Origin of the sequence: Agrobacterium sp. FDAARGOS_525 (assembly GCF_003938925.1) — a bacterium.
Classification (GTDB): Bacteria; Pseudomonadota; Alphaproteobacteria; order Rhizobiales; family Rhizobiaceae; genus Agrobacterium; species Agrobacterium pusense.
This window is the reverse complement of sequence record NZ_RKIU01000003.1, coordinates 1,261,275-1,487,595: the sequence shown is the minus strand read 5'-3', so window position 1 is coordinate 1,487,595 and position 226,321 is coordinate 1,261,275. Positions and strand designations below refer to the sequence as shown.

Genomic DNA, 226,321 nt, shown 5'->3' with positions numbered 1-226,321 from the left:
AATCTGCGGGTCGTCGATGCCCTGCTTGCGCAGGCCCGCTTCCAGCGCCTGACGGGACGATTGATAAATACGTGCACGAACTTCGGCGTTCGATCTGTCCGATTTTTCCAGAGCATTTCTGATTGCCGTTTCCAGTCCGCTCACGACCGATCCTTGTTCTAATGCGCTTTGCAAAATATGCGGCGCTGCGCCATGGGTTCACGATTCGGTAACGGCTATGCCGCCCCTCCGCAAGCATCGTTTGTGATAAAGACCGGATTGTCTTGGGGAAAATCGATCTATTGTGGCGCTACGAACGCAGGTTCGGCGACGCCTCGCGGTACTGTTTTCGCTTCCAATCCGACACCGAACACGATAATGACTTACGTGCGCGTAAACGTAATCTGGGGGAGGAGCCATGCTACCGTCCGTGCTGAAAGACAATCTGCGTCTTCCGGTCATAGCGTCACCATTATTCATCATTTCGCACCCGCAACTGACGCTGGCGCAATGCAAGGCGGGCGTCATCGGCGCTTTCCCGGCGCTGAATGCGCGGCCGGAAAGCCAGCTCGATGAGTGGCTGGCGATGATCACCGAAGAGCTTGACGCGCACAACCGGGCCAACCCGGATCGTCCGGCCGCGCCTTTCGCGGTCAATCAGATCGTGCATATGTCCAACCGGCGACTGGAACATGATCTCGGCCTTTGCGTGAAATATAAGGTCCCGGTGGTTATTTCCTCGCTCGGTGCCGTGCCGGAAGTCAATGCGGCCGTGCATTCCTATGGCGGCATCGTCCTGCACGATGTCATCAACGATCGCCATGCAAGGTCGGCCATCCGCAAGGGCGCGGATGGGCTGATCGCCGTCGCGACGGGCGCCGGCGGCCATGCGGGCACACTTTCTCCCTTCGCCCTCGTGCAGGAAATCCGCGAGTGGTTCGATGGCCCGCTGCTGCTTGCCGGCGCCATTGCCAATGGCGGCTCCATCCTCGCGGCACAGGCGATGGGCGCGGACATGGCCTATATCGGCTCCCCCTTCATCGCCACTCAGGAGGCCCGCGCCTCCGAAGCCTACAAGCAGGCAATCGTCGATGCGCATGCCAAAGACATCGTCTATTCGAACTATTTCACCGGTGTTCACGGCAATTATCTGAAAAGTTCGATCGTCGCCTCCGGCCTCGACCCCGACAAGCTGCCGGAAGCGGATCCCTCAAAGATGGATTTCGAATCGGCTTCCGGCGGCGCAAAAGCCTGGAAGGACATATGGGGCGCGGGCCAGGGTATTGGCGCGGTCAAGGCGGTGGAGCCGGTAGCGGCTCTGGTTGATCGGCTGGTCCAGGAATACGAGGTTGCGAGGGGCCGCATCTGCGCCTTAGCCTGATACGCCCCTTAAACATTGGACAGGCAAAGCTTTTTGCGGAAATTTCAAAAGCCACGCATTCAAGGCTTGAAATCCGTCGGCATTGCCTGTATCAGCCCGCCATGAAGCTGATCCGTGACAGACGGATCACAACCGGGCCGCTTTAGCTCAGTCGGTAGAGCACATCATTCGTAATGATGGGGTCGCAGGTTCGAGTCCTGCAAGCGGCACCAATCACATGTCCCTGAAATAACTCATAATTTTCGCTTGTTCGGGATGCGGGAGAGAGGTCACGTCTCCTGAAATGTCTCCCGATTGGTTTCCAACAAGCTGTTTACGTTCGGGGGTAAGGTCGGCAAGATGCCGTAGTGGGCTTTGCATTACACCTCCCAGATTGTCTCCGTCGCTAGATATTCCCAGATCACTGTGCGCACGGTGAGGCCATCCGACCAGTCGAGCGCATATCGATACCGTCCTTCTTCGACCACAACCCAGCCGCCGGCCATCGACGATCCGTCGATAACTCGGAGAAGCATGCGACTGCCAACCTCAGGCCAAACGTCTGATCCGCCGCCAATTTCTTCAAATGAATCGCGCTGTTCTTGGCTCATTTGGGAAACAGGCAGAAAAGAAACCTGGGCCGGCGGGTCTAGTTTAGGCTCTCCCAGCTCGTGATATGCGTGTCCTTGCGCATTCTTCAGGACCACTCTCGATATCCTTTGAGCATCGGGATAGAGAGTGAACGGTTGCAAATTGTCGAATAGTTGCAACTGCCCATCTGGATGCTGCTTCAGCGAACGAACTATGGTCCGGTTGCTTCTCAAGATGGTCGCCGCCTCAGCATGTGTGGCTGGATTCGGATATAAGGAACCTGCCATAACAGCATGCAAGACGCACAACAGGTATGTTTCATCCAAGGAAAATCCCGAATTGCATTCTTTGCAAACTACGACCTGAGGGAGATAACCATCAGGGACGTCTTCCCCAGCATCGAACCTGCGACCCTTGTCCCGAAGGTTTTTGGAAAGCAGCGACTTGGTGGGCACGTGATCGCGATTGACATCCAACCCGGCAATGGCCTTACCACAATAGATGCACCATGCCTTATGTCTGCTATCACTGAAATCGTCGCTGTATTCCATTTGCTTCCACTAGCGCCAACAACCCGCATGATCTCAGCAGAATTCTAAGTCGGACGATAGGTCCTCTTTGCGCACAGGCCCAACGTCTACGCGTAGAAGCTCGGCGCTCAGTCACCCTTCCATGCGGGGCGTGGATCTCGACGCCGCATTCCCGGCCGAGTAGAAATCAAATGGACTTGTGGCGATGAGGCAGTCGGGCATGGATCTGGACTTCGGCTACCTGATGAGGCTTGCTTCCCGGTGAATGGCGTGGACGAGCATCGAAGCTGGACAATGTCCCAGGTGAAGTCGAAAGACACGACCCCGGAGATCGTCGTCAGGCGCCTGCTGCACTCGATGGGCTATCGATATCGGCTCCATGGCGCGCAGCTTCCGGGCAAGCCCGACCTCGTGTTCTCCGGGCGCAAGAAGGTACTCTTCGTCCACGGATGCTTCTGGCATGGGCACGACTGTAAGCGGGGCGCCAGGATCCCGGCGACACGTCAGGAATACTGGCTCGCGAAGGTCGCCCGCAACCGGGAACGGGATGTCCGGAACGTGTCCAGCCTCGTACAAGCGGGGTGGAGTGTGATGACTGTGTGGGAATGCGAGCTGAAGGCCGGCCTTGCGCTGGAGGAGAGACTTCGCTCTTTCCTCGGTGAACGGTCGCGGAGGATTGGAAGCGCGGCAGCCACAGAGCATGTATTCGGCAGAGGACCGGAATAAACCTCTGGAAAGAGAACAAATCGTAAACTAATAGGGTTCTATTCTCATCCGGCTGTTGATAACCTATGAAAAAGAAATCGGGAGCGATCATGTCCAAGCCAACGTTTTACGAGTTCTTCGCCGGCGCCGGGATGGCGCGTGCTGGCCTCGGAAAGGGCTGGGAATGCGTCTTCGCTAATGATTTCGACCGGAAGAAGGGACTGACCTACCAGTTGAACTGGGGGCTCGGTGGCGAGCTCGAAGTCGGCGACATTCGTAAGGTCACTATCGACAAGCTTCCGGGCGTGGCCGACCTCGTATGGGGCTCGTTCCCCTGCCAGGACCTGTCGCTGGCTGGTGGCGGCGCGGGTCTCAAGGGCGAGCGCTCAGGAACGTTCTATCCCTTCTGGGACATCATCCGCGACCTCCGGGAGGACGGCCGCGCGCCCCACGTCATCGCTCTGGAAAACGTCAACGGCGCCCTGACCTCGCACGGCGGTAAGGACTTCGCCGCAATCTGCGAGACCTTCACGAAACACGGCTATCGCTACGGCGCGCTCGTCATCGATGCCGCCGTTTTCGTTCCCCAGTCGCGTCCGCGGCTCTTCGTGGTCGGAGTCCGAGACGACATCGAAATCGATCCTGCTCTCGTGGCGCCGGGAGCGACGATGCCGTTCCATACGCGTGGCCTCCGCAACGCCGTCGAGCGCGTTCCTGCGAAAGCGATGGAGAACTGGGTGTGGTGGAATCTGTCGATGCCCGCCATGAGAACGAGTACGTTTGCCGACATCATCGAAGAGAATCCGGCCTCGGTGGAGTGGCACACGCAGGCCGAGACGGCGAAGCTGCTTGACTCGATGTCTTCCATCAACCGCGCCAAGGTCGAGGCTGCCAAACGGGCTGGACGGCGGATGGTCGGAGGCATCTACAAGAGGACTCGTCAGGATGCCGAAGGTCGGGGCGTGCGCGCCGAAGTGCGCTTCGATGACGTTGCCGGCTGTCTTCGTACGCCTGCTGGAGGCTCGTCGCGCCAGACCATCATCGTCGTTGACGGCAACGTGGTGCGCAGCCGCCTGATCTCCACGCGGGAGACAGCCCGCCTCATGGGGCTTCCGGATTCGTACAAGCTGCCGAAACCGTACAACGAAGCGTATCATCTCATGGGCGACGGCGTCGCCGTGCCCGTGGTTCGCTTTCTTGCTCATCATTTGCTGGAGCCACTCGCGGGTGTAGCAACGTCGGTCGAATCAACCGACGGGATCAATGTGGCATGACGGCAGAGTCGCCGATTCCTTGCATAGCGAACGCGGATCTGCGGAGGCAGATCGAGACGTTCGCGGAAGTTCTGAAGACCGAATCCCACAAGCTCGGGGACCACGGACTGGACGAGAAAGAGTTTTACAACAGCGGTCTCTTCCGCGGTGCCGTCGAGCGGGTGCGAGGACAGTTCTCCGCGACGATGTCCGAGAAGAGGGAGTTCGTCCGACACGTCCTGAACCACATGCAGGACCAGGGCGCCATCGCCGAATGGCAATCTGCCGGCGAAGCGAACAGGCACGACTACGTCGTCGAGTTGTTGGACGGCAGGAAGGCGGCCATCGAGCTGAAGGGCTGTCTCGACGGCAACAACACCAACATCTTCGACAGGCCGCCCCACGTACAGGAATTCATCATCTGGTCGGTGTGCTCGAACCCCGGCGCTTCGCCGCCGCACAATGCATGGTCGGGAATCCACACGCGGCTCTCGGCCGAAATTATATCCCGGAGCCAGCGCGTCGACGGGCTGATCATCTGGGATTGGGCGTGCGGAACAATCGGCCGTCCATGCCCCAAGGTCGCCGCCGGCGCAGCGCCGGTCACGACCATTGGACCCTACGAACTGCCTCCACCGTGCATCTACCTGTTTCCCGGCACGATCCCGGCACCGCGAAACAATCCCTCTCCTCCGCCTCAGACGATCGATCAGGTTGGCATCCTCAAGGCATTCCACTCATGCTTCGGCGGGAACGATCACCACCTGCATCAGGTGGGTTTTACCGTCGAGTATCAAGGGGTCGAGACAGTCAGGACGACGACTATCACCCGCGACGGCAACGTCGTGAAGCAGTCGGCGCCGTCTCCGATCAAGAGAACATAAGAAGCGCTGTTGCCGGCATCATTCATCCGTTTCCCCAGTTTCTTCGTCCTCGTGGCCCTCTTCGACCCCAGCCTCGCCGCCTAAAGCGAAAAAGCGTTGCTCCGCCAGCCAGCGCATCCGGCTCGCCTGAGCCAGCAGGACGCGCCTCAGTCCCAGTCCTTTGAGCTCCCGTTCCGAAATAACCTGAGCGAGTTTGGAGACGGTAAGGGCCCGACGCGCCAGCCTGATATCGGGATGGCCGCGCAGGTCACGGATCTGCTCATTGAGGATCGTGCCTCTGAACGAAGCCGGTTCCTCGATCTCGACCTTCGGAGCGGGCGGGTCTTTTTCGTTGAGGATTACCTTGAAACGGCTCTGCTGGCGGAGACGCGTGAAGATCATGTGCTCCAACGCGTTCAGATGGTCGTTCGCCTCCTTGTACTTCGGGTGCTTGCTGCCGACACCCTGGAACTCGGGAAGCGGCCAGACTTCGATCTCAGCTACCTCGAATGGATCAAGAACGGACATAGCGACCGCATCGGTCCGCTGGTTCGTCAGATGGCGGCCGACGCGGCCCGAGAGCTTCTCTTTCGTCTGCCCTACGTAGATCGGTTCGCCATCGTAATCATAGAACGCGTACACGCCCCATTTGAATCCGCCGACAGCGCGCCTGAGGCCCGCTTCGTCTTCATGAAACGTTTCGCGGAAGAACTTCCGGATGCCCTTGCGTAGCTCTTCGGTCTCCATCGGCGGCTTCTTCGTCGCCGTGATGTCGACGCCGCCTGCAGCTTTCGATGGTTTGCTTCCTGTTGCGGAGTTTGCAGGCACGAACGCTTCCCCTCATAGAATCATCGGTTGCGGTGAAGGCTATCATTCGGTTTCGAGGAGATCGATCGTGCTTTCCCTATAACCCGGTGCAGACCGACGAGCGAACGCTGCAGCTCGGTACGGTCGGTTCGGCTCGGAGTTAGGCTTGATATCGGCCGGCGCCGAAGAACATCTTGATCCTCTCCCAACGGAGCTGCCATCCGTTGAGCGTGGCGAGGTACTCGGACTGCTTCCTCCGGCATTCGTCGAAGTAGTTCTCGCTGTCGAGAACGGCATCCTCGAGCTTCGCAAGGTTGAGATAGCGACCGTGTTTGTCGCTCCAGACGGAGACCATTGTTTCCTCGGATGGTGTGAGTGGCTGCCGGTCCATGCCGGTCGGCCGGCTGTATGTCGACTCGCGGCGTCGAAATCACGAAGGATTCGTGGCCGAAGGTTAATGGAATCCCGAAGACACGGCGTCGCTTGCCTCCGGTCCGCCGGTGACTCACCATTCTCCCGTCGAGAACAAAAGAAGACGGAGGACGACATGCCGAAACTGAAGTGGGAGAAGGGGAGAACGAGCTGATCCTGAAGATGCTGAAGGACGGCCGGCAGCCGGCGGAAATTCTCGAGCATCTACCCGACCGCACATTCGGTGCGCCGCAGACTTACATGACGCGTGAGGGTCTTTTTCATCTTGCTCCACCGCCTCCTGTTCGTTCGAAGGAACGGAGCACGACGGCCGGTATTCGCAGGTGCATGTGCTTCCGAAGGAACTTTGGTTCAGAATGGGTGGGGAGCCACATTTGCGGGCAGTGCAAGGAGACGAGCGAGTGCAGAGCTGCTTAACCGGCCTTTTACCCACCGTCTTGACGCCGGCGTCTCGGGCTCTCTGGTAACTTTTCCCTGGATCTTTTCCGATCGGATGTCGGTCGAACAACAGGGAGACGTATCGATGTTTGATTCCCGAAACCCCGCAGGCGTCGCCGCTCTTCAGCTCGGCCTCATCTCCACCGTCATCGCGACGACGATGACCGATGCCCTCGCCGCCGGCTTCCAGGCCGCCGACGAGCGTCGCGAATGCCGGGCGGCATACAAGTACGCCTGCGAGTTGGAGGAGGCGCGCGGGAGAGCCGACGATCTTGGACGTGTCGCTGTCCGCGCCGTCCGTCACGTTGCGTCCCTCGAAGCAGAGGTTCGACATCTCCGGAACGCCCTGCAGCAGCGCCAGGACCTCATCGACGGCATCAAGTCCGGCAAGATCGCGGTCGCACGATGACGACGGACGAGGAAAAGCAACTCTACGATCGCTTCAGCGACATACTTCACGAGATCCCCGGCCTGGACGAGGCGATCCTTCGGTTCGAGAAGAGCATGCGTCCTGAGCGCGAAAACGCCGCCCAGAGGCGGCCTCTGCAGTCTATCGGCGTGCGTATGTCAGCGACGGCGTCTCGTCGTCTTCGACCCGCCAACGACGAGCTTGCTGCCGACGCATGAACGCGTGCGACACGACCTCCTCCTTCGACGGCTCCGGAGCTTCCGGGGCCTTCTTCTTTGTCCGTGGGAACTTGCCGCCGCCCAGGTGCCACTTCGCACAGAGCGATCGATCTCCGGCAAGCCGAAGCAGGTCGAGGTCCGACATGAGCATCAGCGCGTGCCGCTGCGGCTCGGGAAGAATTCCGAGATCGATTTCCGTGCGAACGCGGGCGTCGGCATGTGCGTACCCCCAGATCAGAGCCACCCGCGTCTCAAGGTCGTCTGGCTCTGCTATGCTGGCGCGATCTCTGGCGTTCTGGAGTTCCTGCTGAACATCCTCCGTCGACAGGTTGTCGTGCTTCGCCTGGGGCACCGGCGGGTAATGCCCGAAGAGGCGAAGAACGCCCCATACGAGCCCGTTGAACGTGTTCCAGAACCCCCACCAAATCGATCTCAGAAAATTCAGCATATTCGTCCTCCCTCCGTGTTGTCTCGAGAAGGATGTCCGTCGGCATGGCAAGTAGCAACGACATTGCGGCAGCTCTGCTCGGGACCGTGCAGGATGCGAGCCAGCGAATATCGCAGGTAGACGATGCGGGGCTGCGAAAATCAAAGCCCCGGTGATTTCTCACTGGGGGCTTACGCTAATCGCTGATCTTGTGCTGGAAGTGGAAGGGAGGAAACCGGTTGCGATAGCCTTGCTGAGGTCGAAGCCGATGGGTTGCAGGCTCCGGCTGCGATGCCGAAGGCTCTGGATTCCTGCCCAGCCTGTTCCGGATCGCGTCCTCCGACTTCTTTCGCGAGAGAGCCGGGCAGATCGACGAGTAGTCCCGCGGGAGGTCGAAAACGCGGAGACAGTCCTGCCAAGACATCCAGTGCTGCTGGCGGAGCCACCGCTTGAGGCCTCTGCCGCTTTTCGCCGTCGGCGACACAGACGAGGTGATCTTCCTGGATCGCATCCTGCGGTCGCAGAACGGTGCCGACTTGAACACAGCTTTGAGCACAGCCTCCCCTTGAGCAGGCAGAGTTGCATCGATGATGCTTTTGCCGTGGAATTATTCGGACGAACAAACGGATGAAGTCTGCTGTCGGCCCATTGCGGTCATCACGGGTCGAAGGGATAAGGGCAGCTTCGCGCCTCCAAATCGGTCGTTGAGGCCGTCTTGGCACCTACCTGAAAGCGGACATCGTCGTGGCAGCGGCGTCACTTCACTGGTGCGCCTCGGCATAACTAGCCGATTTTCAAGAAGGTCATTCCAGCTCGCATAGCACCCTTGCCGTCAGTCTCCGGGTTGTCTCCGACCATCAATGTACGGTTTGGAGAGGTGCCGAGCAATTGGGCCCCGGCAAGGAAAATGCCGGGTTCGGGCTTTCCGACTATTTGGTGAGGGACCGGCCCAGTGCAGGCCAGAATTGCTGCCACAAGCGCTCCAGTCTCGGGAACAATGCTCCCACCTCGGCCAGGATGAGTGCGGTCCGGATTACAAACGACGAGTTGCGCACCGGCCAGTACGGAATTGGCTGCCGATTGGATTGTATCATATGAAAACGTCCGGTCGCGGCCGATCAGGACGACATCTGGCCGTTCCCGAGATATGTTTAAACCGAGGCTTCGCGCATACTCTTGAAGTGACTCGCTTGCCGCCATGGCAATCTGCGCCCCTGGCATTTTCTCCGCCACCATCCGGATCGCCGCCATCCCAGCGGTTACAATTCTTTCTTCAGCCACGGCAAATCCGAGCTGGTCCATCAGAATTGCGATTTCGAAAGCAGTGTGCTCGGCGTCATTGGTGACGATCGCGAAATTTCCTCGGCTAGCATCAATGAGATCGTGCGCCCACGGGAGGGCTTGGCCTCCGCTGATGAGCGTCCCGTCCAGATCGAACAGGACACCGTCTACGTTTAGAAAATCATCCATTCCGTGCGCTCAGGCAATGGAGACCCAGCGCAGGAGCTTCTCCCTGCGTTCGGGTATCGTGGAAATTGAAGATCATGCCAGACCTACTCCGCTGGAAAACCGAGTGCGTAGTCGCGGCCCTTGATTTCATAGCCGTCGAGCGGGAAGCGCCGCGACTCTTCAAGGAAGTAATTCAGATGCACCACGACACTGTCTGCGTTGATTGAGACTACAGAATAGGCTGGCGGTTCGTGGCTGCCGGGGATGTCTTCGCCATGCGGTGACAGTTCCAGCGGCACCTGGTGGTTGAGGCCTGGAATGAGGGAAAACGAGATGCCGTGCCAGTTGCCAGAAATCGGGCGATGGACATGCCCCAGGAAGATGTGGCGGATGCGATGCGAATGCGGCTGAAGCACCTGCCAGAGGGCGTCGGCATCCTGCTGCGTGATCGCGTCCATAGACGAGATGCCGGTCAGGATGGGCGGATGATGCATGAACATAAGGATAGGCTCGTTGCTCTGGGCGAGCTCCTCGGCAAGCCATGTCAGCCGTGTTTGGCAATAGGCTCCCGCATGACTGCCTTCCTGCTTGGTATCGAGAAACACCAGCCTATGACCGCCTTCGATGCGGCTACTCTGGACGAAGCCGTTGCCATCATCCATCGCCTCGGGAAACACGGTTCGCAACGAGGCCCTGTCGTCATGGTTGCCGACCATCATCACCACAGGGACCTTGAGGAGATCGATACGCTGGCGAAGTGCCTGATAGGCTGGAACCTCGCCCCAGTGAGCCAGATCGCCAGTGATGACCATGAGATCGGCGTCGGAATGGTCCGCATGGATGCTGACAATCGCTGCATCGAACCGCGCGCACGGGTCGAGCCCGTACAAGGTTGCCGGCTGCGGCACGAGGTGGATATCAGTGACATGAACGATCTTCATGGTGACCTTCCTGATGGTGAGGCTACGTGGCCGATTGGCCACGTAGCGGGAGGTTGGCAGATCAGCGACGCGGCAGGAGAGCCTGGGTGTCTGCTGCCATGTCGGCGAGAACCGCCTCGGCTTCCTCGGCGCGACTGCCGTCCATGACCGACTGCAACCGGTCCTTGATCACGTCTGTGATCTTTAGGCCGTTATCGCCGGGAAACGCGTACCAGCCGGTCAGATAGGGTAGCTGGGAAAGAGCAACCGCCTGGTTCGGGTTCTCGGCATAGAAATCTTTCAGGAGGTCGGCCGCCTTGGTGTTCGGCGCCATGTACCCGGTGGTCTTGACCATGATTGCGCCACCTTCGGGGCCCGTCGCGAACTTCAGGAATTCCCATGCTGCCTTCTGCTTGTCCTTGTCTTTGGCCGTGATTATCGCGACATTGCCGCCGGCCGGCAGACGCGAGACGCCTTCTTTCAGATCCGGATAGTTGCCGGTCTTTAGTTCGAACTTGCCGCCGATCTGCTTGGTGACGGCATTGACGCGAGCCGTTGTGGTTACCATCATACCGATTTTGCCGGCGGAGAAAGCCGCCAGCATCTCGTTCGGCGTCATGTTCGGCGACTGCGCCTCGATCACGAGACGTGCCAGTGTGCCGATCGCTTGTTTGCCGGCCTCGCCGTCGAAGGCGACCTTGGTTTCGTCCTCATTGAGCATCGTGCCCCCATTTGCAAACACCAGCGCCTGCCACAGCCAGTTTCCGGTGATCGCCCATTCGGTTTCGATACCGTCAGCCTCGCCCTGAGCCTCGATCTTCTTGGCGAGCGCGATGATATCGTTCCAAGTCTTGGGAAGGCTGTTTTCGTCGAGACCGGCCTTCTTCACGAGATCCATATTGTAATAGACGATCGGCAGTGAGATGGCATAGGGAAGGCCGTAAACCTTGCCGTCGACGGCGCCGGCCTGGCGCATGCCGTCATGATAGCCGGCGGCGTCGAAGTCCGTTTCGTTGGCGATGAAATCATCGAGCGGAACGGCGATTTCCTTGTCAGCAAGAACGCGTACGCGATTGAGGCCTTGGAAGGTGACGTCCGGTACATTACCGGTGATGCCTTCGCGCAGCACGCGCTGGGCGGCGTCCTCATAATCCTTGTAGGGCGTGCGGAACTCAACCTTGATGTCGGGATGCTTCTTGCTGAAGGCTTCCAGCATCTCCTTCTGGGTCGTGTCGAACAGTTCCGGATAGGCGTACTGCACGGTGATCGTAGTAGTATCGGCCATCGCTGCGGATGCCATCAGGGACAGGGCTGCGGCGGTCAGGATCGTTCTCATGGACAAGTCTCCGGTGGTTGGGGGGGTGAGAGGACTGCTACTTGATGCCGGTGAAGGCGATGCCTTCGATGAACCGTCGTTGCGCCAGCAGGAAGAGGCAAAGAAGCGGGGCAACAATGATGGTCGCGGCCGCCATCAGCGGGCCAAAGTCATTTCCGGCCTCGGCATTGCGGAAGGCCATGACGCCGAGCGGCGGCGTGAAGTACTTGTCGCTTGATACGGCGACCAGAGGCCAGAAATAATCGTTCCAGTGAGTGACGATCGAGAAGACGCCGAAGGCCGTGAGCGCCGGGATGGCGGCCGGCAGCATGACCCGCCAAACGATCGACAATTCAGACATGCCATCCATACGGGCCGCATCGACCAGATCATCCGGAACGCCCATGAAGAACTGCCGCATCAGGAAGATGCCGAACACTGAAATCGTGAAGGGCAACACCAGCGCGCTGTAGCTGTCGAGCAGGCCGACGTAGTACAGTAGGATGAACAGCGGCACAGCAATTGCCTGATAGGGGATCAGCAAGCAGAAGAGCACGAAACCGAAGGCTAGACGGCGACCGAAAAAATGCAGTTTGGCCAGTGCATAGGCTGCCGGCAGCGTGACGAGCACCTGCAGGAAAAAGATCGCTGCCGTAACGACGACGCCGTTCATGAGATAGAGCATCAGCGGGGCTGCTGAAAATGCTTCCGTATAATTCTCGATGACGGCGAGTTTTTGCGGCCACCAGCGCAACGTTTCGGAAAAGATCTCGTCGGCTGGCTTGATCGAGGTCGAAACCATCACGGCGAAGGGCAGAAGGGCAAAGGCAGCAATCAAGAGCAGTGCTGTGTGGCGAAGCGCCGAGCTTACAAAGGAACGAGCCGTCATGCGCCTTCTCCATTCTTCTTGAGGGATACGAAGCGCAGCAGGCTGACGCTGACGACGAGCAGGATGAAGACAATCGTGATCGCCGCCGCGTGACTGCTGCGGAAGAACTCGAAGCCTTCGGCATAGATCGTGTAGAGCAGCACTTCGGTCGCCTTGTTCGGCCCTCCTTGAGTGAGTGCATGAACCGTGTCGAAGACCTGGAAAGAGCGGATGGCGGAGGTGATGGCGACGAAAACGGCGACAGGTGCCAGCAGTGGCCAGGTGATCAGCCTGAACCGCTCCCAGGCATGCGGTGTGCCGTCTAGCTCGGCTGCGTCGTATAGATCGCGCGGGATGGCAGAAAGACCGGCCATGAAGAGCACCATGTTGAAGCCGAAGCTTTGCCAGATGCCGATGACCGCGAGCACGTAGAGTGCGATGTCGCCATCCTTGAGCCAGTTGTGCGAGGCAAATCCCAGGGCCTTCGCCGTCGTGTTGACGATGCCAAAGCTCGGGTGCAGCATGAACTCCCAGACGATGGCCATGGCAAGCAGGCTCGCCATCACCGGCATGAAAAAGGCGGTGCGATAGAAGGATCGTAACGAGGTTCCTGCGTCGATCAGAAGCGCACTGACCAGGCCTAGCAGCATCGAGCCGGGCACGACGACGGCAGAGTAGATCAGCGTATTGCTCAACGACTTCCAGAAGACCGGGTCATCGATCAGCGCTTGAAAATTTTCGAAACCGATAAATCTCAGCGAGCGATCACCGAGCTGATAGTCGGTAAAGGCCAGCACAAGAATCGAGGAGAGCGGCGCAATCAGGAAGATGATTGCCAAGATGGACGCCGGCGCGATGAGGGCAAGGCCTGCTCGGTTTTGGCTGGCGGAAAGGCTCATAGGGGAGCCTCCAGTCGGTAGCTGCCTTCTATTCGCCGGTTGTCTGTGCCGAAGACATGCAGGCGCGCTTCATCCATCACGATCCCCACTTTGTCGCCGATGGCTGGGCGGATGCCGCCCGGATCGCAGCGCACAACGACGAGGTTGCCGCCAGCGGTCATGACTTGGACGAAGAGGTCGGCGCCGAGATTTTCGATGTGGTGGATAACGCCGGCAAGCGGTGCGTTGGCTATGCCTGCTAGTCGAGCCGCCTCTGGACGAAAAGCCGCCTGCACCCGGTTGTTCGCGGTATCGGCGAAGGTGAAGGATAGGACGTCACCTTCAGTCAGAGCCGCCTGAAGAACGTTGATTTTGGGACTACCTATGAACTCCGCGACGCGAAGATCCAGGGGCATCTGGTAGATCTGGTCAGGCGTATCCACCTGCAGGATTTCGCCACCCATCATCACTGCGATACGATCGGACATGGTCATCGCTTCGGCTTGATCGTGGGTGACATAGATAAAGGTCGAACCCAATTGGCGGTGGAGCGCGGCAATCTCGCCTCTCGCCTGTACCCGCATCTTGGCATCGAGATTCGAGAGCGGCTCGTCCATCAGGAAGGCGCTCGGTTTACGCACCATGGCGCGGGCAAGTGCCACACGCTGGCGCTGGCCGCCTGAAAGTGAAGCAGGCTTGCGGTCCTTTAGCATAGAGATTGATAGGGCATCGCAAACTCTGCCCACTTCCCCTGCGATCTCCTTGCGCTTCGCCTTCGCCGACGGCAGAAGAGTGCCGAGGAGCGACCGCTCAGTGGTGTTCAGGCGGCGCATGACGAGCGGTACGGCGATGTTTTCCGCCACCGTCAGGTGCGGATACAGTGCATAGGACTGGAACACCATGGCGAGGTCGCGGTCGCGTGGCCGGATCCTATCGACAGTTGCACCATCTAGTAGGATGCTGCCCCCGCTCTGCTGTTCGAGGCCGGAAATGATGCGCAATAGAGTGGACTTTCCGCAGCCTGACGGGCCAACCAAGGAAATGAACTCGCCGTCCCGAATATCCAGATCGATCCTTTTCAAAACATGGGTCTCCCCGAATGTCTTAACGACAGATCTGATGTTTACGCTTGCCATGAAGGAAGGCCCAAAAAAATGTGTTCAATGGCTGGCCAGATACTTCATAGATTTTACATTACAATGACGCATTATAAATTCAGGTTATACCGCCCATCAGGTAGACACCTCTCATTTTTCGTGAGGCTCAATGCGTTCCAAGCTTAGCTATGCCCAGTTGCGAGCATTCAATGCGGTTGCAAAGGAAGGCAGTTTCTCGTCTGCCGCGCGTCGCCTCGGCCTCAGTCAGCCTGCCATAACGGCGCAGGTCAAAGCTTTGGAACAGAGCTACGGCGTGCTGTTATTCGAGCGCAGGGGGGACGGTGCAAGGATGACGCCACTCGCCAAGAGCTTGTTTCAGGAGACACAAGAGTTGCATGTTATAGAGGCTGTAGCCGCCGATATCCTGGGTGCATCGAGCGCGTTGAAGACGGGTGAACTCAACATCATGTGCGGCGCTCCGAATCCGGCAATGGCGCTGATTTCCGAGTTCAGGCGCCGTTACCCCGGTGTCCGGGTTACCGCCAATTTTGGTAACTGGCATCGGGTCACGACGGCACTTTATGAGCAACAATGCGACGCGATCATCCTGACAGGCGTACCGGACGACGATAGCCTGACGCGCATTCCGTACATGGAGCAGCGAGCGGTCGCGCTGGTGCCTGCCGGGCACCCGCTGGCAAAGCGAGGCAAGCCCCTTTCGCTGCATGAACTTGCCGATCAGCCACTCATTTTTCGCAACGACCAATCTCTCACGCAATCGGCGCTGAACATGGCAATAAGGAAGTCTGGCGTAAACCTTGAGCCAGCTCTCTCACTCGGCGAGCGTGAGGCGGTCTACGAGGCAGTGCACCAAGGACTGGGAATAGGATTCATGTTCGAACTGGCGGTCAGCCGGGCAGAAAGCAACGTTGTCCGCCTGCCCATAATGGAGCTGAACGACGTTTACGTTGAGCACGTCGCATGCTTGACCCGGAACATGAGACGGCACGAAGTTCGGGCACTGATGGCGCTGGTGGAATAATACCAACCTTCAGTGAATGTGACTCTCGTGGGGATTCCCTGTCAATCGGCGTCGTAACGGGACCCCTTATCGGCTCCCAAAAGGGACCCCTGCCTCTAGTTGCATCGGGTCAGCGCGCGTAGGCCCGGGGCTCTCCATTTAGCGCAAGGGCCTGCGGGCGCGGGTTGTTTGTCTTTTCGGCTTTAGCTTTGAGAGCGGTTTTTAAAGCGCCAGGATTCGTTCCCGGTTTCCACGATCTCGCAATGGTGGGTGAGCCTGTCGAGCAGAGCGGCGGTCATCTTGGCGTCGCCGAATACGGCCGGCCACTCGCCGAAGGCCAGGTTCGTCGTGACGATGATGGACGTCCGCTCGTAGAGCCTGCTGATGAGGTGGAAGAGGAGCTGGCCGCCCGCCTGGGCAAATGGGAGATAGCCCAGTTCGTCCATGATGACGAAGTCGAGCCTGGTGATGAAGTCGGCCAGCCGTCCCTGTTTGCCGCTACGTGCCTCCGTCTCGAGCCGATTGACGAGGTCGACGACGTTGAAGAAGCGGCCGCGTGCGCCATTGCGGATCAGAGCACGAGCAAGGGCGATGGACAGGTGAGACTTTCCCGTGCCGGTTCCGCCGACCAGAACGATATTGTGCTGCTCGGCGAGGAAGGCCCCGGTTGCGAGTTGGCGCACCAGGCCTTCGTTGACCGGCGTGTCGGTGAAGTCGAAGTCGTCGATGTCCTTGGCCAGCGGCAGCTTGGCGACGGTGATCTGGTATTTGATGGAGCGCGCTTGCTTCTCGGCGATCTCCGACTGAAGCAGGTCACCGACGATGCGCGGCGGTTCGTGCTGTCGCTTGATGCCGGAGGCCATGATCTCGTCATAGGCGCTACGCATGCCGAACAGCTTCAGCGTGCCCATCATGTCGAGGATTTGGGATCGTTCCATATCAGCTTGCCCTCCTCAGGCTGTCGTAACGGGCGCAGTCGGCCAGAGGCTCATGGGTCAGGCGAAGCGCATCGGGGATGGAAAGGATGGCGGCCGGCTGCGGATCACGCTTGCGGGCCAGAATGTTGATGATGACGGCGGCCGAGAACACGCCCTGATCGATCGCCTCCTGGCAGGCCGCTTCGACGGCGGGGAGCCCGTCCAGGCCCACGCATTCGAGGATCGACACCATCTGCCGGTCGCCGTCATGCATTGCCTTCAGCCGGCGGCGCACCTTCTCCATGGCGGCGGGCAAAACCCAGTCGTGGAACGGCGCACCGTTGCGCAGTGCTCCCGGTTTGCGGGTCAGGACCGGCACGTAATGCCAGGGATTATAGATCGTCTCGCCACGGCCGAAGCAGCGATCGTGTTGGCCGATTTCCACGCCATCCTGCCGGATGACGATGCGATCTGCATAGGCATGTATCTCGGCAGGGCGGCCGACTGCCGTAGACAGTACCGAGTATTTGTTGTTGTCGAAACGCACGAGGCAGGTCTTGCCGATCGAGGCCTGCACAGCGTGGAAGCCGTCGAATTTGCCGGGATAGCCGACCAGGTGCGGCCGCTCCGCATCGAACACCTCCCAGATCGTGCGCTCCGTCTGATCGACGTGCTTATGAGCGCGGGCGTAACTGATGCACTTGTCCAGCAACCAGCCATTCAGTTCATCGTAGGATTTGAAGCGCAGTCGCGGCGTGAAGAAGCGTTCGCGCACCAGATTGACCTGGTTCTCGACCTGGCCTTTCTCCCACCCCGACGCCGGCGTGCAGGCCACCGGTTCGATCAGGTAATGGCTGCACATCTGTAGGAAGCGGCGATTGTATTGCCGTTCCTTGCCGACGAAGACCGTCTCCACCGCGGTCTTCATATTATCATAGATGCCGCGCGTGCAGGCCCCGCCGAAGAAAGCGAACGCCCTGTCATGGGCGTCGAAGACCATCTCTTGCGTCTCGCGCGGATAGGCTCTCACATACATCATCCGGCTGTGGCAGAGCCGGATATGCGCAACCTTCACCGTCGTCGTCACGCCGTTCAGCACGACAATCTCGTGGCTCCAGTCGAACTGGTAGGCCTCGCCCGGCGCGTAATAGAGCGGCACATAGGCTTGCGCCGTCACGGACCCGCGCTCCTTCGCCCATGTTCGGGCGTAACGCCGGACTGTGTCGTAACCGCCCTCGTAGCCGAGGTCGCGCAAGTCCTCGAATATCCGGATCAGTGTCAGCCGTTCGCGAGAAGATTTGGCCTCATTGGCGAGGAGCATTCCATCGAGCTGACCGCGCCAGGGGCCGAGCTTCGGCTGAGGTTGACGGGTCCGTTCGTATTTGAACTCCGTCTCATCGGTGCGCAAAACCTTCCGCACCACTTTCCGCGATATGCCCAACTCCCGGCAGATCGCCTTGATCGACTTGCCCTGAACATGGGCTAGCCGCCGTATCTTCAGAATTGTTTCCACAATAAGCATCCGAACAAAAAGCCTCCGATGAAACCGGAGGCTGTTGTAACCCCATTGCAAATGGGGGTCCCGTTTGGACGCCGATCACCCCATGTGCGGGGTCCTTATTCCATGCCTAATCACAATGCGCGACGGACTGCACGCCGTCAGCAGATAGACAAACTCGCACAGAAGAAAGCTGCATGAAGCTTATGAACGTATGGCAAGGTACTGCTACATTTCTGTTGGGCGTAGCGGTCGGGGGTGTAGCGATCGCAGCAGATGGTTACCACCCCGCTCCGGTATGCGGCCTTCGGTAAATTCGACCCCACATTTGTCGAAGTCCAGGATGTCGACCGAACTAAGACACCCAGTGTGCAGGGTCGCTCGTTCAACAACGAGTGGACTGCTGTCGGTGTCGCTCCCGGCGACTTCCAGAAGACTGGGCTACGATCACCAACTACCATCGTCTTCAACGGCAAGCCGGTCCAGAACCTGACAGCTCTCATAGACACTGGTGCGGATTAAACTTACGTCGACGAACGGATTCTTATCGGAACCGGTGCCAAGCCCCTCGACGAAGGAATCACGACCGGCGGCCCCAACAGCGCTCCAGTCGTATCAAAGGTGTATGAAGCCGAAGTCTGGCTCCCTGGCGAGAGGCTGTTCCGGACAAAGGTACTTTCCGCACAGTTTGGAAAGCAGGACCAAGTGCTTATCGGCCGGAATTTGCTCGCCCATATGCGGCTTGAATGGGACGGTCCGCGGAACCTTGCGCGGATCGCCTATCCCGAATAACAGAAGACCACGTCTCCGGATATCTCCGGAAACAGCGTGAAACAGCGGGAATCAGGAGCAGTTAGCGGTGACGAGAATCCCAGACTTCTGGGGTTTCTAGCTTAAGACCCCAACCTTCGTAATGATGGGGTCACGTGTTCGAGTCACGTAAGCGGCACCATTTTCAAACAAAAATCCATCCCAAAAAGCACGTCCGTGCTTAAGTGAAACCAAACCGCCCCACACACGTTCTCCGGCTGGTCAACAGTCAACCGGAAAGCCTGTCATCGTGGACGTCATTCGTATTCTCATCGCCATCATCCTGCCGCCGGTTGGTGTATTTCTCCAGGTCGGACTGGGGCTGCACTTCTGGCTCAACATTCTTCTGACGCTGTGCGGTTATGTGCCCGGCATCATACACGCGATCTGGGTGATCGTGCGGAGGTGACGTTCCGCATCGCGTGACGATGGAATGTCCGCAATTTTTTAGCACGTGATTAAATTATCATGTGCTTCTGGAACCGCATCTTCTCCTTCACGTTATGGTGATGACATAGACAAGGAGAAAATCATGAACCAGATCATCTACATCGTCGGCCTCGTCGTTATCGTCCTGGCGATCCTTTCGTTTTTCGGCTTCCGCTGATCACCGTTGTCAATTCCATTGCTAGCGCTTATCCTAGGCGGTAGTGACACAGGACAGCGTTCATGGGTTGCTCCGCTGTCGGGTTTGTTTCGGGATCGCGTTGCTCTGGGAGGTGCACGATGAAGAACGAGAGATGGACAGAGCCTGTTGAGGTCAATCTGGATGCGAACGGCAAAAGTGTCGTCGCCGGCCCATTCGAAGCACTGACATTGTTGACCGAAGGCTGGCCAAATCGGCGCGGATTGAGTTTCGTGAGAGCCAGAAGTGCCTGCCGCGCTGCACTTGACGGGCGAAAATCGCCGGAGGAAGCGCGTAAGTGCTTCACAGATGCGGTTTCCGACATGCAGAAGAACCCACATTAATGCAGAAAAAACGGCTCCTTCGGGAGCCGTTTTTGTCAGGCTTTTCCGGCTGAAGATCAGCTGAAAACGCCACAATGCCCGTTGGCAAGATTATTCGCCTTACATCCAGTAAGGGGCGACGCCGTAATAGTCGTAGACCTTACGATCCCTTGCGTTCAGCAATTCGTCATCATCGAGATTGGCGAAATGCGGGGCATTTTCAATCTGTTCCTTTGTCAGGTCGATGCGGTAGCCGTCGAGCTCTTCGTCGTAATGCAGCTTTTCCCACGGCAGCGGATAGTAATCGTCGCCAATGCCGAGAAAACCGCCGAAGCTCAATACCGCATAGGCAACGCGGCCGCCGCGCTTCTCAAGAATGATGCGCTGGATCGAGCCGATATGCTTGCCGTCGGCGCCGTAAACGCGGGTGCCTTCCACCTTGTCGCTGGCGATGAGGCTGGGCGTGTCCTTCACATAGGGGTCCTGGCCGGCGCGGGGTTCCTGATGCAACATGATAGTTTCCTCCTTGATTTCCTCAATGGGTCACGTCTGTAAACCCGTCGCCGGAGAAATCGTTCCGGTGCGTTTCAGATGCCATCAGGGAATTTTTTGGAGAAAGAACGGAACAAAAGGAAGTTACTGGCGGCTCCTCTGCCAGACCGAGGGGGACACCCCGACCATCTTTCGAAAGACGCGGGAGAAGTGCGCCTGATCGGAAAATCCGGCTGCGATGGCAATGTCGGTAAGCGCCATCTCGGTTCGCATCATCAGATCCTTGACCCGATCAATACGCGCCTGCATCTGCCACTGGTGCGGCGGGACGCCGGTGGAGGCCTTGAAGGCATGGCTGAAATGGGATTGCGACAGGTTTGTAAGTTCCGCAAGTTCCTCCAGACGGATCGACCGAAGGCAATGTTCGCGAATATAATCCGTCGCCGCCCTCAATTGCCAGGCGGCGAGCTTGCTACGCTTTTTGACCGGCTCCCGCCTCACTTTCAGAAAATCCGTCAGCAGCGCCAGCACGAGGCTTTCGCCATAGAGATCGTGCAGCGGATCGGGATTGTCGCATTCGGCAGCGATCAACCGCGCCAGCGCCAGCAGGCGCTCATCCTCGAACATCAGATGCGGGTCGAGCAAACCGTGCGGATCGAAACCCTGCACCAACCGAGCCCCCAGCAGTCCAGCGTCGAAGTGCAGATCGAGGTGGCGGAGGAAGGAAACGTTGCTCAACTCCGCATGCACATCCAGATCGGCAGGCACGAAGGAAATACGGTTCACCTCGGAGGCGGTATACTTTCCGCGGCGGCAGCCGTTCATGACGAACCTGCCATCATCCTTTCCATCCATCTCCAGCAGAAAAACAAAACGCGGGTCCTTGCCGACATAACGTCCACCTGCTTTCGGTGCACAACGCACGTCCCAGAGATCGGCAACGATGCCGTTCCAGACCCTTGAGCGCGGGCCGCCTATAACGGCAAAACCGTCGATCTCATTTTCCATCCGCACGCGGAAAGCCATGGCTTCTCGATCCCGCAGGGCGCGCCCTGGCGCCACTATAACATGATAAGTTTATTCATGTTTATAGTGGCAAACCAATTTTCCCGCAACTGCCGCCTTTGACCAGGCCTTACCACTTCTTGGAAAGCTTGAAGGTGATGGTTCGGCTGTCACCCCAGCCGCAGACGGAGATACCGGCGCAGCCCTTGACGTATTCCTTGTCGAAGACATTGGCGACGTTGATGGATGCGGTCCAGTCGTCCTTCTGGTAACGGACCGCGGCATCGAAAACAGCGGCGTCAGGAACGCGCAATGTATTCGCCGCATCCGCCCAGGATTTGCCCTGATACCGCACACCACCGCCGATGCTCAATCCGTCAAGTGTATCCGTGGTGAAAGCATAGTCCAGCCACAGCGAAGCGGTATGGGCGGGCACGATCCATGGCGATTTGCCAATGAGATTTGGATTGGCGTCGCGGGTAATGTCGATATCGGTGTAGGAATAGGAGGCAAGTGCCTTCCAGTTTTCATTGAGATTGGCTTTGGCCTCCAGCTCGAAGCCGGTGGATTCGACCTGTCCGAACTGGCCGCTGGTGGTCACCCCACCCGCCGTATAGGACACGATAGCATTATCCTTGACCAGCTTGAAGACCGAGGCGGTGATGCTGCCATCGAACAACGTCGGCTCGTATTTGATGCCGGCTTCGAACTGGTGGCCTTGTTCCGGCACGGCGGGTGTGCCGTCTGCAAGCGTATCGATAAGCGGATTAAAGAAGGTGGCGGCGGAGACGTAGGGCGTCAGGCCATTGTCGAATTCGTAGGCAAGGCCGGCGCGGCCGCTCAGCGCGTCGTCATTGGAGCGGCGGGACAGGCCCGTCGGCAATCTGTTGTTCAGCTCCGTATCGACATAGTCGTAACGGCCATTCAGCGTCACAAGCCAGCCATCTCCGAACCGCAGCTGGTCCTGCGCATAAATGCCGATCTGCTGTTGGGTCACGATATTATCGGCATAAACGAAATTCGTTCCCTGCGCCGAACCGTAAACCGGATTGAGCGCGCCGATCGCATTCGAGCCGCAGCAGGCCTGCACCTGATCCAGCCGGTAATATTTATAGTCCAGACCAAAGAGCAGTGAATGGCTGACAGCGCCGGTATCGAACTGGCCTTCCACTCGGTTATCCACACCGAAGCTATCAAGCTTCGACACGCCGTCGTAACCGAAGCGGGTCAGCATATAGTCCTTGGTGATCGGATCGAGTCTCGGCTGGCCGTTGGCATCGGCATTTGCCCAGCCGCCGGGATAGGGCCCGGTCTCGTGCTTGTACAGATGCCCATAACGGGCGTTCTGACTGATCTTCCAGCCATTGTCGAATTCATGGCTGACCTCGTAGCCCACCATCGATTGATAGACGCGGCCGTTATCAAGGTCCGGCTCACCATAAAAGGCTTCACGGTTGAGCTTGCCGAAGGGCGCGTCGGCCACGGTGCCGACATAAGGCAGGAAACCGTTGCCCACATGCACCTGGTCAAGCGCCGAAAAATACCCATAGAGCGTGGCGCTTGTCTGCGCATCCGGCTCGAAAGTGACTTGCGGCATGATGAAGCCGCGCAAATCCTCGGAGTAATTCGTATAGTTGTCGCCGCCCGAGACCTTGCCGGTAACGCGGTATTTCCATACGCCCTCATCATCCACCTTGTCGCCGAGATCGAAACCGAAGAAAGCGTTGCCGAAATTATTGATGCCGATTTCCGTTTCGCGAACGCGTTCCTCCTGGGTGCGCTTGCGGATCATCTCAACGATGCCACCGGGATTGGCGCCGCCGTAGAGCACCGACGCAGGCCCCTTCAGGACTTCAACCCGCTCCAGACCATAGGCATCCATCTGGAAACCGCCGAAACCGTAACTGAACAGGTTCAGCCCATCCAAAAACACCCCAGTCTGGGTGGCCTGAAAACCGCGAATGTAAAACCAGTCCGTATCCGGATCCGTGCCAAAGGGCTCCGCCGTCACGCCAGGGGTATACCGCAGCACCTCGTCGATCTTCGTCACCGCGCCGCGATCGTTCATTTCCTGGCGGCCGACGACCGATACGGATTGCGGAATATCTCTGGTTTCCGTCTCGGTTTTTGAACCCGTCGCGCTTTTCTTCGCGACGTAGCCCCGGACGGGACCGGTTGCGTTTTCCGCGCCCTGCCCGTCAACGGTAATCTGCTGAAGGACGGTTGTGTCCTGCGCATGCACCATCGCGGGCGCCAGCAAAACTACGGCAGCCGTTCCCAAAGCCAGATGGCGCAAAAACATCCCATGCAAATTTTTCAAGATATGCCCCGAAAACATCGCGACCATATTGATATCCCAAGGGTCGCAGCACCTCAATTAAGCTGAGTATTTACATCAGGATTAAGGCACGATGCTTGTCGTTTTCTGGGTGGATTTGAAGCTTATTGGCCTCTCGCACAATTTTGCGCCCGCAATTTATCCGGCGGAGCTTCGATGTCAGCTCTTGCGCCGGCCGATCCTTGCAAGTTGCATGACCGGAAGCATGCCGATGACGACGATTGCCAAGGCTGCGATGGCCGCCTCCTCGTAGGTGCCACGCGCCGCTTCGCCATAAAGATGGGTGGCAAAGGTTTCGAAATTGAGCGGCCTCAACAGGAGCGTAGCGGGAAGCTCCTTGACGCAATCCACGAAGATCAGCAGTGCCGCAGCCGCAAGTGAGGCCTTGGAAAGCGGAAGATGGACGTGTCGGAATGTCTGCGTTGCGGATCGCCCGAGCGTTCGCGAGGCGTGATCGAAGGACTGCGGGATGCGGCTGAGGCCAGCATCCACCCCACCAGCGGCAATGGTAAGGAAACGTGCGGAATAGGCGTAGATCAGCGCGGCGCCACTGCCGATGAAGATGAGGCCTGTCGATATGCCGAACCAGTCGCGCATGGTCTCGTCGACAAAGCGGTCAAAGCCGCCGAGCGCGATCAGGACGCCGATGGCGATGACCGTTCCGGGGGCGGCATATCCCACCGTCGAAAGACGATAGGACCAGAGCGACAGGCGGCCCGGCGCAAGGCGCATGGCGTAAGCGACGACAAGGCCGAGAATGAGGGTGATCACCGTCGCCACCCCGGCAAAGACGATGGTGTTCAGGGCCTCATCGGCAAAACGGGGGGACAATCCGTTGAAACGAAACCGTTTCCATGCCTCGGTGACGAGATAGCTGGCTGGCGCCATAAAACCGATCAGGACCGGCAAGCTGCCCGACAAGAAAGCGGCCCAACCCTTCAGGCCATTGAGCCGCAGCGGCTCCAGTTGCCTGCTTTTCTGCGCAGAGACCGCGTAGCGCTGCTTGCGTCGCGCCCAGCGCTCAAGCGCCACGAGGGCGACAACGATGAACAGCATGGAAAGCGCAATCTGCGCCGCACCCGGCAGGTCGGATTTCGTGACCCAGGTGGTGTAGACGGAGACGGTGAGTGTGCGGACGCCAAGAAATTCGGACGCGCCGATATCGTTCAGCGCTTCCATCAAGGCAAGGCTGACGCCGACCGCAATCGCCGGGCGCGCCAGCGGCACCGCTACCTTGAAGAAAGCCGCACGTCTGGAGACTCCGAGCGTGCGCGCCGCTTCCAGCAGGTTGCCTGCCTGCGTGAGGAACATGGCGCGCACGGGAATATAGACATAGGGAAACAGCACGAAGCCGAGAAGGACGATGCATCCGGTCATGGACCTTATGTCCGGAAGACGGAATTCACGCGGGCTGGAATAGCCGAGCAGCCAGCGGATCGCGCCCTGCACAGGCCCGATGGGATGCAGAATATCCAGATAGGCGTAAGCGACGATATAGGTGGGCATGGCCAGCGGCAGCAGCAGCGCCCATTCCAATATTTTGCGGCCGGGAAAATCATAGGCGGTGACCAGCCAGGCGGCACAGGTTCCGACGATACCTGCCAGCAGCCCGACACCGGCAAGAAGGATCGCCGTATCCGGAAGCGCCGTCCAGAGCACGGTTGAGCCCAGATGCGACCAAAGGCCATCAGAACCCTGCAACGCCTGCGAGACAAGCGCCATAACCGGAACCATGGCGCTGCAAACCGCCAGCACTGAAAGGCACAGCCACCAGAAGGAGGATGAAAATCTGGCTCGGGCACGAGGTGACAATGGCTGGGTGGCGTCTGGGTTCATGTGCTTCTGGAAAATACGCGGAAAGGCGCCCGCAATTGCGAACGCCTTTCACATGTTATCGCTGATTGGCCTTTACTTGTCGAAACCGACCTTGTCGACCAGCTCGCTCGCCTGCTTGCGATGCGATACGATTTCCGTCAGCGGCTTGTTATCGATCTTCAGCGTGCCGAACGAAGCGACGATCTCGTTGAGAGCCGCGCCCTGCTTGACCGGATATTCGTAGTTGGCCTCGGCATAGATCTTCTGAGCTTCGTCGGAAACGAGATATTCCAGAAGCTTGACAGCTTCCGCCTTGTTCGGCGCATTCTTCGCCACGGCTGCGCCGCTGATATTGACCTGCGTGCCGCCATTCTTGAAGGTCGGCAGAACCACCTTGATGGCGTCGCCCCACTTCACCTGCTCCTCGCCGCCCTTGCCCGAGCGCATCAGGCCGACATAATAGGAGTTGGCGATACCGATATCGCAAATGCCGCCGAGGATGTCCTTGGCGACATCGCGGTCACCGCCACCTGCCTTGCGGGCGAGGTTTTCCTTGACTCCGGCAAGCCACTTCTCGGTGTCTTCAGCGCCATAATGGGCGATGTAGTCCGCAAACAGCGCCGTATTGTAGGGATGCTGTCCGGCGCGAATGCAGACCTTGCCCTTCCACTTCGCATCAGCGAGATCTTCATAATTGAAGGAAGCGAGATCGAGATCCTTGGCTGCATACAGAACGCGGGCTCGCATGGAAAGCGCGAACCAGTGACCCTTGGCATCGCGCAGCTCAGCGGGGATGGCCTTGCTCAGGGTCTCGGATTCGACCGCCTGCGTTACGCCCTTTTCAGCGAGATCGACAAGATTGCCGGCGTCCACCGTCATCAGAACGTCAGCCGGCGAACTCGCGCCTTCGCTCAGCACACGCTCCGCAAGGCCGTCCTTCAAAAACACGGTATTGACCTTCACGCCGCTCGAAGCGGTGAAGGAGTCCAGGAGGGGCTGAATGAGGCCGGGCTCGCGGGTGGTATAGATATTGAGTTCAGCGGTATTGGCTGCGCCGGCTGCAAAGGCAACCGTGCTGGCAAGCAGGGCGAACCCGGTAAATTTCTTCATGTTTTGTCTCCCTCTCCGATAACGGCAATAGGGGGAGCAGACATCATACATGATGATACAAATCAAGTTTTATTTCGCCATTTTCCGCCGCCTTTTGATCACCAACAGTTGAAAACGGGGAGAAAATGAACATGCAAATGAGCTCATTCAACTTCAGGTAAATATCAGCACGCCCTTCGGATCAATTCCGAAGCGTATCGCCCGCGTCTTGGCGGCTGTACGCTGCATTGTTCTGACGCGAAGATCAGCTGGTAATCCGGGCACGGCGATGCCGAGCTGTTCGATCTCCCCCAGGAAGACCCGGCTCGATATTTCGCCAGCGATACCTTCTTTCGCGGTGTCTTCGATAATCGAAATCGCATTGGGCCGAACATAGGCAACCGCCGCGAGGCCATCGGGCAGATCGGAGGCATCCCCCAGCAGGCCAAGCGGCGTTTCCACACGACCCTGCCTTACCCGTCCTTCAATCTTGTTGAAGGCGCAGAAAAAATCAGCGGCATAGCGGGTCTTGGGATGGTCGTGGATTTCGTAACCCGTGCCGCTTTGCACGATCCGTCCGCGCTGCATCAGAATCACGCGATCGCCCGCCGAAAGCGCTTCTTCTGGATCGTGGGTAACCATGATTGCCGTCGTGCCCAGCTGGCGTAGAAGACCGAGCGTCTCTTCGCGCACATCGTCACGCAATCCCCTGTCCAGATTGGAAAAGGGCTCGTCCATCAGCAGAAGGCCAGGCTGCGGGGCGAGTGCACGTGCAAGCGCGACGCGCTGCTGCTCACCGCCCGACAGCGTATGCGGATAGCGTTTCGCAAGTTCCTTGAGATGCACGTGTTCGATCATCTCGGCAGTGCGCGCCCGGGCCTGCGCTTTCGGCAGCGAGCGGAGGCCGAACATGACGTTCTGCTCGACGGTAAGATGCGGGAAGAGCGCATAATCCTGAAATACGAAACCGATATTGCGCTTTTCGGGCTCGATGAAAGCTCCAGACCCGGCCACGACAGCGCCGTTCAGGGAAACGCTGCCTTTATCGGGTGTCTCCACGCCTGCGATGATACGCAGCAAGGTTGATTTTCCGCAGCCGGAGCGCCCTACAAGGCAAATGATCTCACCGCTTTCGACGGACAGATCGATGTCGGACAATACATCCGTATCACCGAATTTCTTGCCCACCGATTTCAGTTCTAGCGCTGCGCTGCCTGCCATTTTTAATCCTGCCCTGCTTTGCGAATTATGTTGATCGCTCAAATCAGGATTAAAGTCAAAAAAGACCGGGAAAATGCGTTTCCATCACGAGTTGGCGAGATGTGCGGCAGCAATATTGACGTTTACGTTAGAGTTAAATAGGTTTCGCCGATAAGATGGACGTCAAGGGATTACGCGTCTATCATTCGTCACCGGGGAGCGGGAGGAGCAGTCGATCCGGTGACGTCACAAGTGGTTCCCTCACGCCGGCAGATGTCGACCGGTGCGGGAGCCTCGTGAACATCAGGCAGCCGAAAGCGCTGTTCACGCGTTCCACAGAATGCGCGGCGCGAAGAGACTCTGGGAGGAGCAGCATGAGTGAATTGTCCCTGGGACACCCGCAGAACGCCGTCATTGGGAAGCGCTGGCTGTCTTCCTATCCGCCGGGCGTTCCTTCCGAAATTCCCGTATCGACCAATGCCTCCCTCGTCGATCTTCTCGAAAAGAGCTGTGTGCAGTTTGCCGACCGGAAGGCCTTTTCCAGCATGGGAAAGTCGCTGACCTACCGGGAACTGGACGCTGAAACCCGAGCCGTCGCCGCCTGGCTGCAGGCCAGAGGACTGGAAAAGGGCGACCGGGTTGCCGTGATGATGCCGAACATCCTCCAAAATCCGGTTGCGGTTTATGGAATCCTGCGGGCAGGCATGGTGGTGGTCAATGTCAATCCGCTTTACACACCGCGCGAGCTGGAACATCAGCTGAAGGATTCCGGCGCGAAGGCGCTTTTCGTGCTGGAGAACTTTGCACATGTGGCGCAGCAGGCGGTGCCGAAAACCGCGGTGCGGCACGTGGTCGTCGCGGCGATGGGCGATCTTCTCGGCCTCAAGGGACATATCGTCAATCTGGTCGTCCGCAAGGTCAAGAAACTGGTGCCCGCCTATACCATTCCCGGCTCCATCAGCTTCAAGGCGATGCTGAAGGAAGGTCAGGGATTTTCGCTGAAGCCGGTCAGCCTCACGGCGCAGGACATTGCTTTCCTTCAATATACCGGGGGCACGACTGGTGTATCCAAGGGTGCGGTTCTCACGCATGCCAACCTTCTGGCCAACAAGCTTCAGATCAGCCTGTGGCTGGACGCCGCCTTCAACGGCCAGAAGGATCGCCCTGAAGTTCTCAACTTCATCTGCGCGCTGCCGCTCTGCCACATCTTCGCCTTGACGGTGAATTCGCTGATGGGCATTGCGCTTGGCGGCCACAATCTGCTGATTGCCAATCCGCGCGATATTCCCGGTTTTGTGAAAGAATTGTCGCATTATCAGCCGCATATTTTCCCCGGCATCAATACGCTTTTCAACGCGCTGATGAACAACGAGGATTTCCGCAAGCTCGATCTGTCGTCGCTCATTCTGGTTCTCGGCGGCGGCATGGCGGTGCAAAGGCCTGTCGCGGAACGCTGGCTTTCCATCGTCGGCTGCCCCATTGCGGAGGGTTACGGCCTCTCCGAGACATCGCCGGTTGCCACCGTCAACCGCCTCGATTCCACGGAGTTCAGCGGAACCATCGGCCTGCCGATCTCTTCCACCGAAATCGATATTCGCGACGAGGACGGCAACAGCCTGCCCACTGGAGAGGTCGGAGAAATCTGCATTCGTGGGCCGCAGGTGATGGCGGGTTATTGGCAGCGGCCGGACGAGACGGCAAAGGCGATGACATCAGACGGCTTCTTCCGTTCCGGCGACATGGGCTTCATGGATGAACGCGGTTATACCAAGATCGTCGACCGCAAGAAGGACATGATCCTCGTCTCCGGTTTCAACGTCTATCCGAACGAGGTGGAGGAAGTGGCCGCCAGCCATCCAGGCGTCCTGGAATGCGCCGCCATCGGCGTTCCGGACGAGCACTCCGGCGAAACCGTCAAGCTTTTTGTGGTCAAGAAGGACCAGTCGCTCACGGAAGCGGAACTCAAGGCTTTCTGCGCCAAGAACCTGACAAACTACAAGCGGCCGAAGATCATCGAGTTCCGTACCGAGCTGCCGAAATCGAATGTCGGCAAGATCCTGCGGCGCGAATTGCGCAATCTGAACTGAACGAAATCGAGCCGGGTGACCGGCTCTTTTCTTTTATCGAAGCCGCCTTGATTTGGCCGCCTGAAAAAGAATAGTTTCCTCATCCTTCCACGGAAGCCGAGGAGCACGAGATGCAGGCCACCATCGAAAAACTGAAAGCAACGGCGAGCAGCACAGCCGCAACCGATCTTCGCGCCGCCTTTGCGGCCGATGACAAGAGATTCAGCCGTTTCAGCGCCAAGTTCGACGACCTGCTGATGGATTATTCCAAGTGCGCCGTGAATGAAGAGATCGTCACGCTTCTCGAACAGCTTGCACAAGAAGGCGGCGTCGAGGCCAAGCGCGAGGAGATGTTTTCCGGCAAGGCGATCAATTTCACCGAAGACCGTGCCGTCCTGCATACCGCGTTGCGCAATCGCGGCAACACGCCGGTTCTCGTTGACGGCAAGGACGTGATGCCCGATGTGAACGCGGTTCTGTCTGCCATGGGCAAGTTTGCCGATGCCATCCGTTCCGGTTCGCTGAAGGGCGCGACCGGTAAAAAGATTACCGATGTCATCAATATCGGCATTGGCGGTTCCGACCTCGGCCCGGTCATGGCAACGCTGGCACTGGCACCTTTCCATGACGGCCCGCGGGCGCATTTCGTCTCGAACATTGATGGCGCGCATATTGCCGATACGCTGAAGCTCATCGACCCCGAGACGTCGCTCTTCATCGTGGCGTCGAAGACCTTCACCACCATCGAGACGATGACGAACGCCGCCACGGCGCGCCGCTTCATCGCCGAAAAGCTGGGCGAAGACGCCGTCAAGCATCACTTTGCCGCGGTTTCCACAGCGCTGGACAAGGTTACCGCCTTCGGCATCGAAAGCGACCGCATCTTCGGTTTCTGGGACTGGGTTGGCGGCCGTTACTCGATCTGGTCTGCCATCGGGCTGCCGCTGATGATCGCCATCGGGCCGGATAATTTCGGCAAGTTCCTGGATGGCGCCCACGCCATGGATCGCCACTTCCGCGAGGCGCCGGTCCGTGAAAATCTGCCGATGTTGCTCGGCCTGATCGGTTTTTATCACCGCAACGTACTGAATTACCCGACGCGGGCGATCCTGCCCTATGACCAGCGGCTGTCGCGTTTCCCGGCTTATCTGCAGCAGCTGGACATGGAATCGAACGGCAAGGGTGTGACCATCGACGGCACGCCGGTCGAAGGCCAGTCCGGCCCGGTCGTCTGGGGCGAGCCCGGCACGAATGGTCAGCACGCCTTCTATCAGCTGATCCACCAGGGCACGAGCGTCATCCCGGCGGAATTCATGATCGCAGCCAACGGTTTCGAGCCCGAACTGCGCCACCAGCACCAGCTTCTCATCGCCAATTGCCTGGCGCAGTCGGAAGCGCTGATGAAGGGACGGACGCTGGCTGAGGCAAAAGCCCAGCTCACCTCCAAGGGCGTGGACGACAGACATGCGGATTTCATTGCGCCGCACCGTGTCTTCACCGGCAATCGTCCGTCCATCACCTTCGTCTACGACAAGCTGTTGCCATTCGCGCTTGGCCGCCTGATCGCGCTTTACGAACATCGCGTCTTCGTCGAAGGCGTGCTGTTCCGCATCAACTCCTTCGACCAATGGGGCGTGGAGCTTGGCAAGGAACTGGCGACCGGCCTGCTTCCGGTCGTCGAAGGAAAGGAAAGCGCCGCTGGCCATGACAGCTCTACGCAGGGCCTGGTGAAGGCGCTGGCGGGTCTGGCGGGGTAAATCCAGGCACTGCAATTTACGAAAGCCGGAGGGCGACTTCCGGCTTTTTTCAATGCAGCGTTGATCGAATGTCATTTGGAGGTGCATATGTCGTTCCGGCCGGGCAGGGACTTTCTGGAGTTTCACAACCTGAGTGCGGACGCGATCTTCTCGATCATCGACCGCGCGTGCGCTCTGGCCGAGGACTGGTTACAAGGCACGATGCCACAGACGCTCAAGGGAAAACGTGCCGGGCTGATCGTTGACGACACCGGCTGGCGCAATACCGCCGCCTTTGATCTCGGTATCCAGGCGATGGGCGACACCTGCGTTACCGTTCCGATCAACTTTAACGGCCGAGAAGAGATTGCCGATCTGGCTGGTTATCTCGACAATTGGTTCGATCTTTTGATTATCCGCACGAAGGAACTCTCGACACTCCGGGCACTTGCAGCCGACATGCGCGCACCTGTCATCAACGCGCGGACAAAATTCAATCATCCATGTGAAACGCTTGGTGATTTAGCCTATGTGAAAAGCCTGAGGGGCCAGACAGCCGGCCTCAAAATCGTCGGTGTAGCACCGGACGCCAATATTTTACGCTCTTGGGTCGAAGCCTCGATTTCCCTGCCCATTCAGGTCACGCAGGTTTACCCGGATCAATGGCACGTCACGGATGCCGCGCTCATCAATCCGAACTTCCGGGCGAGCACGGACATGGACGAGCTACTGGATGCGGATGTGGTCATTACCGATTCCTGGCCGTCCGACGCCAATCATCATCTGGCCGATTATCGCATATCCGCCTCCCTTCTCGACAGGATGCGGCCTGATGTGATTTTTTTGCCCTGTCCGCCAGTCTCGCGTGGCCAAGAGGTGACCGCGGACGCAATGGCCCATCCGGCCTGTCAGAGCCGGTCGGCAAAAGCTTTTCTTCTACATGCCCAGAATGCCCTGATGGAATTTCTTCTCGCCTAAGGCACGGGCTCCAGCCTCAAATATAAAGCGCCGCCATCTTGCGCCACGCACCCGCCCGATGCGCGCGGCCTTCCCAGACATGCATCTGGTGCCCCACCTGCTTGCCCGAAAGCACGTGGCTTAAGTGGTGATTGTTGTCCAGAAAGGGGTCAGCGTCGCCAATGGTGAAGACCATGTCGATGCGGCGCAGGTGATCGAGCCGCCATGGGCAGTTTAACCCGGGGAGAAAGTGGCTCGGCATGTGGAAATAGACGTCATCGTCATAATAGCCGTCGAATAGATCACCGAAAGACTCCACCTCCATCGTCAGGTCATAGCGGCCGGAAAAGGCGACGAGCTTGGTGAAGAGATGCGGGTGACGGAACACGAGGCTGGCGGCCTGAAAGGCACCGAGGCTGCAGCCCTGCACGATGGTGCTGCCGTGCGGATTTTTCTCTGACATCAGCGGCAGCACTTCGCCCAGAATATAGGCCTCGAGTGCGGCGTGACGTCGGAGACGGTCAGCGGGGTGGTTGTGGCCCGCGTAGAAACTTTCCCGTGCCAGACCCTCGATACAATAAAGCTGGAGGTGGCCGGCCTCCAGCTTGTGAGAAAGACTTTCGACGACGCCCAACTCCTCATATTCGAAGAAGCGCCCGTCGCGTGTCGGGAACATCAGCACCTTCGCGCCGGCATGACCGAATATCAGGAGCTCCATGTCGCGATGGAGCCTGTGACTATACCAACGGAGATATTCGCGTTTCATGGCACCTTGAAAAACCGTCTGACCTTGTCCTTATGGACCGCATCTTGCGATGCGCTGTCAGGGTAATCGAAATGCCCGGCGTCGAGGATGAAGATTTCATTAAATTTTGACGGCGGCAAAGCGTTGGCCACCGCGAACTGGCAGGGCGGCGCCACGGCTGGATCAAAAAGCGCAGGCGCAATCAGCATGGGCACGCTTATGCGGGCGGCCGCGCAGGCCGCATCGAAGAGGCGCAACGTTTCAAGCACATGGGCGTGCGTCTTCGCATAGGTCTGGACGGCGTCCGCGCTGCCGACCGTTGGCAGCGTCAGCCAGAACGGTCGGTGGCCGAAGGTCGGCACGACGAGATGGCCGCGGTCGATACGCTTATCATAAGGGATCGCAAGAGCGCCGATACCACCCCCGAAGCTGATTCCGCTATAACCCACCTGCCCTTCCAGCCAGGGATAAAGGCTGACGAGCGTCGAGACCGCGATCCAAAGGTCATCGACACAGCCTCCGATAATATAATCGTCTTTCCGCTCGATATTATAGAGAACGTGAAGGGCCGGATCGGATGAAATCGGCGGACAGGCACTCAGCGACAGTCCACGAAAGCAGGGAAACAGCACGGCTGTCTCTTCCACCGACACATCGAAATCAGGCTCGCCGCGCCCGCCATAACCGTGGCCGACGACCAGGCCGCGGCGGACCTGTCCTTCGCGCGGCAACAGCAGCCATCCACCGATACGGAAACCGTCGGTGGAGGTGTAGGTCAGATCGAGGACCTGCCAACGGGGATCGCTCAGCTTGCTCCGGCGCAGCACCGGGCGCGGATCAGTGGCGAGCGCGCGGCGATAGCGCTTCTCCCAGAAGTCATCGAAACCGGGTGGCGCTTCCGGGGGCGTGATGGCAAGCAACTGCTCGCGTTGCATGCCGTAGGTCGGGTCGAAATCAAAGGGATGGGCTGTTGAAACACTCATGCGACGCTTGTTTCTCGAAAAAACAGCAGACACAAGCTTGATAATACCGAAATAACGGTTTTTCACGATTTTGGCGGCGTGATGCGTGTTGAACCATCTTTTCAAAATGGTTCAACCCTAACCCATCACAAGCCGATTTCGTGCGCAAAAGGCGGATTGGCGCCAGCGCGCGAAACGGTGACTGCCGCCGCCTTTGCACCGAGCGCAAGCGCCTTTCTGATCTGCTCTTCCGTCAGTGACGCCACCTGCGCCTTGGTCAGCAGGCCCTGCATTTTCAGCGACGCAAGAATGCCGGCATCAAAGGTGTCGCCCGCACCGACGGTGTCCACCACCTCCACGCGTTCAGAAGCAACTTCGACCTTCAGGCCGGTCGTATAGCCAACGGCACCTTTCGCACCGCGGGTGACGACGACCAGCTTTGCGCCATGGTGCAGCCAGTGGCGGGCAAGCGTGTCCTCATCCCCTTCCAGACCGAACCAGGCAAGGTCCTCATCCGAGAACTTGACGATATCGGACATGGCGGCCATGCGGCGGATGCGGGCCATATGCGACTGCTTGTCCTTGATGAAGCCGGGGCGGATATTTGGATCGAGCGAGATGACACGGCTTTCTTGCTCACGCGTCATCAGCGCTTCATAGGTGCTGCCGCAGGGTTCGGGGATGAGGCTGATGGCTCCGAAATGCAGCGCTTCGCAATCGGCGCCCAGCGCCGGAAGCTCGGCTTCGGTAATCATCCGGCCGGCGGTGTTCTCGTCATAGAAGGCATAGGTCGCGTGGCCGTCGACCAGCTTTACGAAGGCGATGGTGGTGGGGCGCGAGAGGGTGGCGCAATAGCTGAAATCGACATGGCTCGCCCTCAGGGTTTCCCGCAGGATATCGCCCATCATGTCATCGGAAAGACCGGTGAAAAAGGCGGAGGGAACGCCGAGACGTCCCAGCGCGATGGCCGTGTTGAAGACCGCACCGCCTGCATAAGGGGCAAAACCCGCCTCTCCCAGCGTTGTCTGCCGGGGCAGCATGTCGATCAGGGCTTCACCACAACACAGGATCATTACGGTCCTCCTCAAAACAGCAAATCAAATGGACTTAAATCGATTTAGACGAAGATGGATCGGAAGGCCAGCCACAAGCTGGCCACCCGCATCCGAAATCAAGATTGCGGCAATTCGCTGACACCGCCGCGCTTTGCCGACCAGGGCAGCGGGTTATCGAGGAAGGCTTCAACCTCGGAGAGGGTCTTTTCATCGAACAGTTTTTCAGCCCGGGCAACGGCCAGAACATCGCGCCAGGTCGTCAGGTAATGCAGCTTAACATTGCCGTTGGCAAAGCGTGCTTCCGCCTCCTGGAAGATGCCGTAATAGAAGAGTGCGATGCCGTGATCGACGATGCCGCCCGCCGCACGAATGGCGTCGATAAAGGTAAACATCGAGCCACCTGCGGTCGTCAAATCCTCGATGACGAGAACGCGGGCACCCTCGGGCATATGTCCTTCGATCTGGGCATTGCGGCCATGGCCTTTCGGCTTCTTTCGGCAATAGATCATCGGCAGGCCGAGGCGCTCGGCAAGGAAAGCGGCGAAGGGAATGCCCGCAGTTTCGCCGCCGGCCACACAGTCAAACTTCTCGAAACCGGCCTCACGCAGGACAGCCGCCGCCGCAAAATCCATGGCTGCGGAGCGAATGCGCGGGAAGGAGATGAGCTTGCGCATGTCGATATAGACAGGGCTCTTCATGCCTGACGCGAAGGTATATGGGCTTTCGGAATTAAAATGGACCGCCTTGATTTCCCACAACATTTTCGCAACCAGTTCCGCAACGACGGCGCGATCGGTGAATGTGAAGTGGTTCATAGGCGTTCTCCTTTTAGGCCTTGGTTTCTCGCTCCGAAAACCCGGATCGGTGTTCGGAAAGCACGCGTCTTCGTTCGGTATTTCGTGCGCCAGCCGAGGTGCCGGCGGACCATAACAAAACCGCCGGCAGTGCCGGCGGTCATAAAATCAGTTTACATCCCAATGAAGCGGGAACATCGGATCGAATACGGTCACCGGCCCGGCGCCCGTTTCGATCTTGGCGGGGAATGACACTGGCTCGTCGCGCTTGACCAGCGTGATCGTCTCCTCATTCGGCGCCAGACCATACCAGGCCGGGCCGTTGAGCGAAGCGAAAGCTTCCAGCTTGTCGAGAGCGTTTTCGTCCTCGAAGACATGGGCAAGGCAGCTCATCGTATTGATGGACGTGTAAATGCCCGCGCAACCGCAGGCGCATTCCTTCAGCGGGTCCACGTGCGGAGCGGAATCCGTGCCAAGGAAAAAGCGCGCATCGCCAGAGGTCGCGGCTGCCCGCAGCGCCAGCCTGTGCTCCTCGCGCTTGGCGACGGGCAGGCAGTAATAATGTGGCTTGATGCCGCCAACCAGAATGGCGTTGCGGTTGATGATGAGATGATGCGTGGTGATCGAGCCGGCCAGATTGGCCTTGGAAGACTTGATATAGTCAACGCCATCGCGGGTGGTGATGTGCTCCATCGTCACCTTGAGCTCCGGCAGGCGCTGGCGCAGCGGTTCCAGAACTGTCTCGATGAAGACCTTCTCGCGGTCAAAAATATCAACTTCCGGCGTTGTTACTTCTCCATGCACGCAGAGGGGCAGGCCGATCTTCGCCATGCGCTCCAGAACAGGCATGGCCTTGTTAAAATCGCGCACACCGCCGTGGGAATTGGTTGTGGCACCGGCGGGATAAAGCTTTACGGCGGTAATCAGGCCGCTTTTCTTGCCCTCTTCCACGTCGTCGGCCTGCGTGTCCTCGGTCAGATAGAGCGTCATCAAGGGCTCAAAGCTGTCGCCCGCGGGAATGGCCTTGACGATGCGATCGCGATAGGCGCGGGCATCTGCGGTGGTGACAACCGGCGGCACCAGGTTCGGCATGATGATGGCGCGGGCGAAATGCCGACTCGTATCCCCGATCACCCCTTCCAGCATGGCGCCATCACGAAGATGCAGGTGCCAGTCATCAGGGCGGCGCAGGGTGAGCGACTTCATCGGGATACCTCGGAGCATGATGGAATTGCGCCCGCTTAGCATCTTTTGTCGCGGGAAAACAGCCGCCCGACACGATCAGGCAGCCGTAAATGTCATTTTTTTGAAGCGCGCTTCAGATGTTGCCCGCTTCCGGACCCCAGACGTCGGTCATGGCAAAACCATCGGCCAATGGGTCGAAAGGATCGAGGCCGACCTGATGCAGACCGAAGGTAAAGCCGCGCCCGGCAATCGTGGGAATGACAGCCGGACGGCCCGCCACCTCGGTGACGGCGGAAAGGCCGACATCAAATTCCGAACCGATGATCGAGCGGGATTTATACTCGTCGCCCACCTTCACCTTGCCGCGCGCATAAAGCGTGGCGAGATTGGCGGAATTGCCGGTGCCGCAGGGCGAACGATCCGCCCGGCCCGGCCACATGGTGGTGCAGGTGCGGATGGAGCCGTCGGAGTCCACATCGCGGAACATCACATAGGCCACGCCCGATATGGCGGGGATTTCTGGATGCACAACGGTCATTTCGCGGTTGACCAGGTCCTTCAGGATCATGCCCGCAGAGACCAGCTTCGCGGCATTGGCTTTTTCGATCGTTAGACCAATCTGACGCACATCCACCAGCGCATAAAAAATGCCGCCATAGGAGATGTCCATCGTCACCTTGCCCCATTGGGGTGTGTCGATGCTGACATCAAGCGCATGCACGAAAGACGGCACCATGGTCAACTTGACCTTTTCGCAGCGCCCGTCGCGGCAGGTGGCCGTTGCCTTCACCAGACCGGCCGCCGTTTCCAGAATGATGACGGTTTCCGGTTCGTGCATCTCCACCATGCCGCTTTCCAGAAGTGCCGTCGTCGCGCATATGGAATTCGATCCGGAGCTGGCATGCGCCTGGTCCGGCTGAAGGATGACAAAGGCGGCGTGCGCATCCGGATGCTTCGGCGGCAGAAGCAGATTGACCGAGCCCATGGGCGTGCCGCGCGGCTCCAGCGTCAGGAAGCGACGAAGCGCCTCTCCCTTTGGGTCGGTATTCATCCAGTGAAGCTGTTCAGCCACCGTATTACCGGGAATTTTCGGCGCGCCGCCGGTGACGACACGGCCGATTTCGCCTTCGCAATGAACATCGAGAAGCTGAAGGGTGCGTTTCCAACGCATGGGGTCTTACTCCGAAAAGGGTTGTCGACCGACCATACAGATAAAAATACAAGCTGTATACAAATCTGCGACGCTCTGTGACAAAAAGCGCCTAGCGTTCCCGCTGCCCCTAACGCATCGCAGTTTAGCGATTGCGGCATTCCGCCCGGTTTCGATTGGCAGCGGCATCGCAGTTGATCCTTGACGACTGAAGCGCCTGATCGTCCACCACGGAGCCGGCCGTATCACCCACCGATCCCACGGTATTTTCCACCGAGCGGCCAAGCCGCTCCACCTGCCTGCCGTAGTTTTCCCGCGTGCGGGGATCGAACACAGCAATTGGCGCGCTGACCACAACGCTCGCTGCTGTTCCCACCGTCTGCGCGGCACCGATGCTGACGGCGCCCAAGGCTTCGCCCAGGCCGACATCGGAATCCGTCACGGTCTGGCCCGCGATGAGGCGGTCGCCGATCAGACGCACGACCTCCGGGCTTTCGGCAAACTTGCCGTGGTTCAGGCGGTCACCCGATTGCAGCTTCGTCAAATCGAGAACCGTGATACCGGCCTTCTCCAGCTGGCTGCTGTAAGGCTCAACGGAAGGATCGATCTGGCCAAGACGGTCAACATTGCCGGAAATGCGGCGCGACAGGCTGAGCGCGCGGTCATCCTGCGAAACGAAGAGCGTGAATTTCGGTGGTGTCTTGCCGAGGCTTGCGAACTGGCGGCTGAAGACATCCACGTCGAGATCAGGTGCTGCCAGAATGACGTTGCCGATCTTCGGATCGACGCGGCCATTGCGGATGGCCATCTGCCGCAACGCCTCCACCGCAAGCCAGGTGCCCATGGAGTGCGCCATGACCGTGACTTCACGGATGGATTTGTCTTTCGCCAGTCGCGTCAGCATCTCTTCCAGCGCGTCACGGGAATAGTTGGTGCTTTCCTTGTCGTAATTATAGTCGAAGATGCTGGCGCGTGACGGCCAGGTGAAGACGACGGGCACGACATCGGTTCTGGAATCATGGACGATCTGGGCAAATCGATAGACGGATTCCTCGTAGCGGTTGTTGAAACCATGCACGAAGACCAGCACGCGGCGGTCCTTTTCAATATGCCGGCCGATCCAGCTTCGCGTCTCGGCTTCGGAGCGGATGGGCTCGACCGCAACGGTAGTGAAATCCTTCAGCGGATTGGGCGGCAGCTTCTTCGGCCACTGCACCTGTCCGACCTTGCGGTTGGCATCCGGCGGTATCGAGACGGTGACCGCGTCGACCTTCAGCCCCGTACCCCGCTCGCCGCCGAAAAGAACCGCAGGATTGTCAGACGGCGCGCGTGTCGTCGCGACAAGGAGATTCACCGGCGTCGTACCGGCCACTGTTTGTCCCGTTGGCGTCATCACTCCGATCGGCCGCCCGCCGCAACCGGCAAGCAGGGCAACAATCGCGATCATGGCGACGAAGCGAATGGGCATTACATCACTCTCCTGCAACCCTGAGGCAGCCGGGTCGCTGCCGAGAGAGAGGATTTTCTACCGGAGGCGGAACTGACGCGCCAGCAACCACAGCGAAGTGGCGGATGATTTCCATCCCGGTGTGTCCAAACGGACCCAATTTCGCGTGGGCGCGTCCGATACCTCAGGCTGGATTCCTCATCCGCCGCTATTTCTGCGGCAGCATGGTGCCCCTTTCACGCAGGGCGCCATGCCACGAAAGCGCTTCTTCGATGAGATGCGGCGTGTGCCCTCCCCGCGAGACTGCCCGCTGGAAATAGTCCGTTAGCGCATCACGATAGGCCGGATGCACGCAGTTCTCGATGATGACCGCCGCGCGTTCACGAGGCGCAAGGCCACGAAGGTCGGCAAGGCCCGTCTCGGTCACGAGGATATCGACATCATGTTCGGTGTGATCGACATGGCTGACCATGGGAACGACGCTCGATATGGCGCCGCCTTTGGCGATAGACTTGGTGACAAAGATGGACATATAGGCATTTCGGGCAAAATCCCCCGAGCCGCCGATGCCGTTCATCATATGCGTTCCCCCGACATGGGTCGAATTGACGTTTCCGTAAATATCGAATTCCAGCGCCGTGTTGATGCCGATGATACCGAGGCGACGGATAACTTCGGGATGATTGCTGACCTCCTGCGGGCGCAGAATGAGCCTGCTTTTATATTCGGCCAGACGCGGCATGACCCGCTCGTTCATGGCGGAGGACAAGGTGATCGACGAACCCGACGCGAAAGTCAGCTTGCCCGCATCGAAAAGTTCGAATGTGGAGTCCTGCAGGACCTCCGAATACATTTTGAGATCGTGAAACGGCGTATCAATGAAACCGTGCATCACAGCATTGGCGATCGTGCCGATGCCGGCCTGAAGCGGCTGAAGTTCGTGGGTCATACGGCCTTGACGCACCTCGTTCAGCAGGAATTCAGTGAGGTGGCCGGCAATGGCCCTGGTTTCATCATCCGGCGGCAGCACTGTCGAGAAGCTGTCGCTCTTGTCACTCAGGACAATAGCGGCGATTTTTTCCGGCGGCACCGGAATGAAGGGTAGTCCGACACGGCTATCCGTCGCCACCACCGGGATGGGCATGCGGGTTGGACGTTTTGCGGGAATGAAGATGTCGTGCAGCCCCTCCAGCACCTCGGGCTGCGACAGGTTGATCTCGACGATCACCTTATCGGCTAGGATGGCGAAACTCGCGGAATTGCCAACGGAGGTGGTGGGCACGATGCCACCTTCAGCCGTGATCGCCACGGCTTCAACGATGGCGATATCGACGCCGTGAATCTGACCGCCGCGCAATTGCTCGACGGTCTCGGAGAGATGCTGGTCAATGAACATGACCTTGCCGTCATTGATCGCCTTGCGCAAAGCCGGATCGGACTGGAACGGCATGCGACGCGCCAGCATGCCCGCCTCGACCATGGTCTTGTCGAGATCATTGCCCAGCGATGCCCCCGTCATCAGGGTGATTTTCATGGGATGCAGCTTGGCACGCTCCGCCAGCGCCAGCGGCACCGCCTTCGCCTCCCCGGCACGCGTGAAGCCGCTCATGCCCACAGTCATGCCATCCCTAATGAGACTGGCGGCCTCTTCGGCACTGACGATCCGGTTCAAAAGGGACGCGTTGCGAATACGCTTTTCGAGCATGCACTTCTCCATGATCTGCAATCACGATGGCACGGCATTCGGCTGGCCACCTATTCGGCGACTATGGCGTGCAGTTTCATCGATGAAACTGACATAGATCAAGGGCAAGAAGGGAACCATCACTTCTGCGTATCAAATCCCGTTCAGCGACAGTAAGTGACGCATCGGCGCGACAGGCTGGCAGGCCCTCACACCATGCCGGCCCTGCGATCGGCAGGAGACTTCCGTTACGCCGTGATCGGCGAGGAGTGACGAGGCCTTGTTCGCGTCATCGCAGTGAGGAAAAAGCAACTCGTCAGGGGCCTTCGCAGACAGGCGCCCGCCCAAGCACGACCTGCCCCACTTCCACATCATAGGCACGCAGGCCGAACGCGCCGAGGCTTATGACCCGGTAACAGGGATTGCCGCCCGTCCACAGGGGATCGACAACGTCGATATCGGTGATAAAGCGATGCGCGCAGGCCTGACCGGAACTATAAGCGATGCCTTCGGCCGTCGTGCCTGCCATCGGCACATGGATATGGCCAAAGATGATGTGACGCACACCGGCCGGGTGAGCGACGAGCCGGCGCATGACAGCCCCGTCATCATGCATGCCGATATGTTCAAAATGGCGGATGCCACAATCCATCGGCGGGTGGTGAATGAAAACCGTCACGGGCAACTCGCCGGCGCTTTCCAGCGCGCTCTCCAGCCATGCCAGACGATCCTCACCATACATGCCGCCTATGACATCGGCTTCATGGCTGTCCAGAAACAGCAAACGACCAAAATCGGTGTCGATAAAGGACTGGATGTAACCGTTATCGTCGCGCGGCTGTTCGGGAAAGGCGGCCACGAATTCCGGGCGGCGATCGTGATTGCCGAGCATCAGCCGCACCGGCATGGAGGCCGACGCGAGGATGCCGCGGAGCAGCTCGTAGGCTTCCGGCTCACCGTAATTGCAAAGATCGCCCGTCATGACAAGAAGATCGGCGTCGGCGTGTTTTTCAACGATATCAGCGATTGCCGCGCGCAGCTGCTTTTCCGGGTCGACGCCATTTATGGCGACGCCGGGCAGCAGAAGATGGGTATCAGTGATCTGGATAATCTTCATTTGGGGCTTCCTGCGCAAAATGGCTGCGGGAACGGATTTCCCGCAGCCTCTCGATGGTGCTGATTATTTCAGCAGGGCGCTGGTCTGCTCGACGATCTGCTTGAGGCCGGCTTCCGGCGTCACCTCACCGCGCATGACGGTGCCGATGATATCGCGCTGGGTGCGCCAGATGCGGACGGAATCGCCGCCGGGGTAACCGGCCCAGGGCAGAGAACGGTCAGCCTGAAGCGAAGCGGTTTTCACATTCGGGTTCTCGACGTAATAAGGAGCGAGGAAGTCCGGGCCGGTTGCCAGCTTGTTGGTCGGCAGGTAACCGGTGATGCGAACGATGGTGTTCTGCGCTTCCGGACCGGTGATCCACTTCAGGTATTTCCAGGCAGCATCCTGCTTGGCCTTGTCCTGCGTCAGGATAACGGCAGAGTTACCGCCGGTCGGAACGCCGCCCTTTTCCTTGTTGTCCAGCGGGAAGGTCGCCGTCTTCAGCTTGAAGCGATCGCCAACCAGGCCCTGGATCGTCTGAACGTGAGCGGGCGTCGAGAAGATGAAGCCGGTGAGGCCTGCACCGAACTGCTGGCGCGACTGGTCCCAATCGAGCAGGTTCTGGCCACCTTCGGTGACGAACTGGCGGGTCATCTTCAGGGCGTTGAGGCCGATCTCGTTGTCGAAGGCAACGGTCTTGGTCTTCTCGTCAACGAGCTTGCCGCCCTGTTCGACGATGAGCGCCTGCCACAGCCAGTCATCCGGCCAGCCGTTGATATCGTAGCTCATGCCAGCAAACTTGGGGTCGAGAGCCTTGATCTTCTTGGCAAGAGCGATGAGCTCCGCAAAGGTCGTCGGCATCTTGTCCGGGTCGCCGCCGGCCTTGGTGACGAGGTCCGAGTTGATGTAGATGATCGGCGAGGAAGCGTTGACCGGCAGACCATACTGCTTGCCGTCGATCTGGCCGAGTGCCGCCATCTTCGGGCTGTAGTTCTTGTCGAGGAAAGCCTGACCGCCTTCGGCCTGAATGAACGGGCCGAGATCGGTGATCTGGTTGCGCGGTGCGAGCGTGTGCACCAGTTCCGCCGTCAGATTGTAGCCCGAGAAATAAACGTCGGGCAGATTACCGGTAACGGCAGAGCGCAGAACCTGCTGCTGGCCTTCGTTATAACCGGCAGCCGGAGCGAGAAAGTTTATCTTCACGTCCGGGTTCTTCTTCATGAATTCATCGGCCAGCGGCTGATGGAATTTCGTGAAGCCCGGCAGGTTGTAGAGAACATTGAGCGTGATTTCGTTGGCGAAAACCGGCTGAGCGAGGCCCGCAAAAGCCATGCCAAGGGCCAGACCGCCCATCACAGCGCGTCGGTTTAGTTTCATGTCAGTCTCCAGAGAGGTTGGGAGGAGGAAGTCTGAACGGCGTCACTTGACGCCGGTCATGGTAATACCGGCGATGAAATGCCGCCGTGCCAGGAGGAAGCACAGCACCATCGGCGCGGTAATCAGTGTCGCGCCCGCCATCAGCGCGCCGTAATTTGCGCCGGATTCAACATCGGCGAAAAACATCATGCCAAGCGGCGGTGGCGCGAGATTGGTGTCAGAGATAACAATCATCGGCCAATAAAGGTCGTTCCAGTGGGCGACGAGCGAAAAGACCGAGAAGGCGGCGAGTGAAGGCAGCGAACCACGCAGCACAAGCCCCCAGCAGATCTCCATTTCAGAGAAGCCGTCCATGCGTGCCGCTTCGATGATTTCATCCGGATAGCTGCGGAAGGACTGATTGAACAGGAAGATGGCGAAGACGGAGAGAAAGAAGGGCATCATCATCGCGAAATAGGTGTTCAGCAGCTCCGTCTTTGCCAGACCGACGAAAAGCGGCAGGGCAAGGGCCTGGATGGGGACGCAGAGCGCGGCGACGACCAGGCCAAGAAGCAGCTTGCGGCCCGGGAACCGCAGTTTCGCCAGAGCGTAGGCCGCCGGCACAGATGTCAGTATCTGGACGACAAGAATACCGAAGCAGACGATGACGCCATTGAGCATGAAGCGTGCCATGGGCACTTGCCCGGCTGCACGGGTGTAATTATCGGCCGCGTCGAATTTCTCCGGGATCGGCCAGAGCGAAACGTTGAATATTTCCGCCGGCGAACGGATTGACGTCAGCACCATCCAGTAGAACGGCAGGAACATCAGGAAAGCGCCGAGCGCCAACACAAGATGCGGAAGATATTTGCGGAGTGCGGCCATCAATAATGCACCTTCCGGTCCATATGCAGCGTCTGGCCGATCGAAAGCACCAGTACGATTGCGAGGAAGATCACCGTCAGCGCGGCGGCATAACCGGTGTTGGAATACTCAAAACCTTCGAGATAGAGATCGAACAGCAACGTCTCCGATCCGAAACGGCCCTTGGTCAGCACTGCCACCGTCTCGAACACCTTGAAGGCCGAGATGGAGGTGGTGACCACAACGAACATGGTCGTCGGTCCGAGCATCGGCCATGTCACCGTCAGGAAGCGGTCCACCGGGTTCTTCGCGCCATCGAGACGCGCCGCCTCGTGCAAATCCTTCGAAATGGCGGTGAGACCGGCAAGGAACAGCACCATGTTGAAGCCGAGTATCTGCCAGACGCCCATCAGCGCCATGGTAGGGATAAGGAGAACGGGGTTGGAGAGGAAAGCGACGGGCTCGAAGCCCATCCACTTGATCGCCGCATTCACCGGGCCGAGCGATGGATGGAGCAGGAATTGCCAAACGGTCGCCATGGCCACCAGCGTTGCGGTGACCGGAAGGAAGTAAGCTACTTCCCAGAAGGCGCGGCTGCGCTTGCGATTATAGACAAGCAAGGCTACGCCGAGCGCCAGAAACACGCCGAAGGGAATGACGATGGCAGCGTAGATGGCCGTATTCGTCAAGGCACGCAGGAAAACCGGATCCTGAAACGCCTTGACGAAATTTCCCAGTCCCACAAAGCGCGTGGACAGCGCGCCAAGCTGATAATCCGTGACGGAAAACCCGGCGAGAACGAGCATCGGCACGATATAGATTGCCAGAAGCAGCAAGCTTGCGGGTGCCGCAAAGATCAGGCCGCGCCGGATCATCCGCCGGTCGGCCTTTGAAAGCCGCGGGCGAGCGCTGGCACGCGCCGCGCCAGAAAAATCAACCGCCGTCATGCCGGCACCTGCTCGCGAACGGTCACCTTGCGGCGGAGACCGTCGGCGGCGAAAAGATGCGCGCGCTCCGGCACAAAACCGAGGGTCATGACGCCATTCGCATCAGCGCCAAGCGTTTCGCCGGCACCCTGTCGCAGGGTTATGGCCACCGTCTCATCACTTAAAAGACGGCAACTCACGAAGCGGTCTGCGCCATGGGTTTCGCTGCGGACCACACGCACGGCCAAACCTTCCGCGCCGGGACGCAGATCCTCTGCGCGAAGACCAAGCGTTGCGGGACCGGCGTCGCGGCCCGCGGCTTCGAGACCAAGATCCCGGGCGAAAGCCGTCACCTTGCCGCTGGCGGCGATTTCGACCGGCAGCAGATTGATGGAGGGCGTGCCGATGAAGCGCGCGACGGTGAGCGTGGCGGGCTTGCGGTAGAGTTCATCCGGCGTGCCAAGCTGCTCGATACGACCTTCAGACATCAACGCGATACGGTCGGACATCGTCATGGCTTCGATCTGGTCATGGGTGACATAGATGAAAGTCGCGCCGAGCCGCCGGTGCAGGCCTGCCAGCTCTTCGCGCATGTGGGCGCGAAGCTTCGCATCAAGATTGGAGAGCGGTTCGTCCATGAGGAAGGCGGCCGGCGAACGCACCAGTGCCCGGGCAAGCGCAACACGCTGACGCTGGCCGCCGGAAAGCTGCGCCGGCTTGCGATCCAGCAGATGCGCGATCTGCAGCGTCTCGGCCGCCTGCTCGACGGCTGCTTCGATCTCTCTCACCGTTTCGGCCGGGGCCGCAAACCGCCCGATCAGCGGTAGCCGCGCGGCAAAGGGCAAACGCCGCATCCTAAGCGGCGTCGCGATGTTCTGGCGCACGCTCATATGCGGATAAAGGGCGTAGGACTGGAACACCATCGCGAGATTACGGTCGCTCGGATCGATCTCGGTCACGTCCTGTCCGCCGATGGACACCGAACCGCGATCCGGCGTTTCGAGTCCCGCTATGATGCGCAGCAGCGTGGACTTGCCACAGCCCGACATGCCCACCAGGGACAAAAACTCTCCGGGGCGGATGGAAAGATCGATCTGTTTCAGAACATCGTCGGCGCCGAAGCCTTTGCCGATGCCCGAAAGTTCAAGTGATTGTGGCGTCATTCTGCGCTCCTTTTCTGAAGCGCATATGCTTATATTGTATGACAATATGACGAAGGTTTGAGGAAAGTTCGATGACACGCGAAAGCCCGGAAATCTCGGACAATCGGAAACCGCGATGAATGGGCCTTTACTCAAAACCACTAATATTGATGGGTATTTCCGCGCTTGTCCGTGAACCGAAAATCGCTGGGGGCGCAGATTTATAATGCGGCGAGAATCACATGCGCCTGAATTTTGCCGGTAACCTCACCGCTGCCATGGCGGGCTTCAATGGCTGCGGTGACGTAATCTGTCGCAGCATCCAGTGTTCCGGGGGCCCTTGCCTCGATTTCCGTGCGCAGAACTGTTCCCTGGCAATAAGCAACCGCCGGAATATGGGGCGAATCGGCCCGACTTTGTGTCGCCACCGTTTCAATCGTCACCCGGGAAAACCCCTCATCCTCCAATTCGCGGCGGATCGCGGCCACATCATGATAACCATGCGGGGTGCGTGCCAGGAAGCGGGGTGGATCATCGGGAAACAGGCGCGCCAACGCGTTTGTCACTTCATCTGCGAAGTGGTTTTCCCCAATGCGATCCCAGACATTGAATAAATAATGCCCGCCGGGCTTCAGCACCCGCTTTGCCTCACGATAGGCCGACGGCCGATCACCGAAGAACATTGCGCCGAACTGACAGAAGACAAGATCAAAGACAGCGCTTGCAAAAGGCAGGAGCTGAGCATCGGCCTGTTGCCATTTTATGCGGTGATCCGGTGCCTGCTGCGACGCGGCGAAGTCGAGCATAGGTTGATTGAGATCGGTCACCACATAGCTGGCGGCAGGCAATAGTCGGGACGTGAGTTCGCGCGTGACGGCGCCGGTTCCTGCAGCGACCTCCAGAATATCAACCGGCATCAAGGCCGCCGCCCGCCGCGCCAGATCAGTGGCGAAAGGTGCGAAAATCAACGGCACCATATAGCGGTCGTAATTTTCCGGAATCGACCCCGCAAATACCTTATCCGCTTCCAGCATGGCTTTCACCCCGAGCCATCTCACGATCGGATGATTTTAACATATATTCGGGATGTGTGGAATTCGTTCGGTCCTGCCGCGTGCCAGAGGGGCCGAGGAATCTGGCGGAACGGACTTGCTCATCCAAGCCGCATACGAGGCTAGAAATATCGCGTGTTTCAATGTTTGTTTTTAAAAAAGGAAATGGCGCACCCGAAGAGATTCGAACTCCTGACCCCCAGATTCGTAGTCTGGTGCTCTATCCAGCTGAGCTACGGGTGCGTGCCGTTCCGGTCGTTTCCGGTGGCGTGGCGATCCTCTAAAACGTCCTCATTCCGATTGCAAGCGATTTTGCTTCGAAATTGTCATTTTTCCGCAGCAATTCAATTATCGCATTGAAAATAAACGACATTCCTAAACGTGCGTTTTCGAGAGCGCGTGAGCCGCATATCATCCAGCGGGTATGAAGGCTGCGCTGGACTATCCGGGTGGGGGCCTTTCAGGCGGTTCTGGCCGCCTGCACCGTCGTGGCGCGATCGGCGATTTCGATGCGGAACTGCGTGCCGGGGCCCGGCTTCTCGACAAGCGCGATGGTGCCGCCGTGGGCCAGCACCAGTTCGCGGGCGATGACCAGGCCGAGCCCTGTGCCGCCGGAACGGGCCGAGCCCCTGAAGGCGGAAAACAGGTTCTCCTTGGCCTTCCGCGGCATACCCGGACCGTTATCGTCGATCACGATGCTGACGACGCTGCCGGCCCTCTGGCCCGAGATTGAAAGATACCTCGGCGCGGCATTGGCGGCATCGGATTGCAGGGCCTGGACGGCATTGCGACACAGATTGTGGATTACCCGGAATAGCTGCTCCGAATCCGCATCCACCGTCAACTCCGCGGGCACGCTGTCGCGGAATTCAATACCGCTGTCCGGCTCCAGCGCCAGGATATCGCGCACGTCCCGCACCAGAAGGCTCAACTGCACCATCTTGCGTTTCGGCGCACCTTCCGTCGCCTGGCCATAGGCCAGAACTTCGCCGGTATAGGCAACGGCACGGTCGATGGTACGCAGCAGTTTCGGCGCGAAGCTTCGCACCATCGGGTCCTTTGCGTCCACCAGACGGTCAGACATCAACTGCGCGGATGAGAGGATGTTGCGCATGTCGTGGTTTATCTTCGAGACGGCGAGGCCGAGATCCACGAGGTTTTTCTGTTGCCGCAGCGTTTTCTGGAGTTCCGTCTGCATATCGGCGAGATGACGCCCGGCGACGGCCAGCTCGTCCGTTCCCTCCTCCGGCACGAAAATCCGCTCCGGGTTGCCAGGATCTTCCGAAAAATTCTGCATGCCGAGCGTCAGCCGGCGTATCGGCCGTATCATGATGCGGTTGATGGAGATGAAAATGAGGCCGGCGGTGATCAGCGACAGAACGATGGAAATGAGGAACACATTGCGGGCATAGGCCAGCATGGCAGCCCTGAGCTTGTTCTCGCCCAGCACCAGTTCGATGATGGTGTCGCTGTCGCCAACGACATCGAAAACGCGGATGACGCGGTTACCGCCGAACAGCAGGGTGGAAAAGGCATCGCGTACTGCGGCCACCTGCGACACATCGGAAAGATCATATTGCTCATCGACGCCGGGCGGGGTTTCCGCAGCCGCCAGCAGCCGCGACGTACCGTCCTTGCGCAGGGCTATCAGTTTTGCCCCTGTCGCCATCAGGGTATCGTTCTGCACACTTCGCGGCAATTCGGCCTGCAGTCCGTCAATCACCGCGCCGGCCGCGGCAGCCGTATTCAGACGATCCCTCAACCAGGACAGGCGCATATTGGCGACGGAAGGCACGAAGATGAGCACTTCCGCGATCATGACAAAAATGACCGTGAGCAACAGCAGCCGCCCGGAAAGACCGGCAGTCAATCCCGGCATGCCGTGCGCCGGATTGTCTTCCGTGCGGTCCAAGCTGTCTACGCCTTTAGAAAACACCGGGCCCTGATCCTGTATGCGCGCCGCCGCTTCGGTTGAACGGCTCGGTTTATATGCACCAACGATAATAGGACCTAACGGATTTTTTTCCAATGCGCTGCGACGCAAGGTTTTCATCGCAATAAAACAAACGCCGCCACAAGGCGGCGTCTGAAGCAAAAAGGCGGCTTAGTTATCAGGCAACCCCGTCAGAATTCCTGCCAGTCCCCCTGCGCCGGCGCTGCGGCTGGCTGAGCGCTAAGTGCCCGGCTGACGCTGTTCATCAATTTGCGCGCCGGAGAAGCCACCGCCGTCGTTCTGTCTGACACTGCAACGGGCCGCATGGGCTGCGCGGCGCGGGCCGGACGCGACGCGGTCTCGGCGCGAAAGTTCCGCTGAACACCATCCGCGCCGACATTGAAGCGGGTCACCAGCGTGACAAGATGGTCCGCCTCGCTGCTGAGCTTATGGGTTGCGGCCGAGGTTTCCTCCACCATGGCGGCATTACGCTGTGTAACCTGATCCATCTGGTTAATGGCGGTATTCACCTCGTGCAGGCCTGTGGACTGTTCCTTCGCCGCGGTAGCTATGGAGTGGATATGCTCGTTGATCGCCAGGACGCGCATTTCGATCTCACTCAAAGCGCTGCCGGTTCTCTGGACCAGTGATACGCCGCGCCCGACTTCCTCACCGGACCTGGTGATCAGCGCCTTGATGTCCTTGGCCGCCGTTGCCGAGCGCTGTGCGAGCTCACGCACTTCCTGAGCGACGACTGCAAAACCCTTGCCTGCCTCGCCGGCCCTGGCCGCTTCCACGCCCGCATTCAGGGCAAGGAGATTGGTCTGGAAGGCGATTTCATCAATAACATTGATGATCTGGCTGATTTCCCGCGACGCATGCTCGATACGGTCCATCGCCGAAATGGCATCGCGTACGACATTGGCGGATTCTTCGGTCTTCTGCTTGATTTCAGCCACCATGGCGCTGGCTTCCTGGGCGCGGTCGGTGGAATTTCGGACGACGGCAGTGATCTCGTCCAGAGCGGCGGATGTTTCCTCGAGCGCCGCGGCCTGCTGTTCCGTTCGCCTGGAAAGATCATCGGCGGCCGAGCGCAATTCGCCGGCATTACCGCTGATACCCTCCGTGCTGCTGCGCACTTCGCGCATTGTTTCCCGCAGCTTGGCCAGCGTCTGGTTGACGTTCGACTGGAGTTCGGCGAACACGCCGCGGAACTCGCCATCCATCTTCTCCGTCAGATCGCCCCGCGCAAGACCTTCGATGACGCGGCTGGTCTCGGAGACACCATTGTCCACGCCGATGAGCAGGGCGTTGATCGTGGCTGCGAAACGGTTGAGGTTGTCGTCGCCATAATCCTTGTTGATACGGCGGCTGAAATCCCCTGCGGCGGCGGCATCGACGACAACGGCCATGCCGGCCTGCAGGTCGTCACTCTTGGCCCGCATGGCGGATTCCTGAGCGTTCATGCGGCGCACTTCGCGGCCATTGGTCTTGAAGACCTCGACGGCCGCGGCCATTTCGCCGATCTCGTCCTTGCGCCCAAGGTAGGGAACTGCCGCATCCAGATTTCCGTCGGCCACCTCGCTCATGACTTGGGATACCCGGCGGATCGGCGCACTCAGTTGACGCGTTCCGATATAGAGGCCGAAAGCAGCTCCCGTCCCCACGCCGGCGACAGTCACCGCGACAATCACCCAGAATATGGCAGTGCTGAAAGCGTCGACCCCCGCCTTGACGACTTCAAGCTCGGCAATGTCGTTTTTCACGATACTGTCGATCTCCGCCTGATAGGCCTTGCGATTAGCGCGGTTTGCTTCGTTGTTGCCCTGCTGGCTCGCCGCCTGCGGCCCGCTTTCCTTAGCCAGCCGGACGGTCTCCAGGCGGAAAGTCCGGAATTCCTTCGAGCGGCCGGCAAGCTTGTCGAAACCAGCCTTCTGTTCCGCCGGCACGAGCGGTGCCCAGCCGGTAATGAGCTTGTCCATGGCGTCGAGGTTCTTGACCATGCCGTCGGCAAAGGGTGCGGCCGCAGCAATGTCCGCCGCTGCATAGATGCCACGCGCCTCCATGACGACTGCCGTTACCAGACGGTTGAGCGCCTCGCCCTTGTAAGCCCGTTCGGCCGCTTGCTCGAAATGGTGCGACCGAACCCAGAATTCGTTGATCGCATAGATGGACAGCCCGCCGATGGTACAGGCAACAAGGCTCATCAGCCCGACAAGTAGATTGATACGACCGCGAATTCTCAATTTCGTTCCCCCAACAAAAACCAGCTGCGCGATGAAAATGGGAAGCTGGCATAACTTTTCGCGTCACAAGATTTATCAATGCGGCCTTAAGAAAGAATTTCAGATTTTATCGATTGCGGATGGGAATCGGCCCTCATCGGCCGTCGACGAGAGAAATCGCGGTGCGTTTTCCGCAAAAGGTGAAGGCCGAAAACCCCTTCGGCAATTGACTTTGCTTGGGCTATGCCCTTATAAGCCGCGCACGCTCGGCCATTGAAAGCTCGCCCAGGCGGGTTTAGCCGTGCAAAAAACGAAACGCTCTTGCAAATAATTGCAAATTCAAGAAGGGCCGCACACCGCGGTATTAAATAAATGTCGAAGCGTACCTACCAACCGTCCAAGCTTGTTCGCAAGCGTCGTCATGGTTTCCGTGCCCGCATGGCTACTGCCGGCGGCCGCAAGGTTCTCGCAGCCCGCCGTGCGCGCGGCCGCGCTCGTCTGTCGGCTTAATTGCCGATCTGTGGCCCGATGAAAGTCGCGGGCACATGAGCGAGACTAAGAAAAGCCCCGGCCGGCTTAAAAACCGGTCGGAGTTTCTTGCCGTTCAGGCAGGTGAAAAACGGCGGGGAAGCACCTTTCTTCTGGAAGTGCTTGATCGGAAATCCCCGGAAACCGAGCCTCGCGTCGGTTTCACCGTAACAAAAAGACAAGGCAACGCGGTCGAGCGAAATCGCATGCGCCGCCGTCTGAAGGAAGCCGTCAGGCTTTCTGCCGGGGTCGCAATGAAGCCCGGTCATGACTATGTGATTGTCGCCCGCAGGGATGTGCTTGATACGGCCTTCCCGAAACTTCAGTCTCTCCTTGCTGAGCGCATTGAAGGAACGGCGAAACCGAAACGGTCCCAGGAGACCCGCTCCAGGAAAGAATGATGGAAAAGAACCGCAATTACTTCATCGCGATAGCCCTTTCGGTTGTCATCGTCCTCGCCTGGCAATTCCTTTACATGAATCCGCGTATCGAGCAGCAGCGCCGCGCCGAAGAGGCCCGCCAGGCGCAGCAGCAGACCACGCAGCAACAGCAGCCGGCGCCGGGCGCCGCACCAGGTGCTGCCGTTGAAGGCGCACCGCCCGCCTCCTCACCGCAGACTGCCGCAACGGCGACCCGCGAAGAGTCGATTGCAAGAACCCAGCGTGTGGCCATCGACACCAATGCCATCGCCGGCTCGATCAATCTCACCGGCGCCCGCTTCGACGACATCCGGCTCAAGGACTACCATGAGACCGTCGATGACTCGAGCCCGATCATCACGCTGTTCTCGCCCGCTGACACCAAGGACGGTTACTTCACCGAGCTCGGTTACGTTGCAGCGCAGGAAGTCGGCGGCGTTCCCGGTCCGACCACCGTCTGGACGCTCGCAAGCGGCGACAAGCTGACGGAAAACACGCCGGTCACCCTCACCTACACCAATTCCAAGGGTGTGATTTTCTCCCGTACGGTTTCGATCGACGAGCATTACATGATCTCGGTCGCCGACAAGGTTGAGAACCCCGGCCAGGCGGCCATCTCCTTCGCCACCTATGGCCGCGTGACGCGTAACAACAAGCCCGCAGTTCCCCCGGTCTTCGTCATCCATGAAGGTTTTCTCGGCGTTTCGGGCAAAGATGGTAGCCTGACGGAAGAAAAGTACAAGGACGTCGAAGAAGCACCGGTAACGGTTGCCAAGGCGACCGGCGGCTGGCTCGGCATCACTGACAAATATTGGGCTGCGGCCATCGTTCCGCCCCAGACGACGCCATTCGAAACCCGTTATTCGCACATCACCGGCAATCAGCCGAGCTATCAAGCAGATTTCAAGAGCGACCCGATGACGGTCGAGCCCGGCCAGTCGATCGAGCTGAAGAGCCTTGTTTTCGCTGGCGCCAAGGAAGTGCCGCTGGTTGACCGTTACGAGACGACCTACGCAATTCCGAAGTTCGACCTTCTGATCGACTGGGGCTGGTTCTACTTCATCACCAAGCCGATGTTCAAAATGATGGATTTCTTCTTCCGTTATTTTGGTAACTTCGGCGTAGCGATCCTGCTTACCACCATCGTCGTCAAGGCCCTCTTCTTCCCGCTCGCCAGCAAGCAATATGCTTCCATGGCGAACATGAAGCGCGTGCAGCCAAAGATGGAAGAGCTGAAGGCCAAGCACGGCGATGACCGCATGGCCATGCAGCAGGCGATGATGCAGCTCTACAAGGAAGAAAAGATCAATCCTGTTGCCGGCTGCTGGCCGATGCTGCTGCAGATCCCGGTCTTCTTCGCGCTCTACAAGGTCATCTACGTCACCATCGAAATGCGGCACGCGCCGTTCTTCGGCTGGATCCACGACCTTTCCGCGCCGGACCCGACATCGCTGTTCAACCTCTTCGGCCTTCTGCCTTACGATGTGCCGCACTTCCTGATGATCGGTGTCTGGCCGCTTGTCATGGGCATCACCATGTTCCTGCAGATGCGCATGAACCCGACGCCGCCCGATCCGACACAAGCGATGATCTTCAACTGGATGCCGCTGATCTTCACCTTCATGCTGGCCTCCTTCCCGGCCGGTCTGGTCATCTACTGGGCATGGAACAATACGCTCTCCATCACCCAGCAGGCGGTCATCATGAAGCGCCAGGGCGCCAAGATCGAGCTGTTCGATAACATCAAAGGGCTGTTCAAGCGAAAGCCGGTGCAATCGAAATGAGTGAAACCGGCGCGGCAACCGAAAAGCCACTATTCGGACGACCCTGGATTTTCATTCGCGGCGTCCCCGCGATGAAATTCCTGCCGCCTGAAGGGCCGCCGGAAATTGCCTTCGCCGGTCGTTCGAATGTCGGCAAGTCCTCGCTCATCAATGCGCTGGTGGGCCACAAAGGGCTTGCCCGCACCTCCAACACGCCGGGACGCACCCAGGAACTGAATTATTTCGTTCCCGATGGCTACTCCGGTGCAGAGGGCGATCTTCCGCCGATGGCGTTGGTCGACATGCCCGGTTACGGTTATGCGCAGGCCCCCAAGGATCAGGTCGATGCCTGGACGAAGCTCGTCTTCGATTACCTCCGCGGCCGTGCGACGCTGAAGCGCGTCTACGTGCTGATCGATTCCCGCCACGGCGTGAAAAAGAATGACGAGGAGGTTCTGACCCTCCTCGACAAGGCGGCTGTGTCCTACCAGATCGTGCTGACGAAGACGGACAAGATCAAGGATGCCGGCGTGCCGCGGCTGATTGGCGAAACGCTTGAGAAAATCCGCAAGCGCCCTGCCGCCTATCCGGAAGTTCTCGCCACATCCTCGGAAAAATCAGTCGGGCTGGATAACCTGCGGGCCGAGATCATCAGAACGATCTCTCTTTGAGAGGCGTGCCTCTCAGGCGATGGTGAAAAGCAGAACGGCGGTCCAGAGCATCGCCGTCAAAGCCAGAAGGCGCCAGAAGCGCACGGAATGCCAGATCTCCGAGAGCATGGCTGCGAACATGCTGCCACTCCGCAACGGCTGGCTCCTGAATGGCAGACCGGATCGGCGGGGGTCCCGTTCCAGCAACGCAGCGACGGTCGCATTTTCGCGATATTCGGTTTCCGCCAGATTGTCACGCCAGCGCCTGACCATGGCCGCGAACTGCCTGTCGCGTTTTACGCGCTTGGCAAGCTCCGCCATGCTTTCCGGCGGCAGGGCACCCAGCACATATTCGCCCGCGAGCACTTCGTCCCGCAAACCGCTTTGCTTGTCTCGATCGGGTGCCGTCATGTGTTCAATCACTCCTCGGTCGTTCAGGTGCACCATTTCCACGGCGCGAGACATCTTCATCACCCTGAATTAACCCCTCCCCTTCATCAGCAAGGCTGGTCCCATTGGCCCTTTATGTCAATCTCATTACAGGGCCGGAACAGGCAAAAAAAAGAAATTTGACCGCAGCCGACACAATAAGGCCCGGAGGTTATTTCATCCGTCAAAGACTTGCTTTAGAGCGGTGACAGGCTTCAACGGCCGCAACCACAGACCGAGGTTTTTAGATGACGTCTTCCGAAAGCGAAACTCAGGCGCGGCTGCTCGCACAGGCTCTGCCTTTCATGCAGAAATACGAGAACAAGACCATCGTGGTGAAATATGGCGGCCACGCCATGGGCGATTCCACGCTTGGCAAGGCATTCGCGGAAGACATCGCCTTGTTGAAGCAGTCGGGAATCAACCCCATCGTCGTGCATGGCGGCGGCCCGCAGATCGGCGCCATGCTGAGCAAGATGGGCATTGAGTCAAAATTCGAGGGCGGCCTGCGCGTCACCGACGCCAAGACGGTCGAGATCGTTGAAATGGTTCTGGCCGGCTCGATCAACAAGGAAATCGTCGCCCTTATCAACCAGACGGGCGAATGGGCCATCGGCCTGTGCGGCAAGGATGGCAACATGGTCTTCGCCGAGAAGGCGAAAAAGACCGTGATCGACCCCGACAGCAACATCGAGCGCGTGCTCGACCTCGGCTTCGTCGGCGAAGTCGTGGAAGTCGACCGCACACTGCTCGACCTGCTCGCTAAATCGGAAATGATTCCGGTCATCGCACCGGTCGCCCCTGGCCGCGATGGCGCGACATACAACATCAATGCCGATACCTTCGCCGGCGCGATTGCGGGTGCACTTCACGCTTCGCGTCTGCTGTTCCTCACCGACGTTCCCGGCGTTCTCGACAAGAACAAGGAACTCATCAAGGAGCTCACCGTCTCGCAGGCACGCGCCCTCATCAAGGACGGCACGATTTCCGGCGGCATGATCCCGAAGGTCGAGACCTGCATCGACGCCATCAAGGCTGGTGTTCAGGGCGTGGTGATCCTCAACGGCAAGACGCCGCATTCCGTCCTTCTGGAAATCTTCACCGAAGGCGCCGGCACGCTCATCGTGCCCTGATGTGTCTCAGGGTGGCGGACGGCAAATCTGTCCGCCACATCAGGCATTCACCCAAATGCCAGGAGCGACAGCACACCGACCACAATCAGCAGGCAGCCGGACAGTTCAAGCCGGTTGATCTTCTCCTTGAAGAAAAGCACCGTCGAGGCGAAGGCGAACAGCATCTCCACCTGCGCCAGTGCCTTCACCACGGCGGCCTGCTGCAGGGTCATTGCCGTGAACCAGCCGAACGAGGCCGTGGCACCCACGAAACCGACCGCAAGCGACGGTTTCCACACCCTGGCGATGCGCCGCAATTCTTCCCTCTCCCGCCAGATGATCCACAGGAACATCGATACCGTCTGCATGACGATGACGATGACGAGGGTGAAGCCCGCCTGCATCATCGCATCCGGGGCAGGCAGGCTTGGTGCTAGCGCCAGCGATGCCGACCGATAGGCAACAGACGACAGTCCGAAGAACGCACCCGAGGCGAGGCCGATACCCGCCGTTCGGCTGAAGATCGAGGTGAGGAAGGAAGCGGGCGTTACTTCCGTGCGCGCCACGGAAATCAGCATGACGCCGGCGACCGAAATCGCTATCGCCGCCAATGTACCGCCCGTGACGCTCTCGCCTATGAAAATGAGAGCAAAAAGCGCCGCCTGTGCCGGCTCCGTGCGGGAATAGGCCGTGCCGACAGCGAAATTGCGGAAAGAGAACAGGTGCACCAGCAGGAATGTGGCGGCGATCTGCGCCATGGCCCCGACCGTTGCCCACACGGCGAAGGCCATGTTCGGCACCGGCAGCGGACGGCCAAGCCCAAGATGCAGGAATGCAAGATAAGCGAGAGCGAAGGGCATGCCGAACACGAAGCGCACAAACGTTGCACCCGTGGTGCCCATCATGCCCTTGAGGTGTTTTTGCAAAGTCGAGCGCAGGTTCTGCAAAAACGCGCTTGCGAAAGTAATGCCTATCCAGAGTTCCATGGCTTTGGCGGTATCATGCGCGCGAGGCCGCAGCCAAGCCCGAATTTCTGATCAATCGTCCTCTTTTCGATTTTCTTCCGCATTCGAAACAGGCATAAAGCTGCCCATGGACACAAAGCCGAAAAACCTGCCAGACGCCGCCGATTTCGCCCATGTCAGCGAATGGGTCTTCGATCTCGACAACACGCTCTATCCGCATCACGTCAATCTGTTTTCCCAGATCGACCGCAACATGACGGCCTATGTGGCGGAGCTTCTGAAGCTCGACCCCGACGAAGCGCGCGCCTTGCAGAAGCGTTATTATCACGACCACGGCACGACACTGCAGGGCCTGATGATCCATTACGGCATCAGCCCGGACGAGTTTCTGGAACGCGCCCATGCAATCGACTACTCGGCGCTGAAACCGCATCCGGAACTGGGTGAGGCCATCAAGGCTTTGCCGGGTCGGAAGTTCATCCTCACCAATGGCAGCGTCAAGCATGCGCAGGCTGCCGCCGGAGCGCTCGGCATTCTCGATCAGTTCGAGGATATTTTCGATATCGTCGCCGCGGGTTATTTGCCGAAACCTGCCAGCGCAACCTACGAGAAGTTTGCAGCACTTGCAAAACTCGATACGAAAAAGGCTGCGATGTTCGAGGATTTGCCGCGCAATCTCGCGGCCCCGAAAGCGCTGGGCATGAAGACAGTGCTACTCGTGCCATCAAATCTTGAGGGCGTCATCATGGAACGATGGGAAATCCCTGATGTGACAGATGAGCATATCGACTACGTTACCGACGATCTGACCGGGTTCCTGACAAAAACCATCGCCCGCTGAGTAGCGAACATTACCGAAGCTTCATGCACCTTACGGATGTTTAAGTGGTGGGGCTTGCTGGACGTCACTATCTTTTCTTCAGGGACACCAAAGAAAGGTAATGACGATGACCACACGCAAAATCGCCCTGTCTGCTCTTGGCGCAGCCCTTGTGCTCAGCACGGCCGCAACGGCCAGTTTCGCCGCACCCGGTAAAGGCCATAAGGATCGCATGCCGATCCGCCAGGAGGCTGCCTTCGTTCACCTGCTGAAGGTGGCCGACACGAACAAGGATGGCAAGATTTCCAAGGAGGAATTCACCGCCCGTCAGGATGCCCTGTTCGCTGAGATCGACAAGGACAAGGACGGCTCGATCACGCCAAAGGAAATGCGCGAATATCGTCAGGCAAAGATGGAGGCCTTCCGGGCCGCTCATCCGCGCCCCGAGCGGGAAGAGGCCAGGGCGGATGAAGCCAAAGCCCCTGAGGGCAAGCGTGCCGAGCGTGACCATGGTGGTCGTTTCGGCCATCAGGGCTGGGGCAAGCACGGCGGTAAAGGTGGCGGCTTCGCGCTGATCCGCTGGGCCGATACTGACGAGAACGGCCAGGTCAGCAAGGCCGAATTCGCCGCCGCCGGAGAAAAGATGTTCGAACGACTGGACAACAACAAGGACGGCGTCATCTCCATCGACGACATGCCGGACCGGCCGTTCCTCTAATCCAAAAAAGCAGAAAGCCCGCTCAACCGGCGGGCTTTTTCTTAATGCAGGCTGACGGTTTTAAGATCGTCTTCCGCCGCCTTGAAGAAGGTGCTCGAACGATTGTCTGTCAGGAGAATTGGCGTCCCGTCCGCGCCGAACAATGCCCAAAGGTCCAATTGCGGATCGAGATCGGGCGCCTCCGGGAAACAGCGGCTGACGTCTTCCGCTCGGATCTTGCGGATATATCCCACTTCTCCTTCGCCGATATGGGCGAGCTGGGATTGGGTGAGACGCGCATGCGCTTCTTTCAAAAGCATATTTCAGCCTCCTTCTTCACGCCGAGCGATTCATGTCCGATTCCGGCGTTCATGGTCTACTCTGAGACGGAAATATTAATTTTCTTTACCACGTTTGAAATTTCGGGCCGGACCAGATCGATGGAAAGAAGGCCGTTGCGCAGGCGCGCCTCCCTGACTTGCATGCCATCGGCAAGCACGAAGACCCGCTGGAACTGGCGTGCCGCGATGCCTCGATAGAGAAAATCGCGCTTCTCCTGTTCCTGCTGGCGTCCGCGAATGACGAGCTGATTATCAGCCGTCGTCACGTCGAGATCGTCCTCGGAGAACCCCGCCACGGCAATGGTGATGCGCAGGCGTTCCGGTACGTCATCGCTGCCGGGCAGGCGCTCAATATTGTAGGGAGGATAGCCGTCATTGGCCTTCGCCATGCGCTCCAGCGTCTTTTCCATAGCATCGAAACCCAGCAAAAGCGGGTGGGTGAATGGCGTCATGCGGCTCATATCTGTTCTGTCCTTGTAACCAAGCGACGTTTAGCGGCCCCGCTTCCGGCAACCTCGCCGGTCAATCGCACCGGCCCCTGCAATATGGGAAGCCGAACCGCGATGCGCAAGTCAAAGTGACCGGTGAGCGGCGGCAGGAATGAGGCTTGACAAGTGAGCACCCGCGGCTCGAAAAAAGCGCTCATCTCAACGGCGGGCAAGACATGGCAGAACGCAGAAAAATCATTATCGACACCGATCCCGGACAGGACGACGCAGCCGCGATCATGCTGGCCTTCGGCAGCCCGGACGACATCGAAATTCTGGGGTTGTGCGCAGTTGCCGGCAATGTTCCCCTGAAGCTGACAAGCCGTAACATTCGCATCATCTGCGAATTGTGCGGTCGCACCGACATTCCCGTTTACGAGGGCGCCGAAAAGCCGCTGGTGCGCAGGCCCATCACCGCCGAACATGTTCACGGCAGTACAGGTCTCAACGGCCCGGTTCTCGACGAACCGACCATGGAGGCAGAAAAGCAGCACGCGGTCGACTTCATCATCGAGACGGTGATGCGGGAGCCTGAGGGCACCGTTACCCTCTGCACCCTCGGGGCCTTGACCAACGTGGCGCTGGCGCTCCTGAAGGCGCCGGAGATCGCTGATCGCGTCAAAGAACTGGTGATGATGGGCGGCGGCTTTTTCGAGGGCGGCAACATCACGCCCGCGGCGGAATTCAACATCTATGTGGATCCGCAGGCTGCCGACATCGTCTTCCGCTCCGGCATGCCCATCGTCATGATGCCGCTCGATGTCACGCATCAGTTGCTGACGACCAAGGCACGCGTCAATCGCATTCGGGAGATCGGCGCGAGGCCGGCGATCGCCATGGCGGAAATGCTGGAATTCTTCGAGCGGTTCGACATCGAGAAGTACGGTTCGGATGGCGGTCCGCTGCATGACCCAAGCGTTATTGCCTATCTCATCAAGCCCGAACTGTTCGAGGGCCGCGAATGCAATGTCGAGATCGAGGTCCATTCCGAACTGACCATGGGCATGACCGTGGTGGACTGGTGGCGCGTGACTGATCGCCCCGCCAATGCCCGCGTGATGCGAAAGGTGGATGCGGATGGTTTCTTCGAGTTGCTGACGGAGCGTTTCGCGCGTCTTTGACGGACGCTGATAATAAAAAAGGCCGCTGGCGATACCAGCGGCCCTTTATATTTCAAACGGAAAACCGCATCAGAATTCCGTCCAGTCATCCTGAGCCAGCGCATTTGCGCCGCTGGTTCTAGGACGCGCGCGGGGCGCAGCTGGACGGGCGGACGTCGGGGCGGCAGCAGCGGGAGCGCGCATGGCCGCAGCGGCGGCACGCAATTGCTGGCTGGGCTGACCGCCGGAAACTACGAAACCGGCGACAAGCGATTTGAGCGTTTCGGCCTCGCTGTTGAGCGTCACGCTGGCCGCAGTGGTTTCCTCCACCATCGCCGCATTTTGCTGGGTGACCTGATCCATCTGCGTAACGGCGGAGTTGATTTCCTTCAGGCCCACCGCCTGCTCACTGGCTGAGGCCGAAATCTGCCGTATAAGCTGGTTGATCTGCAGAACTTGATCGGCGATCTTTTTCATCGTGTCGCCGGCCTTGCCGACCAGCTGAACACCCTCGCCCACCTGCGTGGCCGAGGTGTTGATGAGACCCTTGATCTCCTTGGCAGCAGTTGCAGAGCGCTGCGCGAGTTCGCGCACTTCCTGGGCGACAACGGCAAAGCCCTTGCCGGCATCACCCGCGCGGGCCGCTTCCACCCCGGCATTCAGCGCCAGAAGATTGGTCTGGAAGGCGATCTCGTCGATGACGCCGATGATGCGAGAGATTTCCGCCGAAGATTGCGCAATGCCCTGCATGGAGTTCACGGCCTGCTGCACGACCTCGCCAGACTTGCCGGCGTCTTCACAGGCATGGCTGACGGCACCGGCCGCCTCTGCGGCGTTTTCGGCGCTGGAATTGACCTGGGCGGTCAGCTCGTTAAGCGCAGCGGCAGTTTCTTCAAGGCTGGCGGCCTGCTGTTCCGTGCGATGCGAGAGATCGCTGGCGGCGCGGGTGATCTCACCGGTGCCATTGCCGATGCTGACGACGGTTGCGTTGACGGTGGAAACCGTTTCCTCGAGGCTGGCAAGCGCCGAGTTGAAGTCCTCGCGCAGCTTTGCATACTCACCCGGGAACTCGTCCTGAATGCGGTAGGTCAGATTGCCCTGCGACAGGGCATTCAGGCCGGAACCGAGAACGCTGACAATGTGCTGCTGCATACGGCTGTTTTCATTGCGCTCGAATTCAGAGCGCTGGCGCTCCGTTTCGGCGTGACCACGCTGGGCGTCGGCTTCGGCCTCCATCTCACGGATGCCGGCAAGCTTGGCGCGGAAACCTTCAAGCGCTGTCGCAACCGAACCGGTCTCATCCTGCCGGTGTTGACCGGAGACGGGCACATCGTAGCGACCGTCGCTCAGCGTCCTGACGTCGGTAACCAGCGATGCAAGCGGGTCGCGGACGAAATAACGGACTGCAAAATAAAGCGCTGCAATGACGGCGGCAAGAATGACGATTGCACCGATGATCATCAGATAGGTCTGCTCCTGAACCGGAGCGTTCAAGGCCTGATGGGGAATATCAACAAGGACGACCCAGGTTGCGTTGAGCCCTGGAACGGCGAAGGGATAAACGAGACGGTTATACGGCGCGTCGGTATCAAGGCCGAGGTCTTCGATGAGACCCTGCTTGCCGGAGGCAATCGCGGCCTGGACCGTGGCCGCGCCTTCTCCGTCATACGCTTTCATATTCTGCTCGGGCGTTGGCGGAACCAGCCACTGGCCGCCCTGGGAGACGAGCGTCACGCGACCAGTTTCAAAAGGATGCAGAGACTGCAGTTTCTGGGTGAGAGAGGCGAGTGAAATATCGACACCTGCCACACCGATCATCTTGCCATCCGACATGACGGGATAGGCAAGCGAGGTCATCGTGGTCGGCACTTCCGTGCCTTCGGCGAGATAAGGTTGGGTAATCGCTCCCTTGCCGGTCTTGGCGGCCAGCGCATACCACTCCGCTGCGTAATCGTTCTTGAAGGTCGAGAACTGGATATCGCCCTTCTGTGTCTTGGACCAGTAAGGTGCGAAGGCGCCGGTCGCATTGGTTCCGAGATCGAGCCTGCCCGCAATCTCTGTCGACTGGCCATCGAAAAGGCCGAGCTGCTCGCAGAACCAGCTGCCGAATGCAAAGGTATTCTGCTCCACATTGGCCTTGAGGATGTTGACGATGCCAGGGCGATCCATCGACTTCGCCTGATGCGCCCGACCGATGACGCCAGCCATTGAGCGGGCAGCGCTGCCGAGTTCACCGACGTCGGCGGCGATGACGTTGGCGATGGCGCGGGCTTCCGTATTGGCCTGATCCATGGTCAACGCGTGTACGCGCTCACTGGTCTGGGAGATGAGGAAAGAATTGGATGCAACGAGAACCGTGGTGATGGCACAGCCGGTTACGAGGATCAGCTTGGTCGCAAGCGACTTCACTTTGAGATTGAACATTTAGGCCCCAATGGAAATCGTCAACCCGAAGGAGCTGACGTCAACGGATGACAATCTCCGTCATGGAGGCCCGTCCGCATGGGACAGTGCGCTGCAGCGCGACAGGGCGAAGTTAGAATATGATTGCTAATTAAGCCCTAATAATACTTCGCCGCGCCGTGCATCTTCAGTGTTCGTAGTAGTCGGAGATGATCTTCCAGGCATCGTCCGCCGTTTCGGCAAAGTGCAGGAGATTCATATCCTCGGGAGCGATGGTGCCGAAATCCGCCAGGAACTCGAAATTGACGACGGATCGCCAGAACTTTTCCCCAAAAAGAATGAGAGGGATCGGGGCCATGCGCTTGGTCTGGATCAGCGTCAAGGCTTCAAAAAGCTCATCGAGCGTGCCAAAACCGCCGGGGAAAACCACCACGGCCTTTGCCCGCATCAGGAAGTGCATTTTCCGGATCGCGAAGTAGTGGAAATTGAAGCTCAGTTCCGGCGTTACATAAGGGTTGGGCGCCTGCTCGTGCGGCAGGACGATATTGAGGCCGATGGAAGGGCCGCCGGCATCCATGGCGCCTCGGTTACCCGCCTCCATGACGCCGGGGCCGCCGCCGGTGACCACCACATATTCCAGGTGACCGGATTTCGCGCCGTAGTCGGTGCAAAGGCGGGCGAATTTGCGCGCTTCGTCGTAATAAACCGAGGATTGCTCGAGATTGCGCTTCTGCGTTTCATTGCGCGCCGCCCAGGCCTCTCCTCCCGGTTCGGGAATGCGGGCGCCGCCAAACATGACGACGGTGGAATTGATCCCGCGTTCGGTGAGCGCCATTTCCGTCTTCAGAAGTTCCAGCTGCAGCCTGACGGGTCGCAATTCCTCGCGGCAGAGAAAGTCCGTATCCACATAGGCCAGCCGGTAGGACGGGGAGTCCGACTGCGGCGTCTTGACAACGACCTCGGCCTGCTGCTTGTCCACAGCGCTGCGCTTCAACGGGTCCCATACCCCGTCCTTGCGCCGCAATTTGCCGTTTTTCAGTCGTGTCATTTCCATGCCTTTCGTCTGCGGCGCCAAATCACCCAAATCGCATTGACGCCTTTCCAACACTCCCTTAGATCAAATGGCCAAAGCCTTCCAGCGGCACGGAACCCGCCGTGACCACGAACACACGCGACTTTAAGGAATTTTCCATGAGCCTCACGGATCTCTCTTCCCTCGAAACGATCATCGAAACCGCCTTCGACAACCGCGACAGCGTGAATGTATCGACGAAGGGCGAGGTTCGCGACGCCGTGGACACATCTCTTCAACTTCTCGACAGCGGCGAGGCACGCGTTGCTGAAAAGCAGGCGGATGGAAACTGGAAGGTGAACCAGTGGCTGAAAAAGGCCGTGCTTCTCTCCTTCCGTCTCAATGACATGGAAATCGTGACCGGTGGTCCGGGCGAAGCCACCTGGTGGGACAAGGTTCCGTCGAAGTTTGAAAACTGGGGTGAAAACCAGTTCCGCGCCGCCGGTTTCCGCGCGGTGCCAAACGCCGTCGTGCGCCGCTCGGCTTACGTGGCCAAGAACGTCGTGCTGATGCCCTCCTTCGTCAATCTCGGCGCCTATGTTGATGAAGGCACGATGGTCGATACCTGGGCAACGGTCGGCTCCTGCGCGCAGATCGGCAAGAACGTGCATCTCTCCGGCGGCGTCGGTATCGGCGGCGTTCTGGAGCCGCTGCAGGCAGGGCCCACCATCATCGAAGACAATTGCTTCATCGGTGCGCGTTCGGAAGTCGTGGAAGGCTGCATCGTGCGCGAGGGTGCTGTTCTCGGCATGGGCGTCTTCATCGGCAAATCGACCAAGATCGTTGATCGCGCCACCGGCGAGATCACCTACGGCGAAGTCCCGCCCTATTCCGTCGTCGTTGCCGGCACCATGCCGGGCAAACCGTTCCCGAATGGCGAGCCGGGCCCCAGCCTCTATTGCGCCGTGATCGTCAAGCGCGTCGATGAAAAGACCCGCTCCAAGACCGGCATCAACGAGCTTCTGCGCGACTGATATAAAGCTGATACCATGACCACGACCGATCCCGTTGCCAATCTCGCCGCCCTCATCCGTTGCCCTTCGGTGACGCCTGCGGAAGGCGGCGCGCTTACTCTGCTCGACAACCTGCTTTCGCCGCTCGGTTTTGTGGTGGAAAAAATGGTGGCGAGCGAGGCGGGAACACCCGATGTGGAGAACCTCTATGCCCGTCTCGGCAACGAGGGGCCACATCTGATGTTTGCGGGCCATACGGATGTGGTTCCCGTGGGGGATGAGGCCGCATGGAGTCACCCGCCTTTTGCCGCAGCGATTGACGGCGGCGAAATGTTCGGCCGTGGTGCGGTGGACATGAAGGGCGGCATAGCCTGTTTCGTTGCCGCCATTGCCCGCCATATTGAAAAACACGGCAAGCCGCAGGGCTCCGTCTCCTTCCTTATCACCGGTGACGAGGAAGGCCCATCAATCAACGGCACTTCCAAGCTGCTGGAATGGGCTGCTGCAAAGGGCGAGACGTGGGACGCCTGTGTCGTCGGGGAACCGACCAATCCCGACCAGCTGGGCGACATGATCAAGATCGGCCGCCGGGGATCGCTCTCCGGTCGCATCACGGTCCATGGCGTGCAAGGCCACGCCGCCTATCCGCATCTCGCCGACAACCCAATTCGTGGTCTGCTGCAGTTGACGCATGCGCTGATGCATCCGCCCTTTGATCACGGCACGGATAATTTCCAGCCTTCCAATCTCGAAGTAACGACCGTCGACACCGGCAACGCCGCCACCAATGTGATCCCGGCGCGGGCGACCGCCTCCTTCAACATCCGTTTCAACGACACCTGGACAGCGGAGAGCCTTCGGGCGGAAATCATCCGCCGCCTCGATGCCGCTGCGGCAGACGGCGAGCTTCGCCCCGACCGCACACCGGTAAAGTACGAGATCGTCTGGGCGGACCGACCGGCCCATGTCTTTTTGACCCGGAACAATGCCCTCATTTCGTCGCTGTCAGGCGCGGTGGAGGCCGTGACCGGCAAGGAGCCGAAGCTTTCAACCACCGGCGGCACGTCGGATGCGCGCTTCATCAAGGACTATTGCCCTGTCGTGGAGTTCGGCCTTGTCGGGCAGACCATGCACATGGTCGATGAGCGGGTAGCCATTGCCGATCTTGAGACGCTGACGCGCATTTACGAAACCTTTATCGAGCGCTGGTTCGCCCATGCCGACGGCAAGTGAAGTAAGGCTCTATCTGACGGGCCTGTGGCTGTTGCTGCTCGGCGACCATAATGGCGCACGTTATCTGGACCTGACCGAACGCGGCATGTGGCGGTCCTTCTATTCCGTCCTTTGGTGCCTGCCCGCCATGCTGGTTTCCTGGCTGTGGCTGCGGGCAGCGTTTCTCGCCAGCTACCCGCCGGGAACAGGAACGGGGTTCATCTTTTTCTTTCGCCTGGCGATGGTGGAGGCCATTTGCTGGATCGTGCCGCTGCTTTTGATCGGCATGTTGCTCTTTGCCTTTGGCGCACGTGAAAAATTCACGCCTCTCGTCACCACCATGAACTGGCTGTCGCTGCCCTTCTCATACGCCTACGCAGTTCTGATCCTGATTGCGTTCTTCCTGCCACCGTTGCAGGGGCTGATCGCGATTTTGTGGCTGGCGCTGCTTCTGTCGCTGGTCTTTGCCTTTTCACGGATCGTGCGGTTTTTTATCCGCGACCAGTCGCTGCTCGTCTCCGCCATCGTCATGACGCTACTGGTGCCCGGCATGCTTCTGTCGGAAGCGTTGCAGCGCTTTCTCGGTGTCTATCCGGCCTGAGAGAATTAGACGTCAATCCGCATCCCGCATCACCTCGGCTTCGGGGTGGCGGCGCGGCGGAATGACGTCGGGATAATCGACCTGCATGAAATAAAGACCGTCCGGCGGTGCGACCGGGCCACAGGCTTTTCGATCGCGTGCCTCCAGTGCGGCACGCACGTCCTCTGGCGTCATCGTGCCCTCGCCTGCCAGTTTCAGCGTGCCGGCGAAAGAGCGGATCTGGTTATGAAGGAAGCTCTGCGCCGTCGCGCGTATCTCGATGAGATCGCCATTGCGCGTCACATCCAGCCGGTCGAGCGTGCGCACGGGGCTGTTCGCCTGGCAGTGCACGGAGCGGAAGGTGGTGAAATCATGCCGGCCGACGAGCATCTGGGCAGCTTCATGCATGCACTCGTGATCGAGGTCCTTCGACACCCACCACGCCCGCTTGTGCTCCAGCGCCAGCCGGGCTTTGCGGCAGATGATGCGGTAGAGATAGTGCCGACGAAGGGCGGAAAAACGGGCGTCGAAATCCTCAGTCACGGAAGCGGCATCGAGCACGGCCACCGCTTCACCCGCCATGGCGAGATGCGCATTGAGGGCATTGCGAAGCTTATAGGGCTCCCAGTCTCGCGAGAGATCGACATGGACAACCTGCCCAACGGCATGCACGCCGGAATCGGTGCGGCCAGCGCCGCGAATGGAAACGCTCTCGCCGGTCAGCGACCGAACCGCAGCCTCCAGCGCACCCTGAACCGAGGGGCCGTTTTCCTGTCTCTGCCAGCCATAATAGGGCGTACCGTCATATTCGACGGTCATGCGGAAGCGTGGCATCAGCCGAGCCTCGTAGTGGCCGGAACCGGGGTACCGCGCACGAAATCGGCCGCCGACATCGGCTTGCCGCCCGCCTTCTGCAAACGGGTGAGCCGTAGGGCGCCGCTGCCGCAGGCAATGGTGAGAACATCATCCAGTGCGCTGCCTGCCTCGCCCATTCCGCTGGCGAGCTCGGACGCCAGTACCTTGACGCGCTCGGGCTTGCCGCCGATCTCCATCTCCAGCCATGCGCCGGGAAATGGCGAAAGGCCGCGAATATGATTATGCACATCCTGCGCCGGCCTTGAAAAATCGATACGGGTCTCGCTCTTGTCGATTTTTGCCGCGTATAGAACGCCCTCTTCCGCTTGCGGGACGAGGGGCAGGTCATCTGCTTCCAGCTTGTCCATCGCCTGACGCATCAACCGAGCGCCTGTCAGCATCAGGCTGTCATGCAGCACGCCAGCCGTCATGTTCTCGCCAATCGCGACTTTAGCGGTCAGCGCGACAGGGCCGGTATCCAGACCCTTTTCCATTTTCATGACCATCATGCCGGTTTCGGTGTCACCCGCCATGATCGCCCGCTGGATGGGGGCAGCGCCGCGCCAGCGCGGCAGCAGCGAAGCGTGACCATTATAACAGCCAAGCCGTGTGCCGGAGAGAATGGCCTCTGGCAAAAGCAGCCCATAAGCCACGACAACAGCCACATCGGCGTTGAGGTCCCGGAATTGCTGGCGATCTTCCTCCGCCTTGAAATTCAAGGGTGTCAGTACCGGTAAACCCAGCAGTTCCGCAGCCTGATGCACCGGCGATTTCTGCAGATCAAGGCCGCGACGGCCGCCTGGACGCGGTGGCTGGGTATAGACGGCAGCAATCTCGTGGCCCGCTTCCACCAGTGCACGCAACGTCGGAACAGAAAAATCCGGCGTGCCCATGAATATGATGCGAAGAGCCATGATTGCCCCCTGCCCTGTCTTCCGCTCCGTCAGCTGTGCGACGGATCAGACTTTTGCGCGGGCTGCTTTCGTAAATTTCTTGATGACCATGTCCCGCTTCAACCGCGAGATATGGTCGATGAACAGAACACCATTCAGGTGATCGATCTCATGCTGCAGGCAGGTTGCCAACAGACCATCCGCCTCGACCGTCTGCTGCTTGCCGTCACGACCGACATATTGCACCGTGAGCGACGCAGGGCGCTCCACCTCGGCATAATAATCGGGAATCGAGAGACAGCCTTCCTCATAGGTGGAAATATCATCCGAAACCTTGAGGATTTCCGGATTGATGAAGACGATCGGCGTCTTTTCTTCGCCTTCACGCGCAACATCGATCACCAGCAACCGGCGCGGCACACCGATCTGGATGGCGGCAAGGCCGATGCCGGGGGCATCATACATCGTTTCCAGCATGTCGTCCGCCAAACGCAGCACCTCGGCATCCACCTTTTCGATGGGCTTCGATTGCTGGCGCAGCACGGGATCGGGCAAAATGATAAGCGGTTTGATGGTCATGGCTTCCCATAACGTATCTCTCGCGCGGAGGAAATAAAAAACACGACGATGAAAACGGCTCGCGGCATCCGTTCTGCCGGACTCATTTCCGCCGCAGGAATGTTCTTGTTTTGATCTTCCGAATCGATCGAAATCTGCTAGATTTAGTCATGAACACAGACTTCTCCGTTCTCCTTCAACCCGCGCTGCGGGCCGGCTCAGTCGATATCAGCTTCGGCGCGCTTCTCGCTGCCGCGATTTTCGGCCTTGTCGTTACATGGCTTGTGACGGCAAACCGGTCGAAGAAAGCTGGGGCCGATGGCGAGATCTCCGACCTGCTCAAAACCCAGTCTGAACTGCATGGCCGGATCGCGGCCATGGCGGAAACGCTTGGCACGCGTCAGACGGAGATGAGCCAGACGCTGAATCAGCGTCTTGATGGCATGTCGCAGCGGCTGGGCGAAACGCTGACGGAGCAGACCCGGTCTACCCATGAAAATCTGAGCCGCCTTCAGGAGCGCCTGGCGGTCATCGATGCCGCACAGGGCAATATTCAGGATCTGGCCAAGGACGTGGTCGGGCTTCAGGCGATACTTTCCAACAAGCAGACACGCGGCGCCTTCGGACAGGCGCGCATGGAGACGCTGATCGCCGACGCCCTGCCGCCGGGTTCCTTCCAGCTGCAGCCGACACTTTCCAACGGTTACCGGCCGGACTGCACCATCAAGATGCCGAACAATGCGCCGCCGCTCGTCATCGATGCCAAGTTTCCGCTGGAAGCCTGGAACGCCATCAAGGCGGACGAGACGCCGGAAACCAAACGTGCCGCCGTGCAGCAGTTCCGCCGGGACATGGAGGTGCATATTCGCGATGTCGCCGAGAAATATCTCATTCGCGGCGAGACACAGGATACCGCCTTCATCTTCGTGCCGTCGGAATCGATTTTCGCCGATATCCACCAGCATTTCGAATATCTGGTGCAGCGCGCCCATCGCGCCCGGGTGGTCATCGTTTCGCCATCGCTGCTGATGCTCTCTGTGCAGGTCATCCAGTCCGTGCTCAAAGACCAGCGCATGCGCGAGCAGGCGCATCTCATTCAGGGTGAAGTGGCGCTGCTCATGGACGATGTGCGGCGGCTGGACGATCGGACGCGGAAGCTACAGGCCCATTTCGGGCTGGCGCAGAAGGACGTCGACATGATGCTTATCTCCTCCGACAAGGTACTGGCGCGCGGACAGAAAATCGAGGGGCTCGATTTCTCACCGACGGAAAAAGACGCTGCTCATGGTGAAATCGAACAGGCGCGTCGCTTTGCCGAAAACCGAGCCGGTGCGGCCAAGTTGCGGGTGGTTGACGACGAGTGATCGTCTCGGGCAAAGTCGCCGCCTTGCTTAAATTTCATACGGACCCAGCGCCCCATGATTACTGTTTTCGGCTCCATCAACATGGACCTCGTCGCGACCGCCAAACGTCTGCCCAAGCCCGGTGAAACCGTAACGGGAGAGACATTCTCCACGGCCGCCGGCGGCAAGGGAGCCAATCAGGCGCTGGCCGCACGGCGTGCGGGCGCCACGGTCAAGATGGCGGGCGCTGCGGGTGATGACACCTTTGCCGCTCCAGCACTGACCTTGCTGCGGGACGCGGGAACCGATCTGTCATTGGTCAAAACCGCGCCCGGCCCGACTGGAACGGCGGTTATCCTGATCGGCGAAGGCGGAGAGAACATGATCTCGGTCATTCCCGCTGCGAATGGTGAGGTCTCGGCATCCGACGCGGCAAAGACCATATCCGAAATGGCTGCAAGCGATATTCTCATGCTGCAGTTCGAGATACCGGCACCCGCCATCGAAGCTGCACTGACGGCCGCAAAGGCGAAACGCGTCACCACCGTCATCAACACAGCACCGCTGACCGCGGACGGACCGCGTCTCGCCAGCCTTGCCGATATCGTCATCGCCAATGAAACCGAGTTCGAGCTCCTGATCGGCAAGAATGGCCTCTCCAGCGACGAGCGGGAAAACGAACTCAAGGCCCTTCACGAGAGGACCGGCCAGACTTTGATCGTCACGCTTGGTGCGGATGGCGTGATCGCCATTCGTAATGGCAAGCTCTACAGGGCTTCCGGCCTGAAGATCGAGCCGGTCGATACGGTTGGTGCGGGCGATACCTTCTGCGGATATCTCGCCGCGAGCCTCGATCAGGGAATGGATTTCGAAAGGGCTCTGAAGCGCGCCGCGGTTGCGGGCTCGCTCGCCTGCACGCGTGCCGGCGCGCAGCCTTCCATTCCGCAGGCAGCGGAAGTTGACGCGGCCCTTTAAGGGGTCTTGCCGTTAGCGCATTTTCCAGACGTGAAACCGCTGCGCACTTTTACTGGAAATGCTTTAGCGACGGATGAAGGTGAGATAGGCCGAGCTGCGGCCTTCTCTTTTCGCCTTGTTCTCGTAACGCGTGCCCGGCCAGTTGGCATAGGGCGTGCGCCAGTCATCAGCGCTTGTCGCCGTCCATTCAAAGCCGCCGTGCCGGGCGCAATGCTGCAGCGTCCAGTTGACGTAAGTGTCGATGTCGGACGCAAAGCAGAACTTGCCGCCGGGTTTCAACACACGATGGAAACGGGCGAGATTGACGTCTGACACGAAACGCCGCTTCCAGTGCTTCTTTTTCGGCCAGGGATCGGGATAAAGCAGATCGATGTGATCGATCGATCCCTCAGGCAGCCAGTCGAGCAGCTGCGTCGCATCATCGTCGTAAAGGCGGATATTCATCAGTTCACGTTCGCGAACCGTGGCGAGCAGCTTGGCCATGGAATTGACGAAGGGTTCGACACCGATGAAACCCGTCTCGGGATTTTCGACCGCGCGGTGGGCGAGATGTTCGCCACCGCCGAAACCGATCTCCAGACGGATCGATCGCACATCTGCCGGAAAGAGCGCGGCGAGATTTTGCGGGGGCACGCTTTCCAGATCGATTTTCAGCAAAGGCAGCAGATTTTCGATCGTATCGACCTGCTGATTGCGCAGGGGCTTGCCCTTGCGCCTGCCAAAAAACGCTTCCGTCGCGCGCGAACGCCGTTCTTCCGTCATCTCATACTCTCAAGACCAAATAGACTTAACCCGCACAGCACCCCGTGAGGCACTGTGCGGGTTACAAAACTCGGTGACGGTATCTCTCAATCGCCGCCAAATAACAAGCGCGATATCCAGTTGACGCATTTTCCGGACGTAAACCGCTACGCACTTTTACTGGAAATGCTTAAGCGCTCAAAGCTTCCTTGAGCGGCTTCACCAGATCGAGCTTCTCCCAGGAGAAGGAGCCGTCACGGCCAGCCTTGCGGCCGAAATGACCATAGGAAGACGTCTTGGCGTAGATCGGCTTGTTGAGATCGAGATGACGGCGAATGCCCGATGGCGAAAGGTCCATGACCTTGCGGATCGCAGCCTCGACCTGATCTTCGCTGACCTTGCCGGTGCCATGCAGATCGACATAGATCGACAGCGGCTGGGCAATGCCGATTGCATAGGAAATCTGAATGGTGCACCGCTCGGCAAGACCGGCAGCCACGACGTTCTTCGCAAGGTAGCGCGCGGCATAGGCGGCGGAACGGTCGACCTTGGTCGTGTCCTTGCCAGAGAATGCGCCACCGCCATGGGGGGCGGCACCACCATAGGTGTCGACGATGATCTTACGGCCGGTCAGACCGGCATCGCCATCAGGGCCACCGATGACGAACTTGCCCGTCGGGTTGATATACCACTGGCAGTCGTCAGCGATCTTCAGATCACCGAGAGCTTCGCGGATATAGGGTTCGACAACAGCACGAACCTTCTTCGAATCCCAGCTTGCATCGAGATGCTGCGTGGACAGCACGATGGAGACGGCTTCGGAAGCCTTGCCGTCGACGTAACGGACCGTCACCTGGCTCTTGGCGTCGGGGCCGAGCTTGGCCGCCTCGCCTTCGCCGCTTTTACGGGCGGTGGCCAGCAGCTGCAGGATACGGTGGGAGTAATAGATCGGCGCCGGCATGAGGTCAGGCGTTTCCTTGCAGGCGTAACCGAACATGATGCCCTGGTCGCCGGCACCCTCGTCGCCCTGCTTGTCGGAAGCGTTGTCCACACCCTGCGCGATATCAGCCGACTGCGGATGCAGGAGAACGTCGATCTTGGCGGTCTTCCAGTGGAAACCATCCTGCTCGTAGCCAATATCGCGGATAGCCTTGCGGGCGGCGGATTTGAACTTCGAGGGATTGATAACCGGATGGCCGGCTGCGTCCTTGAGGACCTTGCCGTCCTTGTCCTTCTTCAGCAGCGTATCGGGAACCCGAACCTCGCCCGCAATCACGACGCGGTTGGTCGTTGCAAGCGTTTCGCAGGCGATGCGCACGGTCCACGGGTCCACGCCCGTTTTGGCCGCTTCACGGTAAATGAGATCCACGATTTCATCGGAAATACGATCACAAACCTTGTCCGGATGACCCTCGGCCACGGACTCGCTGGTGAACAGATAATTGGCACGCATGCGGGATTCCCCTCAAAGAACGGTCTTCGAGTTTGTTAGTCATTTCGGCCGCGAAAAACAAGGACACAACCACATAAATATATCTTTATGTGAGAATTCCTTTCTAATCTGGCACAAAAAAACGGTCCCTGCGGACCGTTGAGTGCCCGGCATCCCGTGCCGGAAATTTTCTGCGCTGCAGGGGCCAGGCCCTACTCGGCATCGCCCTCGGCGGCGAGCGCCTTGACGAGGTCGACCAGACGGCGACGGACTTTCGGGTCGGCGATCTTCACGAAGGCGCGGTTCAACTGCAAACCTTCAGCCGAAGACAGGAAGTCGACGACGTAATTGGAGCTTGAGGCTTCCGCCATGCCGGATGTGCCGCCAGCCTGATCGCCGGGTGCATCTTCGAAAAAAAAGGAAACCGGTACATTGAGGATCGCCGAGATATTCTGCAGGCGGCTGGCGCCAACACGGTTCGTGCCCTTTTCGTACTTCTGAATTTGCTGAAAGGTAATTCCGAGACTTTCACCCAGTTTTTCCTGGCTCATGCCGAGCATGGTTCTGCGAAGACGAATTCGGCTTCCGACATGAATGTCGATGGGGTTAGGCTTTTTCTTATTTTCGGTCATCATGCGGTCCTGACACTCGGATGGGTTGATATCTCGCTTCATTACTATTCGAAGAAATGAGCCGGTATTTCGACAGCAGCTAAACTTGTTTTACGACTGACGTATTCACTATGCAATTGCAGGAGTTCCCGGTCAATTCTGGCGCCGGGCAAAACTCCAGGCAGGAAATACCGCAGCGATCATCATCACGGAAAAAATCAACCAGAAATACGTCCGATGTGTGTCGTAAGTAAATGCGTCGTTTGACCCACCACTCAAAGTGGCGTCAACAATGCCCACCCGACCGTAATCCAATCCGGCAATAATGCGGCCATAAGGGTCTATAACCGCCGAGATACCCGTATTGGCACCGCGAATCACCGGCACACCCGTCTCAACCGCCCGCACTCTGGCCTGAAGAAAGTGCTGATACGGCCCAGGCGTATCACCAAACCAGCCGTCATTCGTCACGTTGAGGATCGCCGCCGAGCCAGCGAGAGCCGGAGTCATCTCACCGGGAAAAATGATCTCGTAACAGATCAGCGGATAAAAGGTCTTTCCGGATGGAAGCGTCAGGGGCGTGCGCGAAGAGGCTGCTGAAAAGCCCCCGGGCAGGGCGATGACATTATCAATGCCAAACTCCCGCAGGATACCCTCGAAGGGAACATATTCTCCAAAGGGGGTCAGATGGACCTTGTCCGTCGCGCCGATGATTTCTCCCTGACTGTCGATGGCGTAGACCGAGTTATAATAACGCGGCGGCCTGCCAGCACCCGCATCTTCCATCCTGACGGCTCCGGTGAAGAGCACCTGCCCGTCTTGCAGCGTCTTTGCGATCTCGGCCAGCGCGTCAGGATTTTGCGTCAGGATGAACGGCACCGAGGTTTCGGGCCAGACAATGATGTCGGGGCGCTTTTTGCCTTGGCCCGGAGGCAGGGCTGTCAACCGCAGATGCTCGCCGAAAATCTCGGCGCGGTCATCATTCAGCATCTTGCGAGACTGATCGATGGACGGTTGGACGATTCTAACTGTCACCGCATCTGCCGGTGTCTCCGCGGGTGTCTGGAGGCGGTAGAAGCCATAACCCACATGGCTGGCCAGCAGCAGCGCCGCCAGGGAAAGGCCGGGCCACATGCCTTTTCTCGTGGCGATGAGCGCGGGGGACGCGAAGATGAAAACGGCAAGCGTGGTCACACCGAAAAGACCGATCAGATGCGCCGACTGCATCATGACCGGGATCGGCATGATGCCGTAACCTATGGCGTTCCACGGAAAGCCCGTCGCCAGGAAACTGCGCAGCCATTCCGTAAATCCGAATGCGGCGGCAAGGGCGGCGATCCGGCCTAGACCGTTCGACCACACAAGATTGGCCGCAGCAACCGCGAAACCGTAAAACAGCGCCAGAAAGGCCGGAAGCCCAAGGATGGCAAGCGGCAGCGCCCAGGCAAATTCGTCCGCTTCAAGCAGAAGCGCGTTGCCCAGCCACCACAGGCCAGCCACGAAATAACCGAGACCGAAACACCAGCCTATAGCAAAAGCGGGAAGAATGCGGCTGAAGAGGCCGCCGCCCGGCTTGCCGGTGCAGCCATCCACGAGCCAGACCAACAGGGTGAAAGACAGGAAAAGCGCTGCGAAGAAACCGAATGGAGGCAGGGCGAGCGCTCCGACCGCGCCTGCAGCAATCGCCATCACTGCGCGGCTCATGCCGCCGGCCAGCATCACTCTGCCTGCAAGACGCTCCATGCCATCTCCGTATCATGCGCATCCGGAAACCCGCTCCAGGCAAGCCATTCCGCGAAATTTCCCTTTGTTTCGACGTAAAGGAAAAAAGATTCGCCGTCCACATCAGGCAGGGCAGATGGAGCGGGATCTCATGCCCGGGTAGTCGAACCCGCAGAATCCGGAAGATCAAACGGCGGGATCGACGGGGGCTACCCGCCTATCCTTTCAGTCCACGTTCTGCTGATGGGCGATCAACCGCGTCTCCGGCGGCGGCAATGCAATCACCTCACCGGCATCGCCGGGGGCGCGGTCGTCCTCCCCTTCGGAGCCGTGATCGCGTACGATACGAACGCCCTTGATACGCCTCGTATCCGCATCGAGGATCTGAAACTCGAAACCGGGCACGGCGCGAACGACCTCGCCCTTGGCAGGAATACGGCCCAGCGCGAAGAAGATGAGTCCACCGAGCGTATCGATTTCTTCCAGATGTTCGCGCACGTCGAATTCCGGACCGATAGCCTCGGCAAGTTCGGTGAGTTCCGCGCGGGCATCCGCCACGAGCACATCGGCAGAAAGACGCGAGAACATCGCCTCGTCCTTGTCGTGCTCGTCGTCGATGTCCCCAACCACCATCTCGACGATGTCTTCATGGCTGACAAGACCGTCGGTACCGCCATATTCATCGATCACCACGGCGAGCTGGGTTCTCTGGGCCTGCATGGTCTTCAGAAGATCGGAGGCCAACATGGACGGCGGCGCGAAAAGAATCTTGCGCACCAGCCCGGCGTCGGCAACCGTCTTTTCCAGATCGACCCGCGCCAGATCGAAATTCGGCCGCGGCGACCGCGGCGCCTTCACTTCACCGTAAGCGACGCCACGCGATCCCACCCGGCGCTTGTTGCGAGCCTGTTTGGCAACATAAGCAAGCAGATCGCGGATATGGATCATCCCCTTGGGGTCGTCCAGCGTCTCTTCATAAACCGGCATACGGGAACGTCCGGTTTCCTCAAACAGGATCAGCGCGTCACCGATCGTCATATTCTGATCGAGACCGTCAATATCCACCCGCGGGATCATGATATCTTCGACCCTGATCTCACGGAAACGGAGGATGTTGTGTAGCATCGCCCGTTCTTCGGGCGTAAAGGCGGCGCCTATTTCAGTGTCGTCCATCAGCGCATCGGTCAGATCCTCGCGCAGGCGCTCACCCTGAGACGGTTTCAGCAACCGCGCGATGCGCGACCAGATGGTCGATCTCGGTTTGGCATTGTAGTCCTGACGTAAGTGACTACTGCCCTCCTCCGAAGAGGACTGCTCGCCGTTTTCTCTGCCCTCGTTGGCAGGTCGTGCAGAATGTTCGTTCATGGCTCCAGACAATATTTAAAGCGGTTCTTGACCCGCATAGGGATCAGATAGGCCAAGCACCGCCAAAATGCGAGTCTCAAGCGACTCCATTTCTTCCGCTTCTTCCTCGTCCATGTGGTCATAACCAAACAAATGCAGGAACCCATGAACGAGAAGATGGGTCAGATGATCCTCGAAACTCTTCTCAAGTTCAAGGGCCTCTCGCTCTACCGTTTCTCTCGCGACGACGATATCGCCCAGCATAGGGCCGGGCATTCCGCCCGGTTCCAGCGGAAAAGCAGGGAAAGACAAGACGTTGGTCGCCTTGTCCTTGTCACGCCACTCGGCGTTGATTTCCCGGATATTTTCATCGTCGGTGAAGACCAGCGAGAGCTCGACCGGCAGTTTCGGGAAGGGTTGATCCTCTTCCCGCTTCAGAAAATCGACCGCCGCATCCAGCGTCTTTGACGCAAAGGCAGACAGGTCCTCTTCCGAGGACCAGCCTTCGGCCTCGACGCTGATTTGAATATCCAAAGCTGTCATTGTCTTTTCGTCAGTCGCCCTTCAGCAGGCTCTCATCCGGCACAGCCGTATGGGATTCATAGGCCCGGACAATGCGCGCCACCATAGGGTGACGGACAACGTCCACATCCTTGAACCGCACAACGGACACGCCTTCCACATCCGTGAGGATCTGCAGGGCTTCCACGAGGCCAGACTTCACGCCGCGCGGCAAGTCCACCTGGCTTGGGTCGCCGGTCACAATCATGCGACCGTTTTCGCCAAGGCGCGTCAGGAACATTTTCATCTGCATCGTCGTCGTATTCTGGGCTTCGTCCAGAATGACGGCGGCATTGGCAAGCGTGCGGCCGCGCATGAAAGCCAGAGGTGCAATTTCGATGACGCCTGCCTGAATGGCGCGCTCCACCTTGTCACCGGGCATCATGTCATACAGCGCGTCATAAAGCGGGCGGAGATAGGGATCGACCTTTTCCTTCATGTCACCAGGCAGGAAGCCCAGACGCTCACCCGCTTCAACGGCGGGACGCGAAAGGATGATGCGATCGACCGCGCCACGCTCCAGAAGCTGCGCGGCATGCGCCACGGCCAGATAGGTCTTGCCCGTGCCGGCGGGGCCAACACCGAATACGAGTTCGGATTGTTCCAAGGCGCGCATATAGACGTCCTGCGTGGGCGTCCGCGCCGAAATGGTTTTCTTGCGCGTGGAAATCTGCGCCATGGAAATCTTCGCCTTGCGCTCCATGGTCGGCAGCGTCAGCTGGTCGTCCGCTGCGACGGCCATGCGGATCGCCCCCTCTACGTCAGAAAGCTCGACGGCGCCACCCTTCAGCAAACGCTCGTAAAGGAAATCAAGCGCGCGGCGGGCCTGATTGGTGGAGACCACATCGCCGGTGATGGCGACTGAATTTCCACGCGGACGAGCGTCGATATTGAGGCGCTGCTCCAGAAGCTTCAGGTTCTGATCGAACTGACCGAATAGCTCTCCCGCTATCCTGTTATTCTCGAACGTGAGGACGAAGTGATTGGCGTCGGTCGCGGCTTGGCGTGGCTGGCGCGATGAATTTGATACCAATTCGTGTGCGTTCAAGCGGTCAGGCTCCTGTCCCAATCAGTGTCGGCTCCCCACTCTAACTCTCTGCCACCTCGGCAAACAAGCTGTTTGGACCCGTTGCGGTGATTCGTACATTAACAATGTCACCGATTTTCAAAGTCTTTGCATCAAGATTCACGGATTGCAGCCACGGAGAACGACCTATCAACTGCTCAGTCATGCGGCCGGGCTTTTCCAGCAGCACATCCATGGTCTTTCCGACCAGCGACTCCGCAAATTCCTTCTGTTGCCGCAGCAAGAGAGCCTGCAATCTTTCCAGCCGCTCGGCCTTCACGTCTTCCGCAACCTGGTCCGTGAGGTCGGCCCCCGGCGTGCCGGGACGGGTGGAGTATTTGAACGAGAAGGCCTGCGCGTACTTCACCGTTTCGACCATCGCCATCGTATCTTCGAAATCGCGATCCGTCTCGCCGGGGAAACCGACAATAAAGTCTCCAGACATGGCAATATCAGGGCGGGCGGCGCGGATTTTTTCAATAAGCTGGATATATTCCTCGCCCGTATGGCGACGGTTCATCGCTTTCAGAATTCGGTCCGAACCGGACTGAACCGGCAGATGCAGATAGGGCATCAGGATGCGCAGGTCGCGATGGGCGCCGATCAGGCGATCGTCCATGTCGCGCGGATGGCTGGTGGTGTAGCGAAGCCTCGCAAGGCCCGGAATTTCCGCCAGCCGGTAAAGCAGTTCGGCAAGGCCCCATTTTTCGCCCTTCGGGCCTTCGCCCTGCCAGGCGTTGACGTTCTGGCCGAGCAGCGTGATCTCACGCACGCCGGCATCGACAAGCTTCATCGCCTCATCAACAATCTGGCGCACGGGACGGGAAACCTCCGAACCGCGCGTATAGGGCACGACACAGAAGGTACAGAACTTGTCGCAACCTTCCTGCACGGTCAAAAAAGCCGTAACACCGCGCGTTCGCAGCGTGGATTTCTCGGCAACCGGCAGGTGTTCGAACTTGTCCTCAACCGCGTATTCGGTCTCGATGACGCGCTCGCCTCCACGTACCCGTTTCAGTGCTTCCGGCAGGCGGTGATAGGTCTGCGGGCCGATGACGACATCCACGGCGGGCGCCCGGCGAAGGATTTCCTCGCCTTCCGCCTGCGCCACGCAGCCGGCAACGCCGATCATGAATTCCCGACCCTGCTCTTCGCGCGACTTTTTCATGTCCCGCAGGCGGCCAAGCGCGGAGTAGACCTTTTCCGCCGCCTTTTCTCGAATGTGACAGGTATTCAGCAGAACCAGGTCCGCCTCGCCCATATCCTCCGTCTGAACATAACCGTCCTTCGCCAGCGCATCGCTCATGCGGACGGAATCGTAGACGTTCATCTGACAGCCATAAGTCTTGATGAAGACCTTTCTGCTGTTTGCCCCATCGCGCGCGATGGATGCGGGCTGGCTGTTCGAACCCTCGCGGGCGATCATGGGTGGGGCGTCAAGGCCAAGCGTTTCCTGGGTCATGGCGGCTATCTAGTGTTTTTCACGGCCAGATTAAACAGAAAAATGCCGGAAAAGCTACGATCTCACGAATTCCGCCAGCCGCCGCGCAGGCTGAAGGCCAGCATTGAGCGGATGGAGGCGGCGATATCGGTCGCCAGTCGCTTGCGGTTGTCGGTGCTGTGGAACGGGACGCTGTCACCAAATGTCACGTCGACATCGATGGCGCCCGCTTTGATGATGCCGAGCAGATGCGGCACGAGCGTGATGCTGCCCGGCCAGGCGGCGATGACGCGATGGTAGCGCCCCATCGCCATGCCATGCAGCCGCGTATAGGCGATGGCGACCGGCTGGACATAAACAAGCTTGCCCGGTACCTGTTCTGCGGCGGTGGACGCCGCACCGAAGAGCGAGGATTTGACGGCCAGCATGCGGTTTCCGTCCGAGGTAGTTCCTTCGGGAAAGAGGACAACAATCTCGCCATCGGCCATGCGGCTGGCGATCTCGCTCACCTGCATGCCGGTGCTGCGTTTCTGCTCGCGTTGAACGAAGATGCTTTTCTGCAGCCGCGCGAGCCAGCCGAAAACCGGCCAGTCGCGCACCTCGGTCTTGGCGATGAACACCACGTCGGCAATGCTGCCCAAAACGAGGATGTCTTTCCATGAGGCGTGATTGACCGCGAGCATTAACGGCTTTGCCCGCTCCGCTTCCCCGTGGACATGCACGCGTATGCCGAGAACATGGCAGGCGATACGATGCCAGACGCGGGGAATGCGGCGGCGGAGCCGCCAGTCGAAGGCAAGGCCCAGCAGTTGAAGCGGCAGCAAAACAAGCGTGACGATCAGGAGTACGACCGCAATATAGGCTGTCCGCAGCCACATCATGATGGGAACGCCCGCTTGTTCACCGGCGTCTCAGTGTTCGCCAGGCTTCAATGGCACGCCGTAAAGTTCCAGCCGGTGATCCACGAGCCTGAAGCCGTGTTCGCGGGCGATCTTCTCCTGCAGAGCTTCGATCTCAGCCGAGTGAAATTCAATGACGACGCCATTCTTCAGGTCGATCAGGTGATCGTGATGCTCTTCGGGCACGGTCTCGTAGCGTGAACGGCCGTCGCGAAAATCGTGACGCTCGATGATGCCGGCATCCTCGAACAGCTTCACCGTTCTATAGACGGTGGAAATCGAGATGCGCGGGTCCACGGCGGAGGAACGGCGGTAAAGCTCCTCGACATCTGGATGGTCGGCCGATTCCTGAAGGACGCGGGCGATGACACGGCGTTGGTCGGTCATCCGCATACCGCGTTCGGCACAAAGCTCCTCCAGCGTTTTCGAAAGGTCTGTCACGTCTTATGGCCTTTTGAGAATTCCGGTTTGCGGCTTTCGCCGAAAAAATGCCTGTCGCAGGGAACTAGCGAAGATCGCGGCGCATGACAAGCGCCGTCGACTTCGTTCCATCCTTGGCGGTGTAATAGGCCTTGCGTTCCGCGACGGTTTTGAACCCGAGCTTCCTGTAAAGACCCAGAGCGGACGCGTTGTTATTATCAACTTCAAGGAACATGGTTTCTGCGCCGCGCATCATCGCCTCGCGGATGGCCGACTGCATCAAACGCCAGCCGAGCCCCGCACGTGCGAACTTTTCGGCAACGGCAACGGTCAGGATTTCAGCTTCGCCCGCCACTTCCCTCGCCAGCACGAATCCACCGAGCGGCTTGCTGAAAAAGGCGTTTGTCTGTCGGGCAACGGCACCGAAAACCGATCCCTGCGTCAGCAGTCCCGAAAACTCCCCGTCGTTCCACGGGCGCGGAAAGCGCAGCGCATGCAGTTCCGCAACCGCGGCGCAATCCTCATGCTGCATCGGCACGATCTCGAAATAGGGCTTCCAGCTTAGATATTCGTCAAACATAACAGGAATCGGGAATCAGAAACATGCACTCATGCATGCCGTATCAGGCAACGTCCTGACGTGCCAGCGCAAAACCGGTTTGTGGCCGGGCATCCGGCCCACGCAGATAAAGCGGTGCCGGTTTCGGCTGCCCTTCCGGCTTGCACGCGCCAGCACGGGCAACGGAGGCAATCGGAAAGTGGTCCGGCCCGGACCCGCTTTCCTCTCCTGCAAACAGCGGCGCGGCGGAGCCGATGACGGAACCATTAAAACCGGAAAGAACACTCTTGGCGTCATCCAGAGACAGAAGCGCCGCCTCGTTGAGTGGTAATCCGTCCATGCCGAATGTCTGGAGATAGGTTTCGCCACGTTTGGCATCCAGACCGACCGCCACTGGCCGGTCGGGGTTTTGCAGCAGATGATGCAGGGCAAGCGTTTCTAGCGTGGTGACGCCGACGGCCTCGACGCCGAGCGACAGGGCAAAACCGCGCGCCGCGGCAACACCGACCCGGATGCCCGTGAAGGACCCGGGGCCGATGGTCACAGCAATACGCCCGACATTCCGCAGCGACAGTTGCGCCTGCTCCAGAGCCCCATCGATCACGGCCATCAGCCTTTCGGCATGGCCCTTGCCAATTGTTTCGCAGACTTCTCCAAGCACCCTGTCTGAGGTGCTGTCATAGATACAGGCGGAACAATCCACACCTGCGGTGTCGAGTGCGAGAACAATCATGATCTGGCTTTACAGCATTATACCGCTTCGACTTCGCGCACTTCCGGCACGAAATGGCGAAGCAGATTCTGAACACCATGCTTCAGCGTGGCGGTGGAGGATGGGCAGCCCGAGCACGCGCCCTTCATGTTCAGGAACACCGTGCCGTCGCGGAAGCCGCGGAAGGTGATGTCGCCGCCGTCCTGCGCCACGGCGGGACGGACGCGGGTTTCCAGCAGTTCCTTGATGGTGGCGACGATGGTTTCATCACCCTCTTCGAAGAACTCGCCTTCCTCATCCGATACTTCGGCCGCAATGGCAGTGCCCATGATCGGGCGGCCGGACATGAAGTGTTCCATGATCGCGCCCAGAATGGCGGGCTTCAGGTGCTGCCATTCCGCGCCGTCCTTGGTGACGGTGATGAAATCGAAACCGAAATAAACGCCGGTCACACCCGGTATCATGAAGAGGCGCTCTGCCAGCGGCGAAGCCTGGGCCTGCGACGGGTTGAGGAACTCCACCGTTCCGCTTTCGAGCACGACCTTGCCCGGCAAGAACTTCAGCGTTATCGGGTTCGGCGTGGCTTCCGTCTGAATGAACATCGTCTGTCTCCTTCGAGGTCGCCGTTCACGCCCCGCAATTTAGAATTCTTCCAAAAAATACGCCCGGCGAAGCTACACTTCAAGCCCTGACATGATAATTACATTCAAGAAATCGTCAGGCCCTGAATCTCGCCCGAAACCGGATCAGCAGAGAGCGTCGATTTCCTCATCGGACAAAGTATCCGGCAACACGGTGACGGGGATCGGGAAGGCTGCCCCTCGCCCGGCGATGGAGGAAACGAGCGGTCCCGGACCTTCCTTCGTCGATCCCGCCGCCAGAACGAGAATGGCGATATCGCGGTCTTCCTCGATCAGCCCGTGGATCTGCTCGGTGGCGCTGCCTTCGCGGATCACCGCTTCCGGCTCGATGCCGATCGTCTCGCGCACCTTCTGGGCGATCTTGGCAAGCGTGGCTTCCGCCTCCTCGCGCGCCTCGGCCCGCATGATCTGCTCGACGCCAAGCCACTGCTGGAAATCGCCTTCCGGGATCATGTAAAGCAGCACCAGTCCGCCATTGGAGTTCTTGGCGCGACGACCGGCATAGTGCACGGCCCTCTCGCATTCCGGCGTGTCATCGATAACTGCAAGAAACTTGCGCCGATGCCCTTCCAGACGCGACAGCCGTTTTGAAACCATTCTGCACTCCCTAGGTCCGCCGTGATCCGTAAACCGCCCGACGGTTCGGGCGGAGATTATATCAAATCACGACAGGCGCAAACCGCCCGACGCATTCGAGCAGCAGCGACCTGTCAGCGCAGGAAGCCAATGATGTCGCGCACCTCGTTCATGGTCTTTTCGGCAATGGCGCCCGCCCGTTCGCCGCCCTGCTTGAGGATGGCGTCGATATGGGTCGGGTCATCGAGAAGGCGGCGCATCTCATTGTTGACGGGGGCCAGAACATTCACCGCGAGCTCGACCAGAGCCGGCTTGAAAGCCGAGAACTGTTGTCCGCCAAATTCGGAAAGAACGTCGGCCTTCGTCTTGTCGGAAAGCGCGGCATAGATGCCAACGAGGTTGTCGGCCTCGGGGCGACCTTTGAGGCCTTCCACTTCGCTCGGCAGCGCATCAGGATCGGTCTTTGCCTTCTTGATCTTCTTCGAGATGGCATCGACATCATCCATCAGGTTGATGCGCGACAGATCGGACGGGTCGGACTTCGACATCTTCTTGGTGCCGTCCTTCAACGACATCACGCGCGGGGCCGGACCGCCGATCAACGGCTCCACCATCGGGAAATAGGCGTGCACCGGCTCATCGCCGACCGTTATATCAAGCCCGAGGCCCGCCTTGCGGATATGGTCGCTGAAATCGATGTTGAATTTCTGGGCGATGTCGCGGGCGAGTTCCAGATGCTGTTTCTGGTCGTCACCAACAGGAACATGGGTGGCACGATAAACGAGAATGTCGGCAGCCATCAGGCTCGGATACGCAAGGAGGCCGAGCGACACCTGTTCGGCATTCTTGCCGGACTTGTCCTTGAACTGCGTCATCCGCTCCATCCAGCCAATGCGCGCCACGCAGTTGAACACCCAGGCCAGTTCCGCATGCTGCGGGACGGCCGACTGGTTGAAGACGATATGCTTCACCGGATCAATGCCCGAGGCGATGAAGGCGGCCGCGATAGAGCGGGTCTGCGCCTTCAGGTCCGAGTGAACGAGCTGGGCGGTGATGGCGTGCATGTCGACGACGCAATAGATGCAATCATTATCTTCCTGCAGCGCCACGAATTTGCGGATCGCGCCGAGATAATTGCCGAGATGCAGATTGCCGGTCGGCTGGACGCCCGAGAAAACCAGCGGCTTGAATGCGTTCATTGTCGTCCTCGAAAAGGCTTGTGGAGGGCCCCGCCCCGTGATTGGAATTGCACGCGCGCTTATGCACCCGCAGCCCCTCGCAATCAAGCGCTTTCAGGGCCTGTCAGCCGCGCGGTTCCAGAAGATCCCAACGATTTCCATAGGGATCGACAAAGACCGCAACGGAACCGTAAACCTCATGGCGAGGCTGTTCCAGAAAGCGCACGCCGCGGGCAAGCATCGTCTCATAATCGCGTTGGAAATTGTCGGTATGCAGGAAAAATCCGACACGGCCGCCGGTCTGGTTGCCGATGGCAAGGCGCTGCTCTTCACCATCGGCCTCGGCGAGCAGAAGGGCGCCACCGTCAGCGCCCCGCGGCGTGACCACCAGCCACCTCTTGCCGTCGTCCAGTGGCTGATCGGAGAGGCACTCGAAGCCGAGAACATCGCAATAAAACGCCTTCGCCCGATCGTAATCATCAACCATGAGGGTAACGAGGGCGATGCGGCGGTTTTCAGCAAAGGACATCAGCCAGCCTCCGTCTCGACGTTCTTTTTTCCGCGCTTGCGGACGGCCCGCTTCACCATGCCGATGTCGGCACCTCCAGACACGAAAGCCAGGACGAAATAAACCAGCATGGCGGCAAAGACGAGGCCCATGATCGTGCCGGCCCGCACGAAAATGGACGAGGCGGAAGACAGCTCGAAGGTCAGCCACGTCAGCGCATAATGCACAAATACGGCCATCAGTGCCGCGGCCACGAGCAGGCGCGGGATACGGGTGAGTAGCGGAATATCCAGGTGCCAGTGACCGCGCCACAAAAGCATGCCGAACAGCAGGGCGGCATTCACCCAGCCGGCGGTGATTTCGGCAATGGCAATGCCCGGGCCGCCAAGACGCGGGAAAAGCGTCAGTGCCAGCGAGACGTTCACGACAACCGAAATCGCCGCGAAAATCATTGGCGTACGGGTATCCTCGCGCGCGAAAAAGCCCGGAATGAAGGCCTTGATGAGCACGAAAGCTGGCAGGCCCAGACCGTAGATGCCAAGAATTTGCGCAACGGTGAAGGTGGCCGAGGACGAGAAATTGCCGCGCTCGTAAAGGAAACGAACGATGGGTTCGGCCATGACGAGAAGAGCGGCCGCAGCGGGGAGGGTCAGGAACAGCACGAACTCGACCGAGCGGTTCTGCAGGCTTCCGGCCTCCACCATATGGCCGCCGCGCAGCGCCCGCGCCAGTTCCGGCAGGAGCACCGTGGCAACAGCAATGCCGACGACGCCGAGCGGCAGTTGATAGATTCGGTCCGCATAGGCAAGCGAGGATATAACGCCCTCGCCGCCGGAAGCGATGTTGGTGTTGATGAGCAGATTGATCTGGGTAATGCCGCCGGTGATGGCTGCCGGCAGGGCAAGGACCAGAAGACGCTGCACGTTCTTGGTCAGCCGTGGTCTGCGGAAACCAATGCGCATGCCGGCATTGCGCACCGCAATCCAGACGATGGCGAGCTGCACAAGACCTGCCACCATAACGCCCCATGAGAGCGCGTAACCGACCTGGAGCGGATCGTAATTTTTCCACCATGCCAGCGCGAGCACGCCGATGAGAATGATGTTGAGGAAAACGGGAGCAATCGCAGCCGCGAAATAACGGTGCAGAGAGTTCAGCATGCCGCCCATCATCGCCGCCAGCGACATGCAGGCGAGATAGGGGAACATGATGGTGGCAAGGTGGATGGTGTTTTCGAACTTCACCGGGTCATCGACGAAACCGGGAGCAATCACCGTGCGCACGATGAAAGGCATCGACAGTTCCATCAGGATCGTCAAGGCCAGCAGCACCGTGAACAGGACGCCGAAGACCTCTTCCGAAAAGCGCCTTGCGCCTTCCATGCCATTCGCTTCGATTTCCTTGGCGAAAAGCGGCACGAAGGCAGAGTTGAATGCACCCTCGGCGAAAAGCCGCCGGAAGGTATTGGGAAAGCGGAAAGCGGCGTTGAAAGCATCCGCCACCGGCCCGGTGCCGACGGCGGCTGCCATCAGCGTTTCGCGCAGGAAGCCGAAGATGCGGCTGCCGAGCGTGGCTGTGCCGACTGTGGCGAACTTGCCGATGAGACTCATGGGACTTTCAAGCCTTTGCCGTGCGCGCGGCCGGCAGCGCCGCCACGTCTGGATGGGCGATGATGCCGTTTGGCATGCGGTCGCGCAATTCGTCTTCCTGCTCGCTCATGACCGCCTTCAAACGTTGCGCGATGCTGGCCTGCCGGTTGTCGTTCGTCACCTTCTGACCGAAGAGATCAGTGACGTAGAAGGTATCGATGACTTTTTCACCAAATGTCGTGATGCGGGCGGAGTGAATGTCGAGTGACAGGTCGGCGATGACAGCCGTCATGTCGGCCAGAAGCCCCGGCCGGTCGAGGCACTCGACCTCGATGACGGTGAACTTGTTGGACAAGCCATTCGAGATCGTCACCGAAGGTGGAATGGTGAAGGCGCTCTTTTTCTTCCGGCTCTTGGTGCGCGTGGCGATCATTTCCGGCAGGCGCTGCTTGCCGGAGAGAACTTCCTCGATCAGTTTGCCGACATTGTTGCCACGCCGCGTCTCGTCCTCGTCGATCGGAAATTCGCGGTTGATGAGGATCGTATCGAGCGCCCGCCCGTCTGAGGTGGTGAAAATCTGCGCATCGGCAATGTTGGCGCCGGCCGCGGCGCAGGCGCCGGTTATGATCGAAAGCAGGCGCGGATGGTCGGGCGCCAGAACGGTGATTTCCGTGATGGCGTGGAAGGAATGGGTGCGCACCATGGTCGAGAGCGCCTTTTCCTGCTTGTCCGCCTCGCGGATGAAGCGGGTGTGTCGCACCTGATCTTCCAGCGCCACCGTCAGGAGATAAGGCTCGTAATGCAGCTTGGTGTATTTGCGCCGCGCCTTCTGGCCCCAGTCATCAAGGGCGTCGTAGAGCGCCTGCCGGGCAATCTGTGCGCGCTCCTTGCGCGAAACTTCCGAGAAACCGCCGGAGAGAAGCAGTTCCGTCTCATAATAGAGCGAACGTAGCAGCTGTCCCTTCCAGCCATTCCACACACCCGGACCGACAGCCCTGATATCGCAGACGGTCAGGATGAGCAGCATCTTCAGCCGCTCCATGGATTGCACCTTGTCAGCAAAATCGGTGATGGTCTTGCGGTCGTGCAGGTCGCGCGTCTGGGCAACCATGGACATCAGAAGATGCTGCTCGATAAGCCAAACGACGGTTTCGGTCTGCTTGCCGGTGAGACGGAAGCGCTGGCAGAGCTTGCGGGCGACGCGGGCACCGGCGATCGAATGATCTTCCTGCCGGCCCTTGGCGACATCGTGCAGCAGCACCGCCACATAAAGCGCCTCGCGTTCCTCGACGCCGGGCATCAACTGATTGGCGAGCGGATGGGCATCGACAGCCGTTCCCTTATCCACTTCCGACAGCACGCCGACAGAACGAATGAGATGCTCGTCTACCGTGTAATGATGATACATGTTGAACTGCATCATCGCGACGATCTTGCCGAATTCGGGGATGAATTTGCCGAGCACGCCTGCCTCGTTCATACGGCGCAGCGTCAGCGCCGGATCACGGCGCGATGTCAGGATCGACAGGAAAAGCCGGTTTGCTTCCTCGTTTTCCCGCAGCTCGTCATTGATGAGCGAAAGCGAACGAGTGACCACGCGCAAGGCATCGGGGTGCAGTTCGAGATTGTTGATATCGGCGATATGGAAGAGCCGGATGAGGTTGACCGGGTCGTTCTTGAAGACGTCGGGTTTCGCGAGCGCGATGCGCCCCCGGTCCTCGACGAATTCCACGGAACCCGGAATCTTGCGAACGCGGTGGGCGAAGCGGCTGAGCACACCGGAAAGGCCCGGCACGTCCTTCGCCTGCCTGTCTTCCAGCCCGGCGCAGACGATGCGGGTCAGATCGCCGACATCCTTCGCCACGAGGAAATAGTGCTTCATGAAGCGCTCGACGGCGGAAAGGCCGGGGCGCGGCTGATAGTTCAGCGCATCGGCAATTTCGCGCTGAATATCGAAGGAAAGGCGTTCTTCCGCCTTGCCGGTGATGAAATGCATCTGGCAACGGACGGCCCAGAGAAAATCATCGGCCTTTTCGAACAGTTTCAGTTCTGACCGCGACAAAACGCCGAGTTTGACGAGATCGGCCGTATCACGGACGTGGTAATAATATTTGGCAATCCAGAACAGCGTGTGCAGGTCACGCAAGCCGCCCTTGCCTTCCTTGACGTTCGGCTCCACCAGATAACGCGTATCGCCGGCCTTGCGGTGGCGCTGGTCACGCTCGGCGAGCTTGGCGGCAATGAATTCCGGGCCTGTGCCGGTGACGACTTCTGACTCGAAGCGTTTTTCGAGATCGTCGGTCAGGGACTTCTTGCCGCAGATCGCCCGCACTTCCAAAATAGCGGTGCGGATCGTCATGTCGGATTTGGAGAGGCGAATGCACTCATCCACCGTGCGGGTTGCGTGGCCGACCTTGAAGCCGAGATCCCAGAGGAGATAGAGCACGAACTCCACGGCCTTGTGCATGTCAGGCGTGTTCTTGGTGGGAAGCAGGAACAGGAGGTCGATATCCGATCCCGGCGCCAGCGTGCCGCGTCCATAACCGCCAACCGCGGCGACAGCGATCTGTGGCGCATCTTTCGGATAGACGTATTGGCAGGAGAGATCATAGAGCGTTTCGATCAGCCGATCCTGCAGCCAGGAGATGCGACGGGCGCAATCAATACCGCTGCCATCGGCTTTGAGCAGTTCCCTGGCCTTTTCCCGGCCTTCCGTACTGGCCTTGCGGAAGATCGGCAGTAAATCGGACTTGATATCGGCGATGCGTTTGCCGTCTTCCCTGAAGATGACGTCGCAGTCTCGCTTCAGCGCCGATACATCGAGAATGTCGGAAAAATCCAGGTCCTTGATGGCCATCTATGCCGTTATCCATGTCCTGTGGGAAACCCCACCGCTTGCGATGGGAGTGTCCTATAAAGAGTTTCAGAGGCTATGGACAGGCACTCTATGCCTTCAAGCCTTGCCAAGTTCTTTCTTCAACGCATAGAGCGCGTCCAATGCCTCACGCGGTGTCATTTCGTCCGGATTGAAGCTTTTCAGGGCTTCCTCCACCTTTGATGGTCCTGCCTTGCGCGTTTCCTCGCGGCGAACCGCGATCTGGAACAGCGGGAGATCATCAATCAGCTGGCTTGCCGGGTTCTTGCGGTCGGCATCTTCGAGCTTCGTCAGCACCTCGCGGGCGCGTTCCACCACCGAAGCCGGCAAGCCCGCAAGCCGTGCGACCTGAATGCCGTAGGAACGATCCGCAGCGCCCGGTCCGACTTCGTGCAGGAAGATGACGTCACCTTCCCACTCCTTCACCCGCATCGTGGCATTGGAAAGGCGGCCAAGTTTTTCCGACAACACCGTCAGCTCATGAAAATGCGTCGCGAAGAGGCCACGGCAGCGATTGACCTCATGCAGGTGCTCCACCGACGCCCAGGCGATGGAAAGTCCGTCGAAGGTCGCCGTACCCCGGCCGATCTCGTCCAGAATGACCAGCGAGCGGTCCGTCGCCTGATTGAGGATGGCGGCGGTTTCCACCATCTCCACCATGAATGTCGAGCGGCCACGCGCCAGATCGTCAGACGCGCCGACACGTGAGAACAACCGGTCCACAACGCCGATATGGGCAGCTTCCGCCGGCACGAAGGAACCGATCTGCGCAAGGATGGCGATCAGCGCATTCTGGCGCAGGAAGGTCGATTTACCGCCCATGTTGGGACCGGTGAGCAGCCAGATCGCGCCGTTCTTGCCGCCATTGACCGCCGACAGATCGCAATTGTTGGCGATGAACGGCCCAGCTGACTGCCGCCTCAGCGCCTGTTCTACAACCGGGTGTCGCCCACCCTTGATCGAAAAGGTCATAGAGGCGTCGACGATCGGTCGGCAATAGGCCTGTTCGGTTGCGAGATAGGCGAGGCTCGAGGCGACATCGATGACCGCAAGCGCCAGCGCGCCGGCCTTGATCGCGTCGGCCTGCTGCACCACCGCCTTGACCATCCGTTCGAAGGCTTCCAGCTCCATGGTGAGGGCTTCGGCAGCAGCATTGGCGATGCGGCTTTCGAGATCGGCAAGCTCGGTGGTGGTGAAACGCATGGCACCGGCCATCGTCTGGCGGTGGATGAAGCGGGCCTTCGCCTCGTCGGTCGCCGTCATCACATCGGCATTGCCCGCCGTCACCTCGATGAAATAGCCCAGCACGTTGTTATGCTTGATCTTGAGCGACTTGATGCCGGTCTCCTCGGCATATTGCAGCTGCAGGCCGGCGATCACCCGACGCGACTGATCGCGCAGCGCCCGCACCTCATCGAGTTCGGGATTGGCGCCCTCACGCAGGAAGCCGCCATCGCGCTTCAGAAGCGGCAGATCGTCGGCCAGCATCGAGCCGAGCATCGCTTCCAGCCCGCTCGGCAAGGCTTTCAGATCCGCAAGGGCTGAGGCAAGCTCCTCCGGCAACAGCCCCTGATCGAGAATGGCGGCAATTCTCTCGGCCGACGCCAAGCCCTGCCGGATCGCGCCGAGATCGCGCGGGCCGCCGCGCTCCAGCGCAAGGCGGGAAAGCGCGCGCGGCATATCGGCCACCTGCTTCAGCGCATCGCGCAGACCGTCGCAGAGGGAGACATCGTCAATCAGATAAGCAACCGCGTCGAGACGGGCATTGATCCTCTCCGGATCGGTCAAGGGTGACATCAGCCGCTCGGCGAGAAGCCGCGCACCGCCGCCGGTGACCGTTCGGTTCAGCGCATGCAGCAACGAGCCATCCCTCTCACCCGAGAGCGTCTTCACCAGTTCCAGATTGGCTCGGGTGGCGGGATCGATGAACAACGTGGAGGCAGCGCTTTCGCGTTCCGGCGCGCCGAGCGGCGGGCGCTCGGCAATCTGCGTTTTTTCGACATAGGCAACGGCGGCAGCGGCAGCGGCCATTTCCACGCGCGAAAACGTGCCGAAACCATCGAGCGTCGAGACGTTGAAGTAACGCGCGATCCGCCCTTCAGCCGTAGCGCTGTCGAACAGAATGGCCGGCTGCGGCACCGCCACGCGGCCCAGCATATCGAACACCGGCCGCAATTCCTCGTCGTGGAACAGGCTGTCGGCAACGATCAGCTCGCGCGGGTCGATACGCCAGATATCGGCAAGAAGCCGCGTCAGCGTCGTTTCCGCCAGACGGAAGACGCCGGTGGAAATATCAATCCAGGCAAGCGCGAACTGTGCCTCCGCACTGCCGCGAATACGAGCAAGCGCCATCAGATAGTTGGATTCCGTTGGCGAAAGCAGCTTTTCTTCGGTGAGCGTGCCAGGCGTGACAAGCCGCACCACATCGCGTTTTACCACGGATTTCGATCCGCGCTTCTTCGCCTCGGCCGGGTCTTCGACCTGCTCGCAGACGGCAACGCGATAGCCGCGCATGATGAGCTTCTGGAGATAATCATCCGCAGCATGGACGGGAACGCCGCACATGGGAATATCGTGACCCATATGCTGGCCACGTTTCGTCAGCGTGATACCGAGAGCGCGGGAAGCTTCCACCGCATCGTCAAAGAACAATTCGTAAAAATCGCCCATGCGGTAGAACAGCAGCGAACCGGGATTGTTCGCCTTGATTTCGATATATTGCTCCATCATCGGAGTGGCCGTCGCACGGCTCTCTTCCGAGATCAGGGAAGCGGTTGTCAGAACGTCCGTCAATGGCCTGCCGATGTCATATCGTGTTGCGGAAAAGGAGCGCTGACACTAACGGGAATGGCTACCTCAAGACAACACGCACGGTACCGCTGCCCACAGGAACATCCCCTCCGGCTACGCAGAACCCGCTCAGCCGTTGATACGTTCGGTCTCGCCGCCATAATAGCTGATGTATCGGCCGGCGATCGACGAAACCGGCAGCACCACCAGCACGTCGGTCGTGTTGAAGGCGTGGTCTACCACTGCGCCGGAGCCGAACATGGCGCCGAGGCGCATATAACCCTTGATCAGAGGCGGCATGGCGTTCAGCGCCTTGCGGGCGTTCAGGGCTTCTGCCGGAACGAGGTCCATTTCATGGTAGAGCTCAGGAAGAGCAACCGCCTCCCACTCCCCCTTCGCAAGGCAGTTATGGTGCAGGAAAGACAAGGCGAGCGCATGTGCTTCCGGCTGCACACCCGGGAAGGAGGCGCAGCCGATCATGGCGTCCATCCGGTGTTTGACGGCGTAGGACCAGTTGCCCTGCCACAGAAGCTCGACGGTGCGCTTGGTACGATATTCCGGCAGCACGCAGGAGCGGCCAAGCTCCATGAAGCGCTTGCCCGGGTGGCGCGCAACGAGACCGGCGATGTCGAATTCGCTGGCGGAATAAAAGCCATTATTGGTGAGCGCGACTTCCTGACGCAGCAGGCGATAGGTGCCGACGATCTGATCTTCGCTGTCGCCCTCGATCGACTTGTCGAGCACGAGCAGATGGTCACACACACTGTCCCAGGCGTCGAAGTCGCGCTGGCGCCGCATCGCTTCTGCCGGAAGCCTTGCCTTCATCTCCTCGACGAACACCCGGTACCGCACGGACTGCGCAGCATCAATCTCGCGTTCATTTCTGGCAAGCCGGGTTTCCAGCGTGCCGATGCGACCGAAAAGGCCCTCATTGTCCTGAGCTGTCTCCGGACGAGGAGTAATGACAACATTGTTTTCACAAATGTCGTGATTGAGGATTTCGGCAACCATGGGGAATCGCTCCGCCACCAAAGAATTTTCCTGTCATAAATCACTATTTAACGACAGAATAGTGACAAAATGCAGCCAGAGCGAGTCTGTCAATTTACGATAGCGACAGGCGTTTCGCCTCCAGCAGACGACGGATTTCCTCAACCAGCCGTCGCGGGTCGGCAGGTTTCGTCAAAATCGCGCCAGCACCAGCCTTCAGCAGGATTTCGGCGGTCGCGTCACTGGTATCGCCGCTGAGCACGATGACAGGAATATTTCTTTCGCCCTGCAGCATATGGAGGAGGTCAGGGAGCGCTTGGAGCCCGTCGCCGCCCGGCATGTTGAGGTCGGAGACTATGAGATCAGGCAAACGGGATACGCCCTGCTCCAGAGATTGCCGCAAGGCCGCAAAATCCCCGACGGCGCGGACGATATAGCCGCTTTTTTCCAGAACGGCGCGGATGATGCGCTGATTAACAGCATCGTCTTCCGCCACGAGTACCTCGATACCGCTCGCTCTCTCCACCACCCGCGAGGAAAATCCCACATCCGGGTGGTTGTCGTTGATGGCGTCCCGTCGCTCTATGCCGCGCAGACGACCGCACAATACGTCGATGAGGGATTTTTCCCGCAGCGGCCGGATCAACCACGCGTCGAAGGCCACATGCATTGTCGATGGCCGCTCTTCGGGGCTGACGAGCAGCGTGCGGCGAACATTGCCGTCCGGCCAATCCTTCAGTGCATCTTTGAACAACGGCGAAATGCGCCGGTCGACGATGACATCGGTAAGGGGGGCGGTCCCGATGGCGGAACTCTTCCTCAGCTTTTCCAGATCTTCAGGCTGATGGATAAGTGTGCATTGCCCGCCGAAGGCCTCGATCGCCTCCATCGTGACCGCTGCCGCCACACCCCTTGGTGCGACGAGCAGGACATTTGTATGTCGCAGGCAATGGCGCCGCGCCGGATCCGCCATTTCGGCAGGCGCGCCTCCCGGGCGAAACGCCAGCTTGAAAGTGCTACCCTTGCCCTTGCGGCTGGAAACCGTGAGACGGCCGCCAAATTCCCGCACGATACGGGCGGAGATCGCAAGTCCAAGGCCCGTGCCTGCGCTTCGCTGCGACAACGGGCCAGCCTGTTCGAATTCCCCAAAAATACGGGCCTGTTCCGCCCGGCTCATGCCCGGGCCGGTGTCTTCGACGGCGATGTGCAATTCGTCACCGATCATGCGCGCCCGGATGACGACGCCGCCTTCCCGCGTGAATTTGACGGCATTGCCGAGGAGATTGAAGAGGACCTGACGAAGCCTCGCCGGATCGAAATCGAGATGATCGGATACTTCAGGCGCAACGAAGGATGTAATCTCTATACCTTTTTCATGGGCGCGATGGGCGAGCATCTCAACGATGCTCTCAATCAGCCGCCGCAGGTTCTCCGCGCGCGGATTGAGCCTGAAGCGGCCAGCCTCCATGGTCGAATAATCCAGCAGATCCTCGACCAGCTGCACCAGTGACTGGCCGGATTGCCGCATGCCATCGAGATAGTTGCGCTGCTCATCGCTGAGTTTCGTCTGCGCCAGAAGATGGTTCATGCCGAGCATGCCGGAAAGCGGCAGGCGGATTTCATGACTCACCGTGGCAAGCAGCCTCGCCTTTTCCGCCTCGGCCTTTTCGGCGCGCAGGCGGGCATCTTCCCTTTCGGCAAGTGCAAGCCGCTCCTCAGTCACATCTCTGGCGATGCTGCTGATGTGAAGACGGCTGCTTGCCAGATCGCGGGTCACGACATCATGCCAGGAGAAGATGCGCTGACCGAACGGGGTCGCGATCTCCACATCATAAGCGTGGACCTTTTCGCCCGGGCGGAAAGCGATGCCGATTTCCTCGCAGCTCAACCCTTCCGGGGCCGTGCAGCCGGTCATTTCGCGAAACACTCTATTCGCCTCGACAATACGCCGGTTCATGTCGCGGATCACGACTATATCGCCCATGAACTCCTGCATTTCGGCAATCAGAGACCGGTTTTGCGTCTGGCGCAGCCGGAGATCTGCTTCTGCAGCCAGGGCATCGGGCCGATGCAAAGACTCATCAAAGAGCGCATGGAAAAGGACACCGACGAGCACTGCGCCGAAGAAGATCGCCATCGCAACAGTCACAGCATAAGGCACTGCAAGCGCGATAAGGGAAGCGGAAAAAGCCCCGACCGATAACGACACGGCGACATAGAGCGCGATCGACCCGGTACCGGTCGCATGTCCTTCATCTGCAGGGCGTGCCGTCGTATCGAGACGATCCGCAGGCTGCACCGTTGTGGCAGCCGGGCCAAGGCCATCCGAGACTTTTTGCCGAAGTTTTGCCAGTTCGCTCATAGGCAACCGCTACCACGGCAGCGGTTTTGATATGTTTGGCCGAAACGGTAAAATTTTACTTTTTAGCCGCCCGGGCGTGCAAAAACTCGTCGAGAATGACGCAGCCTGCACCGATGGTTATGAAACTGTCAGCAAGGTTGAAAACAGCGAAGGACCATGTCTGGGTGTGGAACAGGATATAGTCGATGACGTGCCCGTAAAAGAAGCGGTCTAGAAGATTACCCGCTGCTCCGGCGATGATGAAGGCAAAACCGAGATGGGCGAAGGTGCGATCGGCAGCAGTCTTGCGCCATAGCCACAGAACGAAGACAACGATGACGAGCCGCATGCTGACGATGAACCACCCGTGCATGTCTTCGAGCATGGAAAAGGCGACACCAAGATTGTAGGTGCGGTAAAGCGCCAGAAACGGCGCGACAGGCACCATCTCCTGCAGCGGCAGATAGGCCTCGACCAGCTGCTTGACGATTTGATCCAGCACCAGCGCGGCGACGATCAGGGCAAAGGCCGGGCCAAATTTCGAGAACAATGCCGCCTTGGCCATTACGTCACCGGTGCGAGTTCGAGGAGATGTCGCCGTGCTTCGAACAGCATGACGGCGGTTGCGATGGCGAGATTAAGGCTGTCTGCGCGACCCTGCTGGGGAATGCGCGCCAGCTGGTCGGCCTTGCCGGCAAGCTCCGGCGGAAGGCCGGATTGTTCATTGCCCATCAGGATCACGACCGGCTTGCCGGCATAATCGATCTTTCGATAATCCACAGAACCGGCAAGATGGGTGGCGACGACGCTGACATGTGCCGATTTTTTCCAGGACAGGAATTCCTCGACCGAGGCGCGCGCAACGGGCGTGGCGAAGACCGAACCCATGGTGGCGCGTACCGTTTCCAGCGAAAATGGGTCCGTGCAATCCCCGACCAGAATGACCCCCGAGGCACCAGCCGCGTCCGCTGTGCGGATGATGGTGCCGAGATTGCCGGGATCACGAACCCGGTCGAGTGCGATATAGGTCTCGCCCTTTTCCGGCCGGATATCCTTCAACGGCTTCCATTTCTGCTCGAAAATGCCGACGACCATTTGCGGATTGTCTCGGCGGGTGATCGAGGCGATGACCTTTTCGCTGACTTCGAGCACCAGCCCGCCGGATGCGACCGTCTTCACCGCCGCCTGCTCCACCAGCGGCTTGCCCTTGGCGGCCTTGGCGTAAACCAGCGTCTTTATCGTCCAGCCGAGTTCGAGGGCATCGATGACCAGCTTCAGGCCTTCCGCCATGAAAGTGCCGGTCTCCTCCCTGCCCTTTTTCTGGGTGAGCGCCTTAATGTCCTTGATGATGGGATTGGCGAGGCTGGTCACTTCCTTGACCTGACCAACCCGGCGCGTTGTATTTTCGCGCATATCCTTCATTTCGGCTCCCAGCGGCTGAACAGCGATGTGGAAAGCACGCGGCCCGGCGTCTTGCCGTCCAGCCCGGCTTCACGGATGACAAGTTCGCCGGACGTGACGACGCCAGCGGCGCCGCGCATGGTTTCACGCATCAGCTCATGCATTGAATAGAAGCTCGCCCTGATCGAATAGGCTGTCAGCACCAGGCCGAGCGCCTTGGGCGACAGGATTTCCCGGCAGATGTCCAGCATCAGAGGCAGATGGTCGAACAATTGCCAGACCTCGCCGTGGGTCCCGCGGCCGAACTTCGGCGGGTCGGTGAGGATGATATCGTAGCTGTTGCCGCGGCGTTCCTCACGCTGGATGAACTTCATGGCGTCTTCGCAGATCCAGCGGATCGGCGCCTGCTCGAGCCGGGCAAGGGCCTGATTTTCCTTGGCCCAGCCGATCGCCTTCTTGGAGGCATCGACGTGGGTGACTTCAGCGCCCGCAGCCGCCGCAACCAGCGAGGCGACGCCTGTATAACCGAACAGATTGAGCACCTTCAGCGGCCGGTCAGCCGTCTCGATGGAATGTTTCAGCCACTCCCAATGAACGATCTGCTCGGGAAAGACGCCAACATGCCGGAAAGCCGTGAAGCGGCCGAGAAAATCGACGCCCAAGAGCGACAGGGGCCAGGTTTCTCCGAGCGCTTCCTTGGGAAACCGCCAGCGGCCCATGCCGTCCTCGTCCGTATCGCCGGTAAAGACGGCATCGGCATTCTGCCATACGCGGTCGGGGATCGACGGTCTCCAGAGCGCCTGCGCCTCGGGACGGACGATGCGATAATCGCCATATTGCTCGAGCTTCAGGCCGTTGCCGCTATCGATGAGGTGAAAATCACCGGCGCCGCTCGATTCCAGAATGACGGGAACCTGTTCCGCAGGCAGTGCGCCGGTGCGCTGCATCAGTGCGCGCGCAGGAACCTGTTCGATGGCGGCGGCTACAACGGTTTTTTCCTTCGGTGCGGCCTTCTGCACGCCGCGCACCGCATCCGGCTCGCGCTTTTTCGGCGCGGGATCCGCGCGGCGCGCCGGCTTTGCGGCATGAGCCTGTTTTTTCTCGTTTCCGGCTCGCGCGCGATTGCCCGGCCGGCTGTCTTTTTTCTTCAATGGAAATCTTTCCGCTTTTGCCCGCGTCTTATCGCGCCAGCAAATAACATTCCGTAGGCCGCTCGACTAGAGCCGGGACCAATGCTGGCGCCATCACTTTGCCGGGAGTTGTCCCGCCTGTGGAAGCTGGCCGGCCGCGGCAGCCTTTTGACGGTTGGCCTCGTCGTGCCAGCGAACGGCTTCCTTCGCCTCGATGCGGGCGCGTTTGCGATGTTTGCCTTGAGCGAACCAGGTGGCCGCAGACCCCAGCAGCACACCAAAAATGACCGCCAGAAACAGGAAAACGAAAAATGGCGCGGTGAAGGACAGAACGCCGTCTTCCGGTCGGAAGGGGTTGAGCGCCAACGTCACGGACTGACGATTGGCAACACACAGGATGACGAGGATAATCGCCAGCGGAAGCAGGATGATGAGGTTGATGATTTTTTTTGACATCCGAAAATACTCCATCGCCGCGAGGAAGGCCGGCTCCGTTTCAGTCGCCGGCGTCAAGAACGATCAATCGTCCTCTTCGTCACCCATTCCGGGGTTCAGGCGTTCACGCAGTTCCTTACCCGTCTTGAAGAAGGGCACCCATTTTTCCTCGACGAAAACCGATTCACCCGTGCGCGGGTTCCGGCCCGAGCGCGACGGACGGTTTTTCACCGAAAACGCGCCAAAACCGCGGAGCTCAACACGATTGCCTGCCGCCAGAGCGTCGGTGATTTCATCCAGCACCGCATTGACGATGTTTTCCACGTCACGGTGATAAAGGTGCGGGTTACGCGCAGCAACGATCTGCACCAGTTCAGATTTGATCACGGTTGCCCCCCTGAAAGAATTGGATTTTTAACGCGGCTCAACCTGCCAAACGGAAACAAGACCGTCAAGAAACAACTTGTCCGTACCGAGCTGGCCAGGCCCTGCGAAGGGAATTAAATCGTCATATCCCAGAAACTTCGCTATTTGCGCAACACTGAAAAGCGCGAAAGGCGAATTGGAGGACGGCGCACGCCATTCGACAATCGGCAAATCCTTTGCCACACCGCGGGTTTCGAAATAAGCGCGAATTTCCTTTTCGCCGCCGAGCGTGTCGACCAGCCTGTTGGCAAGAGCCTGACGGCCGGTATAGATCGATCCATCAGCCAGTTTCAGCACATCCTCGCGTGGCAGTTTGCGGCGATCTGCCACAAGGTCCACAAACCAGCCATAGCTGTCCATCACCATGGCGCGGATCATCGTCTTTGCTTCTTCCGGCGCCTCGTGGAACGGTGAAGGCTCCGCCTTCATCGGCGACGACTTGATTTCCTGCAACGAGACGCCGAGCTTGTCCATCAACTGGCCAAGTTGGGGATATTGGAAGATCACGCCGATCGAACCGGTGATCGAGGTTTCTCCGGCAACGATGACTTCGCCCGCCGATGCGATCATGTAACCTGCGGAGGCAGCGAGCGTGCGCACATCCGAAACGACCGGCTTCTTTTCTGCGACCCCTCGAATGGCCTTAAAGATGCGCTCACCGCCATAGGTGGTGCCGCCTGGCGAAGAAATCGACACGATCAACCCTTTGACATTGTCGCTCTTGGCGATCCTGTCGAGCCGCTCGAGAAGTTCGGTATTGTCGGTGATCAGGCCAGAGACCTCGACGCGGGCAATATGGGGCTTCGCACTCTGCTGCGGTCCATCCCAGAAAAAACGGTAGAGGCCGAAGAAACCGGCAACGAGCAGAAGAACGGCGGCAATCCGCCAGAAAGTCAGCTTGCGGCGCAACCGCCTGCGATCCGCTATCGCCATATTGTCCATAAAAACCTCTGTCATCCGCTCTTGCGCTTCAGGCCATATGGTTCTTCTAACGCGAAGCCGCAAGGAAACAATAAGGAAACCAGAATTACGATAAAATTCGCATTTCCCTTGCACCTTTCCAGACAAAAACCATATTGGCAGGACAAAGCACTCGTGCCAAAGACATTTAGATAGAGACACAAGCTTCAATTGTGCGCCTGAAAGGCGCCGGGAAGCATTCCGGACCCGCTCTTATGCTCGAAAGACTCCGCGAACCCGCGCCAGCATTTCCGCTGCCCAATGACCAGAACGGCGCTTACGGGCGTGCGCTCCGGCATTCAGCGCGTGTGAAACGGCTGAAAATCATTCTGCCGCTCGGGGCGGCAATCGTTTCGCTTGCCTTCATCGCTGTCTCGGTTATCCGAACCTGGGCGCCTGAAGAAGTCTCCCTCGAAAGCGCGAGGATAGAAGACGGCAAGATCGTGATGGAAAAACCTGCCGTTGCGGGCCGCAACGAGAAGGGAATCGATTACTCCATGAACGCCGACCGCGCGTTGCAGGACATCGCCAACCCCAATCTGATGACGCTCGAAAAGGTTCTGGCGGCGGTTCCGGTAAACGACAGTGTCGCGCAGGTGATCGCCCAGGAAGGCATTTTCGACCGCGCTACGAACAAACTAAAGATGACCGCCCCTTTTGACATCAATCTCAGCAATGGCATACAAGCGAAATTCCAGTCTGCGGAAGTCGATCTGAAGGCCGGGAAAATGAGCAGCCAGCAGCCGGTTTCAATCAAAACAAACGACGGCTCGATTGTTGCGCAATCGATTGACATCGCCGATAATGGCAAGACAATTACATTTTCGGGGCAGGTACGGGCACGTATCGCTGCATCCAATATCAAAAATGAAGGCAAGTGAGAGCCCGGTCCAGATGATGCAAATTTCCCGTCCCGTTTTCCTTGGCAAATCCGCAGGCTTAACAGCCGCAGGTCTTGTTTTTTCGTGTCTTGCAACTGTGGCTTTCGCCCAGAACACCACCAGCAACATGCAGGGTGTCAAGCTTTCCGGCGATCAGCCGATTGCGATTGAAAGTGACCAGCTCGAGATTCGCGATCAGGAGCGTAAGGCATATTTTACCGGCAACGTGAAGGTTGTGCAGGGAACGACCACCCTGCAGGCCGGCAAGATGACGGTGAATTACAAGGGCGAGGGTTCCTCGCTCACCAGTGGCGACGCCAACATCGAAAAAATCTTCGTGGACAATAATGTCTATCTGACGTCCGAGACCCAGAAGGCGACGGCCGATCACGGCGAATTCGACATGGCGGCGCAGACCTTCATTCTGACGGGCAAGCAGGTCGTGCTGTCCGAAGGCACCAATGTCTTCACCGGCTGCAAGCTCACTGTTCTGATGAATACGGGACAGGCCAAGCTCGAAAGCTGCGGCGGTCCTGTCCGGATCATGCTCGATCCGAAATCGCAGAAGAAACAGTAGTCTTTCCTCGTGAAGATACCCTCGATCTCAAAAATATTCGGCGGCGGGCGCCACCGATCCGCGGACGCCGCCTCACCGGCGGACAAGACCCCCTATCAGGGCACGCTGATCGCGCATGGTTTGACCAAGACCTATAATACGCGTCGCGTGGTCAACGGTGTTTCGCTGGTCGTTCGTCGCGGCGAGGCTGTGGGCCTGCTCGGGCCGAACGGCGCCGGCAAAACCACCTGTTTTTATATGATCACGGGCCTGGTTCCGGTCGATACCGGCAAGATCGCCATCAACGGCAATGATGTGACCACCATGCCGATGTATCGGCGCGCGCGTCTCGGCGTCGGTTATCTGCCGCAGGAAGCCTCGATCTTCCGCGGGTTGACCGTGGAGGAGAACATCCGCGCCGTGCTGGAAGTGCACGAGCCGGACGCAGCCAAGCGCAACCGCAAGCTCGATGAGCTGCTGGAAGAATTCCATATCGCGCAGCTGCGCAAGTCGCCCGCCGTGGCGCTTTCGGGTGGTGAGCGCCGCCGTCTGGAAATCGCACGCGCGCTTGCGACAGATCCGACCTTCATGCTGCTCGACGAGCCTTTCGCGGGCGTCGATCCGATTTCGGTCAGCGACATCCAGAATCTGGTAAGGCATCTGACAGCGCGCGGCATCGGCGTTCTCGTCACTGATCATAATGTCCGAGAAACGCTTGGCCTCATCGACCGCGCTTACATCATCCATGCAGGCGAGGTGCTGACGCATGGACGTCCCGACGATATCGTCAACAATCCGGATGTGCGTCGCCTCTATCTCGGCAATAATTTCAGCCTTTGAGCTGCAGGGCGCGAAAGATTCTTCATCGCGCCCTGCCCTGACGCTTGACCAAACAAAATAAAAAAGCAATTTTTGGGCCAAGTTCTGTCGTCTCGGTAAAATTTCTGGAAAATCTGGCGACGGAGAAGCTGTAAAGGGAGTTTCGCGTTCGCCATGGCATTGTCTGCCAGCCTTTTGCTGCGTCAAAACCAGTCTCTCGTGATGACACCGCAACTGATGCAGTCCATCCAGCTGCTTCAGATGACGCATTTCGAGTTGACGCAGTTTATCGCGCAGGAGGTGGAACGTAATCCGCTGCTGGAAATTGCGGCAAACGATGGCGATTTGAGCAATGACATGCCGGCGGAAGCCGACAATTTCGGCGACAGCGATGGTGACGGCGCGGGAAAATCCCCCAGCGTGGCCGCGGATAGTGAAGACTGGTACGGGGATCGCGCCGCCAATCTTGGCGAGCAACTCGACACGAGCTTCGAAAACGTCTTTCCCGACGATGGCGAGCCGAGAAAGGCCGATGCGCCCGAACTGGCGAGCCAGTGGAAATCGATGCAGGGGCAGGAATCCGGCGAAAGTTACGATCTCGATGACTTCGTCGCTGCAAAACAGAGCCTGGGCGACCATCTCAGTCAGCAATTGCCGCTCTCCATCTCTTCCCCCGAAGACAGGATGATCGCCGATGTGCTTATCGGCCAACTCGATGAGACCGGCTATATCGCCGCAGACGCTGTCGACGACGTCGCCGAGCGGCTGGGAGCGGCTCCCTCGACTGTCGAGCGGGTCTTGAAGACACTCCAGGGCTTCGATCCTCCCGGCGTATTTTCACGTTCACTGAGCGAGTGTCTGGCGATCCAGCTCGCGCAGAAGGACCGGCTCGACCCGGCCATGCGGGCTTTCATCGACAATCTCGAGCTTCTGGCGAAGCGGGATTTCGCCTCCTTAAAGAAACTCTGTGGGGTCGATGAGGAAGACCTGCTCGACATGCTGGCGGAAATCCGCACGCTCAATCCACGCCCCGGTGCAGGCTACGATTCAGCGGTTTCGGAGACCATCGTTCCCGACATCATCGTTCGTCCCTCCTCTTCCGGCGGCTGGCTGGTGGAAATCAATCCCGAGACCCTGCCACGCGTGCTCATCAACCAGAGCTATTTCGCCGAAGTCTCGAAACACAAGGCTCGCGCAGGAGAGGACCAGGACTTTCTGGCTGAATGCATGCAGACCGCCCATTGGCTGACCCGCAGCCTCGACCAGCGCGCCCGGACGATCATGAAGGTTGCGACGGAGATCGTGCGTCAGCAGGATGCCTTTCTCCTCAATGGCGTGGATCACCTGCGGCCGCTGAACCTGAAGACGGTTGCGGACGCCATCAAGATGCACGAATCCACCGTCAGCCGCGTGACATCAAAGAAATACATGCTGACGCCACGCGGGCTGTTCGAGCTCAAATATTTCTTCAGCGTATCGATCAGCGCTGTGGAAGGCGGTGACAGCCATTCAGCGGAAGCAGTTCGTCACCGCATCAAGGCCATGATTGCGCAGGAAGCGGCTGATGCGGTGCTTTCCGACGACGATATCGTAGACAATCTAAAGAAGAACGGTATCGATCTCGCCCGCCGCACCGTCGCCAAATATCGGGAGGCGATGAACATCCCCTCCTCCGTGCAGAGACGCCGGGAAAAGAAGGCTCTTGCCAGGTTGTCCGCCTTCTGAGCGATGAACCCGATCACGTTTATGGCGGTTTTTTGCCGCACCATTGACTCTTGTCGCGGCAAGGGCTAGAAGCCCGCCGCACACGTAAGCAAGGTCATTTGTAACGGATTCATCTCCACCGTCCATGGGCGTAAAATTCGAATGAGGGCTTTTTAAGGTCTTCGAAACGCTTGGATGCGCGCGCGGCTTGACGTAAGCTGGTACTCGCAAATCACTACAAAAAGGAAAATTTCCATGAGTGTGCGTGTATCTGGTAAACATATGGAGATCGGTGAATCTTTCCGTCAGCGGATTGAGGACAATATAGGTCTGGCGGTTACCAAATACTTCGATGGGGGGTATTCAGGCCAAGTGACCGTAGAGAAGTCCGGATCGCGTTTTGCGGCCGATTGCAAGCTGCATCTCGATACGGGCGTTGTATTGCATGCGGCGGGTCAGGCGAATGATCCGCAAGCGAGCTTCGATGCCGCCGCCGAGCGGATCGAAAAGCGCCTGCGTCGCTACAAGCGCAAGCTCAAGGACCATCACAATGGTGCGAACGGCGTGTCGCAGGAAATTGCCTATACGGTGATGGATGCTATTCCCGATGAGGACCACGAGGTCCCCGAAGATTACGCACCCACCATTGTGGCCGAGAGTTCGAAACAGATTAAGACCATGTCTGTTGCCAGTGCCGTGATGGCGCTCGACATGACCGACGAACCGGTTCTGCTGTTCCGCAGCCCGGGCAAGGAATATCTCAACATCGTCTACCGGCGTCACGACGGCAATATTGGCTGGATCGACGCGGAAACGATCAAGAGCTGAACAGTCTGACAAGACGTGGAAGGCAGGACGCGAAAGTGCATCTGCCTTCCGCCTCGTCTCGATGGCATGAAGGAAAAAGAGAATGGCGTTGGCAGATTTGCTGCAACAAGATGCGATTATTCCCGCCCTCAAGGTGAATTCCAAAAAGCAGCTGCTTCAGGAGCTGGCCGCAAAGGCAGCCAGAATTACCGGAGTCTCGGAACGGGAAGTGTTCGACGTCATCCTCCAGCGTGAAAAGCTCGGCTCCACCGGTGTGGGGCACGGCATTGCCATTCCCCATGGCAAGCTCAACAGCATCCAGCAGATCACCGGTGTTTTCGCACGTCTTGAAACGCCGGTCGATTTCGAAGCGCTGGACGATCAGCCTGTTGATCTGGTTTTCCTGCTGCTGGCGCCAGAAGGTGCCGGCGCCGACCATCTGAAGGCACTTTCACGCATTGCGCGTGCCCTGCGCGACCCTGAACTGGTGGCCAAGCTGCGTGCTACAGATTCCGATACGGCGATCTACGCCTTCCTTAATCAGGAACAGGCAACGGCTGCCTGACGGCAGGCCTTCTTTTCCCAGTTAATGGCAATAAAAAACGCGCCCTGAAGGCGCGTTTTTCGTTACGTCGGCACAGATGGCCTCAAGCGTCTTTTTCATTGACCGACGCGGTGCCCGGTTCGGCCGAGGCAGCGGTTTCCGCCTTCGGGCCGCCCTTGGAGACACCGACCATGGCGGGGCGCAGAACGCGGTCGCCAATGGTGAACCCGGCCTGAATTACCTGCAATACGGTATTGTTGGGAACCGTCGTGTTGGGAATTTCAAACATGGCCTGGTGGAAATTCGGGTCGAACTTCTGGCCTTCGGCATCGATCTTCTTCACGCCATGGCGTTCCAGCGTCGACAGCATCGAGCGCTCGGTCATTTCGACACCTTCAATCAAGCCGTTCAGCCCGGCTTCGCCATTGGTCTTGAGCTCAGCGGGAATGGCCTCGAGAGCGCGGCGAAGATTGTCTGAAACCGCCAGCATGTCGCGGGCAAAAGCGGCCATGGAATAGGTCTTGGCATCCTTCACGTCGCGTTCTGTGCGACGACGAAGATTGTCCATTTCCGCGGCAAGGCGCAGGAACTTGTCGCGCAGGTCGGCATTTTCCGCCTTGAGCACTTCGACCGGATCGGGCTCCGCCGTTTCAGCCTGTTCTTCGCCTGCCTTAACAGGTTCGACAAACTCTTCCGCGACGTCCGCGTCAGGTCCGGGCTTTTTTGTATCGTCGGTCATGACGTTCTCCAGATTAGACTGTTAGTGGTTGCGCCCGATATCGAGCTTTGGCGGGCAAAAATCAAGGCTTGCGGCGAAAAGCTTGCCGCATTCTCGTTCCTTGCCGGCTTGTCTATCTCTGTTTGCGGGAAAGGCGGGCCATGATCTGCGCGGTGTAATCCACCATGGGCACGATACGGGCATAATTCAGCCTGGTGGGCCCGATGACGCCGACCGCACCAACGACACGATTGTCCTCGTCACGATACGGCGCGACGATGAGCGAGGAACCCGACAGCGAAAAGAGCTTGTTTTCCGAACCGATAAAAATCCTCACTCCCGACCCACTTTCCGCGAGGTTGAGGATTTCAATGAGGTTTTCCTTACGCTCCAGATCGTCAAAGAGCAGGCGAACACGATCGATGTCTTCCTCGCCGGCCAGTCCCTCCAGCAGATTGGACCGCCCGCGAACGATGAGACGACCAAGCTTGCCGTCCTCGCTATCGCCCGCCCAGACAGCCAGACCGCGTTCGATGAGATCCTGTGCCAGCTTGCCGAGTTCGGACTGCAGCTCCGCCTGCTGCTTCTGGAACTGGCCACGCAATTCCTGCAGCGTCTGGCCGGACAGATGGGCATTGATGAAATTCGCAGCCTCGGTCAACTGTGACGAAGAAATGCCAGTCGGTAACTCTATGATGCGATTTTCGACCTGATTATGATCACCCACCAGCACGGCGAGCGCCTTGGTGGGTTCGAGCCTGATGAATTCGACATGCTTGAGCACCACATCGTTCTTGGCCGTCAGCACCAGGCCTGCGCCCCGCGACATCCCGGACAACATGCGGCTCGCCTCCGTCAGCAGCCCTTCCAGCGATTGCTCGTGACCGGCGACCGGCCCGATCTGACGATCGATGCTTGCGCGTTCCTCCGCTGGCAGATCGCCTACCTGCATGAAGGCATCAACGAAAAAGCGCAACCCGGTCTGGGTGGGAAGGCGCCCAGCGCTGATGTGAGGGGAATAGATGAGGCCCAGTTCCTCCAGATCGCTCATGACGTTCCGGACGGAGGCCGGTGAAAGCGACATCGGCAGCAGCCGCGACAGGCTGCGTGAGCCCAACGGTTCGCCGGTATCGAGATAACCTTCGACGATGCGCCGGAAAATTTCCCGCGACCGTTCATCGAGAAGCGATGCCTGATCTTTTGAAAGCGGTGCAGAAAAGCCCATTCGTCCGTTCTTTGTCGTCCATATCTTGTCTGCCATCAATATAATGCGTCGCGCGGCCGCGGCAAAATGGAAATTGGCTTTGCAAAAGCCAGGACCTCGCCTTAGAAGGCAGGGACCAACATGGAGAGTGGATCATATGCGGCCTTCAGGCAGAAAAACCGACCAGATGCGCAAGGTTTCCTTCGAGCGCAATTTCTCGAAACATGCCGAAGGATCCTGTCTCGTGAAATTCGGCGACACGCATGTGCTCGTCACCGCAAGCCTCGAAGAAAAGACGCCGCCGTGGCTGCGCAACAGCGGCAAGGGCTGGGTTACCGCAGAATATGGCATGCTTCCGCGCTCCACCCATGAACGCATGAAGCGCGAAGCTGCTTCCGGCAAGCAGGGCGGCCGTACGCAGGAAATCCAGCGCCTCATCGGCCGCTCGTTGCGCGCCGTCGTTGACCTTCAGGCGCTCGGCGAACGCCAGATCAGCATCGATTGCGACGTCATCCAGGCCGATGGCGGTACCCGCACCGCCTCCATTACCGGCGCGTGGATCGCGCTGCACGATTGCCTGAAGTGGATGGAAACCCGCAACATGATCAAGGTCGAGAAAGTCCTGAAGGATCATATCGCGGCGATCTCCTGCGGTATCTTCGCCAACCAGCCGGTTATCGATCTCGACTATCTCGAAGATTCCTCCGCCGAGACCGACGCGAATTTCGTCATCACCGGCTCGGGCGGCATCGTCGAGGTTCAGGGTACTGCTGAAGGCGCGCCCTTCTCCGAAGAAGAATTCCTGACGCTGCTCGGCCTGGCCAAAGCCGGCTGCAGCGAATTGGTCGCCCTTCAGAAACAGGCCATCGCCTGAGCCGACAGGAAAGCGTGATGCGCAAGCTCGATACCAGAACCATCGTCGTCGCCAGCCACAACAAAGGCAAGATTGCCGAAATTGCCGATCTGATCGGCCCTTTCGGCTTTTCCGCCAAGTCGGCGGCTGAGCTCAACTTCGAAGAGCCGGACGAGACAGGTACGACCTTCGAAGAAAATGCCGCCATCAAGGCGCTTGCCTCTGCTAAGGCATCCGGTCTTCCGGCTTTGTCCGACGATTCCGGTCTGGTTATCGACGCGCTTGACGGTGCGCCCGGTGTCTACACCGCCAATTGGGCGGAGACGGCCGACGGCACACGCGACTTCGCCATGGCGATGCGGAAAGTTGAAGATGCGCTGGCCGAGCACGGCGCATCGAAACCGGAAGATCGCACGGCCCGCTTTGTCAGCGTGCTGTGCCTGGCCTGGCCCGACGGTCATGTCGAGTATTTCCGTGGCGAGGTGGAAGGCACTGTCGTCTGGCCACCGCGCGGAACGAGCGGATTTGGCTATGATCCGATCTTCAAACCCGAGGGTTACGACACCACATTCGGTGAGATGACCGCGGACGAAAAACACGGCTGGAAACATGGCGACAGCTTTGCGCTATCGCACCGTGCCCGTGCGTTTAAAAAATTCGTAGAAACCTGCCTGGAGGCATGAACCCGATGGTCGGGGAGCATCAACTTTCTGCCCCCGGCGCATCGCTTCTGCCGGATACGGGCGATCCCGGTTTCGGGATTTATCTGCATTGGCCCTTCTGCGCGGCCAAATGCCCCTATTGCGATTTCAACAGCCATGTCCGCCACCGGCCGGTAGATCAGGAGCGGTTTACGGCTGCCTTCCTGCGTGAAATGGAACATATGCGGTCGCTGAGCGGCCCGCGCGTCGTCACCAGCATCTTCATGGGCGGCGGCACGCCATCGCTGATGGACCCGCAGACAGTCGCAGCACTTCTTGATGGCGTCTCGCGCTTCTGGCATGTGCCGGATGGTATCGAGATCACCATGGAAGCCAATCCTTCGAGCGTCGAGGCAGAGCGGTTTCGCGGTTACCGGGCGGCGGGCGTCAACCGCGTCTCTCTCGGTGTGCAGGCGCTGAATGACCGCGACCTGAAATTCCTCGGACGGCTGCATGATGTCGCTGACGCCCTGAAAGCCATCAGGCTGGCGCGTGAGATTTTCCCGCGTATGTCCTTCGACCTCATCTATGCCCGCCCGAACCAGACGGTGGCCGAATGGGACGCCGAGCTGAAGGAAGCAGTCTCCTATGCCGTTGACCATCTGTCGCTCTATCAGCTGACGATAGAAGAAGGCACGCCCTTCTACGGCCTGCACAAGGCCGGCAAACTCATCGTGCCAGATGGCGAGCATTCGGCCGTGCTTTATGAAGCCACTCAGGAAATCACCGAGCGTTACGGCATGCCGGCCTACGAGGTTTCCAACCATGCCCGGCCCGGTGCTGAAAGTCGCCACAACCTCACCTACTGGCGTTATGGCGATTACGCGGGCATCGGTCCTGGCGCGCATGGGCGTCTGACGCGCGGCTCCTCCAAGCTCGCAACGGCGACCGAACGCCACCCTGAGACCTGGCTGGAAACCGTTGAGCGGGAAGGCCACGGCATGATCGATCAGGAACTCCTCGGCGTCGATGAACAGGCCGACGAATTGCTGCTGATGGGCCTTCGCCTGCGGGAAGGCATCGATCTCGCCCGCTGGAGCGATCTTTCCGGACGCGACCTCGACCCGGAAAAGGAAGAGTTTCTTCTCCAGCACGGCTTTGTGGAGCGGCTCGGAAACTCCCGGCTGCGCTGCACGCCATCGGGCATGCTCATTCTGGACGCCGTCGTCGCCGACCTCGCCTGCTGACACCCGCGCATCCGGCTTTAGTCCTCAAACAAGAAGAGAATAAAAAAGCGGCCCGGAGGCCGCTTTGTTCATGCGTTGTTTTCGTTGATCAGGCGCTTCAGCAGCTCGACCTCATGACCGAGCTTGGTATCGCCGGAGATCAGCTCCTCGATCTTGCGCACCGCATGCAGAACCGTGGTATGGTCACGTCCGCCAAAACGGCGGCCGATCTCCGGGAAAGACCGCGGCGTCAGCATCTTCGCCAGATACATGGCGATCTGGCGTGGCTTGACGATGACTCGGGTGCGGCGGTTGGACACCAGTTCCTGCCGCGACACGTTGTAATGCTTGGCGACGATCCGCTGAATATCCTCAATACGCACGCGCTTGGCCTCGCCCGTGCCGACGAGATGCGACAGTAGTTCATCGACCCGGTCGACCGACAGATTCGGTTCGAAAGAGCGCCGGAACATCAGCTGGTTGAACGCACCCTCAAGTTCGCGGCCGCTCGCCGTGACGCTTTTGGCGACATGGGTCAGGATTTCGTCCGAAATATCAAAGGAAGGATCTTCCTGACGGGCCGAACCGAGGCGGCGGTTGAGCATTTCATAACGCATGTCGTAATCGGGCCCTTCGATCTCGATGGCCATGCCGCCCTGAAGGCGGGAGCGCACGCGCGGATCGAGCGATTCCAGTTCCCATGGAGCGCGGTCAGCCGCAACCACGACCTGCTTGGCGCTGTCGAGCAGCATGTTCAGCAGGTGGCAGAATTCGTGCTGGATCATCTTGCCCTGCAGAAACTGCATGTCATCGATGACGAGCAGATCGATATTGCGCAGCGTATCCTTCAGCGTCAGAGCGTCATTATCACGGATCGCGGTTGCGAAACGCCACATGAAATATTCGGCCGTCAGATAAACCACGCGCGGATTGCGCGGGCTGTCGATGGCCGCATTCGCGATGGCCTGCAGAAGATGTGTCTTGCCGAGGCCCACACCCGCATGGATGAACAGCGGATTAAAACGCACGGCGCCAGCGCCGGCTTCTGCGATCGTCTTTGCGGCTGCAAGCGCAACACGGTTGGACGAACCTTCCACAAACGTCTCGAAGGTGAAACGGGTATCCAGCGGTGAACCGAACAGCGGACCGGAGCCGCCCTGACGCAGGGTTGCCTGCGCGGCCACGGGCTGCGCAGAAGGCGCCGCCGCGGGCTGCTGCGGGACAAAAGGCTTGTTGCGCTGAACCGCCCCGATTTCCTGAGCGGGCTGTGTCCGTTCCTCAGCCTGGGCCGGACGCACCGGGCGGCTGGCCGAGCGGACCAGAATTTCCACCTTCAGCACATCCGGATCCTCGCTCTGCACGAGGCTGGTGATCAGGTCCATATAACGGTTATTGATCCAGGACTTCAGAAAGGTCGTCGGAACGGTAAAACGAACGACGCTTTTCGAAACGGAATGGAGTTTCAGCCGTGCAAACCAGCTCGCATAGACTTCCGGACCAACCTGTGCCTTGAGCCGCGCGCTAAAACGTTCAAACAGCGCATCATGCTTCATTGCCGATTTGTCCCCTGCCGCCTCTGAGCAAGCTGCATCACATGCCTTTGGTGCGCGGTCCCCATCAGCCACCGCACCCATCGCCAAATTCAATTGCATATTGCCGCCTTTCAAATTGCCAATCATAGCCTGACGATCAAAATAGATCGCCAGAGATCCCCCTCGTTTATTCCCGCCCTCAGCGTTCCCCTCGAAAGAACGTCAAAGACTATTCTCGTTTGCGAGCCGGTTTCCCATTTCCCTCTCCCTCATGGAGAGGCCTGCGACACGCTCAAAACGCTCCTTTCGCCACAACCTTAAGGCGCATTTTTGAGGACAAAAAGCTCCCGCCCGCTCCGAGACCGAAACGGTACAAAAAGCTCCATGACCTGAAAAAACGGACCTCGAAAGACCCGTCAGCAAGAAGGTGAATATCGTCGATACGAACATCGAGATAATCTGTGGACTGAGATCCGCACCCCTTGTTGAAATGCATTTAGGCAGGATCGTGGGGAGAGATCAATGGCGTTTTTTCTGCAAAAACGTAGATCGGCCATTGACTCGCAAAGGCCGTTTTGCATCACCGTCAAGGTTCAAAGCAGAATCGCTTATGAATCAATGAGATTCAATTTTGGCGTTTTTTGAGAGCCTGTTTCGGCAAAAAAATAAAAATCTTCTTGACTCAAAACTTGCCGCGACTTCCGTAGAGCAAGCTTCCCATTTCGGAGAAGACCTCCGGCAAGTATTTGTTTTTGCTAAGTTTTTCCTGTCGTTCAGTTGACACGCATTTGTCACGTTACGGGAGGAATGATTAACAGGCGGTTAGAATCAGAAAAAGCCCGGTCAAAGACCAGGCTTTTTGAATAATTATTTGTAATTAGCCGGATTAGGCGGAAAGAGCCTTCACGCGCTGTGCAAGACGCGACACCTTACGGGATGCCGTGTTGCCGTGCAGAACGCCCTTCGTGGCGGCGCGCTGGATCTCGGGCTGAGCTGCCTTCAGAGCTTCGGTAGCGACAGCGAGATCACCGGTAGCGATTGCTTCCTCGACCTTGCGGATGAAGCCGCGAACGCGCGAACGGCGAGCCTTGTTGACTGCGGTACGGCGAGCGATCTTGCGGGTCGCCTTTTTCGCCGAAGTTGTATTGGCCATGTATGCCTCTCTTCGAATTCAAACCAAATTCCGCAACCAGAGGATCGGGTCTTTCGAAGACCTCACGTAACCCAAGAATGCGGGAGTAATTTCGGACAAGCCGGATGGCTTTCCTTAACCGTGGGCGGGCATATACCGCTAAAGCTTACGCCCGTCAACGCGCAAAACGCTTAAAAGCGCCGATATTCCGAATCCTTAGCGATTCCGGAAAGCAGGTTTGCGCTTTTCGACGAAGGCCGCCATGCCCTCCTTCTGATCTGCCGTGGCGAAAAGCGACTGAAAGGACCGTCTTTCATATCTCAGACCTTCAGAAAGCGGCACTTCGAAGGAACGATTGACACTTTCCTTGGCCATGAGCACGGAGGCACGCGACAGCGACGCGATGCGGGTGGCGGCCTCCACCGCCTCGTCCATCAGGTTCGCGGCCGGCACGATTCTCGATACGAGACCGGCGCGCTCGGCTTCCGCCGCATCCATCATGCGGCCAGTCAGAACGAGGTCCATCGCCTTTGCCTTACCCACCGCACGCGTCAGCCGCTGGGAGCCGCCCATGCCTGGAATGACACCCAGCGTGATCTCCGGCTGGCCGAACTTTGCCGTATCGGATGCTATGATGAAGTCGCACATCATGGCGAGTTCGCACCCGCCCCCGAGGGCAAAACCGGAAACGGCGGCGATGACGGGTTTGCGGGTGGCCGCAACCTCGTCCCAGCCGCCAAGAAAATCGCCGACATAGGCATCGACGAAATCCAGCCCCTGCATTTCCTTGATATCGGCACCAGCCGCAAATGCCTTCTCAGAGCCGGTGATAACGACCGCACCGATGGAATCGTCCACGGAAAATGAAGACAGGATGTGTCGCAGCTCTTTCAGAAGCACGGAATTGAGAGCGTTTAGCGCCTTTGGACGATTGAGCGTGATGACCCCTACCTCGTCGCGCTTTTCGACCAATATCGTTTCATAATCCACGGCAGTCTCCCCTTCTCCGTCGTTCGTTCATTTCTGGCAGGCGGCGCAATAAAAGGTGGAGCGGCCAGCCTGCACCACCCTTTCAACCGTACCCCTGCAGCCGGGGGTACGGCAAGGCTGCCCCTCCTGATCGTAGACCGAAAAGGAATGCTGGAAATAACCAAGCGTTCCATCCGTCTGTATGTGGTCGCGCAATGATGAGCCCCCGGCGGCGATGGCATCGGCGATGACATCGCGGATTTTCTCCGTGAGATACACGAGCTTCGCTGTGGGCTTGCCACCTTTCGTTACCAGCGTTCCGGCGGCACGCAGGGGGGAAAGATGGGCGCGCCACAGCGCCTCGCAGACATAGATATTGCCGAGGCCGGCAATAACCTTCTGGTCCAGCAGCGTGCTTTTCAGCGGTTGGCTTTTACCGTCGAACCGGCTCGCGAGATAATCCGCGCTCAGCGTATTGCCTGTTGGCTCCGGGCCAAGTTCCGCAAAGGCGGGATAAAGATCGAGCTTGCTGCGCTCCACCAGATGCATGAAGCCGAAGCGACGCGGATCATTATATATAACGCAGATGCGCTCTTCGCCTTTATCCAGATAAAAGACGACGTGGTCGTGCTTGCCGTCCTTCGAGCGGGGATGGTGGAACACGCCGGGTATGCTGCCTTCTGCATCGGCTTCCGCTTCCACGCGGAAAGAGCCGGACATGCCGAGATGGGACACGATTGTCAGCCCGTCCTCCAGCTCGATCAGAAGATATTTTGCCCGCCTTCCGAGCGAGATGATTGTCTTCCCCTCGATAAGCTCCGCGAAATCCTCTGGAAACGGAAACCGCAGGTCGGGGCGGCCGAGATGGAGCTTGCGAACCCTTGCCCCTTCCATGGCGGGAGCAAGGCCGCGTCTGACGGTTTCGACTTCTGGCAATTCTGGCATCTGGCTTATCCGGCAGTTTTTCGTTAGGACCATGTGGTCTATAAAGTGCACGCGAAATGTCGCGCCCAGGCGATGCGGCAACAGATAGCGTCGCCATGGCGTTTCCGCTATGGTCCGCCACGCAATAAATATGGAGACAGACGATGACCGACGCCCGTACCACCGCCCAAGGCGGCATGGAAACGTCCTATGGCTTCCACAAGGTGGACGAAGGCCAGAAGCAGGGGATGGTCAACGAGGTCTTCCACAAGGTGGCCAAGCGCTACGATATCATGAATGACGTGATGTCGGCCGGCCTGCACCGGCTGTGGAAGGACGCCATGGTGTCCTCGCTTTCGCCGCGCAAGGATCCCTCCTACAAGGTTCTGGACGTGGCTGGTGGTACCGGGGATATTGCCTTCCGGATCATCGAAGCTTCCAACCGTCTGGCGCATGCCACCGTTCTCGATATCAACGGCTCAATGCTTGCCGTCGGCGGAGAGCGCGCGGCGAAAAAGAAGCTTTCGGACAATTTGACCTTCGTGGAGGCCAATGCCGAGGAACTACCTTTTGAGGCGAACAGCTTCGACGCCTATACGATTGCCTTTGGCATTCGCAATGTTCCGCGCATCGACGTTGCGCTGAAGGAAGCGCACCGTGTGCTGAAGCGCGGCGGGCGGCTTCTGGTGCTGGAGTTTTCCGAAGTTGAGATGCCGCTGCTTGATCGCGTCTACGACGCGTGGTCGTTCAATGCCATTCCGCAATTCGGCAAGATGATCACCGGCGACGCCGAACCCTATCAGTATCTGGTCGAATCGATCCGTAAATTCCCCAATCAGGAGGATTTTGCGACGATGATCCGCACCGCCGGCTTCTCCCGCGTGACCTATACCAATTACACCGGCGGTATCGCCGCCCTGCATTCCGGCTGGAAGCTCTAAGACCATGGCCGGCACAGGCAGGAGACAAGCATAAGCATGAGCACTTTGGGCGCATATTTCCGCCTCGCAAGGGTTGGCTGGGTTCTCGTGCGCGAAGGCGTCGTGCTGGCCCTGCCGTCCGATGACCTGCCCGCTCCCGCGCAGGTGTTAAAGGCCCTGCTGAAGCCATTCGCCCGTAGCAAGGCGAAAAGAGCGCAGCGTAGCGATCGGCTGGCGGTGGCCGTCGAGCGGCTTGGACCGTCCTATGTGAAGATGGGTCAGTTTCTGGCCACCCGTCCGGATGTGGTGGGCGCGGAGTTCGCGGACGATCTCGCAAGCCTTCAGGACCGCATGGCCTTTTTCCCAGCCGCAGCCGCCAAAGCGAATATCGAGGGATCGCTCGGACGGCCAGTTTCGGAACTCTACAGGGAATTTGGCGACCCGATCGCCGCCGCCTCCATCGCCCAGGTCCATCCGGCGATTGTGGATACGCCAAAGGGGCCACGCAAGGTTGCCGTGAAGGTGATCCGTCCCGGCGTGCGACAACGCTTCCAGAACGATCTCGAGGCGATGTATCTGATCGCCGACCTGCAACAGCGCTTTGTCCGCTCGGCCCGTCGTCTGCGCCCAGTCGAAGTGACGCGCACGCTGGAGCAGACCACCAAGATCGAGATGGATCTGCGGCTTGAGGCCGCCGCCCTTTCCGAGCTTGCGGAAAACACCAGGCAAGATCCCGGTTTTCGTGTTCCCGAAGTCGACTGGGAACGCACCGGTCGTGACGTCGTCACCATGGAGTGGATCGACGGCGTCAAGATGTCGGACATTGAAGGCCTGAAGGCCGCCGGTCACGACCTGAACAAGCTCGCCGACACACTGATTCAGTCCTTCCTGCGGCACACCCTGCGCGACGGTTTTTTCCATGCCGACATGCATCCCGGCAATCTTTTCGTCGATCCGCAGGGCATGATAGTCGCGGTCGATATGGGCATCGCCGGACGGCTCGGGAAAAAGGAGCGGCGGTTTCTCGCTGAAATCCTCTACGGCTTCATCACGCGCGATTACATGCGGGTGGCGGAAGTACATTTTGAGGCCGGTTACGTGCCGGGCCATCACGACATAGCGAGTTTCGCGCAGGCGATCCGCGCCATCGGCGAGCCAATTCACGGCCAGCCGGCCGAGACGATCTCCATGGGCAAGCTCCTGACCCTTCTCTTTGAAGTCACTGAGCTTTTCGACATGGAAACCCGGCCGGAACTCGTGATGCTGCAAAAGACCATGGTGGTGGTGGAAGGCGTGTCGCGTATGCTCAATCCGCGCTTCAACATGTGGAAGGCGGCTGACCCTGTTGTCAGTGGCTGGATAAGGGACAATCTTGGCCCGAAACGTATCGTAACCGATCTAAAAGACGGCGTGAAGGCCGCCCTGAAGCTCGCCGAGGCAGCGCCGGAGATCGCCGCCAAGACGGAGAAGCTGCATTCCGAACTGATGTATATGAGCGAGCACGGCTTGCGTTTCGACGCCCAGACCGCAGAAGCCATCGGCAGGGCAGAAGCGCGCCATACCAGATGGGGGCGAATAGCGCTGTGGGTTATTGCGCTGACGCTTGTCTTTATTGCCATCAAGGTAAGCTGAACATCTCGGCACGTTTTCGTGCCATGTTTGTGTAACGTCTCGAGGTAATAAAGACCTAGCCTTTCCTCGGGTCAGGCAGTTGTGCGGGTAAAGGGCTGCTTTGAAGCTGCGATAGTGCGCGGGTGTTAGAGACGGATGATGCCGGACGGGATTTGATTGTGATGGCTAAAGCGCAGATACTGAAACAGACCCTCTCCTATTCCTCCTGGCCACTCGTCTTTGTTGGCGGCCTCGTGGGGTCATATTTCGCCTTCTCGAGCAGCCATCCGATCGCGGCGTTTCTCAGTGTCTATGCCTGCGCGGTTATCACTCTCTTTCTTCTCGAACGCTATATTCCCTATGAAGTCGAATGGCTCGAAGGGGATGGCGAGACAATGACGAGCATCGGCCACACGCTTTTAACCAAGGGGCTGGTGCAACTTGCCGCCGCAGCATCGGCCATCTTCCCGATGCTGGCCGCGAACGTGCTCCAGCCGCTCGCGGCAATGCGCTTTGACCTGTGGCCATCGCATCTGCCACTGGTGGTGCAGGTCTCGCTTGCGGTAACGATTGCCGAATTCGGTCTCTACTGGGCCCATCGCATCGCGCATGAAACCGTTTTTTTCTGGCGGTTCCATGCCCTGCATCACAGCGTCGTACGGCTATGGGTCGTCAATACCGGGCGGTTCCATGTGGCCGATTCCCTGTTCAAGATCGCGCTCAGCCAGATTCCGCTTTATTTCATGGGTGCGCCGCTGCAGGTGTTCTGGTGGCTGGGTGCTGTGACCGCATTCATCGGTATCTTGACCCATTGCAATGTCGACATGAAAACGGGTGTGCTCGACTATGTCTTCAGCACGCCGCGCCTACATCGTTGGCACCATTCAAAACAGCTTCCGGAAGGCAATACCAATTACGGCGAAAACCTCGTCATCTTCGATATTCTCTTTGGCTCCTACCATAACCCTGACCGACCCTCATCAACTGATATCGGCATCAAGGGTGAGATCGCCAAGGGCTTTTTGCCACAGCTCGTGCAGCCCTTCACCAAAGAAGGCGTCCGCCAGATCATCGGCAAGGACAAAAAGGTCAATTGAAGCGGAAATTATAGGGCGGGTGCGGGATCGATCACGATGCCCAGCTCGCCTCGCAGTTTTTTTGTCAGGCCGGCTGCCACAAGCTCATAGGAGCGGCGAACATAGTGCTCCACTTCTTCCCGTTCGAGCGGAGAATGATCGGCAATCGATATCCATTTGCGTTTGGCAAAATACGGCGCCTGGGCGATACCTTCGAGCGCAGTGAGGATTTCAAAGCTCTCCTCCGAGCATTTCACCACCAGCCGCCAGTCTTCCCGTTCGCCCAGCACGGCAAAGACCTTGTCGCCCACCTTGGCAACATGCGAATCCCATTGATCGACGAAACGCACGCCCGGCCATTCGCCAAGCATCCTGTCGAATGTCTTGCGATCAAAGATGGTCATGTGAGTTTCTCCGCGACAAAGGCTGCCAGACGTTTTGCCACTTCGGCCTTATCGAGATCCGGCCATGCCTCAACACCCTCAGCCGAAATGATTTTCACGCTGTTGCGGTCTCCACCCATGATTCCGGTTTGCGCCGAGACGTCGTTGGCGACGATGTAATCCGCGCCCTTGCGTTCCAGTTTGGCGCGACCGTTTTTTTCCACGTCCTGCGTTTCGGCAGCGAAGCCCACCACAAGCTTTGGACGGCTTTCATGGTGGCCGATGGTTTTGAGAATATCGGGATTTTCCGTCAGCTGGAGCGCCGGCGGCGCATCACCCGGCTGTTTCTTGATCTTTTGTTCTGATGAACCCGCCACCCGCCAGTCGGCGACGGCGGCAACCATGACGGCGATATCCGACGGCAGCCTTGAGATCACCGCGTCCCGCATTTCTTCAGCGCGCTCGACATGGATTACCGTCACACCGGCGGGATCAGCAATGGTCACCGGCCCGGAAACCAGCGTTACGTCTGCACCGAGTTCCGCGAGAGCCGCTGCAATCGCATGGCCCTGCTTGCCCGATGAACGGTTGGCGATGTAGCGCACGGGATCGATCGGCTCATGCGTAGGGCCGGAGGTCACGATCGCCGTCTTGCCCTTCAGGGGCTTCATCCCCCCATCCAGCAGCGCTTCAACGGCTTGGACGATCTGTAAAGGCTCCGCCATTCGGCCGAGACCTGCCTCCCCCTTCTCAGCCATCTCGCCGGCCATTGGTCCGACGAAAAACACACCGTCTTTCTTCAGCGTATCGACATTGCGCATTGTTGGCTTTGCCGACCACATTTTTGGGTTCATCGCCGGCGCAACCAGCACCTTGCGGTCGGTCGCAAGAAGGACCGCCGAAGCTAGATCATCGGCCAAACCATGTGCCATCTTCGCCATGAGATCGGCGGTGGCGGGCGCCACCAGCACGAGATCGCAATCGCGCGCCAGCCTGATATGACCGACATCCTGCTCGTCCTGCCGTGAAAAAAGCTCCGTGAAAACATGGGTGGCAGACAGCGCGCCGACGGCGAGCGGGGTGATAAATTCCTGCGCGCCTTTCGTCATGACAGGCGTAACCTTGGCGCCGCGCTCTTTCAGACGGCGGATGAGGTCGAGGCTCTTATAGGCCGCGATGCCGCCTGATATGATGAGGAGAATATGTTTGTCTGAAAGCGCCATGATGCCGGACCAGTTTCCCGTTTCAGCGGGAAACTAGAGCATTTTCAGTGAAAACGTAATCACCTTCAATGCTCTAGCTCTTTGTTTTTTCACATTTCTGGACGGAAAGACGCTTGCGCATTTTTCCTGAAATGCTCGGCCCTTGGCATACAAAGTGCAACCCGGCCGATATCACGCCGCCTTGGCGACGTGATATTCCTTGATCGCAACCATCTTGATCGCGGGGAAACGCTCGGATTCATAACGCAGCGAAAAGGCATCCTGCGCCAGAAATACCGGATCGCCATCCAGGTCGCGGGCGATATCGCCACGCTTGACGTTGAGGAACTTGTCCATTTCTGCCGGCTGATCGGACGAAATCCAGCGGCAGACCGAGAAGCGCGACATTTCGAAGGAAACCGGCAGGCCATATTCGCCCATCAGTCGTTCCTTCAACACGTCAAGCTGCAGCGCACCAACGACGCCGACGATGGCTGGCGAGCCGTCTTCCGGCGAAAAGAGCTGCACGACGCCCTCTTCGGCCATTTGCTGCAGGGCTTCCTTCAGCTTCTTCGCCTTCATCGCATCTTCCAGACGCACACGGCGCAGGATTTCCGGCGAGAAGTTCGGCACACCCTGGAACACGAGGTTTTCACCCTCGGTCAGCGTATCGCCGATGCGGAGCGTGCCGTGGTTCGGAATGCCGACCACATCACCTGCAAAGGCTGTGTCGGCCAGCTGGCGTTGCGAGGCGAAGAAGAATTGCGGCGCGGTGAGCCCCATCTGCTTGCCGGTGCGTGACAGGCGCGCCTTCATGCCGCGCTCCAGCTTGCCGGAGCAGATGCGGGCAAAGGCGATACGGTCGCGGTGGTTCGGGTCCATATTGGCCTGAATTTTGAAGACGAAGGCAGTCATTTTGTCTTCGGCCGCATGCACGGTGCGGGTATCCGCCACCTGATCGCGCGGTGGCGGTGCGAAATCGCCGAGCGCATTGATAAGGTCACGCACACCGAAATTGCGCAGCGCCGAACCGAAGAAGACCGGCGTCATATGACCTTCGAGGAAAGCCTGCCGATCGAAGGGACGGCAGGCTTCCATCGCCAGTTCCGTTTCTTCGATGAAAGCATCGCGCTCATTTTCCGGCAGTCGATCCGCCACCGCCTGCGGACCGTTAACCTTCATGGCCTCCACCTGCGTGTCGACGCCACGGAACGTGCTGTCGGCAAGATGATAGGCGCCGCAGAAGGTTTTGGCGCGGCCCACCGGCCAGGTGATCGGCGCCGTATCGAGCGCCAGCTTCTCCTCCACCTCGTCCAGTATCTCGAAGGGGTCGCGGCTTTCGCGGTCCATCTTGTTGATGAAGGTGATGATCGGAATATCGCGCATGCGGCAGACTTCGAACAGCTTCAGCGTGCGCGGCTCGATACCCTTGGCGGCGTCGATGACCATGATCGCCGCATCCACGGCCGTCAGCGTACGATAGGTGTCGTCGGCGAAATCTTCGTGGCCGGGCGTATCGAGGATGTTGAAGACGCGGTCATTATATTCGAAAGTCATGACCGAGGTGACGACCGAAATGCCGCGCTCGCGCTCGATCTTCATCCAGTCCGAACGGGTCTGGATGCGGTCCTTTTTCGCCTTCACTTCACCGGCAAGCTGGATCGCTCCGCCGAACAGCAGCAGCTTTTCGGTGAGCGTGGTTTTACCCGCGTCCGGGTGCGCGATAATAGCAAAGGTGCGGCGGCGGGAGACCGCCTCGGCAAGTGTTTCGGCCATCTGACAAATCCTGTGGAATTGCGGGGTATCTAGCGTTTCAGGCCCGGTTTTGCAATTGACCTTGCCGCGATCTCGGCAAACTAATGCCGCATGACCGTTCAAAACAACAATCTGCCTCCTCTTCGTCTCGCCCGCCTCGCCCACGGCGCGGGCCTTGAACTCCCCTCTTACGAGACCGGCGGCGCCGCCGGCATGGACCTGCGTGCAGCTGTGTCCGTGGGTGAGCCGTTGACCCTGAAACCCGGTGAACGGGCGCTGGTGCCGACCGGCTTCGTGTTCGAAGTTCCCGCCGGATATGAGGCGCAAATCCGCCCCCGCTCCGGCCTTGCCATCAAGAACGGCATCACCTGCCTCAATTCCCCGGGCACGGTGGACAGCGATTATCGCGGTGAGGTGAAAGTCATCCTCGCCAATCTCGGTCAGGACGATTTCGTCGTCGAGCGCGGCATGCGCATTGCGCAGATGGTCATCGCGCCCGTGACGCAGGTGACTGTTGTCGAAGTGATGGAAACTTCGCAGACGGCGCGTGGCGTCGGCGGTTTCGGCTCTACCGGCGTTTAGCGACACCCCTGGTGCAGAGGAGCGGACTGATTGTCTTTGCCCGGCATTTTCGCTATGGATCTGGCGGATTTTCAGGGAACACGATCATGACGCTGACCACCCTATTCGCTTATGCCACCGCCCTCTTCATCGCTGCCGCCATTCCCGGCCCCGGCATGACGGCAATCGTGGCGCGGGCGCTGGGTTCGGGCTTTCGGGAAACCTTTTTTATGGGTCTCGGGCTGGTGCTTGGCGACATGATCTATCTGACCGCTGTGATCCTGGGGCTGGCCTTCGTCGCGCAGACCTTTCAGGAGGCCTTCATGGTCCTGAAATTTGCAGGTGCGGCCTATCTTCTCTATATCGCCTGGAAGCTCTGGACCGCCGGTCTCTTGCCGCAGGACCTGAAGGCGAAGAAGAGCACCAGCATGTCCATGTCCTTCCTGTCCGGCCTGCTGATCACCCTCGGCAATCCAAAAACCATGCTTTTTTATGTGGCGCTCGTGCCGACGCTGATCGACATCCGCATGATCGGCCCTTCGGAATATGCGACGCTTCTTGCCATCACCTTTGTCGTGCTGATGGCGGTTCTCCTGCCTTACATCCTGCTTGCGGCCAAAGCGCGCAACCTCCTGAAAAGACCGAGCGCCCTGACAATTCTCAACCGCACCGCGGCGGGCATTCTGGCTGGAACAGCGACGATGATCGCTATCCGCAGCACGTAAAACAAATTCGTGCATTTCCGCGATCTGGCGTGAAATTATTCCCGCAATTCACGGATATTAGGACGAACGTTCGCTAGCTTGCGGAGGTTATTGCTCCTATTCTGCCGCTCAAATCTTGCGGTCTTTACACAGGAGAGCATCATGCCGGAAGCCAGAAAGCCCGGACGCGGACGCGTCTATTCCTCGATTACGGAAACAATCGGCGATACACCGATCGTGCGGCTCGACAAGCTGGCGAAGGAAAAAGGCGTGAAGGCCAATCTTCTTGCCAAGCTCGAATTTTTCAATCCCATCGCTTCGGTGAAGGACCGCATCGGCGTCGCCATGATTGAAGCTCTGGAAGCCCAGGGCAAGATTACGCCCGGAAAGACGACGCTGGTGGAACCGACCTCCGGTAATACGGGGATTGCGCTCGCCTTCGCTGCCGCCGCGAAAGGCTACAAGCTGATCCTGACCATGCCTGAAACCATGTCGGTCGAGCGTCGGAAAATGCTGGCTCTCCTGGGCGCGGAACTGGTGCTGACCGAAGGCCCGAAGGGCATGAAGGGCGCCATCGCCAAAGCGCAGGAACTGGCAGAAACCCTGCCTGACGCCATCATTCCGCAGCAGTTTGAAAACCCCGCCAATCCGGAGATCCACCGCAAGACGACGGCTGAAGAAATCTGGAACGACACCGAAGGCACGGTTGATATTCTGGTCTCGGGTATCGGCACCGGCGGCACGATCACCGGCACGGGTCAGGTTCTGAAATCCCGCAAGCCCGAGGTGAAGGTGATTGCGGTGGAGCCCGCCGACAGCCCCGTTCTTTCCGGTGGCAACCCCGGCCCCCACAAAATTCAGGGCATCGGCGCCGGTTTTGCCCCCGCCATTCTCGACACCGGCATTTATGACGAGATCGTAACCGTCACCAATGATGAGGCTTTCGAAACCGCACGTCTGGCGGCGAGGCTGGAAGGCGTGCCCGTTGGCATCTCCTCGGGTGCGGCGCTGGCGGCGGCAATCAAGGTCGGTGCGCGTGAGGAAAATGCCGGCAAGAACATTGTCATCATCATTCCCTCCTTCGCGGAACGTTATCTTTCGACAGCACTTTTCGAAGGGCTTGGGCTCTAGCCCCTTCTCGGCACCCGGTTGCGGAAGAGCGAATATTTGACGTGCCGCCGGTTTGCCGGCGGCACTTCTGTTTCAAGGCCCCCTCATTCGGCCCATCACCTACCGAGCTGTCCAAACAGCATTTTTACCCGTCATTCCCGGAACCACCTGATTGACCGGCAGGCATAAGCGTCCTTCCCAGACAAAGTGCCCGTAGCTGGTTTTACGCCGCGGCGGTTAGCCTTTCGCCGGCGATACGATAGGACACTGCTTCGGCAATATGGATACGCCCAACCGTTTGTCTGCCATCCAGATCCGCCAGGGTGCGGGCCACCTTGAGAATGCGATGGTAACCGCGCGCTGAAAACTTCATGCGCTCCGCCGCATCACGGAGCAATTGCAGCCCGGACTGGTCCGGTTCGGCGTATTTTTCGATCATTGCTGTCGTGCAGCGGGCGTTGGTGCGGATGGCAGGGAAGCCCGCTGTCGCATAACGTTCCTGCTGGGCAAGGCGCGCTTCGGCGACGCGCGCCGCAACCACGGCGCTCGGTTCGGCCGTCACGGGCCGAATGAGATCGGCGGCGGAAACGGCGGGAACGTCGATACGAATGTCGATGCGATCGAGCAGCGGGCCGGAAATGCGAGCCTGATAGTCTGCCACACAACGTGGGCCTCTGGCACAGGTAAAACCCGGCTCTCCCGCCATACCGCACCGGCAGGGATTCATTGCCGCGACAAGCTGGATTTGCGCGGGATAGCTGACACGGTGATTGGCACGCGCAATAATGCATTCGCCGGTTTCGAGCGGCTGACGCAGGGCATCCAGCACCTGCGGCGAAAATTCCGGGAATTCATCCAGAAAAAGAACGCCATGGTGAGCAAGCGAAGCCTCGCCCGGTTTGGCCCGCAGCCCGCCGCCGATCAGGGCCGCCATGGTGGCGGAATGATGCGGCGTGCGGAAGGGCCTGCGATCCGAAAGCTTGCCACCCGACAATTGGCCGGCAATGGAATGTACCATGGACACTTCCAGCAGTTCTGCCGCCTCCAGCGGCGGCAGGATCGAAGGCAAGCGGGCGGCGAGCATGGATTTTCCCGAGCCGGGCGGGCCGACCATCAGCAGATTATGGCCGCCGGCGGCTGCCACCTCCAGCGCCCGCCGGGCGCTCTCCTGCCCCTTTATGTCAGCTAGATCAGGCAGATTGACCGGATTGGCGCGAATGGCGGGCGTCGGGCGCGAGAGAATCTGCGTGCCACGAAAGTGATTAGCGAGCGCAATCAGGCTGCGCGGGGCAAGAATATCGATCCCGGCTCCGGCCCATGCCGCCTCCGGGCCGCAATCAGCCGGGCAAATCAGTCCCTTTCCAAGCGCATTGGCCCCGATCGCTGCCGGAAGCGCGCCCGCAACCAAGCCGATAGTACCATCGAGATTGAGTTCGCCAAGGACCACGTAACGCCCCAGCGCGTCGGCCGGTATGGCTCCCAAGGCGGCCATGAGGCCAAGGGCAATGGGAAGATCGAAATGCGATCCTTCCTTTGGCAGATCGGCAGGGGCAAGATTGACCGTGACCTTCTTTGCCGGCAGCGCCAAGCCTGAGGCATGTAATGCCGCCTGCACGCGCTCCCGGCTTTCGGCGACGGCTTTATCCGGCAGACCGACAATCTGGATGCCGACCCTTCCCGGTGCGACCATGACCTGCACCTCAACAGGCACACCCTCTATGCCCTGAAATGCCACCGTATTGACCCGTGCCACCATGGCCTGCCCCCGCAAACCGCCGCGCTTTCAGAGCCTTATGCTCTATCCACGACCATTGCCAAGCAACGTGCCACAGGTCAAAGAATAAAACAAGAACATCCAGCGAACAATTTATCGCATCCGCTGTGTTTTAGTTGTATCGAGTTGTATAGCCGGAACAAACCGAGAGCGATTTATGTCTCGTCAAATATCCTGAGCTTCGCGCTTTTTCTCGATGGCGTCCCACAGCAGGCTCGCCACATCGGCGCCGCCGAATTTCCGCACCTCTCGAATGCCGGTCGGCGAGGTAACGTTGATTTCGGTGAGGTAATCGCCAATGACATCAATTCCAACGAACAGGAAACCACGCTCGCGCAGGGCGGGGCCGATACGGCGGCAGATTTCCTTTTCGCGCGCGGTCAGTTCCGTAGGCTCAGGCCGGCCGCCAGCGTGCATGTTGGAACGGGCATCGTTTTCCGCTGGAACGCGGTTGATCGCACCCACCGGCTCTCCATCCACCAGCAGGATGCGTTTATCGCCCTTGCGGACGTCGGGCAGATATTCCTGAGCAATGTAAGGTTCGCGGAACATCTGATCGAACATTTCCAGCAGCGAGGAGAAATTGCGGTCGTCCCGCGCTGAATGAAAGACGCCCGCACCGCCATTGCCATAAAGCGGCTTGAGAATGATATCGCCCATTTCGTTACGGAAGCGCGCGATTTCCGCGACATCCTTCGTGATCAGCGTCTTCGGCATGAGATCCGCGAATTCAGTGACGAAGATCTTCTCCGGCGAATTGCGCACCCAGGCGGGATCATTGACCACCAGGGTCTTCGGATGAATGCGCTCCAGCAGATGGGTGGAGGTAATATAGGCCATGTCGAATGGTGGATCCTGACGCAGATGGATGACATCCATCGTGGACAGATCAACGCGCTCCGGTTCGGAAAGCGAGAAATGGTCACCCTTGATGTCGCGCAGCTCCATCTGCTCGACGGTCGCGTAAATCTTGCCATCGCGCATGGAAAGGCGGTCGGGCGTGTAATGGAACAGCCGATATCCACGCGCCTGCGCTTCAAGGCTCATAGCGAAGGTGGAATCACCGCCGATGTTGATGCCGGAGACATGATCCATCTGGATCGCGACGTTCTTGATCTTCGCCATGCGCATGTTCCTCTCGCAGCATACGGACGCCTGCGATCCGCTATGCCGTGTCTCATCTTTCAAGCGTTCCGGCAGGACCGGAAGAGACCCGGAAATGCTTCAGAAAACTTGAAAGATGTAGGGCAGCGACCATTCAAACGCAACTGCTGCGAGCCGTGGTTTCTGTGAGTTTTATTGAACCTTCATAATTCCCACGGCGAAGGCACACCCGCGCCCGCCAACGGCATGGGCGACGGCTCAGGCTGCCAGCTTGTAGGAGCGACCGGCGAACAGCTTGTTCTTGACGCGATAGGCAAATGCCAGCGCCGTGGGGAACGGACGACGCATGAAGGCAACCTTGCGCACATAATGATCAACACGCCAGGTGGCCCATGTTCCGGCCCTGAAATAAGCGACGTCACCGACCCGCAGGATGCTGACCGAGCCGTCCTCGGCCGTCACATGCACCTCGCCTTCCAGAATATAGACGGTCTCATCCCAGCCGAAGAACCAGCGGAATTCGCCTGCAGTGCAATCCCACATGGCAGTGCTTGAGGCACGGTCGCCGCTTCGGGAATGATCCGCAGCACGTGCCTGCGGGTTGCCGGTAATGATCCATTCAGGATTGATAGGCGCCGGCTGAAGCCGCAGATCGGTGCAGGATGCGCTGACCACGGCATCGTCTTTTTTCCGACGCAGATAGGCCGGCAATATCGGCACCGTACGGATAGCCATGGTTGCGGCCGCCGCGAACATCATTTTGAACGACATATGAGAAAACCCCCGTGAAATATTGGAGGCCTTTTATCATCGGGATCGTAACAAACCAGTTTTGACAATCGGCGCAATTTTAGCCATCGCGCCGATTTCAGGTGACGAACTCAGGCCGTCGCCAGTTGAGCGTCCTGCAACACCGTCTGTTCCGCTCTGCTGGCGATACGCTTGCCAGTTTCGCTGGCGAAGAAGTGCAATTTTTCCGGAGCAATCGTCACCGAAAGCGCGGACGGAACCTCGACGTCAGCCGGAAAGGCCACGGTCAGGCTCTGATCGCCGATCATGCCGTGTATAAGGCGTTGCGAACCCAACTCCTCAATATAATCCACCCGAAGTGCGAAACCCTGGGCGTCAGCAGCAGCGAGACGAAAATCTTCCGCCCGCATTCCAACAGTCACCGGGCCGGACGTGGGGGCGAAGCCATTGAGCGCAAACAGCGACGGCCCGATGGCAAGGCTATCGCCGTGCAATTCGGCGCTGAGAAGATTCATGGCCGGAGAGCCGATGAAACTTGCGACGAAGGTTGAGGCAGGCGTGTGATAGACATCCAGCGGCGCACCGATCTGCTCGATACGGCCGCCATTCAGCACGACGAGACGGTCGGCCAGCGTCATGGCTTCCAACTGGTCATGGGTAACGTAGATCGATGTCGTGCCTAGACGTTTTTGCAGCCGCTTGATTTCGCCGCGCATGGAAACACGCAGCTTGGCATCGAGATTGGACAGGGGTTCGTCGAACAGAAAGGCAGCAGGCTTGCGAACGATCGCGCGCCCCATGGCGACGCGCTGCCGCTGACCACCGGAAAGGGCGCGTGGCTTGCGGTCCAGATAGGGTTCGAGTTGCAGCATACGCGCCGCTTCAGCCACACGGGCGTCAATTTCCGCCTTGGGTGTCCTGCGGTTCTTCAGCCCGTACTCCAGGTTCTCGCGTACCGACATATGCGGGTAAAGCGCGTAGTTCTGGAAGACCATGGCGATATCGCGGTCGGCCGGATCGGTCTGGTTGACCACCCGGTCGCCGATCTTCACCGTGCCTTCTGAAATATCCTCAAGCCCGGCGACCATACGCAAAAGCGTGGACTTGCCGCAGCCGGAGGGACCGACGAGAACGATGAACTCGCCGTCCTTGATGTCGATATCGACATAATGCACGGCGCGCACGCCGCCATGATAATCCTTGCAGACCTGACTGATTTCTATCGCGGCCATTTCGGTCTCCTTATTTATCGCTCTCGGTCAGGCCCTTGATGAACCAGCGCTGGAAAATAACGACGATCAGCACGGGTGGCAGCATGGCCAGCACGGCGAGCGCGAAAGCTTCGTTGTAATCGGGGATTTGCGAACCGACCCAGACCTGCAGGATCGACTTGATGCCACGCATCAGGGTGAAGAAACTCTCATCCGTCGTCATCAGCATGGGCCAGAGATACTGATTCCAGCCATAGACGAACATGATGATGAAGATCGCCGCCATCATGGTGCGCGACAGCGGAATGAGAACGTCGACGAAAAATTTCACTGGCCCCGCACCATCGATACGGGCAGCCTCCAGCAGCTCCTCAGGCACGGATTTGAAGAACTGCCGGAAATAGAAGGTGCCCGTCGCCGAAGCGAGAAGCGGCACGATCAGACCGGTATAGGAGTTCAACAGTCCGAGTTTGCTCATTACCTCGTAGGACGGCATGATGCGCACTTCGAGCGGCAGAAGCAGCGTGGTGAAAATGATCCAGAAAGCGAGCGTCGCAAAACGGAAGCGGAAATAGACGATCGCATAGGCCGCTGTCATCGACAGGACGATTTTGCCGACGGCAAAGCCGATGCCGAGGATCAGCGAATTCAACACCATGTTCAGGCCTGTAACCTGTCCGGTGAAACCACCCTTCTGGGTAAGAACCTTCTCATAGGTCTCGATGAAATTGTCGCCGGGAATGATCGCAAGGCCGCTGCGGTGAATTTCAGCCGCCGTGTGGGTGGACGTCATGAAGGCCACGACAACAGGCAGGATCAGAAACAATGCGCCAATGATCAGCACCAGATGATCGAGGGGTTTGGTCTTGTACATAGTCTTTTCCCTCAATTGTAATGGATACGCTTCTCAATGAAGCGGAACTGGATGATGGTGAGGACGAAAACGACCAGCATGAGGATGACGGACTGCGCCGAGGAACCGCCGATGTCATTGCCGCGGAAACCGTCGAGGAACACCTTGTAGACCAGCGTAATCGGGTTGTTGGCGGCCTTATCCTTCACCATCACGTCAATAACGCCGAAGGTGTCGAAGAGCGCATAGGTGATGTTGATGATCAGCAGAAAGAAGGCCGTGGGCGCCAGGAGCGGCATGATGACGGTCCAGAACCGGCGGAAGCCCGAGCGGCAATCGATGGACGCGGCTTCCCGCACGGAGACCGGAACGCCCTGGAGACCGGAGAGGAAGAAGATGAAGTTGTAAGGAATCTGCTTCCAGACCGCGACAACGATCATGGCAAAGGCCGTATCGAAATAATTGAGGCCGACCTTCATGTCCCAGCCGAGAAACGCGGCCATCTTCACGAAGGGGCCGATATGCTGGTCGAAAAACATCATGCCGATAAGGCCGGCGACCGGCGGCGCAATGGCGTAAACGGAAATCAGCAGCGTCTTGTATGTCGAACTGCCGCGAATGACCGCATCCGCCTTGACGGCGAGCAGCAGGCCGAGCGCCAGCGAAAAGAAGGTGACGAGCACGGTGAAGACTACCGTGAATTTCGCGATGCTGAGATATTCGGGGCTGAAGATCGCATCCGAATAATTGGCGAGTCCAACGAAGGAAGCGCCGAACCCGAACGGGTCTTCGATATAGAAAGACGAATGGATGGCCTGAACGGATGGCCAATAGAAGAAAATGAAAATCACCGCAAGCTGCGGTGCCAGAAACAGATAGGGCACAAAGGACGAAGAGAACTGCACGCGCTTCATGCCGGCTTCTGCGGGCTTGGCGGGTTTTCCAGCCTTTGCGGACCGACCGGAGAAAAACCGGCGCGGTTGAGACGATGTATAGGCCACGCTTGCGCCTCCTTATCCAGAAGTGAGCCTCCCTTCCGTCAGAAAGGAGGCTCGACAAGATCAACGGTTTCGAAGAGATCGATCAGCCGGCCGTCTTCGCGAAGCGGGCCAGAAGGTCGTTGCCTTCCTTCTCGATGATTTCGAAAGCAGCCTTCGGCGTGACTTCGCCGGAGAAGATGCGGTTATATTCGCGTTCCATCACGGCGCGGATCTGCGGGTAGAAGCCGAGGCGATAACCCTTGGACCAGTCGCCACCCTGCAGTGACAGCTGCTGGATGCCGACTTCGGCGACCGGCTTTTCCTTGTAGTAGCCTTCAGCCTTGGCCTTTTCATAAGCGGCCTTGGTGATGGCGACGTAACCGGTTGCCTTGTGATAGAAGACCTGGATTTCCGGCGAGGTCAGGAACTGGAAGAAGTCGGCCACGCATTTGTTTTCGGCTTCGGACTTGCCCGACATTGCAAAGAGGGCGGCGCCGCCGATGAAGGAGTTGGTGCCCGCGCCCTTGATGGAGCCCCAGTAAGGGAGGAAAGTTGCCGAGAATGGCATTGTGGCCGTCTTCTGGAGGCCGCCGAAGGAACCCGACGAACCGATCCAGAGTGCTACCTTACCTTCTTCGAAGGGCTTCTGGTTGTCGTTCCAGCCGGCGCCGTAATAGGCAAACAGGCCCTTGTCCTTCCAGTCCTTCAGCTTCTCGAACATCATGACGAGGTTCGGGTCGGTGACCTTGAGCTTGGTGTCGGTGACGCTGTCGTAACCATTGTTGTTCGTGGCGAACTGGATGTTGTTACGCGAGAAGAAGTTCTCCGTGAACTGCCAGGTCAGCTGCGACTGGACGAGCGGAATATAGCCGGCTTCCTTCAGCTTCGGCGCGACCTTTTCAAAGTCTTCCCAGGTCTTCGGAGCTTCGACGCCGGCCTTCTTCAGGGCCTCGTCGTTGATGTACATGATGGGAGCGGAGGAATTGAACGGCATGCCAACGAACTTGCCGTCAGCGGCAGCGTAGAAGTAGCGCACGCCGTTGATAAAGGCGTCGCGATCGAACTTGTAACCGGCCTTGGTGATCAGGTCTTCGGCAGGAATGACCGCGCCCTTGGCGTTGATGATGGTGGCAGCACCTGCATCGAAAACCTGAAGAATGTTCGGCTGTTCGCCCGAACGGAAAGCTGCGATGCCACTGGCGAGAGCTTCTTCATAGGAGCCCTTGGAAACCGGCGTCAGCGCGCATTCTTTCTGGGCTTCGTTGAATTTCTGGGCGACTTCGTTGATGACTTCGCCGTTACGGCCGCCCATGCCATGCCACCAGGTGATGTTGGTCGCAGCCATGGAAGAGGTCGCGGAGATGCTGACAGCCACAGCGGCCATGGAAATCTTCTTGAACATATCAAATCCTCTCCACCATTTATTGGGGTGAGGATGCGAATAGAGAGGTTCAATGACGCCTCTTTGACAGTTCCATGTCAGATTTATTACAGCGGCGGATGAAAATCTCAGTCGGATATGCGTTTCAGGGGCCGCGCCGGGTTCCCGACCACCGTCACGCCTGCAGCGACGTCGCGTGTGACGACCGAACCGGCACCGACAATCGCACCGTCACCCACTGTCACACCCGCAAGCAGAATCGCTCCGCCGCCGATCCAGACGTCGCGACCGATGGCCACGGGTTTTGCGATTTCAATGCCTTGGGCACGCGGCACCGGGTCGAGATGGTGTTCCGCACAGTAAATCTGCACCGCAGGCCCCAGCATCGCGCCGTCGCCTATCGTTACCTTAGCGGAATCGAGAATGGTGCAGCCCGCGTTGAGATATACATTTTTTCCGAGCGTGATGTTGAAGCCGTAAGCGCAATGAAACGGCGCTTCGAGAAACGCGCCTTCCCCGACGGAATTAAACAGCGCGCGCAGCAGCGGTGCAATTGCCCCGCGCTCATCCGGCGGCATCGTATTGTGCTGGTGGACGGCCCCTCGTGCGCGCCGGCGCAATATATCCAGCTCGCCATCCATGCAGCTGTACCATTCGCCCGCGGCCATTTTTTCACGCTCGGTGGACATCGTCTCCCCTTCAAAAGGCATCGATAAAATGCTGCGGCAGACCTCGCGGCAGAATGGCGACGATATCGAAGCGCAGTGAAAGCCGCCCGGCATCGCCGTGGCGGGCCAGCCACAGGTCCGCAGCCGCCCGGATGCGTTGCTGCGAATGAAAGCCGACGGCATCGATCGCGCTGATGCCGGACGGCCGGGCCTTGACCTCCACAAACGCGACGACGTCCGCCTTGCGGGCGACAAGGTCAATCTCCCCCAGCCGGGTGCGATAACGAATGGCGAGAATGCGATATCCCTTCAGCAGCAGAAAAAGTGCCGCCCAATATTCCGCAGCATGACCACGCCGCTCGGCTTTTCGCCTTTTATCGTTTCGCCAGTTAGCGGCCATCCGCTTCCTTCATGTCCAGCAGCCTTTGATAAAGCTCCTTGCGCGGCAGGCCCGTCAGCTTCGCCGCTTCGCCTGCAGCCCTTGCAGCGGGCATGGTGGCAATCAGATCCTTCAGCAGTTTCTCGACATCCTCGATATCGGGAATCTCGTCATAGGAAGGCGGCTCCACCAGAAGCACGATCTCGCCCTTCACCACACGGTCACCGTCATAGTAATCCGCAAGCTCACCGAGCGTGCCGCGGCGGAATTCCTCGAACGTCTTGGTCAGCTCGCGGCAGACCACGGCACGGCGCTCACGGCCAAGCACTTCCGATGCGACCTTGATGGAAGCGCTGATGCGATGCGGTGATTCAAAAAAAATGAGGGTCGCGGGGACTTTCGCCAGTTCGGCAAAACGGTCGCGCTTGCCGCGGTCCTTTACCGGCAGGAAACCAGCAAACAGGAAGGCGTCACTTGGCATGCCCGAACCGACCAGCGCGGCTAACGGCGCCGAGGCGCCCGGCACCGGCACGACGCGATGCCCGGCCTCGAGTGCAAGCTGGCCAAGCCGGTAACCGGGATCGGAAACAAGCGGCGTTCCCGCATCCGACACCAGCGCCACGGATTTTCCTGCTTCCAGCGCCGCGATGAGCTTTGGCCCCACTTCGTTCGAATTGTGCTCGTGATACGCAAACGGACGGGTACGGATACCGTAACGCTCGAGCAGGATGCGCGTGACGCGGGTATCCTCGCAGGCGAGAACATCAGCAGAAGCCAGCGTCTCCAGCGCGCGAATGGTGATGTCGCCCAGATTGCCGATGGGGGTGGCGACGAGATAAAGCGCGCACTCCAGCGGACGCGCGGGAATTGTGGCAGCCCCGATCCTGAATTCCTTCACCGCCTGCCTGGCGTCAATCTTCGATGTTTCTTCCGTCACACGGCTTCCAATCATTCTTGCCGATCATTTCCGGCCGGTCGCTCCAGTTATTCCTCTTTATGGGCAATTGAAAACCGGCGAACAAGGGCAACAGGCGGCGCCAGCCTGTGGATCATGTTGTATAGCAGCAAAATGACCCGCGGCAGACGAACTCGGCTCTTGCATTCTCCGCAATAACTCTGCCATTTTGCCCGTCCACATTATCCGGCATTTGCCGGTGAAGACTCTTCTTGCCGATCCGGCGGTGGCCGGTTCGCAACGGTTGAAAGCGGTAGTGTCCATGCGTATTACTCTTGAGCGGTCGAACCTTCTGAAATCGCTGAACCACGTCCACCGGGTCGTCGAGCGTCGCAACACGATCCCGATCCTGTCGAACGTTCTGCTGCGCGCTTCCGGCGCCAATCTTGACATGAAGGCGACCGACCTCGATCTCGAAATCACCGAAGCGACCCCGGCCATGGTGGAGCAGGCGGGCGCCACCACCGTGCCGGCACACCTGCTCTATGAAATCGTGCGCAAGCTGCCGGATGGTTCCGAGGTGCTTTTGGCGACCAATCCGGACGGTTCCTCCATGACCGTTGCGTCCGGCCGCTCGAAATTCTCGCTGCAATGCCTGCCCGAGGCGGATTTCCCTGACCTGACCGCCGGCACCTTCAGCCACACCTTCAAGCTGAAGGCGACCGATCTGAAGATGTTGATCGACCGCACGCAATTCGCGATTTCGACTGAAGAGACACGTTATTACCTGAACGGCATTTTCTTCCACACCATCGAAAGCAATGGCGAGCTGAAGCTGCGCGCTGTCGCAACCGATGGTCACCGTCTGGCACGCGCCGATGTGGACGCGCCGTCCGGTTCCGAAGGCATGCCTGGCATCATCATTCCGCGCAAGACTGTCGGTGAATTGCAGAAGCTGATGGACAACCCCGAGCTTGAAGTCACCGTCGAAGTCTCGGATGCGAAAATCCGCCTGACCATCGGCTCGGTCGTTCTGACCTCGAAGCTGATCGATGGGACTTTCCCGGATTACCAGCGCGTGATCCCCACCGGCAACGACAAGGAAATGCGGGTCGACTGCCAGTCTTTCGCCCAGGCTGTCGATCGCGTTTCGACCATTTCGTCCGAACGTGGCCGCGCCGTGAAACTCGCCCTCACCAATGGACAGCTCACTCTTACCGTCAACAATCCCGATTCGGGCAGCGCGACGGAAGAAGTTGCCGTCGGCTATGACAATGATTCGATGGAAATCGGCTTCAACGCGAAATATCTGCTCGACATCACCTCACAGCTTTCCGGTGACGACGCGATTTTCCTTCTGGCAGATGCAGGGTCGCCGACGCTGGTTCGTGACACCGCCGGCGACGATGCCCTGTATGTTTTGATGCCGATGCGCGTGTGAGTACGCTGATTTCTTTCCATTTTAGCCAAAACGCCGGTGGATCGCTCCGCCGGCGTTTTTTTATTCGATTATCGTCACCTTGGACCCGGAGGCGAATTTTCCCAGTTGCGACATTTTGCCTTGTTTTTGCGCCAAATGGGATCAACATTGCGTAACTGTTTTTTGACAATGACCAAATGCATCTGAGGGGAATTATGGCACTTAACCTGAAGCAACGCCTTGAACAGAAATTCGAGGAAGAAATCCGCTTTTTCAAGGGCATGGTCAGCCAGCCGAAAAAAGTCGGCGCCATCGTACCGACATCGGCCATCACAGCGAAAAAGATGGCGAGTGTCATCAATCCCCATTCCGGCCTGCCGGTTCTTGAACTCGGCCCAGGCACGGGTGTCATCACCAAGGCCATCCTGGCGCGCGGCATCAAGCCGGAGAATTTGACCGCCATCGAATATTCGACCGATTTCTATAATCAGCTGCTCAAAAGCTACCCCGGCGTCAACTTCGTCAATGGGGATGCCTTCGATCTCGATGCGACGCTCGGCGAACACGGGCATCAGATGTTCGACAGTGTCATTTCAGCCGTGCCCATGCTGAATTTTCCGATGGCCGCCCGCATCAAGCTTCTCGACGAATTGCTGAAGCGCGTGCCGCATGGCCGCCCCGTGGTGCAGATATCCTATGGCCCGATCTCGCCGATCGTCGCACAGCCGCATCTTTACCACATTCGTCATTTCGATTTCATCGTGCGCAATATTCCGCCGGCGCAACTGTGGACCTATACTCGGGCCTGACGTCCGGCAGATCGAGAAAATCCGTCATTTCCCGGTCGTAGCGCATGGTTAGGGTGTCGATGCCCTTTCCATGGCCTTTTGGGGACCGATTGCCGTGCATGCTCTCTACATTACCCACCCCCAGGTCAGTATAGATCCGGCTGTTCCCGTTCCTCAATGGGGGCTTTCGGAAAGAGGTGCCGAGCGGGCGCGAGAGGCAGGCCGCCTGCCTTGGGCGCTGGCATTGCGCCATATCGTTTGCAGCGCCGAGACGAAGGCGGTTGAAACCGCCCGTATCCTTGCCGAGACATCCGGAGCGGAGATAGAAATCGTCGAGGAGATGCATGAAAACGACCGGTCCTCCATCGGTTTCCTGACGCCACCGGAATTCGAGAAGGCGGCGGACTGGTTCTTCGCTCACCCGCAGGAAAGTTTTCGCGGCTGGGAGCGGGCAATCGATGCGCAGGCGCGGATTGTCAATGCCGTCAGAGCTCTTCTTGACCGGCACGATACACATCGGCCTATCGCCTTTGTCGGCCATGGCGGTGTGGGCACACTTCTGAAATGCCATATAGAAGGCCGCCGCATCAGCCGCAGCGAGGACCAGCCACCCGGCGGCGGCAATCTCTTTCGCTTCTCCATCGCCGACTTTTCACTTGCAGCCGCCTCCCCCGCATGCGACTGGACGGCAATGGAAACATGGCAGGGATAAGACAATGACCGCGCGCGAAAAACTCATCGTCGGGCTCGATGTTCCGACTGTGCAGCAGGCCGAAGACATCGTTTCAAAAATCGGCGACGAGGTTCTTTTCTACAAGATCGGTTATCAGCTCGTCTTCGCCGGCGGTCTGGAATTCGCGCGCGACCTTGTCCAAAGCGGCAAGAAGGTCTTCCTCGACATGAAGCTGCTCGATATCGACAACACCGTCGCCTCCGGTGTCGAAAACATCGCCCGGATGGGCATGTCGATGCTGACGCTGCATGCATATCCCAAAGCCATGCGTGCTGCCGTCAAGGCGGCGGAAGGTTCCGGCCTCTGCCTGCTCGGTGTCACGGTGCTGACGTCGATGGATGACAGCGATCTGGCCGAAGCCGGTTACGCCGCGGATGCCCGTTCGCTGGTGCTGCGCCGCGCGGAACAGGCGCGCGAGGCGGGCATGGGCGGCATCGTCTGCTCGGCGGAAGAATCGACCGCCGTGCGCGAAATCCTCGGCCCCGATCTTGCGGTCGTTACCCCCGGCATTCGCCCCGCGGGCGCCGATCTCGGCGATCAGAAACGGGTGATGACGCCTTACGACGCCATCAAGGCGGGTTCGAGCCATCTGGTTGTCGCCCGACCGATCGTCAGGGCGGAAGATCCGAAAGCGGCGGCCCGCGCCATTCTCGATGACATGCTGCGCGCCAGCTTTCCAGCCAATCAATAATGACGACAGGAGGAGATGAAATGGCGAAGGGATATTGGATCGCCCGCGTCGATGTTCGCGACAGCGAGCGTTACAAGGACTACGTCTCAACGGCAAGACCCGCCTTCGAGCGGTTCGGTGCGAATTTCCTCGCTCGTGGCGGTGCTTTGACCGAGCTTGAGGGCAAGGCACGGGCGCGCAACGTCGTCATCGAGTTTCCTTCGGTGCAACACGCCATCGATTGCTATAATTCCCCCGAATACCAGGCAGCCGCCAAAATCCGCCAGGAAGTCGCGGATGCGGAAATGGTGATCGTCGAGGGAATTTGACGGTCGTCAACCCTATGTCCCAAACCCGCCTCTCCCCGGCGAGAACATCTCTTCCCGTGCGCGCGGCTTTGGGCTAAGAGACTGAAAAACGCTTTATCGACAGCTTCTGAGGAGCCTCCCATGACCTTGGCCAACCTTCCACCCCTCGTCACCGTATTCGGCGGTTCGGGTTTTGTCGGGCGGCATGTGGTGAGACTGCTCGCCAAGCGCGGTTATCGCATTCGTGTCGCCGTGCGCCGACCCGATCTCGCCGGCTTTTTGCAGCCGCTTGGCAATGTCGGCCAGATTTCCTTTGCGCAGGCCAACCTGCGTTACCGCGATTCCGTCGTCAAAGCCGTGGAAGATGCGGATCATGTGGTCAATTGCGTCGGCATCCTGACCGAAAGTGGCCGCAACACCTTTGACGCCGTGCAGGAATTCGGCGCGAAAGCCATCGCCGAGGCCGCCCGCGATGCCGGCGCCACGCTGACGCATATTTCCGCCATCGGCGCGGAAGCCGGTTCGTCCACGGGTTACGGCCGCACCAAGGGCCGCGCCGAAGCTGCTATCCATTCTGTTCTGCCCGCCGCCGTTATCCTGCGTCCTTCGATCATCTTCGGACCGGAAGATGATTTCTTCAACAAGTTCGCGAAGATGGCCCGCGGCATGCCCTTCCTGCCGTTGATCGGTGGCGGAAAAACCAGGTTCCAGCCGGTTTATGTCGAGGATGTCGCGGAGGCCGTCGCCCGTAGCGTTGACGGCAAGCTGAAACCCGGCGCCATCTATGAGCTCGGCGGCCAGGATGTGATGACGTTCCGCGACTGTCTTGAGGCCGTTCTTGCCGCCACCTATCGCGAACGTCCGTTCGTCAATCTGCCTTTCGGCGTTGCCTCGATGATCGGCAAGGTTGCTTCAATGGTGCCGCTGATCACGCCACCGCTGACATCCGATCAGGTAACCATGCTGAAAAAGGACAACGTCGTTTCCGCCGAGGCGGAAAAAAACGGCCTGACGCTGGAAGGCATCGGCATTACGCCCGTTCGTGTTGCGTCTGTTCTGCCGTCCTACATGGTGCAATATCGCCCGCACGGCCAGTTCTCGAATGCGGGCAAGGCGGCCTGAGCTCTGCCGCCATGCGGCACCTACTAGAAAGGCGGGACTTGTTCCCGCTTTTTTTGTGCATTCTTCATCGCAACCAAACCGCTTTCGGTGCATTTCTCCTTAGATAACGGGGAGGAGACGACATCAATATCGGAGCGGGCGAGCCGCTGGAAAAGGTTAACGGCGGAAAGGTCTCCGCAGGCAAGCGTGGCACAAGCGCAACTGTGGAAAAGACTTCGCATTAACCCGGTATTCAACAAGCTGCTTTATTGATATTCGCCACATTCCAAACATATCCCGAACCCTCAATTCACACACGGCGGCACGATCCGCGCGAACGAACGTCTGAAAGGCAATCATAAAATGGGCAGATCTATCGCACTCTTTTTTGCGTGTGCGGCTTTGGTGGTTCTGGCGGGTTCATTCATGGCACCGGGCACGGTTGCAGCGGGCAAGAGCGGTTGTGCTCCGGCTTATGGCGTGGACCCCTGTGCGACGGCTTCGATCAGCACCAACTGACCAGCCTTTAGAAGTTTAAAAAAAAGCGCCGCCGGTTTTCCGGGGCGCTTTTTCTTTTTCAGTCCATATAAATTAAAGCCTCAGCCCAGGACCAGAAGCGCGATAAGTCCCAGAGACCCGATGGCGATGCGCCACCAGGCGAAGGGCGCGAAGCCCCGTCGCGAGACGAAATCCAGGAGCGAGCGAACGACAAATAGACCCGAGACGAAAGCGGCGATGAAGCCGACGGCGATCAGAGCGCCGTCATCGAAACTCAGGGCATCGCGGTTCTTGTAAAGATCGAGCGTAAACGCGCCGAGCATGGTCGGCATCGCCAGGAAGAACGAAAATTCGGCGGCGGAGCGCTTGTCCGTGCCCATCAGCAACGAGCCGACGATCGTGGCACCGGAACGCGATGTGCCGGGAATCATCGCGAGGCACTGGAAGAGGCCGATCTTGAATGCAAGCGATGGCGGATAATCCATGATGTCGGTATATTTCGGATTTAGCGGCATGCGGTCGACGGCAAGCAAAATGACCCCGCCGATGATCAGCACCACGCAGATGAGCATGGGCGTTTCAAACAGCACGGTCTTGATGAAGTCATGCGCCAAGGCGCCGATGATGGCCGCCGGCAGGAAGGCGAGAGCGACGGCCAGCACGAAGCGGCGCGCTTTCGCGCTTGTCGGCAGAGCGAGCGCTATCGATACAAGCTTTTGGAAATAAACAAGAAGTATCGCAAGGATCGCACCGAGCTGGATGAGAACCGCAAAGGTGTTGCCGGGTGATTTGAAGCCGAGGAAGTGCCCTGCCAGCAGCACATGCGCCGTTGACGAAACGGGAATGAACTCCGTCAGACCCTCGATGATACCCAGCAGAAGCGCGCTGATGATCGATTGGTCACCCATGAGGAATCCTTCTTTTCAGGGGGAAGTGGCAATGGAAGGCAATTCCGTTAAACTTGTTTTAAAGTAGCCAAGCTCTTATAGCGTCTTGATGAAGCGAAACTGAAAAAGTTTTCCGGCAGATGCCGATCATGACAACCAATCGTAAAAATTGAGTACCGATGCCAACTCTCTATCACTCTCCGATGTCGACCGCATCCCGGTTCGTTCGTCTGATCCTTGCGGAATACGGGTTCCAGACCGATCTCGTGGAGGAGCAACCGTGGGAAAGGCGGCGGGAGTTTCTGGCGCTCAATCCGGCCGGCACCCTGCCGGTCTATCTCGACGACAATATGCGCTCCCTCAGCGGGCCCTACGTGCTTGCGGAATTTCTCGATGAAACCCATGGGGTTTTGAAGCGTGACAGGCGTCTTCTGGCGGAAGACCCGTTTCAGCGGGCGGAAATTCGCCGCCTGACGGAATGGTTTCTGCAGAAGATGGAAAATGACGTGACCCGGCCGCTGGTACGGGAGCGTGTTTACAAATTGCAGATGACGACCGCGCAAGGCGGCGGCCCGCCGGATTCCAAATTGCTGCGCACAGCCCGCAACAATATCCGCCAGCACATAAAGTATCTGGAATGGCTGGCCGGTTCGCGCACATGGCTGGCGGGTGATCGGCTGAGCTATGCCGATCTTGCCGCCGCAGCCGCGGTTTCGGTTCTGGATTATCTCGGCGAGATCAACTGGCTCGAGGCGCCCATCGCTAAGGAATGGTACCAGCGGGTGAAATCCCGTCCGTCCTTCCGGCCGTTCCTGAGCGAGCGTATTCCGCGCCTCGCCCCCTCCTCCCATTATGCCGATCTGGACTTTTAAGTTCAGCCTTTCGGTTATTTGCTGCGGCCCGGGACTGCGCCTATATATGACGCGCAACAACCCGCAGGAGAGACTACCATCGACGTTGCCGACGAGAAGCAGCGGATACGCGCGCGCAAACTGACGGATTTCATTCGTCAGGAAGCCCTTTCGCTTGGCTTCGATCTATGTCGCGTCACAGCGCCGGACAGCATTCCGCTCGCACCGGAACGGCTGAGAGAATTTCTCGGCAAAGGTTATCACGGCACGATGGCGTGGATGGAAGAAACCGAGGCCCGGCGGGCGGAGCCGAAAACGCTGTGGAGCGATGTACGCTCCATCGTCATGTTCGGCCTCAATTATGGTCCCGACGAAGACCCACGCAATCTGCTCTCGAAACCGGACAAGGCAGCCATTTCGGTCTATGCCCGCAATCGCGATTACCACGACGTCATCAAGGGGCGGCTGAAGGAAATCGCCACGCGCTTTGCCGCACGCGCCGGCGAGGATGTGAAGGTCTTCGTCGACACCGCCCCGGTGATGGAAAAACCGCTCGCCGCCGCCGCCGGTCTCGGCTGGCAGGGCAAACACACCAACCTCGTCAGCCGCAGCCATGGTTCCTGGCTGTTCCTCGGCAGCATGTTCACCACCGCTGATCTCTGTCTCGATGAGGCCGAGAAGGATCATTGCGGCTCCTGCCGGGCCTGTCTTGATGCCTGTCCAACGGCGGCCTTTCCCGCCCCCTATCAACTCGACGCCCGTCGCTGCATCTCCTATCTCACCATCGAACACAAGGGGCCAATTCCGCATGAGTTCCGGCCGATGATGGGCAATCGCATCTACGGCTGTGACGATTGCCTCGCCGCCTGCCCATGGAACAAGTTCGCGGCCAGCGCCTCGGAAATGAAATTGCAGGCGCGCGAGGATCTGAAAGAACCGTCCATCGATTTCCTCCTGACATTGGATGATGCTGCCTTCCGCAGCTTTTTCAGTGGCTCTCCCGTCAAACGCATCGGCCGTAGCCGATTTATCCGCAATGTGCTGATTGCGGCCGGCAACTCCGGAAACCGGCAGTTCGTGGAACGATGCAAAGCTCTTGCCGAAACGGACCCTTCGCCGGAGGTACGCGGTATGGCCGCATGGGCTTTATCGCGGCTTATGGACAGAGGAGAATTCCGTACATACTCTGCCACGCGCGCACCGGAGACTGATCCGGAGGCGGAAATGGAATGGCAATTGGCAGAGGCGTGAACCATGCATGTGATGATTTTTGGCGCGGGTTATTCGGGGAAAGCCATTGCCAACGCGCTGAAATCCCAAGCAGCAGGGATCTCCGGCACCACGCGCAGTCAGGACAAATTCTCTGGCCTCGCCAGCGCACACATGACGCCCTTGCTCTTTGACGGCGTCCAGCTCAATGATGAGCTCGTCGCTGCGATGGGCAATGTCACGCATCTCATACAATCCGTCGCGCCGGGCAAGGATGGCGATCCTCTGCTTCCGCTTCTGGGCGGCGACTTGAAAAAGCTCCTGCCCAATCTGGCATGGATCGCTTATCTTTCTACCGTGGGCGTTTATGGCGACCACGGCGGCGCTTGGGTGGACGAGACAACACCCTGCCGCCCCGTTTCCCCACGTTCTGTTGAGCGGGTAGCGGCTGAGGCCGCATGGACTGAAGCGGCCCGCGACGCCGACGCGCCGCTTTCCATCCTGCGTCTATCCGGAATTTATGGCCCGGGGCGCAATGCCTTCATGAATTTCGAGAAGGGAACGGCGCGGCGGCTGGTGAAGAAGGACCAGGTATTCAATCGCATCCGCGTGGAGGATATCGGCGCGGCGGTTGCCTTCCTGGCACAGAAACACGAAGGCGGCATCTTCAACGTGACCGATGATGAACCCTGCCCCCCGCAGGATGTGGTAAGCTTCGCCGCAGCGCTGATGGGAGTGGAACCACCACCCGAACAGGCCTTTGAAACTGCCGATCTAACACCGATGGCGCGCTCTTTTTATGGCGAGAACAAGCGCGTTTCCAACGCCAGAATTCGCGATCTGGGCTTCGATTTTCGCTTCCCGGAGTACAGGGTCTCGCTTCGACAATTATGGGAAAACGGCCTCTGGCGAGGCTGAAAAATGCCATCTCCAAAAGCGATGAAAAATCCTTCCAATCCCGCTTTTGCGGATGGTTTTCGTCTTATTTCAGCCAATTAGGATTTTATTAACCAAGCCGAAATCACTAAAATCGTAGTCATTAGAAAAATATTTCACTCACATTTCGTGAAGTGGATTCACGAAGCCGTGACTTGCAACAACATTCCCATTGAGCATTGATTCTTCGTTATTTTTTCCGCTTCTTCAAACGGGCGCGGCAATGGCAGCTTCCGGCCGATGATCACGAATGTTACAGTCTGTAACAGTTCGTGATTTGAGATCAGCTTTTTTTCGCCATTTTTCCCTCGCCCTACAATCTCGCATCAAAAGGCGTTCAGGCCAGTTCATGGCCGTTTAGCAAGGGCACAATCAATCGGCGCGGGGCCGATTTTCAGGGAAGCACTGTTTTGAATATCCGTCGTATAACTTTCACCGCTGCAACTATCGCCGCCTGTTCCATCATCGCGCCTCTTCAGGCGAATGCGGCAAATGGTTGTGGAGGCGCATCGTGGTATGCGTTGACCTCCAAGACTGCTTCTGGCGAGCGTATGAACGCCGCCAACCTGACCGCCGCTCACCGCTCCCTGCGGTTCGGCACCAAGGTCAAGGTTACCAACGCGCGCAACGGCAAGGCCGTTGTCGTTCGCATCAATGACCGCGGGCCATTTATCAAGGGTCGCGTTCTCGATCTTTCCAAGGCTGCGGCCAAAAACATCGGCATGATCAACTCCGGCACTGCCAAGGTCTGCTACGAGGTCGTCAAAGCCGATTGAGCCTTGCCCTCGCCGCCATTCGCGTCTACCAACCGGCCTTGTCAGGAAAACGAGGTAGACAATGCGATTAGGCGGGCGTTTGGCCGGAGCAATCGAAGTATTGGCGGATATTGAGGGACGCAGGCGTCCCGTCGCCGATGCTCTGAAGGACTGGGGCCTTGCCCATCGTTTCGCCGGGTCGGGCGACAGGGCCGCGATCGGCAACATCGTCTATGATGCGTTGCGCATGAAACTGTCGCACGCCTGGCTGATGGATGACGACAGCGCCACCTCACTCGGCTACGCTGTTCTGTTGCGTCAATGGGGCAAGAGCTTCACGGAACTGGCAGCGGAATTCGATGGTGACAAATTCGCGCCTGCCGCACCGGACGCAGAAAGACAGCAGGCATTTCTCTCCCGTTCCCTTGCCGAGGCGCCGGCCCATGTTCAGGGCGACATTCCCGATTGGGTGCAATCTTCCTTCGAGACCGCATTCCGGGAGCGCTGGCTGACTGAGGCTCAGGCGCTCAATGAGCGCCCTACTCTCGATCTGCGTGCCAACACCTTGAAGGCGACCCGTGAAAAGGTTTTGAAGGTTCTTGAGGAAAGCGGCGCGGAGGCCACGCACATCGCCCGTCAGGGTGTTCGCATTCCCGCAGGCGAAGGCCCATCCCGCCTGCCGAACGTCACCGCCGAACTCTCCTTTCAGAAGGGCTGGTTCGAAGTGCAGGACGAGGGGTCGCAGATCGTCGCCGATCTCGCCGGCGCGCATGAGGGTGATCAGATCCTCGATTATTGCGCAGGCGGCGGCGGCAAGACGCTGGCCATGGCTGCCAGCATGAACAACAAGGGTCAGGTCCACGCCTTCGACGCCGACCGCAAGCGCCTTGCGCCGATCATCGAACGGCTGAAGCGGGCCGGCACGCGTAATGTGCAGGTTCATGACCGCGCATCGGGCCTCACGCCGTTTCAGGAAAAATTCGACCGCGTTCTCGTCGATGCCCCCTGCACCGGAACCGGAACATGGCGGCGGCGCCCCGACACCAAATGGCGGCTGACCGCGCGCAATCTGGAAGAGCGCGTGCAACAGCAGAGCGAGGCACTTTCGCAGGCCAAGGGATTCGTGCGCCCGGGCGGAGAGCTGCTCTATGTAACCTGTTCGGTGCTTCCCGAAGAAAACGAACAGCAGGTCCGTCGTTTCTGCGAGCAAAATCCAGATTTTGCCATTGGTTCGGCGTTGGAGCGGTGGCAAACGACTTTCGGCAGCAATGCCAACAAACCGCATTCTTCCGACGGCAAGACAGTGACGCTCACGCCTGCAACCACAGATACGGACGGTTTCTTCTTCTGCCTGATGAAACGCAGAGCATAAAAGCATTTTGCATCCAGGGATTTTACCTGGGAAATACAGCACAGGCTTGTTTCAAAGCATTCTAAACTAGAATGTTTGACACAAGTTTGTGATTGGGTCAGAACTCGCTTGCCGCAGCGTGAAGTTATTTCATGCCTGCTCAAGGAGAGGGATCATGATCCGCAAAACCATTCTCAGCGCTTCTTTCGCGCTTCTTGCCGCATCGGCGGCTTTCACCGCGGTTCCTGCAAAGGCTGCCACCGACGCGGCCGCTGTTGTCAAGCACTATGCCGATGTCGCACATGCGAAATACGAGGATTCGCTGATCACAGCGAAGGCGCTGGATAAGGCCGTCGACGCATTGATCGCCACACCGAGCGAAGAAACGTTAAAGGCCGCGCGGGAAGCCTGGATCAAGGCACGTGTTCCCTATCAACAGTCGGAAGTCTATCGTTTCGGCAACCCGATCGTTGACGATTGGGAAGGCAAGGTGAACGCCTGGCCGCTGGACGAAGGCCTGATCGACTACGTCGATGGTTCCTATGGCACGGAAAGCGACGAAAACGAGCTTTATGTTGCGAATATCATCGCCAACCCGAAGATCAAGATCAGTGGTGAAGAGGTCGACGCCTCCAAGATCACCCCGGAACTCATCGAAAGCCTGCACGAGGCGGGCGATGTCGAAGCCAATGTGACGACAGGTTACCACGCCATCGAATTCCTGCTCTGGGGCCAGGATCTGAACGGCACCGGGCCGGGCGCAGGCAACCGCCCTTACACCGATTATGACAAGGCGAAATGCACGAACGGCAATTGCGATCGCCGTGCCGATTATCTGAAATCCGCCTCCACCCTGCTGATCAAGGATCTGCAGGAGATGGTCGACGCCTGGGCGCCGGAAGGCGAAGCAACCAAAACGCTGGAAGGCGATCCGAAGGCAGGCCTAACCGCCATTCTCACCGGCATGGGCTCGCTCTCCTATGGTGAATTGGCCGGCGAACGCATGAAACTTGGCCTTTTGCTGCACGATCCGGAAGAGGAGCATGATTGCTTCTCCGACAATACCTATAATTCGCATCTCAACGACGCGATCGGCATCGCCTCGGCCTATACCGGCGACTATACCCGTGTGGACGGAACGAAGATGACTGGCGCGTCGCTCTCGGAACTGGTCGGCTCCAAAGACAAGGCGTTGAACGACGAGATGCTGGCGAAGCTGGACAAGACGCTCAATGCCATGCACGCGATGGAAAAGCGCGCTCAGACGGTCGAGGCCTACGATCAGATGATCGGCGAGGGCAACAAGGAAGGCAACGCCGTGGTTCAGGCCGCCATCGATGGCCTCCTCGACCAGACGAAGTCGGTCGAACGCGTCATTGCTGCACTCGATCTCGGCAAGATTGACCTCGAAGGATCCGACAGCCTCGATAATCCGAACGCCGTTTTCAAATAAACGGCAAAAACTGGCCGCAGGGAGACTGCGGCCTGTTGCTCCCCGCACGCGTTTGACTTTCATGGAAATGTCTCTGTCGCCGATCCGTAGGCCGTTCTTATTCGCCGGGGCAGCCTGTCTTTTGGCGACGGCGACGCTTGCCGCATCCTTGCGTGACGATCTGACGGAAAATGACAGAAACCGCGTTCTTGCCGTAACCGCTCCGGCGATCGATTTTACCGGCCCGGAGCCTTTCGAAGCCATGTCTGGCGGGGCGTCGACCAATACCAACAGAACTGACAGCAACGCGTTTTCCCATCCGTCAGCCACCATGCCCCCGAAGCGGAGGCAGGATTTTAAGCTTGGCAACGCGCTGTTTCAGAAATTGTGGGTCTCTTCTCCTTCTTCCACGCAGGCTTCAGACGGTTTGGGGCCGCTCTTCAACGCCCGATCCTGCCAGACGTGCCATGTGAAGGATGGCAGGGGCCGTCCGCCTCTTGCCGGCGAAGACGCCGTCTCTCTGTTTCTACGGCTGGCAAGGCCGGCTCGAGACGAGGCGGAACGGACGGCGATCGCGCGCCATGAAGTGTTGAACTTTCCTGACGACACTTATGGACGGCAGCTTCAGAATCTTGCCATTCCCGGCCTTGAGGCCGAGGGCAAGGCTGTCATCACCTATACGGAAAAGCGAGTGTCCCTGGCGGATGGTGAGATGGTGACGTTGCGCCAGCCTGATTATGCCGTGGCAGAGTTGAAATATGGCCCGCTCAGCGCCGATACTTCGCTGTCAGCACGCATTGCCATGCCGACCCTTGGGCTTGGCTTGATAGAAGCTATCAGCGACACCGATATTCTGGCCAACGCCGATCCGGACGACAAGAATGGGGACGGCATTCAAGGGCGTCCCGCTTGGGTCAAGGATCATCGCACCGGCGAAAAGAAAATCGGGAGGTTTGGTTGGAAAGCTCAGAACGCGAGCGTACGCGACCAGAGCGCAAGCGCTTTCTCCCACGATATCGGCATCTCCACACCGGATGCGCCGAATGCCTATGGCGACTGTACCGACAGGCAGAAAAAATGTCTCGCCATGCCAACGGGCGTGCAACCGCGGCTCGGGCCGGTGGAGGCGCCGGATCAGGTTCTCGATCTCGTGACCTTCTACACTGAAAACCTCGCCGTGCCGCAACGGCGTGATGTCGGTGAGCCGATGGTGCTGCGGGGCAAGCAACTCTTTTACGCATCGGGCTGCACGGCCTGCCACTCCCCCAAATTCGTCACCCGACGCGATGCCGCCGATCCGATGCATGCGTTTCAGCTTATCTGGCCCTATTCCGATTTTCTGCTGCATGACATGGGAGAGGAGCTTGCCGATGGCCAACAGGTGGGCGAAGCAAGCGGACGACACTGGCGGACCCAGCCTCTCTGGGGCATAGGTCTGACAGAACGCGTGAATGGCAATGGTTTTTACCTGCATGACGGGCGCGCGCGCAGCCTGACGGAAGCGATATTATGGCATGGCGGCGAAGGTCAGAAAGCGCGCGACGCCTTTGCCGTCTTGAAAAAATCCGACCGGCAGGCTTTGCTGGCCTTTCTGGAGTCTCTTTAATGAAAAAAGCCATGCGAAAAATCTCCGGCCTCATATCCATGCTGATGCTTTTGACGACACAGCCGGCCATGGCCCAGGATGTGGAACTGATGCCGCCGCCACCGCTCGACCCCGCACAGGTACGCGGCGTCATGGAAAAGGCAGTGAACGGCTTCATCCGACCCGGCTACGACCACTTCCGACGCTCGGCAGAGACGCTGGAGGACAGCATGAAGGCTTTCTGCGCGGCGCCTTCTGCTACGACGGAGAAGACGGCGAAGGACGCCTTTGCCGATGCGGTCTCAAGCTGGTCGACCATAGAGATCGTGCGTGTCGGCCCTGTCATCGAACAGAACCGTTTCGAGCGCGTCCTTTATTATCCCGACAAGAAGGGGCTCGGGCTGAAACAGGTTCAGCGTTACCTTTCCGACAAGGATGAAAGCGTTACCACCGCCGAAGGCCTGAGTGGCAAGAGCGTTGCCGCACAGGGGCTGGGCGCCCTGGAATTCATTCTCTACGGCACCGGCGCGAACGAACTTCTTGATAAGAAGGGCGATTTCCGCTGCCGTTTCGGAGCCGCCATTGCCGGCAATATCGCCGATGTCGCGGCAGAGCTTTCCGATAGCTGGAACGCGGCCGATGGCGCACAGAAAAACTGGACGCAGCCGGGGCCTGATAACCCCGTCTTCCGCGACGAACGAGAGGCGCTGGTTGCCCTGCTCGGCATTCTGGTGCACGGCGCCGAGGCGATCCGCGACCAGCGGATCGAGACCTTTTACAAGGGGCCGGACAAGGCGACGTTTCCCCGCACCGCCATTTACTGGCGGTCTGGCCTGACATGGAGAAGCATCTCCACAAACATCAAGGCCATTCAGACACTGCTGCATACCGCCGATATGGCCGAACTCGTCCCCCCCGACCAACGCTCCATCGTAAATTCCATCGACTTCATTGCCAAATCGATGATCCGCGTGGCCGGGACAATCGATGCAGATGTGCAAAAGGCGCTGGATCAGGACGATCAGCGAGCGAAGGTGGATTATCTTCTGCTGAACGGCAAAGACCTTATCTACCGGTTAAACGATCAATATGGCGGCGCGATTGGCCTCAGTTCCGGCTTTTCTTTCGCCGATGGGGATTGAGCCGATGATCTCCGGCGCCAGGCGGACACTGATAGATCGGCGCAGCTTCATCAAAGCGGCGGGAGTTTCCTTCCTCACCGCCTTGGCTCCCCGTTCACTTTATGCGCTTGAGCGGACAGACGCGGTCTTTGCTTCTGCCTTCCGCGCCCGTGACGGGTCCTACGGCATTGCGACGGTGAGCGAGGGCGGCGGGATCATCGACCGCGTCACGCTTCCTGCCCGCGCCCATGGAATGGCGACGAGCCGCGCGACCGGCATGACCGTGGCCTTTGCCCGCCGGCCGGGGACATTCTTTATGGCCTTCGACCCCGGGGGGCATCGCGAACCGATCGTGATGCACACGCCGGAAAACCGCCATTTCTACGGTCATGGACAGTTTTCGCCAGATGGGTCGATCCTCTATGCCAGCGAAAACGACTTCGACGGCAATCGTGGCGTTATCGGGCTCTATGACGCCAGAAACGGCTTCATACGCATCGGCGAATATGACGCGCATGGCGTCGGCACGCATGACATGACGGTGAGCGACGACGGGCGAACGATCATCATCGCCAATGGTGGTATCGAAACCCATCCGGATTTCGGCCGCACCAAGCTCAACGTCGACAGGATGCAACCTTCTCTCGTGCTGCTGGACGCAGCAACCGGCCATTTGATTCAGAAACACGCGATGCCGAACGGACTGCGGCAGCTATCCACACGTCATGTCGATATCGGGGATGACGGGCGCATCTGGTTCGCCTGCCAGTATGAAGGACCGCGCAACGATCTTCCGCCACTTGTCGGCCATTTCTCTAGGGGTGAGGATGTAACCTTTGTGGATCTACCGGAAGAAACAACGGTCCGCCTTGCCAATTATGTGGGTGCCATCGCCGTCAACCGACGCGATCAGCTGGTTGGCCTGACCTCGCCCAACGGCAACGCCGCCGTGACGCTGGATGCAAAAACCGGGCGTGTGGTTTCCGAGACGACAGTGCGGGACGCGGCAGGTGTTGCGCCCGCCTTAAGAGGCATCGCGGTTTCGTCCTATCAGGGGTTTTTCGGAACCCGGCGCAGCGATGTGGCATGGGACCAGCACATCGTGCGGCTATCCAGCTAAAATATTGAAAAAACAGGGGAACAAAAGCCCAGCCGGCGCATTGGACCGATTATGAGAAATCTTGCGATCTATATTGTCTTTGTGGTTGTCGTTGTTGCCGTAGGGGCGTTGATCGGCGTCAACAATGTACCCGGCGAATGGTATCAATCGCTGCAGAAGCCTTTCTTCAATCCGCCCAACTGGATTTTCGGGCCTGTCTGGACCGCGCTTTACGTGCTGATCGGCGTTGCTGGCGCGCGGACATGGATTCGCAGGCCGATGGGAACGCGCATGCGGCTCTGGTTCACCCAGATGGTACTGAACTTTCTGTGGTCGCCGATCTTTTTCGGCATGCAAAGTCCGGCTGGCGCATTGATTGTCATCATCCCGATGCTGATCAGCATCGTCGCCTTTATAGCGCTCTCCTATCGTCGTGACCGCATATCAATGTGGCTTTTCGTACCCTATGCCGTATGGGTCGCCTTTGCGACGGTGCTCAACGCAAGCATCGGCATGCTTAACTAAAGTGCTTGCGCATTTCCAAAGGAAAAGCGCGCTGGATTTTTCCTAATTTCTCTAATTTGCCGCATCGCCCTTGTCTTGCCTGCCGCCCCGCGCCATGTCAGTTTGCGATGAGGCAGAAGCAGGCAGGCAGGCCATGGAGATCACTGATCCCGGCGATTTTCGTCAGCGGATAGAAAGAAGCTTTGCGCGGCAGGGCGTGGTTCAGGCGATTAACGCCGAAATCAGCCGTATCGAACACCGGCTGGTGGAAATCGAACTCCCTTTTCATGAAAAGCTGACGCAGCAGCACGGCATACTGCATGCGGGTGTCATCGCCGCCGGTCTGGATACCGCCTGCACCTATGCCGCCTATACGATCATTGAGCCGGAAGCCTCGCTGCTGACCATCGAGTTCAAGGTGAACCTCATGTCGCCGGGACGCGGCGAGCGGTTTCTGTTTCGCGGCGAGATCATCAAGCCCGGCAATAATCTTATCGTCGCCGATGGTCGCGCCTATGCCCTGTCCGATGGGCCGGCAAAGCTGATCGCCTCAATGACGGGCACGATGATGGTGGTTAAAGGACGCGAGGATATTACCGGATGAGCTACCAGCTTATGCATGTCGCGGATAAATCACTCCTGTTCGTCATGGCGGCTTCCGCCGAATACGGTCCCCACCTGCAGTCACGCATCACACCGCTGATGACCGGTGTTGGACCCGTCGAAGCGGCTATTGCGGTCACGACCGTTCTTGCCGGTCTCGATACGGCGGGCCATCTGCCAGACCTCGTTGTGTCGCTCGGCTCCGCCGGTTCCCGCACGCTCGAACAGACCGCAATCTACCAGGCAGTGTCGGTTTCTTATCGTGACATGGATGCCTCTCCCTTCGGTTTTGCGAAGGGTTGCACACCGTTTCTCGACCTGCCGGCGGAGGTGGCCTTGCCCTTGCGGATACCCGACGTTGCCGGGGCGCGGCTTTCCACCGGCGCCAATGTCGTTTCCGGCGAGGCCTATGGGCTGATCGACGCCGATATGGTGGAAATGGAGACATATGCAGTTTTAAGAGCATGCCAGCGTTTCGGTTTACCGCTGATTGGCCTGCGCGGTATTTCCGACGGCAAGGCCGATGTGAAACACGTGAATGACTGGACCGAGTATCTGCACATCATCGATGAAAAACTGGCGGATGCCGTTGACCGGCTCTGTCGCGCTATCGAAGACGGCGCGATAGCCCTCTGAACCTTGCGATTTTCGCGATTTTCTACTGTTTGCCACCCGCTTCCGGGTTGCCTAAAGCCGCCATTTTCTTTAAAGGCTCGCCATGACCCAGATAGCCCATCCCGACAGCATTCTCATCATCGATTTCGGCAGCCAGGTGACGCAGCTGATTGCGCGCCGCATCCGCGAAGCCGGGGTCTATTGCGAAATCCACCCGTTCCAGAATGCCGCAGAGGCGTTTGAGAAACTTCAGCCCAAGGGCGTGATATTCTCCGGCGGCCCCGCATCTGTCACGGCGGAAGGAAGCCCGCGCCCGCCGCAGGCAGTGTTCGACAGCAAGGTACCGATCCTCGGCATCTGCTATGGCCAGCAGACACTGTGCACACAGCTCGGCGGCGTTGTCGAGGGCGGCCATGCGGCGGAATTCGGCCGCGCCGATATCGACATCAAGAAGGCTAGCCCGCTGTTCGAAGGCTTCTGGGAGCAGGGCAAAAGCTACCCGGTGTGGATGAGCCATGGCGACCGCGTGACGAAGCTGCCGGAAGGCTTCGAGGTCATCGCAACCTCCGAAAACGCACCGTTCGCCATCGCAGCGGACGAGAAGCGGCACTATTACTCCACCATGTTCCATCCGGAAGTGGTGCATACGCCCGATGGCGGCAAGCTGCTGTCAAACTTCGTGCACAAGATCGTTGGTCTGAAATCCGACTGGACGATGGCGGCCTATCGCGCCGAGATGATCCGCAAGATCCGCGAGCAGGTCGGCACCGGCCGGGTGCTCTGTGCACTTTCAGGTGGCGTCGATTCTTCGGTTGCAGCTATTCTCATTCATGAGGCTATCGGCGACCAGCTGACCTGCGTTTACGTCGATCATGGGCTGATGCGGCTTGGGGAAAGCGAACAGGTCGTCGGCATGTTCCGCGACCACTACAATATTCCGCTTGTTCATGTGGACGCATCCGACCTGTTCCTCGGCGAACTCTCCGGCGTTTCCGATCCGGAAGTGAAGCGCAAGACCATCGGCCGTCTGTTCATCGAGGTTTTCGAGGCCGAAGCGGCCAAGATTGCCGCCGATGGCAAGGGTGCTCCGAACTTCCTCGCGCAGGGCACGCTCTACCCCGACGTCATCGAAAGTGTCTCCTTCTCCGGTGGCCCTTCGGTGACCATCAAGAGCCACCACAATGTCGGCGGTCTTCCCGAGCGCATGAACATGCAACTCGTCGAGCCGCTGCGTGAACTCTTCAAGGACGAAGTGCGCGCTCTTGGCCGCGAACTCGGCCTGCCGGAAAGCTTCATCGGCCGCCATCCCTTCCCCGGTCCGGGTCTTGCGATCCGATGCCCCGGTGCGATTACCCGTGAAAAGCTCGATATCCTGCGTAAAGCGGATGCGATCTATCTCGACGAGATCCGCAAGGCCGGTCTTTACGACACCATCTGGCAGGCTTTCGCCGTGCTGCTGCCGGTCCAGACTGTTGGCGTCATGGGCGACTACCGAACCTATGACTTCGTCTGTGCGCTGCGCGCGGTGACCTCGGTGGACGGCATGACTGCGGATTTCTATCCCTACGACATGAACTTCCTCGGCCGTGCGGCAACCCGCATCATCAACGAAGTGCGCGGCATCAACCGTGTCGTCTACGATGTCACGAGCAAGCCGCCCGGCACGATCGAGTGGGAATAATTCGGGCCTACCCAAACACCGCCGATAGCCGCCGATATCCCTCCATAACACGCTGAAAATAAATAATTTTTCTCCCGCCATCTTTCGCTGTCAATCGCTGGGCAAGCCTCGCGATCGACGGCGGGGCTGACGGTATGGGGCGTCTTGTGACATCGCAGAATTGCATATACCGTCATGGCTTAGAGAGCTTGTGACGGTATTTTTTTGACCTTATTCCATTGAGAATAAAGGGAAATCTTCCGTAAGGATTGATCCATTTTGGCCTGACGGTATTTTTGGGGCTCTCTGACGTTTCTTGAACGAAATCGGAGGGTCCGATGCTTACTGATGCTGCGATCAAGTCACTGAAACCAAAGGATAAATTATACAAGGTCTCTGACCGTGACGGTATGTACGTCGTCGTGAACCCGTCGGGCGCCGTGGTATTCCGCTATGACTACCGTATGCACGGTCGAAGGGAGACTTTGACGCTCGGCCGCTACGGGCCGGCGGGCCTCTCTCTGGCCCGTGCGCGGGAGAAGTTGATCGACGCGCAGCGCTCGATTCAGGAAGGGCGGTCGCCCGCCCAGGAGAAGCAGCGCGAGAAACGCCGCATCAAGGAAGCGAAGAGCTTCGGCGAGTTTGGCGAACGCTGGCTGCAAGAGCACCGGATGGCGGAAAGCACCCGCGCGATGCGGCGCTCGATCTACGAGCGCGACATCCTGCCGACGTTCCGCAACCGGCTGCTGACGGAAATCACGCCTGAGGATCTCCGGGCGATGTGCGATAAGGTGAAGAAGCGGGGAGCGCCGGCCACGGCCGTCCATGTCCGTGACATCGTGAAGCTGGTGTTCGCATTCGCCAAGTTGCACGGCGAGAAGGTGCCGAACCCCGCCGAAGAGGTCGGGCCTGCCTCGATCGCGACGTTCGTTCCGAAGGACCGTTCGCTCTCGCCCGCCGAAATCCGGGTCATGCTCGGCCAGCTTGAGCATGTGGCGACGTTGCCGACGATCCGGCTCGGCCTGAAGCTGATCCTGCTATAGCGCGGCGATTAGGATGAGACGCGGGCGACAATCTGGATGAGATTCTTAGGTCGCGGTCGGGGTCAGATTATCATGCTGATTGTCGCTGACAAGTTCTTCGTCATTTTCTGATTGCCGCTCCGCGACAGACAGCGTTGAGGTCCTGATTGTCGCAAACGAAGCGGGTCGGCCTCGCTGGCGCTTTTCCTCAAGTGCTGCTCTGCGGCGATAGCTTTCGACATTCATCTCGAAGATCGTGGCATGGTGCACGAGCCGGTCGACTGCGGCGAGTGTCATGGCAGGATCGGGAAAGACCCTGTTCCACTCTCCGAACGGCTGATTGGCGGTGATCAGGATCGACCTGTGCTCGTATCGGGCCGAGATCAGTTCGAAGAGCACACTTGTTTCCGCCTGGTCCTTGGTGACGTAGGCGAGGTCATCGAGGATGAGCAGGTCGTATTTGTTGAGTTTGTCGATGGCTGATTCAAGCTGGAGTTCTCGACGGGCAACCTGAAGCTTCTGCACAAGATCGGTGGTTCGGGTGAACAGGACCCGCCATCCGTTCTCAATCAGCGCGAGACCGATGGCAGCAGCAAGATGGCTCTTTCCTCCGCCGGGCGGACCGAACATGAGGATGTTCGCTCCCTTGGCGAGCCAACTGTCGCCGGCGGTAATTGCCATGACCTGGGCCTTCGAGATCATAGGTACAGCGTCAAAGGCGAAGCTGTCCAAGGTCTTTCCAGGCGGCAGGTGCGCTTCGGCGAGATGCCGTTCAATCCTGCGATTTGCACGTTCTGCCAGCTCGTGCTCGGCAATAGCCGACAGGAATCGAGCTGCTGGCCATCCTTCCCGGTCCGCCTGCTCGGCAAATTGCGGCCAAAGCGTTTTAATTGTCGGCAACCGAAGTTCGTTGAGCATGATACCGAGCCGTGCTTCATCGATGGCGTGTGCGTTCTTCATGCGGCTTCTCCCGTCCCGATCAGGGCCTCATAACCGTTAAGCGATGCGAGTTGCACATGAACGGTCGGCAGCTTGGCCGGGTCCGGACCGAAGAGCGCTCGCATGGCAGCCAGGTTGGGTAACTCACCAGCATCGAGTGTCCTGGCCAATTCTTCGGCAAGTTCGCGTTCGCAGCCGCGGTCATGCGCCAGTGCCAGAAGCTCAACGGTGATCTTGCAAGCCTGCTTATCGGGAAGATGTTCGGTCAGGGCCTCGAAGGCCTTGCGATATTCTTCTCGCGGGAAGAGCTTGTCGCGATAAACGAGGCCACGGAGCGCCATCGGCTTTTTACGCAGGGAATGGATGACGTGGTGGTAGTTGACGACCTGGTCGTGTCGCCCGTCAGCGTGGCCACGTCCCCGGCGCAACGTCATCAGATGCGTACCGCCAACGAAGACATCCAGCCGATCGTCGAACAGGCGAACTCGTAACCTGTGGCCGATCAGGCGGGACGGCACGGTGTAGAAGACCTTGCGCAGGGTGAAGCCGCCCGTCCGGGACACAGTGACAACAATCTCCTCGAAGTCCGTGGTCCGGCGCTCAGGCAGCGACTGCAGATGGGACCGCTCTGCATCGATACGCCTGCCATGGGCAGCGTTGCGACGGCTGACGATCTCGTCGACAAAAGCGCGGTAAGAACCGAGATCGTCGAATTCCTTGGTGCCCCGCATCAGCAGGGCATCGTGAACAGCGTTTTTGAGATGACCATGCGAGCTTTCGATCGAGCCGTTCTCATGCGCGACACCTTTGTTGTTGCGCGTCGGGGTCATCCGATAATGGGAGCAAAGCTGATCGTAACGGTGTGTGAGATCGACCCTGGCGTCGGCATCGAGGTTGCGGAATGCCGCCGACAGGCTGTCGCTGCGATGATAAAGCGGCGTACCACCCACGGACCACAGGGCATTTTGAAGTCCTTCGGCCAGCGCGACGAAGCTTTCCCCGCCGAGAATGACATGGGCGTGTTCGAAGCCCGACCAGACGAGCCGAAAGTGATAGAACAGATGATCAAGCGGCTGGCCGGCGATCGTTACACCAAGGCCGCTGGCGTCGGTAAAATCCGAAAGGCCCAGTCGGCCTGGCTCGTGCGTCTGGCGGAAGATGACCTCCTGCGCTTCGCCATTGACAGCACGCCACGACCGGATGCGTCGTTCAAGCGTACGGCGGATACCTTCAGATAGTTCTGGATGTCGGCGCAGCATCTCGTTGTAGACGGCGACGGCACGGATGCCAGGGGCGGCCTTCAGCAGCGGGACGACTTCAGTCTCGAAAATCGGCTCGAGGGGATCAGGGCGGCGACGTCCACGCGGCGCTTTGCTCTGAGATGGTAGGTGTACCTTCTTGTCGAGGCGGTATGCCGTGGCTCGGCTGATCGACGCTTTTGCCGCGGCGATCTCTACGGAATGCGTTTGTCGGTACTTCATAAAGAGTCTCATCTGATGATCGGTTAAATGGCGACCCGGCACAAACTGGTTCTCCAATCCAGAAAACCGCAAATGTACCGGACCGACCGCGATCTTGAGACGCCGAAAATCTGCGCCACGCCGGGGTATGACTACGATCGGGCTACGCCCTCACTTCGTCACACCCCGGCGCAAGTCTCATCCTGATTGACGCTGAATCTCACCTTGATTGCCGCTATGCATCCTGCTTACCATGGTCCGCAAGAGCGAGCTGCAGGACGCGGTGTGGGATGAGGTCGACTTCGAGAATGCCGTGTGGTCGATCCCGAAGGAGCGCATGAAACGCTCCAAGCCGCACAACGTCTATCTGTGCGAACAGTCGCTCGACATCCTCGTCGCGCTCAAGACCTGTGCCGGCAATTCGCGCTACCTGCTGCCGTCGCGCTACGACGCGGATGCGCCGATGTCGCGCGCGACCTTCAACCGCGTCACCACGGCGGTCGTCGTGCAGGCCAAGAAGGCGGGACTGCCGCTGGAGCCCTTCACCGTGCATGACCTTCGTCGCACGGGCTCGACGCTGCTCAACGAACTGGGCTTCAACAGCGACTGGATCGAGAAGTGCCTGGCTCACGAGGACGGACGTTCTTCGCGCGGCGTCTATAACAAGGCCGAGTATGAGCACCAGCGCCGGCACATGATGCAGGAATGGGGCAATCTGATCGACGCATGGGTCGGCGGCCAGAAATACACCCCGACGCTCTATCCGACCTCCATGGACCTTCTGGCCCCGGAGCCTAGCCTTTGACCGGACGGGTCTTCCTGAGCGTGACGTCGGGCGCCGGCGCACGCTTGGCCGTCTTCGCTCTGGAGGCTCGGCGACGTTCTTCGAGCCAAGCCTCAACCTCGCCGAGATCCCATACCACGGTTCGAGAGGTCAGGTAGAAGCGCTGCGGAAACTCGCCGCGCTGCTCCATGTCGTAGATGGTGGTGTCGGCCAGGGGGACGATCTCGCGAAGCTGGTCCCTGCGGATGGTGCGTTTGCTAAGAGGGGGCGACGGCTGGTTCATCGTCCATCTCCGCCGCGTCCGATCCCGCCAATCCATGTGTTCATGCCAGACCTCCTTCGTTCAACCGGGTCAGCGACTTGGCTGCATTCCCGGCGTCTGGCGAACCATGGCGAAAGATCTCTGGCCGGTAGCGTGCCGTATTTAAGCACATATGTGTGCGGCACCCCCGTCATCTGCGGCGCAGGTCATTTGCGTTTGCACCATTCCACACCGGCAATCGGCTTAGAGCGATCAACCTGTTGACCGTCGCGCCTTGGCGAAACCGCGGTCGGTGGCGATGAAGCGTTCGAGCATCGGCACGATCAGCTTGGCGGGCTCGATGGGCGCGCCGCCTTCGGCCAAGAGGCGGCCGTAGTCGGACAAATCGCGATGGAGCGTCGCTGGCAGCTCCAGCGTAATCTTGACGGGTTTATCATCGGCGATGGGGCCGAGTTTCAGCTTGGTCATGGTCAGCTCCTGTAGGGTTCGAGCACCAAATCCTTTGTAACGATGACGCGCACCGGGAAACCGGGCCGGATGGTCAGCGTCGGGGCAACCTGCAACTGGCGCTGGACGATCTGCTGACCGGCCTGATTCACGGTGTCCTGAGCACCGTCGCGGATGGCGCGGATCAGGCGGTCATTGTCGTCGGTGGCGAGTTCCGCGCCGACGCCAAGCAGGGTCGAGAGCGCGGCGGCCTTGGCGAGATCCCACCAATGATAATCGACACCATCCTCCAAACCGGCATAGCCCTGCGTGTCCGCGCCCGGCTGGCGCTCGAGAACGATGGAACGGCCGTTCGGCATGATGAGGCGGTTCCAGACGAGTAGCACGCGGCGCTGGCCGAACTGGACGCTGTTGTCATACTGGCCGATCAGCCGCGTGCCCTGCGGCACGAGCAGGATGCTGCCGGTCGGGCTGTCATAAATGTTCTCCGTGACCTGCGCGGTGATCTGGCCGGGAAGATCGGAACGAATGCCGGTGATAAGCGCGGCCGATATGACTGCGCCTGCCTGAAGCACGAAGGGCGACGCCGGCGGCGTTACGCGATCCGGCGTGACCGTGCGCCGGTCCGCTGCGGCGTTGAGGAAGGCCAGTTGCCGGTCCTGTGCGGTCGGTTGCCCTGCTGCGGCGCTACCGGCGTCGAAACCGGCAAGGCCCGGCATTGCGCCCGGTGTCGCGGCGGTCGAACCCTGCCTCGTCTGGAAGAACACGGTGCTGAGGCGTGCGGCTTCCTCCTCGGCGCGGCGGCGCTGCTCGGCCTCGTCGACACCCGGCGTCGGAACGACGGCCGACGCGACCGGCTGACCGGCATTCTGCGCGGACAGGATCGGGCCGCCGAGATCGCCCGGCAGCGCTGGCCCAAGGACGGGGCCGGTGTAGTCACGCGGCAGGCCGGCGAGACCGTCGGCGGTCTGGCGGTTGTTGGTGGAGTATAATTTCTCGCCGCCATCGCTGCCCGTGCGTGTCTGGAGCGCGTAGATCAGTGCCCCGCCGATCCCGACCAGGGCGACAGCCGCGACGCTGGCGAGCATCTTGCGTGACAGGCGCGTGACGCGCGGAGCTTCGGCGCGCAGGCGCATCGGAGCGGCGTTGGATTCGGCTTCACTCATGACTGCGGCCTCCCGTCAGTGCGGACGATCCTGACGGTCTGCTGGCGGTCGCCCGCGCCAAGGCGCAGCTCGGCCGCGCCGAACAGGCGATCGACGATCAGGATGTGTTGATGGATGCGAGTGTTGGCGATCTGGGCCTCGCCTTCGGGGCCGATGACAAAGATCGGCGGCATTTCGCCCTGCACGATGCCGCGCGGGAATTCGACATAGACACGGCGGCCGTCGTCATAGACGGCGACGGGCTTCCATGGCGGATTGACGCTGCCGGTCAGGCCGTAACGGTAGTTGCGCGCGGTGACGACAGGGATGACCGGCGTTGCGGGAACCGCCTGACGCCCGCCACCTGCCGGCTGTGGATAGGACCAGGACACGGCGGGCATATAGGGCTTCTCGCCGGAACGCAGCTCGACCATGTAGGTGCGCCGGTCGGTGGTGATGACGAGATTGGTGGTGATGTCGGCGCGCGTCGGCTTCACCAGCACATGCACGCGGCGGGCGACGCCGGAACCGGATTCGGTATCGCCAATGATCCAGCGGGCGGTATCGCCAGCGGCGATCGGTCCCGCGCCCGTCAGGGTCTCGCCGGGTTCGAGCGTGATGCTGGTGATCTGGCCGGGCGCGGCATAGACCTGATAGAGCGCGCCTTCCGACCACGGATAGACCTGTATGGCGTTGAAGTAGCCCTCCCGGCGCGGCTGCACACGGGCAGCGACATTAGCGTTTTCGACGCGGCCGGTCGCGGTGCTGGCCGTCTGGCCCCCGCGTGCGACCGTCCAGGCGGGAGGCACATGCAATGGCTTCAGCCGCTCATCCGTCACGGCGACGGGAATGGCCGGCAGCGGCGGGACGCTATTGTCGTAGCTGATCTGCGGCGGTTTGGTGGAGGCGCAGCCGGCGAGCATGGTCGCCGAGAGCAGAACGGCCGCGATGGCGGGCTTGCGAATAGCGCGGTTCATTGGCCCATCTCCCGCGACCAGTTGATGGCGTTGACATAGATGCCGAGCGGATTGGCTTTCAGCCGTTCCGCGTCGCGCGGCGGCTGCACGGCAATGGTCAGGATCGCGGTCCAGCGTTCTGTGCCCGAAAGCTGGCCGTTCTCGAAATGGCGTTCCGTCCAGGCGACGCGGAACGAGTCGGGCGATGCGCGGATGACGCTGGAGACATCCACGGCGATCTGCTGCTTGCCGACCTTGGTGAAAGGGTCGTTGGTGCGGGCGTAGTCGTTGAGCGCGCCTGCTCCGCGATCGGTGGTCCATTCATAGGCGCGAAGCCAGTTCTGCCGGACGATGATCGGATCGGCGGGGATGCTGCGCACCTGTTCGATGAAGCGGCCGAGATGCCACGCGATCTGCGGATCGGTCGGGCGGAAATCGGCGGTCGCAGGGGCGACGGTCTGGGCCTGGCCGAGCTTGTCGACCTGCACCACCCAGGGAACGACGGTGCCCTGCACCGACTGCCAGACGAGAGCGACGGCGAAGCCTGCGGAAAGAACTAGCGAGCCGAAGGCCATGTAGCGCCAGTTCTTGGCCTGCACGCGGGCCGAGCCGATACGCTCGTCCCAGACCTGGGCGGCCTTCTGGTAAGGCGTCTCGGGTTGAGGTGTTTTGCCGTAATGCGCGGCAGGACGCTTGAAGAGATTCATGAGCGGTCACTTTCAGAGAGGTTGACGGAGGAACCGGAGCCGTGGCTGTCGCCGGAGCGGACGGCATGAGCCGTGGACTGGACGCCGTGGGAGAGACGCTGCGAGCGCTGCATCCGCTTCGCCCAATCGGGTTGGCCGTTGGTGGTCTGGGTGGCGGATGCGTCGGCACTGGCATCGGCGGAGCCGCCAATGGTCCCCATGGTCGAGGAGCCGCCCGTCGCGCCAAAACCGCTCTTCACGCCATCGGAGAAGCTGGATTTGACGCTCGCCGCCGCACGGCGCAGCGGCGACAGGGCGGCGGAGCCTGCCGCGCGTCCGACGCCGCCCATGCCGGATGCCGCGCCCGCTGCGCCGGACTGGCCGAGCGAACCGAGGCTGAAGGCGGCGGATGCCGCGCCGGCTGCGGTCGCGCCACCACGCACGGCGGCAGCGCCGGTGGAAAGCGCGGCTGCGCCGCCTTTGGCGGCAAGGCCGGCAGCGCCAGCACCGGCGAGCACCATGCCGCCTGCGGCAAGGCCGGTGCCAACGGCAGCGCCAGCGCCTAGCTGGGGGCCGCCAGAGACGAGGCCGTTGGCGATGCCGGGACCGAAGATGCCGAGGCCAAGCAGAGACAAGGCGGCGAGTACGACGGCCATGGCATCGTCGATGCTCGGCGTCTGACCGCCGAAGCCCTGCGTGAACTGACTGAAGAGCGTCGAGCCGATACCGATGATGACGGCGAGCACCAGAACCTTGATGCCGCTGGAAATCACGTTGCCAAGCACACGCTCGGCCATGAAAGCGGTTTTTCCGAAGAGGCCGAATGGGATGAGGACAAAGCCGGCGAGCGTCGCCAGCTTGAACTCGATCAGCGTCACGAAGAGTTGGATCGCCAAAATGAAGAAGGCGAGGATGACCAGCGCCCAGGCGAAGAGCAGGCAGGCGATCTGGATGAAATTCTCGAAGAAGGCGATCCAGCCCATCAGGTCGGAGATGGATTCGAGCAGCGGCCGCGCCGCATCGAGGCCGGTCTGTGCAACCTTACCGGGGCGCATCAGGTCGGCGGCTGAAAACCCGGTCCCGCTGGCCTTCAGGCCGAGGCCGGCGAAGCTGTCGAAGACGATCTTCGCCAGGTTGTTCCAGTTGCCGATGAGATAGGCGAAGACGCCGACGAACAGCGTCTTCTTTACCAGCCGCGCGATGATGTCGTCATCGGCGGCCCAGGACCAGAACAGCGCCGCCAACGTCACGTCGATGACGATGAGGGTTGTGGCGATGAACGCCACCTCGCCGCCGAGCAGCCCGAAGCCTGAGTCGATATAGCGGGTGAAGGTTCCGAGGAAATTGTCGATGACGCCTGCGCCGCCCATGGCTCACCGCCCTTCGGGGGCGGCGGGCGCGGGCGCGCGGCCAAGGAAGCGGTCGCGGGTTTCGGCCCAGACGCGCATGCACTCGCTATTCTCGGCCGCCTTCTGCCCAAGCTGCTGGCACCGGCGTTGTCCTTCGCGCAGCGGATCGCGCGCGGGCTCCTGAAGGCTGGCCGGCGCGGGCGCCGGAGCCTCTTCCTTGCGGGTCATCTCGATCGCGGTCGCCGTGATGGCGACCGCGACGAAGACGATGGCGCCCAACCGGGCCAGCATCTTGCCGTCCATGATCCTCCTCCCTTCCGGCCTCAGTTGCCGTTGCCGAACATCCACGCGTTGCCGGGCGAATAGGCGGTTCCCGGCGTCAGGAAGCGGCGGCGCTGTTCGCGGCCCTGTTCGGCGGCTGCGGCGCGCTCGGCCTCGGTTAGCGCACCCGCGCGGCCATTGGCGGCGAGGAGCGCGACGAGATCGGAAAGCTGCTGGGACTGGAGCGCGAGGAGCTGATTGCCCGCCTGCGTGGCCTGAAGCGCACCGGTCGCACCCTGGCTCTGCCCGATCAGCGCTGACATCTGCGAGCGGTTGGTGTCGATGTTGCCGACGACGCCAGCCTGCACGCGCATCGCATCCTGAAGGCCGCCGACGGTGTTTTTCCAGCGGTCGCGCGCTCCCTTGACCATCTCGGCGTCGGTCGCCGACATCGAGACATTGCCGTATTGGCTCTGGAACGCCTGATCGACCTTCTGGATGTCGAAGGCGATGTTCTGCGCCTGGCCGAGAAGCTGCTGGGTGCGCTGCACGTTCTGCTGCAAGGTCTGGAGGGCCGAGAACGGCAGGCTGGCGAGGTTCCTGGCCTGATTGATGAGCATCTGCGCTTCGTTTTGCAGGCTCGTAATCTGATGGGTGATCTGTTCTAGCGTGCGCGCCGCCGTCAGGACGTTTTGCGCATAGTTGGTCGGGTCATAGACGATGCGGCCAAAGCCGAAGGCGTGGGCCGGCTGCGTCGCCAGCATGGGCGAAACCGCGAGCATCGTTGCGGCCAGGACGGCGGCGCGCGAGCGGGTAAGACGGGTCTTCATGGCAGAGTCTCCTTTTCTGCTTGGGGGAAGTTCGGGATGAGATCGGCGGCCCAACCGGCGTCGCGGGCGCGCAGCCACGCGGCGAGGAAGCCGTCGCGGCCGTGTTCGGCGACGAGGTTCGCGATCAGGGTCTGGTCGGATTTGGAGGATGCGGCGCAGAGCGCGAGGCCGACTTCGCTGAGCCCCAGCTCGAACAGGCGGTTGCCGCGCCGCGACTGGCAGTAATAGTCGCGCTTGGGCGTGGCCCGCGCGAGGATTTCGATCTGGCGGTCATTGAGGCCGAAGCGCCGATAGATCGCCGTGATCTGCGGCTCGATCGCGCGTTCGTTCGGCAGCAACAGCCGCGTCGGGCAGCTTTCGATGATGGCCGGCGCGATGCTCGAATTGTCGATGTCGGACAGGCTTTGCGTGGCGAAGATGACCGATGCGTTCTTCTTGCGCAGCGTCTTCAGCCACTCGCGGAGCTGGCCGGCAAAGCCTTCATCGTCCAGCGCCAGCCAGCCTTCGTCGATGATGAGCAGCGTCGGCCGCCCGTCGAGCCGGTCGCCGATGCGGTGGAAAAGATATGACAGGACGGCAGGCGCGGCCCCCGTGCCGACCAGGCCCTCGATCTCGAACGCCTGCACGGCGGCGGAGCCCAGATGCTCGGTCTCGGCGTCGAGCAGCCGGCCATAGGCGCCGCCGACGCAGTAAGGCCGGAGTGCCTGCTTGGTGTCGTTGGACTGGAGCAGGACCGCGAAGCCGGTGATGGTGCGTTCCTCGACGGGCGCCGAGGCGAGCGAAGTCAGCGCCGTCCAGATGTGCTCCTTCACTTCCGGCGTGATGACGATGCTTTCGCGCATGAGGATCGCAACGATCCAGTCGGCCGCCCAGGCGCGTTCGTAAGTGTCGTGGATTCGGGCGAGCGGCTGGAGCGAGACCGAGGCGTCCGAGCCCTCGGTCAGCCCGCCGCCGAGATCGTGCCAGTCGCCGCCCATGGCGACGGCGGCGGCGCGGATCGAACCGCCGAAGTCGAAGGCGAAGACCTGGGACCGCTCGTAGCGCCGGAACTGCAAGGCCATGAGGGCGAGCAGCACGGATTTGCCCGCGCCAGTCGGGCCGACGACCAGCGTGTGGCCCACGTCCCCGACGTGGAGACTTAAGCGGAACGGGGTCGAGCCTTCGGTCTTGCCATACAGCAAGGGGGGCGCACCGAAATGCTCGTCCCGTTCCGGCCCCGCCCACACCGCGGAGAGGGGGATCATGTGGGCGAGATTGAGCGTCGAGATGGGCGGCTGGCGGACATTTGCGTAGGCATGTCCGGGCAACGAGCCGAGCCAGGCATCGACGGCATTGACGGTTTCGATCATGGCCGTGAAGTCGCGGCCCTGAATGACCTTCTCGACCAGGCGCAGCTTCTCGTCGGCGAGACGCGGATCGGCGTCCCATACCGCGATCGTCGCGGTGACATAAGCCATGCCCGCCACGTCCTGACCGAGTTCCTGCAAGGCCACGTCGGCGTCGGCTGCTTTGTTCGCGGCGTCGGTGTCCAAGAGGGCGGACGCCTCGTTGGTCATCACTTCCTTGAGGATCGCGGCGATGCTCTTCCGCTTCGCGAACCACTGGCGGCGGATTTTGGTCAGCAGCTTCGTCGCGTCGGTTTTGTCGAGCAGGATCGCCCGCGTACTCCAACGATACGGAAAGGCCAGCCGGTTGAGATCGTCCAACAAACCGGGCGTCGTCGCGGTCGGAAAGCCGATGATGGTGAGGATGCGCAGATGCTCGGAGCCGAGGCGCGGTTCCAGCCCGCCGGTCAGCGGCTGATCGGCGAGCAGCGCATCGAGATAGATCGGCGTCTCGGGGACGCGCACGCGATGCCGGTTGGTCGAGACGGTCGAATGAAGGTAGGTCAGCGTCTCGCTGTCATCGAGCCAGGCGCATTCGGGCATGAAGCCGTCGAGCAGCGCCAGCACGCGATCCGTGCGATCCACGAACGTGCGCAGGATCTCGTTCGGATCGACGCCGGTTCGCTCACGGCCCTCATAGAGCCAGGTTTCGGCGCGGGCAGCTTCCTCGGCCGGCGGCAGATAGAGGAAGGTTAGGTAGTAACCGGAGACGAAGTGAACGCCTTCCTCCTCGAAGTCGGCTTTGCGCTCGGCATCGACCAGACCGGAAGCGGCGTCCGGAAAGATGTCGTTCGGATAGGTCGCTGCCTGATGGCGCTGCGCCTCCACGAAGATGCTCCAGCCGGAGCCGAGACGACGGAAGGCGTTGTTGATGCGGCCGGCGACGGCGACCAGTTCGGCGGCGACGGCGCTATCGAGATCAGGTCCGCGAAACGACGCCGTGCGCTGGAACGAGCCGTCCTTGTTGAGGACGACACCGGGGCCGACCAGCGCGGCCCATGGCAGGAAATCGGCAAGGCGGCTGGCGCTGCGGCGATATTCGGCGAGGTTCATCATGGCGAGGCCCCCTCAGACCGACAGGTTGGCGGGGATGCGCAGATGCCGGCGGCCGACTTCCACGAAGAGTGGATCGCGTTTCGCGGCCCAGACGGCGGCGAAATGGCCGATGGCCCAGATGGCGAGGCCGACCAGCCAGAGGCGCAGGCCGAGGCCCACGGCCCCGGCCAGCGTCCCGTTGAGGATCGCGATGCTCCTTGGCGCACCGCCGAGCAGGATGTGCTCGGTCAGCGCGCGGTGAACCGGGACGGTGAATCCCGGCACACCCAGTTGTTCGAAAGCGACCGCCATCAGACCAGCGCCCCGCCGCCGAAGCTGAAGAAGCTGAGGAAGAACGAGCTGGCCGCAAATGCGATCGACAGGCCGAAGACGATCTGGATCAGCTTGCGGAAGCCGCCCGACGTATCACCGAAGGCGAGCGCGAGGCCCGTGGCGATAATGATGATGACGGCAATGATCTTGGCGACCGGCCCCTCGATCGACTGGAGGATTTTCTGGAGCGGCGCTTCCCACGGCATGGATGAGCCGGAGGCATAGGCCGGCGGCGTCGCCGTCATCACCATGATGGTGACAAGTGCGGTCGAGGCAGCGAGACGGTCATAGGCACCGCGCAGAACGGAAGGCTTCGGCGGTTTTTGGACATTGATCGGGGGCTTCATGGGGGGTCTCCTGTGCTGGTGGGGATGGCTTGGGTGATGGCGTAGTCCCCGTCCGGGCCGAGCCCTTCGACACGGGCGAGTTCGGCGAGCCGGCGCGCGGAGCCGCGGCCGGAGAGGACGGCCACGAGGTCGATCGTCTCGGCGATCAGCGCGCGCGGGACGGTGACGACGGCCTCTTGAATGAGCTGTTCGAGCCGGCGCAGCGCACCGATGCCGGTTCCGGCATGGATCGTGCCGACGCCGCCGGGATGGCCGGTGCCCCAAGCTTTGAGGAGGTCCAGCGCCTCGGAGCCGCGCACCTCGCCGATGGGGATGCGGTCGGGACGCAGGCGCAGCGAGGACCGCACGAGATCGGAGAGCGTGGCGACGCCTTCCTTGGTCCGCATGGAAACGAGGTTGGGCGCGGCGCATTGCAGCTCGCGCGTATCCTCAATGATGACGACGCGATCGGTGGTCTTGGCAACTTCTGCGAGCAGCGCGTTGGTCAGCGTGGTCTTGCCGGTCGAGGTGCCGCCCGCGACGAGGATGTTGGCGCGCGATGCGACGGCTTCGCGCAGCGTCGCGGCCTGATCGGCGGTCATGATCCCGGCGGCCACATAGTCGTCGAGGGTGAAGACGGCGATGGCGGGCTTGCGGATGGCGAAGACCGGCGATGCGACGACGGGGGGAAGCAGGCCCTCGAACCGCTCGCCAGTCTCGGGGAGCTCGGCCGAGACGCGCGGCGACCGGGCGTGAACCTCTGCGCCGACATGGTGGGCGACCAGGCGCACGATGCGCTCGCCATCGGCGGGCAACAGCATCTCGCCGGTGTCGGACAGTCCTTCGGAGAGCCGGTCGATCCAGATGCGCCCATCGGGGTTCAGCATCACTTCGACGATGCCGTCGTCCTCAAGGAAACGGGCGATGGCCGGGCCGAGCGCGGTGCGCAACATGCGCGCGCCGCGCTGGATCGCCTCTGGTTTGTGATGAGTAGAAGAAGTCATGCCGTCCCCAAATCCGAGGGGACGCAACAGACAGTTCCCCGATCGGGGATGATTAAAAGAGCCCGAAATCGGGCCTGTTCAACAAGTATCGAGCGCCGTGCGGAAGTCGGCGGCTATCGGCGGTGAATAGGATGGGTATCGGGAAGCGACGTTTGGAGCCGGTACTGATGCTGAGCGTAGGTCAGTTATGATTCGGTCTGATGCGTAGAAGGCGACATGTCGCAAAACTGTCCGGCCAATCAGGGAGTGTCAGGAATTCTGTGCAGGGGGCCGGTTTCATCAGTTGAAGAACCGCTCGCCGAAGATAACGGCGAACTGTGTTTTTGCCTCGACCCACCCTCGCGGCGCGCGCTTCCACTGCTCGGCCGCATTATTGAGAACCAGATATAACAGCTTCATAGCCGCTTCGTCACCCGGGAAATGCCCGCGTGACACTGGCAGATGGCAGACCTATCCTGGTGAGGAAAGCTCTCCCGCCAACCAGTCCAGATAGTCCCTGATAGCGGCCTCATCCCGCTTACAATACGACCATTTCAGGTGCTTCCGCACCGTGATGAACCCCGCTTGCTTGAGAATTTCCAGATGCCGACTTGCCGTAGGCTGCGCAACGGCTAGGGCCTCGGCAATCAATGTCATGCAGACGCCGAACTCGACCGGATCGGCGGACCATTGATGGCCGAAATGCTTTTGCGGTTCCGCCAGCAGTCGGAGGACCGTTAGGCGCTGCTCGCTCGCCATGGCCTTGATTTGGGTTGCTCTGTCCATGTTTTCTATCATATAGTCATTTAGCTAAATTACAATGCGAGTCGTTATCATGCTGGACCTGCCCAACACCACGATCATCGAAGGAAATGCCGTTCGTTGGGGTAAGATTGGGAACGGGCTGCCACTGGTGGCGCTTCATGGGACACCCTTTTCCTCGCAAGTCTGGCGCAGAATCGCGCCACAGCTCGCCGACCGTAGGACGATCTACTATTTCGATCTGGTCGGCTACGGGCTGTCGGAGATGCGCGAGGGGCAAGACGTGTCTCTGGCCGTGCAGAACAAGACCCTCGCCGCTCTGTTCGCAGAATGGGACCTCGACCGCCCCGATGTGTTGGCGCATGATTTCGGCGGGGCTACGGCGCTGCGCGCCTATTACCTGAACGGTTTGCGCTATCGTTCCATGACTATCTTCGACGCCGTTGCCCTTGCTCCTTGGGGGTCCGCTTTGGTGCAGCATGTGCGCAAGCATGAAGCTGCCTTCTCAGGGATGCCGGACTACATGCACCGCGCGATTCTGCGAGCCTACTTGCAGACCGCCGCCTATAATCTGCTGTCAGAACAGGCATTGGAAATCTACAGCGCACCGTGGTTCGGGGCAGTAGGGCAGCCCGCGTTCTATCGGCAGATCGCGCAGATGGATCAGAAACACACCGATGAGGTCGAAGGACGTTACGAGCGGATGGAATGCCCGGTGACAGTCCTTTGGGGCCAAAATGACGAATGGATACCCTTCGAGAAAGGCGTGGCCCTGGCGACGGCGATCTCCGATGCCGAGTGCATCGCCATACCGGATTCCGGGCATCTTGTTCAGGAAGATCGCCCCGAGGTTATCGTGGCGGCTGTCCTGAAGCAGCTCGCCCAAGGGTAGCACGGCATTATCCGCAGAGCTTGTCGGCATGTCGCAAAAATCCCGATTAAAGCGAGATTTTCGCGCCTGATTTTCAATCCGTAGCAGAATATGGATTTTTGCGAATACCACAATGGCGCTAACTTGATTGTCGATTCTTCATTGGGTTTCAGCGATCGTCGCTGTGTCGTCAGGGGAATTGATATCCTGCGGCAGCTCCGTCGGAAACCTGTCGCGAGTCGCCAGACGCTTGCCGGGTGTGGTCTGCACGATGCTGACGAAGCGCTTGACGCGAGCCGCAACCTACGCGGCTTCGGCCATCGGCGATGGTGGCACTTGTGCGCGTGACCCTGCGAAAGCGTTGATCTGGAAGGACCGCCGCATCTAGATTTGGCAGCTATAGACGGCGTTGACGCAGCACAGGGCTCCGAGCAAACCCCGTTATCGTACAAACTGGAGGATCATCATGGAAGGTGTTGTCGAAATTGAGCGCTGCGAACAGCAACTGCGCGAGGCTATGCTACGCAGCGATGTCGCGCAGCTTGATCTTCTGCTGAGCGACACGCTGATTTTTATCAATCAGGACGGAGCGCGCCTTACCAAAGCGGATGATATCGCCGCGCATCGGACAGGCCTGCTGACGATCACGGCGCTCTCCGAGAAAGGAGAGCGCATCATCCAAAGCTTTGGTGATACCGCGACCGTCTGCCTGACCACTGAGGTGGCCGGCGAGTACGCGCTCCAGAAATTTGTCGGTACCTTTGCCTACTCGCGCGTATGGCATCACAAGGACGGGCGCTGGCAAGTTGTGCTCGCGCACTGTTCGGCCGTCAATCTTGCAGATTAAATCATCGACGCTGTGTAGCGGCAATTAGACACTCCGGAAAATGATCAAAGATTAGGCGGGTTGGTTGCTCGTCTTTGGCGCTTCCGTCTCGACTTCTGTGGTGAGCGATCCGACATCACGCGAAAGGTCTTTGAGGAACCTGTCGCCGGTCGCGAGGCGCTTGCCGAGCGATTGCAGAAAGCCGTCGAACCGCTCCGCGCCCTTGGCGCGCGCCGATGCCTGCGCATTGTCGGAAAGCGGCGGGGTGAAGATCAACCAGTAGCGGACGAAGAGCGCCAGCGTCTCGCCGAGCACGGCGACATCCTCGTCGAGCGCACCGATCTGGCGGCCGAGCCGGTCAAGCCGGCGCGACATGGCGGCTTCCAGCTTCTCGCTGGTGTCGCCCGACAGGAAGGACGCCACGGCAGCTTCAACGATGGCGGATTTGGAGATGTTGCGGCGGAGCGCCAGCGCCTCGACCTGCTTGAGCAAGGTCGGATCGAAATAGACGTTCATGCGGGTGCGTGAGGTCATGGGCGGCTCCTCAAAGCTCGATGCCGTCATTGGGGTCGAGCGAGGCTTGCCGCGCGACCATCCGCATCCGTGCCCGCATGGCGCTCGCCTTGGCGGCGTCGACATCGGGCTCCTCGTCCAGCAGCTCGAACTCCTGCGCGGGCGATGGCGGCGGCAGGATTTCTTCATGCTCGGGCAGCTCGGGTTCGCGGCGGATGCCGGCATTGGCGGGATCGCCGCCGTCATCCCCGTTAGCGCCGGCGCCGGCATGGCCCGCCGCGGCCACGACGCGGCCGGACCAATCATCGGTTGTCGGAGCATTGGCCGGCGTCGCGGCCAGCTCGGGCGGCGCGATGATGCGCTCCTGCAAGCGCGCATCCTCGAAATACTTCGCCTTGGTCGCCTTGATCGGCGGGGTGCCGGCGACCATGACGATTTCCTCATTGGGCGGGAGCTGCATGATCTCGCCGGGCGTCAGCAGCGGGCGCGCCGTCTCCTGCCGCGACACCATGAGATGGCCGAGCCATGGTGAAAGCCGATGGCCGGCATAGTTGGTGGCATCGCGCAGTTCGGTCGCGGTGCCGAGCGCGTCCGACACGCGCTTGGCGGTGCGCTCGTCATTCGTCGCGAAGCTGACGCGCACATGGCAATTGTCGAGGATGGCGTTGTTCGGGCCATAGGCCCGTTCGATCTGGTTGAGCGATTGGGCGATCAGGAAGCCCTTGAGGCCGTATCCGGCCATGAAGGCGAGCGCCGATTCAAAGAAGTCGAGCCGGCCCAGCGCCGGAAACTCGTCCAGCATGAGCAGTAGCCGATGGCGCTTCCCCGTCGTGGTCAGCTCCTCGGTCAGCCTACGGCCGATCTGGTTGAGGATCAGGCGGATCAGCGGCTTGGTGCGGTTGATGTCCGACGGCGGCACGACGAGGTAGAGGCTAACCGGCCTCCTGCCGTCAACAAGATCAGCGATGCGCCAGTCGCAGCGGGCGGTGACGCGCGCGACGACCGGATCACGGTAAAGACCGAGGAACGACATGGCGGTCGAAAGCACGCCCGAGCGTTCGTTGTCGGATTTGTTCAGCAGCTCGCGCGCCGACGATGCGATGACGGGATGCACCCCCGCCTCGCCGAGATGCGGCGTGTCCATCATCGCGCGCAAAGTGGCTTCGACCGGGCGGCGCGGATCGGAGAGGAAGTTCGCGACGCCGGCCAACGTCTTGTCGGGCTCGGCATAGAGGACATGCAGGATCGCGCCGACAAGCAGCGAATGGGAGGTCTTTTCCCAGTGGTTGCGTTTGTCGAGCGAGCCTTCGGGATCGACCAGGATGTCGGCGATGTTCTGAACGTCGCGGACTTCCCATTCCCCTTGCCGGACCTCCAGCAACGGATTGTAGGCGGACGATCGGGCATTGGTCGGATCGAAGAGCAGCACTCGGCCATGCTTCGTGCGAAAGCCAGCGGTCAGGCCCCAATTCTCGCCCTTGATGTCATGGACGATGCAGCTTCCCGGCCAGGTCAGCAGCGTCGGCACGACGAGGCCGACGCCCTTGCCGGAGCGTGTCGGCGCGAAGCAAAGCACATGCTCGGGGCCGTCATGGCGCAGATAGTCGCGCTCGTATTTGCCGAGCACGACACCATCGGGACCGAGTAGGCCGGCGCTGCGAACTTCCTTGTCCTCGGCCCAGCGTGCCGATCCATAGGTCGCGACATTGCGCGCCTCCCGCGAGCGGATGATCGACATGGTAATCGCGGCGACGATGGCGAGAAGACCGCCGGACACAGCGATGATGCCGCCCTCGGTGAAGATTGTCGGCGCATAGGCGTCGAAGGAGAACCACCACCAGAAGAAGGCCGGCGGATAGTAGATCGGCCAGCCTGCCAGCTCGAACCACGGACTTCCAAGCTGAGGCTGAAATCCTAGACGCCATGCGATCCATTGCGTGGCCGCCCACATCATCACGAACACGAGGGCCAGGACGATGACGATCTGACCCCAAAGGATTCGGCCTCCACGCATACAAGCTCCAATCGGTAAAAGCTGTCGGAGCCGATCAGAGAATAGGCGGTTTCGCGAGGGACAAGAAGAAACGTATAGCTGGAGGGGTTCCGGTTACTATCGGCGGTAAAAAGGACGGGGCACGCTTGTGCTACCGTCCGTCTTGTTACTGAGTCATCGGTCTAGCCGATTCGTGTTGGATACGTTTGAGTGGGTCAGCTTGGCCCATCTTATTCGCAAGTGCCAGCAGGTTTCGCAGTGCCGCGCCCTGATTGAATGGCGACCAAACCGCCGAAAACGCTACTGGTTGAGGCTCGTCAGTAATGGGGAGGAAAACGACACCGGACACTGACAGCAGAGCTGTGGCAGCTCCGAAGATGGTGATACCAAACCCCTGTCCGACCATCGACAACAGAGTGTCGCGTCCGACATCGACACGAAGGATTGATGGCGCAGGCCATAGCCCGGCAAGACGTAGCACGATGTGGTCATGCACCTGTGGTCCGGTACTGCCATAGCGGACCAAGAAGGTCTCTTCTGCCAGCTCGCTCCAGGTAAGAGAGGATTGACGCGCCAACGGATGCCGCTCAGGTAACGCGACCATTAGCGGCTCGGTCCAGATTGGCCGAGTATGGCAATCCGGCAATTCGGGTGTTCCGGCTACGAACACGACGTCGAGCCGGTTGGAGCGCAAATGCATGAGCGTTTCGCGGGCTGTGCCCTCAAGGATCTCGATATCGACACCTTGATGCTTGTCGCGGAAACGCTCGATTAGCCTTGCGAGGAAGCCGCCAGAAATGAGAGCGTGGACGCCGATACGCAAACGTCCGCATTCTCCCGACGCGGCCATGCCGGCAGTGTTTACCGCATAGTGAATTTGATCAACACCGACGGCGACAAGCTCAACAAAGCGGCGACCGGCTTCTGTTAGCCGAACACCTCGCGCATGACGCTCAAACAGAATGACACCGAGATCTTTTTCTAGCGCCTTCACACGCGCGCTGACGCTTGACAGGCTGACGCCGAGTGCTCTGGCAGCGTGACGAAAGTTAAGATGTTCCGCTACGGCAAGGGTCTGGATCAGCGAGACGAGAGGGATGCGCGAGCTTAACGCCATCGGCGTCTCCCTTTGCGAAGCATTCGTCGAGGCCAAACGCCGGCGCCGCATTGCTATCCGCTCCCAATCGCCTGAAAGCTTGCGTTCGATGGCGGTATGAGCAGCGGCAGGCATTGAAACGATAGAGAAAAGAAAGGCGCGCTCATTGGTCTCTTCACGGCCCCTGATGATCGAGCGCCAGCTTGACGGCTAGCGCAGCCAAAACACCTGCCATCATTCGTTGCTGGAATTTCAACCAGGTCGGACGTGTCGAGAACCAACTCGCCACAGACCCTGCCGTACAAACGATTGCGAGATTGACGGAAAAGCTCACCGCAATCTGCGTCAGGCCCAATGTGAAACTCTGAAGCAGAAGATGCCCTTTCGTCGGATCGATAAATTGAGGAAGTAACGAAAGATAAAGCAGTGCGATCTTCGGATTCAGCAGGTTGGTGACAAATCCCATGAGGAACAGTTTTCGGGGGCCATCAATGCCCAAATCAGTTCTTGGAGAGAGGACAGACGTTGCGCCAGGTCTGATGGCGTTCCACGCCAGATAGAGGAGATACGCCGCGCCGGCCCACTGGAGAGTTTCGTATGCGTAAGGTACGGCCAGCAGGATCGCTGTTAGCCCGAATGCTGCGCTCACCATGTAGAAGACGAAACCGAGTATTACCCCGAGCAACGAAATAAACCCCGCCTTCCGTCCCTGAAGAATAGAACGCGTTAGCAAATAGATCATGTTGGGGCCTGGGGTGAGCACCATCCCAAGCGAAACCAATGCAAAAGCTGACAAACTAACCAGGGACACCATTAAAAAAACGCTCCAGACAGGTTCCCTAGTAATATTGCCCCGACTATGATATCGGTGCAAAATAAATATTGCACTCGGAGCAATTGAATGAGTGACTTCCGCGAGATTGCCGATGCGATCGCATGCGACATTGCCTCCGGACGCTTGCGGCCGGGAGAACGCCTGCTGCCACAACGCGAGTTTGCCTATCAACGGGGAATCGCCGCGTCCACGGCCAGCCGAGTTTATGCGGAACTCTCGCGACGGGGATTGATTTCAGGAGAAGTCGGCAGAGGGACTTTCATCAGGTCGGCGCTGGCCCAGTCTGATCCTGCGCTTACCGAGCCAGCTTTCGCCCCGCTCGATCTCGAACTGAACTTTCCGATTTTGCCTGAACAGGCCGCCGATTTATTGCAAGCCTTTCACTCTACGCTCCGGTTGGACACGATTCACCAAGCGCTCCAGCCTGTCGGGGCAACAGCTTCGCTCCCGGCCAGGACAATCGTATCAGGATTTCTGGCTCGCGGTGGGTGGACGCCGGAGGCTGCAAACATTCTGTTCACTGGCAACGGCAAGCAAGCAATCGCCGCGGCCGTGGCAGCGCTCGCCAGACCTGGCGACAGGATTGGCGTTGAAGCGCTGACCTATCCTGTCGTCAAAGGCATTGCCGCGCGGCTCGGGGTATCGCTGGTGCCGCTCAAACTCGATGTGGAAGGTATAGTGCCCGATGCACTTCTGGAAGCACATCAGGCGGGGCCGTTGAATGCAATCTATCTTCAACCGTGCCTGCACAACCCGCTGGGCATTACCATGGGTGTTTCTCGACGACGAGAAATCGCCAGGATACTTCAGCAAACTGACATGATTGCAATCGAGGACGCGATCTATGGCTTTCTCACTGACGCGGAGCCGCTGGCGGCTCTGGCGCCTGACCATGTCATTGTGGTTGACAGTTTCTCGAAGCGTGTCGCGCCTGGGGTGACTTTGGGCTTCATCGCCTCGCCAGCACATCTGTGCGATCGGATCGCTGGCGCCATACGCGCCGGCGCATGGTCCGCTTCGGGATTGCCGCTCACGGTGGGTTTGCAGTTGATCGTGGACGGGGCGGCTGACCGAATTGGTAAGCTCAAGCGGGACGACGCGGTTGCACGACAGGCGATGGCACGAGATGTGTTATCTGGCTTGAGAATGTCGAGCGATCCTCGCGCATACCATCTTTGGTTGGAGCTGCCCGGTGAATGGAGGGCAGAGACCTTCGTCGCGGCAGCATCCAAGCGCGGGATCGCCATCTGTGGGGGAAGCGCGTTTGCAGTTGGCCCAGGCCATGCACCGAACGCCGTGCGAATTGCGCTTTCAGCGCCGCCGCGCGACGCTCTGCTTGCAGGCTTACGAATGCTGCGCAGTTTGATCGGCGAAGATATTGCTGATGTCGGGTAGCACCTCGCGGATACCAAGCTGAAAACAGTGCTGATCCGCTTCGCCCTCATTCTAGGCAGAACGCCATCTGGCGACTGATTAGACAAACTGCCATCGTGACGCGGAGCAGGTTGCCAGCCTCGGCGAGCAAGCGGTGGGGCGCATGCGCGTCAAAGCCCCAATCCTCTTTGTCGTCCCAATTGCCACGATACCGAACCGGCCTGCATAACACCCGTGATCTCGCGGCTGAGGTGTCGGTCTATGACCGGCCGCCAGGGGACCAGCGTGAATTCATGGCTCTGCTCGACCACGGCGAACTTGCCGCTCGATAGCTGGACGGTCCCGGTGAACTTCCCACTGACGGTCTCGCCATCGCTCGCGGCACGAAACGGAAGGTTTTTGGTCGCGGCCATCTCGCCGCCGATGCGCTCGATCTCCCGCGCACGCAGCGTGGCGAGGAGATTGCGCCGGTAGAGCGTGCCGCCGTTCGGGCCGGGCGACGCATCGCCGTGATCGATGTGATGCTGGCGGCGACGATCCATCGCCTCGCACACCTGCTGGCCGAAGCCCGTCGGTGCAAGGTCGGAAGCATCCGGCGTCACCAGCCGCCGGTCGAGCCAGGTCGCGCCGTCCGCGCCGATCTGCTGTTCGAGCCGGGCGGCCGAGAGGATGCGGATATTGGTCTGCCGGTTGCGGCCCGCGTCATAGGCGGCGGCGCGGCTCTCGAAGTCCCCGGGGATGCGCCACTGGTCGGCGTCGATCCGCTCGGCGATGCCGGCCCGGCGCAGAGCTTCGAGCCGGCGCACATGCGCATCGACATAGCCCTCATAGTCGCCGCCCGGCACGCGGCCCTCGAACTTCGCCTGTTCGATATGGCGGCTCGGCCGATAGACGCCACCCTCGGCGATGCCGGCGATGGCGCGGTCGGATGGCCGCTGCGCCGTCTCGGCCGGGCCGATCTCGACGACGCTGCCGATCCGCGCATCCTCGACGCGAGCCGGGTCGATGCCGGCGATATGGTGGGTGCGCCCGTCCACGCCGTCGACCACGACGGTCAGGTTCTCGCCCAGCTCGTCGGTCAGATATTTGTCGACGACGCGGCCGGTGATCGGGACTTCGGGCGCGGCGTCGTGAATCTGGAACGTTATCGGATCTCGCTCCAGCCCGTCGGCCTTCAGCGCCTTGTGCATGTTGCGGATGATGTCGCCGCGCTCGCCCATCTCGCGCAGCGCCGGTTCCATCCGCTCGCTCAATTCCCAGACACCGGGCGCGTGCTCGGTGGCGAGACCCATCTTCTCCAGCTTGCCGAGACGGCGCAGGCGCAGCGTCCTGTCGAACTGGCGGCGATGATCGGCCGGCTCGTGGCGCAGGTCGAGGAAGCGGCCCTCGGCTTCCCCGGCCATGGCGCGGTCGACGCGGGTGAAGCGGTCCTGGCCGATCTCGGCCGAGAGCTTGCGGCTCTGCTCGATCTCGGTGACGGGGCCGAGTTCGAGCGTCGCCAGATCGCTCGCCCGCTCGCGGATGCCGTTGGCGAGATAGTCGCCGTTGATGACGAGGTTTTCGCCCAGCTCGTCCTTGCCGCGCACGATGACATGGACATGCGGATGGCCGGTGTTGTGGTGATTGACCGCGACCCAATCGAGCCTTGTGCCGAGATCGGTTTCGACCTGAGCCATGAGGTCGCGGGTATAGGCGGTGAGGTCCGAAAGCTCCGCGCCGTCCTCGGGCGAAACGATGAAGCGGAACTGGTGGCGATCGTCCGCGCCGCGTTCGACGAAGGCAGCCCCATCGGCGCGATCGTCGGTCGCCGAATAGAGCTGACCGCGCTCGCCATCGCGCGAGCTGCCGTCACGCTGGATGTAGCGGATATGGGCGGCGGATTTTCCGTTCTTGCCGGCGCCCTGGACGTAGCGGGTTTTGACCACGACGCGACGCTGGCCGGGGCTGCTGTGCTTCCATCCACCCGACAGGGTGCGGGCGCGCACAAAGGCCGCGCCACGCCCCCGTTTCAGGCCCGGCCCGCCGCTCGTCCGCGAAGCCTTGCCGCCCTTGGCCGACACCTGCGATCTGCCGCGCTGCGACGATGATGCCGGCGACCGCGACGGGCTGTTGCTCTGCTGGCGAACGATCTTCTTGGCCTGCGTGAGAAAGCTCTTGGTCTTGCCGAGCTTGGGCGCATCGTTGCGGACGCGGCCGGGCCTCGGGCGGAAGCGAAACTCCTCGTCGTCGCTCAAACCCGCGCCTCCGGCCCGAAGACGCGAAAACGGCGAAAAAGGCCCGATTTCGGGCTATGGTGCCGCTCGAAACCCTGCAACGCCAAGGCTTTGCGCGTCATCGCGGCACGCGAGGGCCTAAACCAAGGTGCCGTCAGCGCCGCCCCAAAACAGTGTGCAGACAAGGGCTTGCCCTGAAACCGCCGCCGCATGGTGCCGGTTTCCTTTATCTTGCCCTCCGCCTTCTCTGACCTTTCCGCCCTTCCGACCGGGAATGCAGCCAGGCGCGACCCTGCCTGACTGCACACCGGAACCAGCGCGAACAGACGTGGGAACGCCATCCCCATGGCGCTCTCCCGTCGTCGGCCCGCGCGACGAACATGCTGCCGTCACGCGGCTCCGCATCGCGGCGCTCGCGCACCGGAACGGTCGGGCGAGCGTCGCCTGATGTGCCGATAGTCTGCACCGGATCGGCGCTGCGCCTGTCGCTCGGACGCATGACGAAGAGCGGCGCATCGCGCCAATCGGGCGGCGGTGCGGATTGCTTCTCCGGTGCTCCGGCTGCGACCGAGCTACCGAGCGCCGGAGCGAGCGCGGCGACATAGGCGCGGGTCTCGGCCGGCAGCGGACGACCTGTCGCCCGATGCTCGTCATAGCGGCCGGGACCGGCATTGTAGGCGGCGAGCATCGCCGCGACAGTGCCGTAGCGATCCCACATCTCGCGCAGATAGGCGGTGCCTGCGAGGATGTTGTCACGCGGATCGTAGGGGTCGCGGCCGAGGCGGTAGCGGACGCGCAGGCCTGCCCAGGTATCGGGCATGACCTGCATCAGCCCAATCGCTCCCGCCGACGAGATCGCGCGCGCATCGCCCGCGCTTTCGGCGCGCAGCACGGCACGAATCCAGTGTTCGGGAATGCCGAAGCGCTGTGACGCCTCGGCGATATGGCCGCCATGCGTAGCGGCGGCGACTGTGCGCGCGACCGGCGCGGATTGCGCCAGGGTCGTCGCCGGTCCCGCGCCGAGCGCGAGCGCGCTAGCGGTCAGGATGACGGCATAGCGCCGTGCCCGCCTTTCTCCGCCGAACCGCCAGCCTGCCAGCGTGCTCGCTGCGGTCAAGGGTGCGCGCGAAGCGCCGGCCGCGGGCCGCCCTTGACCTTCGCTCCGCGCGCCGGCCGACTTGTGGTCGAGCGGGATGAAGGAATGAGACGGCTTTCCCGCGAACAAAGGAATACGAGCTTTGAGCGCGATGGTGGCACGGGACCGCATGGCCTTAGTCCCGCTCTTCGCGCGGTTTGAGGCGCGTCCAGTGCAGCGACCATGACGATCCTTCATCGTCGTCGCGAAACAGGTTGGCGCGGATCGGCTGCGGCAAGGCGGGATCGTCAAGCAGGACGGAGAGATATTCACCGGCCTTCTCGCCGGTGCGTTTCCACGCCGCGCCGATCTCTGGGCCGTCAAGGGCGATGAGATGGACGCGATAGTCCGGCGCGTTCTCCGCGTCGGAATGTTCAGCGGGAACGATGACGAATTCGCGCTTGAGGGTGAGCGTGACGAGCTCGCCGGTGAAGCCGGATGCGTCGCGATGGAATTGACCGATCTGCGGCATGACTATCTCCATGCGGTGGTGTTGGGAAAGCCATCGGCGAGCACCGCTCCCGTCGATGGGGAAGCGGTCAGTGGGTCGGCGCGCGCCAGACGAAGCGGCCGTCGCCGTCTTCGTCGGTCCAGAGCGGCAGCACGCGGCCAATGACGGCGCTGGCCGGAATGGGGCCGAAGTAGCGGCCGTCGAGGCTGTTGGGGACGTCCCAATTCATGAGGAAGAGCTGGCCATCGGCTATGACGCGACAGCCCTGCCAGACCGGCAGCTCCCGTCCTAAACGGTCGCGGGCGAGCGCCGAGCCGATGGCGGTTCCGTCGATCAGAATGTCGCGGCCGATCCGACAGACCTGTTGCCCAGGAAGACCGACGACGCGCTTCAGAAGCGGTACGCCGCGCCCGACATAGCCGCGCTCGACTATGAATCCGGCGAGCGGTTCGGGTGGCATCACCGCGACCAGCTCGGGCACGGCGAGCCGATCAGGCGGTTCGATCGTGTAGAAGCCGACCGGCGCGCTGGCGGTGACGTTCCAGAGGAGCCTCAATGGCATGTCCGCGACGCTGGTGGCGGCGATGCCGGTGACGGCGAGCAGCGCCACCGCGAGGGTTAGGCGGCGGCTCATGGATCAATCCTCCGGCGGCCGATCCATGCGGCATGGCGCTCGGGCGTGTAGGCGGCCGGCTCCAGCCCGGCGCTGAGCCGGTTGTGGACGTGCCGCCAGTGATCGGGGGATGCGTCGGCCGGATCGAGGCCCAGCGCTTCCACGGCGTCGATCGCGGCGAGCGCGCGCTGCACCTTCGGCCAGCCGTCGAGACGCAACAGGATCTCGCCACCGGGGCGAACGAAGGGCAGCGTCTGGAACGGCTCGCCGCGGCCGATGGCGCGCACGATGTCGATGCGCGAGATGATCGTGCCATGCTCGCCGGCCGCCCAGCGGACGAAGGCGAAGATGCTGCCCGGCGCGAAGCCGACGACGCTGCGGCGACGGTCGAGGATTTGTTCGTAGACTTTGCGGCCGAAGCGTATCCAGTGCTCGACCCTGCGTTTCTCGAAGGTCAGCTCGACGAGCGTGGTGAACGGCGCTAGCCCGTCCGGCAGCGGACGGCCATGCGCGCGATGGGAGGCTTTGCCGCTCATGACCGGCCTCCATGGCGGTCGTCGTCGGCGAGCATGTCTCGCAGCACGTCGGCGATGGAGCGGGCGGCACCGGCACCACGCCTCGTGCGCGGGTGCGTCAAAGAAGAAAAGTTAGATTCTCTGTTAGACTCTAAGTTAGCAGTCGGATTCCGCGTTTCGGGCCAAAGGCTTAACTGGGGTCCGTGCGCCCGAAATCCCGATAGCGCTGCGCCCGAAGTCCCGATACCCTTTGCGCCCGAAGTCACGAGTGTTTCCACAGCGTTGTCCACAGGCACTGTGGACGGATCGAGTGGCCGGATTTGCAGCAGCTCGCGGCGGCCTTCGCGGTAGATTTCGAGGCGGTAGCCGAGCAGCGATTGCCTGGCGGCGATGCGGCGCAGGTCGAGCGCGAAATCGGAAATCCGCGCGAGGCTGCCCGACTTCTGGTGAAGATGGGCGACCTCGAACAGCCAGCCGTGCGGCTGGTGGCCGGCGTGCTTTCGGGCAACGCGATAGAGCCAGCGTTCGATGCCGCCGGTCAGCCGGAAATAGGCCGGGTCGATCGCCAAAACCAACGAACGGTCGGCGACGCCGCGATAGAACCAGTCCGGCAGGACGAACTCCATGCCCTCGACACGGCCGTCGCGGGTGGTCAGCTCCTCCCATTCGTTGATCCAGGAGAATTGATGCCGCCGCCAATGCTCGCCTTGCCGGATCGTCGTGCGGATCGACGTCGATTGCAGGCGGATCAGCGCGTTCTTCAGCAGGCGATATTCGCGCGCGCCGGTGGCGCGGCCGATCGCCACGAGAAGCTGATAGGGCGTGAAGCGGAAGAAGCGCGAGGTGGTGAGGCCGTAGTTCTCGGCCGCCACGATCTGCGAGGCGGCCCAGATCAGCACGTCGGCGTCCCAGATGGTCGCCATGCCATATTCGGCCATGCCGAAGACCTCGACGCGCACACCAGCGGATTCGTAGAGGATCGGCGCGGTTCGCTTGGCCTTGGCGAGCGAGAAGAAGGGCCGCTCCATCAGGTCGCGCTGATCGCGAGGGGCGGCGTCGCCGGTTGCGACCACGAAGGGGGCCAGGTGGTTGCGCTCGCTCGCCTCAGTCGGCTGCGCGGGGCTATTATCGTCGTGCAGCATTCAGCACTTGCCCCGCTCTTCGGGCGTCAGCGGACGCGCGGGGAAAACTGTGCCGACATTGGTGTCGCGGGTGGATTTGCGGATGCCGATGTCGGCCCACTCTTCCAGATCGCGGATCGCATAGAGGACGCGGCCGCCGATCTTGCGATAGGTCGGGCCGGTCCCGTAGGTGCGATGTTTCTCAAGGGTGCGGATGGACAGGCCGAGGAAACGCGCGGCTTCCTGAGTGCGCAGCAGGCGCGGCGGCATATCCGCATTGCGGATGGCCATGGATCACCTCCAGGTTCGTCGTTGATGCGCGCTGCCGTGATGGCTGCGGGCTACGGCGAACGATGGCGGCGGACCGGCGACGTGTAGCGTGCCGCATTTGCGCATACGCGCTGGCGGCACCCCTTGAAGGCCGTCGCAAAGCGAAGAAGTTGAGAGAATTCAGCGGCTCGCTGCCGGCCGTATGGATTCGGTCAAGACATTGCAGCGTGTTTCGGATATGACTGTGAGCGGAGCAGAGACGCGCTGCTCCGGGGCTTAGTAACCCCTGGTTAGCGGTTGGTGTCGGCCGTGACGGCACCACACTCCTTGACCTATGGTCGGGGAGCCTGTGGCGTATGCAACAGGTTCACCGAACTAAAGGCCATAGGGCCGTCTAACCACGGTTACTAACTCCCCGATCACCAAGAGTCAGAGAGGATGTTTGCGGGGGCGCACCGCAGACGAAACCTTCCCTATATGGGGATTGCTTATGCAAACGCCTGTTGAACTTGATCCCGATGTAGACGACCAAGCGCCAAGCGGAGGTGACATTACGCCTTATGATGAACGGCACTACGTCACCTATTTGCGCCTTCTGGACGCGCAGGCAGCAGGTGCGGATTGGCAGGAAGTCGCTCGGCTCGTGCTGCATCGCGATCCTATCAGCGACGGGGCACGGACGCGGCAATGTTGGGAAAGCCATCTCGCGCGAGCCCAATGGCTAACGAATACGGGATACCGTCGTATTTTAGAGCAGGCGGTCGCGGCCAAGCGTTGATCACTGCCGACGAATTATCGAGCGGGCGATTTGATAGGATAATGCAGCAACAGGCGATAGCCGCCCCGCATCATGTTCAGGCCATGCGCTACCAGGCGGCGAGCCTGGTTCTTGCGTGGATCAATCTCCCAATCCTCCTTGGTGCCTCGAAACCCAAGCAAGACTTCGGCGATGGTTCGATAGCTTTCGCTTCGTAATCGAGCGTCGAGGGCTCGCAAGGATCGAGTATGAAACCGGCGCAATTGTGCTGGCATGGTGCGAAAATCTGGCCCAGGATCTCGCCCATTAAGTGATCGCCAAAATCGGCGAGCAGCATGAGCACGAAGCTCCATATAAGGGTCCATCGGAAGCGATACGGCATAGAACGCTGCCGCATCAGGCAGGGACTGAGGCAGCCAGAACTGGTGTGTGACGCCATCCACATTCCAAAGGCCATGCCAACCGTCCACTGCATACCGGAGGTCGAGACCGGGCAGATGGGTCAACCTCACGATTGGTTCTGTCTCCCCGGTCTCAGGCGGCGCCGGCAACAGGCGGATCGCTTGTGGTTGAAGGATTGGAATCCAGAACAAGGACTGTCGGTCAGGAGGGATTTCAGGGTTACACGGGAAATCGCAAACCCCATCGCCGCGAGAATGTTTCCAGCTCCTCCGCAGTCGGCTCCGGCTTTCGCGTTATACTCTGGAAATCACGATGATAGTCCTCGTGACGGCGGAGATACTCCCAGGCAAAGCCGGCAGGGGGAATAGCTTTTGCGTGCCCGTAAGTCGCCGGGGCACGCCAATCGACGCTTAGCATGGCGTACCCTCTCTACTCGCGGGCGAACGATACTGCGCCCTGACAGAGAGATTCCGAGACTATGGAAATTTAGAATAGCCTGAATAAAGAAGAACGTTGTTCGCGCAAGCGGAACGCTTGCCCACCGATGATTTCTTTTTGCGCAACATTGATTTTAATAGAAATAAATATATCCTCTTGGCAATCATTGATTGTAAACTCTAAAATAAAGAATGCCAGATCTGAATTTTCAGGATATTGCTCGGCTCAACTGGATTGTTGCCGTTCGGCTTCTCCTGCGGTCCCGCTTGATGGGCTGTTCGCCAATAACTGACTTTTTGTCGGTGACGTCGCAATCGTCTGACGTTCCGACTCGAAGGGAATGTCGTCTGCACGGTGGCGAAGAGGAACGATTGATAGCGATGCTTCGCTCTCGGCGACGCGTTCCTCGATCGCCAAGAATCAGATCCTGCAGTGACCAGGCGGACACTCGCTGTGGTATCGTAGCGAGCCGACCAGATTTTGTAAATTCAGCGGCATACGTCTGAACATCCGCGGACAGTGGCTACGCGGGGCAGATCGTGAACCGCATATTTTTGGAGGTGCACGTCACAAACTGCCTTTGTGGATCGTCATAGGGATGTAACGCTCACTATAGGATGCGACTATGACGAATAAGCCCGTAAATCATTACAAGAATGTACCCAATGTCTTCGTTGCGCTGGAAAAAGTGCACGTTGCTATCGATGAACATGGTCTGGACCGGATGTTACACCATCTCGTCCAGCTCCGTGCATCCCAGCTTAACGGCTGTGCTTATTGCGTGAAGATGCACACGAAGGAAGCCAGAGACGACGGCGAGACCAATGAGCGGCTTGATCGCTTGGTGGTTTGGGATCATGTGAGCGACTTTTCCGCCAAGGAACGCGCCGCTCTTGCATGGACGGAAGCGCTGACCCAGATCGAACGCAAGACCGACTATGGCGCGCTGCGCGCCGAACTGCGCGCGCACTTCAGCGATGCCGAGATCAGCGCGCTCACGACCACTGTTGCGATGATCAATCTGTGGAATCGCATTCAAGTGTCTGCGCACTGACATGGGGGGCGACGCAGACATTTTCGAGACCCGGCGGCCGTTTCTGACTGGTTTGGCTTACCGTATTCTCGGCTCATTCGCGGAAGCGGAAGATGCTGTTCAGGACACATGGCTGAAGTGGCGAAGCGCTGAGCACGGGGCTGTTTCCGATCCCGCGGCTTGGCTGACCACCGCCTGTACGCGCCGTTGCATCGATATGCTGCGCTCGGCGCGCCGCACGCGGATTGACTATGTAGGCGCGTGGCTGCCGGAGCCGATCCAGACGATGACCGAGGAAACGCCGGAAAGCGTAGTGGAACTGTCCGGATCACTCTCTCTCGCCTTCCTGCTCATGCTGGAGCGTCTCGCCCCAAAGGAACGGGCGGCTTTTCTCCTGCGCGAGATCTTCGACCAGTCCTACGAGGATGTCGCCGCTACGCTAGGCGTCCGGGAGGCGGCCTGCCGCAAGCTGGTTTCACGCGCGCGCAGTCGTGTCGGGCGTGCAGAACCGGGTGCGACCGTGCCAAAGGAGCGACAGGACGAACTGCTCGCAGCTTTTCAGACAGCGGTCACGACTGGAATGACCACGGAACTCGCGGCGCTGATGGCAGAGGACATCGAGCTTCGGGCCGATGGCGGCGGCAAGGCCCCAACCTTGCTCATGCCCCTGTTCGGCAAGACGGACGTGCTCAATTTCCTGGGCGAAGCCCTTCATGGCTACTGGCAGGGTTACAGATGGCAGCCCGCCGACATCAACGGTAACCGTGGAGCGCTTGTCTTCGACGGTGCGAACATCGCCGCATCTGTCAGCCTCGCCTGCGACGCGCGAGGTTCACTGAAAGGCGTCTACATCATGCGCAATCCCGACAAACTCGCGCGTCTCGGCGGGGCAGAAAAGACTCTTCAATGACGAGGACGGACACGATTTCAACCGCGCCAGGCTGGGGCGATCTGCTTTCCGGCGGCAACCTGATCCGCTCCCTCGCGTTGAGCGGCGGGGTCGCCCTTCATGCGGTCAACCTCTACATTTCGACAACGATCCTGCCATCCATCGTCCGTGAGATCGGCGGATTGGACTACTACGCCTGGAACACGACGCTGTTTGTCATCGCGTCGATCCTAGGCGCAGCGCTATCCTCTCCACTCCTTGTCCGCGGAGGGCCGAGGGGCAGCTATCTCGTGGCCACGGTCATCTTTATTGGCGGTACGCTGGTATGCGCCACTGCCAGCACGATGGAAATCATGCTGGTCGGGCGGTTCATCCAGGGCTTCGGTGGCGGCGTATTGCTGGCGCTGGCCTATGCCATGGTCCGCCGGGTCTTCGCGGAACCGCTGTGGCCCCGCGCATTGGCGCTTCTGTCCAGCATGTGGGGCATTGCAACCCTTCTCGGTCCAGCGGTCGGTGGAATCTTCGCCGAGATCGGCCTGTGGCGCGGCGCATTCTTCTTCCTGGTTCCGCTTGCGGGGATCGTTGCTCTCGCGGCAGTCCTCGTCCTACCGGCACGCGAGGAGGGATCGGGTGAGATGGAGCCGCTGCCTGTCGTGCAGCTTGCTCTGCTGACGCTCGCCGTCTTTGCCGCGTCCTGGGGCGGCGTCGGCGCCGGGATATCGTCAACGGCTGGCGCAATGACGGTGGCTCTGGTTCTGGTCGCACTTATGGTCGTGGCCGAGCGTCGGGCGAAGCACAGACTGCTCCCGGCCGGCACGCTCACACTACCCACAGCGCTCGGCAGCCTCTACGCTGCGTCCGCGCTTCTGGCTGTCACGGTCACCTGCACCGAGATCTTCCTGCCGCTCTTCCTGCAGGAGTTGCATGGCAGCTCGCCTCTTCAAGCCGGCTACATCGCCGCCGTTATGTCAGCGGGTTGGACTGCGGCGGCAATCTATGGGTCCGGGCTTCAGGGTAATCGCCGCATCAGGGCGGTGCACGCAGGGCCGGTTCTATCTCTTGTCTCCATGGGTGTGCTCGGTGTCGTCATACCCTGGCCGAGTGTGGACAGCGATTGGCTTCCACTCACCCTCATCTGTGCAGCTCTGGTGATCGGCGGAGTAGGCGTCGGCCTTTCCTATCCGCATCTGTCGACTGCTGTGCTGCAGGTGGCGCCAGAGGGCGAGGAAGACAATGCGGCCTCTTCCATCATGACGGTGCAGCTTTGCGCCACGGCATTCGGAGCGGCCTTCGCGGGTCTGGTGGTCAATCTTGCGGGGGCGAGCGGCGATGGTGACGGCATGGACACGGCCAATGCGGCCAGGTGGCTCTGCATCGCCATGGCGGTGGCTCCGGCGCTCTGCCTTGTCGTCATGAATAGTGCGTCGTTCAGGCAGGCAACTGACAGGTGTCGGTAAGACCTGCTGGAGAACGCGCCTGTGCGCACGTGAGTTGCGAAAACGTTCCAACAACTCATTTGAAGCGCGTTCAAGCAACCAGGGAGACATATCTATGCAGTTGGAAGAAGTGGCTTTCCTGAAGCCAAATACAGACCTGCTCAATCGCCTGCTGCCGGTCGCACGAGGCGTATTTACCGACACTTTCTCGCAGCGCTACGAGCCAGCCGCGTTCGAGCGTTTTTGTGAGGAAGTGTATCGTCCCGGCGGGACCATGTCGCGGGACTTCAACGCGCCTGGCGTGCGCTGGCTGGTGGGGGTGGCCGCAGGTCAGCCGATCGGCTATGCGAAACTGACCCCGCTCCGCGCGCCTGCCGTTAATCCGGATCCGACAGCGTTGGAGCTGCAGCAACTTTACGTCGTGCGGCAGTGGCATGGTACCGGCGTTGCTGATCGCCTGACGAGTTGGGCTCTCGAAACCGCAGCTACCGAGAATGCACGCGAAGTTTACCTGACGGTCTTTGATCACAACGAGCGTGCCAAGCGATTCTACGCTCGTTACGGCTTTGAAGAGGTAGGACGATGCACGTTTCAGCTCGGCGATCGTGTGGACGACGATCGAATTTGGCGTGTGCGCTTGCCCCGATAGCCTATCGGGTTGCTGTGTCCTTAAAGTCTCTTTGAACGACCGCTAAGTGGGAGCGATAGCCGTGCCCCCCTGCTCAGCATGGAGAGTTAGTCAGATGGCATTTACTCAACCAATCAAGGATGTTGGCGCGTTGACCGACTTCGGGCGGCAGCAGCTTTCCGAACATTTCTTTATGCGCGAGATGTTGTATTCGGAGGTCGGTAATTTTTACGGAATTCCGAATGTTCCCGACGATCCTGAGCTTGCCTTGCAGGTGGGGCGTGCGGTCGCAACGCGGCTGCTGGAGCCGCTAAAACGCGCGTTCGGCCATGTGTCGGTGCGCAGCGGTTACCGCTCTCCAACCCTGAATGCCTTCTGTAACGAACGTTTTCGAGCGGGAGACACCGCCTGCTGGTGTACAGACAATGATCTGAATGCTGCACGCCACATTTGGGACCGGCGCGACAGCGATGGGCATCTTGGCGGAACCGTAACCGTTTTCATCCCGGCCTATCTCGAATTTTACAGGAAAACCGAAGACTACCGACCTCTCGCGTGGTGGATTCGCGATCACATAGACGACTATGCCGAGCTGTTCTTCTTTAAGAACCTCTGCGCATTCAACATCCGTTGGTATGAAGGGGCTTCGGACAAGGCGATCTGGCATCTCGATCCGCCAACGCGCAATATACTGACCAAACGGGGTATCGACGGGTTTGATGGAGACCACAGTCGGTTCTACCGCTCAATCCTCGACACGCGTGAATAGGAACACTTTCGTATCATTGCGTATCGTTGTCAGGGGAGCGGATCAGCGTGCGCTGTATGCGCTACCTGTTTTCCCGAGTGGTACAGAAGTTCGATTATTGCGACCCACGTAATAATGAAGTGCCAATTTTGGTCGTTCTGCCTGAACATCGTCTGTAGCACCTTGCAACTGCGGATCGGGAATAGACCCGGACGACACTCGCAGGAGCGCAGAATGAAGCTTTATCACCATCCGCTGTCGGGCCATTCTCACCGGGCACGGCTCTTCCTTTCGCTGCTCGGCCTGTCTCATGACCTGGTCGAAGTCGATCTCAAGTCGGGCGCACACAAGAAGACGGACTTCCTCGAAATGAACCCGTTCGGCCAAGTCCCCGTCCTCGATGACGATGGTGTCTTCATTTCCGATTCCAACGCGATCCTGGTCTATCTTGCGAAGAAGGCCGCTCGCACCGATTGGCTACCGGAAGATGCGAAGGGTGCTGCCCTCATCCAGCGCTGGCTGTCGGTTGCCGCCGGCGAAATCGCCTATGGCCCGGCCGCCGCGCGACTGATCACGGTCTTCGGCGCCAAGTTCAATCCGGAAGAAGTCATCAATCGCGCGCACACGGTACTGGGCAGAATGGAAAGCCAGCTCAGCGATCGCGACTGGCTGGTTGGCGACCGCCCGACGATCGCAGACGTCGCCATCTACAGCTATGTGGCACGCGCGCCCGAAGGAAACGTCGATCTTTCGGACTACCCGGCCGTCGGCGCCTTCCTCCGCCGTGTGGAAGCGCTGCCGGGTTTTGTGGATTTCGTCCGCACGCCGGTCGGCCTCGCAGCAGCCTGAATGCGATCGGAGCGCGCCTGCCCGCGCGCTCTGCCACTCCTGGAGGGCGGGACATGCACGACAAGACACTGCCGACATGGCACGAAGGCGAAAGGCTTCTTCAGGAGAAGGTGGGCGTCGTCGAGCGCATGGCCGTCGTCGGCCAGCGCGTCGTCCGCGGCTACATGCCCGACCAGCATCGCGACTTCTACGCCCAACTCCCCTTCATCGTGCTCGGCAGTGTCGATTCCAGGGATGACGCGTGGGCGACCTTCATCGAGGGGCGCCCCGGCTTCATGTCCTCTCCTTCGCCGACCGCGCTCGACATTGCGGCGCCAAAGGACGCAACCGACCCGGCCAGCGAGGGCATTGCGGACGGCAAGCCCGTCGGTCTGCTCGGCATCGAGATGCACACCCGTCGGCGCAATCGCATGAACGGGTTCGTTTCCGCGATGAAGGACGGCTTTCGCGTCAATGTCGACCAGAGCTTCGGAAACTGTCCACGCTATATCCAACTGCGTGATTTCGCATTCACTCGCGAACCCGGGCAGGCATTCACGGGCACCATAGAGAACCTTCCCGAATTCGACGGCCCGGCCCGTGCCATGATCAGAAGCGCCGACGCCTTCTTCGTCGCATCCTATGTCGACCGCGAAGACAGGCGGCAGGTGGATGTCTCCCATCGTGGCGGAAATGCCGGTTTCGTCCGTGTCGGGGATGACGGGACGCTGACGATCCCGGACTTCGACGGCAACCTGTTCTTCGCGACGCTCGGCAACATCCTGCTGAACGGCAAGGCGGGGCTCCTTTTCGTGGACTTCACGACAGGCGATATGCTGCAAACGACCGGTGACGCCGAGGTCATTCTGGACTCCCCCGAGATCGCTGCCTTTCAGGGGGCCGAACGACTCTGGGCGTTCAAGCCCCGGCGGATCGTCCGCCGCGCCAATGCCCTGGCTATGTGTTGGGGCTTCCAAAAGGACGGTTGGTCCCCAAGTACCCTGATGACGGGCAACTGGGCGCAGGCAGCCGACCGGCTGCGCGCGGCTGAACTTGCCAGACAGTGGCGCCCGCTGACTGTTACCAGGATCGTCAAGGAAAGCGAAACGATCCGCTCGTTCCACCTGCAGCCAGGCGATGACGCGGGACTTCTGCCGCATGCCGCCGGGCAACACCTGCCGATTCGCGTGACGCCGCCAGGCCGCGAAAAGCCCGTGATCCGCACCTACTCGCTTTCCGTCGCGCCCTCGGACGGCATCTACCGCATAAGTGTCAAGCGGAACGGACTGGTATCGCAGTTTCTGCATGACAGCGTTGCCGTCGGCGACATAATCGAGGCGCGAGCACCCGCCGGCGGCTTCACCATCGACGCCCGGGCGACACGCCCGGCCGTGCTCGTTGCCGGCGGCGTCGGGATTACGCCACTGCTCGCGATGCTCCGTCACATTGTCTACGAAGGGCTTCGCACGCAGCGCGTTCGTCCCGCCACGCTGTTCCATGCCGCGCGTTCAAAGGCCGAGCGTCCCTTCGAAAAGGAAATAGCCGAACTTGCCGACGCGACGAAAGGCGTGATGCGCGTTGTTCGGGTCCTGAGCGACACCGACGGCGCCGAAATGGGCATCGACTACGATACCGTCGGCAGGATCGACATGGCGCTGCTGACCCGCCACTTGCCGTTCAACGACTACGACTTCTATCTCTGCGGCCCGCCGCAGTTCACCCAGGCGCTTTACGACGGGCTTCGGGGCTACAATATCGCTGACGACCGCATTCATGCCGAGACGTTCGGCCCCTCGTCTCTGAAGAGAGACTCTGACTCGGCCGCGCCTGCGCCGGTTCCGGCCCGCCCACCGCCATCAACCCGACCCGTGCCTGTCGTGTTCACGAACTCGCTGAAGGAGGCGCGCTGGATGCCCGATTCCGGCTCGCTGCTGGAACTGGCGGAAGCGCGCGGCCTCGAACCCGAGTTCAGTTGCCGCGCGGGAACCTGCGGCACATGCCGCACCAAGCTGATCAAGGGCAAGGTGACCTATGTGAAGGAGCCGACCGCGGCGATCGACGAAGGCGAGATCCTGCTCTGCTGCGCCGTCCCTGCAGACGCGGTCCGCGGCGGTATCCAGTTGGCGGTCTGAGGACGGGCATTACTGCGTCACGCGCAATAGTACCTTCCTCGTTTTCGACGTTCAGCCTCAGGCGCTGCGGCATCATTCTGCACATACGGGAGCCGCGTCTCTCACAACCGCCAAGAAGTTACAGATGTCACGCATGACGGTGACGTCATCGCGCCACCCCTTCCCTTTTCTTTACAGCAACCCGAGGAGTTGAATGATGTCTCGTCCCCCGCTTCCCCCGTTCACCGAACGGAGTGCCATCGAAAAGATCCGCCTCGCGGAAGATGGCTGGAACAGTCGCGATCCCGCAAAGGTCGCTCTCGCCTATACCCTGGACACACGATGGCGCAACCGCGCCGAATTCGTGACCAACCGTGCAGAAGCGCAAGCCTTCCTGACCCGCAAGTGGAACAAGGAACTAGAATACCGCCTGATCAAGGAGCTCTGGGCCTTCACAGGAAACCGGATCGCAGTGCGCTACGCCTACGAGTACCGCGATGACAGCGGCCAATGGTTCCGCGCCTATGGCAACGAGAACTGGGAATTCGCCGAGGACGGCCTGATGCGGACCCGCCATGCCAGCATTAACGAACATCCGATCACCGAGGCCGATCGCAAGTTTCACTGGCCGCTTGGCCGCCGGCCGGACGATCACCCCGGCCTGAGCGACTTCGGCTTTTAAAGCAATTCCAGCAAAAGTGCGAAACGGTCTCGCCTACGGAATTTCACTAAAACAAAGAGTTAGAGTGTTTTCGCGATTCAAGGAAAAGCGGAAATTCTCTGGATCACGGTCCACGTTTGGGAGATAGACCATGACCGGGTTCAAGCTCGACGAGCGCATCCGACTGCCGGTGGAACTCGCGCTCACTGCGACTAGCAACGATCCTCTCCTGCTGCGAAAACAGGAAGAATCCGCGCGCGCCATAGGCATGACGGGTGCAGAGATCGACGTCGCACGAAGGGGGTTCAGCTTCGATGTCAAGACTTCGATGGCGATAGCCCTGGCGCTGGCGGTTTGTGAAGAAAACCGTCAGCGCGCCCTTCGCACAGGCCTGTGTGCGCGAAGCTGCGCGGAAATCGAGAAGATGGCTGCGGCATTCCGGCAGTCGGGCTCCCGACCCACGGCCGGTTTCACATGAAGACTTGCTGCCTTGCCTACGACATCCCTACTATCGTCTCGAGCGCCGGGAAGAAGGGGAAGCGGATGGATCGTTGGCAGGCAATGCGGATTTTCGTGAAGGTCGCCGAAACCGAGAGTTTTGCAGAGACTGCCCGCCACCTGCATATGAGCGCGCCTGCGGTGACACGCGCCGTCGCTTCGCTCGAGGATCTCATCGGAGCCCGGCTGTTCGTGCGAACGACGCGCTCGGTGAAGATGACCGAGGCCGGATCGCGCTATTTCGAGGATTGCCGCCGGATCCTTGCGGACATCGCCGAAGCGGAGGCCGCAGCGGGAGGCTCCTATGCCACGCCGACGGGAACGCTTTCCCTGACCGCTTCAGTGTTGTTTGGTCAAATGCATGTGCTTCCGATCGTGATGGACTATCTCGACACGTATCCCGCCATGAAGGCCAAGACCCTTTTCGTTGATCGCCCCGTCAACATTGTCGATGAAGGGATCGATGTGGCCGTCCGTATCGGTCGTCTCCCGGACTCAGGTCTTTCGGCCATCAAGGTCGGCACTGTCCGGCGTGTCATCTGCGGATCGCCGGACTATTTCGAGCGTTATGGCATTCCGAATACACCAGCGGACCTCAAGGATCACCGCATCGCCGTCTCGACAGGCGCCTGGGCCTCGCCTGAATGGCGGTTCGCCAACGAACAGCGCGTGACGATCGACGCCACCCTCCAATGCAATACCAACGAAGCGGCGATCACGTTCGCGCGACAAGGCCGGGGGCTGACGAGAGTTCTCCACTACCAGATCGGACCGGCACTTATGGCAGGAGATCTGCAGATCGTACTCAGCGAGTATGAAGAGCCGCCGATGCCCATCCATATCCTGCATCCAGAGGGCAGGTCCGCCTCCGCCAAGGTTCGCGCGTTCGTGGGTATCGCTAAAGCAGTCCTTCGTGAGAACCGTTTCCTCAACTGAATCCTCTTGCGAAGACTTCAGTCCGTGACCTCTCAGGCTTGAGCCGACCTAGCGGGTGCGACGGCACGACAATCTGCATCTGTGACGTCAGGTTTGTTTCCGAAACCAGTCCAGCAGCGTCGTGAGCCGTTCTTTTGCCGGGTGGCTCGTGAGGAAAACCGCCCAGTAGGTTGGCCCCGGCAAGGCGATGTCCGACAGCCGCAGGAGCGCGCCTGTCTTCAATTGATCTCCGACGAGATGTTCCGAGGCGAGCACGGCTCCCTGACCTGCCAGAGCGGCGTCCAAAGCGTGGACTTCTTCGGAAAATGTCTGGCTGATTTTCGGTGAAGCGCCGTCTGCCCGTGCATGGGCCTGCCACCGCTCCCAGTTCGGCGCATTAGCCGCTCCCGATCTCCAGCGATAGTGCAGTAACGGGAGGGCGAGGACTTGATCCGGCGAAAGCAGTTCCGTGCCCGACAGCAGGCCGGAAGCGCAAACGGGTATGAGGCGGTCTGGAAATAGCCGATGCCATTCGGCATCCGTGCCGGGGCGCTCGGCATAGCGTATCGCCATGTCGATGCCCGACGCATGCAAGTCCGCAACGCGGTCATCCGCCTCGATGGCGACGCTCAATCCTGTCTGCTCGCGCAGTCGCGGGAGACGAGGCATCAACCACCTGCTGGCAAAAGCCATGGTGACGGAAAGGCGCAGCGGGCCATCCTGACGGTCTGACAACTGCTCAATGGCGGTTGCGATGCGATCGAGGGAATCCCTGAGCACCGGAAACAGTTGTTCGCCCGCAGGTGTAAGGCGCACCGGGCGCGGATAGCGCCGAAATAGCTCGACGCCGAGAATCTCCTCCAGTTGTCGCACCTGATGGCTGATAGCCGTTGGTGTCAGATGCAGCTCCTCGGCCGCAGCTGAGAAATGCAGATGCCGGGCCGCTGCCTCGAAGGCTCGCAGGCCGTGGAGCGGTGGAAGCTTTCGCAACTATAGACCTCCCGAGGCTGATCATTATCCATGATGAATCTGATTCATCCAGCCCCTGAGATATACGCTTTGGCCAGCGTTTTCCACGCCTGATAATTCCAACGGCAGACCCAACCATCAATGAAAGGAAAAATCGATGAGCTGGCTTTATCTTGGAGCTGCCGTAATCTTTGAAATCGCCGTCGCGATCAGTGCCGGGAAGGCGAAAGGTTTCACGCATATCGGGTGGACCGCCGTAACTCTCGTCAGCGGCGCAATCGCCACCTTCTTCCTCAGTCTCGCGCTGCTCACCTTCGATGTTGGCGTTGGTTACGCCATCTGGACCTCGGTCGCGGGCGTCGGCATTGTCATCCTTGGCGCGCTGTTCTTCGGCCAGCAACTGAACGTGAAGAAGCTGCTTGGGATCGCCCTCGTCATCGGCGGGGTCGTCGGCCTGCGCCTTAGCGGCGCGGCATAACGCTCAATTTTCCTCCATCAATCACTCCCAATCTGAAAGGAAGCCGAAATGACAAATGCAACCGAACAACCGCAAAGCAGCGGACGCGCCTGGGCCATGTTGATGCTCGCGAGTGCCTTCGAGATTGGCTATGCGATCAGCGTCGGAGGCAGCCAGGCCTTCACGGTCCTGGGCTGGTCAATCGCCGCACTGCTTTTCTTCCTGCTGACGCTCTATTTCCTCAGCGCTGCGCTGCGGACCATCGACGTCGGAATCGGCTACGCTGTATGGGCAGGCATCGGCTCCGTCGGCGCGGCCGCGGCAGGCACCGTCCTTCTCGACCAGCCCCTGACGCTGATGCAGGCATTCTGGCTCGCGGTGATCATCGCCGGCGTCGTCTGGTTGAAGCTCTCCGACAGTCCGAAGCTCCAGGGGGCATCCTGATGGTCGCCGGCGCTTCATCCCGCCTGACGCAGCTCATGGAGGAGGCCGTCGCCTTCTCCATGGAGCATGTCCACGAAGGCGGCATTCCATTCACCGCCTTCGTCGTCGACCGCCACGGCCATATCCTCGGGCGCGGGGTCAACCGTGTTCGGGCCCATCACGATCCCACCGCTCATGCCGAGGTCGAGGCGATACGTGATGCCTGTCGCACGCACGGCACGACCCATCTGACCGGAGCGACGCTGCTCGCGTCGGGAGAGCCCTGCGCGATGTGCTACATCAGCGCGCGCAGTGCAGGCATTTCGCAGGTCTTCTTCGCTGTCGACCGGGACGAGGCCGCCGCGCATGGCTTCGATTATCGCGGAAGCTATCGTCTCTTCGCCGATGACCCTCGATCATGGCAATCGCCTAACGTGAGCAAACTGGCGGTGTCAGAGGGATTGCATCCTTTTCAGGCGTTTTGCACGGAACGACGCGCTCCATAGGCGCAGCGTCTGGACATGAGCATCGCGGCTTTACGAGGTCCGTCTCCGCACAGAACCTCTGATCCTGACCGAAAAAGACCTGCCCATCGCCTGGTGTGGGCGGCTATTGCTTACAATGCTTGCCATTCTTGCGTGATCGGAAGCGAGCGGCGGCGCATCTTCCCTCATCCACCGATCATCACTCGCTCGCATGAGCGACTTGATTCTCGTTTGCGGGTGGCTGACTGATCGATGCACTAGATCAGACTCATCATCTCAATGTCGATATCTTTGCACGTCTATTCATGAGTTCATATGCCTTAGGCCACCGCGGCGATATGCGCGCCCTTTGGTTTCAACGCATGATCATGAGAAGGACCGCAATTTTGACAGACATCCCCATCAATATATCTGTGCTTGGCTTGGGCGAAATGGGGTCGGCGATTGCCAGAGCCTTCATGGCTCGCGGATTTCCTATCACCGTTTGGAACCGGACAGCGAGCAAATCTACCCCTTTCCGTGAAGCCGGCGCTAAGGTCACACTCATGGCCGCCGAAGCTGCAGCAAACAGCGATCTCATTGTGCTCTGCCTTCTCAATAGCCGCGCAGTCGATGACGTCGTGCAGTCGCTAGGCAGCGCTGTATCCGGCAAAACCCTGGTGAACCTCACTAGCGGCGCTCCGGACCAGGCGCGGGCTTATCAGCGCTGGGCTCACGATCACGGCGCGGAATATCTCGACGGGAAGATCATGGGCGATCCTTCTTATGTGGGAACGCCAAACGTGACTTTTACTTACAGCGGTTCCGCCGCCGCATTCGCTACCCATGCATCAATTCTGAAGATTTTGGGCACTATTGGGTATCATGGCGAAGAACCCGGTGCGGCGGCGGTGGAATTCATGGCCCAGGTTGCTATTGGCTATGAGATTTTGATCGGATTTCTCCACACATTGCGATTGGTCAAGGCCGAAGGCTTCAACGTTGAGCAATTCACCAAGCGTGTAGCAGCTTCGATGGCCGGCTATCCTCCGCTCCTGGAAGCGATGGGTAAGGCCGTAGACACCGGTGAATACGGCCCTGATCTCGGTTCGCTCAACGTACAGGCCGCTTTGATGGACGACATGATTGGGCACCGTGAATCCATGAGTGTAGATGTCATGAGAATGCGTGAGGTCAAGACGCTGATGGATCGAAGGATCGAACAAGGGCACGGGGACCAAGGGTTCTCAAGCCTCTACGAACTCCTTGTTACGTCGAAAATGACATAACCTGCTCTGATGAGCCGGATGTCAATTTCCGGCTCGAGCAGGAGGAGGAACGAAGTTAGCTGATCAACAAGCTGGCCAATTTCTGTGCTACCGGCCCCAGCGTCTCGTCCCGGCGATGGGCAACATAGGCGCTGGATACGACCTCGCCATTGCGACCCATGGCGGTGACATTGAGGCGCACGAGCGTTCCTTGTTCCAAATCCCGTTCAACGAGCCAATAAGGGAGCCGCCCCCAGCCTGCTCCCCCCAGGATGAGATGGTGCTTGGTATCCTGCGTGTTGACGCGGCAGGTCTGTGACGAAACGACTCCGAAGTCTCGGCCCGCCGATATGTCGGACGGATCGGCCAGAACGATCTGGAGATGATCGGCAACATCCATCAGCTCCAGCGGATGGCCCGCGTGGCGGAGGGCCAGCGGATGGCTCGAAGCGACGACCGCAACCTGGCTGATGGATATCAGCGGCTCGAACTTTATGCGCGGGTCGCGGAAATCTTCTCCGACCATCACGGCAAGTGTACAACGGCTCTTCCTGAGCGCATCGAGCGGACCACCCATAGCCTCTGACCATACCCGAACGGCGACGGCGGGGTATTCGAGTCGCATCAGTGAGATCGCGCGTGCGACCTCCTGCATGGGAAAGAGCGTGTCGACAGAAATCGCGAGTTCCGTCTCGACGCCATGCGCAAAGCCGCGCGCCTGGGCGCGCAATACGTCCACGCGCAGAATGATGTCGCGTGCGTTGCCCAGCAATACCTGCCCCTGCGGTGTCAAGGCCGGCTTGTACCCGGAACGGTCGAACAGTTCCACGCCAAGTGCGGCCTCAAGGTTGGCGATGGTGGCGCTGACGCCCGATTGTACGCGCGAAAGCTTCTGGGCTGCGGAGCGGAAGCTGCCGCTGTCGGCAATTGTTACGAAAGTCCGGATCTGATCGAGTGTAAGGGCATCCAGCATGATCTTTCCTTGTGATCGTCTATATCATTTTTATATCACTTATTTCGCTCATGCATTTGATGCAACCTTTCGCTCAATGAAATCAATGAGAGGTCAACGAGATGACGAAGGTGCTGGTGCTTTACTATTCCTCTTATGGGCACATCGAGACGATGGCTTCGGCCGTGGCTAACGGCGCGCGTGAGGCGGGTGCGACGGTGGCGATCAGGCGGGTGCCTGAGCTTGTTCCCGAAGCGGTTGCTGCAAAGTCCGGATACAAGGTCGACCAGTCCGCGCCCGTCGCAACGGTGGCCGAACTCGCGGATTATGACGCCATCCTCATCGGAACGCCGACCCGCTTCGGCAATATGGCGTCCCAGATGAAGAACTTTCTCGACCAGACCGGCGGGCTCTGGTTCGAGGACAAGCTGGTCGGAAAAGTAGGCAGCGTCTTCACCTCGACCGGCAGCCAGCATGGCGGGCAGGAAACAACGATTCTGTCCACCCAGACCGTTCTGTTCCACCTCGGCATGATCATTGTCGGCTTGCCCTACAGCTTCAAGGGCCAGATGCGGATGGACGAAATCACCGGCTGCTCGCCCTATGGTGCATCGACGCTGGCCGATGATGGTCAGGGAGGGCACCGCGAGGTCAGTGAAAACGAGCTGGAGGGCGCGCGCTTCCAGGGTCGCCATGTCGCCGGGATCGCGGCCGCCCTCGTGGCCGGGCACGCGGCAAGGGGCTCGTGATGGACACGCCATCAACAACGAAAGCAGTGTCTACGCACTGGACCGCCGTGTTCGTCATCGTCGGCAGCGGGATTGCAGCCGCCTTGCAGGTTGGCAAGGCGGCGATTGCAGCGCCCCTGTTGCAGAACGATTTTGGAATCGGGCTGACGGCGATCGGCTGGCTGACTGGAATATTTGCGCTCATCGGCCTTGTCGGCGGCATTCCGACCGGGGCGTTTGTCGCGCGTTTCGGTGCACGGCGCATCCTCATCATCGGGCTTTTGGTCACGACAGCCGGCGCGGCCCTTGGCGCGGCGGTACCGGGACTGCCCAGCCTGTTTACCGGCCGCATTATCGAAGGGGCGGGTTTCCTGCTGGTGACGGTCGCGGCGCCCTCATTGCTCCAGGAGGTTACGCGACCTGCTGATCGTGATCTGGCCTTCGCCCTCTGGAGCTGCTTCATGCCAATCGGCATGGCGGCGGCGATGCTGGTGGGGCCGTTCTTCGAGGACTGGCGGACAATGTGGTGGGCGAGCGGCGCGCTGGCGCTGGCCATCTGCATCGCCGTTCCACTTGTCATTCCGGCCGGCGGGCAAGGCCAGATCATGTCCTGGAACAGCTTGCGCCGCGACAGCATGACCGTGGCACGCGACCGGGGCGCTGTGGGGTTGGCGATCACCATTGCGCTTTACAGCATGATGTTCTTCGCGGTCTTCAGCTTCCTGCCGGTGCTGCTGATGGAGCGGTTACAGGTGACGCACCAGACGGCAGGACTGCTCAGCGCACTGGCCTCGGCCGTGAACGTCATCGGCAATCTGACGGCGGGTCTGCTCCTCTCCAGGGGCTTTAGCCGTCCGGCGCTCCTGATCACCGCGTGCCTCGTTATGGGACTGACCAGCTTCGGGATCTTTCTCCCCGTGCTGCCGGACGGTGCGGCCTTCGGCCTGTGCCTGTTGTTCTCGACTGTCGGCGGTGTGATCCCGGCGATCCTGCTGTCCTCCGCGCCACTCGTGGCGCCAGCGGCAGGGTTGGTTCCGGTCGTTCTGGGTCTGATCATTCAAGGCAGCAATCTCGGGCAGATTCTTGGCCCGACAGCCATCGGCGGCGCACTGGATCGCTTCGGCTGGGATTCAGCCGCCTACATCGTGGCGGGCACGGCGGTGATTGCCGTGCTCGTGGTGGCCTCGACGCTCAGGCGGGTCGGGGCACAGCGGGTAAGCTTCGGGATGGGAGAGCACTGATGAGCATCGAATTCAACCACACGATCCTCGCGACGCAAGACGCAAACGGCTCTGCCCTGTTTCTGGCTGAAATGCTTGGGCTCCAGCCGCCGCGCAGATGGGGGCCATTCTGGATGGTCACCACCGACAATGGCGTCAACCTCGACTATATGGATGTGGGCCATGCCGTCGTTCCGCAGCATTACGCGTTCCTCGTCGATGACACGAGTTTCGACGCTTTGCATGACCGGCTCGACAAGCGGAGCTTGCCTTACTGGGCCGATCCCCAACGGCGGAAGCCGGGGATGAACAACCACGATGGCGGCCACGGGCTCTATTTCAACGATCTCAACGGGCACCTGCTCGAAGTGATAACCCGTCCCTACGGTAGCGGCGGCTGGAACCCATGACCGATGATCGCGGAAAGCCTCTCTCGCAGAGGCCGAAAGTTCGGCAGATCCTGGAAACCGCCATCTACGTGCAGGACGTCGCGCGCGCTGCGCAGTTTTATGACCGCGTTTTCGGCTTTCCCGATCTGGTGTGCAACGAACGCGTCGTCGCCTATGACGCCGGGAACGCAACTGTTCTGCTGCTGTTCAAGCGCGGCGCAACGCTCGTTGACCTGGTACTGCCGGGTGGGACCATTCCCTATCACGACGGCACCGGACCGTCCCATTTTTGCTTTGCCATCGACCCGGATGCATTGCCCGGCTGGGAAAACCATCTGGAGGCGCAGGGCATCGTGATCGAAGCGCGGATGCGCTGGGAACTGGGCGGAACCAGCATCTACTTTCGTGATCCCGACGATCACCTGATCGAACTGGGGACGCCGGGTATCTGGCGAACCTTCTAGAACTTGAACCAAAGAAATAAGGACAGTGCCATGAAGGCCCGTTTCGACTTTCCCGCTATTGCGCCTGACGCCTATGAGGCGGTGGCCGATCTCGACACCTATGTGCGCAAAGCGTCCGGGATTGAGCCCCGGCTTCTGCACCTGCTCAAGTTGCGGGCCTCACAGATGAACGGCTGCGCCTATTGCGTTGATATGCACGTCAGGGAGGCGCGTCGCGATGGGTTGAGCGAGCAGTGGATCAACCTGATAGGCGTCTGGCGGGACTCGCCCGTCTTCGATGCTCGTGAGCGGGCGGTGCTTGGCTGGACCGAGGCGCTGACAAACGTTGCACAGACACACGCGCCGGACACCGACTTTCAGCCGCTCCAGGCCTTCTTTACGGAGGCGGAGATCACCCGCATCAGCGTTGCAATCGGGACGATCAATATCTGGAATCGCCTCTGCGTCGGATTCAGGTCGCAGCATCCGGTGGATGCTAGCTGAGCGAACGCGGCTGTTGAGTGACGCTCTGCGCGATCTGCCCGGGCAGATCAAACCAAATGAAAAAGGAAAATGACATGACCAATAGCCCGCCAATCACACGGTTCATCGGCGTAGCCGAGCGCACCTTGCAGGCCTTGTTGCAGCGCCAGCTACAGAAGGCAGGCATGAGCTTTCCAGAATGGGTTGCGCTGACAATCCTGTCCGGAGGTCAACTGACTGCGGAAGGGTTGGCCCAGGCGATCGCCGATGCGCGCGTGGTGGTCCCAGGCAGAGAAATGACCGTCGTGGATGACCTCATCGGGAAAGAACTTGTCGCGCGCGGCCAGAACCTTTCCATGACACAGAGAGGGCTTGACGTGTTCCAGCCACTTCGTGACAGCGTGCGCGGCGTTACGAGCCGCCTTGTGGCCGACGTCCCAAGCGACGACCTGGCCGTAACCCGACGTGTCCTCGAAACGCTGACCAGCCGCGCGGTCGAACTGCTCCGCAAAGACGATATCTGAAGGCTACTCTTGATGCGCGCTATCGTGATGAAAGAGTTCGGACCACCAAGCGTTCTGAGAATTGCTGACCAGCCGGAACCTGTTCCCGGCCCTAATCAAGTGACTATTGAGGTGGCCTATGCGAGCGTAACCTTCATTGAGACGCAGGTTCGTGCTGGCAACAGCCCGTTTGGAAATCCTCCCCTCCCTCGTATACCCGGCAATGGCGTTGGCGGAACCATCGTAGCTACTGGCCCGGGGGGTCGATGAATCTATTTTGGGGACAAACGTTGTTGCTACAACGGGCGGGACCGGCGGCTACGCCGAGCGCGCGCTTGCCAAATTGAGTGACGTCGTCACGCTGCCAAAGGGCATTGGAATAAAAGATGCGGTCGCACTGCTGGCTGACGGACGAACGGCACTCATTCTGTTCAGGCAGGCTGATATCAAGCCCGGCGAGCGGGTTCTTGTAGAGGCCGCTGCCGGTGGCGTGGGAAGCTTGCTTGTCCAGCTTGCAATCGATTGTGGCGCAGTCGTCGTTGGCGCATCGGGAAGCGCAAAAAAAGAACAATTCGTTCGTTCGCTTGGCGGGCACTATGTTGACTACAGCGCTCCTGACTGGGGGGAGACTGCTCGAACAGTTCTCAGGCAGAAGGATGGCATATCAGCATTCGATGTTGTGTTTGATGGTGTCGGCGGTCAAGTCGGAACGGAAGCTTCCAAACTCCTTCGTCCGGGCGGGCGCATCAGTCTCTACGGAATTGCAAGCGGTTCCGAGACCAACCTTTCCGAGAGCCCCTCTATCCAAGTCATGGGACTTTCGACAGCGCCAAGTGCTTCGGAGACGTTTTCCTATATCGAGCAAGTTCTCGAACTCGCAGTGAGCGGCAAAATCCGGCCTGTGATCGGACAAATCTTTCCGCTGGCGGATGCTGCACTGGCGCATGCGGCGATTGACGCGCGCACCAGCGTCGGCAAAACGCTCTTGATCTCGAAGCAACCTAGCGTGTCATGATGGACATCGCGATCCCAACGCCACCGGCCCGAGCAGGTCTACGCGAGTGGCTTACCGCCTTCATGCAGGCTTATCCTGCGATCGATCTCGATCTCGATCTCGATTTCACCGACCGGCTTGTTGATGTGATCGATGAGGGTTTCGATGCCGTCATTCGCGCAGGTGAAGTCAACGACTCGCGCCTGATGACCCGAACGTTGGGGCCATTCCGCCTCATGCTGGTAGGTTCGGCCGACTATATCGAGCGTCATGGGGTGCCAACGGAGATCGAGCATCTCAAGGAGCACGCCTGCCTCCACCATCGGTTTGCGACCAGCGGCAAGCTGGAACGCTGGCCTTTCGTAAAAGATGATCAGCCGATCGACATCGACCTTCCACGCGCTGCGGTGGCGAATACCATCGAACCGTTGATCGATATGGTGGCGGCAGGTCTAGGCATCGCGTGCCTCCCCGATTTCGCGATTGAGCAGGAATTGAGGAGCGGCAAATTCAGGGTCGTGCTTGACGAACATACCCGCCACGAAGGCACGTTCCGCATTCTCTGGCCGTCGAGCCGTCACATGTCGTCCAAGCTTCGAGCGTTCGTAAACTTCATGGGAAGCAACTTCTTCACCGGACCGTAGGGCTGGCTCGGGAAAACTGGACAGGTCGGATAAGTGGAGTTTCTGAAGGCGGCATGATGGCCGCGACCCGAGAGACCATGACGAGCACGCCTGCTACGTGCTGAACGAGATCGAAACGCCTTGGCCGCCATCGGTTTCGCGTCACAGCGAAATCATTCCTTTGATCACTGCACAAATTACCTCGGGATCATCCACCGGGATATTGTGGCGACTGTTGCCCGCAATGATGTGGCGCGAATGAGCGGTAAGTGCTGCTAGTTCGTTCTGGTTCTGCAGATGAATATTCCAGAGAAGATCGGAAACGAGCCAGGTTGGCGCTCGCTTGCCCGCAGTAATGACTGTTAGCGGAACATTCGGGAATGTGGGAGCTAAGAAAATCTCATTGCCGATGTCGGCCATGAGAACCACCTCCGTGAACATGCCCGGGCCAAGCCATCTGTCCCATGCGCGCGCCACCCACCGTGAGAAGCGGACCAAAGCGTCACCTGTGTCGGCAAGACGATCTTCCTGTTTCGGATGCGTCGCATCCGCCATAACAACACCGGCAACCATGTGCGGATAGTGCCGTGCAATGAGTTGTGCATAGAGGCCGCCCAACGAGTGGCCCACCAGATAATAGGGTGGGGGCAATTCCAACCTGGCGAGCAGGTCAAGCAAAGCGTCCGTTTGGTCACGACCGATTCTGGATACCTGTGAATTTCGCACTGTTGACGGTGAGCGATCATAGACCAAGACGCAGCATGTATCCGAGAGACTGGACGCGACCTTGTCCCAGTAGCGCATTTTCATGCCGGCGCCAGACATGAGAACCACAACCGGGCCCACCGTGCCGAAAACGCGATAGGTCTTAATCATGGCGCCGATCAAAGATTGCAAGAAAGCTGTTCACCTCGGACAGGAATTGGTCATGAGCTTCGAGTTGAGCCCAGTGACCGCAATGGGGCACGATAACCAAGCGGGACTGAGCCATACGCGAAGCAGCGCGTTGGGACGCCTCTGGCGGCACCAGCCGGTCCTCGACACCATGAAAGAATAGTGTGGGGACGGTAACATTATGAACGTAACTGGACATGTCGTTGCGCATGCCATGCTGCCCGAGGGTTACCTGATTATATCGGGCATAGGCGATGCCACCGCGCGGCTGCCTCGCCTCGCGAACAAATTCGGCAACGACCTCTGGCGGTATATTGGACGGGTCAGCCACCATGGTGCCCAGAGCGGCGACAGTGAAGCGATTAGAGAACCTGATGGCGGGTAACAGAAGCCAGTCCGGCGTCTGCGCTGCCAGCCAAGCCAGGAAATGAGTGTACTGATGATTGCCGATCATCGGAACCAGTCCGCCTGGTGCGATGAGAACAAGACCTGCAACCCGCTCGGAATGGCGAAGGGCAAGGTTGAGTGCGACATCGCCGCCCATGGAGACGCCGAAAACAATGGCGCGACTGATGCCGAGTTGGTCAAGCAAATCGATCGTCACAGCTGCAAGCGCGCCAGGGCCACCGACCGGTGCGGCCGCCACGCTGCCCCCAAATCCTGGCAGATCCGGGGCCCAGACTGAACGACTTTGGCTCAGCGGGTTCATAAGCCGATACCAGGAAATGCCAGCATTGTCGCTGCCGCCGCCATGGATGAGTAGAATGGGCAATCTGGTATCGTCGTCAGAGCCTGAGGGTGCATGAAGCACGCGGAGCAGCCCAAAACTGGTTACCACGCTTCTGGATTTCGCACCTGGAGGAACGAGCCGTGTCATAGAAGCATTCTCCGTTTCTGTGATCGATAGGCAAGGACACGATAGTCCACCAGGCTGATCTGCGTCAGTACGCGGGACGCGATCAATATGATCGCTTTGATCGATCGAAGGATGTGATGACGACTTGGCAGTAACGCGACGCGTCCTCGAAACATTACCCAGCCCTAGGGGTTCGACAGCGGCATGGCTTGGGATCACCACGAAATCAATGTCCATTGGCGGTGGTCGATCGTCGCTTGAGCTGGCCGTGGTCGGCGGCGGTCGTCAGGTCCGCTTCGTCCAGCGGAACAGCGGAGCGGTGAAGATAGACTTCGCCGCGAATGCTGCGCAGGCCGGTGCCGATCATGGCGTCGAGCGACACGGCATCATGCGGTCAGCCTTTACTGCAAGGGGTCAAAGCTCAGCGGCCGTGGCCGCCGATTTTTTATCCGCGCGTCGTGACTCTGGATCGCCAGAGCGAACAGAAGCCCTAGCGTCGGCAAAACAGCCGACAGCAGCAGGTTGGTGTGAAGATCGAAACGGTCGACCGCCCGACCGCCCACGAACGATCCCAGTGCGATGCCGACATTGAAGATGGAGACAAACAGCGACGTGGTGATCTCAATGGCCGAGGGCGCGGCTTTCATCATCCAGGTCCGCAAGGCGACTGAGCCCCCGCCATAGGCAAGGCCCCACAAGATCAGAACAATCGCACCAGTTGCCGGCGAGCCGCCGACAATGGCGAAGCCGAAGATGGTTGCTGCCAGCGCGACCGCGATAACGATCAGCGTGGCACCGATCTGCCGCGACGCGATGATTCCGGCGAGGAAGTTACCCGCGATCCCCGCCGCCCCATACGCGAAGAGAGGGGAACCTTGCCGCCGAGGTGCCCCAGGGCTGGACCCACGGCGCGCGACCGGCTTCCAGCTAGGCAATGATCTTGCCGGTGATTTCGTCATAAAGGTTCGCCCGGTCGGCGCCGGTGCGTGGGATGCGGTCATGTCTGGACATCGCGGTTCTCCGCGACGGGCGCCGGAAGCCTCTCCTCCAGCTCTCTACCTGTCACGGCCAAACCGGCCCGCACTCTCCCTCTAGGCGGGGATACACCACACGTCATCGAGGCGCTGAACTCTAAGCTCAAGCGGGCGGCGCGAACCACAAGCCATTTCCCCAATGACGATGCCACTATGAAGCTGCCTTAACTGGTCTCAAACACGCGGCCTAGGACTGGAACCGGCTGCCAGGTAATGGTTCAAGGCAAAAACGAGTTCGCCGTCGCCGACAGGTTCAAGGCCCAACGACGAAACCGGTCCGACGCACAGAATATCTGAGTCCTGGTCGAGATATCGAATCATGATCATCGCTCGTGACATTGGCACACTCTTCAGCGCCCAACCCGGCTTCCGTGTCACTCATGTAATTGCGGGTTGTTGGTAGACTATCGCGCCGCTTAGTGAGCTGGATCTGAAAATTAACCATGTCCTGCCAGCGAAACGATGCTTCTGACGCGACGAGGTAAAATTCCCACATCCGCGCGAAACGCTCATCATAAATCTCAACGACCCGCTCACGATTGGCCAAGAAGCGTTCCCGCCAATTGCGCAGCGTCTCGGCGTAATGAAGCCTAAGCACTTCGATGTCGGTGACGATCAGGCCAGCCCGCTCGATGGCGGGCAATATCTCTGATAGAGCTGGGATATATCCTCCTGGGAAGATGTATTTGCGGATGAAAGCGGCTGTTGACGATGGACCCGAGGTTCGACCGATCGTGTGCAGCAGCATCACGCCATCGTCGGTCAGCAGGCGCGCGATCTGTTTAAAGAAAGTGTAATAATGATTGATGCCTACATGTTCGAACATGCCAACAGAAACGATCCGGTCAAAGGGACCATTCAGGGTGCGGTAGTCCGACAGCACAAACCGGGCTTTGCTATCAAGTCTGGCTTCTTGAGCCCGTTTGCGTGAGACGACATGTTGCTCCTCCGAAAGCGTTACTCCGAGCACATTAGTATTGAACTGGTGGGCAAGATACAGACCCATGCCGCCCCAACCTGACCCGATGTCAAGCACCTTCTGTCCTGGTTTCAGCGACAGCTTCGCTGCAATATGACGCTTCTTGGCTCGCTGCGCTTCCTCCAAGGTCATTTCAGGTTGCTCGAAATACGCACAGGAGTATTGAAGGTCCTCGTCGAGAAACAGTCGGTAAAGTTCCTCGGAGAGATCATAGTGCCGATGAACGTTGTCTTTCGATCGGGCGGCGGAATTAAGCTGGTGAAATCGGCGAGTTAGGAACTGAAAGCGCTCCAAGAACTTTACGAAAAATGATCGGCTGCCGTGTTGCTCCATGTTGACGAAAGCGATGCGCAGGACATCCATAATTTCCCCGACGATCACGTCCAACTCGCCACGCATGTAGGATTCAGGCAACGCGAGATAGGGGTCAAACGCTATTGCGCGTTCAGCGTGCGTGGTGTGCAGCACAATGTGAACTGGATTTCCTGTTCCATCCCCGAATTGATGCAATTCTCCATTCGCAGTGGTTACGCGGAGGCAACCCGACTTCACTAACCGGTGGAGAAGCTTTGACAGTGCTCGATTCATTTTCAGCCCCAAACAGCTACGTCGCCTCCACTGCACACGGAGCGAAGCGTTGAGATTGTTGTATTCATTAGATTTGGGCGAAAAATGCCCATTAGATCTGCCTTCGTGAAGTGATTAAAATATTATCATCATGATCGTTATTACAGATCAGGGTATGGCACTCGCCAGCCGAAACAGCCCACTCAACTTGGGGTGCGCTCCAGCTCAAGTGAATGATGAAAGCTGCGGTAGCGCGGATTGCACGGCCCACGCCGTGTCGGTTCGCGCGGCTAGAGCGTGTCGCGTCCGACGCGCTTCAAGATTCAGGCCAGCGAGCAGGAGCGCTCCGACATTCGTGGGGCGCGCGAGATGTAGAGCAGGCGGCGCAAGCGCTTCTTCGCCAAGGCCTTGCCTCGCCTGGTCTTCATTGACGAGACGTCGACCAACACCAAGCTGACCAATCGCTCCGGCTGGTCGCACAAAGGTGAGCGCTACAGGACGCATGCTCCGTTCGGCAAATGGCATACGCAGACCTTCATCGCTGGCCTGCGCTGCCACGGCATGGTCGCACCCTCGAACATTGATGCCCTGATGAACATGCTTTATGACGATCTCGGGATCGACTTGACCGCCTTGGGTTGCGGCTGAAGACTCGGAATCCAGAAGAGAGATTGCTGATCGGACGGCGTTTCAGGATCGGTCGGAAAATCGCAACCCCCAAGCGCTGCACGAAGGCTTCCAGGCGGTCCGGGTCTGGCTCGCTCAATCCGGCGATTGCCTGAAACTCGCGATGATAATCCACGTCGCGGCGCAGATATTCCCAGGCGAAGCCGGCGGCAGGAATACTCTTCGCATAGCCGTATTCTGCCGCTGAACGCCAATCGATGTTCAGCATGGCGTTACCTCTCTACGCGGGCGAACTACGTCAAACCCGAGCAAAGAGTGTCCGATGCAAGCCTAAGTGGTTGAAGTTAGTGAATCACGAAACGTTATACGGGTCAGCCGACCGAGTGTGGTTACTCTGTTCTTAATATGAAAGCTGTCGTTTTGCGAGCCGGGCATAGCCCGGCGAGCGCGGCCGTGGGTTCGGGCATGGCCGCACCGCCGATCCGCTCGCCGGATCGGCGCGATTTTTTCCGCCCTGTGATCGTGGGAAGAGAAAGGGCCGCCGGGGGCGGCGGCCCTATCGTGGTCGGGTCAATTCCCCTTCAAGCGCTGCATCCCCTCGGCCAGCGTCCAGAGCGCGCGATTGAGGCCAACGTTCTGGTCAATGCCGTTGATGGCGCGGGTCTGCGTGCGGCGGATACGGCCATCCGATGTCTGGCGACGTCCCCGCAAACCGCCCCGGATGAGGTTTTCCTGAATGACGTTGAACGTGCTCCAGACGCTTTGCCCGGCATCCTCATGGCGGCGCGGCATGATGATCTGATCCGGCTGAACCGGGCTTTCCTCCTCGCCGTAGCGGGCGACAAGGCTGGCTTCGGCCAAGACCCGCTGCTCGTCCCGCGAAAGCCGCGTTTCCTTCATGGTCTCAGTGGCGTCGATGAGGCGCGGGAAGTCTTCGGCGACGGTATAGACGCCCTCGATGATCTGATCCTGAATGCCGCCTTTGTGGGGAACGCGGATTTCCTCGAACCGCTCGCCCGCAATCATGCTGTTGGTGCAGACGAAACGCAGCATCCCGGCGAACATCTGATAGGCGCTGGTCCCGTCATGGCTGTTGACGATGATGACTTCGGCGGCCTCCGGCTTGCCGATCCCGCCATCGCGGCGCAGGCGCAGCATGTGCTTGGCGTGGCCGTGCCGTGAACCGTCGCGCGGAACCGACTGCACGGCGAAGAACGGGAACCATCCTTCGCGGCGCAGGCCCTCCACGATGTCGATGGTGGCGACATAGACGTAACGCTCGGAACGGCTGTCATGGGCCTCGCTGGCGAAGATCGACGGGACGTGCCGATAAAGCGCCTCGTTATCCAGCGGCTCGCGCCCGCTGATCTGGTGGGAGTTACGGCCGAACCGGGTGGCGAGCTGGTGATACATGGTCTTTCTCCTATGGGCTTGGGTTGGAGCGCAGCGCTGCGCTGCAACCCTGCCCGTCGGCGAGACCGGGGGGTGCAAGGTGCAAGGGCGACCGGGACGGAGGGGGATCACCCAGCCTGCACGGAACGGCGGAACGACGTGGAGGAAGGCCGGGGATACCGTCCCGGTCGAGCGCCAGCGATCCCTTGCGCCGCGCCGGGGGGAGACCCCCAAGCAAGCCGCCCAGCCAGAGCGAAGCGGAAGCCGGGCACGAGATCCGATCGGGAGTCCGTTTTCCCGACTCTCTGTTCTTAGACGGCGGCGGACATGAGCATGAAGAAGCCCCGCCGCGGCGGGGCTTCTTGAGGGGATGGCCTTAGTCGCCGTTGCGGCGGGACCAGATGAGGTTGTGACCGCTGCCGTCCTCGGCTTCGACCAGGCTGGCGTAGATCGGGGCCGGGAAGCTCGGATCGTCCAGCTTGACCGAAAGGTATTCGCGGCCGGTTTCGCGAGCGGTTTTCTTCCAGGCCGCGCCGAACTCGGTCGCGCCGGCGAAGATGCGGAAGTCGGGGCCGCGCTCGCTTTCGCCCTCGGAGGGGACGAACTTGGCCTTGACGTTGAGGGTCAGGGTCTTGACCGCGCCGGTGAAGCCCGCACCGTTTTCTTGTCTGGTGAAGGTGCCGATGGTCGCCATTGTCGTATTCCTTTTCCTGTCGGGCCGCACCATTGCGACCTCGATGGGAGTCGTGAGACCGGGGACGCTCGGCCCGCACCCGAAGGGCTGGAACGAAGTGGAAGGCGGCCGGCGACGGCTTTTTTGCTTCGCGATGCAAAGCCGAACCGGGGTTCCCCATGCGGCCTGCCGCATGGGGTGGTTGGGCGGCGGAAAAAAGCAGGCGACGGACGTTGCGGGAGACGAGCGAGGCGAAGCCGGTCTTCGGTCAGACCCATGCCAATCGAGATCGCGGATGGAGCGCCCGTTTCAGGAAATCGGGGAATACGGCAATGGCGGCCGCCCCTGCGCCTCGACGCTCGAGAACGGAAACGGCGTGGGTTCCTCTGGTCGATCCACCGCCGCCCTGATCTTTATCGTCATGGCCCGGCCCCGGCTTTCCGGGGGCGATGCCGAACCTGTGGCCCCTGTTCTCACACCTTCGCTGTGCTGACCGCACACGATGCTGCCGAAAGTCCACCCGCGCGATGTCGCGCCGCCGATCCTCTCGACCGAATGGGCGATCCGTGTTTCCCGGCCTGCTCTGTCAGCGGATCGGCTCCGGGCGTCACGGTCCCCAACACGTCTATCTCGATGCGATGGCGACCAAGGCCAGCCCTCGGACGCCTCGCCGTGGCGGGGCTTCCGGCGAAATGACCGCCGCCGCCTCTGTCGCGTTAGTGATCGAAGCCGAATGGCGGAAACGCGCCGAAGGCGTGGTTTCGGCGCAGCCGAGAGCACGGCCCGAAGGGCAACGCCCTATCGTTCGTTGCGCAGATTATCCGTCACGATTTCGAGGGAGAGGCTTCTTCCAGCCGCGCAACGGCCTTGGGATCGGAAGCCTGCTTATGCAGAGTGTTCCAATCGTCGGGCGGGTTGCCATCGTCCAGCATTCCCTTGAAAACCTTGTAGGCGTCCGTTTTGGAGCCGTAGGTCCGCAAGCTGTTCTCGTCGTTCACCCAGGCGAAGATGATGACCTTGCTGGCGCTGCTGTAGCGGAAGAAGAGCCGGAAACGGCCATTGCCGAACTTGGCGCGAAACCAGTGCTTGCGGTCATCGCCAAGGGTCGAGCCTTGGCGAAAGATGGCCGCTGTCGGGTCCGACGGCACATTGACGGTGACGAGCAGGACCAAAGCCGCGAGCAATTTGGCGTCGGCGGATTTCTGATAATCGTCCGGTTTCTTCGCCTTGAGCGCGTCGACCGCCTCGATCAGCTTTTCCCACTGATCGAGAAAGAGAGGGTGTGCGAGGACGGTCCAGCCATTGATCGTCGGCATATCAGATCGAAACGTCCCCCTCGATCTCGGCATCGAGATCGACCGTCATGCCCGCCGTCAAGGCAACGGCCCGGTCGAGCAGGGATTGCGGGAACGGAAGAACAGATTTCTCGGGGTGCTTCGCCATGTCCCGCGCGAGAAATTCGAGGAAACGGTCGATCACGGGATCGGCGGTTTCCTCGGCTTCCGCCTTCTGGACATAGACGCGGCGCTGTTCATCGACGACAAAGGCAATGCGCCCGCCATAATCAACGCCCAGCGCCTGCCGAACGGACTTGGGCACGGTGGTCTGTCCCTTGGCGGTGATGGTGCTTTCTTCTTTCAGCAGGGCTCCCATGGCGGGCCTCCTTAAATCGGTCGAATGCAATGTAAGGAATATTCCTTACGATGTCAAGAATTGGCCGTTGCCTTGCTCTGCCAGCCGGTTTCGCGCCTTATCTGGCAGGCTGGCCCATGCCGCCCGCGAGCCGCATCAGGGCGGACACAAAGACGAAGGCCCCGCCAAGGATGCAGAAGATTTGCCGCCAGATTTCGGAGGGCACGGATTCCTTGGTGACGCCATGGACCAGCGCATATCCTGCGACGGCGGCGGGCGCGGCGAAGACCAGCGCCACGATCAGGCGCAGGATCGGTGAGCGCAGCGTGTCGAACAGCAGCGCGAGAACGCCGAAGGCGGCGACGGCGGCGACGAAGCCGACAAGGCCCGCCCCGATGAAGCCCGCGCCGGTATGATAGGCGAACTGCGCGGCGGTGACGCCGAGCATGAAGGGCAAGGCATAGACGGCGAGCGTATAGGCCAGGACGCAAAGCCCGGCGATCAACACGACGCTCATCAGCATGACGGCAACCATGGTTCTCCTCCTTCACGGTGGTTCCGGCCGTGGCGACGGTCGAGGTGATCGGGCCGCGCGACTGCGCGGCCCGCGATTTTTCCGGGCGGGAAGAAAGCCGGGGCCGCTTGCGCGCCCCCGGCCTGCCTTCCTCATTCCGCTGCGATGGCGAAATGGTCATCATGGGCTTCCTGCGCGGGGGCGGGTTCGACGGTATCGAGGGCGACCGTCTCGGCCTGCTGGTCGAACCATGCGGGACGCGCGGTGCGCAGCACGGGCGGAAGCCAGCCGGTCCCGGCCAGAAGCTGCTCGGCGGCTTCGGCCATCTCCGTCTTCTTCTTGTCCGCGATCCGCTCCGCTGCCTCGTCGCCAAGGGCCTCGCGCACGGCGGCGAGGATATGGGCCTTGGTGATGCGCCCGAAATAGCTGCGCACGGTCGGCGTCCAATGTGCGGTCATGTCGAGCGTCACCGCCGTCGCCAGCTTGTCCGCCGTCTCATGGGCGCGGCGCTTGCTGCTCTCCCACGACAGCTTCACCGCATTGACGGTCAGCGAGGCGCAATGCGCCAGCAAAGCCATCAGGCTCGCATGGTCCAGACCGGCAACGAAGCCCCAAAGGTCCGCCACGTCGCGCGGCATATCCGCCGCCCATCCGGCATGACGGTCGTTCAGCATCTTCGCCGCCGCCGTGTCCTCGATGCCGTCCGCGTGGGCGGCGAGGTAATTGCTGGTCGGGCTGATTTCGAGGCAATGGGCCGTGCTGCCGCCCCGATAGTAGGTCTGCGCGGCGAGCGTATGGACCACGGCGATCAACGCCATATCCGGTTGCTCGCCAAGGGCGAGGCGCAGGCCAAGGGTGCGATGCGCGGTCAGGTCGCGGATGAGGGAATCGGGCAGCGGCTTGCCAGCATCCCCGGCGTCTTCTTCCGGTTCGGCTTCGGAGAGGTCATCGCCTTCGCCGTCCTCGCCGTCACCGTCGAGGATTTCACCGTCACCGTTGACGCGCACACCGTCGATGACGGTTTCGCCGCTCTCGGTTTCCTCCGGTTCCGCCTCCGGTGCCTCGTCCTCGGCGCGGATGAAACCGCGCTCGATCCGCACGTCGCCGTCATGGGCGACGACGACGAACACGCCGCCGCGCGCGATGTCGTCGGGATCGTAGGCATGACGCTTGGCGTCGATCCGCTCGATTTCGGCTTCAAGCTCCGCGAGCCGCGTTTCCACCTCGGCCGGGAGGTCGATATCGGCATCCTCCCATTCCGCGTTCAGAGCTTCAAGCTCGTCCTGCGCCGCGTCGTAGGCAATCGCGTCGGCCTCGGAAAGCTCCACCGGATGCCGATAGACACGGCGCATTCCGTGCGCGTGAGGGAAGTCCAGATAGGCGGCGGTCCACTTCCAGCCCTCGGCCTGCTGCACGTCGGCGGCGATCCGTTCCAGCTTCTCCACGGCAAGCCGGTCCAGCAAGGCCGGGTCTTCAAAGAAACCGCCGCGATCCTCGGTGAACAGGTCGCGGATGATGGTGCCGCCTGCCTCGGTATAGGATTGCGCGCCGACGAAGACCGCGCAGCGATCCGTCGCCGCGACGTTCATCTTGGTCAGGTCGCGCCGGATGATCGACGGATCGCGGTTATAGGACAGGTTCTCATAGACGTGTTCCTGCCGGGCGTGGTCGTCGGTGATGGCGAAGGCCATCAACTGATCCAAGGTCAGGTCGCCATCGCGATAGACCTGCAACAGCTTCGGGCTGACAGCGCCGAGACGCATCCGCTGCTTGACGACATGGGCGGTCACGCCGAACCGGGCGGCGATTTCCTCCGCGCCCCATCCCCGATCCTCCGAAAGCTCGCGGAAGCGCTCGAACTGGTCGGCGGGGTGGAGGTCTTCGCGTGTGACGTTCTCGTCGAGGCTGATCTCGGCGGCGTCGTTCGCCGTGTCGATGACGCAGCGGATGAGGTCGGTCTTCTTGATTTCCTTGCGCTTGACGCGGAGCATCTGCGCCAGCCTGCGGCCTTCCCCGATGCTGACGAGATAGAAGCCGGTCGGCTCGCCCGCCGCGTCGGTTTCCGGCTCCACCACCAGATTTTGCAGGATACCCTTGGCGGCGATGCTCGCCGCCTTCGCCTCGATAGACGCTTCGCTGTGCGGGGTCTTGCGGGCATTCCTCGGATGCTTCTTGAGCTTGTTGAGCGGGATGAAGACGGTCGTGCCCTGTTCGACGGTCGGGGCGGTGTTGTCAGTCGTGGTCATGGTCTTTCTCCTATGGGCTTGGGTTGAAGCGCAGCGCTGCGCTGCAACCTTGCCCGTCGGCGAGACCGGGGGGCGCAAGGTGCAAGGGCGACCGGGCCGGAGGGGGATCACCCGGCCTGCACAAGCGGTTCGAAGCTCTTGGCGAGAGTGAGAAACACGCATCCGCGCGGAAGGCTGGGGAGACCGTCCCGATCGAGCGCCAGCGATCCCTTGCGCCGCGCCAGGGGGCGGAGCCCCCAAGCAACCGGCCCGGCCAGAGTGGAGCGGCGGCCGGGCGAAAGGACGGGATCAGGATATGAAGGCCAATGGGCCTGGCCTCCGTGAATCCTGATCGCCTTTAGGTTTCACTTAGAAGGAAGCGGCCTCCATCCGTTACGGCAAAGCCCCGTCCGCACTCTCACTCTTGCGGGCTGTCGGCATTCCCGAACAATACCTTGCTCTGCTCCGCGACAAGCTTCTGAAACTCGGCGTAACAGGCTGACAGGCGGACGCACTGGATTTTAAGTTCCTGGACAACCGCGTCCAGTTTAAGCGGCGGCGAGCCGCCGATTCCGTAGGAGGGCGTTATTTCGCTCTTTGCCCACAGGCGCTTGATTGATTGGGATAGCCCAAGTTCGACCCGTGGCGTGAACCTGTGGGTGTACTTACTCCGGAAATCGTCCGTGGCGGACTTGAAGTCGCCCATGTCGACGGTGTTTAGCGCCCGGTTCAATTTCTTCCATGAGCGCCAAGGCTTTGCGGCCTTGACCGCCACCTCTTCCTTGATGCCCCAATCCTCCGGCAGAGCGGAAAGATCGTCCGCCCACTCGCTTCCTTGGGAAACCCGGTTCGCCTGATGGGACAGATGCGCGACCGCAAAGAAGAACCGGGCCTTGAGCGTGTATGGGCTGAGCAGCGCCGTTGAAGCCAGATCCTGCACGAACTCATGCAGCAATTGGTTCGTCTGCTCGACATCAAGCGCTTCGATGACGCTGCCCCATGCTTCCAGACGCATGGTGAGGCTGATCAGGTGATTGATCCCGTTTGCAAGGTCGCGTGCGGCATCATCCGCGAGATCGCGATAGGCCATTCGCTGAAGGCCGAACTCGCTATCCAGCCGGACTGTCTGGGGCGGCTTGAACCAGCCATAGGGCATGAAGGGCGTAAATGCCTCGGCTGCTCTGCAAGCCTTGCGGTACTCGACATATTTCGAGGCGAGAAAATCGTCTTCCTGTTCCATCGTAATTTTACGCCTGCGTCCCCACAGAAGGGGGCGGTCGAGACTTCGACTCGGCCGCGGGGGAAGGCTTTCCTCCTTCACTCGACTCCGTGTTCATGCCTGTCCTCGATGGGAACAGGGATGAGGTCCAGCGGTCCCCAACCGCGCAAACGCAATTGCTTGAAGTCTTGACTGGAGAGATCGACCGCGATTTCCGTAGTGAACGGACCGACATAGGTACTGGCGTCGAAATCTCTGAAATTGATGCCCGCGGCGTTCATTGCCTTGAACACCCTGCAAATGGCCGAGACACAAATCGGCACGAGATCGAGATAGGTTTGGTCGTCAGGGTATCGGTGCTGGGAACGAAATTTACGGATCGCTGGAAGCCCGAGCTGCGAGTCGATCAACGAAAATCGTGCGGTGGCCGTCGCGCCCCTCACAAAGGTATCGAGATATGGCGATGCGCGTGAAGGATCGAGCCGCGCGTCCAGGTCGTCCAATCGTACATGGTGGGACATTCGGACCGGAGCACCGTGCAGCGTGGGGTGGCTTGCGAGCAAAAAGGAGGCGCCGAGCCAGCGTTCCACGCCACCTCTATCGAGGTGCAGGCGTCGCTGAAGGCTTCGAAACAACGGGTGGTCGCGGTGATGGATCGCGTTTCGTACTGCGATCACAAGGGCCGTGTCCCCGTGGTCGAAATACGGAAAGAGATGCTTCGATACATCATAGAGTGTATGAAAGCTCTCAAGCATCATTTCAAAAGAGCGATCGATATTGTCAATCGCTTCTTCTGGGTCGATCTTGAATAGATCGCCGAAGCGCATATGCGCTTCACCGTAAATTCTCATAGTATTTGCGAGTCTGCTGATCGCATTCTCGATGATTTGACTGCTATCCAACGGCTTGTCCTGGCGCGGCGCGCGGTTCGTCAGGCGTCTGGCCCGATCTTTGGGGATCTTGAAAATATCGCGTGCCGAAGCTCGATCTCCGATCCGGCTGTGCGGGTGAGGGCCTTTTTTTCACGAGCTAGGTGGTCCACAAATCGTCGGGACCGAGGTAGCTCAAGTCGAGCTGGGCGACGTTCAGAGCCACGTTCGTTCGTACGAGACCGCGTCGATTGGGGTTGAGCGGATGTAACAGCAGTCCGATTGCATGCCCGTCGGGCGCTAGAACCAGCGGCTGTCCGTTCCGATGAAAGAGGCTGACTGGCGTGCCCGGAGGCGCGGGCGCAGCGAACCACTGAACATTTCCAAGATAGTCTCGCCGTGCCCAGGTCCGGTTATTCGCCGGTGCGAACTCCTGGATGAATTCGAGCCATAAGGCCCGCGTCTCGGCGGTCGGCCAGTCGGGTTGCGCCGACCAGACCGCGAGACCCGGAGAGCGCAACCATGCGCGCAATTCCGCGCCGGTGTTAAAGGTGGCGGCTGTGTCGGTGACGGCTTTGATAGCCGCGAGCCGTGAATTGAACCCCGCCTGGATCAGAATCGAGGCGGATCGGTTCATCGTCCCCGTTTCGACAGCGGGCACAGCCAGGGCAAGCTCATGGTCGTCCAGAGCCAGTTCGAATATACCGACGACGTCGCCATTGGCCGCGGCACGAACGCGCAAGGCCTCCATGCCCCAAGGCAGGCGATAAACCAGGCCGCCCTCGATAAATTGTAAGGCTTCGGCTTCCTGCCCGGCGACGATCGCGGCCAATGGCTGCCCGAGTAGCCAGCATCTAAGGATGTCGCGCCAATTCGCCGGGAATGGGTCCGGCTCAAATGGGTAGAAGGTGAACACGCGCTCGGCGATACCGGTGATCGCAGTGATTGCCGCCTCATGGTCCGAGGCCGCGAGCGCCGCGTTTGCGTGTATGAGAAGGAGGTTTGCTTCAGGCGCAACTGCGTCCAGCGCATGTCCCGCTTTGAGGCCGAGCCCGGCCAAGAAGTAGCCGCGCCGCCTGGCGGCGGTCGAATTCGCCCAGATATACCGGCTCCGCGTCAGTAGAGTGGTGCGATAGGCAGCGCGTGATGCGTCGTCGACGCGCAGTAGGCGGCGTTGCCAGAGCGAAGATTGAAGGATGTTGTCGAGTGCGGCCTCGATCTGGTTATCGGGCACGTCGGCCTCGCCGATGAGGCTGAGAATCGCAGTGTCGAGCGTCGCCATATGACGCTCCCACTCTTTCATCGCCCGCTCACGCTTGTCGGCCTTTTCGCCGGCAACCTCGGGGAAGGTCCACGCTGCGGCATTGTTGACGACGTAGGCCATCAACTGGTCGAGGTTGCCGCCAAGCCGCGCGTGCATGCGGCTGAGCAGCGAGAGGATGAGCTGAATGAGCCCGCTTTCCATCTCGCGAGCACCGAGGTCCTCGATCAGCCCGACCCATTCGTCGTGCTTTTTGTTCTTCGCGTCCTCAAAGATGGGATAGAGGACAAGGCCTTCGACATCGACATAGGCTCGGCCGGCGCGGCCGATGACGTTCTTGAATTCGGAGACCTTGATCTTCTCGCCGTGCCGGTAGAGCGAGTGCATGATGACCGCGGTCGCCGAGAGATTGAGGCCCTGCGCCAGTGTCGGCGATGAGATCGTGACCTTGAGCACACCGTCACGCAGTAGGCGCTCGACTTCCTTGCGATAGGCGGTAGGCAAGGCGCCATGGTGAAGCGCCACACCAAGTCGAAGGCATTTCAGGATGTCGCTGTCCGGCCCTAGCCATTCTTCACCGAGCGCGATGGCGGTCTGCAGGGTTGCCGGATTGACCGTGAGCAAGGACGCGAGTGCGCCGCGCGAGTGCAAGTCAACGATGACCTTGGCAAAGGGTTCGACGCTTCGGCGCTCCGGGCAATAGATCAGAACGGTCTGGCCGTCGCTGACGAGACGCCATGCGGTAGCAAGGCTCAATTCCTGCTGGTTATCCGGGAATAGCCTGGTGCGAAGCTTTTTCGGCGGCACGAACAGCGGCGGTGCCGCGCCGGTGAGAAATCGGGGCACGAAGGGCTTTTCCTCGCCAACGCGAAGATTGAGGCGCGCTGCCGGCGAGTTCCAGATGACCTCGCCGAAGCGCAAGCGCGTCGGGCGCCAATCGTGTTTGATGGGACCTCCCGGTTGATCGCGCCGCAGCCACGCCGAGAAGTCTTCCATTTGATCGCCGTCGGGAAGAATTGCGGACAGGCAGACAATGCGGCGTTGATCGGCGTCCTGACGACGCAGGAGGCGCTGAATCTGGACCTCGTATCGAACTTCGCGTTCGCCGGGACCGATCATATGGCCTTCGTCGAACACGAGCAGGCCCACATCGTCGAGCAGCGACGGATCGTTCCTCAAGGCGAAATCGAGCTTCTCGGGAGTCGCGACGACGATGTCACGCTCGCGTATGGCATCCTCATCGAAGCCGGACACGCCGATGCTGCCGTAGAGGGCGGAGATGGTCTTGCCGAGCGGCCCGAAGGTGCGTTGAAACGTGGTTTCCGTTTGCGCCGACAGGGCGCGAAGCGGGGTCACGAACATGACGCGCCGCCCGCCGGCCAAGCATCTCAGAATGGACAATTCGGCGATGCGAGTCTTGCCGGCACTGGTCGGCAGCGAAACGACGAGGTTGTCGGTCTGATCGACAGCGCGCGACGCCGCCTCGGTCTGTGACGGCCACAGGTCGACCTCCGCCCTTGGGCGGCGAGCGAGCAAGGCGATGAAGAGTTCGCGGAGGCCTGGCCATGACGGAGCAGCGCCGCCGCCGGGAAGCAGCGGGACCTTTTCGTGGAAGGTGTTCGACCAGAGATCGGAAAGCAGATGAATGGCGACTCGATGCACCCACCATTGCGGCAGAAGATTCAATTCCGCGCAGATGTCGAGACTTTCGCGAAGTTGGCCGATCGCTCTGTCAAGAAGCGCACGCTCGCCTCGGTCCAGTGCGAGAAGGAACATCGCGAAGGCGCCGTAAAAGGTGTCCGTCAGCGCCAGATCCAGCCCCTCGAAGAGGAAGTCCTGGCCATCACGGTCCTCTGCATCGGCCGCTGGCTCGGCGAGGCGCTGCTGAAAGAGCGCGGCAATGGTTGCGTCCGAACCTCGGCCGTCCAGCCGGAAGGCGTATACTCGTGCCCTCAGCGCGGTGATGTCTCGGCGCATCAACAGCGCGAGTGCCTGCTCGATCGGGGAAAAATTCTCCTTGGCCGCGACGACCGCAAGGAGTGAATAGGCGCGAGCTGATAGATGCGCGAGGTGATAGCTTGCGGCTGCCATGACGAAATGGAAGTCGCGATCCGCCTCGGCACGATTGCCTTTGGCCATAACTGCCTCGAGCGCGGTCGCCGCCTGCTCGAATGCGATACGTGCCTGGTTTGGATCGCCGCCAAGTTCGAGGAGACGCAGCCCCAGCCCAAGCAACCCATAGGCGTAACTATGGAGATCGAAGCTGAGCTGGGGTGAGAAGGCGGGGGCGTCAGGAGGTAAAACACCGTCACGCCAGATCATGGCGCGCGCCTGGCCCCGCGCGATAAGTCTGCCTCGAAAGCCCGCCGTCGCCGCGTCCGTGATGGCGGCTATGATCGCCTCAGGGTTGGTTGGCATCGGCGATGACCTGAGCGTAGACGGCCCCGACGAAGGCGGCATGGCCGTCTACGTGTAGGCCGATGCCCCATTGTTCAATCGGACCGGGATAGGCCTGCAGAGCCTGTGTCAGCAGTGCCTGCGGGGAGTTTCCTGAGAAGGTGAAGAGGAGATGCTTTACGCTCTCGGGTGGAATGCCGTGCCGATAAAGCGCATCGTCGATCGCGTCGACGAGCGGCATGTCCGTGCCCAGCTCCATCAGTCTGGCCGAGATGAAGGATAGAGAATGCGACGATGGCAGACCGCCATCCTTGTCGAGGCCTGTACGCGCCTCTTCAAGTGTCTTGGCGCGAAGGGCGGCGCGGCTCTTCGCTTCCGTTTTCAGGAAGCGAAGGCGTTGCGTCGCCGGGTCGAGGATCATCCCTATGACGTCATCGCCGCGCATCGCCATGTCGCGGTGATCTCCCCAACGTAGCCGTTTGATGGGCGCGCGATAGCCGCTGTGCGCGTTGATCCATTCGGTGGCGTAAATCTCGCCGAGATCACCCGACCGTATCTGAGGAGTTTGCGGCAGGAGGTCGGTGATCATCTTTGCCGCCCCGGCTTTGCCCAATCGTGCCAGCGCTCTCGCGATTCGTTCTTCAGCGGCGTAGTGAGCGGGCACGGCCGTGGCCGTTACCTGAACGCCAGTTGCCGAGTTCGCCGGTCGGCCCGTCATGACGCGCATGTGGTGATTGCCTATGGGCGTGTCGGAAAAGTCGCACCAATCGTTGAATTGCACCATGCTCCGCCCCCTCAGCTCGGGAGGAGGTCGCGAACGCGAAGGAAGGGCATGCCGGTTTCGGCTGCCCTGCGCACTTTGCGTTCCAGAACCTGGTTGAGAGGTATCTCTCGGTCGAGCATCTCGTAGAGGTCAAGGCCGTCCATGCAGATGACGCGCTTGCCTCGGCCGAAGGCGACGAGGCCGTCTTCGGAAAAGCCGCTATTGCTCACGAATAGACCGCGCGTCCAAGCTGCTTTCTGCTCGATCTTGCCATGGAAGACGTGCAGGTCCGCGACCCCGATTGGCTGACCATGCCATTTGGCTTCCACCAGATACGTCTCGCTACCGAGCTGAAAGCTGCCGTCAATCTGCTCGCCGCGCAGCCGAAACGGCTCCTGTGCGGCAAGACCGAATGCGTCGAACAAGCCCTTGAGGAAACCTTCGAAGGCGAAGCCGCGTGCCTGGGCGGTCAGGGAGGAGACCCGCAGCAGCTCAGACTTGATGCTCGCTATCTTCTGACGATCGACAACGAGCGTAGATGCGGATCGTGCCGGCTTCGGAGGGGCGCCGCCAGAGAGGCGGTTGATCAGTCCCTGATAGCGCGTCTCGGCATTGGCGACGGGGTCGGTGGCGCCGGAGCGGGCAAGATATTCGCTGCGGTGCTCCCAGAGCGCCGTCAGGGCGCGGACAGCGGTCGCGTCGTCACAGGTCTGCAAGAAATAGCGCAGGCGCTTGCCCTTTGAGGCGCCGTTTACCGCGTATTTCGGATCGTCGATGTTGACCTTGAGCTCGGAGACGAAGAAGTCCGAGAAGCTCGGATCGGAAAAATCCAGCACGAAGCCGGGGCCTCGGACGAAGTCGACGAGGTCGTCAATAAGGCGCAGATCAATGGATCGAATCGAACTGATAACTTTTCCCCCCAGCGAACAGCCTTGAGTTAGCTGTTGATCGTTTCTTGTAGCTCGGCAATTTTTGCAAGTATGTCGTCGAATGACGGCGGTGTCTGGTCAAACATCATCGGCGCCATCGCCCGATAATCGGCCCGTAAGTCTTTAACCCGCGCCTCGTCCGGCACCAGCCGGAGCGTGCCTGGCCGAGCCGTTTCGTAGCTTGCCCAGCCCGAGCGGAAGAAGGTGGTTTTGTGCTGTGCGACCTGCGCCAGCAGATCGAGATCGGCAACAGCGGCTCGCCCCTCGTCCGTGTCGAGTAGCATGGAGAGGTCGTAATAGTGCCGCGAGAAATATTGCGGCGTAGGGGATTCTGCAGGGCGATGCGCCTCCGCGTGGAGCGCGGTCCCCTTCTCCCAGAAGGTGCGCCGAGCTGACAGCACGGTCACGCTGGTGTCGGGTTCGACGAAAAAGTCGGGATAGTCGTCGGCCGCATAGGGGCGGATGACCTTCTCTTCGGTCGGCCAGGGATCGCCGCGCGCACCGAGTTCGAGTTTCACGCGTGGAGTGATGTAGGCCATGCCTTCATATTCGGTGGCAGGCAACGCCGTCGGGTACTGGAAGTTGACCGTCTGCGCGTCGGCGGCATCGATCTCTAGCGACCACTCGCCGTTGGCTGGCTCGCCGAGCTGTTCGACGATAGCGGCGCGAAGCGCCGGCAGGAGTTGCTCGGCGATGTGACGCTCGACGTCGCCGACGAGATCGTCGATCAGCTTGGCCGCCTGCTTCCTGCTGAGTCCCTCCTTCTCGGGGTCGCGATCGCCGGTGTAGCCCAGTTCAGCCCGATCGAACGAGAGATCGATGTCCTCCGAGAAGCGACGAATGGCCCCAAACGCCTTAGAGAGCGATGTGCCGCCCTTGAAGACGAGGGTGGCCGTCGTCCCCTTTGGCAGACCGAACACACGCCTGAGGGTCCAGCAGACCCAGAAATCCTTTTCGATGATCGTGTCGGCGACACCCCGGCCGGCACCGGTCTCCCCGAAAAGGGCGGCGCGGTCGTCAGCGGGGAGCAGGGCGACCTTATCCATCGATATCGGCCATCGCTCCGTTGGCGATCGAGACGAGGGTAGGCCGCATCCAGGCCGGAGCCTGAAAGGCGGTCGAAGCCAGTGTCTTCTTGTCGATGGCCGACAGCCGGCGCGCGGCGACTTGCACGACGTCGGCCGCCCGTACAGGGCCGACATGGCGAAGGGCCTGAACGACCGTTCCGGCAGGGCTTCCGGGGGCGATGAGATGCTTGGGCGAGGCGTGACGAATATCAACGACGCGCTTGCCCAGCACGACGCGCCGGGAGGGACCGTCGGTCAGGTAAGTGCTTTGGGCCGGGACCTGTGTCGAAAGGCCAAGTGCGTTCGCCGCCCGCGCGCCGGCGATCTGAACCTGCGAGCCGGTCTCCCGGGCGAGCGCCTTGGCGACGTCGTCGGGAGCGGGAGAGAGCTGGCCGAGCTTCGGATGCAGCTTGGGGAAGTCATAGAGTCCACGGGCGAGGCGGCGAAGCTGACCACTCTTAACTAGCCGGGACAGCGCTTGATCGATGGACGGGCGAGCGGCGACGGCGAGGAAGTCGCTGGGCGTGAAGACGCTGCCGCGCCCGCTTGCGCGGACACGTCTCATCACTCGATCAGGAACGGATGCGGCCGGGGTTTTCATGTGTCAGAAAATAAGCTATCTTTTTCTGACATTCAAGGGGCGCCTTAGGGGCTGTTCATGGGCAGCGGGTAAGTTCCTTTGGGCGCCGAAGATTGGGGCGCCCGAAGACAATTAAAAAACGGGGGGGTGCTCGGTGCGGATCAAGGAAGTTCAAATCGAGAATTTTCGGCTCCTGCGCGATGTCACGGTGGGGTTCGAAGATCGTACCACGTTGATTGTCGGCCGGAACAACAGCGGCAAAACGTCGATTGCAGAGCTGTTCCGGAG

Annotated in this window: 229 protein-coding genes, 2 tRNA genes and 5 pseudogenes (2 of these 236 only partly in view); 93 read left to right on the top strand and 143 right to left on the bottom strand. The window is 59.8% G+C overall.

The genetic code is table 11. From position 1 onward, the window contains the following. Positions 1–144 carry the start of a hypothetical protein gene (locus EGT36_RS08475; protein WP_037089354.1) on the bottom strand. It extends 1,002 nt beyond the left edge of the window, so only the first 144 of its 1,146 coding nucleotides appear in the window; the start codon lies at positions 142–144; the stop codon falls past the left edge of the window. Between the two features lie 253 nt (positions 145–397). Here EGT36_RS08475 and EGT36_RS08470 point away from each other — a divergent pair, with 253 nt between their 5' ends. Continuing rightward, positions 398–1,360 carry an NAD(P)H-dependent flavin oxidoreductase gene (locus EGT36_RS08470; protein WP_037089356.1) on the top strand — a complete coding sequence of 321 codons (963 nt, stop codon included), beginning with the start codon at positions 398–400 and terminating at the stop codon, positions 1,358–1,360. 136 nt (positions 1,361–1,496) lie between these two features. After that, positions 1,497–1,572, top strand: a tRNA-Thr gene (locus tag EGT36_RS08465). A gap of 147 nt (positions 1,573–1,719) precedes the next feature. Here the strand turns inward: EGT36_RS08465 and EGT36_RS08460 are convergent. Next, positions 1,720–2,481, bottom strand: a complete 762-nt coding sequence (locus EGT36_RS08460) for a hypothetical protein (protein ID WP_075636511.1) — start codon at positions 2,479–2,481, stop codon at positions 1,720–1,722. Between the two features lie 240 nt (positions 2,482–2,721). On the opposite strand from EGT36_RS08460, the gene EGT36_RS08455 reads away from it, so the two are divergent. The 3 genes from EGT36_RS08455 (at position 2,722) to EGT36_RS08445 (ending at position 5,302) form a co-directional block, all read left to right on the top strand. Further along, entirely contained in the window at positions 2,722–3,186 is a 465-nt protein-coding gene (locus EGT36_RS08455; RefSeq protein WP_198931571.1) for a very short patch repair endonuclease, read from the top strand. Between the two features lie 65 nt (positions 3,187–3,251). After that, the gene (locus EGT36_RS08450) at positions 3,252–4,439 is read left to right on the top strand and encodes a DNA cytosine methyltransferase (RefSeq protein ID WP_245294840.1); all 1,188 of its coding nucleotides are present in this window, start codon (positions 3,252–3,254) and stop codon (positions 4,437–4,439) included. Continuing rightward, a complete protein-coding gene (locus EGT36_RS08445) occupies positions 4,436–5,302 on the top strand; it encodes a hypothetical protein (protein WP_075636514.1) in 867 nt (288 codons plus the stop codon). The genes EGT36_RS08450 and EGT36_RS08445 overlap by 4 nt, the downstream gene beginning before the upstream one ends. An 18-nt stretch (positions 5,303–5,320) precedes the next feature. On the opposite strand, the gene EGT36_RS08440 is transcribed toward EGT36_RS08445, so the two are convergent. Together EGT36_RS08440 and EGT36_RS08435 are read right to left on the bottom strand one after the other, a co-directional pair. Further along, a complete protein-coding gene (locus tag EGT36_RS08440; protein ID WP_245294841.1) occupies positions 5,321–6,109 on the bottom strand; it encodes a GIY-YIG nuclease family protein in 789 nt (262 codons plus the stop codon). Between the two features lie 139 nt (positions 6,110–6,248). Further along, positions 6,249–6,479, bottom strand: coding sequence for a hypothetical protein (locus tag EGT36_RS08435; protein ID WP_125270243.1), 231 nt, complete (start codon positions 6,477–6,479; stop codon positions 6,249–6,251). 564 nt (positions 6,480–7,043) lie between these two features. Here EGT36_RS08435 and EGT36_RS08430 point away from each other — a divergent pair. Beyond that, positions 7,044–7,367: a hypothetical protein gene (locus EGT36_RS08430; protein WP_125270242.1), complete on the top strand. Its 324-nt coding sequence runs from the start codon at positions 7,044–7,046 to the stop codon at positions 7,365–7,367. A 141-nt stretch (positions 7,368–7,508) separates the two neighbouring features. Here the strand turns inward: EGT36_RS08430 and EGT36_RS08425 are convergent, their stop codons facing one another. From EGT36_RS08425 to EGT36_RS08390, 7 genes are all read right to left on the bottom strand, one after another. Further along, positions 7,509–8,033 carry a hypothetical protein gene (locus tag EGT36_RS08425; RefSeq protein ID WP_075636518.1) on the bottom strand — a complete coding sequence of 175 codons (525 nt, stop codon included), beginning with the start codon at positions 8,031–8,033 and terminating at the stop codon, positions 7,509–7,511. A 762-nt stretch (positions 8,034–8,795) separates the two neighbouring features. Beyond that, positions 8,796–9,482, bottom strand: a complete 687-nt coding sequence (locus EGT36_RS08415) for an HAD-IIA family hydrolase (protein WP_037093935.1) — start codon at positions 9,480–9,482, stop codon at positions 8,796–8,798. Between the two features lie 83 nt (positions 9,483–9,565). Then, a complete protein-coding gene (locus EGT36_RS08410) occupies positions 9,566–10,402 on the bottom strand; it encodes a phosphodiesterase (protein WP_037093910.1) in 837 nt (278 codons plus the stop codon). Between the two features lie 61 nt (positions 10,403–10,463). Then, positions 10,464–11,717, bottom strand: coding sequence for an ABC transporter substrate-binding protein (locus EGT36_RS08405; protein WP_037093913.1), 1,254 nt, complete (start codon positions 11,715–11,717; stop codon positions 10,464–10,466). Between the two features lie 37 nt (positions 11,718–11,754). Continuing rightward, on the bottom strand, positions 11,755–12,585 hold the full coding sequence (locus EGT36_RS08400; RefSeq protein WP_037093916.1) for a carbohydrate ABC transporter permease: 831 nt from the start codon (positions 12,583–12,585) through the stop codon (positions 11,755–11,757). After that, entirely contained in the window at positions 12,582–13,463 is an 882-nt protein-coding gene (locus EGT36_RS08395; protein ID WP_037093917.1) for a carbohydrate ABC transporter permease, read from the bottom strand. Before EGT36_RS08395 ends, EGT36_RS08400 begins: the two co-directional genes overlap by 4 nt. Then, on the bottom strand, positions 13,460–14,524 hold the full coding sequence (locus EGT36_RS08390) for an ABC transporter ATP-binding protein (protein ID WP_333630014.1): 1,065 nt from the start codon (positions 14,522–14,524) through the stop codon (positions 13,460–13,462). Before EGT36_RS08390 ends, EGT36_RS08395 begins: the two co-directional genes overlap by 4 nt. A gap of 184 nt (positions 14,525–14,708) precedes the next feature. Between EGT36_RS08390 and EGT36_RS08385 the strand changes: the two genes are divergently transcribed. After that, a complete protein-coding gene (locus EGT36_RS08385; protein WP_052114314.1) occupies positions 14,709–15,581 on the top strand; it encodes a LysR substrate-binding domain-containing protein in 873 nt (290 codons plus the stop codon). Positions 15,582–15,763: 182 nt separating this feature from the next. Here EGT36_RS08385 and istB (EGT36_RS08380) read toward each other — a convergent pair whose 3' ends face one another. Both istB (EGT36_RS08380) and istA (EGT36_RS08375) read right to left on the bottom strand, forming a co-directional pair. Beyond that, a complete protein-coding gene (istB, locus tag EGT36_RS08380; RefSeq protein ID WP_003501246.1) occupies positions 15,764–16,498 on the bottom strand; it encodes an IS21-like element helper ATPase IstB in 735 nt (244 codons plus the stop codon). Between the two features lies 1 nt (position 16,499). Continuing rightward, entirely contained in the window at positions 16,500–17,999 is a 1,500-nt protein-coding gene (istA, locus tag EGT36_RS08375) for an IS21 family transposase (RefSeq protein ID WP_052821263.1), read from the bottom strand. A 252-nt stretch (positions 18,000–18,251) separates the two neighbouring features. Between istA (EGT36_RS08375) and EGT36_RS08370 the strand changes: the two genes are divergently transcribed. The 3 genes from EGT36_RS08370 to EGT36_RS08360 all read left to right on the top strand — a co-directional run bounded on the left by EGT36_RS08370 (position 18,252) and on the right by EGT36_RS08360 (position 19,754). Then, entirely contained in the window at positions 18,252–18,497 is a 246-nt protein-coding gene (locus EGT36_RS08370; RefSeq protein WP_125270241.1) for a hypothetical protein, read from the top strand. Positions 18,498–19,035: 538 nt separating this feature from the next. Continuing rightward, positions 19,036–19,194, top strand: a complete 159-nt coding sequence (locus tag EGT36_RS08365; protein WP_004439740.1) for a YqaE/Pmp3 family membrane protein — start codon at positions 19,036–19,038, stop codon at positions 19,192–19,194. A gap of 317 nt (positions 19,195–19,511) precedes the next feature. Next, a complete protein-coding gene (locus EGT36_RS08360) occupies positions 19,512–19,754 on the top strand; it encodes a DUF982 domain-containing protein (RefSeq protein WP_006698942.1) in 243 nt (80 codons plus the stop codon). Positions 19,755–19,853: 99 nt separating this feature from the next. Here the strand turns inward: EGT36_RS08360 and EGT36_RS08355 are convergent, their stop codons facing one another. The 6 genes from EGT36_RS08355 to EGT36_RS08330 form a co-directional block, all read right to left on the bottom strand. Beyond that, a complete protein-coding gene (locus EGT36_RS08355) occupies positions 19,854–20,246 on the bottom strand; it encodes a PRC-barrel domain-containing protein (protein WP_004439734.1) in 393 nt (130 codons plus the stop codon). A 123-nt stretch (positions 20,247–20,369) separates the two neighbouring features. After that, entirely contained in the window at positions 20,370–21,251 is an 882-nt protein-coding gene (locus tag EGT36_RS08350) for a helix-turn-helix domain-containing protein (protein ID WP_037089359.1), read from the bottom strand. Positions 21,252–21,360: 109 nt separating this feature from the next. Further along, the gene (locus EGT36_RS08345) at positions 21,361–23,568 is read right to left on the bottom strand and encodes a TonB-dependent siderophore receptor (protein ID WP_169692048.1); all 2,208 of its coding nucleotides are present in this window, start codon (positions 23,566–23,568) and stop codon (positions 21,361–21,363) included. 159 nt (positions 23,569–23,727) lie between these two features. Further along, positions 23,728–25,404 (bottom strand): ABC transporter permease, encoded by a 1,677-nt coding sequence (locus EGT36_RS08340; protein ID WP_037089363.1) that lies wholly within the window; start codon positions 25,402–25,404, stop codon positions 23,728–23,730. A gap of 72 nt (positions 25,405–25,476) precedes the next feature. After that, positions 25,477–26,493: a Fe(3+) ABC transporter substrate-binding protein gene (locus EGT36_RS08335; RefSeq protein ID WP_125270240.1), complete on the bottom strand. Its 1,017-nt coding sequence runs from the start codon at positions 26,491–26,493 to the stop codon at positions 25,477–25,479. A gap of 153 nt (positions 26,494–26,646) precedes the next feature. After that, complete coding sequence (locus EGT36_RS08330) at positions 26,647–27,693, bottom strand: ABC transporter ATP-binding protein (protein ID WP_125270239.1); 1,047 nt, start codon at positions 27,691–27,693, stop codon at positions 26,647–26,649. 353 nt (positions 27,694–28,046) lie between these two features. Between EGT36_RS08330 and EGT36_RS08325 the strand changes: the two genes are divergently transcribed. The 3 genes from EGT36_RS08325 (at position 28,047) to EGT36_RS08315 (ending at position 32,452) form a co-directional block, all read left to right on the top strand. After that, positions 28,047–29,759, top strand: coding sequence for a long-chain fatty acid--CoA ligase (locus EGT36_RS08325; RefSeq protein WP_037089366.1), 1,713 nt, complete (start codon positions 28,047–28,049; stop codon positions 29,757–29,759). A gap of 110 nt (positions 29,760–29,869) precedes the next feature. Then, the gene (gene pgi, locus EGT36_RS08320; protein WP_125270238.1) at positions 29,870–31,495 is read left to right on the top strand and encodes a glucose-6-phosphate isomerase; all 1,626 of its coding nucleotides are present in this window, start codon (positions 29,870–29,872) and stop codon (positions 31,493–31,495) included. Positions 31,496–31,582: 87 nt separating this feature from the next. Beyond that, the gene (locus EGT36_RS08315; RefSeq protein ID WP_125270237.1) at positions 31,583–32,452 is read left to right on the top strand and encodes an ornithine carbamoyltransferase; all 870 of its coding nucleotides are present in this window, start codon (positions 31,583–31,585) and stop codon (positions 32,450–32,452) included. A 16-nt stretch (positions 32,453–32,468) separates the two neighbouring features. On the opposite strand, the gene EGT36_RS08310 is transcribed toward EGT36_RS08315, so the two are convergent. The 17 genes from EGT36_RS08310 to EGT36_RS08230 form a co-directional block, all read right to left on the bottom strand. Then, positions 32,469–33,197, bottom strand: a complete 729-nt coding sequence (locus tag EGT36_RS08310) for an esterase family protein (protein ID WP_037089368.1) — start codon at positions 33,195–33,197, stop codon at positions 32,469–32,471. Next, positions 33,194–34,159, bottom strand: a complete 966-nt coding sequence (locus EGT36_RS08305) for an acetylxylan esterase (RefSeq protein ID WP_037089593.1) — start codon at positions 34,157–34,159, stop codon at positions 33,194–33,196. Before EGT36_RS08305 ends, EGT36_RS08310 begins: the two co-directional genes overlap by 4 nt. A gap of 125 nt (positions 34,160–34,284) precedes the next feature. Further along, positions 34,285–35,211 carry a carbohydrate kinase family protein gene (locus EGT36_RS08300; RefSeq protein WP_037089369.1) on the bottom strand — a complete coding sequence of 309 codons (927 nt, stop codon included), beginning with the start codon at positions 35,209–35,211 and terminating at the stop codon, positions 34,285–34,287. A gap of 98 nt (positions 35,212–35,309) precedes the next feature. After that, complete coding sequence (locus tag EGT36_RS08295) at positions 35,310–36,008, bottom strand: orotate phosphoribosyltransferase (RefSeq protein ID WP_004439706.1); 699 nt, start codon at positions 36,006–36,008, stop codon at positions 35,310–35,312. Positions 36,009–36,155: 147 nt separating this feature from the next. Beyond that, complete coding sequence (gene pyrC / locus EGT36_RS08290) at positions 36,156–37,193, bottom strand: dihydroorotase (RefSeq protein ID WP_004439702.1); 1,038 nt, start codon at positions 37,191–37,193, stop codon at positions 36,156–36,158. Positions 37,194–37,305: 112 nt separating this feature from the next. Further along, complete coding sequence (locus tag EGT36_RS08285; RefSeq protein ID WP_004439700.1) at positions 37,306–38,343, bottom strand: 4-hydroxyproline epimerase; 1,038 nt, start codon at positions 38,341–38,343, stop codon at positions 37,306–37,308. Positions 38,344–38,467: 124 nt separating this feature from the next. Next, complete coding sequence (locus EGT36_RS08280; RefSeq protein WP_004439698.1) at positions 38,468–39,790, bottom strand: alpha/beta hydrolase; 1,323 nt, start codon at positions 39,788–39,790, stop codon at positions 38,468–38,470. Between the two features lie 187 nt (positions 39,791–39,977). Beyond that, the gene (gene scpC, locus EGT36_RS08275; RefSeq protein ID WP_006698932.1) at positions 39,978–41,474 is read right to left on the bottom strand and encodes a succinyl-CoA:acetate CoA-transferase ScpC; all 1,497 of its coding nucleotides are present in this window, start codon (positions 41,472–41,474) and stop codon (positions 39,978–39,980) included. Positions 41,475–41,769: 295 nt separating this feature from the next. Beyond that, a complete protein-coding gene (locus EGT36_RS08270) occupies positions 41,770–42,570 on the bottom strand; it encodes a phosphodiesterase (protein WP_125270236.1) in 801 nt (266 codons plus the stop codon). 63 nt (positions 42,571–42,633) lie between these two features. Further along, a complete protein-coding gene (locus EGT36_RS08265) occupies positions 42,634–43,926 on the bottom strand; it encodes an ABC transporter substrate-binding protein (RefSeq protein ID WP_125270235.1) in 1,293 nt (430 codons plus the stop codon). A gap of 42 nt (positions 43,927–43,968) precedes the next feature. Then, positions 43,969–44,790 (bottom strand): carbohydrate ABC transporter permease, encoded by an 822-nt coding sequence (locus tag EGT36_RS08260; RefSeq protein WP_037089375.1) that lies wholly within the window; start codon positions 44,788–44,790, stop codon positions 43,969–43,971. Beyond that, positions 44,790–45,716, bottom strand: a complete 927-nt coding sequence (locus EGT36_RS08255; RefSeq protein WP_035206712.1) for a carbohydrate ABC transporter permease — start codon at positions 45,714–45,716, stop codon at positions 44,790–44,792. Before EGT36_RS08255 ends, EGT36_RS08260 begins: the two co-directional genes overlap by 1 nt. Beyond that, the gene (locus tag EGT36_RS08250) at positions 45,713–46,858 is read right to left on the bottom strand and encodes an ABC transporter ATP-binding protein (protein WP_037089377.1); all 1,146 of its coding nucleotides are present in this window, start codon (positions 46,856–46,858) and stop codon (positions 45,713–45,715) included. The genes EGT36_RS08255 and EGT36_RS08250 overlap by 4 nt, the downstream gene beginning before the upstream one ends. A gap of 200 nt (positions 46,859–47,058) precedes the next feature. Further along, the gene (locus EGT36_RS08245; protein WP_037089378.1) at positions 47,059–47,871 is read right to left on the bottom strand and encodes a class I SAM-dependent methyltransferase; all 813 of its coding nucleotides are present in this window, start codon (positions 47,869–47,871) and stop codon (positions 47,059–47,061) included. Positions 47,872–48,055: 184 nt separating this feature from the next. Next, positions 48,056–48,132 (bottom strand) — tRNA-Arg (locus EGT36_RS08240). Positions 48,133–48,349: 217 nt separating this feature from the next. Beyond that, positions 48,350–49,768 (bottom strand): ATP-binding protein, encoded by a 1,419-nt coding sequence (locus EGT36_RS08235; RefSeq protein WP_006698926.1) that lies wholly within the window; start codon positions 49,766–49,768, stop codon positions 48,350–48,352. A 245-nt stretch (positions 49,769–50,013) separates the two neighbouring features. After that, on the bottom strand, positions 50,014–52,068 hold the full coding sequence (locus EGT36_RS08230) for a methyl-accepting chemotaxis protein (protein ID WP_125270234.1): 2,055 nt from the start codon (positions 52,066–52,068) through the stop codon (positions 50,014–50,016). A 351-nt stretch (positions 52,069–52,419) separates the two neighbouring features. Here EGT36_RS08230 and rpmH point away from each other — a divergent pair, with 351 nt between their 5' ends. The 4 genes from rpmH to yihA are packed head-to-tail and all read left to right on the top strand — an operon-like array spanning position 52,420 to position 55,428. Continuing rightward, positions 52,420–52,557 (top strand): 50S ribosomal protein L34, encoded by a 138-nt coding sequence (rpmH, locus tag EGT36_RS08225; RefSeq protein WP_003493611.1) that lies wholly within the window; start codon positions 52,420–52,422, stop codon positions 52,555–52,557. Positions 52,558–52,592: 35 nt separating this feature from the next. Next, positions 52,593–52,976, top strand: coding sequence for a ribonuclease P protein component (rnpA, locus tag EGT36_RS08220; protein WP_004439680.1), 384 nt, complete (start codon positions 52,593–52,595; stop codon positions 52,974–52,976). Next, positions 52,976–54,778: a membrane protein insertase YidC gene (gene yidC, locus EGT36_RS08215; protein ID WP_037089380.1), complete on the top strand. Its 1,803-nt coding sequence runs from the start codon at positions 52,976–52,978 to the stop codon at positions 54,776–54,778. Before rnpA ends, yidC begins: the two co-directional genes overlap by 1 nt. Beyond that, entirely contained in the window at positions 54,775–55,428 is a 654-nt protein-coding gene (yihA, locus tag EGT36_RS08210) for a ribosome biogenesis GTP-binding protein YihA/YsxC (RefSeq protein ID WP_004439676.1), read from the top strand. The genes yidC and yihA overlap by 4 nt, the downstream gene beginning before the upstream one ends. Before the next feature lie 12 nt (positions 55,429–55,440). On the opposite strand, the gene EGT36_RS08205 is transcribed toward yihA, so the two are convergent. After that, positions 55,441–55,818: a hypothetical protein gene (locus EGT36_RS08205; RefSeq protein WP_022555534.1), complete on the bottom strand. Its 378-nt coding sequence runs from the start codon at positions 55,816–55,818 to the stop codon at positions 55,441–55,443. Positions 55,819–56,084: 266 nt separating this feature from the next. Here EGT36_RS08205 and argB point away from each other — a divergent pair, with 266 nt between their 5' ends. Next, positions 56,085–56,969, top strand: a complete 885-nt coding sequence (gene argB, locus EGT36_RS08200) for an acetylglutamate kinase (RefSeq protein WP_004439672.1) — start codon at positions 56,085–56,087, stop codon at positions 56,967–56,969. 47 nt (positions 56,970–57,016) lie between these two features. Here argB and EGT36_RS08195 read toward each other — a convergent pair whose 3' ends face one another. Continuing rightward, a complete protein-coding gene (locus tag EGT36_RS08195) occupies positions 57,017–57,934 on the bottom strand; it encodes an EamA family transporter (RefSeq protein WP_037089382.1) in 918 nt (305 codons plus the stop codon). A gap of 106 nt (positions 57,935–58,040) precedes the next feature. On the opposite strand from EGT36_RS08195, the gene EGT36_RS08190 reads away from it, so the two are divergent. Both EGT36_RS08190 and EGT36_RS08185 read left to right on the top strand, forming a co-directional pair. Next, entirely contained in the window at positions 58,041–58,754 is a 714-nt protein-coding gene (locus EGT36_RS08190) for a pyrimidine 5'-nucleotidase (protein WP_004439667.1), read from the top strand. 100 nt (positions 58,755–58,854) lie between these two features. After that, positions 58,855–59,451 (top strand): EF-hand domain-containing protein, encoded by a 597-nt coding sequence (locus EGT36_RS08185; protein ID WP_037089384.1) that lies wholly within the window; start codon positions 58,855–58,857, stop codon positions 59,449–59,451. A gap of 41 nt (positions 59,452–59,492) precedes the next feature. On the opposite strand, the gene EGT36_RS08180 is transcribed toward EGT36_RS08185, so the two are convergent. Beyond that, a complete protein-coding gene (locus EGT36_RS08180) occupies positions 59,493–59,750 on the bottom strand; it encodes a BQ00720 family protein (protein ID WP_003503706.1) in 258 nt (85 codons plus the stop codon). 56 nt (positions 59,751–59,806) lie between these two features. Continuing rightward, positions 59,807–60,232, bottom strand: coding sequence for an Hsp20 family protein (locus EGT36_RS08175; protein WP_006698921.1), 426 nt, complete (start codon positions 60,230–60,232; stop codon positions 59,807–59,809). Between the two features lie 203 nt (positions 60,233–60,435). On the opposite strand from EGT36_RS08175, the gene EGT36_RS08170 reads away from it, so the two are divergent. Next, a complete protein-coding gene (locus tag EGT36_RS08170) occupies positions 60,436–61,380 on the top strand; it encodes a nucleoside hydrolase (RefSeq protein ID WP_125270233.1) in 945 nt (314 codons plus the stop codon). A gap of 69 nt (positions 61,381–61,449) precedes the next feature. On the opposite strand, the gene EGT36_RS08165 is transcribed toward EGT36_RS08170, so the two are convergent. Beyond that, the gene (locus EGT36_RS08165) at positions 61,450–63,783 is read right to left on the bottom strand and encodes a methyl-accepting chemotaxis protein (protein WP_037089389.1); all 2,334 of its coding nucleotides are present in this window, start codon (positions 63,781–63,783) and stop codon (positions 61,450–61,452) included. 166 nt (positions 63,784–63,949) lie between these two features. Continuing rightward, positions 63,950–64,810, bottom strand: coding sequence for an LOG family protein (locus tag EGT36_RS08160; RefSeq protein WP_004439649.1), 861 nt, complete (start codon positions 64,808–64,810; stop codon positions 63,950–63,952). 143 nt (positions 64,811–64,953) lie between these two features. On the opposite strand from EGT36_RS08160, the gene dapD reads away from it, so the two are divergent. From dapD to EGT36_RS08145, 3 genes are read left to right on the top strand one after another with little or no spacing between them, the layout of a single operon-like run. Then, positions 64,954–65,808: a 2,3,4,5-tetrahydropyridine-2,6-dicarboxylate N-succinyltransferase gene (gene dapD / locus EGT36_RS08155; protein ID WP_006698917.1), complete on the top strand. Its 855-nt coding sequence runs from the start codon at positions 64,954–64,956 to the stop codon at positions 65,806–65,808. A gap of 15 nt (positions 65,809–65,823) precedes the next feature. After that, positions 65,824–67,020 (top strand): succinyl-diaminopimelate desuccinylase, encoded by a 1,197-nt coding sequence (gene dapE / locus EGT36_RS08150; protein WP_037089390.1) that lies wholly within the window; start codon positions 65,824–65,826, stop codon positions 67,018–67,020. Continuing rightward, positions 67,004–67,600 (top strand): hypothetical protein, encoded by a 597-nt coding sequence (locus tag EGT36_RS08145; protein ID WP_004439642.1) that lies wholly within the window; start codon positions 67,004–67,006, stop codon positions 67,598–67,600. Before dapE ends, EGT36_RS08145 begins: the two co-directional genes overlap by 17 nt. A 12-nt stretch (positions 67,601–67,612) precedes the next feature. On the opposite strand, the gene truA is transcribed toward EGT36_RS08145, so the two are convergent. Genes truA through def form a run of 3 tightly spaced genes read right to left on the bottom strand, consistent with a single transcriptional unit; the run spans position 67,613 to position 69,906 of the window. Further along, positions 67,613–68,413, bottom strand: coding sequence for a tRNA pseudouridine(38-40) synthase TruA (gene truA, locus EGT36_RS08140; protein WP_037089391.1), 801 nt, complete (start codon positions 68,411–68,413; stop codon positions 67,613–67,615). Further along, positions 68,413–69,348 (bottom strand): methionyl-tRNA formyltransferase, encoded by a 936-nt coding sequence (gene fmt, locus EGT36_RS08135; protein ID WP_037089392.1) that lies wholly within the window; start codon positions 69,346–69,348, stop codon positions 68,413–68,415. Before fmt ends, truA begins: the two co-directional genes overlap by 1 nt. A gap of 45 nt (positions 69,349–69,393) precedes the next feature. Beyond that, positions 69,394–69,906, bottom strand: coding sequence for a peptide deformylase (gene def / locus EGT36_RS08130; protein ID WP_004439632.1), 513 nt, complete (start codon positions 69,904–69,906; stop codon positions 69,394–69,396). A 149-nt stretch (positions 69,907–70,055) separates the two neighbouring features. Between def and EGT36_RS08125 the strand changes: the two genes are divergently transcribed. After that, on the top strand, positions 70,056–71,249 hold the full coding sequence (locus tag EGT36_RS08125) for a DNA recombination protein RmuC (protein ID WP_035206700.1): 1,194 nt from the start codon (positions 70,056–70,058) through the stop codon (positions 71,247–71,249). A gap of 54 nt (positions 71,250–71,303) precedes the next feature. Then, positions 71,304–72,203, top strand: coding sequence for a ribokinase (locus EGT36_RS08120; protein WP_037089393.1), 900 nt, complete (start codon positions 71,304–71,306; stop codon positions 72,201–72,203). Positions 72,204–72,266: 63 nt separating this feature from the next. Here the strand turns inward: EGT36_RS08120 and trmB are convergent, their stop codons facing one another. The 27 genes from trmB to sppA all read right to left on the bottom strand — a co-directional run bounded on the left by trmB (position 72,267) and on the right by sppA (position 101,533). Next, positions 72,267–72,965: a tRNA (guanosine(46)-N7)-methyltransferase TrmB gene (trmB, locus tag EGT36_RS08115; protein WP_037089394.1), complete on the bottom strand. Its 699-nt coding sequence runs from the start codon at positions 72,963–72,965 to the stop codon at positions 72,267–72,269. A 169-nt stretch (positions 72,966–73,134) separates the two neighbouring features. Next, on the bottom strand, positions 73,135–74,397 hold the full coding sequence (metK, locus tag EGT36_RS08110; protein WP_004439623.1) for a methionine adenosyltransferase: 1,263 nt from the start codon (positions 74,395–74,397) through the stop codon (positions 73,135–73,137). A gap of 191 nt (positions 74,398–74,588) precedes the next feature. Further along, positions 74,589–75,008, bottom strand: a complete 420-nt coding sequence (locus tag EGT36_RS08105) for a helix-turn-helix domain-containing protein (protein WP_004439621.1) — start codon at positions 75,006–75,008, stop codon at positions 74,589–74,591. A 132-nt stretch (positions 75,009–75,140) separates the two neighbouring features. Continuing rightward, entirely contained in the window at positions 75,141–76,730 is a 1,590-nt protein-coding gene (gene lnt, locus EGT36_RS08100; RefSeq protein WP_022555521.1) for an apolipoprotein N-acyltransferase, read from the bottom strand. 204 nt (positions 76,731–76,934) lie between these two features. Next, positions 76,935–78,074 (bottom strand): hemolysin family protein, encoded by a 1,140-nt coding sequence (locus EGT36_RS08095; protein ID WP_004439615.1) that lies wholly within the window; start codon positions 78,072–78,074, stop codon positions 76,935–76,937. A gap of 15 nt (positions 78,075–78,089) precedes the next feature. Then, positions 78,090–78,596: an rRNA maturation RNase YbeY gene (gene ybeY / locus EGT36_RS08090; protein ID WP_037089396.1), complete on the bottom strand. Its 507-nt coding sequence runs from the start codon at positions 78,594–78,596 to the stop codon at positions 78,090–78,092. Between the two features lie 10 nt (positions 78,597–78,606). Next, positions 78,607–79,662, bottom strand: coding sequence for a PhoH family protein (locus EGT36_RS08085; protein WP_004439610.1), 1,056 nt, complete (start codon positions 79,660–79,662; stop codon positions 78,607–78,609). 40 nt (positions 79,663–79,702) lie between these two features. Further along, positions 79,703–81,142, bottom strand: coding sequence for a tRNA (N6-isopentenyl adenosine(37)-C2)-methylthiotransferase MiaB (gene miaB, locus EGT36_RS08080; protein WP_022555517.1), 1,440 nt, complete (start codon positions 81,140–81,142; stop codon positions 79,703–79,705). Between the two features lie 62 nt (positions 81,143–81,204). After that, positions 81,205–82,002 (bottom strand): lyso-ornithine lipid O-acyltransferase, encoded by a 798-nt coding sequence (gene olsA, locus EGT36_RS08075; protein WP_125270232.1) that lies wholly within the window; start codon positions 82,000–82,002, stop codon positions 81,205–81,207. Between the two features lie 30 nt (positions 82,003–82,032). Beyond that, the gene (locus EGT36_RS08070; RefSeq protein ID WP_004439602.1) at positions 82,033–82,461 is read right to left on the bottom strand and encodes a Fur family transcriptional regulator; all 429 of its coding nucleotides are present in this window, start codon (positions 82,459–82,461) and stop codon (positions 82,033–82,035) included. Between the two features lie 64 nt (positions 82,462–82,525). Then, entirely contained in the window at positions 82,526–83,020 is a 495-nt protein-coding gene (locus EGT36_RS08065; protein ID WP_004439599.1) for a GNAT family N-acetyltransferase, read from the bottom strand. 43 nt (positions 83,021–83,063) lie between these two features. Then, positions 83,064–83,732 (bottom strand): tRNA (adenosine(37)-N6)-threonylcarbamoyltransferase complex dimerization subunit type 1 TsaB, encoded by a 669-nt coding sequence (gene tsaB / locus EGT36_RS08060; RefSeq protein ID WP_006698904.1) that lies wholly within the window; start codon positions 83,730–83,732, stop codon positions 83,064–83,066. A gap of 17 nt (positions 83,733–83,749) precedes the next feature. Beyond that, on the bottom strand, positions 83,750–84,313 hold the full coding sequence (locus EGT36_RS08055; protein ID WP_035206694.1) for a NifU family protein: 564 nt from the start codon (positions 84,311–84,313) through the stop codon (positions 83,750–83,752). 144 nt (positions 84,314–84,457) lie between these two features. Next, positions 84,458–84,949 carry a universal stress protein gene (locus tag EGT36_RS08050; protein WP_003503758.1) on the bottom strand — a complete coding sequence of 164 codons (492 nt, stop codon included), beginning with the start codon at positions 84,947–84,949 and terminating at the stop codon, positions 84,458–84,460. Positions 84,950–85,062: 113 nt separating this feature from the next. Then, a complete protein-coding gene (trpS, locus tag EGT36_RS08045; protein WP_004439588.1) occupies positions 85,063–86,127 on the bottom strand; it encodes a tryptophan--tRNA ligase in 1,065 nt (354 codons plus the stop codon). A gap of 103 nt (positions 86,128–86,230) precedes the next feature. Further along, positions 86,231–86,635: a VOC family protein gene (locus tag EGT36_RS08040; protein ID WP_035206693.1), complete on the bottom strand. Its 405-nt coding sequence runs from the start codon at positions 86,633–86,635 to the stop codon at positions 86,231–86,233. Beyond that, positions 86,635–88,224, bottom strand: coding sequence for a murein biosynthesis integral membrane protein MurJ (gene murJ, locus EGT36_RS08035; RefSeq protein WP_037089399.1), 1,590 nt, complete (start codon positions 88,222–88,224; stop codon positions 86,635–86,637). The genes EGT36_RS08040 and murJ overlap by 1 nt, the downstream gene beginning before the upstream one ends. 7 nt (positions 88,225–88,231) lie before the next feature. After that, a complete protein-coding gene (locus EGT36_RS08030; protein ID WP_035206692.1) occupies positions 88,232–91,060 on the bottom strand; it encodes a [protein-PII] uridylyltransferase in 2,829 nt (942 codons plus the stop codon). 96 nt (positions 91,061–91,156) lie between these two features. Continuing rightward, positions 91,157–93,808 (bottom strand): DNA mismatch repair protein MutS, encoded by a 2,652-nt coding sequence (gene mutS / locus EGT36_RS08025; RefSeq protein ID WP_077986586.1) that lies wholly within the window; start codon positions 93,806–93,808, stop codon positions 91,157–91,159. 189 nt (positions 93,809–93,997) lie between these two features. Further along, positions 93,998–94,879 (bottom strand): l-ornithine N(alpha)-acyltransferase, encoded by an 882-nt coding sequence (gene olsB, locus EGT36_RS08020; protein WP_037089401.1) that lies wholly within the window; start codon positions 94,877–94,879, stop codon positions 93,998–94,000. A 94-nt stretch (positions 94,880–94,973) separates the two neighbouring features. Then, positions 94,974–97,220 (bottom strand): hybrid sensor histidine kinase/response regulator, encoded by a 2,247-nt coding sequence (locus tag EGT36_RS08015; protein WP_125270231.1) that lies wholly within the window; start codon positions 97,218–97,220, stop codon positions 94,974–94,976. A gap of 55 nt (positions 97,221–97,275) precedes the next feature. After that, positions 97,276–97,764, bottom strand: coding sequence for a signal peptidase II (gene lspA, locus EGT36_RS08010; RefSeq protein ID WP_004439571.1), 489 nt, complete (start codon positions 97,762–97,764; stop codon positions 97,276–97,278). Next, positions 97,764–98,621 carry a TrmH family RNA methyltransferase gene (locus tag EGT36_RS08005; protein WP_004439569.1) on the bottom strand — a complete coding sequence of 286 codons (858 nt, stop codon included), beginning with the start codon at positions 98,619–98,621 and terminating at the stop codon, positions 97,764–97,766. The genes lspA and EGT36_RS08005 overlap by 1 nt, the downstream gene beginning before the upstream one ends. Continuing rightward, positions 98,618–99,751, bottom strand: coding sequence for an RsmD family RNA methyltransferase (locus tag EGT36_RS08000; RefSeq protein ID WP_037089403.1), 1,134 nt, complete (start codon positions 99,749–99,751; stop codon positions 98,618–98,620). Before EGT36_RS08000 ends, EGT36_RS08005 begins: the two co-directional genes overlap by 4 nt. A gap of 93 nt (positions 99,752–99,844) precedes the next feature. Further along, a complete protein-coding gene (locus tag EGT36_RS07995) occupies positions 99,845–100,186 on the bottom strand; it encodes a LapA family protein (RefSeq protein ID WP_004439562.1) in 342 nt (113 codons plus the stop codon). A 63-nt stretch (positions 100,187–100,249) separates the two neighbouring features. Beyond that, positions 100,250–100,552, bottom strand: a complete 303-nt coding sequence (locus EGT36_RS07990) for an integration host factor subunit beta (RefSeq protein WP_003493505.1) — start codon at positions 100,550–100,552, stop codon at positions 100,250–100,252. Positions 100,553–100,579: 27 nt separating this feature from the next. Continuing rightward, on the bottom strand, positions 100,580–101,533 hold the full coding sequence (sppA, locus tag EGT36_RS07985; RefSeq protein ID WP_125270571.1) for a signal peptide peptidase SppA: 954 nt from the start codon (positions 101,531–101,533) through the stop codon (positions 100,580–100,582). Positions 101,534–101,766: 233 nt separating this feature from the next. Between sppA and lptC the strand changes: the two genes are divergently transcribed. The 6 genes from lptC to ptsN all read left to right on the top strand — a co-directional run bounded on the left by lptC (position 101,767) and on the right by ptsN (position 106,883). Beyond that, positions 101,767–102,432 (top strand): LPS export ABC transporter periplasmic protein LptC, encoded by a 666-nt coding sequence (gene lptC, locus EGT36_RS07980; protein WP_006698894.1) that lies wholly within the window; start codon positions 101,767–101,769, stop codon positions 102,430–102,432. A gap of 13 nt (positions 102,433–102,445) precedes the next feature. Next, entirely contained in the window at positions 102,446–103,009 is a 564-nt protein-coding gene (locus tag EGT36_RS07975) for an LptA/OstA family protein (protein WP_004439544.1), read from the top strand. A 9-nt stretch (positions 103,010–103,018) separates the two neighbouring features. Then, on the top strand, positions 103,019–103,828 hold the full coding sequence (gene lptB, locus EGT36_RS07970) for an LPS export ABC transporter ATP-binding protein (protein ID WP_004439542.1): 810 nt from the start codon (positions 103,019–103,021) through the stop codon (positions 103,826–103,828). A gap of 153 nt (positions 103,829–103,981) precedes the next feature. After that, a complete protein-coding gene (gene rpoN / locus EGT36_RS07965) occupies positions 103,982–105,532 on the top strand; it encodes an RNA polymerase factor sigma-54 (protein WP_125270230.1) in 1,551 nt (516 codons plus the stop codon). A 234-nt stretch (positions 105,533–105,766) separates the two neighbouring features. Then, entirely contained in the window at positions 105,767–106,339 is a 573-nt protein-coding gene (gene hpf / locus EGT36_RS07960; RefSeq protein ID WP_003520085.1) for a ribosome hibernation-promoting factor, HPF/YfiA family, read from the top strand. 82 nt (positions 106,340–106,421) lie between these two features. Next, entirely contained in the window at positions 106,422–106,883 is a 462-nt protein-coding gene (gene ptsN, locus EGT36_RS07955; protein ID WP_004439537.1) for a PTS IIA-like nitrogen regulatory protein PtsN, read from the top strand. Positions 106,884–106,965: 82 nt separating this feature from the next. Here ptsN and grpE read toward each other — a convergent pair whose 3' ends face one another. Continuing rightward, on the bottom strand, positions 106,966–107,601 hold the full coding sequence (gene grpE, locus EGT36_RS07950) for a nucleotide exchange factor GrpE (RefSeq protein WP_037089407.1): 636 nt from the start codon (positions 107,599–107,601) through the stop codon (positions 106,966–106,968). Between the two features lie 112 nt (positions 107,602–107,713). Then, on the bottom strand, positions 107,714–108,805 hold the full coding sequence (hrcA, locus tag EGT36_RS07945) for a heat-inducible transcriptional repressor HrcA (protein WP_004439533.1): 1,092 nt from the start codon (positions 108,803–108,805) through the stop codon (positions 107,714–107,716). A gap of 136 nt (positions 108,806–108,941) precedes the next feature. Between hrcA and rph the strand changes: the two genes are divergently transcribed. Genes rph through hemW form a run of 3 tightly spaced genes read left to right on the top strand, consistent with a single transcriptional unit; the run spans position 108,942 to position 111,525 of the window. Continuing rightward, on the top strand, positions 108,942–109,658 hold the full coding sequence (gene rph, locus EGT36_RS07940) for a ribonuclease PH (protein WP_003503798.1): 717 nt from the start codon (positions 108,942–108,944) through the stop codon (positions 109,656–109,658). A 17-nt stretch (positions 109,659–109,675) separates the two neighbouring features. Next, on the top strand, positions 109,676–110,320 hold the full coding sequence (gene rdgB, locus EGT36_RS07935; protein ID WP_004439530.1) for an RdgB/HAM1 family non-canonical purine NTP pyrophosphatase: 645 nt from the start codon (positions 109,676–109,678) through the stop codon (positions 110,318–110,320). A gap of 5 nt (positions 110,321–110,325) precedes the next feature. Then, positions 110,326–111,525: a radical SAM family heme chaperone HemW gene (hemW, locus tag EGT36_RS07930; RefSeq protein ID WP_035206815.1), complete on the top strand. Its 1,200-nt coding sequence runs from the start codon at positions 110,326–110,328 to the stop codon at positions 111,523–111,525. Positions 111,526–111,593: 68 nt separating this feature from the next. Here hemW and dnaA read toward each other — a convergent pair whose 3' ends face one another. The 4 genes from dnaA to mutM form a co-directional block, all read right to left on the bottom strand. Next, the gene (gene dnaA / locus EGT36_RS07925) at positions 111,594–113,057 is read right to left on the bottom strand and encodes a chromosomal replication initiator protein DnaA (RefSeq protein ID WP_006699682.1); all 1,464 of its coding nucleotides are present in this window, start codon (positions 113,055–113,057) and stop codon (positions 111,594–111,596) included. 865 nt (positions 113,058–113,922) lie between these two features. Next, positions 113,923–114,189, bottom strand: coding sequence for a 30S ribosomal protein S20 (gene rpsT, locus EGT36_RS07920; protein ID WP_004439523.1), 267 nt, complete (start codon positions 114,187–114,189; stop codon positions 113,923–113,925). Positions 114,190–114,384: 195 nt separating this feature from the next. Then, the gene (locus EGT36_RS07915) at positions 114,385–115,158 is read right to left on the bottom strand and encodes an enoyl-CoA hydratase (RefSeq protein WP_004439522.1); all 774 of its coding nucleotides are present in this window, start codon (positions 115,156–115,158) and stop codon (positions 114,385–114,387) included. Positions 115,159–115,185: 27 nt separating this feature from the next. Then, complete coding sequence (gene mutM / locus EGT36_RS07910; protein WP_006699684.1) at positions 115,186–116,082, bottom strand: bifunctional DNA-formamidopyrimidine glycosylase/DNA-(apurinic or apyrimidinic site) lyase; 897 nt, start codon at positions 116,080–116,082, stop codon at positions 115,186–115,188. A 143-nt stretch (positions 116,083–116,225) separates the two neighbouring features. Here mutM and ubiE point away from each other — a divergent pair, with 143 nt between their 5' ends. The 3 genes from ubiE to olsE all read left to right on the top strand — a co-directional run bounded on the left by ubiE (position 116,226) and on the right by olsE (position 119,689). Next, positions 116,226–117,002 (top strand): bifunctional demethylmenaquinone methyltransferase/2-methoxy-6-polyprenyl-1,4-benzoquinol methylase UbiE, encoded by a 777-nt coding sequence (gene ubiE / locus EGT36_RS07905; RefSeq protein ID WP_037089412.1) that lies wholly within the window; start codon positions 116,226–116,228, stop codon positions 117,000–117,002. 36 nt (positions 117,003–117,038) lie between these two features. Continuing rightward, positions 117,039–118,613: a 2-polyprenylphenol 6-hydroxylase gene (gene ubiB, locus EGT36_RS07900; protein WP_004439518.1), complete on the top strand. Its 1,575-nt coding sequence runs from the start codon at positions 117,039–117,041 to the stop codon at positions 118,611–118,613. Between the two features lie 161 nt (positions 118,614–118,774). Further along, a complete protein-coding gene (olsE, locus tag EGT36_RS07895; RefSeq protein WP_004439516.1) occupies positions 118,775–119,689 on the top strand; it encodes an ornithine lipid hydroxylase OlsE in 915 nt (304 codons plus the stop codon). Between the two features lie 8 nt (positions 119,690–119,697). Here olsE and EGT36_RS07890 read toward each other — a convergent pair whose 3' ends face one another. The 3 genes from EGT36_RS07890 to EGT36_RS07880 all read right to left on the bottom strand — a co-directional run bounded on the left by EGT36_RS07890 (position 119,698) and on the right by EGT36_RS07880 (position 123,029). After that, the gene (locus EGT36_RS07890) at positions 119,698–120,072 is read right to left on the bottom strand and encodes an MmcQ/YjbR family DNA-binding protein (protein WP_004439515.1); all 375 of its coding nucleotides are present in this window, start codon (positions 120,070–120,072) and stop codon (positions 119,698–119,700) included. Continuing rightward, complete coding sequence (gene coaBC / locus EGT36_RS07885; RefSeq protein ID WP_037089414.1) at positions 120,069–121,274, bottom strand: bifunctional phosphopantothenoylcysteine decarboxylase/phosphopantothenate--cysteine ligase CoaBC; 1,206 nt, start codon at positions 121,272–121,274, stop codon at positions 120,069–120,071. The genes EGT36_RS07890 and coaBC overlap by 4 nt, the downstream gene beginning before the upstream one ends. Positions 121,275–121,445: 171 nt before the next feature. Continuing rightward, on the bottom strand, positions 121,446–123,029 hold the full coding sequence (locus EGT36_RS07880; RefSeq protein ID WP_022555492.1) for a peptide chain release factor 3: 1,584 nt from the start codon (positions 123,027–123,029) through the stop codon (positions 121,446–121,448). A gap of 90 nt (positions 123,030–123,119) precedes the next feature. On the opposite strand from EGT36_RS07880, the gene dut reads away from it, so the two are divergent. The 3 genes from dut to cysK all read left to right on the top strand — a co-directional run bounded on the left by dut (position 123,120) and on the right by cysK (position 125,404). Then, positions 123,120–123,590, top strand: a complete 471-nt coding sequence (gene dut / locus EGT36_RS07875) for a dUTP diphosphatase (protein ID WP_004439510.1) — start codon at positions 123,120–123,122, stop codon at positions 123,588–123,590. Positions 123,591–123,676: 86 nt separating this feature from the next. After that, positions 123,677–124,294, top strand: a complete 618-nt coding sequence (locus EGT36_RS07870; RefSeq protein ID WP_006699689.1) for a LysE family translocator — start codon at positions 123,677–123,679, stop codon at positions 124,292–124,294. A gap of 141 nt (positions 124,295–124,435) precedes the next feature. Then, positions 124,436–125,404, top strand: coding sequence for a cysteine synthase A (gene cysK / locus EGT36_RS07865; protein ID WP_006699690.1), 969 nt, complete (start codon positions 124,436–124,438; stop codon positions 125,402–125,404). Between the two features lie 202 nt (positions 125,405–125,606). Here the strand turns inward: cysK and EGT36_RS07860 are convergent, their stop codons facing one another. From EGT36_RS07860 to rsmI, 10 genes are all read right to left on the bottom strand, one after another. After that, on the bottom strand, positions 125,607–127,139 hold the full coding sequence (locus tag EGT36_RS07860) for a YifB family Mg chelatase-like AAA ATPase (protein ID WP_125270229.1): 1,533 nt from the start codon (positions 127,137–127,139) through the stop codon (positions 125,607–125,609). Positions 127,140–127,322: 183 nt separating this feature from the next. Then, complete coding sequence (gene gshB, locus EGT36_RS07855) at positions 127,323–128,282, bottom strand: glutathione synthase (protein ID WP_037089416.1); 960 nt, start codon at positions 128,280–128,282, stop codon at positions 127,323–127,325. Between the two features lie 237 nt (positions 128,283–128,519). Then, positions 128,520–129,032 (bottom strand): cupin domain-containing protein, encoded by a 513-nt coding sequence (locus tag EGT36_RS07850; RefSeq protein ID WP_037089417.1) that lies wholly within the window; start codon positions 129,030–129,032, stop codon positions 128,520–128,522. 110 nt (positions 129,033–129,142) lie between these two features. Continuing rightward, a complete protein-coding gene (locus EGT36_RS07845) occupies positions 129,143–130,243 on the bottom strand; it encodes a sn-glycerol-3-phosphate import ATP-binding protein UgpC (protein WP_037089418.1) in 1,101 nt (366 codons plus the stop codon). A gap of 10 nt (positions 130,244–130,253) precedes the next feature. After that, positions 130,254–131,096 (bottom strand): sn-glycerol-3-phosphate ABC transporter permease UgpE, encoded by an 843-nt coding sequence (gene ugpE, locus EGT36_RS07840; RefSeq protein WP_004439496.1) that lies wholly within the window; start codon positions 131,094–131,096, stop codon positions 130,254–130,256. 11 nt (positions 131,097–131,107) lie between these two features. Continuing rightward, positions 131,108–132,076, bottom strand: coding sequence for an ABC transporter permease subunit (locus EGT36_RS07835; RefSeq protein ID WP_020011090.1), 969 nt, complete (start codon positions 132,074–132,076; stop codon positions 131,108–131,110). Between the two features lie 82 nt (positions 132,077–132,158). After that, positions 132,159–133,457, bottom strand: coding sequence for an extracellular solute-binding protein (locus tag EGT36_RS07830; protein WP_022555483.1), 1,299 nt, complete (start codon positions 133,455–133,457; stop codon positions 132,159–132,161). 107 nt (positions 133,458–133,564) lie between these two features. Next, positions 133,565–134,125: a sugar O-acetyltransferase gene (locus tag EGT36_RS07825; RefSeq protein ID WP_006699696.1), complete on the bottom strand. Its 561-nt coding sequence runs from the start codon at positions 134,123–134,125 to the stop codon at positions 133,565–133,567. Positions 134,126–134,135: 10 nt separating this feature from the next. Then, positions 134,136–134,504 carry a YraN family protein gene (locus tag EGT36_RS07820; protein ID WP_004439484.1) on the bottom strand — a complete coding sequence of 123 codons (369 nt, stop codon included), beginning with the start codon at positions 134,502–134,504 and terminating at the stop codon, positions 134,136–134,138. Then, positions 134,494–135,435: a 16S rRNA (cytidine(1402)-2'-O)-methyltransferase gene (gene rsmI, locus EGT36_RS07815; RefSeq protein WP_037089419.1), complete on the bottom strand. Its 942-nt coding sequence runs from the start codon at positions 135,433–135,435 to the stop codon at positions 134,494–134,496. Before rsmI ends, EGT36_RS07820 begins: the two co-directional genes overlap by 11 nt. Positions 135,436–135,700: 265 nt before the next feature. Between rsmI and dnaN the strand changes: the two genes are divergently transcribed. From dnaN to EGT36_RS07785, 6 genes are all read left to right on the top strand, one after another. After that, positions 135,701–136,819 carry a DNA polymerase III subunit beta gene (dnaN, locus tag EGT36_RS07810; RefSeq protein WP_006699698.1) on the top strand — a complete coding sequence of 373 codons (1,119 nt, stop codon included), beginning with the start codon at positions 135,701–135,703 and terminating at the stop codon, positions 136,817–136,819. Between the two features lie 194 nt (positions 136,820–137,013). Continuing rightward, on the top strand, positions 137,014–137,607 hold the full coding sequence (gene pmtA, locus EGT36_RS07805) for a phospholipid N-methyltransferase PmtA (protein ID WP_006699699.1): 594 nt from the start codon (positions 137,014–137,016) through the stop codon (positions 137,605–137,607). Between the two features lie 94 nt (positions 137,608–137,701). Continuing rightward, entirely contained in the window at positions 137,702–138,298 is a 597-nt protein-coding gene (locus tag EGT36_RS07800) for a histidine phosphatase family protein (protein ID WP_037089598.1), read from the top strand. Positions 138,299–138,302: 4 nt separating this feature from the next. Continuing rightward, positions 138,303–139,010: an orotidine-5'-phosphate decarboxylase gene (pyrF, locus tag EGT36_RS07795; RefSeq protein ID WP_004439469.1), complete on the top strand. Its 708-nt coding sequence runs from the start codon at positions 138,303–138,305 to the stop codon at positions 139,008–139,010. Between the two features lie 20 nt (positions 139,011–139,030). Beyond that, complete coding sequence (locus tag EGT36_RS07790) at positions 139,031–139,318, top strand: DUF1330 domain-containing protein (protein ID WP_037089421.1); 288 nt, start codon at positions 139,031–139,033, stop codon at positions 139,316–139,318. Positions 139,319–139,438: 120 nt separating this feature from the next. After that, positions 139,439–140,419, top strand: a complete 981-nt coding sequence (locus tag EGT36_RS07785) for a complex I NDUFA9 subunit family protein (protein WP_037089422.1) — start codon at positions 139,439–139,441, stop codon at positions 140,417–140,419. 578 nt (positions 140,420–140,997) lie between these two features. On the opposite strand, the gene EGT36_RS07770 is transcribed toward EGT36_RS07785, so the two are convergent. Continuing rightward, a complete protein-coding gene (locus EGT36_RS07770) occupies positions 140,998–141,804 on the bottom strand; it encodes an undecaprenyl-diphosphate phosphatase (RefSeq protein WP_037089424.1) in 807 nt (268 codons plus the stop codon). Positions 141,805–141,962: 158 nt separating this feature from the next. On the opposite strand from EGT36_RS07770, the gene EGT36_RS07765 reads away from it, so the two are divergent. The 14 genes and pseudogenes from EGT36_RS07765 to EGT36_RS07700 form a co-directional block, all read left to right on the top strand. Beyond that, complete coding sequence (locus EGT36_RS07765; RefSeq protein ID WP_006699702.1) at positions 141,963–142,655, top strand: glutathione S-transferase family protein; 693 nt, start codon at positions 141,963–141,965, stop codon at positions 142,653–142,655. 78 nt (positions 142,656–142,733) lie between these two features. After that, positions 142,734–143,885, top strand: a complete 1,152-nt coding sequence (gene queG / locus EGT36_RS07760) for a tRNA epoxyqueuosine(34) reductase QueG (protein ID WP_037089600.1) — start codon at positions 142,734–142,736, stop codon at positions 143,883–143,885. A 3-nt stretch (positions 143,886–143,888) separates the two neighbouring features. Next, complete coding sequence (locus EGT36_RS07755; protein ID WP_006699704.1) at positions 143,889–144,761, top strand: SDR family oxidoreductase; 873 nt, start codon at positions 143,889–143,891, stop codon at positions 144,759–144,761. A 428-nt stretch (positions 144,762–145,189) separates the two neighbouring features. Continuing rightward, complete coding sequence (locus tag EGT36_RS07750; protein ID WP_004439454.1) at positions 145,190–145,555, top strand: septal ring lytic transglycosylase RlpA family protein; 366 nt, start codon at positions 145,190–145,192, stop codon at positions 145,553–145,555. A gap of 61 nt (positions 145,556–145,616) precedes the next feature. Beyond that, positions 145,617–146,906 carry an RsmB/NOP family class I SAM-dependent RNA methyltransferase gene (locus EGT36_RS07745; RefSeq protein ID WP_037089426.1) on the top strand — a complete coding sequence of 430 codons (1,290 nt, stop codon included), beginning with the start codon at positions 145,617–145,619 and terminating at the stop codon, positions 146,904–146,906. A 154-nt stretch (positions 146,907–147,060) separates the two neighbouring features. After that, entirely contained in the window at positions 147,061–148,338 is a 1,278-nt protein-coding gene (locus EGT36_RS07740; RefSeq protein ID WP_037089428.1) for an imelysin family protein, read from the top strand. Between the two features lie 61 nt (positions 148,339–148,399). Then, complete coding sequence (locus EGT36_RS07735; protein ID WP_125270228.1) at positions 148,400–149,923, top strand: di-heme oxidoreductase family protein; 1,524 nt, start codon at positions 148,400–148,402, stop codon at positions 149,921–149,923. Next, positions 149,923–151,044, top strand: coding sequence for an imelysin family protein (locus tag EGT36_RS07730; RefSeq protein ID WP_022555474.1), 1,122 nt, complete (start codon positions 149,923–149,925; stop codon positions 151,042–151,044). The genes EGT36_RS07735 and EGT36_RS07730 overlap by 1 nt, the downstream gene beginning before the upstream one ends. Before the next feature lie 4 nt (positions 151,045–151,048). Continuing rightward, positions 151,049–152,143, top strand: a complete 1,095-nt coding sequence (locus EGT36_RS07725) for a DUF1513 domain-containing protein (protein WP_037089601.1) — start codon at positions 151,049–151,051, stop codon at positions 152,141–152,143. Between the two features lie 51 nt (positions 152,144–152,194). Further along, complete coding sequence (locus tag EGT36_RS07720; RefSeq protein ID WP_004439437.1) at positions 152,195–152,647, top strand: TspO/MBR family protein; 453 nt, start codon at positions 152,195–152,197, stop codon at positions 152,645–152,647. 133 nt (positions 152,648–152,780) lie between these two features. Continuing rightward, positions 152,781–153,230 carry a PaaI family thioesterase gene (locus tag EGT36_RS07715; RefSeq protein ID WP_003520131.1) on the top strand — a complete coding sequence of 150 codons (450 nt, stop codon included), beginning with the start codon at positions 152,781–152,783 and terminating at the stop codon, positions 153,228–153,230. Continuing rightward, on the top strand, positions 153,227–153,865 hold the full coding sequence (locus tag EGT36_RS07710; RefSeq protein WP_037089430.1) for a 5'-methylthioadenosine/S-adenosylhomocysteine nucleosidase: 639 nt from the start codon (positions 153,227–153,229) through the stop codon (positions 153,863–153,865). The genes EGT36_RS07715 and EGT36_RS07710 overlap by 4 nt, the downstream gene beginning before the upstream one ends. A gap of 82 nt (positions 153,866–153,947) precedes the next feature. After that, positions 153,948–155,525, top strand: a complete 1,578-nt coding sequence (gene guaA, locus EGT36_RS07705) for a glutamine-hydrolyzing GMP synthase (protein WP_125270227.1) — start codon at positions 153,948–153,950, stop codon at positions 155,523–155,525. A 317-nt stretch (positions 155,526–155,842) separates the two neighbouring features. Next, a pseudogene (locus tag EGT36_RS07700) lies at positions 155,843–156,544 on the top strand (tyrosine-type recombinase/integrase); the annotation flags it as partial. A 48-nt stretch (positions 156,545–156,592) separates the two neighbouring features. Here EGT36_RS07700 and istB (EGT36_RS07695) read toward each other — a convergent pair. Next, positions 156,593–157,486, bottom strand: a complete 894-nt coding sequence (gene istB / locus EGT36_RS07695) for an IS21-like element ISRel5 family helper ATPase IstB (protein WP_037095010.1) — start codon at positions 157,484–157,486, stop codon at positions 156,593–156,595. Then, complete coding sequence (istA, locus tag EGT36_RS07690; RefSeq protein ID WP_125270226.1) at positions 157,483–158,988, bottom strand: IS21 family transposase; 1,506 nt, start codon at positions 158,986–158,988, stop codon at positions 157,483–157,485. Before istA (EGT36_RS07690) ends, istB (EGT36_RS07695) begins: the two co-directional genes overlap by 4 nt. Positions 158,989–159,169: 181 nt before the next feature. On the opposite strand from istA (EGT36_RS07690), the pseudogene EGT36_RS07685 reads away from it, so the two are divergent. Next, positions 159,170–159,730, top strand: a pseudogene (locus EGT36_RS07685) (tyrosine-type recombinase/integrase); the annotation flags it as partial. Here EGT36_RS07685 and EGT36_RS07680 read toward each other — a convergent pair. The 14 genes and pseudogenes from EGT36_RS07680 to EGT36_RS07615 all read right to left on the bottom strand — a co-directional run bounded on the left by EGT36_RS07680 (position 159,720) and on the right by EGT36_RS07615 (position 170,493). Next, positions 159,720–159,992: a helix-turn-helix transcriptional regulator gene (locus EGT36_RS07680; protein WP_125270225.1), complete on the bottom strand. Its 273-nt coding sequence runs from the start codon at positions 159,990–159,992 to the stop codon at positions 159,720–159,722. The pseudogene EGT36_RS07685 and the gene EGT36_RS07680 sit on opposite strands and share 11 nt — an antisense overlap. A gap of 231 nt (positions 159,993–160,223) precedes the next feature. After that, positions 160,224–160,439 carry a DUF2274 domain-containing protein gene (locus tag EGT36_RS07675; protein WP_125270224.1) on the bottom strand — a complete coding sequence of 72 codons (216 nt, stop codon included), beginning with the start codon at positions 160,437–160,439 and terminating at the stop codon, positions 160,224–160,226. Between the two features lie 2 nt (positions 160,440–160,441). Further along, complete coding sequence (locus EGT36_RS07670; RefSeq protein WP_125270223.1) at positions 160,442–161,584, bottom strand: TraB/TrbI/VirB10 family type IV secretion system protein; 1,143 nt, start codon at positions 161,582–161,584, stop codon at positions 160,442–160,444. Beyond that, on the bottom strand, positions 161,581–162,540 hold the full coding sequence (gene trbG, locus EGT36_RS07665; RefSeq protein WP_125270222.1) for a P-type conjugative transfer protein TrbG: 960 nt from the start codon (positions 162,538–162,540) through the stop codon (positions 161,581–161,583). Before trbG ends, EGT36_RS07670 begins: the two co-directional genes overlap by 4 nt. Then, positions 162,537–163,226: a conjugal transfer protein TrbF gene (trbF, locus tag EGT36_RS07660; protein ID WP_125270221.1), complete on the bottom strand. Its 690-nt coding sequence runs from the start codon at positions 163,224–163,226 to the stop codon at positions 162,537–162,539. Before trbF ends, trbG begins: the two co-directional genes overlap by 4 nt. After that, positions 163,223–164,575, bottom strand: a complete 1,353-nt coding sequence (gene trbL / locus EGT36_RS07655; RefSeq protein WP_125270220.1) for a P-type conjugative transfer protein TrbL — start codon at positions 164,573–164,575, stop codon at positions 163,223–163,225. Before trbL ends, trbF begins: the two co-directional genes overlap by 4 nt. 3 nt (positions 164,576–164,578) lie before the next feature. Continuing rightward, positions 164,579–164,857: a putative entry exclusion protein TrbK-alt gene (gene trbK-alt, locus EGT36_RS07650; protein ID WP_125270219.1), complete on the bottom strand. Its 279-nt coding sequence runs from the start codon at positions 164,855–164,857 to the stop codon at positions 164,579–164,581. Between the two features lie 20 nt (positions 164,858–164,877). Then, positions 164,878–165,645, bottom strand: coding sequence for a P-type conjugative transfer protein TrbJ (trbJ, locus tag EGT36_RS07645; protein WP_125270218.1), 768 nt, complete (start codon positions 165,643–165,645; stop codon positions 164,878–164,880). After that, a complete protein-coding gene (gene trbE / locus EGT36_RS07640) occupies positions 165,642–168,086 on the bottom strand; it encodes a conjugal transfer protein TrbE (RefSeq protein WP_125270217.1) in 2,445 nt (814 codons plus the stop codon). The genes trbJ and trbE overlap by 4 nt, the downstream gene beginning before the upstream one ends. Before the next feature lie 12 nt (positions 168,087–168,098). Beyond that, positions 168,099–168,377: a VirB3 family type IV secretion system protein gene (locus EGT36_RS07635; RefSeq protein WP_125270216.1), complete on the bottom strand. Its 279-nt coding sequence runs from the start codon at positions 168,375–168,377 to the stop codon at positions 168,099–168,101. Then, entirely contained in the window at positions 168,377–168,649 is a 273-nt protein-coding gene (locus EGT36_RS07630) for a TrbC/VirB2 family type IV secretion system protein (RefSeq protein WP_285294195.1), read from the bottom strand. The genes EGT36_RS07635 and EGT36_RS07630 overlap by 1 nt, the downstream gene beginning before the upstream one ends. A gap of 92 nt (positions 168,650–168,741) precedes the next feature. Beyond that, positions 168,742–169,728, bottom strand: coding sequence for a P-type conjugative transfer ATPase TrbB (gene trbB / locus EGT36_RS07625; RefSeq protein ID WP_125270215.1), 987 nt, complete (start codon positions 169,726–169,728; stop codon positions 168,742–168,744). 279 nt (positions 169,729–170,007) lie between these two features. Then, positions 170,008–170,160: pseudogene (locus tag EGT36_RS07620) on the bottom strand (transposase); the annotation flags it as partial. Positions 170,161–170,178: 18 nt separating this feature from the next. Then, positions 170,179–170,493, bottom strand: a complete 315-nt coding sequence (locus EGT36_RS07615; protein WP_210211226.1) for an ArsR/SmtB family transcription factor — start codon at positions 170,491–170,493, stop codon at positions 170,179–170,181. Positions 170,494–170,542: 49 nt separating this feature from the next. Here EGT36_RS07615 and EGT36_RS07610 point away from each other — a divergent pair, with 49 nt between their 5' ends. After that, entirely contained in the window at positions 170,543–171,361 is an 819-nt protein-coding gene (locus EGT36_RS07610) for an alpha/beta fold hydrolase (protein WP_125270213.1), read from the top strand. Positions 171,362–171,806: 445 nt separating this feature from the next. Next, the gene (locus EGT36_RS07605) at positions 171,807–172,187 is read left to right on the top strand and encodes a nuclear transport factor 2 family protein (protein ID WP_125270212.1); all 381 of its coding nucleotides are present in this window, start codon (positions 171,807–171,809) and stop codon (positions 172,185–172,187) included. 51 nt (positions 172,188–172,238) lie between these two features. Here EGT36_RS07605 and EGT36_RS07600 read toward each other — a convergent pair whose 3' ends face one another. The 4 genes from EGT36_RS07600 to EGT36_RS07585 form a co-directional block, all read right to left on the bottom strand. Then, positions 172,239–172,700 carry a ribbon-helix-helix domain-containing protein gene (locus tag EGT36_RS07600; RefSeq protein ID WP_125270211.1) on the bottom strand — a complete coding sequence of 154 codons (462 nt, stop codon included), beginning with the start codon at positions 172,698–172,700 and terminating at the stop codon, positions 172,239–172,241. A gap of 10 nt (positions 172,701–172,710) precedes the next feature. Further along, positions 172,711–174,693: a conjugal transfer protein TraG gene (locus tag EGT36_RS07595; protein ID WP_125270210.1), complete on the bottom strand. Its 1,983-nt coding sequence runs from the start codon at positions 174,691–174,693 to the stop codon at positions 172,711–172,713. A gap of 145 nt (positions 174,694–174,838) precedes the next feature. Further along, positions 174,839–175,789 carry a LysR family transcriptional regulator gene (locus EGT36_RS07590; protein ID WP_172965629.1) on the bottom strand — a complete coding sequence of 317 codons (951 nt, stop codon included), beginning with the start codon at positions 175,787–175,789 and terminating at the stop codon, positions 174,839–174,841. A 154-nt stretch (positions 175,790–175,943) separates the two neighbouring features. Then, positions 175,944–176,582: a LysE family translocator gene (locus EGT36_RS07585; protein WP_125270208.1), complete on the bottom strand. Its 639-nt coding sequence runs from the start codon at positions 176,580–176,582 to the stop codon at positions 175,944–175,946. Positions 176,583–176,669: 87 nt separating this feature from the next. Here EGT36_RS07585 and EGT36_RS07580 point away from each other — a divergent pair, with 87 nt between their 5' ends. Next, entirely contained in the window at positions 176,670–177,998 is a 1,329-nt protein-coding gene (locus EGT36_RS07580; protein ID WP_125270207.1) for an aminotransferase-like domain-containing protein, read from the top strand. A gap of 149 nt (positions 177,999–178,147) precedes the next feature. Here EGT36_RS07580 and EGT36_RS07575 read toward each other — a convergent pair whose 3' ends face one another. From EGT36_RS07575 to EGT36_RS07545, 7 genes are all read right to left on the bottom strand, one after another. Then, positions 178,148–179,653, bottom strand: coding sequence for a DUF3363 domain-containing protein (locus EGT36_RS07575; protein ID WP_502697444.1), 1,506 nt, complete (start codon positions 179,651–179,653; stop codon positions 178,148–178,150). Positions 179,654–180,416: 763 nt separating this feature from the next. Further along, positions 180,417–181,457 carry a lytic transglycosylase domain-containing protein gene (locus EGT36_RS07570; protein ID WP_125270205.1) on the bottom strand — a complete coding sequence of 347 codons (1,041 nt, stop codon included), beginning with the start codon at positions 181,455–181,457 and terminating at the stop codon, positions 180,417–180,419. Between the two features lie 4 nt (positions 181,458–181,461). Continuing rightward, positions 181,462–181,797 carry a DUF736 domain-containing protein gene (locus EGT36_RS07565; RefSeq protein ID WP_125270204.1) on the bottom strand — a complete coding sequence of 112 codons (336 nt, stop codon included), beginning with the start codon at positions 181,795–181,797 and terminating at the stop codon, positions 181,462–181,464. A 67-nt stretch (positions 181,798–181,864) separates the two neighbouring features. Then, the gene (locus EGT36_RS07560; protein WP_125270203.1) at positions 181,865–182,410 is read right to left on the bottom strand and encodes a S26 family signal peptidase; all 546 of its coding nucleotides are present in this window, start codon (positions 182,408–182,410) and stop codon (positions 181,865–181,867) included. Continuing rightward, complete coding sequence (locus EGT36_RS07555; RefSeq protein ID WP_125270202.1) at positions 182,407–182,925, bottom strand: DUF2840 domain-containing protein; 519 nt, start codon at positions 182,923–182,925, stop codon at positions 182,407–182,409. The genes EGT36_RS07560 and EGT36_RS07555 overlap by 4 nt, the downstream gene beginning before the upstream one ends. Then, positions 182,922–184,046, bottom strand: a complete 1,125-nt coding sequence (locus EGT36_RS07550) for a replication initiator protein A (protein WP_125270201.1) — start codon at positions 184,044–184,046, stop codon at positions 182,922–182,924. The genes EGT36_RS07555 and EGT36_RS07550 overlap by 4 nt, the downstream gene beginning before the upstream one ends. Then, positions 184,047–184,316, bottom strand: coding sequence for a helix-turn-helix transcriptional regulator (locus EGT36_RS07545; RefSeq protein WP_172965628.1), 270 nt, complete (start codon positions 184,314–184,316; stop codon positions 184,047–184,049). Positions 184,317–184,785: 469 nt separating this feature from the next. On the opposite strand from EGT36_RS07545, the gene EGT36_RS07540 reads away from it, so the two are divergent. Further along, entirely contained in the window at positions 184,786–185,073 is a 288-nt protein-coding gene (locus EGT36_RS07540; RefSeq protein ID WP_125270200.1) for a DNA -binding domain-containing protein, read from the top strand. 14 nt (positions 185,074–185,087) lie between these two features. On the opposite strand, the gene EGT36_RS07535 is transcribed toward EGT36_RS07540, so the two are convergent. Both EGT36_RS07535 and EGT36_RS30980 read right to left on the bottom strand, forming a co-directional pair. Continuing rightward, positions 185,088–185,417 (bottom strand): DUF2285 domain-containing protein, encoded by a 330-nt coding sequence (locus EGT36_RS07535; RefSeq protein WP_432803854.1) that lies wholly within the window; start codon positions 185,415–185,417, stop codon positions 185,088–185,090. A 256-nt stretch (positions 185,418–185,673) separates the two neighbouring features. Beyond that, positions 185,674–185,871 (bottom strand): transcriptional regulator domain-containing protein, encoded by a 198-nt coding sequence (locus EGT36_RS30980; RefSeq protein WP_125270199.1) that lies wholly within the window; start codon positions 185,869–185,871, stop codon positions 185,674–185,676. A gap of 646 nt (positions 185,872–186,517) precedes the next feature. Here EGT36_RS30980 and EGT36_RS07525 point away from each other — a divergent pair. The 10 genes from EGT36_RS07525 (at position 186,518) to EGT36_RS07480 (ending at position 195,660) form a co-directional block, all read left to right on the top strand. Then, positions 186,518–186,946: a carboxymuconolactone decarboxylase family protein gene (locus EGT36_RS07525; RefSeq protein WP_125270198.1), complete on the top strand. Its 429-nt coding sequence runs from the start codon at positions 186,518–186,520 to the stop codon at positions 186,944–186,946. 1 nt (position 186,947) lies between these two features. Further along, on the top strand, positions 186,948–187,835 hold the full coding sequence (gene sigJ / locus EGT36_RS07520; protein WP_172965627.1) for an RNA polymerase sigma factor SigJ: 888 nt from the start codon (positions 186,948–186,950) through the stop codon (positions 187,833–187,835). Further along, positions 187,832–189,271: an MFS transporter gene (locus EGT36_RS07515; protein WP_125270197.1), complete on the top strand. Its 1,440-nt coding sequence runs from the start codon at positions 187,832–187,834 to the stop codon at positions 189,269–189,271. Before sigJ ends, EGT36_RS07515 begins: the two co-directional genes overlap by 4 nt. A 94-nt stretch (positions 189,272–189,365) precedes the next feature. Further along, entirely contained in the window at positions 189,366–189,899 is a 534-nt protein-coding gene (locus tag EGT36_RS07510; RefSeq protein ID WP_125270196.1) for a GNAT family N-acetyltransferase, read from the top strand. Positions 189,900–189,993: 94 nt separating this feature from the next. Continuing rightward, positions 189,994–190,647 (top strand): hypothetical protein, encoded by a 654-nt coding sequence (locus EGT36_RS07505; RefSeq protein WP_125270195.1) that lies wholly within the window; start codon positions 189,994–189,996, stop codon positions 190,645–190,647. A 213-nt stretch (positions 190,648–190,860) separates the two neighbouring features. Then, positions 190,861–191,475 (top strand): glutathione S-transferase family protein, encoded by a 615-nt coding sequence (locus EGT36_RS07500; protein WP_125270194.1) that lies wholly within the window; start codon positions 190,861–190,863, stop codon positions 191,473–191,475. Positions 191,476–191,528: 53 nt separating this feature from the next. Then, positions 191,529–193,586: a 2Fe-2S iron-sulfur cluster-binding protein gene (locus tag EGT36_RS07495; protein ID WP_125270193.1), complete on the top strand. Its 2,058-nt coding sequence runs from the start codon at positions 191,529–191,531 to the stop codon at positions 193,584–193,586. 196 nt (positions 193,587–193,782) lie between these two features. After that, positions 193,783–194,247 (top strand): nuclear transport factor 2 family protein, encoded by a 465-nt coding sequence (locus EGT36_RS07490; RefSeq protein WP_125270192.1) that lies wholly within the window; start codon positions 193,783–193,785, stop codon positions 194,245–194,247. Between the two features lie 130 nt (positions 194,248–194,377). Further along, the gene (locus tag EGT36_RS07485) at positions 194,378–194,704 is read left to right on the top strand and encodes a hypothetical protein (RefSeq protein WP_245507881.1); all 327 of its coding nucleotides are present in this window, start codon (positions 194,378–194,380) and stop codon (positions 194,702–194,704) included. 65 nt (positions 194,705–194,769) lie between these two features. After that, entirely contained in the window at positions 194,770–195,660 is an 891-nt protein-coding gene (locus EGT36_RS07480; RefSeq protein WP_125270191.1) for a LysR family transcriptional regulator, read from the top strand. An 87-nt stretch (positions 195,661–195,747) separates the two neighbouring features. Here EGT36_RS07480 and EGT36_RS07475 read toward each other — a convergent pair whose 3' ends face one another. After that, a complete protein-coding gene (locus EGT36_RS07475) occupies positions 195,748–196,629 on the bottom strand; it encodes a LysR substrate-binding domain-containing protein (protein ID WP_125270190.1) in 882 nt (293 codons plus the stop codon). Between the two features lie 136 nt (positions 196,630–196,765). Here EGT36_RS07475 and EGT36_RS07470 point away from each other — a divergent pair, with 136 nt between their 5' ends. The 4 genes from EGT36_RS07470 (at position 196,766) to EGT36_RS07455 (ending at position 199,241) form a co-directional block, all read left to right on the top strand. After that, the gene (locus EGT36_RS07470; RefSeq protein WP_125270189.1) at positions 196,766–197,086 is read left to right on the top strand and encodes a DMT family transporter; all 321 of its coding nucleotides are present in this window, start codon (positions 196,766–196,768) and stop codon (positions 197,084–197,086) included. A 48-nt stretch (positions 197,087–197,134) separates the two neighbouring features. Beyond that, positions 197,135–197,509 (top strand): DMT family transporter, encoded by a 375-nt coding sequence (locus EGT36_RS07465; protein WP_125270188.1) that lies wholly within the window; start codon positions 197,135–197,137, stop codon positions 197,507–197,509. Continuing rightward, on the top strand, positions 197,509–197,994 hold the full coding sequence (locus tag EGT36_RS07460) for a nucleoside deaminase (RefSeq protein WP_125270187.1): 486 nt from the start codon (positions 197,509–197,511) through the stop codon (positions 197,992–197,994). Before EGT36_RS07465 ends, EGT36_RS07460 begins: the two co-directional genes overlap by 1 nt. 365 nt (positions 197,995–198,359) lie before the next feature. Then, positions 198,360–199,241: an NAD(P)-dependent oxidoreductase gene (locus tag EGT36_RS07455; RefSeq protein ID WP_210211225.1), complete on the top strand. Its 882-nt coding sequence runs from the start codon at positions 198,360–198,362 to the stop codon at positions 199,239–199,241. A gap of 55 nt (positions 199,242–199,296) precedes the next feature. On the opposite strand, the gene EGT36_RS07450 is transcribed toward EGT36_RS07455, so the two are convergent. Next, entirely contained in the window at positions 199,297–200,193 is an 897-nt protein-coding gene (locus tag EGT36_RS07450; protein ID WP_125270186.1) for a LysR family transcriptional regulator, read from the bottom strand. Between the two features lie 101 nt (positions 200,194–200,294). On the opposite strand from EGT36_RS07450, the gene wrbA reads away from it, so the two are divergent. The 9 genes from wrbA (at position 200,295) to EGT36_RS07410 (ending at position 205,576) form a co-directional block, all read left to right on the top strand. Beyond that, the gene (wrbA, locus tag EGT36_RS07445) at positions 200,295–200,921 is read left to right on the top strand and encodes an NAD(P)H:quinone oxidoreductase (RefSeq protein WP_125270185.1); all 627 of its coding nucleotides are present in this window, start codon (positions 200,295–200,297) and stop codon (positions 200,919–200,921) included. Then, on the top strand, positions 200,921–202,141 hold the full coding sequence (locus tag EGT36_RS07440; protein ID WP_125270184.1) for an MFS transporter: 1,221 nt from the start codon (positions 200,921–200,923) through the stop codon (positions 202,139–202,141). Before wrbA ends, EGT36_RS07440 begins: the two co-directional genes overlap by 1 nt. Further along, positions 202,141–202,530 carry a VOC family protein gene (locus tag EGT36_RS07435; RefSeq protein ID WP_125270183.1) on the top strand — a complete coding sequence of 130 codons (390 nt, stop codon included), beginning with the start codon at positions 202,141–202,143 and terminating at the stop codon, positions 202,528–202,530. The genes EGT36_RS07440 and EGT36_RS07435 overlap by 1 nt, the downstream gene beginning before the upstream one ends. After that, positions 202,527–202,973 carry a VOC family protein gene (locus tag EGT36_RS07430; protein ID WP_125270182.1) on the top strand — a complete coding sequence of 149 codons (447 nt, stop codon included), beginning with the start codon at positions 202,527–202,529 and terminating at the stop codon, positions 202,971–202,973. Before EGT36_RS07435 ends, EGT36_RS07430 begins: the two co-directional genes overlap by 4 nt. A gap of 30 nt (positions 202,974–203,003) precedes the next feature. Further along, a complete protein-coding gene (locus tag EGT36_RS07425; RefSeq protein ID WP_125270181.1) occupies positions 203,004–203,456 on the top strand; it encodes a carboxymuconolactone decarboxylase family protein in 453 nt (150 codons plus the stop codon). Between the two features lie 74 nt (positions 203,457–203,530). After that, complete coding sequence (locus EGT36_RS07420) at positions 203,531–203,959, top strand: winged helix DNA-binding protein (RefSeq protein WP_125270180.1); 429 nt, start codon at positions 203,531–203,533, stop codon at positions 203,957–203,959. A gap of 12 nt (positions 203,960–203,971) precedes the next feature. Next, a complete protein-coding gene (locus tag EGT36_RS31520) occupies positions 203,972–204,208 on the top strand; it encodes an alcohol dehydrogenase catalytic domain-containing protein (RefSeq protein WP_502697441.1) in 237 nt (78 codons plus the stop codon). A gap of 73 nt (positions 204,209–204,281) precedes the next feature. Next, positions 204,282–204,953: a zinc-binding dehydrogenase gene (locus tag EGT36_RS07415; RefSeq protein WP_210211224.1), complete on the top strand. Its 672-nt coding sequence runs from the start codon at positions 204,282–204,284 to the stop codon at positions 204,951–204,953. Next, positions 204,950–205,576 (top strand): LysR substrate-binding domain-containing protein, encoded by a 627-nt coding sequence (locus tag EGT36_RS07410; RefSeq protein WP_125270179.1) that lies wholly within the window; start codon positions 204,950–204,952, stop codon positions 205,574–205,576. Before EGT36_RS07415 ends, EGT36_RS07410 begins: the two co-directional genes overlap by 4 nt. Before the next feature lie 141 nt (positions 205,577–205,717). Here EGT36_RS07410 and EGT36_RS07405 read toward each other — a convergent pair whose 3' ends face one another. The 5 genes and pseudogenes from EGT36_RS07405 to EGT36_RS30970 form a co-directional block, all read right to left on the bottom strand. Then, positions 205,718–206,431 carry an alpha/beta fold hydrolase gene (locus tag EGT36_RS07405; protein WP_125270178.1) on the bottom strand — a complete coding sequence of 238 codons (714 nt, stop codon included), beginning with the start codon at positions 206,429–206,431 and terminating at the stop codon, positions 205,718–205,720. Further along, on the bottom strand, positions 206,424–207,542 hold the full coding sequence (locus EGT36_RS07400) for an alpha/beta fold hydrolase (RefSeq protein WP_210211223.1): 1,119 nt from the start codon (positions 207,540–207,542) through the stop codon (positions 206,424–206,426). The genes EGT36_RS07405 and EGT36_RS07400 overlap by 8 nt, the downstream gene beginning before the upstream one ends. Further along, the gene (locus tag EGT36_RS30440; RefSeq protein ID WP_172965626.1) at positions 207,532–207,687 is read right to left on the bottom strand and encodes a hypothetical protein; all 156 of its coding nucleotides are present in this window, start codon (positions 207,685–207,687) and stop codon (positions 207,532–207,534) included. The genes EGT36_RS07400 and EGT36_RS30440 overlap by 11 nt, the downstream gene beginning before the upstream one ends. Before the next feature lie 19 nt (positions 207,688–207,706). Further along, positions 207,707–207,952 (bottom strand): MFS transporter, encoded by a 246-nt coding sequence (locus EGT36_RS30975; RefSeq protein WP_286083749.1) that lies wholly within the window; start codon positions 207,950–207,952, stop codon positions 207,707–207,709. Positions 207,953–208,172: 220 nt separating this feature from the next. Continuing rightward, a pseudogene (locus tag EGT36_RS30970) lies at positions 208,173–208,316 on the bottom strand (ArdC-like ssDNA-binding domain-containing protein); the annotation flags it as partial. A 92-nt stretch (positions 208,317–208,408) separates the two neighbouring features. On the opposite strand from EGT36_RS30970, the pseudogene EGT36_RS30965 reads away from it, so the two are divergent. Beyond that, positions 208,409–208,501: pseudogene (locus EGT36_RS30965) on the top strand (transposase); the annotation flags it as partial. 91 nt (positions 208,502–208,592) lie between these two features. On the opposite strand, the gene EGT36_RS07385 reads toward EGT36_RS30965, so the two are convergent. Then, positions 208,593–209,906: a cyclopropane fatty acid synthase gene (locus EGT36_RS07385; RefSeq protein WP_125270175.1), complete on the bottom strand. Its 1,314-nt coding sequence runs from the start codon at positions 209,904–209,906 to the stop codon at positions 208,593–208,595. Positions 209,907–210,293: 387 nt separating this feature from the next. On the opposite strand from EGT36_RS07385, the gene EGT36_RS31515 reads away from it, so the two are divergent. Further along, positions 210,294–210,533, top strand: a complete 240-nt coding sequence (locus EGT36_RS31515; protein WP_125270174.1) for a transposase — start codon at positions 210,294–210,296, stop codon at positions 210,531–210,533. Here the strand turns inward: EGT36_RS31515 and EGT36_RS30955 are convergent. The 3 genes from EGT36_RS30955 to EGT36_RS07365 form a co-directional block, all read right to left on the bottom strand. Further along, the gene (locus EGT36_RS30955; RefSeq protein WP_285295763.1) at positions 210,421–210,780 is read right to left on the bottom strand and encodes a transcriptional regulator domain-containing protein; all 360 of its coding nucleotides are present in this window, start codon (positions 210,778–210,780) and stop codon (positions 210,421–210,423) included. The genes EGT36_RS31515 and EGT36_RS30955 overlap by 113 nt on opposite strands. A gap of 302 nt (positions 210,781–211,082) precedes the next feature. After that, positions 211,083–211,925 (bottom strand): DUF932 domain-containing protein, encoded by an 843-nt coding sequence (locus EGT36_RS07370; RefSeq protein WP_125270173.1) that lies wholly within the window; start codon positions 211,923–211,925, stop codon positions 211,083–211,085. Between the two features lie 355 nt (positions 211,926–212,280). Then, positions 212,281–212,598 carry a DUF736 domain-containing protein gene (locus tag EGT36_RS07365; protein ID WP_125270172.1) on the bottom strand — a complete coding sequence of 106 codons (318 nt, stop codon included), beginning with the start codon at positions 212,596–212,598 and terminating at the stop codon, positions 212,281–212,283. Between EGT36_RS07365 and EGT36_RS07360 the strand changes: the two genes are divergently transcribed. Next, on the top strand, positions 212,588–213,070 hold the full coding sequence (locus EGT36_RS07360) for a hypothetical protein (RefSeq protein ID WP_125270171.1): 483 nt from the start codon (positions 212,588–212,590) through the stop codon (positions 213,068–213,070). The two genes, EGT36_RS07365 and EGT36_RS07360, sit on opposite strands and share 11 nt — an antisense overlap. A gap of 331 nt (positions 213,071–213,401) precedes the next feature. Here EGT36_RS07360 and EGT36_RS07355 read toward each other — a convergent pair whose 3' ends face one another. From EGT36_RS07355 to EGT36_RS07305, 11 genes are all read right to left on the bottom strand, one after another. Next, the gene (locus tag EGT36_RS07355) at positions 213,402–213,893 is read right to left on the bottom strand and encodes a type II toxin-antitoxin system YhaV family toxin (RefSeq protein WP_125270170.1); all 492 of its coding nucleotides are present in this window, start codon (positions 213,891–213,893) and stop codon (positions 213,402–213,404) included. Position 213,894: 1 nt separating this feature from the next. Continuing rightward, a complete protein-coding gene (locus tag EGT36_RS07350) occupies positions 213,895–214,230 on the bottom strand; it encodes a type II toxin-antitoxin system PrlF family antitoxin (protein WP_125270169.1) in 336 nt (111 codons plus the stop codon). 97 nt (positions 214,231–214,327) lie between these two features. Beyond that, positions 214,328–214,744: a hypothetical protein gene (locus EGT36_RS07345; protein ID WP_125270168.1), complete on the bottom strand. Its 417-nt coding sequence runs from the start codon at positions 214,742–214,744 to the stop codon at positions 214,328–214,330. A 131-nt stretch (positions 214,745–214,875) separates the two neighbouring features. Then, positions 214,876–216,969 (bottom strand): ParB/RepB/Spo0J family partition protein, encoded by a 2,094-nt coding sequence (locus EGT36_RS07340; RefSeq protein ID WP_125270167.1) that lies wholly within the window; start codon positions 216,967–216,969, stop codon positions 214,876–214,878. 397 nt (positions 216,970–217,366) lie between these two features. Next, positions 217,367–218,188, bottom strand: a complete 822-nt coding sequence (locus EGT36_RS07335) for a hypothetical protein (RefSeq protein ID WP_125270166.1) — start codon at positions 218,186–218,188, stop codon at positions 217,367–217,369. A gap of 77 nt (positions 218,189–218,265) precedes the next feature. After that, on the bottom strand, positions 218,266–219,069 hold the full coding sequence (locus EGT36_RS07330) for a hypothetical protein (protein ID WP_286083741.1): 804 nt from the start codon (positions 219,067–219,069) through the stop codon (positions 218,266–218,268). A 127-nt stretch (positions 219,070–219,196) separates the two neighbouring features. Continuing rightward, positions 219,197–222,715 (bottom strand): DEAD/DEAH box helicase, encoded by a 3,519-nt coding sequence (locus EGT36_RS07325; protein ID WP_125270165.1) that lies wholly within the window; start codon positions 222,713–222,715, stop codon positions 219,197–219,199. Continuing rightward, positions 222,699–223,478 (bottom strand): Hachiman antiphage defense system protein HamA, encoded by a 780-nt coding sequence (locus EGT36_RS07320; protein WP_125270164.1) that lies wholly within the window; start codon positions 223,476–223,478, stop codon positions 222,699–222,701. Before EGT36_RS07320 ends, EGT36_RS07325 begins: the two co-directional genes overlap by 17 nt. Before the next feature lie 11 nt (positions 223,479–223,489). Further along, positions 223,490–224,293 (bottom strand): restriction endonuclease, encoded by an 804-nt coding sequence (locus EGT36_RS07315; protein ID WP_125270163.1) that lies wholly within the window; start codon positions 224,291–224,293, stop codon positions 223,490–223,492. 101 nt (positions 224,294–224,394) lie between these two features. Then, positions 224,395–225,432, bottom strand: coding sequence for a nucleotidyl transferase AbiEii/AbiGii toxin family protein (locus EGT36_RS07310; RefSeq protein ID WP_125270162.1), 1,038 nt, complete (start codon positions 225,430–225,432; stop codon positions 224,395–224,397). After that, the gene (locus EGT36_RS07305; protein WP_125270161.1) at positions 225,425–226,018 is read right to left on the bottom strand and encodes a DUF6088 family protein; all 594 of its coding nucleotides are present in this window, start codon (positions 226,016–226,018) and stop codon (positions 225,425–225,427) included. Before EGT36_RS07305 ends, EGT36_RS07310 begins: the two co-directional genes overlap by 8 nt. A 169-nt stretch (positions 226,019–226,187) precedes the next feature. Here EGT36_RS07305 and EGT36_RS07300 point away from each other — a divergent pair, with 169 nt between their 5' ends. After that, on the top strand, positions 226,188–226,321 hold the 5' end (the start) of the coding sequence (locus EGT36_RS07300) for an ATP-dependent nuclease (protein WP_125270160.1). Its footprint extends 1,939 nt past the window's final position; 134 of the gene's 2,073 nt are visible here — the first part of the coding sequence; the start codon lies at positions 226,188–226,190; its stop codon lies off the right edge, out of view.

Coding starts and splice junctions, on each gene's coding strand:
- EGT36_RS08470 (WP_037089356.1), top strand. CDS start 398: ATGCTACCGTCCGTGCTGAAAGACAATCTGCGTCTTCCGGTCATAGCG.
- EGT36_RS08460 (WP_075636511.1), bottom strand. CDS start 2,481: ATGGAATACAGCGACGATTTCAGTGATAGCAGACATAAGGCATGGTGC.
- EGT36_RS08450 (WP_245294840.1), top strand. CDS start 3,252: ATGAAAAAGAAATCGGGAGCGATCATGTCCAAGCCAACGTTTTACGAG.
- EGT36_RS08445 (WP_075636514.1), top strand. CDS start 4,436: ATGACGGCAGAGTCGCCGATTCCTTGCATAGCGAACGCGGATCTGCGG.
- EGT36_RS08435 (WP_125270243.1), bottom strand. CDS start 6,479: ATGGACCGGCAGCCACTCACACCATCCGAGGAAACAATGGTCTCCGTC.
- EGT36_RS08430 (WP_125270242.1), top strand. CDS start 7,044: ATGTTTGATTCCCGAAACCCCGCAGGCGTCGCCGCTCTTCAGCTCGGC.
- EGT36_RS08425 (WP_075636518.1), bottom strand. CDS start 8,033: ATGCTGAATTTTCTGAGATCGATTTGGTGGGGGTTCTGGAACACGTTC.
- EGT36_RS08415 (WP_037093935.1), bottom strand. CDS start 9,482: ATGGATGATTTTCTAAACGTAGACGGTGTCCTGTTCGATCTGGACGGG.
- EGT36_RS08410 (WP_037093910.1), bottom strand. CDS start 10,402: ATGAAGATCGTTCATGTCACTGATATCCACCTCGTGCCGCAGCCGGCA.
- EGT36_RS08405 (WP_037093913.1), bottom strand. CDS start 11,717: ATGAGAACGATCCTGACCGCCGCAGCCCTGTCCCTGATGGCATCCGCA.
- EGT36_RS08400 (WP_037093916.1), bottom strand. CDS start 12,585: ATGACGGCTCGTTCCTTTGTAAGCTCGGCGCTTCGCCACACAGCACTG.
- EGT36_RS08395 (WP_037093917.1), bottom strand. CDS start 13,463: ATGAGCCTTTCCGCCAGCCAAAACCGAGCAGGCCTTGCCCTCATCGCG.
- EGT36_RS08385 (WP_052114314.1), top strand. CDS start 14,709: ATGCGTTCCAAGCTTAGCTATGCCCAGTTGCGAGCATTCAATGCGGTT.
- istB (WP_003501246.1), bottom strand. CDS start 16,498: ATGGAACGATCCCAAATCCTCGACATGATGGGCACGCTGAAGCTGTTC.
- istA (WP_052821263.1), bottom strand. CDS start 17,999: ATGCTTATTGTGGAAACAATTCTGAAGATACGGCGGCTAGCCCATGTT.
- EGT36_RS08370 (WP_125270241.1), top strand. CDS start 18,252: ATGGTTACCACCCCGCTCCGGTATGCGGCCTTCGGTAAATTCGACCCC.
- EGT36_RS08360 (WP_006698942.1), top strand. CDS start 19,512: ATGAAGAACGAGAGATGGACAGAGCCTGTTGAGGTCAATCTGGATGCG.
- EGT36_RS08355 (WP_004439734.1), bottom strand. CDS start 20,246: ATGTTGCATCAGGAACCCCGCGCCGGCCAGGACCCCTATGTGAAGGAC.
- EGT36_RS08350 (WP_037089359.1), bottom strand. CDS start 21,251: ATGGCTTTCCGCGTGCGGATGGAAAATGAGATCGACGGTTTTGCCGTT.
- EGT36_RS08345 (WP_169692048.1), bottom strand. CDS start 23,568: ATGTTTTCGGGGCATATCTTGAAAAATTTGCATGGGATGTTTTTGCGC.
- EGT36_RS08340 (WP_037089363.1), bottom strand. CDS start 25,404: ATGAACCCAGACGCCACCCAGCCATTGTCACCTCGTGCCCGAGCCAGA.
- EGT36_RS08335 (WP_125270240.1), bottom strand. CDS start 26,493: ATGAAGAAATTTACCGGGTTCGCCCTGCTTGCCAGCACGGTTGCCTTT.
- EGT36_RS08330 (WP_125270239.1), bottom strand. CDS start 27,693: ATGGCAGGCAGCGCAGCGCTAGAACTGAAATCGGTGGGCAAGAAATTC.
- EGT36_RS08325 (WP_037089366.1), top strand. CDS start 28,047: ATGAGTGAATTGTCCCTGGGACACCCGCAGAACGCCGTCATTGGGAAG.
- pgi (WP_125270238.1), top strand. CDS start 29,870: ATGCAGGCCACCATCGAAAAACTGAAAGCAACGGCGAGCAGCACAGCC.
- EGT36_RS08315 (WP_125270237.1), top strand. CDS start 31,583: ATGTCGTTCCGGCCGGGCAGGGACTTTCTGGAGTTTCACAACCTGAGT.
- EGT36_RS08310 (WP_037089368.1), bottom strand. CDS start 33,197: ATGAAACGCGAATATCTCCGTTGGTATAGTCACAGGCTCCATCGCGAC.
- EGT36_RS08305 (WP_037089593.1), bottom strand. CDS start 34,159: ATGAGTGTTTCAACAGCCCATCCCTTTGATTTCGACCCGACCTACGGC.
- EGT36_RS08300 (WP_037089369.1), bottom strand. CDS start 35,211: ATGATCCTGTGTTGTGGTGAAGCCCTGATCGACATGCTGCCCCGGCAG.
- EGT36_RS08295 (WP_004439706.1), bottom strand. CDS start 36,008: ATGAACCACTTCACATTCACCGATCGCGCCGTCGTTGCGGAACTGGTT.
- pyrC (WP_004439702.1), bottom strand. CDS start 37,193: ATGAAGTCGCTCACCCTGCGCCGCCCTGATGACTGGCACCTGCATCTT.
- EGT36_RS08285 (WP_004439700.1), bottom strand. CDS start 38,343: ATGCGTTGGAAACGCACCCTTCAGCTTCTCGATGTTCATTGCGAAGGC.
- EGT36_RS08280 (WP_004439698.1), bottom strand. CDS start 39,790: ATGCCCATTCGCTTCGTCGCCATGATCGCGATTGTTGCCCTGCTTGCC.
- scpC (WP_006698932.1), bottom strand. CDS start 41,474: ATGCTCGAAAAGCGTATTCGCAACGCGTCCCTTTTGAACCGGATCGTC.
- EGT36_RS08270 (WP_125270236.1), bottom strand. CDS start 42,570: ATGAAGATTATCCAGATCACTGATACCCATCTTCTGCTGCCCGGCGTC.
- EGT36_RS08265 (WP_125270235.1), bottom strand. CDS start 43,926: ATGAAACTAAACCGACGCGCTGTGATGGGCGGTCTGGCCCTTGGCATG.
- EGT36_RS08260 (WP_037089375.1), bottom strand. CDS start 44,790: ATGGCCGCACTCCGCAAATATCTTCCGCATCTTGTGTTGGCGCTCGGC.
- EGT36_RS08255 (WP_035206712.1), bottom strand. CDS start 45,716: ATGACGGCGGTTGATTTTTCTGGCGCGGCGCGTGCCAGCGCTCGCCCG.
- EGT36_RS08250 (WP_037089377.1), bottom strand. CDS start 46,858: ATGACGCCACAATCACTTGAACTTTCGGGCATCGGCAAAGGCTTCGGC.
- EGT36_RS08245 (WP_037089378.1), bottom strand. CDS start 47,871: ATGCTGGAAGCGGATAAGGTATTTGCGGGGTCGATTCCGGAAAATTAC.
- EGT36_RS08235 (WP_006698926.1), bottom strand. CDS start 49,768: ATGCCGGGATTGACTGCCGGTCTTTCCGGGCGGCTGCTGTTGCTCACG.
- rpmH (WP_003493611.1), top strand. CDS start 52,420: ATGTCGAAGCGTACCTACCAACCGTCCAAGCTTGTTCGCAAGCGTCGT.
- rnpA (WP_004439680.1), top strand. CDS start 52,593: ATGAGCGAGACTAAGAAAAGCCCCGGCCGGCTTAAAAACCGGTCGGAG.
- yidC (WP_037089380.1), top strand. CDS start 52,976: ATGGAAAAGAACCGCAATTACTTCATCGCGATAGCCCTTTCGGTTGTC.
- yihA (WP_004439676.1), top strand. CDS start 54,775: ATGAGTGAAACCGGCGCGGCAACCGAAAAGCCACTATTCGGACGACCC.
- EGT36_RS08205 (WP_022555534.1), bottom strand. CDS start 55,818: ATGACGGCACCCGATCGAGACAAGCAAAGCGGTTTGCGGGACGAAGTG.
- argB (WP_004439672.1), top strand. CDS start 56,085: ATGACGTCTTCCGAAAGCGAAACTCAGGCGCGGCTGCTCGCACAGGCT.
- EGT36_RS08195 (WP_037089382.1), bottom strand. CDS start 57,934: ATGGAACTCTGGATAGGCATTACTTTCGCAAGCGCGTTTTTGCAGAAC.
- EGT36_RS08190 (WP_004439667.1), top strand. CDS start 58,041: ATGGACACAAAGCCGAAAAACCTGCCAGACGCCGCCGATTTCGCCCAT.
- EGT36_RS08185 (WP_037089384.1), top strand. CDS start 58,855: ATGACGATGACCACACGCAAAATCGCCCTGTCTGCTCTTGGCGCAGCC.
- EGT36_RS08180 (WP_003503706.1), bottom strand. CDS start 59,750: ATGCTTTTGAAAGAAGCGCATGCGCGTCTCACCCAATCCCAGCTCGCC.
- EGT36_RS08175 (WP_006698921.1), bottom strand. CDS start 60,232: ATGAGCCGCATGACGCCATTCACCCACCCGCTTTTGCTGGGTTTCGAT.
- EGT36_RS08170 (WP_125270233.1), top strand. CDS start 60,436: ATGGCAGAACGCAGAAAAATCATTATCGACACCGATCCCGGACAGGAC.
- EGT36_RS08165 (WP_037089389.1), bottom strand. CDS start 63,783: ATGTTCAATCTCAAAGTGAAGTCGCTTGCGACCAAGCTGATCCTCGTA.
- EGT36_RS08160 (WP_004439649.1), bottom strand. CDS start 64,810: ATGACACGACTGAAAAACGGCAAATTGCGGCGCAAGGACGGGGTATGG.
- dapD (WP_006698917.1), top strand. CDS start 64,954: ATGAGCCTCACGGATCTCTCTTCCCTCGAAACGATCATCGAAACCGCC.
- dapE (WP_037089390.1), top strand. CDS start 65,824: ATGACCACGACCGATCCCGTTGCCAATCTCGCCGCCCTCATCCGTTGC.
- EGT36_RS08145 (WP_004439642.1), top strand. CDS start 67,004: ATGCCGACGGCAAGTGAAGTAAGGCTCTATCTGACGGGCCTGTGGCTG.
- truA (WP_037089391.1), bottom strand. CDS start 68,413: ATGCCACGCTTCCGCATGACCGTCGAATATGACGGTACGCCCTATTAT.
- fmt (WP_037089392.1), bottom strand. CDS start 69,348: ATGGCTCTTCGCATCATATTCATGGGCACGCCGGATTTTTCTGTTCCG.
- def (WP_004439632.1), bottom strand. CDS start 69,906: ATGACCATCAAACCGCTTATCATTTTGCCCGATCCCGTGCTGCGCCAG.
- EGT36_RS08125 (WP_035206700.1), top strand. CDS start 70,056: ATGAACACAGACTTCTCCGTTCTCCTTCAACCCGCGCTGCGGGCCGGC.
- EGT36_RS08120 (WP_037089393.1), top strand. CDS start 71,304: ATGATTACTGTTTTCGGCTCCATCAACATGGACCTCGTCGCGACCGCC.
- trmB (WP_037089394.1), bottom strand. CDS start 72,965: ATGACGGAAGAACGGCGTTCGCGCGCGACGGAAGCGTTTTTTGGCAGG.
- metK (WP_004439623.1), bottom strand. CDS start 74,397: ATGCGTGCCAATTATCTGTTCACCAGCGAGTCCGTGGCCGAGGGTCAT.
- EGT36_RS08105 (WP_004439621.1), bottom strand. CDS start 75,008: ATGACCGAAAATAAGAAAAAGCCTAACCCCATCGACATTCATGTCGGA.
- lnt (WP_022555521.1), bottom strand. CDS start 76,730: ATGGAGCGTCTTGCAGGCAGAGTGATGCTGGCCGGCGGCATGAGCCGC.
- EGT36_RS08095 (WP_004439615.1), bottom strand. CDS start 78,074: ATGAACGAACATTCTGCACGACCTGCCAACGAGGGCAGAGAAAACGGC.
- ybeY (WP_037089396.1), bottom strand. CDS start 78,596: ATGACAGCTTTGGATATTCAAATCAGCGTCGAGGCCGAAGGCTGGTCC.
- miaB (WP_022555517.1), bottom strand. CDS start 81,142: ATGACCCAGGAAACGCTTGGCCTTGACGCCCCACCCATGATCGCCCGC.
- olsA (WP_125270232.1), bottom strand. CDS start 82,002: ATGATGTGGCTGCGGACAGCCTATATTGCGGTCGTACTCCTGATCGTC.
- EGT36_RS08065 (WP_004439599.1), bottom strand. CDS start 83,020: ATGTTTGACGAATATCTAAGCTGGAAGCCCTATTTCGAGATCGTGCCG.
- tsaB (WP_006698904.1), bottom strand. CDS start 83,732: ATGATTGTTCTCGCACTCGACACCGCAGGTGTGGATTGTTCCGCCTGT.
- EGT36_RS08055 (WP_035206694.1), bottom strand. CDS start 84,313: ATGTTCATTCAGACGGAAGCCACGCCGAACCCGATAACGCTGAAGTTC.
- EGT36_RS08050 (WP_003503758.1), bottom strand. CDS start 84,949: ATGGTTTCAAAACGGCTGTCGCGTCTGGAAGGGCATCGGCGCAAGTTT.
- trpS (WP_004439588.1), bottom strand. CDS start 86,127: ATGAACGCATTCAAGCCGCTGGTTTTCTCGGGCGTCCAGCCGACCGGC.
- EGT36_RS08040 (WP_035206693.1), bottom strand. CDS start 86,635: ATGTCCTTTGCTGAAAACCGCCGCATCGCCCTCGTTACCCTCATGGTT.
- murJ (WP_037089399.1), bottom strand. CDS start 88,224: ATGAGTCTCATCGGCAAGTTCGCCACAGTCGGCACAGCCACGCTCGGC.
- EGT36_RS08030 (WP_035206692.1), bottom strand. CDS start 91,060: ATGGCCATCAAGGACCTGGATTTTTCCGACATTCTCGATGTATCGGCG.
- mutS (WP_077986586.1), bottom strand. CDS start 93,808: ATGATGGAGCAATATATCGAAATCAAGGCGAACAATCCCGGTTCGCTG.
- olsB (WP_037089401.1), bottom strand. CDS start 94,879: ATGGTTGCCGAAATCCTCAATCACGACATTTGTGAAAACAATGTTGTC.
- EGT36_RS08015 (WP_125270231.1), bottom strand. CDS start 97,220: ATGAGCGAACTGGCAAAACTTCGGCAAAAAGTCTCGGATGGCCTTGGC.
- lspA (WP_004439571.1), bottom strand. CDS start 97,764: ATGGCCAAGGCGGCATTGTTCTCGAAATTTGGCCCGGCCTTTGCCCTG.
- EGT36_RS08005 (WP_004439569.1), bottom strand. CDS start 98,621: ATGAAGGATATGCGCGAAAATACAACGCGCCGGGTTGGTCAGGTCAAG.
- EGT36_RS07995 (WP_004439562.1), bottom strand. CDS start 100,186: ATGTCAAAAAAAATCATCAACCTCATCATCCTGCTTCCGCTGGCGATT.
- sppA (WP_125270571.1), bottom strand. CDS start 101,533: ATGGACAATATGGCGATAGCGGATCGCAGGCGGTTGCGCCGCAAGCTG.
- lptC (WP_006698894.1), top strand. CDS start 101,767: ATGCTCGAAAGACTCCGCGAACCCGCGCCAGCATTTCCGCTGCCCAAT.
- EGT36_RS07975 (WP_004439544.1), top strand. CDS start 102,446: ATGATGCAAATTTCCCGTCCCGTTTTCCTTGGCAAATCCGCAGGCTTA.
- rpoN (WP_125270230.1), top strand. CDS start 103,982: ATGGCATTGTCTGCCAGCCTTTTGCTGCGTCAAAACCAGTCTCTCGTG.
- hpf (WP_003520085.1), top strand. CDS start 105,767: ATGAGTGTGCGTGTATCTGGTAAACATATGGAGATCGGTGAATCTTTC.
- ptsN (WP_004439537.1), top strand. CDS start 106,422: ATGGCGTTGGCAGATTTGCTGCAACAAGATGCGATTATTCCCGCCCTC.
- grpE (WP_037089407.1), bottom strand. CDS start 107,601: ATGACCGACGATACAAAAAAGCCCGGACCTGACGCGGACGTCGCGGAA.
- hrcA (WP_004439533.1), bottom strand. CDS start 108,805: ATGGGCTTTTCTGCACCGCTTTCAAAAGATCAGGCATCGCTTCTCGAT.
- rph (WP_003503798.1), top strand. CDS start 108,942: ATGCGGCCTTCAGGCAGAAAAACCGACCAGATGCGCAAGGTTTCCTTC.
- rdgB (WP_004439530.1), top strand. CDS start 109,676: ATGCGCAAGCTCGATACCAGAACCATCGTCGTCGCCAGCCACAACAAA.
- hemW (WP_035206815.1), top strand. CDS start 110,326: ATGGTCGGGGAGCATCAACTTTCTGCCCCCGGCGCATCGCTTCTGCCG.
- dnaA (WP_006699682.1), bottom strand. CDS start 113,057: ATGAAGCATGATGCGCTGTTTGAACGTTTTAGCGCGCGGCTCAAGGCA.
- rpsT (WP_004439523.1), bottom strand. CDS start 114,189: ATGGCCAATACAACTTCGGCGAAAAAGGCGACCCGCAAGATCGCTCGC.
- mutM (WP_006699684.1), bottom strand. CDS start 116,082: ATGCCAGAATTGCCAGAAGTCGAAACCGTCAGACGCGGCCTTGCTCCC.
- ubiE (WP_037089412.1), top strand. CDS start 116,226: ATGACCGACGCCCGTACCACCGCCCAAGGCGGCATGGAAACGTCCTAT.
- ubiB (WP_004439518.1), top strand. CDS start 117,039: ATGAGCACTTTGGGCGCATATTTCCGCCTCGCAAGGGTTGGCTGGGTT.
- olsE (WP_004439516.1), top strand. CDS start 118,775: ATGGCTAAAGCGCAGATACTGAAACAGACCCTCTCCTATTCCTCCTGG.
- EGT36_RS07890 (WP_004439515.1), bottom strand. CDS start 120,072: ATGACCATCTTTGATCGCAAGACATTCGACAGGATGCTTGGCGAATGG.
- coaBC (WP_037089414.1), bottom strand. CDS start 121,274: ATGGCGCTTTCAGACAAACATATTCTCCTCATCATATCAGGCGGCATC.
- EGT36_RS07880 (WP_022555492.1), bottom strand. CDS start 123,029: ATGGCCGAAACACTTGCCGAGGCGGTCTCCCGCCGCCGCACCTTTGCT.
- dut (WP_004439510.1), top strand. CDS start 123,120: ATGACCGTTCAAAACAACAATCTGCCTCCTCTTCGTCTCGCCCGCCTC.
- EGT36_RS07870 (WP_006699689.1), top strand. CDS start 123,677: ATGACGCTGACCACCCTATTCGCTTATGCCACCGCCCTCTTCATCGCT.
- cysK (WP_006699690.1), top strand. CDS start 124,436: ATGCCGGAAGCCAGAAAGCCCGGACGCGGACGCGTCTATTCCTCGATT.
- EGT36_RS07860 (WP_125270229.1), bottom strand. CDS start 127,139: ATGGTGGCACGGGTCAATACGGTGGCATTTCAGGGCATAGAGGGTGTG.
- gshB (WP_037089416.1), bottom strand. CDS start 128,282: ATGGCGAAGATCAAGAACGTCGCGATCCAGATGGATCATGTCTCCGGC.
- EGT36_RS07850 (WP_037089417.1), bottom strand. CDS start 129,032: ATGTCGTTCAAAATGATGTTCGCGGCGGCCGCAACCATGGCTATCCGT.
- EGT36_RS07845 (WP_037089418.1), bottom strand. CDS start 130,243: ATGGCCGCGATAGAAATCAGTCAGGTCTGCAAGGATTATCATGGCGGC.
- ugpE (WP_004439496.1), bottom strand. CDS start 131,096: ATGTACAAGACCAAACCCCTCGATCATCTGGTGCTGATCATTGGCGCA.
- EGT36_RS07830 (WP_022555483.1), bottom strand. CDS start 133,457: ATGTTCAAGAAGATTTCCATGGCCGCTGTGGCTGTCAGCATCTCCGCG.
- EGT36_RS07825 (WP_006699696.1), bottom strand. CDS start 134,125: ATGTCCACCGAGCGTGAAAAAATGGCCGCGGGCGAATGGTACAGCTGC.
- EGT36_RS07820 (WP_004439484.1), bottom strand. CDS start 134,504: ATGGCCGCTAACTGGCGAAACGATAAAAGGCGAAAAGCCGAGCGGCGT.
- rsmI (WP_037089419.1), bottom strand. CDS start 135,435: ATGATTGGAAGCCGTGTGACGGAAGAAACATCGAAGATTGACGCCAGG.
- dnaN (WP_006699698.1), top strand. CDS start 135,701: ATGCGTATTACTCTTGAGCGGTCGAACCTTCTGAAATCGCTGAACCAC.
- pmtA (WP_006699699.1), top strand. CDS start 137,014: ATGGCACTTAACCTGAAGCAACGCCTTGAACAGAAATTCGAGGAAGAA.
- pyrF (WP_004439469.1), top strand. CDS start 138,303: ATGACCGCGCGCGAAAAACTCATCGTCGGGCTCGATGTTCCGACTGTG.
- EGT36_RS07790 (WP_037089421.1), top strand. CDS start 139,031: ATGGCGAAGGGATATTGGATCGCCCGCGTCGATGTTCGCGACAGCGAG.
- EGT36_RS07785 (WP_037089422.1), top strand. CDS start 139,439: ATGACCTTGGCCAACCTTCCACCCCTCGTCACCGTATTCGGCGGTTCG.
- EGT36_RS07770 (WP_037089424.1), bottom strand. CDS start 141,804: ATGGGTGACCAATCGATCATCAGCGCGCTTCTGCTGGGTATCATCGAG.
- EGT36_RS07765 (WP_006699702.1), top strand. CDS start 141,963: ATGCCAACTCTCTATCACTCTCCGATGTCGACCGCATCCCGGTTCGTT.
- EGT36_RS07755 (WP_006699704.1), top strand. CDS start 143,889: ATGCATGTGATGATTTTTGGCGCGGGTTATTCGGGGAAAGCCATTGCC.
- EGT36_RS07745 (WP_037089426.1), top strand. CDS start 145,617: ATGCGATTAGGCGGGCGTTTGGCCGGAGCAATCGAAGTATTGGCGGAT.
- EGT36_RS07740 (WP_037089428.1), top strand. CDS start 147,061: ATGATCCGCAAAACCATTCTCAGCGCTTCTTTCGCGCTTCTTGCCGCA.
- EGT36_RS07735 (WP_125270228.1), top strand. CDS start 148,400: ATGGAAATGTCTCTGTCGCCGATCCGTAGGCCGTTCTTATTCGCCGGG.
- EGT36_RS07730 (WP_022555474.1), top strand. CDS start 149,923: ATGAAAAAAGCCATGCGAAAAATCTCCGGCCTCATATCCATGCTGATG.
- EGT36_RS07725 (WP_037089601.1), top strand. CDS start 151,049: ATGATCTCCGGCGCCAGGCGGACACTGATAGATCGGCGCAGCTTCATC.
- EGT36_RS07720 (WP_004439437.1), top strand. CDS start 152,195: ATGAGAAATCTTGCGATCTATATTGTCTTTGTGGTTGTCGTTGTTGCC.
- EGT36_RS07715 (WP_003520131.1), top strand. CDS start 152,781: ATGGAGATCACTGATCCCGGCGATTTTCGTCAGCGGATAGAAAGAAGC.
- EGT36_RS07710 (WP_037089430.1), top strand. CDS start 153,227: ATGAGCTACCAGCTTATGCATGTCGCGGATAAATCACTCCTGTTCGTC.
- guaA (WP_125270227.1), top strand. CDS start 153,948: ATGACCCAGATAGCCCATCCCGACAGCATTCTCATCATCGATTTCGGC.
- istB (WP_037095010.1), bottom strand. CDS start 157,486: ATGAAGAACGCACACGCCATCGATGAAGCACGGCTCGGTATCATGCTC.
- EGT36_RS07680 (WP_125270225.1), bottom strand. CDS start 159,992: ATGAACCAGCCGTCGCCCCCTCTTAGCAAACGCACCATCCGCAGGGAC.
- EGT36_RS07675 (WP_125270224.1), bottom strand. CDS start 160,439: ATGACCAAGCTGAAACTCGGCCCCATCGCCGATGATAAACCCGTCAAG.
- EGT36_RS07670 (WP_125270223.1), bottom strand. CDS start 161,584: ATGAGTGAAGCCGAATCCAACGCCGCTCCGATGCGCCTGCGCGCCGAA.
- trbG (WP_125270222.1), bottom strand. CDS start 162,540: ATGAACCGCGCTATTCGCAAGCCCGCCATCGCGGCCGTTCTGCTCTCG.
- trbF (WP_125270221.1), bottom strand. CDS start 163,226: ATGAATCTCTTCAAGCGTCCTGCCGCGCATTACGGCAAAACACCTCAA.
- trbL (WP_125270220.1), bottom strand. CDS start 164,575: ATGGGCGGCGCAGGCGTCATCGACAATTTCCTCGGAACCTTCACCCGC.
- trbK-alt (WP_125270219.1), bottom strand. CDS start 164,857: ATGGACGGCAAGATGCTGGCCCGGTTGGGCGCCATCGTCTTCGTCGCG.
- trbJ (WP_125270218.1), bottom strand. CDS start 165,645: ATGAAGACCCGTCTTACCCGCTCGCGCGCCGCCGTCCTGGCCGCAACG.
- trbE (WP_125270217.1), bottom strand. CDS start 168,086: ATGATGAACCTCGCCGAATATCGCCGCAGCGCCAGCCGCCTTGCCGAT.
- EGT36_RS07635 (WP_125270216.1), bottom strand. CDS start 168,377: ATGGCGGTCGCTTTCGAACAACTGGGTGTGCCGGGATTCACCGTCCCG.
- EGT36_RS07630 (WP_285294195.1), bottom strand. CDS start 168,649: ATGGTGATGACGGCGACGCCGCCGGCCTATGCCTCCGGCTCATCCATG.
- trbB (WP_125270215.1), bottom strand. CDS start 169,728: ATGACTTCTTCTACTCATCACAAACCAGAGGCGATCCAGCGCGGCGCG.
- EGT36_RS07615 (WP_210211226.1), bottom strand. CDS start 170,493: ATGGACAGAGCAACCCAAATCAAGGCCATGGCGAGCGAGCAGCGCCTA.
- EGT36_RS07610 (WP_125270213.1), top strand. CDS start 170,543: ATGCTGGACCTGCCCAACACCACGATCATCGAAGGAAATGCCGTTCGT.
- EGT36_RS07605 (WP_125270212.1), top strand. CDS start 171,807: ATGGAAGGTGTTGTCGAAATTGAGCGCTGCGAACAGCAACTGCGCGAG.
- EGT36_RS07600 (WP_125270211.1), bottom strand. CDS start 172,700: ATGACCTCACGCACCCGCATGAACGTCTATTTCGATCCGACCTTGCTC.
- EGT36_RS07595 (WP_125270210.1), bottom strand. CDS start 174,693: ATGCGTGGAGGCCGAATCCTTTGGGGTCAGATCGTCATCGTCCTGGCC.
- EGT36_RS07590 (WP_172965629.1), bottom strand. CDS start 175,789: ATGGCGTTAAGCTCGCGCATCCCTCTCGTCTCGCTGATCCAGACCCTT.
- EGT36_RS07585 (WP_125270208.1), bottom strand. CDS start 176,582: ATGGTGTCCCTGGTTAGTTTGTCAGCTTTTGCATTGGTTTCGCTTGGG.
- EGT36_RS07580 (WP_125270207.1), top strand. CDS start 176,670: ATGAGTGACTTCCGCGAGATTGCCGATGCGATCGCATGCGACATTGCC.
- EGT36_RS07575 (WP_502697444.1), bottom strand. CDS start 179,653: ATGGCTCAGGTCGAAACCGATCTCGGCACAAGGCTCGATTGGGTCGCG.
- EGT36_RS07570 (WP_125270205.1), bottom strand. CDS start 181,457: ATGCGGTCCCGTGCCACCATCGCGCTCAAAGCTCGTATTCCTTTGTTC.
- EGT36_RS07565 (WP_125270204.1), bottom strand. CDS start 181,797: ATGCCGCAGATCGGTCAATTCCATCGCGACGCATCCGGCTTCACCGGC.
- EGT36_RS07560 (WP_125270203.1), bottom strand. CDS start 182,410: ATGAGCCGCCGCCTAACCCTCGCGGTGGCGCTGCTCGCCGTCACCGGC.
- EGT36_RS07555 (WP_125270202.1), bottom strand. CDS start 182,925: ATGAGCGGCAAAGCCTCCCATCGCGCGCATGGCCGTCCGCTGCCGGAC.
- EGT36_RS07550 (WP_125270201.1), bottom strand. CDS start 184,046: ATGCTGCACGACGATAATAGCCCCGCGCAGCCGACTGAGGCGAGCGAG.
- EGT36_RS07545 (WP_172965628.1), bottom strand. CDS start 184,316: ATGGCCATCCGCAATGCGGATATGCCGCCGCGCCTGCTGCGCACTCAG.
- EGT36_RS07540 (WP_125270200.1), top strand. CDS start 184,786: ATGCAAACGCCTGTTGAACTTGATCCCGATGTAGACGACCAAGCGCCA.
- EGT36_RS07535 (WP_432803854.1), bottom strand. CDS start 185,417: ATGGACCCTTATATGGAGCTTCGTGCTCATGCTGCTCGCCGATTTTGG.
- EGT36_RS30980 (WP_125270199.1), bottom strand. CDS start 185,871: ATGCTAAGCGTCGATTGGCGTGCCCCGGCGACTTACGGGCACGCAAAA.
- EGT36_RS07525 (WP_125270198.1), top strand. CDS start 186,518: ATGACGAATAAGCCCGTAAATCATTACAAGAATGTACCCAATGTCTTC.
- sigJ (WP_172965627.1), top strand. CDS start 186,948: ATGGGGGGCGACGCAGACATTTTCGAGACCCGGCGGCCGTTTCTGACT.
- EGT36_RS07515 (WP_125270197.1), top strand. CDS start 187,832: ATGACGAGGACGGACACGATTTCAACCGCGCCAGGCTGGGGCGATCTG.
- EGT36_RS07510 (WP_125270196.1), top strand. CDS start 189,366: ATGCAGTTGGAAGAAGTGGCTTTCCTGAAGCCAAATACAGACCTGCTC.
- EGT36_RS07505 (WP_125270195.1), top strand. CDS start 189,994: ATGGCATTTACTCAACCAATCAAGGATGTTGGCGCGTTGACCGACTTC.
- EGT36_RS07500 (WP_125270194.1), top strand. CDS start 190,861: ATGAAGCTTTATCACCATCCGCTGTCGGGCCATTCTCACCGGGCACGG.
- EGT36_RS07495 (WP_125270193.1), top strand. CDS start 191,529: ATGCACGACAAGACACTGCCGACATGGCACGAAGGCGAAAGGCTTCTT.
- EGT36_RS07490 (WP_125270192.1), top strand. CDS start 193,783: ATGTCTCGTCCCCCGCTTCCCCCGTTCACCGAACGGAGTGCCATCGAA.
- EGT36_RS07485 (WP_245507881.1), top strand. CDS start 194,378: ATGACCGGGTTCAAGCTCGACGAGCGCATCCGACTGCCGGTGGAACTC.
- EGT36_RS07480 (WP_125270191.1), top strand. CDS start 194,770: ATGGATCGTTGGCAGGCAATGCGGATTTTCGTGAAGGTCGCCGAAACC.
- EGT36_RS07470 (WP_125270189.1), top strand. CDS start 196,766: ATGAGCTGGCTTTATCTTGGAGCTGCCGTAATCTTTGAAATCGCCGTC.
- EGT36_RS07465 (WP_125270188.1), top strand. CDS start 197,135: ATGACAAATGCAACCGAACAACCGCAAAGCAGCGGACGCGCCTGGGCC.
- EGT36_RS07460 (WP_125270187.1), top strand. CDS start 197,509: ATGGTCGCCGGCGCTTCATCCCGCCTGACGCAGCTCATGGAGGAGGCC.
- EGT36_RS07450 (WP_125270186.1), bottom strand. CDS start 200,193: ATGCTGGATGCCCTTACACTCGATCAGATCCGGACTTTCGTAACAATT.
- wrbA (WP_125270185.1), top strand. CDS start 200,295: ATGACGAAGGTGCTGGTGCTTTACTATTCCTCTTATGGGCACATCGAG.
- EGT36_RS07440 (WP_125270184.1), top strand. CDS start 200,921: ATGGACACGCCATCAACAACGAAAGCAGTGTCTACGCACTGGACCGCC.
- EGT36_RS07435 (WP_125270183.1), top strand. CDS start 202,141: ATGAGCATCGAATTCAACCACACGATCCTCGCGACGCAAGACGCAAAC.
- EGT36_RS07430 (WP_125270182.1), top strand. CDS start 202,527: ATGACCGATGATCGCGGAAAGCCTCTCTCGCAGAGGCCGAAAGTTCGG.
- EGT36_RS07425 (WP_125270181.1), top strand. CDS start 203,004: ATGAAGGCCCGTTTCGACTTTCCCGCTATTGCGCCTGACGCCTATGAG.
- EGT36_RS07420 (WP_125270180.1), top strand. CDS start 203,531: ATGACCAATAGCCCGCCAATCACACGGTTCATCGGCGTAGCCGAGCGC.
- EGT36_RS31520 (WP_502697441.1), top strand. CDS start 203,972: ATGCGCGCTATCGTGATGAAAGAGTTCGGACCACCAAGCGTTCTGAGA.
- EGT36_RS07410 (WP_125270179.1), top strand. CDS start 204,950: ATGATGGACATCGCGATCCCAACGCCACCGGCCCGAGCAGGTCTACGC.
- EGT36_RS07405 (WP_125270178.1), bottom strand. CDS start 206,431: ATGATTAAGACCTATCGCGTTTTCGGCACGGTGGGCCCGGTTGTGGTT.
- EGT36_RS07400 (WP_210211223.1), bottom strand. CDS start 207,542: ATGGACATTGATTTCGTGGTGATCCCAAGCCATGCCGCTGTCGAACCC.
- EGT36_RS30975 (WP_286083749.1), bottom strand. CDS start 207,952: ATGAAAGCCGCGCCCTCGGCCATTGAGATCACCACGTCGCTGTTTGTC.
- EGT36_RS07385 (WP_125270175.1), bottom strand. CDS start 209,906: ATGAATCGAGCACTGTCAAAGCTTCTCCACCGGTTAGTGAAGTCGGGT.
- EGT36_RS30955 (WP_285295763.1), bottom strand. CDS start 210,780: ATGCTGAACATCGATTGGCGTTCAGCGGCAGAATACGGCTATGCGAAG.
- EGT36_RS07370 (WP_125270173.1), bottom strand. CDS start 211,925: ATGTATCACCAGCTCGCCACCCGGTTCGGCCGTAACTCCCACCAGATC.
- EGT36_RS07360 (WP_125270171.1), top strand. CDS start 212,588: ATGGTCGCCATTGTCGTATTCCTTTTCCTGTCGGGCCGCACCATTGCG.
- EGT36_RS07365 (WP_125270172.1), bottom strand. CDS start 212,598: ATGGCGACCATCGGCACCTTCACCAGACAAGAAAACGGTGCGGGCTTC.
- EGT36_RS07355 (WP_125270170.1), bottom strand. CDS start 213,893: ATGCCGACGATCAATGGCTGGACCGTCCTCGCACACCCTCTCTTTCTC.
- EGT36_RS07350 (WP_125270169.1), bottom strand. CDS start 214,230: ATGGGAGCCCTGCTGAAAGAAGAAAGCACCATCACCGCCAAGGGACAG.
- EGT36_RS07345 (WP_125270168.1), bottom strand. CDS start 214,744: ATGGTTGCCGTCATGCTGATGAGCGTCGTGTTGATCGCCGGGCTTTGC.
- EGT36_RS07340 (WP_125270167.1), bottom strand. CDS start 216,969: ATGACCACGACTGACAACACCGCCCCGACCGTCGAACAGGGCACGACC.
- EGT36_RS07335 (WP_125270166.1), bottom strand. CDS start 218,188: ATGGAACAGGAAGACGATTTTCTCGCCTCGAAATATGTCGAGTACCGC.
- EGT36_RS07325 (WP_125270165.1), bottom strand. CDS start 222,715: ATGCCAACCAACCCTGAGGCGATCATAGCCGCCATCACGGACGCGGCG.
- EGT36_RS07320 (WP_125270164.1), bottom strand. CDS start 223,478: ATGGTGCAATTCAACGATTGGTGCGACTTTTCCGACACGCCCATAGGC.
- EGT36_RS07310 (WP_125270162.1), bottom strand. CDS start 225,432: ATGGATAAGGTCGCCCTGCTCCCCGCTGACGACCGCGCCGCCCTTTTC.
- EGT36_RS07305 (WP_125270161.1), bottom strand. CDS start 226,018: ATGAGACGTGTCCGCGCAAGCGGGCGCGGCAGCGTCTTCACGCCCAGC.